The 227694-nt window shown below is 65.7% G+C and carries 214 protein-coding genes, 1 tRNA gene, 4 pseudogenes and 3 riboswitches (2 of these 222 running past the window's edge); of the genes and pseudogenes, 79 read left to right on the top strand and 140 right to left on the bottom strand.

The annotated features are described in order from the left end of the window. On the bottom strand, positions 1 to 1044 hold the 5' portion of the coding sequence (locus BBJ41_RS11035; protein ID WP_069746464.1) for an NAD(P)H-dependent flavin oxidoreductase. It extends 36 nt beyond the left edge of the window; 1044 of the gene's 1080 nt are visible here — the first part of the coding sequence; it begins with the start codon at positions 1042 to 1044; the stop codon falls past the left edge of the window. A 246-nt stretch (positions 1045 to 1290) separates the two neighbouring features. On the opposite strand from BBJ41_RS11035, the gene BBJ41_RS11030 reads away from it, so the two are divergent. Together BBJ41_RS11030 and BBJ41_RS11025 are read left to right on the top strand one after the other, a co-directional pair. Continuing rightward, entirely contained in the window at positions 1291 to 1983 is a 693-nt protein-coding gene (locus BBJ41_RS11030) for a dienelactone hydrolase family protein (protein ID WP_069746463.1), read from the top strand. Between the two features lie 80 nt (positions 1984 to 2063). Beyond that, entirely contained in the window at positions 2064 to 3542 is a 1479-nt protein-coding gene (locus BBJ41_RS11025) for an amidase (protein ID WP_069746462.1), read from the top strand. 93 nt (positions 3543 to 3635) lie between these two features. Here the strand turns inward: BBJ41_RS11025 and metF are convergent, their stop codons facing one another. The 9 genes from metF to BBJ41_RS10980 form a co-directional block, all read right to left on the bottom strand. Then, a complete protein-coding gene (metF, locus tag BBJ41_RS11020; protein WP_048248132.1) occupies positions 3636 to 4466 on the bottom strand; it encodes a methylenetetrahydrofolate reductase [NAD(P)H] in 831 nt (276 codons plus the stop codon). Positions 4467 to 4490: 24 nt separating this feature from the next. After that, entirely contained in the window at positions 4491 to 4844 is a 354-nt protein-coding gene (locus BBJ41_RS11015; RefSeq protein WP_011882923.1) for a phage holin family protein, read from the bottom strand. A gap of 170 nt (positions 4845 to 5014) precedes the next feature. Next, positions 5015 to 6433 carry an adenosylhomocysteinase gene (gene ahcY, locus BBJ41_RS11010; protein ID WP_059232686.1) on the bottom strand — a complete coding sequence of 473 codons (1419 nt, stop codon included), beginning with the start codon at positions 6431 to 6433 and terminating at the stop codon, positions 5015 to 5017. A gap of 32 nt (positions 6434 to 6465) precedes the next feature. Beyond that, positions 6466 to 6581: riboswitch (S-adenosyl-L-homocysteine riboswitch) on the bottom strand. A 76-nt stretch (positions 6582 to 6657) separates the two neighbouring features. Then, positions 6658 to 7392 carry an RNA polymerase sigma factor FliA gene (locus BBJ41_RS11005; RefSeq protein WP_006484033.1) on the bottom strand — a complete coding sequence of 245 codons (735 nt, stop codon included), beginning with the start codon at positions 7390 to 7392 and terminating at the stop codon, positions 6658 to 6660. 15 nt (positions 7393 to 7407) lie between these two features. Continuing rightward, entirely contained in the window at positions 7408 to 8226 is an 819-nt protein-coding gene (locus BBJ41_RS11000; protein WP_069746461.1) for a MinD/ParA family ATP-binding protein, read from the bottom strand. After that, a complete protein-coding gene (gene flhF / locus BBJ41_RS10995) occupies positions 8219 to 9967 on the bottom strand; it encodes a flagellar biosynthesis protein FlhF (RefSeq protein ID WP_069746460.1) in 1749 nt (582 codons plus the stop codon). Before flhF ends, BBJ41_RS11000 begins: the two co-directional genes overlap by 8 nt. Beyond that, entirely contained in the window at positions 9964 to 12066 is a 2103-nt protein-coding gene (gene flhA, locus BBJ41_RS10990; protein ID WP_069746459.1) for a flagellar biosynthesis protein FlhA, read from the bottom strand. Before flhA ends, flhF begins: the two co-directional genes overlap by 4 nt. Continuing rightward, positions 12063 to 13280, bottom strand: a complete 1218-nt coding sequence (gene flhB, locus BBJ41_RS10985; RefSeq protein WP_069746458.1) for a flagellar biosynthesis protein FlhB — start codon at positions 13278 to 13280, stop codon at positions 12063 to 12065. Before flhB ends, flhA begins: the two co-directional genes overlap by 4 nt. A gap of 377 nt (positions 13281 to 13657) precedes the next feature. Continuing rightward, a complete protein-coding gene (locus BBJ41_RS10980; protein ID WP_069746457.1) occupies positions 13658 to 14038 on the bottom strand; it encodes a DUF805 domain-containing protein in 381 nt (126 codons plus the stop codon). A 379-nt stretch (positions 14039 to 14417) separates the two neighbouring features. Here BBJ41_RS10980 and BBJ41_RS10975 point away from each other — a divergent pair, with 379 nt between their 5' ends. Then, on the top strand, positions 14418 to 14825 hold the full coding sequence (locus BBJ41_RS10975; RefSeq protein ID WP_069746456.1) for a hypothetical protein: 408 nt from the start codon (positions 14418 to 14420) through the stop codon (positions 14823 to 14825). A 35-nt stretch (positions 14826 to 14860) separates the two neighbouring features. Here the strand turns inward: BBJ41_RS10975 and BBJ41_RS10970 are convergent, their stop codons facing one another. The 16 genes from BBJ41_RS10970 to flhD all read right to left on the bottom strand — a co-directional run bounded on the left by BBJ41_RS10970 (position 14861) and on the right by flhD (position 29855). Next, positions 14861 to 15358 carry a VOC family protein gene (locus BBJ41_RS10970; protein ID WP_069746455.1) on the bottom strand — a complete coding sequence of 166 codons (498 nt, stop codon included), beginning with the start codon at positions 15356 to 15358 and terminating at the stop codon, positions 14861 to 14863. A gap of 160 nt (positions 15359 to 15518) precedes the next feature. Further along, positions 15519 to 16754: a DUF3443 family protein gene (locus BBJ41_RS10965; protein WP_069746454.1), complete on the bottom strand. Its 1236-nt coding sequence runs from the start codon at positions 16752 to 16754 to the stop codon at positions 15519 to 15521. Between the two features lie 16 nt (positions 16755 to 16770). Then, positions 16771 to 17274, bottom strand: a complete 504-nt coding sequence (locus BBJ41_RS10960) for a DUF2844 domain-containing protein (protein ID WP_069746453.1) — start codon at positions 17272 to 17274, stop codon at positions 16771 to 16773. A gap of 267 nt (positions 17275 to 17541) precedes the next feature. Next, on the bottom strand, positions 17542 to 18273 hold the full coding sequence (cheZ, locus tag BBJ41_RS10955) for a protein phosphatase CheZ (RefSeq protein WP_069746452.1): 732 nt from the start codon (positions 18271 to 18273) through the stop codon (positions 17542 to 17544). Between the two features lies 1 nt (position 18274). Beyond that, positions 18275 to 18670: a chemotaxis response regulator CheY gene (gene cheY / locus BBJ41_RS10950; RefSeq protein WP_006485893.1), complete on the bottom strand. Its 396-nt coding sequence runs from the start codon at positions 18668 to 18670 to the stop codon at positions 18275 to 18277. Between the two features lie 67 nt (positions 18671 to 18737). After that, on the bottom strand, positions 18738 to 19829 hold the full coding sequence (locus BBJ41_RS10945) for a protein-glutamate methylesterase/protein-glutamine glutaminase (RefSeq protein ID WP_069746451.1): 1092 nt from the start codon (positions 19827 to 19829) through the stop codon (positions 18738 to 18740). After that, positions 19826 to 20587: a chemoreceptor glutamine deamidase CheD gene (cheD, locus tag BBJ41_RS10940; protein WP_069746450.1), complete on the bottom strand. Its 762-nt coding sequence runs from the start codon at positions 20585 to 20587 to the stop codon at positions 19826 to 19828. Before cheD ends, BBJ41_RS10945 begins: the two co-directional genes overlap by 4 nt. Then, positions 20584 to 21576, bottom strand: a complete 993-nt coding sequence (locus BBJ41_RS10935) for a CheR family methyltransferase (protein WP_069746449.1) — start codon at positions 21574 to 21576, stop codon at positions 20584 to 20586. Before BBJ41_RS10935 ends, cheD begins: the two co-directional genes overlap by 4 nt. Positions 21577 to 21579: 3 nt before the next feature. Beyond that, positions 21580 to 23541, bottom strand: coding sequence for a methyl-accepting chemotaxis protein (locus BBJ41_RS10930; RefSeq protein ID WP_069746448.1), 1962 nt, complete (start codon positions 23539 to 23541; stop codon positions 21580 to 21582). 35 nt (positions 23542 to 23576) lie between these two features. Next, on the bottom strand, positions 23577 to 24101 hold the full coding sequence (gene cheW, locus BBJ41_RS10925; RefSeq protein ID WP_069746447.1) for a chemotaxis protein CheW: 525 nt from the start codon (positions 24099 to 24101) through the stop codon (positions 23577 to 23579). 48 nt (positions 24102 to 24149) lie between these two features. Beyond that, complete coding sequence (cheA, locus tag BBJ41_RS10920) at positions 24150 to 26375, bottom strand: chemotaxis protein CheA (protein WP_069746446.1); 2226 nt, start codon at positions 26373 to 26375, stop codon at positions 24150 to 24152. A gap of 33 nt (positions 26376 to 26408) precedes the next feature. Further along, the gene (locus tag BBJ41_RS10915) at positions 26409 to 26786 is read right to left on the bottom strand and encodes a response regulator (RefSeq protein WP_069746445.1); all 378 of its coding nucleotides are present in this window, start codon (positions 26784 to 26786) and stop codon (positions 26409 to 26411) included. 24 nt (positions 26787 to 26810) lie between these two features. Continuing rightward, complete coding sequence (gene motB / locus BBJ41_RS10910; protein ID WP_069746444.1) at positions 26811 to 27833, bottom strand: flagellar motor protein MotB; 1023 nt, start codon at positions 27831 to 27833, stop codon at positions 26811 to 26813. A gap of 13 nt (positions 27834 to 27846) precedes the next feature. Continuing rightward, positions 27847 to 28707, bottom strand: coding sequence for a flagellar motor stator protein MotA (gene motA / locus BBJ41_RS10905; RefSeq protein WP_069746443.1), 861 nt, complete (start codon positions 28705 to 28707; stop codon positions 27847 to 27849). A 180-nt stretch (positions 28708 to 28887) separates the two neighbouring features. Beyond that, a complete protein-coding gene (gene flhC / locus BBJ41_RS10900) occupies positions 28888 to 29442 on the bottom strand; it encodes a flagellar transcriptional regulator FlhC (protein WP_043185235.1) in 555 nt (184 codons plus the stop codon). A 92-nt stretch (positions 29443 to 29534) separates the two neighbouring features. Further along, positions 29535 to 29855, bottom strand: a complete 321-nt coding sequence (gene flhD, locus BBJ41_RS10895; RefSeq protein WP_069746442.1) for a flagellar transcriptional regulator FlhD — start codon at positions 29853 to 29855, stop codon at positions 29535 to 29537. Here flhD and BBJ41_RS41540 point away from each other — a divergent pair. Then, positions 29854 to 30291 carry a hypothetical protein gene (locus BBJ41_RS41540; protein WP_236872069.1) on the top strand — a complete coding sequence of 146 codons (438 nt, stop codon included), beginning with the start codon at positions 29854 to 29856 and terminating at the stop codon, positions 30289 to 30291. The two genes, flhD and BBJ41_RS41540, sit on opposite strands and share 2 nt — an antisense overlap. A gap of 230 nt (positions 30292 to 30521) precedes the next feature. Then, complete coding sequence (locus BBJ41_RS10890; RefSeq protein WP_069746441.1) at positions 30522 to 31586, top strand: glycosyltransferase family 4 protein; 1065 nt, start codon at positions 30522 to 30524, stop codon at positions 31584 to 31586. Positions 31587 to 31698: 112 nt separating this feature from the next. Here the strand turns inward: BBJ41_RS10890 and BBJ41_RS10885 are convergent, their stop codons facing one another. After that, positions 31699 to 31995, bottom strand: a complete 297-nt coding sequence (locus tag BBJ41_RS10885) for an H-NS histone family protein (RefSeq protein ID WP_069746440.1) — start codon at positions 31993 to 31995, stop codon at positions 31699 to 31701. A gap of 302 nt (positions 31996 to 32297) precedes the next feature. Here BBJ41_RS10885 and aqpZ point away from each other — a divergent pair, with 302 nt between their 5' ends. After that, on the top strand, positions 32298 to 33041 hold the full coding sequence (gene aqpZ / locus BBJ41_RS10880; RefSeq protein ID WP_006477345.1) for an aquaporin Z: 744 nt from the start codon (positions 32298 to 32300) through the stop codon (positions 33039 to 33041). A gap of 159 nt (positions 33042 to 33200) precedes the next feature. Here the strand turns inward: aqpZ and BBJ41_RS10875 are convergent, their stop codons facing one another. Next, on the bottom strand, positions 33201 to 34025 hold the full coding sequence (locus BBJ41_RS10875; protein WP_069746439.1) for a Cof-type HAD-IIB family hydrolase: 825 nt from the start codon (positions 34023 to 34025) through the stop codon (positions 33201 to 33203). A 199-nt stretch (positions 34026 to 34224) separates the two neighbouring features. Next, positions 34225 to 35106 (bottom strand): glucosamine kinase nucleotide-binding domain-containing protein, encoded by an 882-nt coding sequence (locus BBJ41_RS10870; RefSeq protein ID WP_069746438.1) that lies wholly within the window; start codon positions 35104 to 35106, stop codon positions 34225 to 34227. 143 nt (positions 35107 to 35249) lie between these two features. Here BBJ41_RS10870 and BBJ41_RS10865 point away from each other — a divergent pair, with 143 nt between their 5' ends. After that, entirely contained in the window at positions 35250 to 35855 is a 606-nt protein-coding gene (locus tag BBJ41_RS10865; protein WP_069746437.1) for a DNA-3-methyladenine glycosylase I, read from the top strand. Between the two features lie 82 nt (positions 35856 to 35937). On the opposite strand, the gene BBJ41_RS10860 is transcribed toward BBJ41_RS10865, so the two are convergent. Beyond that, positions 35938 to 37170, bottom strand: a complete 1233-nt coding sequence (locus BBJ41_RS10860; RefSeq protein WP_069746436.1) for a PepSY-associated TM helix domain-containing protein — start codon at positions 37168 to 37170, stop codon at positions 35938 to 35940. A gap of 229 nt (positions 37171 to 37399) precedes the next feature. Here BBJ41_RS10860 and BBJ41_RS10855 point away from each other — a divergent pair, with 229 nt between their 5' ends. Then, complete coding sequence (locus tag BBJ41_RS10855; RefSeq protein ID WP_069746435.1) at positions 37400 to 39523, top strand: TonB-dependent siderophore receptor; 2124 nt, start codon at positions 37400 to 37402, stop codon at positions 39521 to 39523. A gap of 167 nt (positions 39524 to 39690) precedes the next feature. Here BBJ41_RS10855 and rpsU read toward each other — a convergent pair whose 3' ends face one another. Then, the gene (gene rpsU / locus BBJ41_RS10850; RefSeq protein ID WP_006401410.1) at positions 39691 to 39903 is read right to left on the bottom strand and encodes a 30S ribosomal protein S21; all 213 of its coding nucleotides are present in this window, start codon (positions 39901 to 39903) and stop codon (positions 39691 to 39693) included. A 518-nt stretch (positions 39904 to 40421) separates the two neighbouring features. Between rpsU and BBJ41_RS10845 the strand changes: the two genes are divergently transcribed. From BBJ41_RS10845 to BBJ41_RS10785, 13 genes are all read left to right on the top strand, one after another. Further along, positions 40422 to 41585, top strand: coding sequence for a flagellin (locus tag BBJ41_RS10845; protein WP_069746434.1), 1164 nt, complete (start codon positions 40422 to 40424; stop codon positions 41583 to 41585). Positions 41586 to 41717: 132 nt separating this feature from the next. Then, complete coding sequence (gene fliD, locus BBJ41_RS10840) at positions 41718 to 43226, top strand: flagellar filament capping protein FliD (protein WP_069746433.1); 1509 nt, start codon at positions 41718 to 41720, stop codon at positions 43224 to 43226. A gap of 25 nt (positions 43227 to 43251) precedes the next feature. Then, positions 43252 to 43551, top strand: a complete 300-nt coding sequence (gene fliT / locus BBJ41_RS10835; protein ID WP_069746432.1) for a flagellar protein FliT — start codon at positions 43252 to 43254, stop codon at positions 43549 to 43551. Positions 43552 to 43843: 292 nt separating this feature from the next. After that, complete coding sequence (locus tag BBJ41_RS10830; RefSeq protein ID WP_023114164.1) at positions 43844 to 45043, top strand: tyrosine-type recombinase/integrase; 1200 nt, start codon at positions 43844 to 43846, stop codon at positions 45041 to 45043. Continuing rightward, a complete protein-coding gene (locus BBJ41_RS10825) occupies positions 45040 to 46104 on the top strand; it encodes a PDDEXK nuclease domain-containing protein (protein ID WP_023114165.1) in 1065 nt (354 codons plus the stop codon). Before BBJ41_RS10830 ends, BBJ41_RS10825 begins: the two co-directional genes overlap by 4 nt. A gap of 352 nt (positions 46105 to 46456) precedes the next feature. Continuing rightward, on the top strand, positions 46457 to 46849 hold the full coding sequence (locus BBJ41_RS10820) for a hypothetical protein (protein WP_023114166.1): 393 nt from the start codon (positions 46457 to 46459) through the stop codon (positions 46847 to 46849). Between the two features lie 83 nt (positions 46850 to 46932). Further along, on the top strand, positions 46933 to 47190 hold the full coding sequence (locus BBJ41_RS10815) for a metal-sensing transcriptional repressor (RefSeq protein WP_003111693.1): 258 nt from the start codon (positions 46933 to 46935) through the stop codon (positions 47188 to 47190). Positions 47191 to 47199: 9 nt separating this feature from the next. Then, positions 47200 to 48504: an MFS transporter gene (locus tag BBJ41_RS10810; protein WP_038206985.1), complete on the top strand. Its 1305-nt coding sequence runs from the start codon at positions 47200 to 47202 to the stop codon at positions 48502 to 48504. Positions 48505 to 48772: 268 nt separating this feature from the next. Further along, positions 48773 to 49123 (top strand): DUF2958 domain-containing protein, encoded by a 351-nt coding sequence (locus BBJ41_RS10805; protein ID WP_023114168.1) that lies wholly within the window; start codon positions 48773 to 48775, stop codon positions 49121 to 49123. 8 nt (positions 49124 to 49131) lie between these two features. Beyond that, positions 49132 to 49467, top strand: a complete 336-nt coding sequence (locus BBJ41_RS10800; protein WP_456151302.1) for a hypothetical protein — start codon at positions 49132 to 49134, stop codon at positions 49465 to 49467. Between the two features lie 711 nt (positions 49468 to 50178). Then, positions 50179 to 51003 (top strand): DUF932 domain-containing protein, encoded by an 825-nt coding sequence (locus BBJ41_RS10795; RefSeq protein ID WP_017677013.1) that lies wholly within the window; start codon positions 50179 to 50181, stop codon positions 51001 to 51003. A 78-nt stretch (positions 51004 to 51081) separates the two neighbouring features. Further along, positions 51082 to 53133, top strand: a complete 2052-nt coding sequence (locus tag BBJ41_RS10790) for a ParB/RepB/Spo0J family partition protein (RefSeq protein WP_023114170.1) — start codon at positions 51082 to 51084, stop codon at positions 53131 to 53133. Between the two features lie 62 nt (positions 53134 to 53195). After that, a complete protein-coding gene (locus tag BBJ41_RS10785; RefSeq protein WP_023114171.1) occupies positions 53196 to 53405 on the top strand; it encodes a hypothetical protein in 210 nt (69 codons plus the stop codon). A 129-nt stretch (positions 53406 to 53534) separates the two neighbouring features. Here BBJ41_RS10785 and BBJ41_RS40330 read toward each other — a convergent pair whose 3' ends face one another. Further along, a complete protein-coding gene (locus BBJ41_RS40330) occupies positions 53535 to 53696 on the bottom strand; it encodes a hypothetical protein (protein WP_023114172.1) in 162 nt (53 codons plus the stop codon). Positions 53697 to 54020: 324 nt separating this feature from the next. Between BBJ41_RS40330 and BBJ41_RS10780 the strand changes: the two genes are divergently transcribed. Then, complete coding sequence (locus BBJ41_RS10780; RefSeq protein WP_027457584.1) at positions 54021 to 54977, top strand: IS110 family transposase; 957 nt, start codon at positions 54021 to 54023, stop codon at positions 54975 to 54977. Positions 54978 to 55031: 54 nt separating this feature from the next. Here the strand turns inward: BBJ41_RS10780 and chrA are convergent, their stop codons facing one another. From chrA to BBJ41_RS10745, 7 genes are all read right to left on the bottom strand, one after another. Beyond that, entirely contained in the window at positions 55032 to 56261 is a 1230-nt protein-coding gene (gene chrA, locus BBJ41_RS10775; protein WP_049405859.1) for a chromate efflux transporter, read from the bottom strand. Further along, positions 56258 to 56587: a PadR family transcriptional regulator gene (locus BBJ41_RS10770; protein ID WP_223277441.1), complete on the bottom strand. Its 330-nt coding sequence runs from the start codon at positions 56585 to 56587 to the stop codon at positions 56258 to 56260. Before BBJ41_RS10770 ends, chrA begins: the two co-directional genes overlap by 4 nt. Positions 56588 to 56654: 67 nt before the next feature. Then, the gene (arsC, locus tag BBJ41_RS10765; protein ID WP_027457581.1) at positions 56655 to 57077 is read right to left on the bottom strand and encodes an arsenate reductase (glutaredoxin); all 423 of its coding nucleotides are present in this window, start codon (positions 57075 to 57077) and stop codon (positions 56655 to 56657) included. Between the two features lie 15 nt (positions 57078 to 57092). Further along, a complete protein-coding gene (gene arsB, locus BBJ41_RS10760) occupies positions 57093 to 58178 on the bottom strand; it encodes an ACR3 family arsenite efflux transporter (RefSeq protein ID WP_069744862.1) in 1086 nt (361 codons plus the stop codon). 10 nt (positions 58179 to 58188) lie between these two features. Further along, entirely contained in the window at positions 58189 to 58686 is a 498-nt protein-coding gene (locus tag BBJ41_RS10755; RefSeq protein ID WP_027457579.1) for an arsenate reductase ArsC, read from the bottom strand. 12 nt (positions 58687 to 58698) lie between these two features. Further along, positions 58699 to 59169 (bottom strand): ArsI/CadI family heavy metal resistance metalloenzyme, encoded by a 471-nt coding sequence (locus BBJ41_RS10750; RefSeq protein ID WP_069744861.1) that lies wholly within the window; start codon positions 59167 to 59169, stop codon positions 58699 to 58701. Positions 59170 to 59181: 12 nt separating this feature from the next. After that, complete coding sequence (locus BBJ41_RS10745) at positions 59182 to 59511, bottom strand: ArsR/SmtB family transcription factor (RefSeq protein ID WP_027457577.1); 330 nt, start codon at positions 59509 to 59511, stop codon at positions 59182 to 59184. 776 nt (positions 59512 to 60287) lie between these two features. Between BBJ41_RS10745 and BBJ41_RS10740 the strand changes: the two genes are divergently transcribed. Further along, positions 60288 to 60602 carry a DUF736 domain-containing protein gene (locus BBJ41_RS10740; RefSeq protein WP_023103964.1) on the top strand — a complete coding sequence of 105 codons (315 nt, stop codon included), beginning with the start codon at positions 60288 to 60290 and terminating at the stop codon, positions 60600 to 60602. Positions 60603 to 60665: 63 nt separating this feature from the next. Here BBJ41_RS10740 and BBJ41_RS10735 read toward each other — a convergent pair whose 3' ends face one another. Beyond that, positions 60666 to 60971: a helix-turn-helix domain-containing protein gene (locus BBJ41_RS10735; RefSeq protein ID WP_023103963.1), complete on the bottom strand. Its 306-nt coding sequence runs from the start codon at positions 60969 to 60971 to the stop codon at positions 60666 to 60668. A 240-nt stretch (positions 60972 to 61211) separates the two neighbouring features. Here BBJ41_RS10735 and BBJ41_RS10730 point away from each other — a divergent pair, with 240 nt between their 5' ends. The 9 genes from BBJ41_RS10730 to BBJ41_RS10690 all read left to right on the top strand — a co-directional run bounded on the left by BBJ41_RS10730 (position 61212) and on the right by BBJ41_RS10690 (position 68588). Continuing rightward, a complete protein-coding gene (locus BBJ41_RS10730; RefSeq protein WP_023103962.1) occupies positions 61212 to 61562 on the top strand; it encodes a DUF2958 domain-containing protein in 351 nt (116 codons plus the stop codon). A 309-nt stretch (positions 61563 to 61871) separates the two neighbouring features. Beyond that, positions 61872 to 62642, top strand: a complete 771-nt coding sequence (locus tag BBJ41_RS10725; RefSeq protein WP_023114173.1) for a DUF2285 domain-containing protein — start codon at positions 61872 to 61874, stop codon at positions 62640 to 62642. An 83-nt stretch (positions 62643 to 62725) separates the two neighbouring features. Beyond that, a complete protein-coding gene (locus BBJ41_RS10720; protein ID WP_003107109.1) occupies positions 62726 to 63007 on the top strand; it encodes a helix-turn-helix transcriptional regulator in 282 nt (93 codons plus the stop codon). 26 nt (positions 63008 to 63033) lie between these two features. Next, a complete protein-coding gene (locus BBJ41_RS10715) occupies positions 63034 to 63891 on the top strand; it encodes a replication initiator protein A (protein WP_023103960.1) in 858 nt (285 codons plus the stop codon). 253 nt (positions 63892 to 64144) lie between these two features. Beyond that, the gene (gene parA, locus BBJ41_RS10710; protein ID WP_011516027.1) at positions 64145 to 64783 is read left to right on the top strand and encodes a ParA family partition ATPase; all 639 of its coding nucleotides are present in this window, start codon (positions 64145 to 64147) and stop codon (positions 64781 to 64783) included. Next, entirely contained in the window at positions 64780 to 65052 is a 273-nt protein-coding gene (locus tag BBJ41_RS10705) for a hypothetical protein (protein ID WP_011516028.1), read from the top strand. The genes parA and BBJ41_RS10705 overlap by 4 nt, the downstream gene beginning before the upstream one ends. Next, positions 65049 to 65582 carry a DUF2840 domain-containing protein gene (locus tag BBJ41_RS10700; protein WP_011516029.1) on the top strand — a complete coding sequence of 178 codons (534 nt, stop codon included), beginning with the start codon at positions 65049 to 65051 and terminating at the stop codon, positions 65580 to 65582. The genes BBJ41_RS10705 and BBJ41_RS10700 overlap by 4 nt, the downstream gene beginning before the upstream one ends. Then, positions 65579 to 66166, top strand: coding sequence for a S26 family signal peptidase (locus BBJ41_RS10695; protein WP_011516030.1), 588 nt, complete (start codon positions 65579 to 65581; stop codon positions 66164 to 66166). Before BBJ41_RS10700 ends, BBJ41_RS10695 begins: the two co-directional genes overlap by 4 nt. Before the next feature lie 436 nt (positions 66167 to 66602). Further along, complete coding sequence (locus BBJ41_RS10690; protein WP_069746431.1) at positions 66603 to 68588, top strand: relaxase/mobilization nuclease domain-containing protein; 1986 nt, start codon at positions 66603 to 66605, stop codon at positions 68586 to 68588. A 37-nt stretch (positions 68589 to 68625) separates the two neighbouring features. On the opposite strand, the pseudogene BBJ41_RS10685 reads toward BBJ41_RS10690, so the two are convergent. From BBJ41_RS10685 to BBJ41_RS10610, 18 genes and pseudogenes are all read right to left on the bottom strand, one after another. Further along, a pseudogene (locus tag BBJ41_RS10685) lies at positions 68626 to 68991 on the bottom strand (cytochrome c); the annotation flags it as partial. 45 nt (positions 68992 to 69036) lie between these two features. Then, positions 69037 to 70154, bottom strand: a protein-coding gene (locus BBJ41_RS10680; RefSeq protein WP_370512851.1) for an IS3 family transposase whose coding sequence is annotated in 2 segments (ribosomal slippage) — positions 69037 to 69896 and positions 69896 to 70154 — 1119 coding nt in all. Because the reading frame shifts where the segments join, the coding sequence is not laid out codon by codon here. A gap of 231 nt (positions 70155 to 70385) precedes the next feature. Beyond that, a complete protein-coding gene (locus BBJ41_RS10670; protein ID WP_231886079.1) occupies positions 70386 to 71495 on the bottom strand; it encodes a lipid A deacylase LpxR family protein in 1110 nt (369 codons plus the stop codon). 199 nt (positions 71496 to 71694) lie between these two features. Continuing rightward, positions 71695 to 72501, bottom strand: coding sequence for an IS21-like element ISRme20 family helper ATPase IstB (gene istB, locus BBJ41_RS10665; RefSeq protein ID WP_011516034.1), 807 nt, complete (start codon positions 72499 to 72501; stop codon positions 71695 to 71697). Further along, positions 72501 to 73532 (bottom strand): IS21-like element ISRme20 family transposase, encoded by a 1032-nt coding sequence (gene istA / locus BBJ41_RS10660; protein ID WP_042976508.1) that lies wholly within the window; start codon positions 73530 to 73532, stop codon positions 72501 to 72503. The genes istB (BBJ41_RS10665) and istA (BBJ41_RS10660) overlap by 1 nt, the downstream gene beginning before the upstream one ends. Before the next feature lie 146 nt (positions 73533 to 73678). Next, on the bottom strand, positions 73679 to 74545 hold the full coding sequence (locus tag BBJ41_RS10655; RefSeq protein ID WP_011516036.1) for an LOG family protein: 867 nt from the start codon (positions 74543 to 74545) through the stop codon (positions 73679 to 73681). Continuing rightward, the gene (locus BBJ41_RS10650; protein WP_011516037.1) at positions 74545 to 75954 is read right to left on the bottom strand and encodes an MBL fold metallo-hydrolase RNA specificity domain-containing protein; all 1410 of its coding nucleotides are present in this window, start codon (positions 75952 to 75954) and stop codon (positions 74545 to 74547) included. Before BBJ41_RS10650 ends, BBJ41_RS10655 begins: the two co-directional genes overlap by 1 nt. Before the next feature lie 7 nt (positions 75955 to 75961). Next, positions 75962 to 76165 carry a YgaP family membrane protein gene (locus tag BBJ41_RS38860; RefSeq protein WP_010792188.1) on the bottom strand — a complete coding sequence of 68 codons (204 nt, stop codon included), beginning with the start codon at positions 76163 to 76165 and terminating at the stop codon, positions 75962 to 75964. 19 nt (positions 76166 to 76184) lie between these two features. Next, a pseudogene (locus BBJ41_RS38855) lies at positions 76185 to 76418 on the bottom strand (efflux transporter outer membrane subunit); the annotation flags it as partial. A gap of 85 nt (positions 76419 to 76503) precedes the next feature. Next, positions 76504 to 77292, bottom strand: coding sequence for an IS21-like element ISBmu1 family helper ATPase IstB (gene istB / locus BBJ41_RS10645; RefSeq protein WP_012213993.1), 789 nt, complete (start codon positions 77290 to 77292; stop codon positions 76504 to 76506). A gap of 4 nt (positions 77293 to 77296) precedes the next feature. Beyond that, a complete protein-coding gene (gene istA / locus BBJ41_RS10640; RefSeq protein WP_027809980.1) occupies positions 77297 to 78808 on the bottom strand; it encodes an IS21 family transposase in 1512 nt (503 codons plus the stop codon). Between the two features lie 202 nt (positions 78809 to 79010). After that, positions 79011 to 80339 (bottom strand): annotated as a pseudogene (locus BBJ41_RS10635) (efflux transporter outer membrane subunit); the annotation flags it as partial. Beyond that, positions 80336 to 80695: pseudogene (locus BBJ41_RS10630) on the bottom strand (ABC transporter permease); the annotation flags it as partial. The pseudogenes BBJ41_RS10635 and BBJ41_RS10630, both read right to left, overlap by 4 nt. Before the next feature lie 99 nt (positions 80696 to 80794). Beyond that, positions 80795 to 80962, bottom strand: a complete 168-nt coding sequence (locus tag BBJ41_RS40320; protein WP_021161685.1) for a hypothetical protein — start codon at positions 80960 to 80962, stop codon at positions 80795 to 80797. Between the two features lie 275 nt (positions 80963 to 81237). Beyond that, complete coding sequence (gene tnpC, locus BBJ41_RS10625; RefSeq protein ID WP_027813733.1) at positions 81238 to 82830, bottom strand: IS66 family transposase; 1593 nt, start codon at positions 82828 to 82830, stop codon at positions 81238 to 81240. 39 nt (positions 82831 to 82869) lie between these two features. Further along, the gene (tnpB, locus tag BBJ41_RS10620) at positions 82870 to 83214 is read right to left on the bottom strand and encodes an IS66 family insertion sequence element accessory protein TnpB (protein WP_027813734.1); all 345 of its coding nucleotides are present in this window, start codon (positions 83212 to 83214) and stop codon (positions 82870 to 82872) included. Beyond that, positions 83211 to 83633 (bottom strand): transposase, encoded by a 423-nt coding sequence (locus BBJ41_RS41910; RefSeq protein WP_027813735.1) that lies wholly within the window; start codon positions 83631 to 83633, stop codon positions 83211 to 83213. The genes tnpB and BBJ41_RS41910 overlap by 4 nt, the downstream gene beginning before the upstream one ends. A gap of 33 nt (positions 83634 to 83666) precedes the next feature. Then, on the bottom strand, positions 83667 to 83894 hold the full coding sequence (locus BBJ41_RS10610; RefSeq protein ID WP_069746429.1) for an ATP-binding cassette domain-containing protein: 228 nt from the start codon (positions 83892 to 83894) through the stop codon (positions 83667 to 83669). On the opposite strand from BBJ41_RS10610, the gene BBJ41_RS41535 reads away from it, so the two are divergent. Next, positions 83886 to 84680 (top strand): IS5 family transposase, encoded by a 795-nt coding sequence (locus tag BBJ41_RS41535; protein ID WP_235996207.1) that lies wholly within the window; start codon positions 83886 to 83888, stop codon positions 84678 to 84680. The genes BBJ41_RS10610 and BBJ41_RS41535 overlap by 9 nt on opposite strands. A 93-nt stretch (positions 84681 to 84773) precedes the next feature. Here the strand turns inward: BBJ41_RS41535 and BBJ41_RS41530 are convergent, their stop codons facing one another. From BBJ41_RS41530 to BBJ41_RS10585, 5 genes are all read right to left on the bottom strand, one after another. Further along, complete coding sequence (locus BBJ41_RS41530) at positions 84774 to 85802, bottom strand: sigma-54 interaction domain-containing protein (RefSeq protein ID WP_236872062.1); 1029 nt, start codon at positions 85800 to 85802, stop codon at positions 84774 to 84776. A 26-nt stretch (positions 85803 to 85828) separates the two neighbouring features. Then, positions 85829 to 86617 (bottom strand): XylR N-terminal domain-containing protein, encoded by a 789-nt coding sequence (locus BBJ41_RS41525; RefSeq protein WP_236872015.1) that lies wholly within the window; start codon positions 86615 to 86617, stop codon positions 85829 to 85831. A gap of 173 nt (positions 86618 to 86790) precedes the next feature. Further along, positions 86791 to 87621, bottom strand: a complete 831-nt coding sequence (locus BBJ41_RS10595) for an alpha/beta fold hydrolase (protein WP_011516071.1) — start codon at positions 87619 to 87621, stop codon at positions 86791 to 86793. 735 nt (positions 87622 to 88356) lie between these two features. Beyond that, complete coding sequence (locus BBJ41_RS10590) at positions 88357 to 89751, bottom strand: OmpP1/FadL family transporter (RefSeq protein WP_011516073.1); 1395 nt, start codon at positions 89749 to 89751, stop codon at positions 88357 to 88359. 78 nt (positions 89752 to 89829) lie between these two features. Further along, the gene (locus BBJ41_RS10585; protein ID WP_011516074.1) at positions 89830 to 90891 is read right to left on the bottom strand and encodes an alcohol dehydrogenase; all 1062 of its coding nucleotides are present in this window, start codon (positions 90889 to 90891) and stop codon (positions 89830 to 89832) included. 169 nt (positions 90892 to 91060) lie between these two features. On the opposite strand from BBJ41_RS10585, the gene BBJ41_RS38845 reads away from it, so the two are divergent. Then, positions 91061 to 91878 (top strand): IS5-like element ISRme6 family transposase gene (locus BBJ41_RS38845; RefSeq protein ID WP_156814768.1). Its coding sequence is split into 2 segments (ribosomal slippage): positions 91061 to 91409 and positions 91409 to 91878, totalling 819 coding nucleotides; the frame shifts between segments, so codons are not numbered across the junction. A gap of 70 nt (positions 91879 to 91948) precedes the next feature. Here the strand turns inward: BBJ41_RS38845 and gstA are convergent. Next, a complete protein-coding gene (gstA, locus tag BBJ41_RS10580; protein WP_069746428.1) occupies positions 91949 to 92554 on the bottom strand; it encodes a glutathione transferase GstA in 606 nt (201 codons plus the stop codon). 65 nt (positions 92555 to 92619) lie between these two features. After that, positions 92620 to 92985, bottom strand: a complete 366-nt coding sequence (locus tag BBJ41_RS10575) for a ferredoxin reductase domain-containing protein (RefSeq protein ID WP_236872014.1) — start codon at positions 92983 to 92985, stop codon at positions 92620 to 92622. Positions 92986 to 93152: 167 nt separating this feature from the next. Here BBJ41_RS10575 and BBJ41_RS10565 point away from each other — a divergent pair. Then, a protein-coding gene (locus BBJ41_RS10565) for an IS3 family transposase (protein ID WP_370512851.1) occupies positions 93153 to 94270 on the top strand; the annotation gives its coding sequence in 2 pieces (ribosomal slippage) (positions 93153 to 93411 and positions 93411 to 94270; 1119 coding nt in all). A 28-nt stretch (positions 94271 to 94298) separates the two neighbouring features. Here the strand turns inward: BBJ41_RS10565 and BBJ41_RS10560 are convergent. From BBJ41_RS10560 to istA (BBJ41_RS10450), 23 genes are all read right to left on the bottom strand, one after another. Continuing rightward, positions 94299 to 94880, bottom strand: a complete 582-nt coding sequence (locus BBJ41_RS10560; protein ID WP_083281847.1) for a 2Fe-2S iron-sulfur cluster-binding protein — start codon at positions 94878 to 94880, stop codon at positions 94299 to 94301. Positions 94881 to 94979: 99 nt separating this feature from the next. Next, positions 94980 to 95966, bottom strand: coding sequence for an aromatic/alkene monooxygenase hydroxylase subunit beta (locus BBJ41_RS10555; protein ID WP_011516078.1), 987 nt, complete (start codon positions 95964 to 95966; stop codon positions 94980 to 94982). Between the two features lie 54 nt (positions 95967 to 96020). Next, the gene (locus tag BBJ41_RS10550) at positions 96021 to 96335 is read right to left on the bottom strand and encodes an MmoB/DmpM family protein (RefSeq protein ID WP_035480072.1); all 315 of its coding nucleotides are present in this window, start codon (positions 96333 to 96335) and stop codon (positions 96021 to 96023) included. A 40-nt stretch (positions 96336 to 96375) separates the two neighbouring features. Further along, entirely contained in the window at positions 96376 to 96711 is a 336-nt protein-coding gene (locus BBJ41_RS10545) for a Rieske 2Fe-2S domain-containing protein (protein WP_011516080.1), read from the bottom strand. Between the two features lie 55 nt (positions 96712 to 96766). Further along, positions 96767 to 97033, bottom strand: a complete 267-nt coding sequence (locus tag BBJ41_RS10540) for a toluene-4-monooxygenase system B family protein (protein WP_021159329.1) — start codon at positions 97031 to 97033, stop codon at positions 96767 to 96769. A gap of 68 nt (positions 97034 to 97101) precedes the next feature. Next, positions 97102 to 98604 carry an aromatic/alkene/methane monooxygenase hydroxylase/oxygenase subunit alpha gene (locus tag BBJ41_RS10535; RefSeq protein ID WP_069746427.1) on the bottom strand — a complete coding sequence of 501 codons (1503 nt, stop codon included), beginning with the start codon at positions 98602 to 98604 and terminating at the stop codon, positions 97102 to 97104. A 59-nt stretch (positions 98605 to 98663) separates the two neighbouring features. Then, the gene (locus BBJ41_RS10530; RefSeq protein WP_011516083.1) at positions 98664 to 98855 is read right to left on the bottom strand and encodes a 2-hydroxymuconate tautomerase; all 192 of its coding nucleotides are present in this window, start codon (positions 98853 to 98855) and stop codon (positions 98664 to 98666) included. 11 nt (positions 98856 to 98866) lie between these two features. Beyond that, positions 98867 to 99655, bottom strand: a complete 789-nt coding sequence (gene dmpH / locus BBJ41_RS10525; RefSeq protein WP_021159331.1) for a 2-oxo-3-hexenedioate decarboxylase — start codon at positions 99653 to 99655, stop codon at positions 98867 to 98869. Next, positions 99652 to 100698, bottom strand: a complete 1047-nt coding sequence (gene dmpG, locus BBJ41_RS10520; RefSeq protein WP_021159332.1) for a 4-hydroxy-2-oxovalerate aldolase — start codon at positions 100696 to 100698, stop codon at positions 99652 to 99654. The genes dmpH and dmpG overlap by 4 nt, the downstream gene beginning before the upstream one ends. A 19-nt stretch (positions 100699 to 100717) precedes the next feature. Next, positions 100718 to 101629 (bottom strand): acetaldehyde dehydrogenase (acetylating), encoded by a 912-nt coding sequence (locus BBJ41_RS10515; RefSeq protein ID WP_035486339.1) that lies wholly within the window; start codon positions 101627 to 101629, stop codon positions 100718 to 100720. A gap of 78 nt (positions 101630 to 101707) precedes the next feature. Then, entirely contained in the window at positions 101708 to 102490 is a 783-nt protein-coding gene (gene dmpE, locus BBJ41_RS10510) for a 2-oxopent-4-enoate hydratase (RefSeq protein WP_042974940.1), read from the bottom strand. Between the two features lie 2 nt (positions 102491 to 102492). Continuing rightward, positions 102493 to 104004 carry a 2-hydroxymuconic semialdehyde dehydrogenase gene (locus tag BBJ41_RS10505; RefSeq protein ID WP_021159335.1) on the bottom strand — a complete coding sequence of 504 codons (1512 nt, stop codon included), beginning with the start codon at positions 104002 to 104004 and terminating at the stop codon, positions 102493 to 102495. Between the two features lie 66 nt (positions 104005 to 104070). After that, the gene (locus tag BBJ41_RS10500; protein WP_011516089.1) at positions 104071 to 104520 is read right to left on the bottom strand and encodes a GlcG/HbpS family heme-binding protein; all 450 of its coding nucleotides are present in this window, start codon (positions 104518 to 104520) and stop codon (positions 104071 to 104073) included. 21 nt (positions 104521 to 104541) lie between these two features. After that, on the bottom strand, positions 104542 to 105486 hold the full coding sequence (locus BBJ41_RS10495) for a catechol 2,3-dioxygenase (RefSeq protein WP_021159336.1): 945 nt from the start codon (positions 105484 to 105486) through the stop codon (positions 104542 to 104544). Positions 105487 to 105503: 17 nt separating this feature from the next. Then, on the bottom strand, positions 105504 to 105860 hold the full coding sequence (locus BBJ41_RS10490) for a 2Fe-2S iron-sulfur cluster-binding protein (RefSeq protein WP_035486348.1): 357 nt from the start codon (positions 105858 to 105860) through the stop codon (positions 105504 to 105506). A 2-nt stretch (positions 105861 to 105862) separates the two neighbouring features. Continuing rightward, the gene (locus BBJ41_RS10485) at positions 105863 to 106927 is read right to left on the bottom strand and encodes an NADH:ubiquinone reductase (Na(+)-transporting) subunit F (RefSeq protein ID WP_069746426.1); all 1065 of its coding nucleotides are present in this window, start codon (positions 106925 to 106927) and stop codon (positions 105863 to 105865) included. Positions 106928 to 107005: 78 nt separating this feature from the next. Continuing rightward, on the bottom strand, positions 107006 to 107362 hold the full coding sequence (locus BBJ41_RS10480; protein ID WP_011516093.1) for a phenol hydroxylase subunit P4: 357 nt from the start codon (positions 107360 to 107362) through the stop codon (positions 107006 to 107008). Beyond that, on the bottom strand, positions 107359 to 108918 hold the full coding sequence (locus tag BBJ41_RS10475) for an aromatic/alkene/methane monooxygenase hydroxylase/oxygenase subunit alpha (RefSeq protein WP_011516094.1): 1560 nt from the start codon (positions 108916 to 108918) through the stop codon (positions 107359 to 107361). The genes BBJ41_RS10480 and BBJ41_RS10475 overlap by 4 nt, the downstream gene beginning before the upstream one ends. A 22-nt stretch (positions 108919 to 108940) precedes the next feature. Continuing rightward, positions 108941 to 109210 carry an MmoB/DmpM family protein gene (locus BBJ41_RS10470; RefSeq protein WP_011516095.1) on the bottom strand — a complete coding sequence of 90 codons (270 nt, stop codon included), beginning with the start codon at positions 109208 to 109210 and terminating at the stop codon, positions 108941 to 108943. A gap of 39 nt (positions 109211 to 109249) precedes the next feature. Then, positions 109250 to 110245 carry an aromatic/alkene monooxygenase hydroxylase subunit beta gene (locus BBJ41_RS10465; protein WP_011516096.1) on the bottom strand — a complete coding sequence of 332 codons (996 nt, stop codon included), beginning with the start codon at positions 110243 to 110245 and terminating at the stop codon, positions 109250 to 109252. 87 nt (positions 110246 to 110332) lie between these two features. Beyond that, positions 110333 to 110557: a phenol hydroxylase subunit gene (locus tag BBJ41_RS10460; protein ID WP_011516097.1), complete on the bottom strand. Its 225-nt coding sequence runs from the start codon at positions 110555 to 110557 to the stop codon at positions 110333 to 110335. A gap of 383 nt (positions 110558 to 110940) precedes the next feature. Further along, the gene (gene istB / locus BBJ41_RS10455; RefSeq protein WP_006397350.1) at positions 110941 to 111690 is read right to left on the bottom strand and encodes an IS21-like element IS408 family helper ATPase IstB; all 750 of its coding nucleotides are present in this window, start codon (positions 111688 to 111690) and stop codon (positions 110941 to 110943) included. A 16-nt stretch (positions 111691 to 111706) separates the two neighbouring features. Continuing rightward, positions 111707 to 113263 carry an IS21-like element IS408 family transposase gene (istA, locus tag BBJ41_RS10450; protein WP_011875599.1) on the bottom strand — a complete coding sequence of 519 codons (1557 nt, stop codon included), beginning with the start codon at positions 113261 to 113263 and terminating at the stop codon, positions 111707 to 111709. A gap of 521 nt (positions 113264 to 113784) precedes the next feature. Between istA (BBJ41_RS10450) and BBJ41_RS10445 the strand changes: the two genes are divergently transcribed. The 21 genes from BBJ41_RS10445 (at position 113785) to BBJ41_RS10350 (ending at position 134107) form a co-directional block, all read left to right on the top strand. Then, a complete protein-coding gene (locus BBJ41_RS10445; protein ID WP_035822233.1) occupies positions 113785 to 114126 on the top strand; it encodes a hypothetical protein in 342 nt (113 codons plus the stop codon). Positions 114127 to 114136: 10 nt separating this feature from the next. Next, positions 114137 to 114883 carry an acetoacetyl-CoA reductase gene (gene phbB / locus BBJ41_RS10440; protein ID WP_011516098.1) on the top strand — a complete coding sequence of 249 codons (747 nt, stop codon included), beginning with the start codon at positions 114137 to 114139 and terminating at the stop codon, positions 114881 to 114883. A gap of 59 nt (positions 114884 to 114942) precedes the next feature. Then, complete coding sequence (locus BBJ41_RS10435) at positions 114943 to 115407, top strand: universal stress protein (RefSeq protein ID WP_011516099.1); 465 nt, start codon at positions 114943 to 114945, stop codon at positions 115405 to 115407. Between the two features lie 212 nt (positions 115408 to 115619). Then, positions 115620 to 116372, top strand: a complete 753-nt coding sequence (locus BBJ41_RS10430; protein ID WP_021159342.1) for an SDR family NAD(P)-dependent oxidoreductase — start codon at positions 115620 to 115622, stop codon at positions 116370 to 116372. Between the two features lie 14 nt (positions 116373 to 116386). Next, entirely contained in the window at positions 116387 to 117331 is a 945-nt protein-coding gene (locus BBJ41_RS10425; protein ID WP_021159343.1) for a LysR family transcriptional regulator, read from the top strand. Then, entirely contained in the window at positions 117328 to 117606 is a 279-nt protein-coding gene (locus BBJ41_RS38835; protein ID WP_011516102.1) for an EexN family lipoprotein, read from the top strand. The genes BBJ41_RS10425 and BBJ41_RS38835 overlap by 4 nt, the downstream gene beginning before the upstream one ends. Before the next feature lie 236 nt (positions 117607 to 117842). Then, complete coding sequence (locus BBJ41_RS10420; RefSeq protein WP_021159345.1) at positions 117843 to 119846, top strand: conjugal transfer protein TraG; 2004 nt, start codon at positions 117843 to 117845, stop codon at positions 119844 to 119846. Next, positions 119843 to 120307: a ribbon-helix-helix protein, CopG family gene (locus BBJ41_RS10415; RefSeq protein WP_021159346.1), complete on the top strand. Its 465-nt coding sequence runs from the start codon at positions 119843 to 119845 to the stop codon at positions 120305 to 120307. The genes BBJ41_RS10420 and BBJ41_RS10415 overlap by 4 nt, the downstream gene beginning before the upstream one ends. Next, positions 120304 to 121356 (top strand): P-type conjugative transfer ATPase TrbB, encoded by a 1053-nt coding sequence (gene trbB / locus BBJ41_RS10410; RefSeq protein ID WP_066132405.1) that lies wholly within the window; start codon positions 120304 to 120306, stop codon positions 121354 to 121356. The genes BBJ41_RS10415 and trbB overlap by 4 nt, the downstream gene beginning before the upstream one ends. Then, positions 121353 to 121736: a TrbC/VirB2 family type IV secretion system protein gene (locus tag BBJ41_RS10405; RefSeq protein ID WP_011516107.1), complete on the top strand. Its 384-nt coding sequence runs from the start codon at positions 121353 to 121355 to the stop codon at positions 121734 to 121736. Before trbB ends, BBJ41_RS10405 begins: the two co-directional genes overlap by 4 nt. Then, on the top strand, positions 121733 to 122005 hold the full coding sequence (locus BBJ41_RS10400; RefSeq protein WP_069746425.1) for a VirB3 family type IV secretion system protein: 273 nt from the start codon (positions 121733 to 121735) through the stop codon (positions 122003 to 122005). The genes BBJ41_RS10405 and BBJ41_RS10400 overlap by 4 nt, the downstream gene beginning before the upstream one ends. 12 nt (positions 122006 to 122017) lie before the next feature. Then, positions 122018 to 124477, top strand: a complete 2460-nt coding sequence (gene trbE, locus BBJ41_RS10395; protein ID WP_011516108.1) for a conjugal transfer protein TrbE — start codon at positions 122018 to 122020, stop codon at positions 124475 to 124477. Continuing rightward, a complete protein-coding gene (trbJ, locus tag BBJ41_RS10390; protein WP_011516109.1) occupies positions 124474 to 125211 on the top strand; it encodes a P-type conjugative transfer protein TrbJ in 738 nt (245 codons plus the stop codon). Before trbE ends, trbJ begins: the two co-directional genes overlap by 4 nt. A 12-nt stretch (positions 125212 to 125223) precedes the next feature. Beyond that, positions 125224 to 125544 (top strand): hypothetical protein, encoded by a 321-nt coding sequence (locus BBJ41_RS10385; protein WP_011516110.1) that lies wholly within the window; start codon positions 125224 to 125226, stop codon positions 125542 to 125544. Next, positions 125541 to 126920: a P-type conjugative transfer protein TrbL gene (gene trbL, locus BBJ41_RS10380; protein WP_069746424.1), complete on the top strand. Its 1380-nt coding sequence runs from the start codon at positions 125541 to 125543 to the stop codon at positions 126918 to 126920. Before BBJ41_RS10385 ends, trbL begins: the two co-directional genes overlap by 4 nt. Positions 126921 to 126944: 24 nt before the next feature. Next, positions 126945 to 127649 carry a conjugal transfer protein TrbF gene (gene trbF / locus BBJ41_RS10375; protein WP_011516112.1) on the top strand — a complete coding sequence of 235 codons (705 nt, stop codon included), beginning with the start codon at positions 126945 to 126947 and terminating at the stop codon, positions 127647 to 127649. After that, entirely contained in the window at positions 127646 to 128638 is a 993-nt protein-coding gene (trbG, locus tag BBJ41_RS10370; protein WP_011516113.1) for a P-type conjugative transfer protein TrbG, read from the top strand. Before trbF ends, trbG begins: the two co-directional genes overlap by 4 nt. A gap of 2 nt (positions 128639 to 128640) precedes the next feature. Then, positions 128641 to 129912 (top strand): TraB/TrbI/VirB10 family type IV secretion system protein, encoded by a 1272-nt coding sequence (locus tag BBJ41_RS10365; protein ID WP_011516114.1) that lies wholly within the window; start codon positions 128641 to 128643, stop codon positions 129910 to 129912. Further along, the gene (locus tag BBJ41_RS10360) at positions 129909 to 130154 is read left to right on the top strand and encodes a DUF2274 domain-containing protein (protein WP_011516115.1); all 246 of its coding nucleotides are present in this window, start codon (positions 129909 to 129911) and stop codon (positions 130152 to 130154) included. Before BBJ41_RS10365 ends, BBJ41_RS10360 begins: the two co-directional genes overlap by 4 nt. Before the next feature lie 433 nt (positions 130155 to 130587). After that, positions 130588 to 132936: a tetratricopeptide repeat protein gene (locus BBJ41_RS10355; RefSeq protein ID WP_069746423.1), complete on the top strand. Its 2349-nt coding sequence runs from the start codon at positions 130588 to 130590 to the stop codon at positions 132934 to 132936. Positions 132937 to 132964: 28 nt separating this feature from the next. Continuing rightward, positions 132965 to 134107 carry a DegT/DnrJ/EryC1/StrS family aminotransferase gene (locus BBJ41_RS10350; protein WP_069746422.1) on the top strand — a complete coding sequence of 381 codons (1143 nt, stop codon included), beginning with the start codon at positions 132965 to 132967 and terminating at the stop codon, positions 134105 to 134107. Between the two features lie 10 nt (positions 134108 to 134117). Here BBJ41_RS10350 and BBJ41_RS10345 read toward each other — a convergent pair whose 3' ends face one another. The 5 genes from BBJ41_RS10345 to BBJ41_RS10325 form a co-directional block, all read right to left on the bottom strand. Continuing rightward, positions 134118 to 134780 carry an acetyltransferase gene (locus BBJ41_RS10345; RefSeq protein ID WP_069746421.1) on the bottom strand — a complete coding sequence of 221 codons (663 nt, stop codon included), beginning with the start codon at positions 134778 to 134780 and terminating at the stop codon, positions 134118 to 134120. Between the two features lie 93 nt (positions 134781 to 134873). Further along, a complete protein-coding gene (locus BBJ41_RS10340) occupies positions 134874 to 136817 on the bottom strand; it encodes a tetratricopeptide repeat protein (RefSeq protein ID WP_069747664.1) in 1944 nt (647 codons plus the stop codon). A gap of 295 nt (positions 136818 to 137112) precedes the next feature. Next, a complete protein-coding gene (locus BBJ41_RS10335) occupies positions 137113 to 137856 on the bottom strand; it encodes an LbetaH domain-containing protein (RefSeq protein WP_069746420.1) in 744 nt (247 codons plus the stop codon). A gap of 397 nt (positions 137857 to 138253) precedes the next feature. Further along, the gene (locus tag BBJ41_RS10330) at positions 138254 to 139876 is read right to left on the bottom strand and encodes a TIGR04222 domain-containing membrane protein (protein ID WP_069746419.1); all 1623 of its coding nucleotides are present in this window, start codon (positions 139874 to 139876) and stop codon (positions 138254 to 138256) included. Positions 139877 to 140063: 187 nt separating this feature from the next. Next, a tRNA-Arg gene (locus tag BBJ41_RS10325) sits at positions 140064 to 140139 on the bottom strand. Between the two features lie 252 nt (positions 140140 to 140391). On the opposite strand from BBJ41_RS10325, the gene BBJ41_RS10320 reads away from it, so the two are divergent. Beyond that, entirely contained in the window at positions 140392 to 141279 is an 888-nt protein-coding gene (locus tag BBJ41_RS10320; RefSeq protein WP_069746418.1) for a c-type cytochrome, read from the top strand. A gap of 123 nt (positions 141280 to 141402) precedes the next feature. Here BBJ41_RS10320 and BBJ41_RS10315 read toward each other — a convergent pair whose 3' ends face one another. Further along, positions 141403 to 143490 carry a UvrD-helicase domain-containing protein gene (locus BBJ41_RS10315; protein WP_069746417.1) on the bottom strand — a complete coding sequence of 696 codons (2088 nt, stop codon included), beginning with the start codon at positions 143488 to 143490 and terminating at the stop codon, positions 141403 to 141405. 309 nt (positions 143491 to 143799) lie between these two features. Here BBJ41_RS10315 and BBJ41_RS10310 point away from each other — a divergent pair, with 309 nt between their 5' ends. The 8 genes from BBJ41_RS10310 to BBJ41_RS10275 all read left to right on the top strand — a co-directional run bounded on the left by BBJ41_RS10310 (position 143800) and on the right by BBJ41_RS10275 (position 154091). Then, positions 143800 to 144486, top strand: coding sequence for an SGNH/GDSL hydrolase family protein (locus BBJ41_RS10310; RefSeq protein ID WP_069746416.1), 687 nt, complete (start codon positions 143800 to 143802; stop codon positions 144484 to 144486). 243 nt (positions 144487 to 144729) lie between these two features. After that, positions 144730 to 145782: an oxidoreductase gene (locus BBJ41_RS10305; RefSeq protein WP_069746415.1), complete on the top strand. Its 1053-nt coding sequence runs from the start codon at positions 144730 to 144732 to the stop codon at positions 145780 to 145782. 167 nt (positions 145783 to 145949) lie between these two features. Beyond that, positions 145950 to 146312, top strand: coding sequence for a hypothetical protein (locus tag BBJ41_RS10300; protein WP_069747663.1), 363 nt, complete (start codon positions 145950 to 145952; stop codon positions 146310 to 146312). A 113-nt stretch (positions 146313 to 146425) separates the two neighbouring features. Further along, a riboswitch (glycine riboswitch) is annotated at positions 146426 to 146530 on the top strand. Between the two features lie 32 nt (positions 146531 to 146562). Further along, a riboswitch (glycine riboswitch) is annotated at positions 146563 to 146696 on the top strand. Positions 146697 to 146779: 83 nt separating this feature from the next. After that, complete coding sequence (gene gcvT, locus BBJ41_RS10295) at positions 146780 to 147898, top strand: glycine cleavage system aminomethyltransferase GcvT (RefSeq protein ID WP_069746414.1); 1119 nt, start codon at positions 146780 to 146782, stop codon at positions 147896 to 147898. 118 nt (positions 147899 to 148016) lie between these two features. Further along, the gene (gcvH, locus tag BBJ41_RS10290) at positions 148017 to 148397 is read left to right on the top strand and encodes a glycine cleavage system protein GcvH (RefSeq protein ID WP_069746413.1); all 381 of its coding nucleotides are present in this window, start codon (positions 148017 to 148019) and stop codon (positions 148395 to 148397) included. A gap of 62 nt (positions 148398 to 148459) precedes the next feature. Then, positions 148460 to 151387: an aminomethyl-transferring glycine dehydrogenase gene (gcvP, locus tag BBJ41_RS10285; protein WP_069746412.1), complete on the top strand. Its 2928-nt coding sequence runs from the start codon at positions 148460 to 148462 to the stop codon at positions 151385 to 151387. A 151-nt stretch (positions 151388 to 151538) separates the two neighbouring features. Beyond that, a complete protein-coding gene (locus BBJ41_RS10280; protein ID WP_069747662.1) occupies positions 151539 to 152672 on the top strand; it encodes an alginate lyase family protein in 1134 nt (377 codons plus the stop codon). Between the two features lie 30 nt (positions 152673 to 152702). Continuing rightward, positions 152703 to 154091 (top strand): L-serine ammonia-lyase, encoded by a 1389-nt coding sequence (locus tag BBJ41_RS10275; protein WP_069746411.1) that lies wholly within the window; start codon positions 152703 to 152705, stop codon positions 154089 to 154091. A gap of 67 nt (positions 154092 to 154158) precedes the next feature. Here BBJ41_RS10275 and BBJ41_RS10270 read toward each other — a convergent pair whose 3' ends face one another. Then, entirely contained in the window at positions 154159 to 154560 is a 402-nt protein-coding gene (locus BBJ41_RS10270) for a type II toxin-antitoxin system VapC family toxin (protein WP_069746410.1), read from the bottom strand. Continuing rightward, positions 154560 to 154796: a type II toxin-antitoxin system VapB family antitoxin gene (gene vapB, locus BBJ41_RS10265; protein ID WP_069746409.1), complete on the bottom strand. Its 237-nt coding sequence runs from the start codon at positions 154794 to 154796 to the stop codon at positions 154560 to 154562. The genes BBJ41_RS10270 and vapB overlap by 1 nt, the downstream gene beginning before the upstream one ends. A gap of 396 nt (positions 154797 to 155192) precedes the next feature. Between vapB and BBJ41_RS10260 the strand changes: the two genes are divergently transcribed. After that, positions 155193 to 156896 carry a thiamine pyrophosphate-binding protein gene (locus BBJ41_RS10260; RefSeq protein WP_069746408.1) on the top strand — a complete coding sequence of 568 codons (1704 nt, stop codon included), beginning with the start codon at positions 155193 to 155195 and terminating at the stop codon, positions 156894 to 156896. Continuing rightward, positions 156893 to 157993, top strand: coding sequence for a glycosyltransferase family protein (locus BBJ41_RS10255; protein WP_069746407.1), 1101 nt, complete (start codon positions 156893 to 156895; stop codon positions 157991 to 157993). The genes BBJ41_RS10260 and BBJ41_RS10255 overlap by 4 nt, the downstream gene beginning before the upstream one ends. 64 nt (positions 157994 to 158057) lie before the next feature. Here the strand turns inward: BBJ41_RS10255 and BBJ41_RS10250 are convergent, their stop codons facing one another. The 3 genes from BBJ41_RS10250 to exaC form a co-directional block, all read right to left on the bottom strand. Further along, entirely contained in the window at positions 158058 to 159092 is a 1035-nt protein-coding gene (locus BBJ41_RS10250) for a helix-turn-helix domain-containing protein (protein WP_069746406.1), read from the bottom strand. Positions 159093 to 159291: 199 nt separating this feature from the next. After that, positions 159292 to 159834: a hypothetical protein gene (locus BBJ41_RS10245; protein ID WP_069746405.1), complete on the bottom strand. Its 543-nt coding sequence runs from the start codon at positions 159832 to 159834 to the stop codon at positions 159292 to 159294. A gap of 334 nt (positions 159835 to 160168) precedes the next feature. Then, positions 160169 to 161695: an acetaldehyde dehydrogenase ExaC gene (exaC, locus tag BBJ41_RS10240; protein WP_069746404.1), complete on the bottom strand. Its 1527-nt coding sequence runs from the start codon at positions 161693 to 161695 to the stop codon at positions 160169 to 160171. 332 nt (positions 161696 to 162027) lie between these two features. Between exaC and BBJ41_RS10235 the strand changes: the two genes are divergently transcribed. Continuing rightward, a complete protein-coding gene (locus BBJ41_RS10235; protein WP_069747661.1) occupies positions 162028 to 162456 on the top strand; it encodes a pyridoxamine 5'-phosphate oxidase family protein in 429 nt (142 codons plus the stop codon). 272 nt (positions 162457 to 162728) lie between these two features. Here BBJ41_RS10235 and BBJ41_RS10230 read toward each other — a convergent pair whose 3' ends face one another. Further along, positions 162729 to 164318: an MFS transporter gene (locus BBJ41_RS10230; protein WP_069747660.1), complete on the bottom strand. Its 1590-nt coding sequence runs from the start codon at positions 164316 to 164318 to the stop codon at positions 162729 to 162731. Between the two features lie 146 nt (positions 164319 to 164464). Between BBJ41_RS10230 and BBJ41_RS10225 the strand changes: the two genes are divergently transcribed. Continuing rightward, a complete protein-coding gene (locus tag BBJ41_RS10225) occupies positions 164465 to 165349 on the top strand; it encodes a LysR family transcriptional regulator (RefSeq protein WP_069746403.1) in 885 nt (294 codons plus the stop codon). Between the two features lie 57 nt (positions 165350 to 165406). Next, positions 165407 to 166057, top strand: a complete 651-nt coding sequence (locus tag BBJ41_RS40315) for a hypothetical protein (protein WP_156814766.1) — start codon at positions 165407 to 165409, stop codon at positions 166055 to 166057. A gap of 91 nt (positions 166058 to 166148) precedes the next feature. On the opposite strand, the gene eutC is transcribed toward BBJ41_RS40315, so the two are convergent. The 4 genes from eutC to BBJ41_RS10200 all read right to left on the bottom strand — a co-directional run bounded on the left by eutC (position 166149) and on the right by BBJ41_RS10200 (position 171656). Further along, positions 166149 to 166949 carry an ethanolamine ammonia-lyase subunit EutC gene (gene eutC / locus BBJ41_RS10215; RefSeq protein ID WP_069746401.1) on the bottom strand — a complete coding sequence of 267 codons (801 nt, stop codon included), beginning with the start codon at positions 166947 to 166949 and terminating at the stop codon, positions 166149 to 166151. Continuing rightward, positions 166946 to 168343, bottom strand: a complete 1398-nt coding sequence (locus BBJ41_RS10210) for an ethanolamine ammonia-lyase subunit EutB (RefSeq protein ID WP_069747659.1) — start codon at positions 168341 to 168343, stop codon at positions 166946 to 166948. Before BBJ41_RS10210 ends, eutC begins: the two co-directional genes overlap by 4 nt. Before the next feature lie 101 nt (positions 168344 to 168444). Next, the gene (gene eat, locus BBJ41_RS10205; RefSeq protein WP_069746400.1) at positions 168445 to 169857 is read right to left on the bottom strand and encodes an ethanolamine permease; all 1413 of its coding nucleotides are present in this window, start codon (positions 169855 to 169857) and stop codon (positions 168445 to 168447) included. Between the two features lie 335 nt (positions 169858 to 170192). Further along, positions 170193 to 171656 (bottom strand): mechanosensitive ion channel, encoded by a 1464-nt coding sequence (locus BBJ41_RS10200; RefSeq protein ID WP_069746399.1) that lies wholly within the window; start codon positions 171654 to 171656, stop codon positions 170193 to 170195. A 287-nt stretch (positions 171657 to 171943) separates the two neighbouring features. Here BBJ41_RS10200 and BBJ41_RS10195 point away from each other — a divergent pair, with 287 nt between their 5' ends. Continuing rightward, positions 171944 to 172822, top strand: a complete 879-nt coding sequence (locus BBJ41_RS10195) for an AraC family transcriptional regulator (protein WP_069746398.1) — start codon at positions 171944 to 171946, stop codon at positions 172820 to 172822. 325 nt (positions 172823 to 173147) lie between these two features. Here BBJ41_RS10195 and BBJ41_RS10190 read toward each other — a convergent pair whose 3' ends face one another. Continuing rightward, positions 173148 to 173519 (bottom strand): zinc ribbon domain-containing protein, encoded by a 372-nt coding sequence (locus BBJ41_RS10190; RefSeq protein WP_069746397.1) that lies wholly within the window; start codon positions 173517 to 173519, stop codon positions 173148 to 173150. A gap of 10 nt (positions 173520 to 173529) precedes the next feature. Then, entirely contained in the window at positions 173530 to 176115 is a 2586-nt protein-coding gene (locus tag BBJ41_RS10185; protein WP_069746396.1) for a heavy metal translocating P-type ATPase, read from the bottom strand. 91 nt (positions 176116 to 176206) lie between these two features. On the opposite strand from BBJ41_RS10185, the gene cadR reads away from it, so the two are divergent. Beyond that, entirely contained in the window at positions 176207 to 176638 is a 432-nt protein-coding gene (cadR, locus tag BBJ41_RS10180) for a Cd(II)/Pb(II)-responsive transcriptional regulator (RefSeq protein ID WP_069746395.1), read from the top strand. A gap of 68 nt (positions 176639 to 176706) precedes the next feature. After that, positions 176707 to 177279 carry a PadR family transcriptional regulator gene (locus tag BBJ41_RS10175; protein WP_069746394.1) on the top strand — a complete coding sequence of 191 codons (573 nt, stop codon included), beginning with the start codon at positions 176707 to 176709 and terminating at the stop codon, positions 177277 to 177279. A 45-nt stretch (positions 177280 to 177324) separates the two neighbouring features. Here BBJ41_RS10175 and BBJ41_RS10170 read toward each other — a convergent pair whose 3' ends face one another. From BBJ41_RS10170 to BBJ41_RS10155, 4 genes are all read right to left on the bottom strand, one after another. Then, complete coding sequence (locus BBJ41_RS10170) at positions 177325 to 178755, bottom strand: FAD-binding oxidoreductase (RefSeq protein ID WP_069746393.1); 1431 nt, start codon at positions 178753 to 178755, stop codon at positions 177325 to 177327. 12 nt (positions 178756 to 178767) lie between these two features. Continuing rightward, on the bottom strand, positions 178768 to 179556 hold the full coding sequence (locus BBJ41_RS10165; protein WP_069746392.1) for an ABC transporter substrate-binding protein: 789 nt from the start codon (positions 179554 to 179556) through the stop codon (positions 178768 to 178770). A gap of 50 nt (positions 179557 to 179606) precedes the next feature. Continuing rightward, entirely contained in the window at positions 179607 to 180761 is a 1155-nt protein-coding gene (locus BBJ41_RS10160) for a pyridoxal phosphate-dependent aminotransferase (RefSeq protein WP_069746391.1), read from the bottom strand. A gap of 211 nt (positions 180762 to 180972) precedes the next feature. After that, positions 180973 to 181641, bottom strand: coding sequence for a TetR/AcrR family transcriptional regulator (locus tag BBJ41_RS10155; RefSeq protein ID WP_069746390.1), 669 nt, complete (start codon positions 181639 to 181641; stop codon positions 180973 to 180975). Between the two features lie 119 nt (positions 181642 to 181760). Between BBJ41_RS10155 and BBJ41_RS10150 the strand changes: the two genes are divergently transcribed. Continuing rightward, positions 181761 to 183413, top strand: coding sequence for an acyl-CoA dehydrogenase family protein (locus BBJ41_RS10150; protein ID WP_069746389.1), 1653 nt, complete (start codon positions 181761 to 181763; stop codon positions 183411 to 183413). Between the two features lie 39 nt (positions 183414 to 183452). After that, the gene (locus tag BBJ41_RS10145) at positions 183453 to 184961 is read left to right on the top strand and encodes a class I adenylate-forming enzyme family protein (RefSeq protein ID WP_069746388.1); all 1509 of its coding nucleotides are present in this window, start codon (positions 183453 to 183455) and stop codon (positions 184959 to 184961) included. Positions 184962 to 185069: 108 nt separating this feature from the next. On the opposite strand, the gene BBJ41_RS10140 is transcribed toward BBJ41_RS10145, so the two are convergent. The 4 genes from BBJ41_RS10140 to hemE all read right to left on the bottom strand — a co-directional run bounded on the left by BBJ41_RS10140 (position 185070) and on the right by hemE (position 194477). Further along, positions 185070 to 186209 carry a branched-chain amino acid ABC transporter substrate-binding protein gene (locus BBJ41_RS10140; RefSeq protein WP_069746387.1) on the bottom strand — a complete coding sequence of 380 codons (1140 nt, stop codon included), beginning with the start codon at positions 186207 to 186209 and terminating at the stop codon, positions 185070 to 185072. Positions 186210 to 186293: 84 nt separating this feature from the next. Continuing rightward, complete coding sequence (gene putA, locus BBJ41_RS10135) at positions 186294 to 190226, bottom strand: trifunctional transcriptional regulator/proline dehydrogenase/L-glutamate gamma-semialdehyde dehydrogenase (protein WP_069746386.1); 3933 nt, start codon at positions 190224 to 190226, stop codon at positions 186294 to 186296. Between the two features lie 446 nt (positions 190227 to 190672). Then, the gene (locus BBJ41_RS10130; protein ID WP_069746385.1) at positions 190673 to 192934 is read right to left on the bottom strand and encodes a primosomal protein N'; all 2262 of its coding nucleotides are present in this window, start codon (positions 192932 to 192934) and stop codon (positions 190673 to 190675) included. 448 nt (positions 192935 to 193382) lie between these two features. After that, positions 193383 to 194477, bottom strand: coding sequence for a uroporphyrinogen decarboxylase (gene hemE / locus BBJ41_RS10125; protein ID WP_279610578.1), 1095 nt, complete (start codon positions 194475 to 194477; stop codon positions 193383 to 193385). A 149-nt stretch (positions 194478 to 194626) separates the two neighbouring features. On the opposite strand from hemE, the gene BBJ41_RS10120 reads away from it, so the two are divergent. Further along, positions 194627 to 195427, top strand: coding sequence for a transporter substrate-binding domain-containing protein (locus tag BBJ41_RS10120; protein ID WP_069746383.1), 801 nt, complete (start codon positions 194627 to 194629; stop codon positions 195425 to 195427). A 213-nt stretch (positions 195428 to 195640) separates the two neighbouring features. Beyond that, positions 195641 to 195862: a hypothetical protein gene (locus BBJ41_RS40310; protein WP_156814765.1), complete on the top strand. Its 222-nt coding sequence runs from the start codon at positions 195641 to 195643 to the stop codon at positions 195860 to 195862. Between the two features lie 285 nt (positions 195863 to 196147). On the opposite strand, the gene BBJ41_RS10115 is transcribed toward BBJ41_RS40310, so the two are convergent. The 25 genes from BBJ41_RS10115 to BBJ41_RS09995 form a co-directional block, all read right to left on the bottom strand. Further along, entirely contained in the window at positions 196148 to 197875 is a 1728-nt protein-coding gene (locus BBJ41_RS10115; protein ID WP_069746382.1) for an AMP-binding protein, read from the bottom strand. 242 nt (positions 197876 to 198117) lie between these two features. After that, on the bottom strand, positions 198118 to 198543 hold the full coding sequence (locus tag BBJ41_RS10110) for a F0F1 ATP synthase subunit epsilon (RefSeq protein WP_006477288.1): 426 nt from the start codon (positions 198541 to 198543) through the stop codon (positions 198118 to 198120). Between the two features lie 120 nt (positions 198544 to 198663). After that, positions 198664 to 200058 carry a F0F1 ATP synthase subunit beta gene (gene atpD, locus BBJ41_RS10105; protein WP_069746381.1) on the bottom strand — a complete coding sequence of 465 codons (1395 nt, stop codon included), beginning with the start codon at positions 200056 to 200058 and terminating at the stop codon, positions 198664 to 198666. Positions 200059 to 200124: 66 nt separating this feature from the next. Continuing rightward, entirely contained in the window at positions 200125 to 201000 is an 876-nt protein-coding gene (atpG, locus tag BBJ41_RS10100; RefSeq protein WP_059602072.1) for a F0F1 ATP synthase subunit gamma, read from the bottom strand. A 69-nt stretch (positions 201001 to 201069) separates the two neighbouring features. Further along, complete coding sequence (atpA, locus tag BBJ41_RS10095) at positions 201070 to 202611, bottom strand: F0F1 ATP synthase subunit alpha (RefSeq protein WP_060240264.1); 1542 nt, start codon at positions 202609 to 202611, stop codon at positions 201070 to 201072. 44 nt (positions 202612 to 202655) lie between these two features. Then, the gene (locus tag BBJ41_RS10090; RefSeq protein ID WP_034188172.1) at positions 202656 to 203195 is read right to left on the bottom strand and encodes a F0F1 ATP synthase subunit delta; all 540 of its coding nucleotides are present in this window, start codon (positions 203193 to 203195) and stop codon (positions 202656 to 202658) included. 2 nt (positions 203196 to 203197) lie between these two features. Beyond that, complete coding sequence (locus BBJ41_RS10085) at positions 203198 to 203668, bottom strand: F0F1 ATP synthase subunit B (RefSeq protein ID WP_006751767.1); 471 nt, start codon at positions 203666 to 203668, stop codon at positions 203198 to 203200. Between the two features lie 129 nt (positions 203669 to 203797). Beyond that, positions 203798 to 204067, bottom strand: a complete 270-nt coding sequence (gene atpE, locus BBJ41_RS10080; protein ID WP_006482730.1) for a F0F1 ATP synthase subunit C — start codon at positions 204065 to 204067, stop codon at positions 203798 to 203800. Between the two features lie 75 nt (positions 204068 to 204142). Then, the gene (gene atpB / locus BBJ41_RS10075; protein WP_069746380.1) at positions 204143 to 204994 is read right to left on the bottom strand and encodes a F0F1 ATP synthase subunit A; all 852 of its coding nucleotides are present in this window, start codon (positions 204992 to 204994) and stop codon (positions 204143 to 204145) included. A gap of 109 nt (positions 204995 to 205103) precedes the next feature. Then, on the bottom strand, positions 205104 to 205628 hold the full coding sequence (locus tag BBJ41_RS10070; protein ID WP_069746379.1) for an ATP synthase subunit I: 525 nt from the start codon (positions 205626 to 205628) through the stop codon (positions 205104 to 205106). A gap of 571 nt (positions 205629 to 206199) precedes the next feature. After that, entirely contained in the window at positions 206200 to 207330 is a 1131-nt protein-coding gene (locus tag BBJ41_RS10065) for an SLC13 family permease (RefSeq protein ID WP_069746378.1), read from the bottom strand. A 10-nt stretch (positions 207331 to 207340) separates the two neighbouring features. Next, positions 207341 to 208234 (bottom strand): ParB/RepB/Spo0J family partition protein, encoded by an 894-nt coding sequence (locus tag BBJ41_RS10060; protein ID WP_069747658.1) that lies wholly within the window; start codon positions 208232 to 208234, stop codon positions 207341 to 207343. Between the two features lie 31 nt (positions 208235 to 208265). After that, positions 208266 to 209045, bottom strand: a complete 780-nt coding sequence (locus BBJ41_RS10055; protein WP_034183831.1) for a ParA family protein — start codon at positions 209043 to 209045, stop codon at positions 208266 to 208268. Positions 209046 to 209096: 51 nt separating this feature from the next. Continuing rightward, a complete protein-coding gene (rsmG, locus tag BBJ41_RS10050; protein WP_069746377.1) occupies positions 209097 to 209783 on the bottom strand; it encodes a 16S rRNA (guanine(527)-N(7))-methyltransferase RsmG in 687 nt (228 codons plus the stop codon). Beyond that, positions 209780 to 211750: a tRNA uridine-5-carboxymethylaminomethyl(34) synthesis enzyme MnmG gene (gene mnmG, locus BBJ41_RS10045; protein WP_069746376.1), complete on the bottom strand. Its 1971-nt coding sequence runs from the start codon at positions 211748 to 211750 to the stop codon at positions 209780 to 209782. Before mnmG ends, rsmG begins: the two co-directional genes overlap by 4 nt. Positions 211751 to 212301: 551 nt before the next feature. Next, positions 212302 to 213057: an ABC transporter ATP-binding protein gene (locus BBJ41_RS10040; protein WP_069746375.1), complete on the bottom strand. Its 756-nt coding sequence runs from the start codon at positions 213055 to 213057 to the stop codon at positions 212302 to 212304. Continuing rightward, entirely contained in the window at positions 213057 to 214841 is a 1785-nt protein-coding gene (locus tag BBJ41_RS10035; protein WP_069746374.1) for a branched-chain amino acid ABC transporter ATP-binding protein/permease, read from the bottom strand. Before BBJ41_RS10035 ends, BBJ41_RS10040 begins: the two co-directional genes overlap by 1 nt. A gap of 4 nt (positions 214842 to 214845) precedes the next feature. Further along, complete coding sequence (locus BBJ41_RS10030; protein WP_069746373.1) at positions 214846 to 215901, bottom strand: branched-chain amino acid ABC transporter permease; 1056 nt, start codon at positions 215899 to 215901, stop codon at positions 214846 to 214848. Positions 215902 to 216097: 196 nt separating this feature from the next. Then, a complete protein-coding gene (locus tag BBJ41_RS10025) occupies positions 216098 to 217255 on the bottom strand; it encodes an ABC transporter substrate-binding protein (protein WP_069746372.1) in 1158 nt (385 codons plus the stop codon). Positions 217256 to 218378: 1123 nt separating this feature from the next. Beyond that, on the bottom strand, positions 218379 to 219353 hold the full coding sequence (locus BBJ41_RS10020; protein ID WP_069747657.1) for a branched-chain amino acid ABC transporter permease: 975 nt from the start codon (positions 219351 to 219353) through the stop codon (positions 218379 to 218381). After that, entirely contained in the window at positions 219353 to 220237 is an 885-nt protein-coding gene (locus BBJ41_RS10015) for a branched-chain amino acid ABC transporter permease (protein WP_069746371.1), read from the bottom strand. The genes BBJ41_RS10020 and BBJ41_RS10015 overlap by 1 nt, the downstream gene beginning before the upstream one ends. Before the next feature lie 130 nt (positions 220238 to 220367). Further along, the gene (locus BBJ41_RS10010; protein WP_069746370.1) at positions 220368 to 221567 is read right to left on the bottom strand and encodes an ABC transporter substrate-binding protein; all 1200 of its coding nucleotides are present in this window, start codon (positions 221565 to 221567) and stop codon (positions 220368 to 220370) included. A gap of 77 nt (positions 221568 to 221644) precedes the next feature. Beyond that, entirely contained in the window at positions 221645 to 222400 is a 756-nt protein-coding gene (locus BBJ41_RS10005; RefSeq protein WP_069746369.1) for an ABC transporter ATP-binding protein, read from the bottom strand. Further along, positions 222397 to 223176, bottom strand: a complete 780-nt coding sequence (locus tag BBJ41_RS10000) for an ABC transporter ATP-binding protein (protein ID WP_069746368.1) — start codon at positions 223174 to 223176, stop codon at positions 222397 to 222399. The genes BBJ41_RS10005 and BBJ41_RS10000 overlap by 4 nt, the downstream gene beginning before the upstream one ends. A 439-nt stretch (positions 223177 to 223615) precedes the next feature. After that, positions 223616 to 225301, bottom strand: a complete 1686-nt coding sequence (locus BBJ41_RS09995; protein ID WP_069746367.1) for a GMC family oxidoreductase — start codon at positions 225299 to 225301, stop codon at positions 223616 to 223618. Positions 225302 to 225584: 283 nt separating this feature from the next. On the opposite strand from BBJ41_RS09995, the gene BBJ41_RS09990 reads away from it, so the two are divergent. Both BBJ41_RS09990 and BBJ41_RS09985 read left to right on the top strand, forming a co-directional pair. Further along, on the top strand, positions 225585 to 226484 hold the full coding sequence (locus BBJ41_RS09990; protein ID WP_069746366.1) for a LysR family transcriptional regulator: 900 nt from the start codon (positions 225585 to 225587) through the stop codon (positions 226482 to 226484). 149 nt (positions 226485 to 226633) lie between these two features. Then, the gene (locus tag BBJ41_RS09985) at positions 226634 to 227167 is read left to right on the top strand and encodes a class IV adenylate cyclase (protein WP_069746365.1); all 534 of its coding nucleotides are present in this window, start codon (positions 226634 to 226636) and stop codon (positions 227165 to 227167) included. A gap of 85 nt (positions 227168 to 227252) precedes the next feature. On the opposite strand, the gene BBJ41_RS09980 is transcribed toward BBJ41_RS09985, so the two are convergent. Beyond that, on the bottom strand, positions 227253 to 227694 hold the 3' portion of the coding sequence (locus BBJ41_RS09980; protein ID WP_006408082.1) for an Lrp/AsnC family transcriptional regulator. It continues 44 nt past the right edge of the window; 442 of the gene's 486 nt are visible here — the last part of the coding sequence; its start codon lies beyond the right edge, outside the window; the stop codon is at positions 227253 to 227255.

Here is a 227694-nt window from a genome sequence, read left to right as displayed (position 1 = left end):
GGCGACGAGCTGCGACGTCGTCAGCGCATCGCCGCGGCGCCGCGCGAGCGGTGCGCCCTGCCCGGCCCACAGCGACAGGTAATCGCCGTTGTTCGCGCGCGCGGCGGCCTGGCGCAGCGGCTGCGTCAGCGCATTCTGCACCGGGTACGGCGCGACGTCGGACACGTGTTCGCCGAGCCGCGCCATCAGCGTGTTGCGCAGCCCGCGCGCATGGCGGCCGGTGATCGCGCGCGTGACCTGCGTCGACGTATCGGCGCTCGCGATGAGCCGCGCCTTCCAGTCCGCCGCGATCGCACTTTCCGCGCAGGTGAGGAACGCGGTGCCGAGCTGCGCGCCCTGCGCGCCGAGCGCGAGCGCGGCCGCGATCCCGCGGCCGTCCATGATGCCGCCCGCGGCGAGCACGGGCAGGCCCGTCGCGTCGACGAGCTGCGGCACGAGCGCGAACGTGCCGATCAGCGCATCCTCGGCGGGACCGATGAAGGTGCCGCGATGGCCGCCGGCCTCGGCGCCCTGCGCGGACAGCGCGTCGGCGCCGGCCGCCTGCCACGCGAGCCCTTCGGCCACATGCGTCGCGGTACCGATCACATAGGTGCCGGCCGCCTTCAGGCGCGCGACGTCGGCCGCATCGAGCACGCCGAACGTGAAGCTCGCGACCGGCACGCGCAGCGACACGAGCGCATCGAGTTGCGCGCGGAAGTCGGGCGCGTAACGTTCGGGCGCGGTGCCCGGCGGCAGCCCGAGCGCCGCGTTCAGCGGATCGATCGCCGCGAGTGCGCGCGCGACGGTCGCCGCGTCGGGCGCGACATCCGGCAAGACGAACAGGTTGACCGCGAACGGGCGATCGGTCGCCGCGCGGATGGCTTCGACTTCGACCGCGAGGCGCTCGGGCGCGAACGCGCCGGCGCCGAGGCTGCCGAGCGCGCCGGCGTTCGATGCGGCGGCGACCATCGCAGCCGTGGTCGCGCCGACCATCGGCGCCTGCACGAGCGGCAGGCGCAGGCCGAAGCGTTCGGAAAAGGGCGTGGAAAACGGACGGGCAGACATGGCGAATCCTTCGATGACGATGCGCGAAAGCGCTTTGTAAAGGCCGACACATCGACTCTATCGAAGCCGCGCGCCGCCGAAAAATGAATAATCGAGATTGAAACGATCGCTGCGCGAGAAGCAGGCCGCGCGGCAAGCACGCACGTCGCGCGCGCCCTGCACCGCCGCACGATTGGTGGCACACTAGGCCGCCCTCTTCCACCCCGGGGCGCGCGCGTCGCACCCCGTTCGCCGGGAGTTCAGAACGTGACTGCCCAATGGATCGACATCCCGACCGGTAACGACAGCTTCGGCGGCTATCTCGCGCTGCCCAAGCGCGGCACGGGCCCTGCCGTCATCATCATCCAGGAAATCTTCGGCGTGAACTCGCACATCCGCGCGGTCGCCGACCAGTACGCGTCCGACGGTTTCGTCGCGCTCGCGCCGGACGTGTTCTGGCGCACGCAGCCGCGCGTCGAGCTGACCTACGAAGGCGCGGACCGCGACAAAGGCATCGAGCTGATGAAAAAGACCGACGTGGGCCTCGCGGTCGCGGACATCGGCGCGGCGGCCGACGCATTGCGCGCGCGCGTCGAAGTGGCCGGCAAGGTCGCCGCGATCGGCTACTGCTTCGGCGGCCAGCTCGCGTACCGCGCGGCCGCGACCGGCAAGCTCGACGCGGCGGTTTCCTATTACGGCGGCGGCATCCAGAACGCGCTCGACCTCGCCGGCAAGGTCACGCAGCCGATCCTGTTCCATTACGCGGAAAACGACCACGGCATCCCGCTCGAGGCTGTCGACCAGGTGAAGGCCGCGTTCGCCGGCCACGCCCACGCGTCGTTCCACGTGTATCCGGGCGCCGAGCACGGCTTCAACTGTACCGACCGCGCGTCGTACAACCAGCGCGCCTCGGCGCTCGCGCACGGCCGCACGCTGACGTTCCTCGCCGAGCATCTGTAAAACGGCCAGTCGCGGGCCCATCGCGCCGGGCCCGCGTTATGCTCCCTTCATCGCCACAGGTCACAACGGGGGTGACAGCGATGCACTCGGACTATCTCGCGCATGACGCGATCGGCCTCGCCGCACTCGTGCGCGAACGCAAGGCGAGCCCGCGCGAACTGCTCGACGCCGCGATCGGCCAGGCCGAAGCGGTCAACGGCGCGATCAACGCGATCGTGCTGCAGGACTACGAAGCCGCGCGCCAGCGTGCGGCGTCGGCGCCCGATGCCGGCGCCGGCGCGCCGTTCGCGGGCGTTCCCTATCTCGTCAAGGATCTCGGCGCGGCGGTCGCCGGGCTGCCGCTGTCGATGGGCAGCCGGCATTACCGCTACTTCGTGCCCGCCGACGATTCGCCGGTGATCGCGCGAAGCCGCGCGGCGGGCCTCAACGTGTTCGGCAAGACCAATACGTCGGAAATCGGCCAGATGCCGTACACGGAGCCCGAGCTGTTCGGCGCGTGCCGCAACCCGTGGAATCTCGATCACACGCCCGGCGGTTCGAGCGGCGGCGCGGCGGCGGCCGTCGCGGCCGGTATCGTGCCGCTCGCGCATGCGTCCGACGGCGGCGGCTCGATCCGCATTCCGGCGTCGTGCTGCGGGCTGTTCGGCCTGAAGCCGAGCCGCAACCCGGTGCTCGTCGACCAGCCGTCGAACGGCGAGCTCGTCGTCCAGCATGCGGTCGCGCGCAGCGTGCGCGACAGCGCGCTGCTGCTCGACATCACGACCGGCCAGACGTTGCCGCAGGGCGCGCCCGGCACGTTCCTCGGCGCGCTCGACACGCCGCCCGGCCCGCTGCGGATCGGTCTCGTCGTCGACCCGATGCTCGCGCCGGCGCTTGCCGACGACACGCGCGCGGCGCTCGACGACGCGGCCGCGCTGCTCGAATCGCTGGGCCACCGCGTCGAGCCGGCGACGCTGCAGGTCGATTACGCGCGCGCGGCCGAAACCTTCCTCACGCTGTGGGCGACGATCGCCGAGGAGATGGTGCTCGGCGCGCGTGAGCTGACCGGCCGCGCGCCGCGGCGCGGCGAATTCGAGGCCGCGACGTGGGCGATGGCCGTGGTCGGCCGGCGCCTCGCGCGCACGCGCCTGCCGGACGTGCTCGAGTGGCAACGCCAGCTCACCGTGCAGGTTTCGGGCCTCGTGTCGCGCTACGACGCGATCCTGTGCGCCTCGCTCGCGGGGCCGCCGGTGAAGATCGGCGAATTGCAGCCGACACCGTTCGAATCGGCGCAGATGAAGCTGCTCGCCGCGCTGCCGGTGAAGCCGCTGCTGAAGGAAATGCTCGCGAGGTCGTCGGAGAAAGCGTTCGCGTGGGCCGGCTGCACCGAGCTGTTCAACCTGACCGGCCAGCCGGCGATGTCGGTGCCGCTCTACTGGAACGCGCGCGGGTTGCCGATCGGCGTGCAGTTCGTCGCGCGCCACAACGACGACGAGCTGCTGCTCAGGCTCGCGCGGCAGCTCGAACAGGCGCGGCCGTGGTTCGACCGCCGCCCGCCGCTGATGCAGGCGCAGCGCTGACGCGCGCCGCCGCTTCCTCAAGCCGCAAGCCGAAAAAAAGCCCCGCCGGCAAAACCGGCGGGGCTTTTGCGCATGCGGCACGCGCGGCGGCGCTTATACGTCGAGCCGTTCGCAGATCGTCCGCGTCGCGGCCGCTGCATTCAGCGTATAGAAGTGCAGCCCCGGCACGCCCGCGTCGATCAGGCGCCGGCACAGATCGGTGACGACGTCCGCGCCGAATGCACGGATCGCGTCGCGATCGTCGCCGAAGCTCTCGAGCCGGCGTGCGACCCAGCGCGGCACTTCGGCGCCGCACATCTCGGAGAAGCGCATCAGCTGCGAGAAGTTCGTGATCGGCATGATGCCCGGCACGATCGGCACGTCCACACCCAGCTTGCGCGCATCGTCGACGAAGCGGAAATACGCGTCGGCGTTGAAGAAGTACTGCGTGATCGCGGAATTCGCGCCGGCTTTCACCTTGCGCGCGAAATTCTCGAGATCGGCCTTCGGCGAGCGCGATTGCGGGTGGTACTCCGGGTAGCCGGCGACTTCGATGTGGAACCAGTCGCCATGCTCGGCGCGGATGAAGCTGACGAGCTCGGACGCATAGCGCAGCTCGCCGACCTCGCCCATCCCCGACGGCAGGTCGCCGCGCAGCGCGACGATATGCCGGATGCCGTGCGAGCGGTACTGGTCGAGGATCGCGCGCAGGCTGTCGCGCGACGAGCCGATGCACGACAGGTGCGGGGCGGCCTCGAGGCCGTCCTTCTGCATGTCGAGCACGGTATCGAGCGTGCCCTGCTGCGTCGAGCCGCCGGCGCCGAACGTCACGGAGACGAATTTCGGCTTCAGCGGCAGCAACTGCGCGCGCGTCGCGCGCAGCTTTTCGACGCCGTCCGCCGTCTTCGGCGGGAAGAATTCAAACGAGAGTTCGATCGGTTTCATGATTCGGTGCGTTGAGCCCTGCGATCAGCCGATGTCGCGCTGGCCGAAGATCAGGGCGGACAGCAGCCACGACACGATGCTGTACAGGATCGAACCGAAGAACGCGGACCAGAATCCCGACACCTCGAAGCCCTTCAGCAGCGACGACGCGAACCAGAAGCACAGCGCGTTCACGACGAGGATGAACACCCCGAGCGTGACGATCGTGACGGGCAGCGTCAGCAGGATCAGCACCGGGCGGATCACCGTGTTGATCAGCCCGAGCACGACCGCGACGATCAGCGCGGTGCCGAAGCTCTTGATGTGGATCGACGGCACGAGGTACGTGATGATCAGCAGCGCGAGCGCGTTGATGACCCAGGTGAGGATGACGCTCATGGAGTGCTCCGGTTCGATTGTCGATCTGTGCGATCAGTGGCCGCCGCCGGCCGCCGCGTGCGCCCGGAGGCGCGGCGCGACGGACCGGCGATCCGGCGCCGTGCCGCCGCCGCCGCGCTGCGTGCCCCGCAGCGGGGCGCACAACGCACGGCGACGGCGGCGGCGGCGCATCAGTAGCGGTAGTGGTTCGGCTTGAACGGGCCGTCCTTCTGCACGCCGATGTACGAAGCCTGCTCGTCCGACAGCACGGACAGGTTCGCGCCGATGCGCGCGAGGTGCAGGCGCGCAACCTTTTCATCGAGATGCTTCGGCAGCACGTACACCTTGTTTTCGTACTCGTTGCCGCGCACGAACAGCTCGATCTGCGCGAGCGTCTGGTTCGCGAACGAGTTCGACATCACGAACGACGGGTGGCCGGTCGCGCAGCCGAGGTTCACGAGGCGGCCTTCCGCCAGCAGGATCACGCGCTTGCCGTCCGGGAAAATGATGTGGTCGACTTGCGGCTTGATGTTTTCCCACTGGTACTGGCGCGTCGACGCAACGTCGATTTCCGAGTCGAAGTGACCGATGTTGCAGACGATCGCGTTGTGGCGCATCGCCTTCATGTGATCGTGGCCGATCACGTGGAAGTTGCCGGTCGCCGTCACGAAGATGTCGGCCTTGTCGGCCGCGTATTCCATCGTCACGACGCGGTAGCCTTCCATCGCCGCCTGCAGTGCGCAGATCGGATCGATTTCGGTGACCCACACCGTCGCGCCGAGGCCGCGCAGCGACTGCGCGCAGCCCTTGCCCACGTCGCCGTAACCCGCGACGACCGCGACCTTGCCCGCGATCATCACGTCGGTCGCGCGCTTGATGCCGTCGACGAGCGACTCGCGGCAGCCGTACAGGTTGTCGAACTTCGACTTCGTGACCGAATCGTTCACGTTGAACGCCGGGAACGGCAGGCGGCCGTCCTTTTCCATCTGGTACAGGCGGTGCACGCCGGTCGTGGTTTCTTCGGTCACGCCCTTGATGTGCGCGAGGCGCTTCGAGTACCAGGTCGCGTCGATGTCGAGGTGCTTCGCGATCGACTTGTACAGCGCGACTTCTTCCTCGTTGGTCGGCTTCGCGATCACCGAACGGTCCTTCTCGGCCTTCGAGCCGAGGATCAGCAGCAGCGTTGCGTCGCCGCCGTCGTCCAGGATCATGTTCGCGAATTCGCCGTTCGGCCATTCGAAGATGCGGTGCGAGAACTCCCAGTATTCGTCGAGCGATTCGCCCTTGAACGCGAACACCGGCGTGCCGGCTTCGACGATCGCGGCGGCTGCGTGATCCTGGGTCGAGAAGATGTTGCACGATGCCCAGCGCACGTCCGCGCCGAGCGCCTTCAGCGTCTCGATCAGCACGCCCGTCTGGATCGTCATGTGCAGCGAACCGGCGATGCGCGCGCCCTTCAGCGGCTGCTCGGCCTTGTATTCGTCGCGGATCTGCACGAGGCCCGGCATTTCGGTCTCGGCGATGTTCAGTTCCTTGCGGCCCCAGCCGGCCAGCGCCATGTCGGCGACGACGTAATCGTGGGAAGCCTTGGAATCGATAATGGCGTTCATCACGCCCTCCTTTCTAAAAAAGTTCTAGATTGGTGACGTGAGCGCCGTTCAGGAAGCGGAGCCGGCGCAAATTGGCCGCGCGGCTGCTTGGTGAAGCCTTCCGAGCCTGGCGGACGCAGGATGGTCCGTCGCAACGCTCCTCGGAAAACGGGAGGGATTGTAGCAAATCGGCGCGCAAAATGCGCGAGCGCGCGGCGTCGGCGCGCGTGGCCGCGAAGAAAGGGTCAGGACTCCGCGCCGACCCAGGCCTGTTCGCGCAGCCGGGCACGCAGGCGGGCGACGGCCTGGCTGTGCAGCTGGCACACGCGCGACTCGCTCACCTCGAGCACCGCGCCGATCTCGCGCAGATTCAGACCCCGTTCGTAGTACAGCGACATCAGCAGCTTCTCGCGCTCCGGCAGCCGCTCGATCGCCTCGACGAGCGCTTCGCGCAGGTGCTCGTCGAGCAGCGCCGACAGCGGATCGGCGTGATCGACGCGGTAGCGGTCGAGGAACGGCTCGTCGTCGGCCGCACGGTCGAAATCCTCGTAGTAGATGAGCTGGCTGCCGTGCAGGTCCTGCAGCATCCCCTGGTATTCGTCGAGCGGCATGTTCAGGTGCTGCGCGATCTCGGTCTCGCTCGCCGAGCGGCCGAGATGCTGCTCGACCTGATGCACCGCGTGCTCGACCTCGCGCGACGTCTTGCGCAGGCTGCGCGGCAGCCAGTCGTTGCTGCGCAGCTCGTCGAGCATCGCGCCGCGGATGCGCTGCGTCGCGTAGGTCTCGAACTGCGCGCCCTGGTCTTCCTTGTAGCGGCCGGCCGCGTCCATCAGGCCGATCATGCCGGCCTGGATCAGGTCGTCGAGGTCGACGCTCGCCGGCATCTTCGCGACGAGCTGCAGCCCGAGGCGACGCACGAGCGGCGCATATTGCGCGAGCACGTCGGCCTGGGACATCTTTCCTTGAGCGTTGTACATCATGGCTCTCTCCTTGCCCTAAGCGGCGTGTGCCGCGCCCGCCTCGTACGACGGTTTGCCGCCCGCGTGGACGGCGCGGCCCGCGCCCGAACGCGGGCGCATCGGCCAGTACAGCAGGTCGGCGGCAATCTGCCGGTAGTCGCGTGCGGCGGCCGACGACGGGAACGCATCGACCACGGCGCGCGTCAGCTCGCGCGCATGCTCGACGAGCGGATCGGCGCTCACGCAGCCCGCGTCGGCGATCGACACGGTCAGGTAGCGGCTCGCGACGCCCGCGAGGTTGTCGAACGCGGTCTTCGCGTCCGCATGGCTGCCGACGTGATTGGTCAGCACGCGGAATTGCGCGAACGCGTGCGCGAAATGCAGCCGCTTCATGCACGCATACGCCTCGGTGATCGCCTGCGCGGCGACCCGCGTGACGACCAGCACGTCGTGCGCTTCGCGCGCGAGCGCCGAGAACGAGCCGTCGGCGCCGAGCTGCGCGTCGACGAGCACGATGTCGGCCGGGCCGTCGACGAAGTCGCTCAGTTGCGCGTCGCTGTAGCCGGCGCGCGCGAGCCGCGCGGCCGAACACAGGCCGAAGCCCGCGGCCACCCGCGTGCGCTCGCCGTCGCGCAGCCACGCACCGGCGAGCGTCGCGGTGGCCGAGTGCACGTCGGCGCGCTCGTCGACGACGAGCACGTCCTTGCCGAGCGACGCGAGCGCCGCCGCCAGGTTCACGATCGTGGACGTGCAGCCGACACCCGCCGGCCCGCCCGTCACCGCGACGATGCGCGAGGCGCGCCCGGCCAGCAGGCGCCGCAGCCCTTCGGCCTGGTCGATGATTCGTTTATCCAAATCGCACCTCGTGCAGCTCGGCGGTGGAACGTGCGGTCAGTGCGGAAAGCAGCGTCGGCATGTCCTCGTCTTGCGGCACGAAGGGCGAGCCGTCGCGCGGCACACAGAACGCGCTCTTCAGCAGGAATTTGGTCGACGCGACGTACAGGTTCTCCGGCACCTTCTGGCCGGTCGACACGTAGTGGACCGGCAGCTTGTAGCGGATCACCGTGTCGAGCACGCCGCCGAGGTGGGTCGCCTCGTCGAGCTTCGTGAGGATGCAGCCGGCGAGGTCCGGATGCTCGCCCGCGCTGCGGTACGCCTGCACGACTTCGTTGAGGGTGTCGCCGTGGCTCGTCGCGTTGAGCAGCAGCAGGCGCTGCACCGGTGCGTTCGCGCCGTGCAGCATCGCGATCTGGTCGGACACCGCGCGGTCGCGCTGGCTCATGCCGATCGTGTCGATCAGCACGATGTGCTTGTTGCGCAGCTCGGACAGCGCGAGCGCGAGATCGCCGGCATCCTTCACCGCGTGCACGGGCACGCCGAGGATCTTGCCGAAGATGCGCAGCTGCTCGTGGCCGCCGATCCGGTAGCTGTCGGTGGTCAGCAGCGCGACCTTGCTCGCGCCGAAGCGCATCACGCAGCGCGCGGCCAGCTTCGCGGTGGTGGTCGTCTTGCCGACGCCCGTCGGCCCCATCAGCGCGAACACGCCGCCGCGCTCCATCAGCGCGTCTTCGCTGTCGAGCACCGGCAGGTTCGCGGCGAGCACCGACTGCGCCCATTCGGCGGCCTGTTCGAAGGTCTGCGTGCCTTCGCCGGACGGCAGGTTGTCGACCAGCATCCGCACGAGCTGCGCGGAGAGGCCGGCCGCGAACAGGTGCTTCGTCAGCGCGCCGTGCACCGCGCTGCGGCGCTGGCGGTCGTGCCACATCAGGTTGTCGAACTGCTCTTCCATCATCCCGCGCAGCTCGCCGAGCTCCTGCATCACCGTGTCGTTGACGATCCGCTCGATGCGCGACTTCACCGCATCGGCCACCACGGCGGCCGCGTCGGCGGACAGGCGCGTGCGCTCGGCTGCCTTCGCGGCCTGCGCGGCGCTCGTGTCCGGCGCGCGGGGGGCGGCGGCCGGCATCCGGCGCTCGGCATCGCGCACGATGTCGCGCGCCCAGTCGGGCGGCGTCGCGCTCGCGGCACGCTGCGGAGGCGGTTCGCTCGCTTGCGGCGCGGCGGGTGCCTGCGCGCGGGCGATCAGCGCATCGCGCTGCTGCGTCAGGCGCTTCGCGTGCTCGACGAGCCACGGCGCGGGTTCGGACGCGCCGGCGGCAGGCGTGCCGCCCGCGGGCGCGGCGATCGACGGGGAAGCCGCAGCCGGCACGTCCGCATCGGTCGCCGAAAGTTGCGCCGCCGGTTCTTCCATATCGGCGCTCGCACCGAACACCGACGAGAACACGTCCGGCAGGCCGCCTTCACCGGCTGCGTACGGGTTCACGCTCGGGCGTGCAAGCGTGGCGCCCGGGCGCGACACGATGCCCGGCACCGCGGCGGCCGGCACGGAGTCCTGCATTCGCGGCGCGGCGATGCGCGGCCGCGCGGCGGCCGGCGGCGTCACCGCGGCCAGGTCCGAATCGGCGAGTGCGACGATTTCGACGCTGCCGTCATCGAGCGTGCGGTTCGACAGCACGACCGCGTCGGCGCCGAGCGCCTCGCGCACCAGACGAAGCGCGTCGCGGCTGGTCGCGCCGGTGAATTTGCGAATGTTCAAGCGGAACCCCCGATGACGTTAACGACTTTGATCGTGCGTGTGTCCGGCACTTCGGCATACGACAGCACTTTCAGTTGCGGCAGGCTGCGGCGCAGGAAACGCGCGAGCATCGCGCGCAGCGCGTGCTGCACCAGCAGCACGGGCGGCAGCCCGAGATTCTGTTGACGCAGCATCGCTTGCTGCGTGCCGGTCAGAAGGTTGTGCGCGAGGCCGGGTTCGAGGCCCGGGTTCGCGCCGGTGGCGAGCGCCTGCGACAGCACGCGCTCGAGATTCGAATCGAGGCCCATCACCTGCATCTCGCCCGCGCCCGGATACCACTGCTGCGTGATCGCGCGGCCGAGCGAGAGCCGCACCGCGGCCGTGATCTCGAACGCGTCGCCGCGGCCCGCATGTTCGGACACGGCTTCGAGGATCGTGCGCATGTCGCGGATCGGCACGCCTTCCTCGAGCAGGTTCTGAAGCACTTTCTGCAGCGTCGTCAGCGAGATCGTCTTCGGCACGAGATCCTCGACGAGCGACGGCGCGTCCTTGCCGGTGCGCTCGACGAGCGCCTGCACTTCCTGGCGGCCGAGCAGCTCGGCCGCGTGCTGGACGACGAGATGGTTCAGGTGCGTCGCGACGACCGTGCTCGCGTCGACCACCGTGTAGCCGTACACCTGCGCCTGCTCGCGCAGCGCGACGTCGATCCACACGGCCGGCAGCCCGAACGCCGGGTCCTGCGTGACGGCGCCCGGCAGCGCGGCCGTCACCTGGCCGGGGTTGATCGCGAGCCACTGGCCCGGGAACACTTCGCCGACGCCGATCTCGACGCCCTTCAGCGCGATCCGGTACGCGTTCGGCCGCAGTTCGAGGTTGTCGCGGATATGGATCACCGGCGGCAGGAAGCCGATTTCCTGCGCGAATTTCTTGCGGATGCTCTTGATGCGCTTGAGCAGCTCGCCGTCGCTGTTCTTGTCGACGAGCGGGATCAGCCGGTAGCCGACTTCGAGGCCGAGCGGGTCGATCAGCTGCACGTCGTCCCAGGTCGCCTCGTGACTGTCGGCCGGCAGCACGGCGGGCGGCGCGATGTCGGTCACGTCGCCGGCCGCCTTGCGGGCCGCCGCGCGCTTCGTCTGCGTGCGGGACAGCCAGATCGCGCCGGCGCCGAGCCCGAGGAACGCGAAGTGCGGCATCCCGGGGATCAGCCCCATCAGCACGATGATCGCGCCCGTGATCATCAGCACGCGCGGATTCGTGAACAGCTGGCCGGTGATCTGCGTGCCGATGTCCTCGTCGGTCGCGACGCGCGACACGATCACGCCGGCCGCGGTCGAGATCACGAGCGACGGAATCTGCGCGACGAGGCCGTCGCCGATCGTCAGCAGCGTGTAGTTGGTGCCGGCCGCGGCGAACGACATGTCGTGCTGGACCATCCCGACGATCAGCCCGCCGATCACGTTGATCGCCATGATGATCAGGCCGGCGATCGCATCGCCGCGCACGAACTTCGACGCGCCGTCCATCGACCCGTAGAACTCGGCTTCCTGCGACACGGCCAGGCGGCGCTTGCGCGCCTGTTCCTCGTTGATGAGGCCGGCGTTCAGGTCGGCGTCGATCGCCATCTGCTTGCCGGGCATCGCATCGAGCGTGAAGCGCGCGGACACTTCCGCGATCCGCCCCGCGCCCTTCGTGATGACCATGAAGTTGATGATCATCAGGATCACGAACACGACGATGCCGACCGCGAAGTTGCCGCCGACGAGGAAGTGGCCGAACGCCTCGATCACCTGGCCGGCAGCGTCCGGCCCGGTGTGGCCTTCGAGCAGCACGACACGCGTCGACGCGACGTTCAGCGACAGGCGCAGCAGCGTCGAGAACAGCAGCACGCTCGGGAACGCCGCGAAATCGAGCGGCTTCATCGTGTACATGCTGACGAGCAGCACCATCACCGACAGCGCGATGTTGAACGTGAACAGCAGATCCAGCAGCAGCGGGGGCAGCGGCAGGATCATCATCCCCAGGATCATGCAGATGAGGATCGGGCCCGCGAGCGCGCGCAGGTTGGTGCCTGCGAACGGGTTCTGGCGCTTCGCGAACAGGCCGGTCGTCGGGGTGCTCATGCGGAGGCTCCTTGCGCGCCCTGCTTACCTTGCTTGCCGAGCGTGTCCTCGGCTTCCTCGCGCTCGTCGTCGGCGGACACCGACGCGCCCTTGTCGAGGTCGGCCGGCACGTCGAGATCGACCGGCACTGCGGGGAACGCGCCGCCTTCCGAGCGGAAGCGCTTGAGCTGGTAGACCCACGCGAGCACCTCGGCGACGGCCGAGTACAGCGAGCCGGGAATCTCGCGCTCGATGTCGACGTTGTGATACAGCGCACGCGCGAGCGGCGGCGCTTCGAGCAGCGGCACGTTGTGTTCGGCCGCGAGTTCGCGGATGCGCGCGGCGACGAGGTTCACGCCCTTCGCGACGACCTTCGGCGCGCGCATCTCGCCGTCCGTGTATTGCAGCGCGACGGCGAAGTGCGTCGGGTTCGTGACGACCACGTCGGCCTTCGGCACGGCCGCCATCATCCGGCGGCGCGCGATCGCGCGCTGCTGTTGGCGGATCCGCCCCTTCACGTGCGGATCGCCTTCGTTCTCGCGATGCTCGCGCTTCACTTCTTCCTTCGTCATGCGCAACTTCTTGCTGTATTCCCAGAGTTGGTAAGGCACGTCGAGCGCGGCGACCACCAGCATCCCGGCGACGGTCGTGCCGCAGCACACGGCGATGAGATGCAGCGCATCGGGCAGCGCCGTGCCGAGCGGCTGCGTTGCCAGGCTGAGCAGCTCGTCCTTGCTGCGCCAGATCGCAACGCCACCGATCCCGCCGACGACGATCGTCTTCACGAGCGACATGACGAGCTGCGTCAACGCCTGCATCGAGAAGATCCGGCCGAGGCCCGAGATCGGGTTCAGGCGGTCGAACTTCAGCTCGAACGTCTTCTGCGAGATCAGCCAGCCGCCGAGCGCCATCGGCGCGAGCAGCGCGGCGACGCCGGTGAGCGCGAGCAGCGGCAGCAGCGCGGCGAAGCCTTCGAGGCTCGCGCTGCCGGCCGCCGACAGCATCCGGTTGGTATCGAACGCGGTTGCGCGGTCGAACGCGAACGCGCCGTGCAGCATCGCCTGCAGATGCGCGCCCGACGGACCCGCGAGCAGCCATGCACCGTAGAACCCGGCCGCGAGCAGCGCGAACGAAGCCAGTTCGCGCGAACGCGCGACCTGCCCCTCCTCGCGCGCCTTCTCGCGGCGCCTGGGAGTGGCGGCTTCGGTCTTGTCGAGATCGCTCTCGTCTGCCACGGGGCCTCCAGTCGGGTACGGCGGAATGCCGCTTTCCAGTGACACCGATTATTCATGGAGGCGTCAAACGCCGATCGGTCGAGCAAAGCCGGGAAAGGGGGGTATTTCGGGGAATCGGGCGAGCCGGCGCAAACGCAGCCGGATCGCGGCCGAAGCGGCGCGTCACGCGGCGGAAAAACGTGCCGGTCGGCGCAATGGCGGCGTGTCTGCCCCGGATGGGGTGGTGACGGCGTGAAGCGGGGGAACGGTGAGGCGCTGAGGCGGGAGAAACGGGACGCGGAACGGGAGGCGAAACGGGGGAGGCGAAACGGGGAAAGCAGGGAAATCAAGCCCCGACGCGACGGTGTCGCGCGTCGGGGCCTGCGGCGCCCGGACGGTCAGGCCGCCGGGATCGGGTCCGCGCCGAAGCGGTTCGGACCTTCGGTGCCGCGCGAGCACATCCATACGAGCAGCAGGATGCCGCCGACGATCGGAATGAACCCGAGCAACAGGAACCAGCCCGAGCGGCCCGTATCGTGCAGGCGGCGCACGCTGACCGCGATGCCCGGGATGATCAGCGCGAGCGAAACCAGGAAGATCACGCCGAGCAGCAGCAGCGTGATCAGGCCCGCGTCGCGGCCCGCCGCGCCGATGATCTGGGCGAGAACCGAAAGCACGCAGCTCAGCAGCGCGAAATACCAGTATTCGGCACGACGCGCACGTCCTTCGAATGTCGCGTATTTATTGAGTACGGCACGAACGGCTTCTGAAAAATTCATCTTATTACCCTCCTGTTTTATATTGGCACCCCGGAAACAACGCCGGCATTATATGTTTGAATTTCGACAGGCTCCATCTCTTTTCACATATTGGCCGGCGCACGGGCCGGTCTTGCCGCACGCCAAAGTGGCGCGGGAACGGCCGCAATAACGTAATGCGGCGCCACGGACTTGCATGGCGCGTCATTTTAATAATCTTTAAAACCTGACAGAATCACCAGCCCCGAATAATCCAGCGTCTGATTACAACCAAATGAAACCGTGCACGATCGATAATCGGCTCGAGTACACGAAATTCGATTAACCGGCCGGCCGGCAATACGCTGGCGCGACGCTCGCGTTACCCTTTTGGCCTTCCCCGATCCCGTTCGAATCGCGCATGTTCCGTCGTCCGCTCGTTCCGTTGCTGTCGCTCGCCTGCACGCTCGCCGCCGGCTGCGCGGGCACGCCGGGCCTGCCGCCCGGCGCGCAGGCGCCTGGCGCGCCGCACCCCGGCACGATCGTCGTGCGATATGCGTGGAACGGGGCGACGCAAACCCGGCGCGCGCTGGATTTCTCGGAGGGCTTCGCGTTTCGCTGCGCCGACGCGCACGGTGAACCGGCCGAACGCGCGCATGCGGCGTGGTGCGTGCCGGTCGTCGAGATCGAATCGCTGTCGGTCGATGCCAACGGGCGCGCCGTCGCGCCGGCCGACGCGGCGCGCATCGAAAGCACCGCTTACGGGCCCGGCCACCGCTTCCTCGACCATACGACGACGATGCACGCCGGCCGGCCACCAGCCGACTAGCGCCGGTTCACGCTGATCGCGGGCTCGAGCCGGCCCTAGCCGGCCGCCGCGCGCTGCAGCGCGGCGAGATCGAGCTTCTTCATCGTCATCACCTGGGCCATCACGCGCTCGGCGCGCGCCGAATCGCCTGTCATCAGCTCGGACATCTGCGCGGGCACGACCTGCCACGACACGCCGAAGCGGTCGCTCAGCCAGCCGCACTGCTGCGCGCGCGCGTCGCCGCCTTCGGACAGGCGCGCCCAGTAGCGGTCGATTTCGTCCTGGTCGCGACAGTTGACGACGAACGACACGGCCGGCGTGATCTGGAACACGGGGCCGCCGTTCAGCGCGACGAACGCCTGCCCGTCGAGCTCGAACGCGACCGTCATCACCGCGCCTTCCGCCTGCCCGGACGCATTCGCGCCGGCCTTGCCATAACGCGCGACGTGCACGATGCGCGCGTCGTCGAACACCGACACGTAGAAATTGGCGGCCGCCTCGGCGTCGTGGTCGAACCACAGGAAAGGCGTGATGCGTTGTATGCGCGTGCTCATGGCGCGGCCTCCTCGATGTCGTGCCGGCACCGGTGCCGATCTTACATCTTAGGCGCTGCGCCCGCGCGCGGCGGCGATCCGGTCCGTCGTGCGCACGCGGCGGCGGAATAAAAAAGGGGGCGATCGATCGCCCCCTTTTGCTGCGTGCGGCCGTCCCGCGTCAGAACGCGACGAAAGGCTGCGCGCCGCCGCTCGCGGTCTTGTCCATCCCGAAGTAGATCGTCTTGCCGTAGAAGTGCGGCATGCCGATATCGAGCCAGGCGGACGAGCCGAACGGCCCCGCGATGTTGTTGAACGCGAACGTCGACGGGTTCGCGAACAGCGAATCCGCGTTCGCGACGGACATCGACACGGTGCCGGCCGTGCCGTTCTGGCCGGTCAGCGTCGCCGAGTAGGCGGTCGTGGCCGACGGGCAGTAGAACTGCGTATTCCTCGAGCAGACCGTCTGCGCCGAATCGTTGAAGAAATACGCGTTCGAGCCGGTATCGAAGAACGCGGTCACGTTGCGCCCGAGGAACGTCGCGCTGACGTCACCCGTCGTGGTCGACGTCATCACGGTCTTCCCGGTCAGGTCGGGCAGCCCGAACGTCAGCGTTCCGGTCGCGCTCGCCTGCCCGCTGCTCGAGACGTTCGGCATCTGCACGCTCACGCCGCTGCTGTCGGCGAAGCGATGCACCGGGTTGGCCACCTGCTGCGTCACCGGCACGAGCGTGACCGAGCAGTTCGCGTTGTTGCCGTTCGGGCACGCGTAGTAGTTGTTGCTCGACGTCGTCTGCGTCGCGCAAAGCGTGCCGCAGTCGTTCGGCGCCGGCCCGATGCCGAGGATCCCGTTCGCGCCCAGCGCGCTCGCCGAGTTGGCCGATGCGCCGCCGTTCGTGCACGAGCTCGGCACGTTCGTCGTGCCGAGGTCGCCGATGATCTGCACGGGCAACGCGCTCGCCTGCTCGCTGCCGATCGACAGGTCGACCGTGCGCACCGAACCCCACGTATAGCTCGACACGAACTTGCCGCACTCGGCGACCGGCGCGCCGCCGCTCGTCACCTGCGGCAGGTTGTTCAGCACGCCCGACACGGCGCTGCCGACGAGCCGCAGCCCGTAGGACGCGGTATCGACGAGCACGTTGCTGACCACCTGGCAGTTCGACGTGCCCGGCGCGCAGACCTTCACGCTGACGGTCGGGATGTTGATCACGTTCGCGACGCCGGTGCCGACCGTGATGACGGCCGTGTTCCCGCTGTTGCCGTCCGATCCGCCCGAACCGTTGCCGTTGCCGTTTCCGTTGCCGGCGCTACTGCCGCCGCCGTCGCCGCCGCCGCATGCCGTCACGAGCACGGCCGTCGCGGCCGCGAGGCCCAGCACGCCGAGCCAGCGCTTGAATGTACGAGGAATTCTCAAGATCGCTCTCCCGCTGTCACTGGATGTCGTTGCCGGTCAGGCCGGCAGGCAGCGCCGTCGGCAGCCACGCCTGGCCCGAGAAGGCGCCCATGTGGCCGCCCGTCCGGATCACGAGGCCGCTCGTCTCGACGGACACGGGCGCGCGCCAGCCGCGCGCCGTGTGCGCCGCCTGGACGCCAGCGGTGTACTGCGGGAAATAGCTGCCGAGCAGCGAGGCGATGTCCGGCATCGTCGGCCCGTGCCACGCGAGGCCGAATACGCTGCCGGCGGCAGAGGTGTATTCGTGGATGACGGTACCCGACCCGAGCGTGATCTCGCGGACGGTATAAGCGGCCGTGCTCGCCTGCACGCCGTCGGCCGAACGCATCGCGCGCTGCAACGCGCGCACGCTGGCGGCCTGATCGTCGGCGGGCGGCGACATCGGCGCGCCGCCCAGTTCGGCGTGCGCGTGGACGGCCCACAGCACACCCGTTGCAGCCGCCGCGCGCGCGACGGCCCAGCCCAAGCGTTTCAGCTTCAAGTTCCCTCCCAAGGGACTGGCTTCGTTGCAGGGCGCGCAGCCATCGTGCCTGCATCGCCTGCCAACATATGAAAGTCGTATGAATGACGCTCCGTTGCTGCTGACGCGTAGTATGCCTGCAGCATGTGTCGGCGTGTCAATTCGACGCATGCTGCACCGGGCCGCGCGGATGCGGCAAGCGGGGGTAAACGTTGTGGGAACGCCGTGACGCGCGCGAGCGGGCAGGCGGCCCCGCGAAACGGGGCGCGCCGATGCGGTGCGCCAGGGTCAGAAGCCCAGGCTCGCGAGCAGGTCGTCGACCTGCCCCTGGTCCTGGACGACGTCCGATTTGCCTTCCGGCGCGATCTGCGGGCCGTTCAGCAGCGACTCCGGGCTGCCGGTCGGGCTCATCTGCTCGGCCGCGAGCGCGGCTGCGGTCGCCGCGAACTGCTCGCGCCGCTCGGGCGCGATGTTCTCGACGAGCACGGTGAGAAGCTGCTGCTCGATCAGGTAGACCATGTCCATGATCTTCTTGATCACCTGCCCGGTCAGGTCCTGGAAATCCTGCGCAAGCATGATCTCGAGCAGTTGCGCGCTGGTCGCCGACGTCGACTCCGGCAGCGCACGCAGGAACGCGCGCGTATCGTCCATCAGCTCGCGCACTTCCGCGTGCTCGATCGGCGCCGCGTACCACTGCGACCAGCGCGCATCGAGCGCCTCGGCCTCGTTCTGGATGCGCTCCTGCATCGGCTTCGCGACCTCGATCGCGTTCAGCACGCGCACGGCGGCCTGCTCGGTCATCGTCGCGACGTAGCGCAGCCGGTCGCGCGCGTCGGGCACGGCTTCCGCCGCGCGCTCGACATGCTTGTCGAGCCCGAGCTCGCGCATCGAATCGCGCAGCGTGCGCGTGACGTGGCCGATGCGCGCGAGAATGCGGTCGCTCGCGAAATCGGCGCCTTCTGGATGGCTGTCGGCGCTGAACCCCGCGCCGGCGAGCGCCGCATGGATCGGCTCGTTCACGTCAGCTCCCGGCTTTCGCCATCTTGTCGATGATCTTGTTCAGCTTTTCGTCGAGCGTCGCCGCCGTAAACGGTTTCACGACGTAGCCGCTCGCGCCCGCCTGCGCGGCCGCGATGATGTTCTCCTTCTTCGACTCGGCCGTGACCATCAGCACCGGCAGGTGCGTGAGCGTCGCGTCCGCGCGGATTTCCTTCAGCATCGCGAGGCCGTCGAGGTTCGGCATGTTCCAGTCCGAGATCACGAAGTCGTAGCCGCCGCCGCGCAGCCGCGCGAGGCCGGCCAGGCCGTCCTCGGCCTCGTCGACGTTCGAGTAGCCCAGTTCCTTGAGCAGGTTGCGGACGATCCGGCGCATCGTCGGGAAATCGTCCACCACCAGGATTTTCATGCTCTTGTCCATCGTCGTTCCTTTCCAGATTCGTTTCCGTCGGGACGCGTATCGTGGCACGCGCCCCGTGACATTCCATTCAAACGCGCTGCACGCGGTCGCCCATCGTCGCCAGTCGCGCCATCACGCGGCGGCTCATGTCGGCGAGCGGCGCGATCTCGTCCGCGCCGCCGAGCGCGATCGCCTCGCGCGGCATCCCGAACACGATGCAGCTTGCCTCATCCTGCGCGAACGTGTGAGCGCCTGCGCGTTTCATTTCCAGCAGGCCGGCCGCGCCGTCGCGGCCCATCCCGGTGAGGATCACCCCGATCGCGTTCTTGCCCGCGTGCGTCGCCGCCGAGCGGAACAGCACGTCGACCGACGGGCGATGACGGTTCACCGGCGGCTCGTCCGACAGCTGCGCAATATAGTTCGCACCGCTTCTCGCGAGCAACAGGTGCGCATGGCCCGGCGCGATGTACGCGTGGCCCGGCAGCACGCGCTCGCCGTGCTCGGCTTCCTTCACCGCGATCCGGCACAGGCCGTTCAGCCGTTGCGCGAACGACTTCGTGAAACCGGGCGGCATGTGCTGCGCGATCAGCACGGCCGGCGCATCCGGCGGCAACGGCGTCAGCACCTCGCGGATCGCCTCGGTGCCGCCCGTCGATGCGCCGATGATGATCAGCTTCTCGGTACTGACGAGCGGGTTGTTGATCATCGGCGCGGCCGGCGGGCTGTCCGCCGCGCGCGCGGCGGCCTGCGGCTGCGGCGCCTGGCGCACGCGGGCGCGCGACGCCGCGCGGATCTTGTCGGCGAGCTTTTCCGCGTAGTCGAGCATCCCGTCGCGAATCCCGACGCGCGGCTTCGTGACGAAATCCACCGCGCCGAGTTCGAGCGCGCGCAGCGTGATCTCCGAGCCGCGCTCGGTCAGCGACGACACCATCACGACCGGCATCGGCCGCAGGCGCATCAGCTTCTCGAGGAAGTCGAGCCCGTCCATGCGCGGCATTTCGACGTCGAGCGTGAGCACGTCCGGGTTGTGCTGCTTGATGAGCTCCCGCGCGACGAGCGGATCGGGCGCGGTCGCGCACACCGTCATGTCGGGCTGGCTGTTGATGATCTCCGTCATCAGGCTGCGGATCAGCGCCGAATCGTCGACGCACAACACTTTGATCTTCTGCACTGCGGTCATGCCTCCTGCTTTTTCGATAGATTCGCTGCCTGCGGGCCGCCCACAGCCGGGCTCGCCGGGCGCACACCGCCGGCGCCGCCCGGCGCCGCGCCGCGCGCGCCGAACAGCTCGATGCGCGGGCGCGCCGGCTGCGGCGCGGCCGGCCGCTTCGCCTGGAACAGCTCGACATGCGCGCGCGGCCGCGCGGTGCGCAGGCGGTCGGCCTCGCGCGCGAGCGCGGCTTCGCGCTCGGTCACGCCCGGCACCTGCAGCCGCAGCTTCTTCACCATCGCGCGCCCCGTGCGCGGCATGAACGCGACCTTGCGCGGATGGACGTCCTGCAAGTCCTCCGCGGTGATGCGGATGCGTTCGAGCGCGAGGTAACGGCGCACGAAATCCGCATTGCGATCGCCGATGTTGATCGTCGTCATCCCGGCCAGCACGGCCGCGCCGCCGAACACCTTCGCCTCGAAGCGCTCGCGGCGCCCGCCGGCCTTGATCAGCTCGTTGATCAGCACTTCCATCGCATACGCGCCGTAACGCATCGATTCGGACGCGGCCGCGCCCGCATCGGCGCCGTCGTCGGGCAGCATGAAGTGGTTCATCCCGCCGATGCCCGCGTACGGATCGTGAATGCACGCGGCGACGCACGAGCCGAGCACGGTCATCAGCACCATGTCCTCGGACGTCGTGTAGAACTCGTTCGGCAACAGCTTCACGCCGGGACGGCCGAAATGGCTGTCGAAGTAGCGATTGGTCGCGATCGGCAGTGCGCTCATCCGCGCTCTCCATAGGCGGGCGCGGCGCCCGCGGCCCGCGCCGGCGCACGCGTCGGCATGGCGGCCGCCGCAGGCGCCTGCGCGCCGCGCGGCCGCGCACCCTGCGCGGCATCGCGTGTCAGTTCGTACACCGTCTGCCCGCGCAGCCGGAACGCCTGCGTGACGTACGTGAAGTTTTCCGAATGGCCGGCGAACAGCAGCCCGCCCGGCTTCACGAGCGGATCGAAACGCGACAGCACCTGCCCCTGCGTCGGCTTGTCGAAATAGATCATCACGTTGCGGCAGAAGATCGCGTCGAACGGCTTCGCGATTCCGTAGTCGGCATCGGTCAGGTTCAATTGCTCGAAACGGATCATCGCGCGCAGCTCGGGGCGCACCTTCACGCGGCCGGCCTGCGGGCCCGTGCCCTTCAGGAAGAAGCGCTTCAACCGCTCCGGCGCCAGGTGCTTGACCTGGTCGTACGTATAGATGCCGGCTTCCGCCTTCGCGAGCACCTGCGTGTCGAGATCGGTCGCGAGGATCGACGCGCTGCGCGCCGCCGATTCGCCGAGCGCCTCGATCAGCGTGATCGCGATCGAGTAAGGCTCCTCGCCGGTCGACGCCGCCGAGCACCAGACCGACACGGGCGCCGGCCGCCCCTTCACGAAATCCGCGAGGATCGGGAAGTGATGCGACTCGCGGAAGAACGCGGTCAGGTTGGTCGTCAGCGCATTGGTGAACGCTTCCCACTCGAGCGGATCGTCTTCCTGCTCGAGCAGGTCGAGGTAGTCGCGGAACGTGTCGAGGCCGCGCGCGCGCAGCCGCCGCGCGAGACGGCTGTACGCCATGTCGCGCTTGTGCTCGGACAGCGAGATCCCCGCGCGTTGGTGGATCAGCGCGCGGATGCGTGCGAAATCCGCGCCCGTGAACGCGAAGTCGCGCCCCGGCTCGCCCGCGCGGGGCGAGGCATCCGGTGCATCGGGTCGAAACGGCGCGCGCGCATGCGGCATGGTTTAGAAGGTCTCCCAGTCGTCGTCGGACGTGCCGGCCGCCAGCGCCGGCTTCTCGCCATTCAGCGCGGGACGCACGAGCGCGGGCTTCGCGGCGGGCTTGTCGGCCGGGGCGGCCGCCTTCGCGAGACGCGGCCCGTAGCCGGCGGCGGCGCCGCGGGACGCTGGCGCGTCCTTCGGCGTGCGCGCGGGCTCCGCCGCACGCTTCGACTGGCTCGCGCCCGCTGCCGCCGGCGCGGCGGCATGCGATGCCGGCGCGGTGCGGCGGGCCGGTTGCGCGGCGGCCTGCGGCGCCGGCAGCGCGGCGACCGGCGCGGCTTCGTAACGCGGCTCCGACGGCAGCGCCGGCACGGCAGCCGGTTCGTGCGCGATTGGCCGTGCAACGCTGCGCGCCGGCGCGAGCACGATGCCGCCCGCCACGCGCCAGCCCGACACGATCGCCTTCATCTGGCGTGTCTGCTCTTCGAGCGACGCGGCCGCGGCCGCCGCCTGCTCGACGAGCGCCGCGTTCTGCTGCGTGACCGAATCCATCTGGCCGACCGCGCGGTTGACCTGCTCGATGCCGGTCGACTGCTCGTCCGACGCGGCGCTGATCTCGCCCATGATGTCGGTCACGCGGCGCACGGCCTGCACGATCTCGTCCATCGTCGAGCCCGCGCGCGCGACGAGCGCCGACCCGCTGTCGACCTTGTCGACCGAATCGCCGATCAACTGCTTGATTTCCTTCGCCGCACTCGCGCTGCGCTGCGCGAGCGAGCGCACTTCGCCCGCGACGACCGCGAAGCCGCGGCCCTGTTCGCCCGCGCGCGCGGCTTCGACCGCCGCGTTCAGCGCGAGGATGTTGGTCTGGAACGCGATGCCCTCGATCGTGCCGATGATGTCGACGACCTTGCCGGAGCTCGTCGCGATGTCCTGCATCGTCGACACGACCTGGCCGACCACGTCGCCGCCCTGCGTCGCGATGTCCGATGCGTTCACCGCGAGCTGGCTCGCCTGCCGCGCGTTCTCCGCGTTCTGCCGCACGGTGCCGGTCAGCTGCTCCATGCTCGACGCGGTTTCCTGCAGCGACGCGGCCTGCTCCTCGGTGCGCTGCGACAGGTCGATGTTGCCGGTCGCGATCTCGCGCGCGCCGACGTCGATCGATTCGGTGCCGCGATGCACGGCCTGCACCATCGTCGTGACGGCGTCCTGCATACGCTTGATGCCGCCGAACAGGCGGCCGATCTCGTTCGTGCTGAACACGTTCACCGGCTGCGTGAGGTCGCCGCCGGCGATGCGCTCGAAGTGCGCGATGGCGTCCTCGAGCGGCTGCACGATCAGCCCGCGCAGCGCGAAGCGGATCGCGATCACGACGACGAACGCGATCGCGATGCCGGCCGCGATCAGCGCGACCATCAGCGAGATCTGCGACTGCGTCGCGGCCTGGCGTTCTTCGGCACGCTTCTGCAGCGATGCGACCACGGCCGACGCGGCCTGGTCGTACGCGACGAACATCGGGCTGATCTTGGTGTCCGCCACCGCGTGGTACGCGGCCATGTCGCCCGCGCGCGCGGCCGCGAACTCGGGCTCGACGCCTTCCTTCACGATCGTCGTGTAGCGCGCGGTGAGCTCGTCGACGAGCGCCTGCTCGACACCGAGCTTCGGCGTCGACTGGAACGCCTGCCAGTTCTGGCTCGACTTCCCGAACAGCTCTTGCGCGCGGTCGAGCACCTTGCCGGCCTCGGCCGTGTTGCCGGCCTCGGTCAGCGAACGGAAGCGGTCGAGCGACACGCGCGCGCGCAGCAGGTACGACGACGTATCGTCGAGCGTATGGATCGCCGGCAGGTCGACGTGCGCGATCTCGTCGAGCGAGCGGCTCGCGTGATTGAGCGCGTAGAGGCCGAGCCCGCCGACCGCAGCAGCCAGGCACACGAGGATGAGTCCGACGGCCGTGAGCGTCGTGCGGATCGACCAGTTATGCAACATTGCAGATTCTCCCGAAATTCCTGCGCGCGGCGCGCTTACCCGCCGAGCGACTCGATCAGCGCCATTTCACGGCTCGACATCAGCTTCTCGATGTCCATCAGGATCAGCATCCGGCCGTCGACGGTGCCGAGGCCCGTCAGGTACTCGGTCGTCAGCGTCGCGCCGAATTCCGGCGCCGGCATGATCTGGTCGGTCTGCAGCGTCAGCACGTCCGACACGCCGTCGACCACCATCCCGACCACGCGGTTCGACACGTTCAGGATGATCACGACGGTCTGGTGGTCGTACTCGACGCGGCCGAGATGGAACTTGATCCGCATGTCGACGATCGGCACGATGATCCCGCGCAGGTTGATCACGCCCTTGATGAAGTCCGGCGCGTTCGCGATGCGCGTCACGCTGTCGTAGCCGCGGATTTCCTGCACTTTCAGGATGTCGATCCCGTATTCCTCGTCGCCGAGCGTGAACACGAGGAATTCCTGGCCCGTCGCATCGCCTTGCGCCGCGTCGCGGCGGCCGGTTGTCGCATTGGCCGCGTGCGCCGCGGCCGGATTGATCATTTGGACTTCAGCAGACACGTTTGCCCCCAATCGGTTGAATGGCGAGAATCAGAACATCGCGAGCTCGGCGCCGGCTCGGGCGCCGTGCGTCGCACGGGTTTCACGGTTCAGCGCCGCGACGTCGACGATCAGCGCAACGCTGCCGTCGCCGAGAATGGTCGCCGCCGAGATGCCATGCACCTTGCGGTAGTTGGTTTCGAGGTTCTTCACGACCACCTGCTGCTGGCCGACCAGCTCGTCGATCAGCATCGCGAAGCGGCGCCCCTCGGTTTCCATGATCGTGACGATCCCCTGCGTCGGGTCGGTACGCGCGTCCTCGACCGAGAACACCTCGTGCAGCGCGACGAGCGGCAGGTATTCGCCGCGTACGCGCACCACGCGCTCGCCGTTGCCGACCGTGTAGATGTCGTCGGTCGACGGCTGCAGCGACTCCATCACGAAGTTCAGCGGCAGGATGAAAATCTCGCTGCCGACCTTCACCGACATCCCGTCGAGGATCGCGAGCGTCAGCGGCAGCACGATCCGCGTGGTCGTGCCGCGCCCGGCGAGCGACGTGATTTCCACATGGCCGCCCATCGACTGGATGTTGCGCTTCACGACGTCCATCCCGACGCCGCGGCCCGACACGTCGGTCACCGTCTCGGCGGTCGAGAAGCCCGGCGCGAAGATCAGGTTCCACACCTCTTCGTCGCTGATGTTGTCGGACACCTGCATGCCCTGCTTCGCGGCCTTCGCGAGAATCCGCTCGCGGTTCAGGCCCGCGCCGTCGTCGCTCACCTCGATCACGATGTTGCCGCCGTGATGCGCGGCCGACAGCACGAGTTGGCCGACCGCGTCCTTGCCGGCGGCGACGCGCTTGTCCACCGTCTCGATCCCGTGATCGAGGCTGTTGCGCACGAGGTGCGTGAGCGGATCGATGATCCGCTCGATCAGGCTCTTGTCGAGCTCGGTCGCCTGGCCGAACGTGACGAGTTCGACCTGCTTGCCGAGCTTGCCGGCGAGATCGCGCACGAGCCGCGGGAAGCGGCTGAACACGTAGTCCATCGGCATCATGCGGATCGACATCACCGCTTCCTGCAGGTCGCGCGCGTTGCGCTCGAGCTGCGCCATCCCGTTGAACAGGCGGTCGTGCAGCGCCGGATCGAACGCGCTCGCCGTCTCCGCGAGCATTGCCTGCGTGATCACGAGCTCACCGACGAGGTTGATCAGCTGGTCGACCTTCTCGACGCCGACGCGGATCGAGCTGCCTTCGGCGCCCGTTGCGGCCGCGGCGGCCGGGCGCGCACGCTTGTCGTCGTGATGCGCGGCGGCCTGCGCCGCGTGGTCGGCCTGCTGCTGGGCGTGCTGTTGCGGTTGCGCGGCGGCGGCAGCCGGCTCGGCGGAAGCCGGTGCCGGTGCGGCCGGTTGCGGCGCGGCGGCCGGCGGCGCGAATACCTCGACCCGCGCGGCCGGTTGCGCGGCGGCAGCCGGTTCGGCAGCCGGCGCAGCAGCAACCGGGGCAGCCGGCGCCGTGCCGTGCGCGACGCGGATCTGGCTTTCGTCGATCACGAAGCAGCACACGGCGACGATGTCGTCGGACGGCACGTCCGACTCGAGCCACAGCGTCAGGTCGGCGCCCTTTTCCTCGCGGCCGACGATCCGGCCGAGATTGCCGAGTTCTTCGGCGAGCAGTTCGCGATCCTTCGCGTCGACGCCCGCCAGCGTGATCTGCAGGTGCGGGCCGCCAACGCCGGCGTCGCTCGCATCGCCCGCCGGGTGCGCGGCTGCGACCGCCTGCTCGATCACATGGTCGGGCGCGCGATCGTCGCTCGCGGCGGACGCCGCCGCCACGGCCGGTGCCGGTGCGACGGCAGCGCTCGCCGCCGGTGCGACCGCGACCGCGCCGCTCTCGGCCTTCAGCCGTTCGAGCTTCGCGCAGATCGTCGCGGCGGCGGCCGCGTCCGGTTCGGCGCTCGCGCGGTAGTCGACGAGCTGGTCGGACAGCACGTCCTTGGTCTCGAGGAACGCGTCGACCATGTCCTTGGTCAGCGTCAGCTCATGGTTGCGTGCGCGGTCGAGCAGCGATTCGAGGATGTGCGTCGTATCGGTCAGCGCGGAAAAGCCGAATGTCGCCGCGCCGCCCTTGATCGAATGCGCGGCGCGGAAGATCGCGGCCAGGTCTTCGGGGTCGGGCGAGTCGACGTCGAGGTTCAGCAGCAGCTGCTCCATCTGCGCGAGCAACTCGTCCGCTTCGTCGAAAAAGGTCTGGTAGAACTGCGTGATGTCGAGAGTCATGCCCGGTCACCGGTTGGATTCGTCGCGTTCATATCAGTAGGCAGCCGGCTCGGACAGCGTCGCGACCAGGTCGACCAGCACGGCCGGGTCGATCGGCTTCTCGATCCAGCCGGTCGCGCCCGCGTCGCGCGCGGCCGTCTTGAAGGCATCGCTGCCCTCGGTGGTCAGTACGAGGATCGGCGTGTCCGCGTACGCGGTGAGCTTGCGCAGCGCGGCGATCACCTCGAGCCCGCTCTTGTGCGGCATGTTCTGGTCGGTCAGCACCAGGTCGTACGGCGCGGTCGCGGCCATGTCGAAGCCGGCTTCGCCGTCCGGCGCCACCGTCACGTCGTAGCCGGCCTGCGCAAGCGTTGCCTGCAGCAGCGCACGCATGGTCGCGGAGTCGTCGATGGCGAGAATGGTTCGGATCATGTCTGTCTCGGAATCTTGTGAACGTCAGGGTTTCGGCGCCACGGCGACGGCACTCGCCACGACCGGACGCGCGACCGGCGCCGGGGCGGCGAGCTGCTGCGCAAGCAGCTTCGAGCCCGCCGCGTCGGCCGACAGCGTCGTGGTCGTCGCATCGTCGCGCATCAGCGCTTCTTCGGATTTGCGGTTCAGCACGATCACGCTGATCCGGCGGTTTTCCGGATCGAGCGGGTCGGCCTTGTTCAGGTTCTGCGTCGACGCGAGACCGAGCACGCGCAGCACTTTCGCCTCGTCCATCCCGCCGGAGATCAACTCGCGACGCGACGCGTTCGCGCGGTCGGCCGACAGCTCCCAGTTGCTGTAGCCGCCCTCGCCGCCCGCGTACGGCACGGCGTCGGTGTGGCCCTGGACGATGATCCGGTTCGGCACGTCGTTCAGCGTCTTGCCGATCTCGCGCAGGATGTCGCGCATGTACGGCTCGACGTTGTCGCTCGACATCGCGAACATCGGCCGCTTCTGCGTATCGACGATCTCGATGCGCAGCCCCATCAGCGTCGAATCGATGCGGATCTGCTGCTTGAACTGGCGCAGCGTCGGGTTGGCCTCGATCGCGGCCATCAGCTTGATCTGCAGGTCGTGCAGGCGCGCCTGCTCGAGCCGGTCCTGCGCGCCCTGCGCCTGCTGCGACCGGGAATTCTCGTCGCCCGCCTTCGCGAGGCGCTCGGCGAGCTGCATGGTGCCGTCGGTGCGGCGCAGCGTGCCGGCGTCGACGCTCGACAGGTCGCGCCCGCCGCCGTTGATGATGCTGGAGTCCTGCGAGCTGCGGTCGCCGCTGCCGAACAGCGCGGCCTTCAGCGGCGTGTTGAAGTATTCGGCGATCCCCTTCAGTTGCACCGGCGTGACCGAACTCAGCAGCCACATCAACAGGAAGAACGCCATCATCGCGGTCATGAAATCCGCGTACGCGAGCTTCCATGCGCCGCCGTGGTGGCCCTTCTTCGCCGGGGCCACCCGCTTGACGACGATCGCGCGATCCTTGCTCTTGCTCATCGTGCGCTCCGCGTCACTTCGCCTTCACGCGGCGCACATGCTCTTCGAGCTCGGAAAACGACGGCCGCTCGGTCGAGAACAGCACCTTGCGGCCGAACTCGACGGCAATCGCCGGCGCATAGCCGTTCAGCGTCGCGAGGATCGTCACCTTGATGCACTGGAACATCTTCGTCGACTCGGCGACGCGCTGCTCCGCGAGGCTCGCGAGCGGCCCGATCAGCCCGTACGAGAGCAGGATGCCGAGGAACGTGCCGACCAGCGCCTGCGCGATCATCGCGCCGAGCACTGCGGGCGGCTTGTCGGCCGACGCCATCGTGTGCACGACGCCCATCACGGCCGCGACGATGCCGAACGCCGGCATCGCGTCGCCGACGCGCATCAGCGCATGCGCGGGGCCTTCGCCTTCCGCGTGGTGCGTCTCGATCTCCTCGTCCATCAGGCTCTCGATCTCGAACGCGTTCATGTTGCCGCCCACCATCAGGCGCAGGTAGTCGGTCAGGAATTCGACGATGTGGTGATCGGCGAGGATCTTCGGGTATTGCGTGAAGATCGGGCTCTTTTCCGGATCGTCGATGTCGGCCTCGAGCGTCAGCGTGCCTTCCTTGCGCGCCTTCGCCAGCAGCACGTACAGGAGCGCCATCAGCTCCATGTAGACGTCCTTCGTGTATTTCGAGCCCTTGAAGAGCGTCGGCAGCACACGCATCGTCGCCTTGATGGTCTTGCCGCCGTTGCCGAGGATGAACGCGCCGACGCCGGCGCCCACGATCATCAGGATCTCGACGGGCTGGATCAAGGCGGCCAGATGCCCGCCTGCCAGCGCATAACCGCCGAAGACGGACAACAGCGTCACGAGTGTTCCCACGATAATCAGCACTGCCTGTCCCTCACGAAAGACCGGCGGGGAGACCGCCGTTAAACAGGTTTACGGCAGTCGGCAGGAAAACTTTGGCGGCCAGGCAGCGTCGGTCCGGCGGTGTTTACCAGCAATCCGCAGACGGTTCGCGCAGCCCGCAAGACCGCGCGGCGCCCCGCCCGGCCCTGCCCGGCCCGGCGCTCAGGCCGCGGCGGCGGCCAGTTCCGCGCGTGCGGCGGCGGCCTTGCGCGTCTTGCCCGCGCGCGACGGCGGCTGGCAGAGGCCGCAGACGAAACCTTGATGCGGATCATGCGCATGCGCGACGAAGTGGCCGCCGCAGCGCGTGCACGGGGTCATCTGCAGCATCCCCGAATCGAAGAAGCGCACGAGCGTCCAGGCGCGCGTGAGGCTCAGCGCGGCCTCGTCGCCGGACAGGTTCACGTGCTCCAGGTAGAGCCGGTACGCCTTCACGATCGACTGGATCGGATCGCAGCGGCCGTGGTCCTGCATGAACCGGTAGATGTTGTAGAACAGCGACGAGTGGATGTTCGGCTGCCACGTCATGAACCAGTCGGTCGAGAACGGCAGCATCCCCTTCGGCGGCGACACGCCCTTCAGTTCCTTGTACAGCTTGATCAGACGGTCCCGCGACAGGCTCGTCTCCGCCTCCAGCAGTTGCAGCCGGGCGCCCAGTTCGATCAGTTCGATGGCGAGGGTGATTTCCTTCACCTCGATCACGACGCTTTTGCTTGCCATGGTGATAACCGTCCGCTTGACGTTGTTCGGATGGATGGCCAATACGCTGCCCACCGGCGCGGCACGCCGGGACATACGCAAGGCGGATGGGATCAGCGGACGCTTTCGACTTGCTGCCCGGCCATCAGGATGGCCGAGTGCGCGTGCGCGACGACATCGCTGCGGCCTTTGTCGGCGAGCGAGGACAGCAACGCGTGATCGTCGAAGCGGAAGCGGCACAGCATCTGGTTCGATGCGGCAAGCTTCACGGTCTGTGCGAGCGTGAGGTTTGCGAGTACGTCGGCCAGTTCCTGGGAAATTCCCATGCGGAACATGCCCATCGCCTTGTCTTCCCGCAGCAGGCGTTGCGCGAGGAGGAGGTACGACAGGTTGACCTCTTTGATCTCACTGAGCATTTCGCTGGTAGCGCTCATGATTCCCCCGTTAAAGAGCTTTGCTTTGGCCATTCGTGTTATGAAAACGTTTGCTCGGTCAGGGCGCTCTTGGCGCTCGGTCGGCTCGTTTATAGTCTTACAGGGCGAATTTTGGCCAAACGGCATTTATGCCGGTATCAGCGAAGTGGCGTATGCCATGCAGGATTTGTCTGTAAACCGTGTAGGAATTTTTCCGACAAGGCGAATTGAAAGGTGCAATCGGGAAAGCGAGCAGCAGCAAGGATTCGGCTGCGACGGAACCGATGGCCTCCACGCAATGGCGGAAGGCGTGCCGACAAGGCTGCCGACAATCGGATCGGTAAAAATTATAGTGCTTTTTCACGCGGGCGCAACAATAGAAGTTTCTATCTCGATTCGTGTTTCCTCGCCCTTTTTTTCGGGGTTTTCTCGTATTTCATCGTGTAACAAGCCTTAAGTGTTTGAAAAAACACTCGAACCCCACGGGGCGATATCGATAATGGACTCCAATGGGCGGCGGCGCGAGCCGTGCCGGCCCGCCCCGCAGCTTGCCGTCCGGCGCCCCGCGCACCCCGCCCAGGGCCCGGCCACGTAGCGCCAACAGCGTGCGTCGGCAAGTTCCGCAACCTTGTACGGGGTCCGTATCGGCGCTGAAGCGCGTACGCGGATCGACACAGGAGAACACCCATGCGAATTGCCCAGATCGCGCCGCTTTACGAAGCCGTTCCGCCGAAACTCTACGGCGGCACCGAGCGTGTCGTGTCCTACCTCACCGAGGCGCTCGTCGAACTCGGCCACGACGTGACGCTGTTCGCCAGCGGCGACTCCGTCACGTCGGCCCGTCTCGAGGCGGCGTGGCCGCGCGCCCTGCGGCTCGACCCGTCGATCCGCGATTCGATGGCGCCCCATATGCGGCTCCTCGAGCAGGTCGCCCGTGTCGCGCATGAATTCGACGTGCTGCACTTCCACCTCGACTATCTGCCGTTCCCGCTGATGTCGCGCCTCGACACGCCGTACGTGACGACGCTGCACGGCCGCCTCGACCTGCCGGAGCTGCAGCCGGTGTTCGACGCATTCCCCGACGCGCCGGTCGTGTCGATCTCGAACAACCAGCGCAAGCCGCTGCCGCAGGCCGCGTGGGCCGGCACCGTGTATCACGGGCTGCCCGACACGCTGCTCACGCCGCAGCCGGGCGTGAAGCCCGAATACCTGGCGTTCCTCGGCCGGATCTGCCCCGAAAAGCGCGTCGACACGGCGATCCGGATCGCCGCGCAAAGCGGGCTGCCGCTGAAGATCGCCGCAAAGGTCGACAAGGCCGACGCCGACTATTTCAAGGAAGTGATCGAGCCGCTGCTCGGCCAGGCGCACGTCGAGTTCATCGGCGAGATCAACGAAGCGCAGAAGCCTGCGTTCCTGTCCGGCGCGAAAGCGCTGCTGTTCCCGATCGACTGGCCGGAGCCGTTCGGCCTCGTGATGATCGAGGCGATGGCCTGCGGCACGCCGGTCGTCGCGTTCAACCGCGGTTCGGTGCCGGAAGTGATCGAAGACGGCGTGACCGGTTTCATCGTCGAGGACGTGCAGGGCGCGGTCGGCGCGCTGCACCGGATCGACAGCCTGTCGCGCGACGCGATCCGCGCACGTTTCGATACGCGTTTCAGCTCGAAGGCAATGGCGCAGCGTTATGTCGAAACTTACGAATCGCTTTGCACGACGACCAAGCAACCGACATTGCGCCGGGTCGCAGGCGCCTGACGCGGAAAATTCGCACGGAAATATTCGGTAAAATCCGCGCCGAAATCGGCGCGCAAAACCGCAAAACAAAAGAGCCGCATCGACGATGCGGCTCTTTCTTTTTGGCTGGCCATCATTCGATCAGGAAACGATCGCGGTTTTTCCCGACGATCCAATTCGGCGGCTTGCCGCGCCCGCTCCAGGTCGCGCCCGACTTCGGATCGCGGTATTTCGGCGGCAGCGGCGCCTTCTTCGGCGGGCGGCCGCGCCGCGCTCGCTCCACGAAGCCCAGGTCCTGGGCCGTCAGGCCATATTCGGCAATCATCCGCTGGACATCGGCGATCACCGCCGCCACTTCCTGGCGACGCACATCGTCCGCCTGGGCCTGCAGATCGGCGATCTGCGCCTTGAGTTTCGCGTATTGAGACATTTTTCGACTCCCCTTTTCGATGATGCGGCCCCGGCGAATCCGGCCGGGACACAAACATCCGTTACGCCATCCGCACTGCCGCCCTACCCTTCGAAGAAATAAATGCTGTCATCTTTAACCGATTCGGCTATATCGAGAATGCGGACTTATTCTAATAAAAGGTATTCGTCAGCCATTCAAATTTAACAATCGTTGACCCTCCCGGACGCGATTCATTTCCTATAATCCAGACCAATTCCGGGTGACGAAATAAATCCGTTGCGTCGTCCGGTCGTCTTCAACCACTTGGACGAGGTCCTTACATGAATCTTTCTCAGCGTCTCGCTGCAGAGGTATTCGGCACGTTCTGGCTGGTGCTCGGCGGGTGCGGAAGCGCCGTGCTGGCCGCCGCCTTTCCGGGCCTCGGCATCGGCTTTGCCGGCGTCGCACTCGCCTTTGGCCTGACTGTGCTGACGATGGCATTCGCGATAGGCCACATTTCGGGTTGTCACCTGAATCCGGCGGTGAGCGTCGGCCTGACGGTCGCTGGCCGCTTCCCGGCGCGCGATCTCGCGCCGTACATCGTCGCGCAGGTCGTCGGCGCGACGCTCGGCGCGTTCGTGCTGTACCTGATCGCAACCGGCAAGCCGGGCTTCGACGTCGTCGGCAGCGGCTTCGCGACGAACGGCTTCGGCGATCGCTCGCCCGGCCACTACTCGCTCACCGCGTCGTTCATCTGCGAAGTCGTGATGACGGGCTTCTTCCTGTTCGTGATCCTCGGCGCGACCGACAAGCGCGGTGTGCCGGCCGGCTTTGCGCCGATCGCGATCGGCCTGTGCCTGACGCTGATTCACCTGATCTCGATTCCGGTCACCAACACGTCGGTGAACCCGGCCCGCTCGACCGGCCCCGCGCTGTTCGTCGGCGGCGACGCGATCGGCCAGCTCTGGCTGTTCTGGGTGGCACCGCTGATCGGCGCGGTGCTTGCAGGGATTATTTACCCGCTGGTCGCGGGGCGTGACGACGCCGTCGACCTGCTGCCGGCATCGGCTCGCACAAGCGAATAAAACACTACGGGGTCAAGCGAGCAGAGCAGCGAGCCTCACGCTGTCGAAGAACATCGAGGCAGGCAATTTCGACGGGCGCCCTTGGGCGCCCGTTTTTCATTGCGGCTCGGGGAAGCTTGTTCGGGAAGCGCGCTCGGGAAGCGCGCGCGGAAAGCCCGCTCAGGAAGCGGCGGCGTTGCCCTCGAGCGAGAACAGCGTGCGCAGGTGGCGGGCGACGCCCGCGTCGAAGTTGTTGCCGATCCGCGGGATGTGCGGCAGGCGCGCGACGAGATCGGGGTTCGCGTTGTTCATCATGAACGCGTGACCGGCGGTTTCGAGCAGGTCGATATCGTTCATGTTGTCGCCGAACGCGATGCAGTGGCCGGTGTCGACGCCGAGCCGCGCGAGCACCGAGCGCAGCGCGCGGCCCTTCGACACGTTCGCGGTCATCACTTCGAGGCAGTCGGGCAGCGAGTACGTGACGTACAGCGCATCGCCGAACCGCACGCGCATCTGCTCGGCAACCACCGCCAGATCGGCCGGCTCGCCGATATACAGCACCTTCGCGATATTCGCGCCGTCGTGCGCCGGCATGTCGATCACGTCGTAATGGAAGCCCGAATCCTGGTGGAACTCGAGCAGGTGCGGCGCATCGCGGTCGATCAGCCAGCCGTGGTTGGTGAACAGGTTGACGATCACGCGGCCGTGCGCGCCGGTGACGTCCGGCTGCACGAGGCCGCGGACGATCGCGGGATCGATGTCCTGCGCGTGGATCATCGTGTCGTCCGGCGCATGCACGCGCGCACCGTTCGACGTGATCAGGTACGGCCGGATGCCGAGCACGTCGCGAATGCCGGCGACGTCCGCGTAGTGGCGCCCCGTCGCGATCACGAACTGCAGGCCGTCGCGGTCGAGCCGGCGGACGGTCTCGATCGTGTACGGATCGAGCTGGTGGTCGCTGTTCAGCAGGGTGCCGTCGAGATCGGTAGCAATGACTTTGTACATGGGACGGTAAAAAGGGCGCGCAGGGTTTTGCGGAACGGCCATTTTAACGTCGTGCCCGATTGCGCGCCGGGCGGTTTCCGGTCAGGTGCGGCCTTCGGCGCTGGTTCGGCACTTCGTCGGTGCTCTCTCGGCACGCCCTCCGCGCTCCCTTCGCGCTCCTTCAGCGCTCCTTGGCGCTGCTCCGGCGTGCCAACCACCCTCAACCGCCTTCCGCCGCCCGCAACGCCTGCAGCGCGAGACGCAACGCGCCATGCGCGGAATCGTCGAGCGGCGCGCGCAGCCGCGCGGCATGGCGCGCGGGCACGGCCGGCGCCAGCGCGTCGGCGAGCCCGCCGCACAGTGCAACCGGCAGCGCCTGCTGCGGATCCAGCGCATCGATCATCTTGCCGATCTCTTCACCCGCCTGCTCGATCAGCGTGCCCGCGACCGGATGCGCGCGGTGCGCGAACACGATCGGCGCGAGACGCGCATAGATCGTCTGGTTCGCATCGCACGACCACTGGACGAGCGCATCGCGATCCTGCGCGCCCGTTTCCGCGAGCAGCGCGTCGGCGAACGCATCGCGCGGCACGCGGCCGTCGAGCGCCTGTTGCGCGTACGCGAGCGCGCGCACGCCGAGCCACGCGCCGCTCGCCTCGTCGCCGGACGGAAAACCGAAGCCGCCCGCGATGCGGCAGGCGCCCGCGGCATCGAGCGCCGCCGCGATGCTGCCGGTGCCGAGCGCGACGATGAGCCCCGGCGCGCCGTCGTGCGCGCCGACGACCGTCGTATAGGCATCGCTCTCGATCGCGAGCGCGCCGAGCGGCGCCTGCGCGCGGAATGCGGCGAGCCACGCCGCGTTGTTGACGCCCGCGAGCCCACAGCCGAGCGCGCACTGCGACCAGTCGAACCCGAATCCGGCGCGCGTGAATGCATCCGCGCAGGCCGCGCCGATCGACGCCCACGCGCGCTCGATGCCGAGACCGAGCCCCGACGGGCCGCCGCGCCCCTGCGCGAGCTCGCGCCCGTGCCGGTCGGCCAGCACCGCGCGCGTGCCGGTGCCGCCGCCGTCGATGCCGATCGCAAAAAGTAATGCCGCCATACCTTCATCCCGCTGATTCGAACAGGCGCCAAGCTTAACCGGATCGGCGCCGCGCGCCCATCCGCCGTTCGGCCTGCTATCCCGCGAAAAGGGCTTCCGCTATGCTGGCGCGATCGAATCGACACTGAACAACGAGGCGGACGATGTCGCAGCGATGCAACTGGGTGAAGACGGAAGCGGACGCGCACTATCACGATACCGAATGGGGGCGGCCGTCGCACGACGATCGCCACCTGTTCGAAATGCTGATCCTGGAAGGTGCGCAGGCCGGGCTGTCGTGGTCGACGATCCTGAACAAGCGCGCCGGCTATCGCGAAGCGTTCGCCGATTTCGATGTCGACGCCGTCGCGCGCTTCACGCCGAAGCGCATCGAGAAGCTGCTGGAGAACCCCGGCATCGTGCGCAACCGCGCGAAGGTCGAGTCCGCGGTCAACAATGCGCGCGCCGTGCAGCGCATCCGCGACGAGCACGGGTCGCTCGCCGCGTTCCTGTGGTCGTTCGTCGGCAACACGCCGGTTCAGAATGCGTGGCAGTCATACCGCGACGCGCCCGCGTCGACCGAACAGTCCGACGCGCTCAGCAAGGCGCTGAAGGCATACGGTTGCAAGTTCGTCGGCTCGACGATCTGCTATGCGCTGATGCAGGCGACCGGGATGGTCAACGATCATGAGCTCGGCTGCCCGTGCCACGCGCAATGCGCGGCGCTCGGCGGCAAGCAGCCGGCACGCCGGCGCAAGGCCGAAGGCTGACAGCGACGGCGCGGCGCCGGCCGCCCCGTCACCCGGGGTGGCCCCGAGGTCATCCCGAAACCGCGACGGCCTCGCCGTCCGCTCATCGCACAGCGCGTGACGCTCCCGGCACGACCCGCGCGCTGCGCGCGGCCCGCACGCGCGCACTGCGCTTCTTCACCCAGATGCAGATGCCCGTCACGCTCAACATCGCGATGACGACGCCGAGCACACTCACCGCGACGCGGCCCGCCACGCCGGCGATCCGCCCCGAGTGCAGCGGAAACTGCGCCTGCATGAACAGGTCCCCGGCCGAGCCGCGGCCCGGCACCTGTGCGGCCACGGGCTTGCCGGTCACGGCATCCCAATAAAGCCACGCGTTGCCGAGCCCGACGTCGCCGTGGTCGTTGCCGGGCGTGAAGAACCCGACCGCGTAGACATTCATCGCCGGCGCGAACAGCAACGCGCCGGGCGGCGACGCGATCCCGGCATCACGCCCGGCCGAGCGCGCGATCTCGACGATCCGCTCGCGCGGCAGCACCTTGCTGCCCGGCGGCGCGGGCGGGAAGTGTTCGGGATTCGTATACGGCGTCTCGGCCAGCGGCGAAACCAGCGACACCAGCGGACGCACGACGGGCACGGCGAGATTCATCGAGATCGATGTGACCGCAACGACGAGCAGCAGCCCCCACACCCACACGCCGCCCGAACGGTGCAGGTCGAACACGAGCGGATAGCCGCCGCGCCGCACGCGAAACGCGAACGACTTGCGCCAGCTTTTCAGGTTCGGAAACGCGAGCACGAGCGCGATCAGGCTGTCGATCGCCCACACGATGCCGACGACGCCCATCACCCAGAACCCGAAGTTGATCCCGCCGTACACGGGCAGGAACAGCGAGTAGTGCAGCCGGTAGATGAACGGCATCAGGTCGAGCCGAGCGACCGACAGCGTGCCCCATTCGCGGCGGCCCTGCACCGCGCCGGTCGCGGGATCGACGGCGATCTGGTCGAAATCGAGCGCGGGCGTGCGGCCAGTCGCCGGATCGGTGCGCGGCATCACGCCCGCCTGCAACGTGTGCCCCGGTTCGACCGCGAGCGGCAGATAGGTCACCTGCACGCGCGGGTCGGCCGCCTCGATGTGCGCCGCGAGCTCGAGCGGCGCAAGCTGCACCGCGCCGCCGCGCGCGACATAGAAATCCGGATTCAACGCCGCGTCGAGTTCGTGGTCCCACGCAATCAACGCGCCGGTGAGCCCCGCGACGAACAGGAACAGCGCGATGGCGAGTCCGAACCAGCGGTGCAGGCGGACGAGAAACGGTCGCAGGAACGCATTCATCGTGTGCGCAGCGAAAGAAAGGCGGGCCGGCACGAGCGGCGGCCCCGGTTCGACGGGATGCAGGTCATTTGATGTCGGGCGCCGCACAGGAGCTGGCCGGCCAAGCCAGGCGGGGCTGGATGTCCTTGTGCGCGGCATGGAATTGTTGCGCGTTCGGCGGGTTTTGATACGATGCGCGACATTTTAACGCAATGCGAATGATTCTTACTTGCATTTTTACTCAATCGCCATGATTGCCAGCCTTGCTCGCCCTCCTGTCCCGCCGCGCCGCCTGGCCGCCGTCTTCGCCTGCTTCGCGGCGTCGCTCGCGCACGCGGACGATTCGCCCGGTGACGCCGCGGTGCTGCCCGCCCTGAACATCACGGCCGCGCACGACTCGCCGCAGCACCTGACCGACGCGATCTCGGCTGGCGCGCTCGGCACGCGACGCCAGCTCGACACGCCGTTTTCGACGACGATCGTCACATCGGAAGAACTCGAGGCGCGCCAGCCGTACAAGCTCGGCGACGTGTTCGCGAACGACGCATCGGTGTCCGACAACAGCGGCGCATACAGCGCGTGGGCCAGCTACATGACCGTGCGCGGCATGCCGCTCGACTGGCAGAACGGCTACAAGATCGACGGGCTGCCGTTCGTCACGTACGGGATCACGATGCCGTACGAGCAGCTCGAGCGCGTCGAGCTGCTGAAGGGGCTCGGCGGTTTCCTGTATGGCTTCGTGACGCCCGGCGGCGTCGTGAACTACGTGACGAAGCAGCCGGGCGCCGAATCCGTGCGCAGCATCGACGTGGGCTACCGGAGCACCAATGTGTGGACCGAACACGTCGATCTCGGCCAGCGCTTCGGGCCGAACAGCATGTTCGGCGCGCGGCTGAACGCGACGCACGAGGAAGGCAAGACGTACAACGACGGCAACATCCGCCGCGACAGCGTGTCGCTCGCGCTGCAGGCCAACCTGACGCGCGACCTGTCGGTGAATTTCGGGGCGCTTTACCAGGAGCGCCGCACGACGGGTCAGACGCCGTCGATCTTCACCGGCAGCTACCCGGGCGGCGCGCTGCCCGCGACGATCAGCGGTGGCACGACGAACCTCGGCGGCAAGGACCAGTACCTGAACACGAACCTGCAGCTCTACACGGCCGGGCTGCAATACCAGCTCGCGCCCGACTGGCAGCTCGACGTCGTGTACAGCTACAGCAAGGCGACGCGCCGCCGCAACGAAAGCACGCTGTACCTGCAGGATGCGGCCGGCAACTACACCGACAGCCGCTACGTCGGGATGGAGGATCACCGCTTCAGCCAGTGGCGCGCGATGGTCGAGGGCAAGTTGCGCACGGGCCCGTTCAGCCATCAGGTCGTGCTCGGCGCGTCGTGGCAGAAGCAGGCGAACGACTATTCGGCGGACAGCGTGTTCGTGCCGCTCGGCACGGGCAACCTTTATGCGCCGAATCCGTACCGCTACGAGAGCCCGCACGGCTTCGTCCAGTACCGCACGAGCGAGATCGTGCAGAAATCGCTGTTCGCGAGCGACACCGTGCAGCTCACCGATCGCTGGTCGGTGCTCGCGGGCGTGCGCTACATGAACTACGAGCAGCGCTCGTTTCAGCCGGGCGGCACTGAGGACCCCGGCTATCGGCAAAACGGCGTCGTGACGCCGACGTTCGCGGTGATGTTCAAGCTCGCGCCGACGACCACCGCGTACGCGAGCTACGCCGAATCGCTCGAACCCGGCAGCCGCGTGAACGATGTCTACGCAAACGCGGGGCAGGTGCTCAAGCCGCTGCGCAGCAAGCAGTACGAGCTCGGGATCAAGAGCGAGCACGCGCGCTGGAGCGCGATGGCGGCGCTGTTCCGCATCGAGCGCAGTGCCGAATATGCAAATACAGCGAACGTCTACGTGCAAGACGGCGAATCGGTGATCCAGGGGATCGAGTTCGGCACGCGCGCGAAATTCGGCGCGCGCTGGAGCGCGGGCGTCGACGCGATGCTGCTCGACGCGTGGTACGCGAACGGAATCGGCAACAACGGCAACCGCGTCGCGGGCGCGCCGCGCTTCGTGCTCGCCGGCGACGTCGGTTATGCGGTGCCGGGCATACCGGGGCTGACGCTCGGCGTCGACGCGAAACTCACCGGCGCAACGCCGCTGCGCGCGGCCGGCGGCCTCGACGCGCCGGGCTTTCTGGTCGTCAATGCGGGCGCGCGCTACCTGGCGCGGGCCGGCCGCCACGACGTGACGTTGCGCGCATCGATCGACAACGTGCTGAACCGCCGTTACTGGGAATACCAGTACGCGGACTATGTGAAGCCGGGCGACCCGCGCACGGTGAGCCTGAGCGCGAAAATCGATTTCTGACGAACGACGCGCCGGCGGCCCCGGGCCGTCGCACTCCGCCGACCGGAACCGCCGCGAGAGCGCCCGGCGCCGCGGCTTTTACACGATTCCGGGCCGCAAAAGCAAAACGGCGGAGCGGCTTCTTTCGAAGCACACTCCGCCGTTTCGCGGCGAACCGTAAGACGCTCTTAGTGGAGCTTCTTCGGCAGCATCTGGCTGCGCAGGCGCTTGTGCAGGCGCTTGACGGCTGCTGCCTTCTTGCGCTTGCGGACTGCGGTCGGCTTTTCGTAAGACTGGCGTTCACGCAGTTCAGCGATCAGGCCGTTTTTTTCGATAGCGCGACGAAAGCGGCGAATCGCCACTTCGAACGGCTCGTTTTCTTTCAGAAGAATCGTCGTCATGTCGTTCCTAAATTGCTTAAACGGTCAAAAACGTAGCGGCCAAGCGCCACGCACCGGCCATCCGAGCGTCCCCACAACAGGCGAAACGAGCGGAAATACGGCCTCGGAGGCCGGAAAAGAGAGGCGGAAAGCACCGCGAGTACGCTTCACAACCGCGTGCAGCGCCGCGTTTGACTGCCAGCAGACATGCCGAAACCGGCAAAGGCGTGACAGAAATCTCAATTCAGCCCGCCATCATATCAGGGAATCACAGACAAAACCATCCTTTTGTCGAATTCATGTGCACAGCGTTGCCACTCCTCCGGCGGGCCGGTCTCCGCCCCCATTAGTCGGACCGCCTGGCCGGGTCGGTTCGAAATGACAAAGAAGGATAAAAAATCGGGCCGAATCTCAACGTGCCCCTCAAGTTTTGTTTTGGTACGCCGAAATCCTGCTCTGAGGCGGCCAGCAATGAACGAGTGCTTCCGCCGACGCCAAAACGGCTTTTCAGGGCTTTCGGCTTAAACAGGAGATTTTCCATGCTCGGAATTAACAGCAACATCAACTCGCTGGTTGCACAGCAGAACCTCAACGGCTCGCAAAACGCCCTGTCGCAGGCAATCACCCGCCTGTCGTCGGGCAAGCGCATCAACAGCGCAGCGGACGACGCTGCCGGCCTCGCGATCTCGACGCGGATGCAAACGCAGATCAACGGCCTGAACCAGGGCGTGTCGAACGCGAACGACGGCGTGTCGATGATTCAAACGGCATCGAGCGCACTGTCGTCGCTGACGAACAGCCTGCAGCGTATCCGCCAGCTGGCCGTCCAGGCGTCGACGGGCACGATGTCCACGACCGACCAGGCCGCACTGCAGCAAGAAGTTGCGCAACAGATCCAGGAAGTGAACCGTATCGCGTCGCAAACGACGTACAACGGCACGAACATCCTGAACGGCAACGCAGGCATCGTGTCGTTCCAGGTTGGCGCAAACGTCGGCCAGACGATCTCGCTGGACCTGAGCCAAAGCATGTCGGCCGCGCAAATCGGCGGCGGCCTGGTGCAGAAGGGCCAGACGGTCGGCACGGTGACGGGCCTGAGCCTCGACAACACCGGCGTGTACACGTCGGCGGCGGGCAGCGTTGCGATTACCGCGATCAACGTGCTGTCGGACGGTAAGGGTGGTTACACGTTCACCGACCAAAACGGCGGCGCCATCTCGCAAACCGTTGCCCAGACCGTGTTCGGCACCGGCGCAACGGGCGGCACGGGCGCCGCAGTCGGTGCACTGGCGCTCTCGGCGAGCGCAGCCAGCGCGGGCAACACGTCGGCGGCGGCGCTCACCGCGATCAACAACGCCATTGCGCAGATCAACGCCGTCAACAAGCCGGCAACCGTGTCGGGCCTCGACATCAGCACGGTCAGCGGTGCGAACGTCGCGATGGTGTCGATCGACAACGCGCTGCAAACGGTGAACAACGTGCAGGCGCAGCTCGGTGCGGCACAAAACCGCTTCACGGCAATCGCCACGTCGCAGCAGGCAGAATCGACCGACCTGTCGTCGGCACAGTCGCAGATCACCGACGCGAACTTCGCGCAGGAAACCGCGAACATGTCGAAAAACCAGGTGCTGCAGCAAGCAGGCATCTCGGTGCTCGCACAGGCGAACTCGCTGCCGCAGCAGGTCCTGAAGCTCCTGCAGTAATCGCGTAGCAACCCACGGCCGGGCCCCGCGTAACGCGCGGCCCGGCCGTAGTCACTTGGCACGCGGGGCCTTGCCCCGCCGCCAGGTCTTCATCCAGAATTTCACGGACTACCCGCCGCACGGAGCACTACGATGTCGACGATCAATCCCGCCGTCACCGCCGCCAATAGCTCGGCCAACAGCGCGCTGCAACAGGCTGCCCAATCGATCATCAGCGGATCGACCGGCAACTCGTCGATGGACGTCAACTCGCTCGTGACGGCGCTCGTCAATGCGAAGACCGCCGGTCAGACCGCCGCGCTCAGCGCGCAGCAGGCCAGCGACAACACCCAGATTTCCGCGTTCGGCGCCCTTTCGGCCGCGCTGAGCGCACTGCAGGCCAGCCTCACGACGCTGTCGAACGGCGCGCTGCAGAACACCTTCACCGCCACCGCGAGCGGCACCGGCGTCACCGCGACCGCAGGCGCGGGCGCTGTCGCAGGCAGCTATTCGCTCGGCGTCACGCAGATCGCGACGTCGCAATCGTTGTCGTCGGCCGCCTTCGGCGCGTCGACCGCGCTCGGCACCGGCACGATGAAGCTGTCGCTCGGCAGCCAGTCGTTCACGGTCGACGTGAACGGCGCGAACAACACGCTGTCCGGCATCGCCGCCGCGATCAACAACACGGCCGGCAATCCCGGCATCGTCGCGTCGGTCGTCAACGGCACCGACGGCGCGCACCTCGTGCTCAGCTCGACGCCGACCGGCGCGGCGAACGCGATCAGCGTCTCGCTCAGCAACGTGGCCGGCGACAACGGCCTGTCCAGCCTCGGCGTCACGTCGACGCCCAGCACGACGGGCGGCCAGTCGACGGTCACGTCCGCGAACGGCAGCGCCGCGTGGAAGCAGAGCACGGCCGCGCAGGACGCCGCGTTCACGATCAACGGCATCGCCGGCACGAGCGCGAGCAACGCCGTCTCGAGCGCGATCACCGGCGTCACGCTGAACCTCACTTCGGCCGCCGTCACCGCAGGCCAGCCGCAGACGCTGACGGTCGCGGCCGACACCAAATCCCAGGCGGCCGCGATCAACAACTTCGCGACGCTGTACAACACGCTCGTCACGACGATGGGCTCGCTGTCGAGCTTCACGTCCGGCGCATCGTCGCAAGGCCCGCTGCTCGGCGACTCGACGCTGAACACGATCAAGAACGCACTCGCGTCGATCGTCGCCAGCGGCGTGAGCGGCACCGGCTCGACGGTCAACCTCGCGTCGATCGGCGTCACGCTGCAGGCCGACGGCACGCTGCAGGTCGACAACACGGCGCTCAATGGCGCGCTGCAGAGCAACCCGTCCGGCGTGGCGACGCTGTTCAACTCCAAGACCGGGATCGGTCAGCAGCTGACGACCAACATCACGAATTACACGCAGACGAACGGCCTGATCGCCGCGCGCACGACGGCGCTCAACAACGACCTGAAGAGCGTGACGCAGCAACAGTCGAACCTGTCGAACTACGTCGCGCAGCTCACCACGCAGTACCAGGCCCAGTTCACCGCGCTCAACACGCTGATGGCGACCATGAACAGCAATTCCCAGTACCTGACGCAGCTGTTCGGCGGCGCGAACAGCGCCGGCGCGATGTCGAACAACAAGAGCTGATCGTTAGCCGGACAGGAGCGTCCAGATGGAACAGACCGAACTGATTGCGCAAATCGACGCACTCACCAATGCGATCGAACATGCGGCCGCGATGGCCGACTGGGACGAGGCGGTGCGCCTCGTCGACGCGCGCTGGACGCTCGTCGCGTCGCTCGCGGCCGACCAGCCGCCCGCCGGCATCGCCGCGATCCGCCGCATGCAGGCCAGCAACGACCGCATCTTCACCGACGCGCAACGCGCGCAGCAGGAACTGACCGACGAATATCAGGCGGCGATGAGCCGCGTACAGGCCGTCGGCCAGTACCAGAACATCGCGAACCGCTGACACATGCCCGGCGCGGCGTCCGATCGCGCGCGCCAGCCAACCCGACAACAAGAACTACACGCTGATGTGAGGGCGTGCTCGTTCGCCTCCGCCCGCCTCGCGCGGGCGTTTTTTTGTTTCACGATGACTCCAGCCCGGTAGTTCGCTGGACTGCGCCGTAGCTAGATACAGCAGGTTTATCAATAACTTACGCGCGTCCATCATATGCCGGTGCTTTCTGAAACTTGACCCGGTTTTCCCTCGCGCCGCTCCTATCTGGCTCCTGGAATCCGGGTTGTTCCGAGGAGTCATCATGGCAAAGATCAAGCTCACCAAGACCGCCGTGGAGTCGGCCCAACCCCAGGCCAAGGATGTTGAACTGCGAGATACCGTGGTGCCCGGCTTCCTGTGCAAGATTACCCCGACCGGCCGCCGGGTGTTCATGCTCCAGTACCGCACGAACTCCGGCCAGCCCCGCAAGCCCTCGCTGGGGCTGTACGGGGAGCTGACCGTCGAACAGGCACGAGTCAAGGCACAGGACTGGCTGGCCGAGGTTCGCCGGGGCGGCGACCCCGGCGGCGCCAAGGCCGAGGCGCGCAAGGCGCCCACGATGGCCGAGTTGTGCAAGAAGTTCATGGAGGACTACTCCAAGAAGCGCAACAAGCCCAGCACGCAGGACGGCTATCAGGGCGTCATAGACCGCAACATCATCCCGCTGCTGGGCCGCAAGAAGGTGCATGACGTGAAGCGGCCCGACATTGCCGGGCTGATGGAGAAACTGGCCTACAAGCCGACCGAGGCGAACAAGACCTTCGGCGTGCTGCGCAAGATGTTCAACCTGGCCGAAGTGTGGGGCTACCGCCCGGACGGCACGAACCCGTGCCGCCACGTCCCCATGTACCCGCCGGGCAAGGAAACCCGGCTCATCGTGGACGAGGAAATGGTGCGGATCTTCCGCCAGTTGGAGAAGCTGGAGGCGGAGGGGCTGGAGAACTACGTCATCCCGCTGGCGATCCGCCTGCAATTCGAGTTCGCCGCCCGGCGCTCCGAAATCTGCCCGCTCGAATGGAGCTGGCTGGACTTCGAGAACCGGCGCGTGGTGTGGCCCGACAGCAAGGTCGGCGGCATTTCCAAGCCCATGAGCGAGGAAGCCTATCGGCTGCTTTCGACGGCGCCGCGCCGGGAGGGCTGCCCCTACGTCCTGCCATCGCCGAACGACCCGGCCAAGCACCTGACCTTTGGCGAGCACTATGGCGGCTGGTGCCGGGTGCTCAAGGCCGCCGGCGTCCCGCACGTCGGCACGCACGGCATCCGCCATCGCTCGACCACCGACATTGCCAATTCGGGCGTGCCGACCAAAGTGGGCATGAAGCTGACGGGCCACAAGACCGTGGCGATGTTCATGCACTACGTCCACACCGAGGACAAGCCGGTGCGCGATGCGGCCGAGCTGGTGGCCAGCCGCCGCCAAGCCATCACGGGTGCGCGCCAGCTTGCGGAGGCGGCGGCATGAACACGCGCCGGTCATCCGCAGCATCGTCCGCAGCGCCTTCGGCGCTGCTGGGCGACATTCGGGCACTGATCGAGGCGGCGCGCAAGCGCGCCGCCTCGACGGTGAATAGCGAGCTGACGATGCTCTACTGGCGCATCGGCCAGCGCATCCGCACGCACGTCTTGGACGGACGCCGGGGCGCCTACGGCAAGGAAGTCCTGCCCACCCTGGCGGCGCAGTTGGTGAAGGAGTACGGCGGCAGTTTTGCCGAGCAGAACCTGCGCCGCATGGTGCAGTTCGCGGCCACCTTCCCCGACGAGCAGATTCTCGTATCACTGATACGAGAATTGAGCTGGACGCACTTCATCGCCCTGATCCCGCTGAAAGACCCGCTCCAGCGGGACTATTACGCGCAGATGGCGAGCGCCGAACGCTGGAGCGTCCGGACGCTGCGCGAGCGCATCGACTCGATGCTGTACGAGCGCACGGCGCTGTCTCAAAAGCCGGGCGAGACGATCGCGCACGAGCTGGCGACGATGCGCGATGCGCAGCGCATGTCGCCCGCCCTGGTCATGCGCGACCCGTACATCCTCGACTTCCTGGGGCTGCGGGACACTTGGCAGGAAGGCGACTTGGAGGCGGCGATCATCCGCGAAATGGAGTCGTTCTTGTTGGAGCTGGGCGCGGGTTTCAGCTTCGTGGCCCGGCAGAAGCGCATCCAGATCGACGGCGAGGATTTCCACCTCGACCTGCTGTTTTACAACCGCAAGCTGCGGCGGCTGGTGGCAGTGGAGTTGAAGGTCGGCGAGTTCAAGGCAGCTTTCAAGGGACAGATGGAGCTTTATCTTCGCTGGCTGGACAAGCACGAACGGGAGCCGGAGGAAGCCTCGCCGCTGGGGATCATCCTTTGCACCGGCAAGAAGCGCGAGCAGATCGAATTGCTGGAGTTGGACAAGTCGGGCATCCACGTCGCCGAGTACCTGACCGCCTTGCCGCCGAGGGGCGTGCTGGTGGAGCGGCTGCAACAAGCAACGCAACGGGCGCAGTTGCAGCTCGAGCAGCGCAAGACCGACAACGAATAGTCCTGTCCCAAGCAGTCGGGCGTCCCGGCGTACCGCCGTCGCGCTGTCGTGCTGCGCATCGAGCCTCGCTGCGCGAGTCTCGCCCCTGTCGGGCTTCCATCACTGACGCCTCCGGCCCGGCTCGCTGATCCGCGCCTGCGCGCTTCGCTTGCCAAAAACCCGCGTGCGTGGGGTGGTGTGAGGGGGCGGTCTTGCTGTGTCCCTTCACCGTATCACGGCGTTCTCGCCGTGCAAGGGCTGCGCGCGCCTTGCGCGCTTGCGTCCTGGCGGCCGTCTGCGACCCCTGACTGCTGCGCTGCGCCGTGAGGGCGACGGTTCCGGGCAATTCCGCCCTTGCAACCGGAGAACCGTCATGAACGACAAATCACACGTTTCCCTCGAACAGCACGTTTGCCTGGTCTGCGGCACGGCGTTCGACACCGGCGCGATCCTGCTGGACAAGCGCCTGCGCGCGAGCATGGAGCGCCACACGGCGACCGGCTGGGGCCTGTGCCCCGAGCATCAGAAGCTGGCCGACGATGGCTTTGTCGCGCTGGTCGAATGCGATCCGCAGCGCAGCGGGTCGCAGGCTGGCGGGCGCATGAAGCCCGAGCAGGCATACCGGACGGGCCGGCTGGCCCATCTGCGGCGCACGGTGTTCGCGCAGGTGTTCAACGTGCCGATCGCGGACGAGCAGGCTTGCGTGTTCGTTGAGCCTGGCGTGATCGAGCAGTTGCAGTCGATGACAGCGCCGGCGGCGGGCTGATTGCGTCGTGCGGCCTTCGGTGCGTCGCTCCTTCGCGGGCGGCGCACTTTTTCATATCCCCCCAGGGGGGATACAATTGCCACATGAACGCGACACACAAGCACTCAACCCATCCCGATCTCGTGAAGCGGCTGAAACGCGCCGATGGTCATCTTCGGCACGTCATAGGGATGATCGAAAGTGGCGAATCCTGTCTCGACATCGCCCGCCAGCTCGCGGCGGTGGAAAGCGCGGTGACGGCCGCAAAGCGCGTCCTGATCCACGACCACATCGACCATTGCCTGGCCCATGACGAAGACTCCGTTTTGACCGAAATGAAGGCACTGACCAAACTGCTCTGAGGCCCGCCGATGCTCTCCGTCCTGAAGAACCGTACCTATCGTCACCTGTTCGCCGCTCAGGTGATTGCGCTTGTCGGCACCGGCCTGATGACGGTGGCCCTTGGCCTGCTTGCCTACGATCTGGCCGGGGCGAATGCCGGCGCGGTACTCGGGACGGCACTCGCAATCAAGATGCTGGCCTATGTCGGAGTCGCCCCGGTCGCGCAGGCGTTCGCCGACCGGCTGCCGCGACGGTCGTTGCTCGTTGCCCTTGACCTAGTACGAGCATCCGTTGCGCTCTGCCTGCCCTTTGTCAGCGAAATCTGGCAAATCTATCTGCTGATCTTCGTCTTGCAGGCGGCGTCCGCAGGCTTCACGCCGACCTTTCAAGCCACTATCCCGGACATCCTTCCCGACGAAGACGAGTACACGAAAGCACTGTCGCTTTCCCGGCTGGCCTACGATTTGGAAAGCCTGATTTCCCCGATGCTGGCCGCCGCGCTACTGACGGTCATCAGCTTCCACAACCTGTTTGCCGGAACGGTTCTCGGCTTCCTCGTGTCAGCCGCGCTTGTGGTCAGCGTGAGGCTTCCCACAACCGTTCCCGGCCCGTGTCGTGGCATATGGGATCGTACTACGCGGGGCACGCGCATTTACCTCGCCACGCCGCGCCTTCGGGGTCTGCTGGCGATCAGCCTCGCTGTGGCAGCAGCGGGGTCAATGGTGATCGTGAACACGGTGGTCATCGTGAAGGCACGCTTTGGCCTGGGCGAATCCGAGGTAGCGTGGGCGCTGGCGGCCTTCGGAGGCGGGTCGATGGTTGCGGCCTTCGCGCTGCCTCGCCTGCTCGACAAGATTGCTGATCGACCTGTCATGATTGCGGGAGCGACGATGCTGGTTGTGGGAACGGCAGCCGGGGCAATGATTCCGACCTATGCCGTTCTGGTGGTGATCTGGTTGGTGGTCGGCTTCGGCTACAGCGTGGCGCAAACACCTTCCGGCCGGCTGTTGCGCCGCTCCGCTCATCCCGAGGATCGCCCCGCGGTCTTTGCCGCGCAATTCGCCCTGTCCCATGCGTGTTGGCTCATTTGCTATCCCTTGGCCGGTCGCTTCGGCGCTGCCTTTGGGCTGCAATCGACCTTCATCATCATGTCGCTGATTGGTCTTGTCGGAGTGGGACTGGCGCTGTGGCTCTGGCCCGCTAGTGATTCTTCCGACATCGCCCACGATCATCTACCGCCAGATCATCCTCACTTGCGCGAACAAGCAGACCGAGGCGGGCACCGTCATCCCATGATCGTTGACGATCTGCACCGGGACTGGGCGCGCATTTAAGAACTGCCCGCCTTTCACATCGCTGATGCCTCCGGCCCGGATTGCTATTCGGGCCTGCGCGCTTCGCTTGCCAAAAACCGCGTGCGTGGAGGTGCGAGGGAGGCGGTCTTGCTGTCCCCTTCATCGTGCCACGGCGTTCTCGCCGTCAAGGGCTGCGCGCCGATGGCGCTTGCGTCCTGGCGGCCGTCGTTGACCCCTGACTGCTTGCGCTGCGCCGTGCCCCGGAAGGGTCGGGCAATTCCGCCCGGCAACCTTTCAGGAGTTCACCATGAACAACGCACTCATCACTGACGAGCAGCGCATCGTGCTGCTGGCCAACGGCCGCGAATCCTTGGAGAACCCGGACTTCGATCCGGCACCCGTCGTCAAGCTGTTCACGCCGGATGCCGGCGCGACCTGGCTGCTGACCGAGATTGATCCCGATGACCACGACCACGCCTTTGGTCTTTGCGACCTGGGCCTGGGGATGCCGGAAATCGGCTGGGTCAGCCTGGGCGAGCTGGCGACCGTGCGCGGCAGGCTGGGCCTGCCGATCGAGCGCGACCTGTCTTTCCGCGCCGAGAAGCGGTTGAGCGCCTACGCGCGCGATGCCCGGTTGGTCGGGCGTGTCGTCGTCTGAACCAGCCCTTGGAGCGCCGCAAGGCGCTCCTTGCGCTTTCCCAACCTTCGCAGGAGATCAATGCCATGAGCAGCCATCACGACTACATCATCGAAATCACGGCGCAACACGATGCGCTCAAGCCGTTCGCGCCGGAGAACGGTCAGCCCTTGCGCTTCAAGATCGGCGACGCGGTGATCTACACCAACGAGTTTGGCGCGCAGTTCCGGCGCCGCGTCACCGGGTTCTACCAGCCTACCGAGCCTTCGGGGCTGTATGCGCGTGGCAGGCGCTACTACCTGAACTCGACTTCGCCTTGGATGCCGGTTGCGGAATCCAGCCTGCGTCCTGACGACTCGGCGTGATGCCTAAGTGCCCCTGACGGGGCGCTGCGCGCTGCGCTTGCCTCCAGGGGAAAGCCCTGCGGGCTATCCCCGCCGCGCGGAGCTTGGCGCCCCTCAAAGGCCGCCGAACCGGCTGCGCCGGATCGGCCAGACCGCAGCAGCCGCTGTCGAACCTGTTTCCCGATGACTGGCGCATGAGCTTGTACATCGAGCCTTGGAGTCCGTGCGTCCCCGGCCAAGAAACATGGCCGGTCGCGCTGTCGTGCGCGTAGCGCATCGAGCCGCCTGCGGCGTCTCGCCCCTGACGGGCTTCCATCGTTCCCTCGCTCCGCTCGGCTGACGCCTCCGGCCCGGATTCCTAGATCCGGGCCTGCGCGCTTCGCTTGCCGTGCTGTCGGCGTGCTGAGGGGCCGTTGCCATGTCCAACCGTCTCCCCTGACTTCATCACCTTCACCGCGACTGTAGCCCGCGGCCGTGTGCCGTCAAGGCGCGCAGGGCCGTGTCCTCGGCTGCGCCTGCGGGCCGCACCAACCCTGCGCTTGCCTCCTTGACGGCCCCCGTCCGCGCGCTCCTGACCGTCGCGGGCGATGAACTCAGGAAAGACGGTGGCAACAGGGCCAACCGGGTTCCTCGTGCCGACCGCACCGAACCGCCGAAAGGCTGGGCTTCCGAATCTAGGAATCCGGTGTGCGGTGAACAGCAACCCCTTTTTTCTTTGTCAGGAGAAATGCCATGCAACTCGCATCCCGCTTCGCTTCCCGTTCCCCGGTGCTGCGTTCGGAACGTCCCTTGTCCGACGACCAAATCCGGGCCGTGGCCCCGTCCATCTTCGCGGACGCCCCGCACGAAAGCCGCTCTGAGCGGTACAGCTACATCCCCACCGCGACCGTGCTGCAAGAACTGCGCGGGGAAGGCTTCGAGCCTTTCATGGTGACGCAAACCCGCGTGCGCCACGACGACCGCCGCGACTACACCAAGCACATGATCCGGCTGCGCCACGCCAGCCAGATCAACGGCCGCGAGGCCAACGAAATCATCCTGCTGAACTCCCATGACGGCACCAGCAGCTATCAGATGCTGGCCGGGATGTTCCGCTTCGTTTGCAGCAATGGCCTTGTCTGCGGCGACACCGTGGCCGACGTGCGCGTGCCGCACAAGGGCGACGTAGCCGGGCACGTCATCGAAGGCGCTTACGAAGTCCTGCACGGCTTCGACCGGGCGCAGGAATCGCGCGATGCCATGCGCGCCATCACGCTCGACGCCGGGGAATCCGAAGTGTTCGCCCGCGCTGCGCTGGCGTTGAAGTACGACGAGGACAAGCCCGCGCCCATCACGGAATCGCAAATCCTGATGCCACGCCGCCACGACGACGACCGCCGCGACCTGTGGAGCGTGTTCAACCGCACGCAGGAGAACTTGACCAAAGGCGGCCTGTCCGCCCGCGCCGCGAATGGCCGCCGCCAGACCACCCGGCCCGTGCAGGGCATCGACCAAAGCGTGCGCCTCAATCGCGCCCTGTGGCTGCTGGCCGATGGCCTGCGCCAGTTGAAAGCCTGAATCCCCACGCGGCAGGGGCAGGCAGCAGCCCTTGCCGCTTCTCTCGCTGCTGCATCCCAACCGCAAGGAGTTATCACCATGAACGCTGTACTCAAAACCGAAACCGTCGCCATCGAAGCCGCCGCACCGCTGGAAGTGGCCGATCCGACCAAGAACCTGATCTTGGTTCCGCTGTCGCAACTGTTGCCGCGCCGCTCCAAGCGCAACGTCCGCACGACCCCGCGCCAGTCCATCCCCGAGCTGGCCGCGAGCATTGCCCGCATCGGCCTGCTGCAAAACCTGATCGTGATTGCATCCGCCGATGGCGAGGCTTACGAGGTGGTGGCAGGCGACCGCCGCCTGACCGCCTTGAAGCTGCTGGCGAAGAAGAAGCGCATCCCCACTGACTACGAAGTGCCGTGCCTGCTGGTGGCCGATGCGTCCGCCCGCACCGTCAGCCTCGCGGAGAACGTGCAGCGCGAGAACATGCACCCCGCCGACCAGTTCGCGGCCTTCGCCGCGCTGGTCAAGGAAGGCCGGCCCGTCGAGGACATTGCCGCCGACTTCGGCGTGTCCCCGCTGGTGGTGCAGCGCCGCTTGAAGCTGGCGAACGTCTCGCCGCGTCTCATGGCCGACTACCGGGCCGGTGGCGTGACGCTGGAACAGTTGATGGCCCTGACCATCACCGATGACCACGCCGCGCAGGAAGCCGCGTTCTATGGTGCGCCGGAATGGCAGCGCAGCCCGTCCAAGCTGCGCGAGCGCCTGACCGAGCGCGAAATCGACGCCACGCACGCGCTGGTGCGCTTCGTCGGGCTGGACACCTACCGGCAGGCAGGCGGCGGCATCCGCCGCGACCTGTTCGCGGAAGGCGATGCCGGAACCTACCTCACCGATACCGCAGTGCTGGAAACGCTGGTGCGCGACAAGCTGGCAACGCTGGCCGAGGACGTGCGCGGCGAGGGTTGGGCATGGGTGGAGGCCGTGCCGCATCTGGCCTACGAGGAACGGCAAGCGTTCCAGAACGCCCCGCGCCATCGCCGCGAGCCGACCACCCGCGAGGCCCGCCGCATCGCCTCGCTGGAAACCCGCCTCGAAAAGATCGACGCCGAACTGGAAGAAGCCTGCGACGCCGAGGACGAGGCCAAGGCCGAGAAGCTGGAACAGCGGCGCGATCAGGTGGTCGGGGAACTGCAAGACGCGGAGGACGCCTTACAAGGCTATGCGCCCGAGGTGCGCGAGGTGGCTGGTGCCATCGTCACCATCGACCGCAACGGCGAGGCCGTCATTCATCGCGGCCTGCTGCGCGAAGCCGAGGCCAAGGCGCTGCGCACGCTGGAAAAGCTGCGGCGCGGTTTCGGCAGCACCGAAGGCGAAGCCGCCAACGACGAGCACGAGGACGCCGACGACGCGCCCAAGGCCGCGAGCCTGTCCGACCGGCTGGCGCAGCGATTGAGCGCCCACCGCACGGCGGCGCTGCAAATCGAAGTCGCACGGCATCCGCACGTCGCGCTGGCCGCGCTGGTGCATGACATGGTGCAGACCGTCTTGCAGCCCGACGCCTATGGCGATGGCCTGCCGCTCGGCGTGCGCCTCACGGCGCAAGACCGGCTGGAAGGCATGGCCCCGGACTGGCCGGAATCGCCTGCTGCCGTGGCGCTGCGCGAACTGCAACAGGTGGCAGGTGAAGCCTTGCCGGAGGACAGCGCCGAACTGCTCGCCGTGCTGCTGGCGAAGTCGCAAGACGAACTGGTGCGGCTGCTGGCCGTGTGCGTGGCCTCCACGGTGGACGTGGTGACGCCTCGCGCCACGCCGCACCAGCCCGGCGCAGAACTGGCGCAGGCCGTGGGCCTCGACATGGCCGCATGGTGGAAGCCGACCGCAGAAGGCTACTTCAAGCACGTTCCGAAGGCCGTGATTCTGGATGCCGTGGGCGCGTTCGCACCGGAATCCGTCACCCGGCTGGCGAAGCTCAAGAAGGCCGACATTGCCAGCGAGGCCGAGCGGCTGGCCGATGGTACGGGCTGGATGCCCGCCATCTTCAAGGCCGCAGGCCCGCAGGATGCCGCGCAGGAGGCAGGCCCGGAGCAGGACGCCCCGGAAGATGCCGAAGCAATGGCGGATGAACCCGCCGAGGCGCTGGCCGCTTGACCCGCGCCGAAGGCAAGCGCCCCGGCCTCGACCGGGGCGCTTCGCTGGAAGGAGAAGCCCCCATGACCCGCACCACCACCCGCCGCCCGCGCATGGCGGCGATCTACGCCCCCGGCACTGTGCGCGCCCGCCGCTGGCACGGCGCAGGCGACGTGCGCGGCTACCGTCCGCCCTCGGGCTGGACAGCCCGCGCCGACCTCACCGACATTCATCCCATCACAGGCCGCGCCTTGCCGCGTGCCGTGTGGTGGCTCATCGAGACGAAGGGATAACCGCGATCAGCACCGCGCCCAGGCCGTACCGTCCTGGGCGCGGTGGACGCAAAATCCGGGCGCGGCAGTGGCCGCGCCCGGTGTTCCAAGCCCACAGCCGAATCGGAACGCCGCCGCCATCACGGCAGTTCAGGCGGCGGCGTTGACGTGACCGGGCTTCCCGCCCGGCGATGGCAGGCCCGCATGGGCCTGCAAGCCGAAGCGCCCGCAGTGCGCAGGAATCACCCGCAGTTTTCGGCTTGCCGCGTGCATACCCCGCAGCGTAAGCCGCGCCCATTTCATCAGAGGCATGTCCGCGTTTCCTGCTTGGAAATCTGGAACGGCCTGGGCGTGTCGGCGCGCAGCGCCGCCGGGCTTTCGGGCTACGCCCCGTGCCGTCTTTGCCGTCACGGCCCATTCGGCTTCAATCCCTTGTATCTTTGAAGTGCGTGTCCGGCAGTGCCGTCACGCCCGGACCTGTCAGGGTTCGGGGTTGGCCGCAGCATGTAGCCCGTCATCCCTCGGTGCCCATGGAGCCCGTGCGTGAGTCTTGGGCGCATGCATGCGCCCGATCTCTGAAAGCCCGAACAGTTGCGTGAACGCCGTTCGCATTTGCAAGGAAGGGACGCAGGGATCATGGCCAATCAAATTGCAGTCGGTATCGACATCTCCAAGAAGACCATGGATGTAGCCATGGGGCACGAGCAGCCTACGGCCATATTCAGCAACGATGGTGCCGGGCATCAAGCGTTGATCGAAGAGCTGAAAAACCATCAGGTCTCGCTGATCGTGATGGAGGCGACCGGACAGTACCAACTGGCCTGCGCCTGCGCACTTCAAGCTGCGGGATTCGCTGTCGTCGTCATCAACCCTCGGCAGGCACGGGACTTCGCCAAGGCCATGGGGCGCCTAGTCAAGACCGACAGCGTGGATGCCCGCATGCTGGCTGAGCTGGCCCAGGTGCTGAATCTGCGGCCGGATCGAGACCGCTTCATCAAGCCGATGCCAGACCAGGCGCAGCAATACCTTCATGCACTGGTGCTTCGACGCCGGCAACTGGTGCGCCTTCTGGTCAGTGAGCGCCAGCGCAAGCACATGGCGCATGCCGAGGTGGTGCAGGACATTGTGGAACTGATGGATGTGCTGTCGAGACAGCTTGAAGCGCTGGATCGGAGGATTGCGGAACACTTGGCGTACCATCAGCCCGATCTGGCCGCCTTGCTCAAGAGCGTCAAAGGGGTTGGTCCGGCAACGGCTGCGACGCTGATGTCCGAGCTGCCAGAGCTTGGCCGGCTCAAGGCCAGGCAGATCTCTGCGCTGGTAGGCGTCGCTCCGATGAACCGGGACTCGGGCCAGGCCCGCGGCAAACGCTTCATCTGCGGCGGACGTGCCGCGGTCAGGAGCGCTTTGTACATGGCCGCCATCGTCGCCATGCGTCACAACGCCGTGATACGGCGTTGCTATGAGCGTCTGCTGGCGGCAGGCAAGCCGAAGAAGGTGGCCATCGTGGCCTGCATGCGCAAGCTGCTGATTATCCTGAATGCCATGGTCAAAAGCGGGCGGCCATGGAATGACCAGCTTGCACAGGCCTGAAATTGCTGGAGAGTGTCCCCATGTCCGGCCGGCCGCTGCGCCGGCGAATGGGCTTCAGATACCCATCGCCATGACCCAGCCCGCCAGCCCGGCCAGCAGCACCACGAGCGCTGGCGGCACGCGTCCCACCGTCAGCAGCCCGAACGAGAGCAGCGCCAGCCCAAAATCCGCCTTGCCGTGGATGGCACTCGTCCATACCGGGTCATAGAGGGCGGACACCAGAATGCCGACCACGCCGGCGTTGATGCCGGCCATGGCCGTCTGGATGCCCGCGCGGTGGCGCAATCCTTCCCAAAATGGCAGTGCGCCGACCAGCACGAAGAAGGCCGGGAGGAAGATGGTGCCCAGGAGTGCCAGCCCGCCGATCCAGCCATGCAGCGGGCCGTGAGCAACCGCGCCGAGGTAGGCCGAGAACGTGAACAGCGGCCCCGGCACGGCCTGCGCCGCGCCGTAGCCGGCCAGGAAGTCGGCGTTGCTCACGACGCCGCTCGGCACCACGGCGGCCTGCAGCAGCGGCAGCACGACGTGCCCACCACCGAAGACCAATGCACCGGAGCGATACACCCCTTCCAGCAGCGCTATCGTGAACGAGTCCGTGGCTGCGGCCCACAGGGGCAGCCCAACGAGTGGGGCGGCAAACAGCAGCAGTGCCACGACGCCCAGCTTGCGCGAAACCGGGTAGCTATGGGCATGGCCGCCGCCAGGCTGTGCGATCTTCAAGCCCCACCAGCCCAGCAATCCCGCCACCGTGATGGCGGCGATCTGCCCCATCGCCGAGGGAAGAATGATGGTCAGCAGCGCCGCCAGAATGGCCAGGGCGGCGCGCGACCGGTCCGGGCACAACGACCGGGCCATGCCCCAGACTGCCTGGGCCACGATGGCCACGGCCACCACCTTGAGCCCATGGACCCAGCCGGACTGGGCCAGCCCCTGGTACTCGGCGATGCCAAAGGCGAACAGGATCAGCGCAATCGCCGATGGCAAGGTGAATCCGGCCCAGGCCGCCAGCAGCCCCAGCCAGCCCGCGCGGCCCAGCCCCAGCGCCATGCCCACCTGGCTGCTGGCCGGGCCGGGCAGGAGCTGGCACAGGGCGACCAGGTCGGAGTAGCTGCGGTCATCCAGCCAGCGGCGGCGCTCGACAAACTCCGAGCGGAAATAGCCCAGGTGCGCGATCGGCCCGCCGAAGGAGGTCAGCCCCAGCTTGAGAAAGGCGCCGAAGACTTCGACGGGTGAGCCGCGCGCGGCTGCGGACTCATGCTGCAAGGTGTTGGTTGAATCTGTCATTTGTGCATCGCCTCCCCGGTGAACTCCCGGATGCGTTCCTTGGCCAGTGCCAAGCCTTCCTTGCCCTTGGGCGTGATCGTGTAGAGCTTGCGCACGGTGCGCCCTTCACGCTCCTGGCGGGAGACGAGGTAGCCGTCGCGCTCCATCTTGTGCAACATCGGGTACAGCGTTCCGGGAGAGAGGCGGTAGCCGTGGTGGGCCAGCTCGTCGATCATCCATTGCCCGTAGATCTCCTGCTCGGCCGCGTGGTGCAGCACATGCAGGCGGATCAGTCCCGACAGCAAGTCGTGGTGCTCCATAGCGCGCGGTGTCGATTGTTCTTTCATATCGAATATCGATAACGAAATTCGATAATATCAGCTTCAGATCACCCGACTGCGCACGCAGAGGTATTTAGACCTTGCGACCCTCAGCATCCACCACGGCCTCACCATCCTCTTTGTTGAACGCGCCGCGCTGCGGCTGCGGCAAGATGTCCAGCACGGCCTCCGATGGCCGGCACAGGCGCGTGCCCAGCGGCGTGACCACGATGGGCCGGTTGATGAGGACGGGGTGCTGGAGCATGAAGTCGATCAACTGCACGTCGCTCCACTGCGGGTCATCCAGGCCCAGCTCGGCATAGGGCGTGCCTTTCTCGCGCAGCACGGCGCGCGCCGATACGCCCATCGCGGCGATCAGTGCCGTCAGCGTCGCCCGGTCGGGCGGCGTCTTCAGGTACTCGATGACCGTGGGCTCCTCGCCGCTGTTGCGGATCAGGGCCAGCACGTTGCGCGACGTGCCGCAGGCGGGGTTGTGGTAGATGGTGATGTTGCTCATGGTGGCTTGCCTGGGTTAGCGGGAGGGAGGGTTCGGGCCGCATTCGTACCAGCCGCGCGAGCGGTTGACCACGCGCACGACCAGCAGCATCACGGGTACCTCGATCAGCACGCCGACCACGGTGGCCAGCGCCGCGCCGGACTGGAAGCCGAACAGGCTGATGGCGGCGGCCACCGCCAATTCGAAGAAATTGGAAGCGCCGATCAGTGCCGACGGGCAGGCGATGCGGTGCTGCTCGCCCACCTGGCGGTTGAGCCAGTAGGCCAGCCCCGAGTTGAACAGCACCTGGATCAGGATGGGCACGGCCAGCATGGCGATCACCAGCGGTTGGCGCAGGATGGCCTCGCCCTGGAAGGCGAACAGCAGCACCAGCGTGAGCAGCAGCGCGGCCATGGACAGCGGGCCGATGCGGGCCAGCGCGGCATCGAAGGCGGCCTGGCCCTGGCGCAGCAGCGCGCGGCGCCAGAGTTGCGCGAGGATGACCGGGATCACGATGTAGAGCAGCACCGACACCATCAGCGTGCTCCAGGGCACGCTGATGGACGACAGGCCCAGCAGCAGGCCGACGATGGGCGCAAAGGCGAAGACCATGATGGTGTCGTTCAGCGCCACCTGCGACAGCGTGAACGCCGGGTCGCCGCCGGTCAGCCGGCTCCAGACGAAGACCATGGCCGTGCAGGGCGCGGCGGCCAGCAGGATCAGGCCGGCAACATAGCTGTCGAGCTGGTCGGCCGGCAGCCACTGGGCGAAGATCTGGCGCACGAAGATCCAGGCCAGCAGCGCCATCGAAAACGGCTTGACGGCCCAGTTGATGAACAGCGTCACGCCAATGCCGCGCCAATGCTGCCTGACCTGGCCCAGCGCACCGAAGTCCACCTTGAGCAGCATGGGAATGACCATGACCCAGATCAACAGGCCCACCGGCAGGTTGACCTGCGCGACCTCGAGGCGGCCGATGGCCTGGAACACGCCGGGTGCGAACTGGCCCAGGGCCACGCCCAGCACGATGCACAGGAACACCCACAGCGTCAGGTAGCGCTCGAAGAGGCTCATGGGCTGCGGCGCTTGTTCAGGCCGCAGCGCTTCAGGGATTGCATTCATTGCCCCGGCCTCACTTCGTACCGATATTGCGCAGCTCATGCTGCAACGACATGGCGTCCAGCCGCTGCAGCGGCAGCGACAGGAACAGCTCGATGCGTCGGCGCAGCGTCAGCGCCGCATCCGTGAATGCCTTGCGCTTCTGCTCATCGGTGCCTTTGACGGCTGCGGGGTCAGGAACGCCCCAATGCGCCGACATTGGCCGTCCCGGCCACACCGGGCAGACCTCGCCGGCGGCGTTGTCGCAGACCGTGAATATGAAATCCAGCTCCGGTGCACCGGGCGCCGCGAACTCATCCCAGTTCTTGCTGCGGTAGCCAGCGGTCGGCATGTGCAGCCGCTCCAGCGTGGCGAGCGCCAGTGGGTGGACTTCGCCCTTGGGGTGGCTGCCCGCCGAGTAGGCGCGAAAGCGCCCCTGGCCCAATTCATTGAGGATGCCTTCGGCCAGGATGGAGCGAGCCGAGTTACCCGTGCAGATGAACAGGGCGCTGTAGATCTTGTCGGTGGTCATGGGTATCTCACATCAGCAGCAGGAGGAGGCCGGCTTCACCGCAACGCCCATCGGCTTGCCGCGCACCGGGGTACAGCACGCTGCGGCGGAAGTCGCTGCAGGCGCCGCTTCGTTAAAGACCGGAATATTGCCCAGCGTGTGAAAGTGCTCCCAGGCCACGCCCTGCGGGTCGGTGATCCAGTGCTTCTCGCTGCGCGCGTAGCAGCAGGTCGTGGTGCCCTCGTCCAGCAGCGTCATGTCGGCCGCCTCGGCGCGGGCCTTCAGCACCGCCAATTCCTCGGCATCGTCGGTCTGGATACCCAGGTGGTCAATGCCCGGCTTGTTGCCACGTGTGGAGATGGCGAAGTTGACCGGCGGGTCTTCGAGCATCCATTTGGCGTAGTCGCTTTTGACGCGCGCGGGCTGCGCGGCGAACAGTTGGGAATAGAAGCCGATGCTGCGGTTCAGGTCATCGACGTGCAGGTGGACGTGGAAGCGCTTCATGGGGAGATCCTTTCAGCAGGAGGTACAGGCAGAGGAGGAATCACTGACCTCGCACGTGCTGCCTTGGCAGCAGTGCTCGGTCAGGTAGCCGAGCAGCCCATTCATCTGGCTGAAGTCGGCGCGGTAGATCAGGTTGCGGCCTTGCTGTTCGATGGTGACGAGGCCAGCATGAGCCAGTTCCTTCAGGTGGAAGGACAGCGCGTTGCGGGCCACGTCGAGCTGATCGGCCAGAACGCTGGGCGTGAGCCCTTCGGGGCCGGCGACGACTAGGGATCGGAACACGCGCAGGCGCTGGGCATGGGCCAGGGCACCGAGGGCGGAAACGGCTTGGGCTTCATTCATTATTCAATAATACATCAATTATTGAATCAATGGCAATGCCGCTTATGCTGGATCAAGCCTGCGTGGCTTGACTTTCAAGACAGTTGCTCACGCCTTCGCGCCTGCGGCGCTGCGCGCTTCGCTTGCCTCCAGGGGAAAGCCCTGCGGGCTATCCCCGCCGCGCGATGCTTGGCGCCCCTCGATGCCGCCGAACCGGCTGCGCCGGATCGGCCCGGCCCGCGCCCCGCCGCGACGGACGGGGCGCTGGCGAACACGCTGGCGCTTGCTGCGGCAGGTTGTGCAGGTGCATGCCGTCCTCAACGCTGGCGGTGCCTGCCCATCACGTCACGAAGGAGGTTCACGGACAACCCGCCCGGCATCGCTATGGAGCTTCCACGCCACGCCTCAAGAGCGGCGCCGCAAGGTGCGGCAGGGGCGTTCTCGCCTGTCGTCGGGTGGTTGACCTGGCCCGCGTCAGCGGGCGAGCCGGCGAAGCCTTCGGGCGGGGATGCCGAGTCGGCCCCATCTCCTTTCGGAGCGGTTCGGCCCAAGGCGTCCTTGTCTCGTTGTGAATCCTGGCGGGGCGCGGCTGCGCCTCGGGCTTCATGGCTGCAACCGTCCGGCGAAAACAATTTCCCCGCCGCTGCGCGGCTTCCTCGCGCAGCAAATTCTTTTCGCCTCCAGGCTCTCCACTGCGTTTCGACCGCAAGCGGTGCAGCCAGCCCGTCCCCCGCCGGCCGGATCACAACAAGGACGCGATGGGCGCGAACCTTGTTCAACCGAAAGGAGAAATCATCATGGCCAACATCGGCACCTTCACCGCAGACAAAGACGGCTTCACCGGCACGCTGCGCACCCTGACGCTCAACGTCAAGGTCAAGCTGGTTCCCAACGACAAGGGCAGCAGCGAGAACGCCCCCGACTTCCGCCTCCAAGCCGCCGGCCACGACATCGGCGCGGCGTGGAACAAGACCAGCGAGGCCGGGCGGGAATACAAGTCCGTGACCCTCGACGATCCTTCGTTCCCGGCTCCGGTCTATGCCCGCCTGATCGAAGGCGAGGACGGTACGCACGACCTGATCTGGTCGCGCAGCAAGCCCCAGGCGGCGTGACCGCCGCAGCGCCCCGCCCATCGCGGCGGGGCGCTGTGCTGCTGTTCGCAGCACATCACCACGTCACGCGCGCGGCTTCGCCGCGCCGCGCTCCTTCAGCACCGCCTCCAGCTCCCGGCGCACCTGCGCCAGCAGCTCGTCGGCCTTGTGCGGGCTGTCGCCCGCGTAGGCCAGCGTCAGCAGCGTGAGCGGGTGGATCTCCATCACCTCGCACAGCTCGGCCAGCTTATGCAGGGTCGGGCTTTTCAGGTCGCGTTCGAGGGTGCTCATATAGGTGCGGCTGGACACGTCAGAGAAGGCTTCCTGGCTCAAGCCACGCGCCTTCCTGACTGTCTTCAACGCCTTCGCCAATGAGTTCCCAGCCGCCACCTATGGTTTCCCTCGAAAAACCAAGATGACAGCCCATTGCGCCCTATAGGGCTACAATCTATAGTGTTCATTTGGTGTTCTACGTTTTCGTGCCTTTACGGAAATCCGCATTTGCTGGTTCCAGCAAAGCCACGCAAGCGCATCCGTGCTTGCACACGAAGGCGTAAATCCGGTTTGGCGGTTCTGCGCTTGGGCGTGAAACCGCATCCGTGCATCATTGGATTTGTGGGATTGCCAACCATGCCCCAGCCACTCGCCACCGTCCCGGAGCGCGCGCAACTGCTCGCCAACGGCGAGGCTCGTGCCGCCGGCCAGGCCATCGACCCGGTGCCCGTGGTGCGGCTGTTCACGCCGGACGCGCATGTGACCTGGCTGCTGGCCGCACTCGATCCCGCCGATGGCGACACCGCCTGGGGCCTCATCGACCTGGGAATCGGAATGCCGGCGCAAGGAACCGTCAAGCTGTCCGAGCTGGCTGGCATCGTCGGGCCGCATCAGCAGCCCGTGATGCGCGACCGCTACTTCCGGCCCACGCGCACGCTGTCGGAATACACCCGGCTGGCCGAGCGCGACGGGGCTATCCCGGACTGAACACAGCCTACTGTGACTTTTTCAGTCTGGTGTCATACCGGGCAGGTCTCAATCGAGATTCTTGCGGCGTAGCCGCGCCAGTCTGATCCAAACGGACATGATGCCTGACGCGGACTGCGGCAGGCTGGCCTGTACGGCGTCCCACGGGAGGGACGCTGCCGCCGCAGCATTGAGACGAATACCGCAACGCATCGGAGCCAGTCGGACTTGACAGCCCAACTATTCCCTTAACCCATTTCGTTCTGATGACACCGATGTAGCACGTAGTTCTTCCGTCGCGGCCAGTCCTGTTCGCAGGGAGGTTGCGTCATGGTCGATCGCAGCGCCGAGCACTGGTATCCGACTGCCGCGTATCTGTACGTGCTGCACTTGGACGACCTTGGGACGGCCTGGGAATATCTGCGCAGAAACCCCGATTACCGGCTCGACTGGCTGCGCCATCATCGCCGGCCGAAAGCCGCGCAGCAGGCGGCGCATCGCTGGGGCTTGCGCCTGCTGGAAGATCCGGCGTTGGATGCGCGCGACGCGCATCCAGCCTGGTTGCCCGGCCATGTGGCCGTGGTGCAGCTCTATCCCGACGCCGATCCGCCGCAGTATGCTCCCGCGTTCACGTTTTGGCGCATTGCCGGGCACAAGCAACTGCTCCATGACGGCAAAGGGCTGGCGCTGATGGCGCACAGCCCAGGTCATTGCCTGCGCTTCGCGCTGGCGCCCGGCCTGGAAGACGGGATGGCTGTCGCCTATGCCCGCCGCGGCGGCGCCGCCGCACCTGCGCGCAACCATGCGCTCGGCGCGGCCCTGGCTTCTGCGAAGCCCAGGCCGGCACCCGCCGCGCTGCTTGAGCTACACACCTTGCAGGCGCTCGACGCAACCCTAGCGGGTGCGTCCTTGCGCGAGGTGGCCGAAGGCTTGTTCGGCGGCGATGCCGCAGCCGATTGGTACAGCGACGGCGGCCTGCGCTCCAAGGTACGCCGCTTGGTACGGCGCGGCGATGCGCTGATGCGCGGCGGCTATCGCCGCCTAGCACAGCTTCCGCCGCTTGAGAAGGGTCGTTTTGAGGACGACGCAAAACGGCCCTGAGCAGGACAGCTTGGTTTTCTGAGACTGCCTCCATCCGGTTGCGCTGTGTGGCCGGAGCTTTGAAAGCTATGGAGGTTCACACCATGCGTCCCGCTCCTTTGCGGCCTGCCGCCACTGTCTCGACCGCTGCCGCGCAGCCCCAACGCTATCTCACCAACGACGAAGCCGCCGAGTACCTGCGGCTGTCGCCGCGCACGCTGGAAAAGCAGCGCGTGATCGGTGGTGGTCCGCGCTTTCGCAAGTTCGGCCGGCGCGTCATGTACGCCGTGGCCGACCTCGATGCCTGGGCCGCCGATCGCAGCTTCGAGACGACTTCCGATCCCGAGTACGCCGAGCACCACTCGGCCGACAGCCGTGCGCGCTGATCGGCGGCGCGCGGCAGGCCATCACCATGTCCAGCTCCGCGCTGCCGTTCCGGCAGCGGTCGTTGCAGGAGCGCGAACAGCTCGACCTGTTCCGCGCCTTGCCCGGCGACATGGCGCCGCGCGACAGCCAGGACTTGATGGCCTATCCGTTCTTCTCGCTCGGCAAGTCCAAGCGGGTCAAACCCATCGACTTCCGCGCGGGCAACGTGACGATCCGCGTAGAGGGCACGCAGGAGCACGGCATCGCCACGATTTGGGATGCGGACGTGCTGATATGGGCGGCCTCGCAGATCGTGGAAGCGAAGGACGCGGGCCTGCGCCCGTCGCGGCTGATGCGCGCGACGCCCTACGAGATCCTGCGCTTCATCGGGCGCGGCAAGTCGCTGCGAGACTACCAGCGCCTCAAGGCCGCGCTGGATCGCCTGCAATCGACCACGGTGGCCACGTCCATCCGCGAGACAACAGGCCGGCGCCTGCACCGCTTTTCGTGGATCAACGAATGGAAGGAACTGGCCGATGCCAGCGGCACGCCGCTGGGCATCGAGCTGATCCTGCCGGACTGGTTCTTTGCCGGCGTGCTCGACGCCGCGCTGGTGCTGACCATCGACCCGGCGTATTTCCGGCTCACCGGCGGCATCGAGCGGTGGCTGTACCGCCTGGTGCGCAAGCACGGCGGCAAGCAGGCATACGGCTGGCAGTTCGACTTTCGCTATCTGCACCAGAAGTCCGGCAGCACCGCGAAGCCCTACGACTTCGCCTGCGATCTGCGCGCGCTCGTCGCGCGGCAGTCGCTGCCCGGTTACGTCCTGGGCATCGAGCGGATGCCCGACAACGGCATGGAACTGCTGACGTTCCGGCCCGTGCCGCAGACGGCACGGGGATAACTCCGGGAAAGCCTGTGGATGGTGTCGTGCTATCAGGCGTGCGGGGTATCGTGCTATCAGGCGTGGGACTATCGTGCTATCAGGCGTGCCGATCGGCCGCAAACCCGCGCCAGCATTGGGTTTGTTCGCCCTCTAACTTCCCTAACTTAATTTCTCTAACTTTTAGTAGAGAAACGCCGTTGCGGTGGACAACCACCACGCGGCCACAAGCGCAGCAGCCAAAGCCCGGCTTTCCAACACGGAGGGCCGCGCCATGATCGTCGCTCTGCTCAACCAGAAAGGCGGCGTGGGCAAGACCACGCTCGCCACGCACATCGCCGGCGAGCTGGCGATGCGCGGCCAGCACGTCGTCCTGCTGGACGCCGACCCGCAGGGTTCATCGCTGGACTGGACACAGCGCAGAAGCCAACAAGGCTTGCCGCGGCTGTTCAGCGCCGTGGGCCTCGCACGCGAAACGCTGCACCAAGAGGCGCCAGAACTCGCCAAGCGGGCCGATCACGTCGTCATCGACGGCCCGCCGCGCATCGCGGCGCTGGCGCGCTCCGCGCTTCTGGCGGCCGAGCGCGTGCTGATCCCGGTGCAGCCCAGTCCCTACGACCTGTGGGCCAGCGCCGAGATGGTGGCGCTGATCCGCGAAGCGCAGGTGTTTCGGCCCGCGCTGCGCGCGGCCTTCGTCATCAACCGGCGCGTCAGTACCACCGTGATCGGGCGCGAAGCGCGCCAGGCGCTGGCCGACCAGCCGCTTCCTGCGCTGCGCGCGGAAGTGCATCAGCGCATCGTGTTCGCCGACAGCGTGGCCGCTGGCCGGCTTGCACGCGAGACGGCGCCGGACAGCGCCGCCGCGCGCGAAATCACTGCGCTGGTGGACGAACTGCTGCGGTGGCCGACATGACAGCGAAGCCGCCACCTCGCGCAAAGCGCGTCGGCATCGGCGCGCGTCCACCGGCTAATCCGCACGCCGAGGCGTGGATTCGCCAGGGCGATGCCGATGCGCTTAACAAGGGCGACCTCTACACCGCCCGTCTGACCCTCGACATCACGCCCGCGATGCGGGCGCGCATCAAGGTATCGGCCTTCACGCAGGGCGTGACCGTGGCCGACCTGCTGCGCGGCCTGCTGGAACGGGAGTTTCCAGAGCACCGCAGGGAGAACACCCCATGACCGCATCCGCTTCGCCTGCCTCTGGCGCGGCCACGGCTGCGCTCGCAGCACCTTCCGGCCAGCTTGCCAGCGCGCCGCTGACGCGCGTGGCGCTGGCCTACATCGAACCGCGCTTCAAGCTCTACCTGCGCTTCGGCGAACCTGCGCGCACGCACCAGCTCGACCGCTGGCGGCGCTGCGCCGTGTTCCTGCCGGGCGCCATGTTGTGCCGCATCCGGTGGCAGGCCAACGACTACGGCACTGTTCGCTGGCAGCTCATGGTGATGCAGGCTTGCACGCCACTAGATGCGGCACAGCGCATCCCCGGCGTGCAGCCGGGCGCGCGCCTGCTGCTGCACGCCGAGGGCGAGAACCAAGTGCGCGCCGTGCTGGAGCGCATCGACGCCATCGAAGCGCTGGGTATCGCACCCGCCGCTGTCTCGCCCGCGTACTGGCGCACGCTCGCCAACCGTCTCGCTGCGCGCTTACCGCTGCCCGAATACACCGCCGAGCGGCACGCCGCCTGGCTCATCGGGAGGGAACTACCATGACCGCCGTTTCGACTGCCAGCACCGCGCCGCGTCCTCGCTCGCGCTTGCGCGCTCGCCTCGTGCTGGCGGGCCTGTCCGCCTGCGGCCTCGCTGCGCTGGCCTGGGCGTCCTTCGTGCATCCGCTGCCGCGCCTGATCTACAACCCATCCGACAGCGTGGCGGTCGGCTGGTATCGCGTCGATCCGCTGCACCACGGCACCGCCTCGCTGCCACGTCCTTTGTCCGTGGGCAGCATCGTCCTGACCACGCTGCCGCCAGACGCCGCCGTGCTGGCCGCGCAGCGCGGCTACCTGCCGACGCGCGTGCCGCTGCTCAAGCGCGTGGGCGCCGTCGCGCCGCAGGAGGTGTGCATCACTGGCCGCGTTGTCCGCATTGACGGCGTGCTTTCGGCCGCCGTGCTGCCTGCTGACCGCTGGGGCCGGCCGCTGCCATCCTGGCAGCAATGCCGTCGCCTCGAACCCGGCGAACTGTTCCTCTTGAGTGTGACCAACCAGGCGTCGTTCGACAGCCGGTATTTCGGGCCGGTCAGCACATCCGCCGTGATCGGCGTCGCGCATCCGGTCTGGCTGGAGTCACGCCCATGATGGCGGCTGATTCGCTGCACGTTGCCGTGCATCTCATCGTGCCATCGGGCGTGCCGCTCCAGTGGCTCTCCGCGTGTCGTCGCGCGTGCAGTGCCAGCGCATCCGCGCTGCACTTCGCGCAGCCTTCCCATGTGCAGGCGTCTTGCCTCGAACGCGCCCGGCCTGTGGCCGTCGCCGCGTTCGCCGGCGCGCTGGCTGCTCACGCAGCAGCGCCGCCGGGCCGCCGCTGCCCGGAGCGCCAGCGAGGGGCAAAGGCGGAAGGCAAGACAAAAGGACGCGGCACCGGGCCGCGTCGAAAGCCAGTCTGCACGTGGGGGTGGCGCAGCACGCAGCGGCTTCGCCGCCGTGCCGCTTGTGGCGCGAGGCCCGCGCCAATGCAGGCATGTCCGCGTGCTTTGCACGACCGGACACGCCAGAGGTTGCAGAGGGCATAACCATGACCGACCGCCGCGATGATGATTTCCGCATCCGCCCCAGCGCCCCGAAGAACCGAGGCCAGGGCTTCGTCTCCAAGGTGCTCAAGCAGGCGGGCAAGGCCAGCGGCGGCAAGTCCTCGGTGCGCCGTCCTGGGACGACTGGCGGCACCGGGAGGGGCACCGTCCAGCGGCCCGGCTCGCGCCTGGGTCGCGGCCACACGGCGGCGCGCTTCGCGGGGGCGAAGCTCACGCCCATGTCGCGGCGCGTGACCATCAAGACGCTGCTGGTCAACCAGCGCCAGGCCAGTCCGCAGTCGCTCGCCAAGCACCTGCGCTACATCGAGCGCGATGGCGTGGGCCGCGATGGCGAGCCGGGCCAAGCCTACGGGCCGCAGACCGATGCTGCCGACCTCGACGGCTTCAAGGAACGCTGCGCGGATGACCGGCACCACTTCCGCTTCATCCTCTCGCCCGAGGATGGCGCGGAACTCGAAGACCTGCGCACCTACACGCGGCATCTCATGGGCCGCATGGAGGCCGACTTGGGCACGGGCCTCGATTGGGTGGCCGTGAACCACTGGAACACCGACAACCCGCACACGCACATCGTCGTGCGCGGGCGCGACGACACCGGCAAAGACCTCATCATCGCGGGCGACTACATCACCGATGGTTTCCGCCATCGCGCCGCCGAACTGGCAACCGAATGGCTGGGGCCGCGCACCGAGCTGGAGATCAAGCAGACCTTGCAGCGCGAGGTGGAACAGGAGCGGTGGACGAGCCTCGACCGCACCCTCCAACGCGAGGCCGGCGAGGACGGCCGGGTGCAGACCGAACGCTTCAACGAACCGATGCTGCAACGCCAGCGCCTGCCGCTGATCGGCCGCCTGCAACGCTTGCAGCGCCTGGGCCTGGCCGACGAGCTGCGGCCGGGCACCTGGGTCGTCCATGCCGACGCGGAGAAGACCCTGCGCGCCCTGGGCGAGCGTGGCGACATCATCCGCACCATGCAGCGAGCCATGCGCGGCCAGCCGCGCGAGCTGGCGGTGTTCGAGCCGGGCGACGACGACCGCACCATTCTCGGCCGCGTGGCCGCGAAGGGGCTGGCCGACGAGCTGCGCGACCGGGGCTACCTGGTCATCGACGGCGTGGACGGCAAGGCCCACTACGTCGCGCTCAACGCCCGCGACGAGCTGGCGAACTATCCGACCGGCGCCGTGGTGGAGGTCAAGGGTTCGGCCGACGTGCGCGCGGCCGACAAGAACATCGCTGCACCGGCGAGCGATGGCCTGTATCGCACCGATCATCACCTGGCGATTGAGCAAGGCCGGGCCACGCATGGGCGCGATCCGCAGGAAATCGTCGCGGCTCACGTTCGCCGCCTTGAAGCCCTGCGCCGGGCCGGCATCGTGGAGCGCGTGGCCGAAGGTTTGTGGAAGGTGCCGGGCGACCTGCCCGAGCAGGGCCGCCGCTACGACGCGCAGCGCCTGGGCGGCGTGGCGGTGGAACTGAAATCGCACCTGCCTATCGAGCGGCAGGCCCGCGTGATGGGGGCCACCTGGCTCGACCACCAACTGATCGGCGGCGGCTCGGGCCTTGGCAACCTGGGCTTTGGCAGCGAGGCCAAACAGGCGATGCAGCAGCGCGCCGACTTCCTGGCCGAACAGGGGCTGGCCGAGCGCCGTGGGCAGCGCGTAATCCTGGCCCGGAACCTGTTGGGCACGCTGCGCAATCGGGAATTGGCGCAGGCCGCCAAGGACATTGCGGCCGAAACCGGCTTGGAGCACCGGCCCGTGTCCGACGGCCAACGCGTGGCTGGCATCTACAGGCGTTCCGTCATGCTCGCTAGCGGGCGCTACGCGATGCTCGATGACGGCATGGGGTTCAGCCTGGTGCCGTGGAAGCCGGTGATCGAGCAGCGGTTGGGACAGCAACTCGCTGCGACCATTCACAAAGGATCGGCTTCCTGGGAACTCGGAATTCGTCGAGGTATATCGATTGGATAGAAGTTAGTCTTCCGTCAACAGGTGTAGCCATCCCTTGCTAGCGGCTTCCATAGAACTTTTCCACGAACGAGCGACGGTAACTCTGGTGGCAGGCTAGGCAGCTTTGCTGGGTTTTGGAGAAAGCCGCGATGACTGCTTGGCCGTCATTCCGCTGTGCAGCCTCGCCCATGGCGGTCGCGGCGTCATGGACCTGTCCATCAAGACCCCGAAACTTTCCAGCGTCTGCCCCAAGCCAGGCAAGGATGCGCATCTTTTCCGACATGGGCGGCTCGGCATGCTTGGCGATTCGTGGTGCTAGCTCGGCGACCAGTGGCCAGTCTTCTTTGGAGATCGCGCCCGTGACGGCTTGCATGTCGCGACCGAGTCTTTCCATTATGGTACGAAGCGCCATTGGCTTTGCTGACCTGCCCCCTTCGATAGGGCCACGGAGCTTCTAGTAAAGTCCTGTTCAAACATGCTCCTGCAAGACAGGAGCGCCTACTGGTGCCGGATGCTTCGCCGCGAATTCGGCCGGCGACTGGTAGTTCAATGCGCTGTGCGGCCGTGCCTCGTTGTAGTCCCGGCGCCATGCCGACACCACGGCCCGGGCGTGGGCGAGCGTCGTGAACCAGTGCTCGTTCAGACACTCGTCACGAAACTTGCCATTGAACGACTCGATGTACGCATTCTGCGTCGGCTTGCCCGCCTGAATCAATTTCAACGTCACGCCGTTGGCGTAGGCCCACTGGTCCAGCGCGCGGCTCGTGAATTCGGGTCCCTGGTCCGTGCGCAACGCTTTCGGGTAGCCCCTGAAGCGCGCCACCCGGTCCAGCACGCGCGTCACATACCGACCCGAGATGCCGTGGTCCACCACGATCTCGACCGCTTCCTTGGTGAAGTCGTCGACAATGGTCAGGCACTTCAGGCGACGCCCGTTGGACAATGCGTCCATCACGAAATCGAGGGACCACACCTCGTTCGGCGTACTCGGCAAAGCCAGCTGCTCGCGCTCGACCATCACGCCGTGGCGCCGTCGCCGGCGCCGCACGGCCAGTCCGGCCTCGCGATACAGCCGGTGCACGCGCTTGTGGTTTACGTGCCTTCCTTCGCGCGCCAGCAGCGCGTGTAGCCGCCGATAGCCGAAACGCCGCCTCTGGTGCCCCAGCTCGATGAGGCGCGCCTTGAGCGCCTCATTCTCGTGGTCCGGCTGCGCTTCATAATGCAGCACGCTGCGCGAAAGCCCGACAAGCCGGCAGGCACGGCGCTCGGAGACATTGACCTTCTGCCGAATCGCCGCGACCGCCTCGCGCCTGGCCTGCGGGCTCAGGGCTTTCCCTTCACGACCACCTTCAGGGCTTCCATATCGAGCATCGCCTCGGCCAGCAGCTTCTTCAGCCTCGCGTTCTCGGCTTCCAGCTCCTTGAGCCGACGGGCTTCCGACACCTCCATGCCGCCGAACTTCGCGCGCCACGTGTAGAACGAGGCGTCACTGAACCCATGCTTCCTGCACAGCTCCTTCACCGGCAGGCCCGCCTCCGCTTCCTTCAGGAAGCCGATGATCTGTTCTTCCGAAAAGCGCTTCTTCATGTCCGTCTTCCTCTCCGAAAACGGACTTTACTAGATTCCGACTGGCCCGGTTTACGGGGAGCAGGTCATTGCCGCCTCTACGGACTGCGCACCGAGTGCCGTGGCGAAGTTTGCCAAGAGCACGGACAGCGAGACGGTGAAGAACGATCTGGGTTTCAGGGGCTGGTTCACGAATTTCTCCATTGATGTTGTGACGAATGCTTTGGGTCTAACGAATGGTTGCAGGTGTCCTCAAAATTCCAGACTCAGCGCGATCGATCCGAATGCGTGATGGCCCGCCTGCTGGTCGAACTCGCGGGTTCTCCAAACGCGCATCACGGCGAGCCGCACGCCACGTCCAGCAACGATCCATTGGCTACTGATGCCGAGAGCTGCTTGCGCGACCCAAGGCCGCCGGCTGACATGATGGCTATGCCGGAACATGTTTCCGTCGAGTGAGAAGTCCCAGGCGACGGCTTTACCCTCCAGGCTCAGGAAGACATGTGCCCCAGGTTTGGGCGCCAGGACCGATTGCGGCGTTGTCGTGCGCAGATCGGCAACACCAGAGGGCGGGCGGTTCTCCGCGCCAGGGCGGATCGGATAGCTGCCGAAGTCGTTCGGTATGTTCCAGCCCGCGCGAAACTCCACGCCGGTACTGGCGGCGGTTTCGATGTTTCCGACCCGCAAGGCATAGCTGCCGATCACGTCGCTGCCCCATCCAGGACGGACGGCACCCTCCGTGTACGGCTTGAACTTGCGCTCCATGGCCATCTGAAATGCCGGCTCGTTGCGCAACTGGTTGTTCCAGCCGCGAAAGCGCTCAATGCCGCGTGCGCGATGCACCAGATCCTGAGATTGCTCGGCCAGCGACCAGGGGCCGATCACGCCCAGGGTCAACTCACGCACGTCAAGCATTTCGTAGCTGGCAGCTTGTGGGTGGATGCGGCGATTCCACGCCAAACCCAGGTAGAGCAAACCAGCGTACGGTCGGTCATCTGGAATCACATCGGTGCGCGTCTTGTTCTCGGGCGTGTACATGGCTTGGCCAAAGCGCACAACGAGGTTTTGCGACGACGAGTGGGCGCCGGCTTCGTGCCAGAAGCCTGGATCAGCCCAGCCGATGAAGCGGGCGTACAAACCAATCGGCTGGGGCAGGCACTCCGGACGGAGCCCGCCTTGCAGATCGCGTGAGACTGCTGTTAGCGCGACACCGTTGGTGTAGTTGCGATCGGAGCCGGTGAACAAATCGTTCTCCAGACGCAGGGTGCCGCCCCGCCAGCGCAGGGATTGCTCTGGCGAGCAGGAGGAAGGATTTGTAGAGAGCGAGACTTCGGAACCGAAAGTAGAGATCGGGCTGAACAATGCACCCGCAATCAACAAGGTGACGCACTGTCAACAGCAACTTAGAAGTGACCCACTTGGGCCGTTGTGCAGCACATTAGATTTGACCCACCTGGGTCACCAAGTTGATGCCCAGCATGTTGCGTGACCCTGGGTCAGCGTCAGTTGCTGGCCATCGGTTTCGCCTGACCCAGGGTCAAACGATGTTGCTGATCATCACTTACGCGTGCATCTCCAGTTGCTGTTCAGCACTTTCGGATGCACGGGATCGGATCACGCCGGCTTTTCGCTTGTCCTTCAGTCGGTAGCTTTCGCCTTTGATCTGTAGAACATGGCTGTGATGCAGGAGGCGGTCGAGCAACGCGGCCGTGAGCGTCTGATCTCCGGCGAACGTCTGGTCCCATTGCCCGAACGGCAAGTTGCTCGTTACGATCACGGAACCCTTTTCATACCGCTTGGCGATCACCTGGAAGAACAGATTGGCATCGTCCCGGCCGAGCGGCAGATAGCCGACCTCATCAATGATCAACAGCCGTGGGTTCATGATGTTGCGCTTCAGGAAGTCGGCCAATCGATCCTGCCGGGAAGCGGCGGCCAAGGCAATGACGAGATCCGCCGCAGAGATGAAGCGCGTCTTGATCCCCATCTGCGTTGCGATGTAACCGAGTGCGATCGCCAGATGCGTTTTGCCAAGGCCGCTCGGCCCGAGCAACACGATGTTCTCGGCGCGCTCGACGAAGGCCATCGACGACAGCTCCAGCACCGATTTCTTGGCAACGCCGTGAGCAAACGTAAAGTCGAACTCCTCCAGCGTCTTCAGCACAGGGAAGCCGGCCGTGCGCAGCAACATGGATTTGGTCCGCGTGTGCTTCGCGTCCATCGCAGATTTCAACAGCGCCTCGAAGAAGTCGGCAAACGTGAGTTGGTTCGCTGCCGCGCGAGCTGCCAACATGCTGTACTGCTCGCCCATCGTGTCGATCCGCAGTTGTCGACAGGCTTCGAGGATACGTTCGTGCTGGATGTCCATCAACGTGCCTCCGTCAGCAGGGCTTGATACACTGACAGCTGATGCTGCAGCGGCGTATCATCGAACCGCGACGGCGGTGGCATCGTCGGCACGGAAGCTGACGGCAGGTTCGCGCGCCACGGCTCCGGCAACTGCTGCAGCTTCGGTTGCTCAAGCAGGAGACGCTCGAGCGGCGACTGTCCAGTCGTGCCGTGGATGCGCACATTGGCGACATCTCTCAGCCAGCGCACGACCTCGGCGTTCGCCGTGGTCGCGTCAAGCGAGAGGCGATCCTGAGCGAGCCGGCTTGCCAGCGGATTGTAGAAGCTGCGGCGCAGGTATCCGTTGAAGCGCTCAACCTTCCCCTTGGTCTTCGCTCGGTAGGGCTTGCACAGGCGCGGCACGAAGCCGTGGTGCTTCGCAAAGTCGAGGAAGGCCGGTTGATAGCGATGCAGTCCGGGACCATAGGCGTCTCGGCCAATCACCACCGTCTTGACGTTGTCGTACAGGACCTCGCGAGGAACCCCACCGAAGAAGTCGAACGCGCGCTCATGGCATCCCAGCAGCGTCGGCAATCGTTCGTCGGTCACGAACTCGACGTAACTCGCCCGACTGTAACCGAGCGTCGCAACGAATGCCGACAGCGGCAGCTTGCCACGTCGCAACACGATCCAGTCGACCTGCATCTGCTGCCCCGGATCGGTTTCGAAACGTACCAGTGGCTCCGGCGCCTTGATCGACTTCAGCGACCGCAGATAGACCCGCAGCCGCGTCAGGCCTCCGTCATAACCCATCGCGCGAATCTCGATCAGCAGCGCGGTCGCCGGCAGCCAGGCCGGATGCGCTGCGCGAACCCGGTCATGCAGATAGGTTTTGAACGGATCGAGCTTCTGCGTGCGCCCCGATCGCGGCGCACGATCCTGCTCAGCACAACTGCGTAAGTATTTGCGCACGGTGTTCCTCGACAACCCCAGTTCCCGCGAGATCTCCCGGATTCCTAATCCTTGGCGGGCCAACACACGTATTTCCACGATTACCTCCCTTGTAAGCACTGGCCCTCCAAAAAGGGCCCATCCTACCCGGGTGGGTCAAATCCAATGTGCTGCCGCTGGGTCATTTTCAACGTGCTGCTGACAGCACTGCATCGGCTGCTGCACTTTGGTGCCGCGCAGGCTCCAGCGATACCCGTCGATGCCAATCATGTTGCCCCATCGCCTGCTGCCCTGGTGACGTAAAAGCGTTCGAGGGCACTGACGATTTCCTCTGCTTTGTCTACGCAGGTGAACAAGTCGAGATCGGATGGAGAGACATAGCCTTCGTCGAGCAGAAGATCGAAATCAACTACGCGATGCCAGAATGCACGGCCGACCAGCACTACCGGAATACGCTGCATCTTTCCGGTCTGGATCAAGGTGAGCACCTCGAACAGCTCATCGAGCGTTCGATAGCCACCCGGGAATGCCACCAAGCCCTTGGCGTGCAACAAGAAGTGCATCTTGCGCAGCGCGAAATAGTGGAATCGGAACGCCAAATCCGGGCACATGTAGGGGTTGGGTGCCTGTTCGTGGGGCAGCGTGATGTTGAGGCCAATCGAACGTGCGCCAACCTCGAAAGCACCGCGGTTGGCGGCCTCCATGATGCCGGGCCCACCCCCGGTGACGACGACGAAATCACGGCGGTTTTGCTGCTGGAAACGCGCCGAAATAAGGCCCGAGAAACGCCTCGCTTGCTCGTAGTGACGTGCCTGTTCGACCCGGCGATTGGCTCGCGCAAGCTCTTGCCTCAGCCCGACATTCTCCGGAGTGACGAGCGCCTGACGCTCCAGCGCGCCAAGGCGGGCTTCTGCCGTCTCGGCATCGCTCACGCGTGCGCTGCCGAAGACCACTACCGTCGAGTGAATGCCTTGCTCGTGCAGGATGCGCTCAGGTTTGAGCAGTTCGAGTTGTAGTCGCAGCGGCCGCAGTTCGTCCTGGCCAAGCAGCTCGATGTCTTCGTACGCAAGACGGTATGTTGGTGACTCGCGGATGGCGCGCAGGCGTTCAGCGAGATCTTCTGCAGGTTTCATCACTCGTGCGCCAGAAAGTCCGGCCAGCGCAGCGCATGGCCATACTCGGGCACCGTGACCTGCCAGCCGAGTTGCTGCTGCAAGAGTTCAGCGAAGGCTTGCGCGGCCGACGATTCCCCATGCACCACGAAGGTTTGCGCCGGTGCTTGAATGAAAGCACGGGCCCAATCCAGCAGCGCCTTTTGGTCGGCATGCGCCGAGAGGCCGTCCACGCTGTGGATCGCCGCACGTACCGGGATGTCCTCACCGAAGATGCGTACACGTTCGGCCCCCTCGATCAGGCGCCGGCCAAGCGTCCCCTGCGCCTGGAAACCGGGAAACAAGATGCTGCATTCGCGGCGTGGCAAGTTGTGGCGCAGGTGGTGCCGGATACGCCCCGCATCGCACATGCCGCTGGCAGAAATAATGATGGCCCCGGAGCGAATCCGGTTCAGCGCCATGGACTCCTCAGCGCTCGCGGTGAAATCCAGATACGGGAGGTTCTCGCCGCGCGCATGCCATCCGGCCAACCGCTTCGCCTGTTCGTCGAACAATTCGAGATGCTCACGCGTGATGCGTGTGGCCTCGGTGGCCATCGGCGAATCGACAAACACCATTGGACGCTGCAGACGCCCTTCGCAGGTGAGACGATGTAGGTGGTAGAGCACCTCCTGGGTTCGGCCGACCGCAAAGGCCGGAACGATGACATTGCCGCCGCGCTCGAACAGGGTTTTCTCGACGATGCCGATCATGTCCGCTTCGGTCGCCGAAAAATCCTTGTGCCGGCGGTCGCCGTAGGTGGACTCGATGACGAGGATGTCCGCGTCCTCGATGGGTGTCGGGTCGCGCAGGATGGGGCGTCCCGGCTGGCCCAAATCGCCGCTGAACACGATCTTCGTGGGGTAACCGTACTCGGTAATCCACACTTCCACGATGGCCGAGCCGAGGATGTGGCCGGCATCACGAAAGCGGGCGCGCACCCCGACGCGGGGTGCGAACTCCCGGTCGTATTCGATGCCGCGTACCTGCTGCAGGCATTCGTGTGTATCCTGCAGGGTATACAGGGGTGGCGGCACGGTCTTCTCTTTGAACCGCTTGGCAACCCGCTTGGCATCGCTTTCCTGGATGTGAGCGCTATCGGGCAGCATCACCCCGAGCAGATCAACCGTCGCTGGCGTGGCGTAGATGGGCCCCTTGAACCCGGCGCGCGTCAGTTTGGGCAATAGCCCGCTATGGTCGATGTGGGCGTGGGTCAGCAGGACGAAGTCAATGGACGCCGGGTCGAACGCAAACGGCTCGTAGTTGCGTGCTGCTGCTACACGCCCACCTTGAACCATGCCGCAATCGACCAGGAAGCGGACATTAGCCGCTTCGACCAGGAAGCACGATCCGGTGACTTCTCGGGCTGCGCCCAAAAAACTGAGTTTCATAGGGCGTTCACTCGGGTTTTCGCATCGGGCAAGTGCTGAGGCCGAGCAGGCGATAGCCAGGACAGCGGCCTGCCAGGCCGGTGAGGAGCGGCATGATTCCAATGAGTCCCAGCCAACGCCAAGATGAGTCCAGCCACAATGGGAGACTGAGCAAAATCAGTCCGATGACGATGCGCACAATGCGGTCGAGATTTCCAACGTTGATTTGCATGACGGTCTCCTGTGTTGAATCAGCGGCTTGAAAACGCGACGGGGGCGGCAGTGCCCCGCAGCAGATGGGTTGCGCTGGATGCCGCCGTGGATACGTCCCAGCCGCCACCAAGGGCCTTGTACAGCGCCACCAATTGCACGGCGGCGTTGGTATGCGCGCGTGCCGCTGCGGTTTCGGCCTCGTGCAGGCTTCGCTGGGCGGCCAGCAGTTCGACCAGTGCAATGTCGCCCGCCGCGTAGCGCGCCTTGGCGTGTGTCGCGGGGCGGCGTAAAGGAGCCGGGGATGGGCGGCGTAATGGCGCCAGCAGAACCGGGGGTAAAACGCGGATTCGAACGGTTTCAAGGTTGCGGTTTTTTGCCGTTTTTGGCAACTGCATTTTGAGGGGGATCTGGCATCGGTTTCGGGGTGCGGTAACTGTCGCCCTCGAGGACGAGCCGGTAGGCGCCGTGGCGTAGTCGGTCGAGTGTGGCGGTGCCGAGGATGCGGTTGTCGGGGAACGCGGCGCCCCATTCACCGAAGTCGAGATTCGACGTCAGGATGGTCGCCGCGTGCTCGTAGCGGGCCGCGACGAGATCGTGGAAGTCCTCGTCCTGCGGGGTACGTAGCGGTTTGAGCGCGAAGTCATCGACGATCAGCAGCGGCACCCGGGCGTACTGCTGGAACTTGCGGTCATAGGCGCCGGTGGCGCGCGCGGCGTTCAATCGCTTGAGCAGCTCGGTCTGCGAGATGAACAGCACATCGCGGCCTTGGCGGGCGGCGCAGTGGCCCAGCGCCTGGGCCAAGTGGCTTTTGCCGGTGCCGGTTGGACCGGCGATCAGGATCGCGACCTTCTCGTCGAGATACCGGCCTGTCGCGAGATCATGAACGTGTGAGCGGTTCAACGTAGGCAGCCGGTCGAAGTCGAACGTCTCGAGCGTCTTGCCCATCGCGAAGCCGGCGCGCAGCAGACGGGTGCCGAGCTTCTTGTGTTCGCGACGGGCAACCTCGTCGTGCAGCAGCATGGCAAGGAACTCGGTATAGGCGAGCTGCCCGTCGATCGCCTGACGGTTGCGCTGCTCAAGCGAGTCGAGGATGCCGGACAGGCGCAGCTGTTTGAGGATGGAATTCAATTCGGGACTCGGGTTCATGGTGTCAGTGGATCAGCAGGGATTGGAGATCACGGCCGAAGCGGCCGCCGTTCTGGTAAGCGCCAGTCGGGGCCGACGCGGGACGCGGCACCGGTTCGCTGTCCAGGCCTTTGTCGAGGATGCCCTTGATGGTGCTGTACTTCGCGCTGCTGAACGCGAGCGCACGCTCGCAGGCTGCTTCCAGCCTCTGATCGCCGACTTTCTGTCGCAGCCGGATGATCCCCTGCGCGCCGCGCAGGTTGACGAGCACCTTGTCGTTGAACAGCGCGAGGATCACGCCGTGGCACGACGGCCCGATCTCCTTCGCGCGCGCCAGACACCACTGCGGATCGTGCTCGAGCCAGGCCTGCGCTTCGGGCGGCTGGTGATCTCGCACCGTGTGGCGACCGCCGGCCCGCTGCCGCGGATGGGTTGCGACGAGTTCATGCCGATGGAACAGCTGGATGACCGTATCGGTCGCCTTCAGCCAGAGCGACTTGCCGACGAGCGTGAACGGTGCAGAGTACAGCGCGTGCTTGTAGACGACGTGGCCGTCGCGATGGACCGCCACCTCCTTCCAGACCGACAGTACCGGCGGCACGTCCGGCAATGCAGCGAGCAACGGGCGCTCGACGCCGAAGCGCGTCAGCGGCCGTTCGTGGACGGTGCCGTGGATACGAGTGCCGGCCTGCTGCATCACCCATTCGCGCAGTTGCCGGTTGGCGTCGGCCAGATCCCGGAACTCGCGCAGCGGCACGAAGGACTTCTTGACGTATTTGACGCCCGATTCGACGACGCCCTTCTTCTGGGGATCGTGCGGCGGACAGGCGTCGATCCGGAATCCATATCCCTCGGCAAGCGCGGCGTACGAGCGTTGCACCGCCGGCTCGTATCGACACGCCCGGATGATCGCGCACTTCGCGTTATCGATGATGACCCGGTCGGGACAGCCGCCGAACCATTCGAAGGCGCGCCGGTGGCTGGCGAGCCACGTCTCGACGGTCTGGTCCAGCACGATCTCGGCATACTGGTGGCGCGACCAGCACAACGTCATCACGAAGATCCACGTCCGGACCGCAATGCCCTCGACCGTCAGCACGGGTCCCGCGCCGAAGTCGACCTGCGCGGCGTCGGCCGGTGCGAAGTCGAGGATCGTTGTGGTGGCCACGCTGCGCTCGGCAGCCAGATGGCGCAGCATGCGCTTCACGGCACAATAGCTGCCGGCGTAGCCATGATTGCGTTGAAGGGCGGCATGGATCGTGGTGCCCTGAACGCCGGCGGCAAGCCATTCGCGGACCTGTTCGCGATATGGCTCAACCGTCGACACACAGGTGTGCGGCAGGTGCGGCGTGCGCCCGAAGACACCCGCGATCGTAGCGTCGTCCGGCAGCGGCTGCACCGGATCCAGCCAACTACGCGCTTCAGCCTCGCGGCGCACGGTCGTCAGCTTCTTGCGCCCCATCAAACCGCCGCGCGCGATGTCGCGGTCAGAATCGCCTTGCCGCATGCGGACAAGGACTTGGCGGTATTCAAACAATTCGAACCTCCTGTTGGCCATGGACGCTCCGTTCAAAAAGAACGGAGCGTACCGACTCGGAAAGTTCGAACCGCGTTCTCGCCCTGATGCTGCTGGCGCCTATGCGCCGCCCCTAACGTGGCGCCATTACGCCGCCCTTGGACTGGCGCCTATGTGCCGCCCCTCAAGTGGCGCCCTTATGCCGACCCCGCATTGGCTCCATAGCGCCGCCCCGTGACATGGCGTGGCCGTAGCTTGTGCGCGCGGCATCCAGTGCCATGCCACGGCGTTCCAGTGTGTCCAGCCCGCCGTGGTAGTCGCCCAGCGCGCGTTCGGCGTCGCCCAGCGCCGCCAGCACGGCCTGCTCGTAGGCCAGCGCGGCCTGCCGCTGCCCCGCCTCGCGCGCCCGAATCTCGGCGCGCACGCGGCCGCCGTCGAACAGGCGCCAGGAAATCAGCGGCAGGATGGAAAAACGCGAACTGGATGCATCGAACCAATCGCCCGTACTGAGCGCTTGGAACCCGCCGCCGACACCAATGGAGAGTTTGGGGAACAACTCGGCCGTGGCCACGCCGATGTCGGCAGAACTCGCCGCCAGGCGACGTTCCGCAGCCAGTACGTCAGGGCGCCGGCGCAGCATGTCGGCACGCTCGCCCACCGGCAGCGCCCGCAGCGTGCTCGGCGTCAAGGGGCCATCCAGCAGTGCCAGCTCCCGCTCCGGCGGTGCGCCCAGCAGCACGCCCAGGCTGAGTACCGCGGCGCGCTGGCGCGCCTGGATATCCGGGATGAGCGCGTTGACTGCTGTCCATTGGGCGTACGCCGCCTCCACGTCGGCGGTCGACGCGTCGCCCAGCGCATGCCGAAGGCGCACCAATTCCCAAGTCTGCTGCAGCGTATCCAGCGTGGCCTGTTGTGCGTGCAACTCGTAGCGGGCGCCGACGGCGGTGAACCAGGTGCGCGCGACCTCGGCCACGATGCGCATGCGTATGCCCTGTGCCTCGGCTTCGGTCGCCTGCAGGCGGGCGTTGGCGCCTTCCAGGGCGCGCCGCTTGGCCCCGAACAAGTCGGCCTCCCAGGCCGCGTCGAAGCCCGCGTCGTAGATGGTCTGCGTGGCGTCAAGGCCGGGGATCGAGCCTACGGGCAAGGGGCCGTTCTCGCTTTGACGGCGCCGGTTGACGCTCGCGCCAGCGGCGGCGGTGGGCAATGCCTCGCCGGCCACACGATCGCGCAGGGCGCGTGCCTCATCGATGCGTGCCGCAGCCTGGCGCAGATCCAGGTTCTGTGCCAGCGCCGTGGCCATCAGGCGATCGAGGATGGGATCGTCCAGTGCAGACCACCATTGGCTCAAGTCTGCGGACTGGGATTCGCTTGCCAACGGCAAGCTCCAGCCGCTGCCGACGTCGACCGGCGGCGGCTCGCGGTAGTCGGGGCCCACGCTTGCGCAGGCAGTCAGCAGCACGCAGGACAGGGCCAGCGCGAGCGGACGCGCGCGCCCAGGGGTCAGGCCGGTGACGGTTGCGCGAAGAAAGGGAGTGCGGGGCTTGGATTTCATTGCAGGCGTCCTCGGACGAATACGGTGGCCATCGTCAGCGTGGCCAGGGCGATGACCGCCAGCGGCCACAGGCTGGCGAGAATGTCACCGGGCGGCATGGCCTTGAGAAAGCTGCCTTCGACGATGATGAGGAAGTGGGTCAGCGGAATGGCCTGGGCCAGCCATTGCAGGACGACGGGCATGTTTTCCACAGGCGTCGCAAAGCCGGACATCAGCACCGCCGGCACGCCGATGGCGAACGCCCCCAGGATGGCCTGCTGCTGCGTCATGCTGACCGCGGAAATCATCAGACCGATGCCGACCACCGACAGGATGAACAGCACCAGACTGGCGAGCAGGAGCGCAAACGAGCCCGTAGCTTTCCTTGGTCACCAGTGCCATCAAGCGCCGCAGATCAAAACGGCGCAAGTCGGTCTGCAGGGGGCCACTCCCGTCTTTGTGCATTGTGGCGCCGTTCATATGGTGGCCTCCATCTCGCGGTCCGCCGACTCCACCAGGTGAATGAAGGCGTCCTCCATCGTCGGGTCGGGCCGTTCTGGGCTGATCGCCGAACGCTTGAGCGCGGTACCCTCGGCCTCGATCGCCTCCAAGTGGCCCGCCCACTGCGCTACCGCTTCCGACATCCTCGACTCCGTTTTCAATCATCACCCAGTCAACTGTGCACGACTTCCCTCTAGGCAAATAGGATGCGGTTAATGGAGCTCATACTGAGCGCGTCGGGCGTATCCAGCGCAATCAGTTGCGCACGCGACAGCAGTAAGCGGCTCGGCGCGACCAGTTCCATATTCGCGCGCGCATGGGGCATGATGTGAGAGCTTGGGGAGTTCCGTGAGGATCACGTGAGATCGTGCCCACGATCGTGGATCATGGGCACGATCTATCTGGATCTATGAAGCAGTCAGGCAGTGCCATGCGAGCTGACCGACGTCAGCTTGTCGACCACATTCCAAGGCAGCAGTTCGTCGACGCGGGTGATGACGTGATCAGCGATGTGGGTCAAGACGTATTCCAGATAGGCGCGCGGGTTGATGCCATTGAGTTTGCACGCACCAATCAAGCTGTACATCGCGGCGGCCCGCTCACCCCCGCTGTCGGAACCAGCGAACAGGAAGTTCTTTCTCCCGAGGCTCACGCAACGCAGGGCGTTTTCTGCCAACGCGTTGCTGATCTCGGCTTGCCCATCCTCGCAGAACAGCGTCAGCGCAGTCCAGTGATTCAGCGAGTACTGGATCGCGCCGGCCAGCTCCGACTTGCGCGACAGCGTCGCGAGCTTGGCCCGGATTCTCGTTTCGAAGGCGTCCAGCAGCGGCTTGCTTTTCTCACGCCGCACGCGCTGCCGTTCATCGGGCGGCTTGCCGCGGATGTCGGTTTCAATGCCGTAGAACTCGCCGATCATCTCGAGCAGTTTCTGGGTCTCGTCCGTCGGTGTGCTCGCGTGGATCTCGTAGTACTTTCTCCGCGCGTGGTCCCAACAAGCAGCCTCGCGGATCTTGCCACTTACGTACAACTCGTCGAAGCCGCCGTAGGCATCGGCTTGCAGGATGCCTTCGAATCCGGCGAGATGCGTCTGAGGATGGATGCCTTTGCGATCGCACGAGTACGCGAACCACACCGCAGCCGGCTCCGTCGAGCCCGAACGGCTGTCGTCGCGCACGTACACCCAGAGTCGCCCGGTCTTCGTCTTCTTGTTGCCTGGCGCGAGCACGGGGATCGGCGTGTCGTCCGCGTGCAACTTCGTGCCCGCCATCGTATACCGGCGCAGCGCGTCGGTCAGCGGGCGGCAGAGCGCCTCACACTGTCCGACCCAGCGACCCATGCTGGCGCGGTCAAGCGTCACCCCGTCGCGCGCCGCAATTTCCGATTGTCGGTACAGCGGCGCATGATCTGCGTACTTCGACACCAGAATGTCGGCAAGCAAGCTCGGATGCGCGATACTGCGCTCGATCGGCAGTCCCGGCATCGGTGGCTGCGCGATGTGGCCGCAGGCCGGACAGACCGTCTTGTGCCGGATCGTGCGGATCACCTTGAACATCGCCGCAACACGGGCGAGCTGTTCCGAGACGTCCTCGCCGAGGCACTGCATAGCACCTTCACACTTGGGGCAGATCGAATCCGGTTTGAGCACGCGATCTTCTCGCGTAAGGTGCGGTGGCAGCGGCTCACGTACGGCCGGATCGCTGCTAGTCGTGGACCTTTCTCGTCGGACCTTTGTGTGCTGAACGTCGGCGACACCGCTGCCTGCGGCCAAATCCTCAAGCCGGAGCTCAAGCTTCTCGATCTCTCGGGCAAGTTGTTCCGACTTGCGGCCGAAGTGCATTCGCTTGAGCTTGTCGATCAGGAGCTTCAACCGTGTGATCTCGAGATCGCTTGCGGCGATGTCGCGGCGCAGCTGTTCGATCTCGAGTTCCCGTTCGATGGCCGACGCGCGAGCCTCAGCCAGCATGGCCTTCAGTGCAGCGACATCGTCGGGCAGATCGTCGAGATTCGGCATGCGCCGGAGTTTACGAGCCTCCCGAGCGGTTTACAACACCTACAGCATCGACAGAGGTGCCGTACGGCGGGGCTGCCGCCAATCGATGCCTTCGAGAAGCATCGACAACTGCGCGACCGTGAGCGAGATCTTGCCGCCATCGGCTTGCGGCCAGATGAAGCGGCCGCGTTCCAATCGCTTCGACAGCAGCCAGAGCCCGTCGTCGGTGGCCCAAAGCAGCTTCACGAGATCGCCTCGACGTCCGCGGAAGATGAACACATGGCCGCACAACGGATTCTCCTCGAGCGTCGCCTGTACCTTCGTGGCAAGCCCCTGGAAGCCGCAGCGCATGTCCGTGACGCCCGCAGCAAGCCAGATGCGGGTGCCGGCCGGCAATGTGATCACTTCAGGCATTCCTGCAGGAACGCTTCGGCCCGCTCAGCAGACAGGCCGCGAATCTTCACGCGCCGCTTGCCGATCTCCACCTCGATCTCGCACACGGGCGTCGGCATCGGTACGCCGCTTGTCACCTTCGACGTCGCGTTTCCCGTAGGCTGCGGCGCTGGCAGCATCAACACCGAATCGATCACGTCAACGCTCAGCAACTCCGTGCCTGTCATGGCCGACGGCGCAGCTTCGAGTCCCGGCAGTTCCAGCTTGCCTTCCCGATATTGCTTGCGCCACCCGAACACGACGTTGGCGTTGATGTCGTGCCGCCGCGCGACGATCGACACCGACATGCCTGGTTCCAACGTTTCCCTGATCACTTGCTGTTTGAATGCCCGCGCATACGTGCGATGGGCCGGGCGCGCTGCATTCGGCATAGCTGACCGTCTCCGTCAATCTAAACGCGACTATCATGCGCCAGCAAAATCAGCATCGGGAAACGGTCGGGCCGAGTCGCTTACCGACAGCATGGCCACGCGATCGCAGTATTCGGCCTCGTCCATGAAGTGGGTGGTGACCATGATGGTCACGCCCTTGCGGGCCAGTCCGTTGATGTGGGTCCAGAATTCGCGCCGGGTGATGGGATCTACCCCTGAAGTGGGTTCATCCAGAAACAGAGACCGTGTCCGGTGAATCAAGGGGCTATCTCAAACTTGCTGTTTATGCTGTATCGCATGTACCGGATGGGTTTGCGGGAATTCGCGGGCTTCATGCACGACTATTGGCGCGGGCGTGGCGTCGAGCTGCCCGTACCCAGCTTTGGCCATCTGTCGGACCTGTTTGCTTCGCTGGACATCACGGTGCGCAGGAAGTGCGTGCGCGCGGCTGAGCGCCTCAATGAAGGCGAGCCGGTGACGGTGATAGTGGACAGCACGGGCTTGCGCTTTTCTCATGCCGGCGCATGGTACGAAAAGAAATACGGCAAGAAAGCTGAGCGTACGCCATGGCGCATGATGCATCTGGCCATGGATGCTGAAGGCGACGTACTGGCAGTGGAAATCACCGATACCGGCACTGGAGACAGTAGCGGCCTCGATTTGCTGTTGCCGCAAGTCGGTAAGATCGATCGACTCATTGCCGATACGGCGTATTACCAGATCGAGCGCAATGAACAACTGCTCGCCAGCGGCGTCGTGCCGGTGATTCCTCCCAAGGCCGATGCGGTCGATGACGCGAAGCAAAATCGTTGGCACGATCAACTTGTGCGTTATCTGAAAGAGAAGGGACAGTATGCATTCCAGAACAAATATGGCTATGGCCTGCGCGCTCGCGTTGAGGCGCAATTTTCGCGCATTAAGCGCTGCATCGGCGACACGCTGCTGACGCGTCGCATCGCGTCACAAACTCAGGAAGGCCGCGCTATCGCCAACCTGATCAATCAATGGAATGCATTTGGTCAGGCGAGGTGCGTTAAAAAAGCCTAATTGCGTCTGCACCACCAGCGCCCCTAACCTCCCGAACAAAGCCGAAGCAGATCTTCGATTCGGTTGATCCCAAACGCTGGTGCTTTGCGCTCTCTACTTCTCCGTCGAGATTGGCATTGAATTGTTCAACTTCTTGACACGGTAGTCGAGTTGCGCGCGTGTCAATCCGAGAAGACGTGCGGCTTCTGATATGTTCCCGTTCGCGGCTTTGAGTGCCGCGCGTACGAGCGCATCTTCGACCTCGCAAAGTGTCGCTTTGTTCATCTGTACAGCAAGCGCTGCCCAATCCTCGAGCCCCTCCGGGGCTTCTCCGCTCTTGCGGATCGTCTCGGGGGGAGCGCTCGTCGATATGGAATCGAGGGCAAGCGACCCAAGGTCGCTTAAACCAAAAGCACCCTTACATTCCACGGTGTCACCGCTACTAAACAAGTGGCATACATCGAGCGTACCGCCTTCCTCGGCGAGGATAACGCCACGTTCGAGCACATTTTCCATCTCGCGGATATTCCCGGGCCACGAGTAATCCAGCAATAGATGAAGCGCACGATTGGATAAGCCCTTGAGGGACCGACCATGCCTTTTTGAAAATTTCTTTATGAAAAATTCCAGCAAAACCGGGATATCATCCTTTCTTTCACGCAAAGGTGGAATAACAATTGGAAATACATTCAGCCGGTAGAAAAGATCCTCACGAAAACGCCCGCTTTTTATCGCCTGTTTGAGGTTGTCATTAGTCGCAGTAATTACCCGAACATTTACCTTAACCGTCTTTGAACTCCCGAGGTGCTCCATCTCCCCCGTTTGCAAAACTCTCAATAGCTTCGCTTGAGCGGTTAGACTGAGATTACCAATCTCATCCAAAAAAATGGTCCCTTCGTTTGCGCTTTCGAAACGCCCAACGCGGGCATCGGATGCGCCGGTGAATGCCCCTCGCTCCACACCAAAAAGCTCCGATTCAATCAGCGAATCGGGAAGAGCTGCACAATTTAATTCAACGAATGGTTTCCCTACACGCGAACTTCTGTTGTGCAGTTCCCGAGCAAACAGGCTTTTGCCCACGCCGCTCTCGCCCATCAGTAAAACGGTCGCACTAGTGGGAGCCACTCTGAATATTTTGTGCATCACTGCGTTGAATCCAGCAGACGCCCCTATTGGTCCTTCTTTGACAGGCACTTCGTCAGGCTTGCAAGGCACACACTCATGATCTGTAGAGTCAGTCGGGCTGGCCCTGAACTTTTCAACGCGACAAAGCGACGTTTCTCCAGAGATTGTGGCAGCATATACCGAAGATCCGCATCGGGGGCGTCCCACTCGTCCACGGGCTTTCCAATGATTCGACATAATGTATTGCCCATCGCGCGGCATTCGACTTCCCGGTATAGAATACGCCGGCCCATGAAAGCGCTCGTGTAGCCGCACGCGTAGCCAATCTGCATCCAGCAGGCTGGTTCGGAGCCGATGCCGTACACGGATATGTGAGCCTCATCCTCGGACGAGTCTTTCCACAGAAATTCCCCGTAATACTGACCGGTGGTGCTGTCGATATCCACTCTGACAGGTTCTACCAGGACGATGCCTTCCAGGGCGTGAAGTTGAGGACCTACCGCGAAGGCATCAAATGCGCTGTCTTGCCCGCGAACCTTTCGTGCGAGCGCGGCATCCCGAGAACCCGATAGATATCCCATGCGGGTCAGCAATCCGCGCGCAGCATCGCTACCTAAAGCTTCGATGAGTTCCTGTCGCAGTGAAGCAAACGCGTCCGTATGGATCAAGACCATTCGACGATCGTCGAGCCAGATGCGACCGTCCGCAGGATTGAAACGAAGCCGTTCCGCCAGATCCCGAATGTCCGGAAAATGCAGATCAGCCACTACATCTGGCACGAAAAGCGGTATTCCTCTGTCTATTTCTCCCGCTTTCCCTTTCTCCTCCTTCATGTTCCCTCCTCAGGAAATCGCCAGTCAGGGCTCTTTCTTAAAAGTTCATCGTCTCGCACGCTCTCACCGGGTGCGTAAACCTGCCTGGAACGAAAACCTAATTGGGGGACCGTTCGTTGCCACATGCCGTTGGCGTCACTTGAACGCCCCCCCAAAGGCCTCCGCGCGGAGGCTTAAAGCGCCTCTTCCGAGAAGAAGTCACCGACCAACCGGTTAAATCGCTCTCCATGTTCAATCTGCGTCCAATGGCCACAGCGGCCGAACACGTGCAGCTGCGCCCGTGGAATCAGTCTGAGCAGTGTATAGGAATTGGACAGCGGGATGACCTGGTCTTCGCGCCCATGGATGATGAGTGTCTCGTGCGGAAGCGAGCCGACGTCCTCCTCCCGGCTCGCCATAGCGTCCACCCAACGCTGGCGCGGTGCCGGAAACATACTTGAAAACGCTTCCTGAAAGTTCGGCCGGATGCTTGCCTCATAACGCAGGCGAGCGAGGTCGTCATTTACGAGATTGCGGTCGAACGCAAAAACATCGAGCAACTCTCGCATGTTGTCGATTGACGGAACGTAGCCCCAAACCTTGTCCAACCCCTCCGTTATCGGGAAGGAGATACCCACGCTGCCCATGAGGACCAATCGGCGCACTCTTTCGGGCGCCCGGATGGCCAGCGCCAAGGCCAGAGCCCCTCCGAAAGAGTTGCCCACCACGTGAGCCTTGTCAATGCCAAGCGCATCCAGCAACCCGAGCGCATGCCCGACCCAGGTATCCATGTCATACCGGATACCCACCGGCCGCTCGGTATATCCAAAGCCCACCATGTCCGGTGCGATGACGCGAAACTGCTTCGCGAGTTCAGGGATTGTGAGGCGCCAGTTCGCCCATGCGGTTACTCCAGGGCCCGATCCATGAATCAAAAGAACAGGCACTCCCTGACCACGATCGTGATAATTGGTTTTTATACCATTTGCGGTGACTGTATTCGCAATTTCTAAAGAATCCGACATTTGCAACTCCATATATCCAGTATCCGGCAACGAGCAATAACTTGATTTCCCTTAACAACCTCGTATGATTTTTCTTGGTTGAATCATCATCGATCTTTCTCAATGCTTCGCCGCAAAGCATGCTTGGGCGGCTTCCATTGGCATCAACCCTGCATTGAAGTAGCCATGCAAACGCTTGACGACTTCTTTGTCGGGTACATAGGGCCACCGGATAAAACCTAGTTCGACGGCCGCCTCAAACCAGGCGTTCGTCCACGCCTGCAGGTGCTTTGCATCCCCGATGCGTCAGTATATTTGACTCGTCAAACATAGTTTGTCGACCTCTGATGACTCGGAGCAATCATCTGCGCAATGCGACTTACGCTAGACCGCGCCCTCTGGGGGAAGTACCACTTCCTGAACGGCTAGCGGATTTTCGCGTAGATCTCATTGCACGAGCGTCCGCTTCCGTTTCCCTTCTACGAGCGTCAAATTCAGGACACTAGCCTCAAGCTTAACCCGCGTCGCTTGAGGTACGGCAGGTCCAATACATTATGTCTAAAAACGTCTTTGGTCATTCATGACTTCAATGTCCGGCTTCGTGAACACAAAAATTGCTGTTCCCGACTCACGCGACCTCTTGTGGGCTTAAATTTCGCCGATGAACGTGGTACGTCAATAATCACAATGTTTGCCTTTAACGGTGTCTGACAGTCCTGACCTACAGGGTCAACCCCACCCGCGCCCGCCTCTGCATCAAAACCGTTTTTGCCAGGCCACCGCTGCGTTGATCTGCGAGTGGGTCACCTTTATCGGCACGGAGGTGTTGGGCTGACTCGTGTTCGTCAAGGTCTTCTGCAGTGCGAATGATATGCCGAGGTCGATCTTGCTGTTTTGGCTGAACGCATAAGAGACGCCGCCGGTCAGGGTCGTGGTCGGGATGGCGGGAATGACGGCCAACAGCATATTGTTGGGTATGGCTTCCTGCGCATAATGGAAGCCCGCACGGAACGCGAGGCTCGCGTTGTAGCGGTATTCCGCCCCCACGCCAAACACGTTGATGTCACGGTAGTTCTGCGGCAGCGACAGGTTCAGGTTCGCCCCCGTGCCCGACTGCACGAAGCTCACGTTGATGTCCTTGAACACGCTCGCGAGAAACACGCGCTGATAGTCGGCCGAAACGCTCCAGTGATCGTTTAACCGGTGACTAATACCTGCCGTGAACTGCGCGGGCATTTCGAAGCTGTGGACCGTGATCTGACCGTCGAGCGGGATGTTTCCGGCAACGGAACTTACTGCCGACAACGTTGCATGGCCGCCCAGATCGCCCACGCGCGTCTTGAAGTTGTAGGCCAGGCCAAACACGGTGTCCGGCGTGAGGCGATACGTGAGGCCCAGCTTGCCGCCGATCCCCCAGGCATCGGCACCGCCGCCCACGATTCCGTTATGCGCGGAGTTGATATACCCGCCCGACAGGCCTGGCACGCTGGCGAGCGCGGGCAGCAGCGTGCCGGACGCGCGGTGCTGGGCCGCGAGCGTACCGATCTGCGAGGCATCCAGCAGCATGCCGAGATTCAGCGAGGTCCAGACCGCGTCGAGCGAGCCGCCGACCGTCAGCTTGTCCGTGACGTCGTAAGACATGGCAAACGGAATGCGCAACACCAGGAGACGCGAAAAATTGTCGAAGCCGGTGTTGATGCCGTTGGTGGTCGTGCGCGACAGAAAGCTGCTGCCGCCGTACTGCGTGCCGAGTCCCCCTCCCGCGAAGGCCCCCACGCCGAATGCATACTTCCCGGCCCGATACACGAATGCGGCTTCGGGCGCGAAGTAGGGGCCGTTGTTGTTGCCGTGATTGCCAGAAGAAACTGATTCACCGGTGGCGGCGTTTCGTATGTTGATATCGGTGTTGATGACATCCAGCCCGAAATCTAGATAGGCCCCCTGCTCCATCAAGCCCAGCGTCGCCGGGTTCGTCATCATGGCGGCCGCGCCAATGTCGTACGCCACGCCTGTGCCCCCCATGGCGCGGGACACGGGGCCATAGCCCTCCAGATTGAACACGTCAGTAGCCTTCGCAGTGCCCATCGCAAATAACGCGACCGAAAAAACCACGATCACCCGCACAGCGACACAACTCTGATTGATCTTCAATTTCGTCTCCTTACCAGATTTTTTCTAATAATGGTATGAGCGTTCTCGCGCTCACCCTCGCTTTACGTCGAAGCAGCTTTATGGCCGGATCAGTACCTTCATTGCGCTGTCCGATTTCTGATGAAAGACCGAGAATGCCTTGTCGACATCAGCAAGTTCGAACGCGTGTGAAAAGTACTCTTGCGGATTGATCACACCACGCTCCATCAGCCGCAATGCCTCCCACATGTAAGGCTGGGCGTTAGCGAAGCCATTCATGTGCAAGCTGATATTGCGCAGAAACACATCGGCCAAATTCAGATTGAAAGTTGAGTCGCAGAAAACGCCGATCGCGGCAACCGTTCCGCCGGGGCGAACCAGATCGAGGCACATCTGTAGGGTTTCGGGATAACCGACCACCTCGATCACTTTGTCAAAGCCACGTCCGCCGGTTTCTGCCAGTGCTTTTTCTTTCCAGTCTTCCTGGTTCGCATCAATCGCCACGCCCCCTTTTTTGCGCACGACGTCAAGACGATGGGCAACCTTATCGAGTACAACCACGCGCCCTGGCCCTCTGTGCAGCGCGATATCGAGAGTCATCATACCCGTCGGCCCGCAGCCCACCAGTGCAACATTCTCCCCGACCTGGATATCGGCCAGGCGGTTGGCGATGATTGCCGACGGCAGGTTGCAGGAAAGCGTAACCGCCGCTTCATCGGGAATTCCCTTCGGCACATTCATCGCGTGACCATCCGCGTGAGGGACGATCAGGGCCTCCGCATGAGTTCCATTGATGCTGCCGAAAGGTATGCCGAATCCATAGACTGCGTTTTTGGTAGTCTCACAATGTGCGGTCTGCCCAACCTCGCACATGTAGCAGTGGCCGCATGAGACTGAGTACCCCATACTGACGCGATCCCCCTGCTTGAAGCGCCCGACGCTCTTACCGACCTCCACGACTTCGCCGATCAACTCATGACCTGTTTGGGACTTGCCTTTTTCCATGATTCCATCAAGCGCGCCCCGGTAAAGGTGCAAATCGGAGCCACATATCGATGTGGCCGTTACTTTGACTAGCATTTCGTGGTCGGAGCGAATGACAGGGTCTGGAATATCCGTACAGCGAATATCCTGCGGACCGTAATAGACTGCGGCTTTCATTTTGGATTCCTTATAGATTAGTTAGCATAAGTGGTGCTTTCACCTTCCCGTATCCTGATGTCTCAACCCCTCTTCATACTTAAGAGGCCAGTTCAAAAACCCCTGAGGCGGCTGTTTACTTTCTCGGTAAGCTGTTAACCTTGGATGTCTGAACAACGGAACCCAAGGGATGGAAGCGCCGATTATTGATGACGAATTGTGGACACTGATCGAACCGTTACTGCCGCCGCCCAAGCCCCGGCGCAAAGGGCATCCTGGTCGCCCACGCGTATCGGATCGGGCGGCGTTGAATGGCATCCTGTTCGTGTTGAAAACCGGACTGCGATGGAACCACCTGCCGACCGTATTGGGCTTTGGCTCCGGCGCGACCTGCTGGCGACGACTGAACGACTGGCGCAAAGCAGGCGTATGGGATCGACTGCACGAACTGCTGCTCGACAAGTTGCGCGAGGCCGGGCAGATCGATCTTTCATACGCTGCCGTCGATTCCTCGTCGGTACGAGCTGTTGGGGCGGGCGAAAAACTGGCCCGAACCCCACGGATCGCTCGCGACCCGGTTCCAAACACCACATCCTCGTAGACGCCAATGGCGTTCCCATCAGCGCCATCCTGACAGGCGCGAACCGCAACGACGTCACCCAGTTGCTGCCGCTCGTCGACGCGATTCCCCCGATCCGTGGCGCGCGCGGCCGACCACTTCAGAGACCCAAGGTCATCTATGCCGATCGTGGTTACGATTCCGATCCGCATCGTCAACGATTGCGCGAACGCGGCATCAAACCGGTGATCGCACGGCGCCGCACTGAACATGGCAGTGGTCTGGGCAAATTCCGTTGGGTCGTTGAACGGACTCACTCGTGGCTCCAAAACTTCCGTCGTCTTCGCATACGCTTCGATCGTCGAGCTGACATTCACGAAGCATTCTTGAAATTCGGCTGCGCCCTCGTCTGCTGGAACATCTTCAGGCGTACGGAGCAGCCTTTTTGAACTGGCCTCTAAAGGAAAATCTTGAACCCCAAAACTCCGAAAAAGTTGGGGCAACAAGAACCGGTCTTCGTTAGATCAGACCCTCGGCTTTGAGCGCGGCCTGCACGGTCGGGCGAGAAGAAATTCGATTCGTATAGCTCTGCAAAGTCGGCCAGCGTCCGATATCTACGCCGACCCACTTGCCCCAAGACAGCACGGTGAACAGATAAGCATCAGCAACCGTGAAGTTATCTCCCATCAGATAGACCTGACCACCGAGCTTTTTTTCAACATAAGCCAGACGCGCCGCGATCAAATCATTTACGATGGCTTTCCATTCTTCCGGCGTTTTAGGATTGAAAAGCGGTGCAAAAGCCTTGTGAAGCTCGGTCGAAATAAAGTTTAGCCATTCCACCAAACGATAGCGCTCCATCGTCCCGGCTTCAGGCGCAAGCCGCGCTTCGGGAGCCCGATCGGCCAAGTACTGTACGATCGCCGGACCTTCCGTGAGCACCTGCCCATCGTCGAGAACCAGCAGCGGCACATAACCATTGGGGTTGACGCTGCGAAAGTCAGAACCGCTCTCGGTCTTTTTGCTTTGCAGATCCACTTTTTCGAGCTCGAATGTCAAGCCCATTTCACGCAATACGATGTGCGGTGAAAGCGAACAAGCGCCAGGACTGTAGTACAGTTTCATCGATTACTCTCCTCTGATTAATAGACTTGCATTGACATTAATTCGCAAGTCGTGTGGACGCTTCATTAAAAGAAACGATCGAAATGAAGCTGTTCGAAAGGAACACAGTAGCCGATCATCAACATCTCCTGAAGAGCCTGAGTCATAGGTGGAGGACCGGCGAAATAAAACTCAAAATTTGACAGCGTATCCCCGAACACACGCCGAACCACGTCATGAACAAATCCCGTTTCACCGCTCCACTGAAATCCGGAGGCCTCACCCGGCAAAGACACGACGGGGTAAAAATGAATGCGTTCGTCGTAGCCACGTAACATGCGCAGGAACGATTCTCCGCAAATGTCTGACGGCGTTCTCCCACCATAGAAAAAATGGAGATGGCGTGTTTCCAGCATGCCGGACTGCGACGCGCCACGTGCAATTGACACCATCGGTGCAAGACCCGACCCGCCCGCTACGCAAACAATGTCGCGTGGGGCCTCCGTTCTCAAGAAAGCAAGGCCGTAAGGTCCATCGATCTCCAGTTGATCTGACCTGCTCCCCGTAAACCGGGCCAGTCGGAATCTAGTAAAGTCCGTTTTCGGAGAGGAAGACGGACATGAAGAAGCGCTTTTCGGAAGAACAGATCATCGGCTTCCTGAAGGAAGCGGAGGCGGGCCTGCCGGTGAAGGAGCTGTGCAGGAAGCATGGGTTCAGTGACGCCTCGTTCTACACGTGGCGCGCGAAGTTCGGCGGCATGGAGGTGTCGGAAGCCCGTCGGCTCAAGGAGCTGGAAGCCGAGAACGCGAGGCTGAAGAAGCTGCTGGCCGAGGCGATGCTCGATATGGAAGCCCTGAAGGTGGTCGTGAAGGGAAAGCCCTGAGCCCGCAGGCCAGGCGCGAGGCGGTCGCGGCGATTCGGCAGAAGGTCAATGTCTCCGAGCGCCGTGCCTGCCGGCTTGTCGGGCTTTCGCGCAGCGTGCTGCATTATGAAGCGCAGCCGGACCACGAGAATGAGGCGCTCAAGGCGCGCCTCATCGAGCTGGGGCACCAGAGGCGGCGTTTCGGCTATCGGCGGCTACACGCGCTGCTGGCGCGCGAAGGAAGGCACGTAAACCACAAGCGCGTGCACCGGCTGTATCGCGAGGCCGGACTGGCCGTGCGGCGCCGGCGACGGCGCCACGGCGTGATGGTCGAGCGCGAGCAGCTGGCTTTGCCGAGTACGCCGAACGAGGTGTGGTCCCTCGATTTCGTGATGGACGCATTGTCCAACGGGCGTCGCCTGAAGTGCCTGACCATTGTCGACGACTTCACCAAGGAAGCGGTCGAGATCGTGGTGGACCACGGCATCTCGGGTCGGTATGTGACGCGCGTGCTGGACCGGGTGGCGCGCTTCAGGGGCTACCCGAAAGCGTTGCGCACGGACCAGGGACCCGAATTCACGAGCCGCGCGCTGGACCAGTGGGCCTACGCCAACGGCGTGACGTTGAAATTGATTCAGGCGGGCAAGCCGACGCAGAATGCGTACATCGAGTCGTTCAATGGCAAGTTTCGTGACGAGTGTCTGAACGAGCACTGGTTCACGACGCTCGCCCACGCCCGGGCCGTGGTGTCGGCATGGCGCCGGGACTACAACGAGGCACGGCCGCACAGCGCATTGAACTACCAGTCGCCGGCCGAATTCGCGGCGAAGCATCCGGCACCAGTAGGCGCTCCTGTCTTGCAGGAGCATGTTTGAACAGGACTTTACTAGAAGCTCCGTGGCCCTATCGAAGGGGGCAGGTCAGATCGCCCGCACGAAGGTGATGGAACAACTGCTCTGTCGCTTTACCTTGCGGCACGCGCCGGATCTGGAAATGCCACTCGCCTCGATCATTGCCGGTGTTAGACATGGAGTAGGCTCGCGGCGCGGTCACACCAGGGACCGAAAGCATCGCATACTGTCCCGCCAAGAAGGTGGCCGGGCCATCCGTCACAAAGCGAAATTCGCGAATGTCGTGGGTGACTTCATGCGATTCCACAAACTTGGCCAGCAGTCGCTTCGGCCTCACTTGAGCTTGATGGTCCGCCTCGACGCGCACCTTTATCTGTATGTTCCCCTTGGCTCTGCATTGGCACGCTAACAGACGACCTTTACGGCGATCGCGTTCGGTCAGCCCTGGCGCGTCTGGCCAAAGATTCTCGGCCTCTCCGTCCAGAAGATCAAACTTGCAGCTGCCACACCCGCCCGAGTTGCACTCATAGGGAAATCCTATTCCGGCGCGCAAAGCTGCCCGCAGGACAGTGTCTTCCCCCGCCTGGACAAAGGCATTTTTCTCTCCCTCTATGAGTATTTGATGTTCAGACATACATGAAATCCCTGTGATTACGCTGTCAAGATCACCAAGAGCGCGTGATCCAGGCGCTCTTGATGGTCCCCTGAGACAGCATCGGCTGGAAGTCTTTCCTTACAGACCCAGGGATCGACGAAACTCTCGAGTCGCCGACTTGGCCGACTCCGAGGCGTCTGGTACATCGGCAAGCGTGCTGCAATAGGCATCGATAGCCGCATCGCCGAGCGATTCCCAATTGGCAATCCAATTCTTGATAACTTCGGCGTTACCTGGCTTTTCGAGCGCCATCTTGACCAACGCCGTGGCCCAACGCCTGTGACGTGCCGCGTCGATGAGTTGGGCGTCCGTCAACAGGCCTAGCAAAGTATCTCCGTTATGGCGTCCGGACTCGCCCAGCTTGCGCAGCACCGATTCCTCCACCGCAGGCTTGGCGACCAGGTTGAGCGCCACAAACGCTTCGGCCCAGTCCCATGTTACGAGAACCTTTTCCATAAGCTCACGGAAGCCTTGCCAGGCGACGTCATCTTCCCAATATTTACGTTCGTCGCTACCAAAGCCCTTGTCCTGGAATGCTAGCGACAACTCTTTCGTACGATAGGCCGTATGGCTCAACCAGCGGAAAGAATCGGCCATCTGAAAATAGTTGCAGTTGGTGATAGTGCTCGCTGGAGCCATCTGGCCGACGTAAGCGGAGGCCATTTGCAGCGTGTGGAACAGGTAGCGGGCCGGGGTATATAGCCGGGCCAGCTTACCAGCCCAGCGGGGATCCAGCGACTTATCATGTTCACGGGAATTGAACTGGTCGAACAACCCGAAGACATACGTCTCCTGGCCGTCCTGCATCAGGTTGTACGTGCGATAGATGACTTCGTCCGGATCGCGGAACGCGTTCCAATCGTCGTGCTTGAGCGGACTATTGAGGGTGTGCTGCTTGAACCAGCGGCTCATCCACATATCCGGATCGAGCTCGTAGGGAGCATTCGGATCCCTCTTGTTGTAGTGCAAATTGGTGGAAACGATCTCGTATTCGCTCGGTTTGCGGCGCCGCGTCGCGAGATGACTCCAGGTCTTGAGCGGCTTGAGAACTTGAACTTCAGACATGCTTGTCTCCTCGAATCTTTACTTGGTGGGGCGGATGTTGTCCGGTACCGCTACTCAGACTTGCTTCTCAAAGTAGAAGCGGACCTGATCGGGCATAGTTTCAATACGCCCGGCAAACGAACTCAATTCAACCTCGAGGTCAGGCATTTTGAACGGTCGGCCCAGCGCCCGCTCGATCGTTTCGCGGCGCAGGATTAACTCCCCGTCGGTGTCGATGCGCAAATAGGCGCGCTTGTCGTCCACGCGAATTTCCTTGCCAGGGTTGTCCTCTCGCGCTGCCTCAACTACTGCCTCAGCGAGCTCCCCAGCACGCATGACCGGACCCACCCTGTTGTTAAGGTGGGCCGATGCAATATCGTTTTTAGTCACAGCTTTCTCCTTGCTTTCGAATTGGCGGACCGAATGCTGCTCACGTATGTGCGAACAGCGGCTTCACACCCTCGGTTTCCACAAATACCGCATCGCCTTCGATCTTGATTGGGTACTCGGCCAGCGCACAGTCCGACGGGTTGATACCTTTTCCAGAGCAGGCATCGAACTGCCAAAGATGCGCCCTGCAGATCACCGTCTTGCCGTCGAATTTGCCTTCAATGAGCGGAATGTCCTGGTGTGGGCAAATACCTTGGAACGCCTTCAGGTCGCCGCCCTGCGGCCAAACCATCAGAATTTCCTGCCCATCGACCTCGAACGACTCCATTTCGCCCTCCCAAAGATCGTCCAGAGAGCACACTTTCTTAAATGTCATGAACTTCCTTTCTATTGATGAAGGGGCCCCAGCACATCAACTGCCGAATGCCTGGTTATTGCTGGGCGGGTTCCCAGATGACCTCAACACACTCGGTCGGCTTGAGGCCCGAATCAGCCACTTTCATCGTTCGGGGCAAACATTCCTTGCTACCTTGCCGGCGCACCCGCAGGATATGCCCGGGACGCGCTTTCACACGCCGTCCAACGGAGTGATGCGCAGCAGCGGTCGCCACTTCGTCCATGGTGTTCTCGGTATCGACCGCCACCAGTTGAAGCACGAAGTCGCCTTCGAAATTGGAGCTCAAGGGAAACAAAGCCATTTTGGAGTCCTCTGTTTGGTTGGTGGTTGAGCCGGTGGTCATACCACCGGCTCTTCAGGCAGCAGTGCTCAACTTGCCTTCTTCATGCGCATCTTCTTGTAAATGTCCACCCATGAGTAGCCGTGGGCGTCATCACCGATTTCGCCGGGTGCCAGACCCATGTAAGCCAATGCGCCCCCCAGATCCATCGGCTGCACCAAGCCAGCCAGGAAACGGTCCACCAAAGTCATATGGCCCGCATAACGCTCCGGCTCCTGCTCAAAGCACCACCGATCCGGCTCCGAGCCGAAGTGATACAGCCTGCCGTTGTATTCGAGCGGATAATCCTGCACGGCCCACCCGTTGCCCGGCGTGTAATTGATCGGCAGGTTGCACATGTTGCACACGATCGGCAACGTCTCCGGGTACGTTTGCGCGATGTTCCCGTCGACCAGATTGTCGATGATCACATCCCAGCACTGGCCCCAGGTGTCGTTCCAGCCAGGGTATTTTTCTTCCAGCCAATCCCGTTCTGCGGGCGTGACGCCGGCTGCCGGGTTCCACCAGACGGTAGGACGCCAATACCAGACGCCCAAATGCATGCCATGATGCTGCTGATCGAGCTGCTGCAGGAACGTGTCCCAATACCAAGGCTTGTCGAGCCCCAGATCGCTCAGTGCGCGTTCAAACTGCGCAACAATCCATTCCTGCATAAACTCCTTGAACGACTGCTTGCGATGCTCGAGCGGGGTGTAGTAGTCCATCACCGGCCCAGTCAGCACCGAAAACAGCCTCCACGCGCGCCAAAAAGCGATGTCAACCTTTTTCTGGGCCTCGGCTTTCTTGCCGTTCTCGATCAGAATCTGGAGCGTTGGACCGCCGATCTGTGCATGGCGCGACTCGTCGGTCTGCACACTCGAGATCAGACTGGCGAATGTGTGATCCCCGGCCTCCGCAGCGTCTGCCGCCAGCCCAAGAAACTGCATGTTGGTGAAGCCGGTTTCAAAGCTGAAGGTCAGCATGATGGCGACGCTGATCGCGTCGCGCGTCATCATGATGTCATCGAAGAAATGACGTGCGGCAATCGCTGCCCATTCGTTGGTATGGAAGGCCTTGGCAGCCCAGTCGAACTGACGGTCTTTCGAGACGTGCTCATGAGGAAAGTAGAGCTGGATCTGACCGTGACGAATTTCGTCCATACTTCCCAGGGTCGCCATATTGCGCATGCCCGGTGCCTTGGAGAAACGCATCATCCTTGCCTCTGCGCTCGCGGCTGCGTACTCGCCGAGAGCGATCGCGCCATAGTGCTGCTTCATCACCGTGAGCCAACCCGGATCTGCTTTTTCATAGATTTGACTGCGCTCGAGCGCGGCCTTCACGGAGTACGCGCCAGCGTCCTTCTCGCGTTGGACTTTGACATACTCCGGGTAAGTCTGCTTGTATGGTTCGTCGTAGGTCTCCCACTTTTCCATGGGAATGCCGTGATCTCCACTGAGCTCGGGCGGAAAAAGCTCGCTCTCCGTGACGTACTTCGGCGACCAGTTAGTCGTCCTGGCAAGGTCGTACCAGTCCATCCGATTTAACAAAGCCATTTTCAGTCTCCATAATTTCTAAGGCCAACTGGCCCTCAACACACCAAACACACAACGTCCTAACGCCCTCGTTTCCTGGCGCTTTGACCCGCGATTCCAAAGTGTTCTTTCGGCATTTCGGTAATGAGCACGCGGATGGACTCCACCGGCGCATCAATCGCGCGATGGATCGCCTCGGTGACCTCGGCGATCAGCCGCTCCTTCTTTTCCGCATCGCGGCCTTCGATGATGTACAGCTGCGCAATCGGCATGGCTATCTCCTTTAAACGAAGCGCAAACCGGTGCTGCCCATCCCCTGCACCCGCAGGGCGATGGCATCCCCCGCTCGCACGGCAATGGCCTCCGTGATCCCCCCTGACAGAATCAAACTGCCCGCCGGAATCTCCTCGCCACGCGCGCCCAGATGATTGGCCAGCATCGCAATCGCCGCGGCCGGGTGGCCCAGCACCGCGGCGCCCGCCCCGAACGCAACCGGCTCACCGTTTTTCTCCAGCACGATGCCGACGGTGCGCAGATCCACCTCAGACACTGGCAGTGCGCGCCCACCCACCACAAAGCGTGCGGCCGACGTGTTGTCCGCTACCACACTTTTGAGATCGAACTTGAAATCGCGGTAGCGCGAGTCAATGACTTCGATGCCCGGCATCACGAAGTCAGTCGCCGCCAGCACCGCTCCAATATGACAGCCCGGGCCTTTCAACGGCGCTTTGGTAACAAAGGCGATTTCCGGCTCGACCTTGGGATGGATCAGCGCCTCGGTCTTGCACGTGCCGCCATCGGGGATCGCGTAATAGTCGGCCATGAAGCCGAAGACAGGGCTCTCAACCCCCATCTGCTTCATTTTGGCGTGCGAGGTCAGCCCCGCTTTGAGCCCAACGATCTTCCCGCCGCGGGCCAGCTTGCGGCGGCGAATCTCGTCCTGGATCGCGTAAGCGTCATCCCAATCCATCTCGGGATGCTCATCGGTGATCTTGAGCGTGTCTTGCGCGTGGAGCTCGCAGTTCTCGAGGTGCTCTGCAAGGCGCGCAATGGTGGTGCGATCCAGTTTCATGCCGCCACCTTCTGCGCCTTTGACGCACGCGCTTTGGCCAGCGTGATGGCCGTGTCTTCAATCATGTCTTCCTGGCCACCGACCATGCCCCGGCGCCCAAGCTCGACCAGGATCTCGCGCGCCGGTACGCCATACTTTTGCTCGGCGCGCTTGGCAAACAGCAGGAACGACCCGTAGACCCCGGCGTAACCCAGGGTGAGCGAGTCGCGGTCGATCCGGATGGGGAAGTCCATGATCGGCACGACCAGGTCTTCGGCCACGTCCTGAATGGCCCACACATCCACTCCGGTCTGAATCCCCATTCGGTCGCATACGGCGACCAGCACCTCCATCGGCGTGTTGCCCGCACCCGCACCGAGACCAGCCGAGGCGGCGTCGATGCGGGTGGCGCCACACTCAACGGCCGCAATGGAGTTGGCGATCCCCATCGCCAGATTGTGGTGGCCGTGAAAGCCCAGTTCCGTCTCCGGCTTGAGCGCCTCACGCACCGCGCCAAGGCGGGCCCTGACATCATCGGGCAGCATGTAGCCAGCCGAATCGGTAATGTAGACACAGTTGGCGCCGTACGACTCCATCAGCTTTGCCTGCCCGACCAGCCCTTCAGGACTGTTCATATGCGCCATCATCAGGAAGCCCACCGTGTCCATCTCAAGCTTGCGCGCCAGGGCAATGTGCTGCTCTGACACGTCAGCCTCGGTGCAGTGCGTAGCCACCCGGATGGTGTGCACGCCAAGCTCCTTGGCCATCTTCAGATGATCGACGGTGCCGATGCCCGGCAACAGTAAAGCCGAGACCTTGGCCTGCTTCATGAGCGGGATCACGGCCCCCAGATATTCTTCATCGCTGTGGGCCGGAAAGCCATAGTTGACCGACGAGCCGCCCAGGCCATCGCCGTGCGTGACTTCAATCAGGGGGATCCCGGCTGCGTCCAGGCCGCAGGCGATGCTTTTCATTTGCTCCAGCGTCATCAAATGGCGCTTCGGATGCATGCCGTCACGCAACGTCATGTCGTGGACGGTGATTTTTTTTCCTTGCAGGTTCATCTCTGTTCTCCTTGACGGCTCAAGCGACAACCGGTTCGAGCGTGAGATTGCCGGCAATCATCTCTTCGGCAAACATCTCGGCGGTCCGGGCCGCGGCAGCGGTCATGATGTCCAGGTTGCCGGCGTACGTGGGCAGATAGTCCCCCAGGCCCGCCACCTCCATGAAGACCGTCACACGCTTGCCGTCAAACACCGGGCCGTTGACCAGCCGGTAACCGGGCACGTACTTCTGGACTTCCCTGATCATCGCGTGAATCGACTCGGTAATCTTCTCGTGATCCGGCTCACTTTCGGTCAGGCAATGAATCGTGTCGCGCATCATCAGCGGAGGCTCCGCCGGGTTGATGATGATGATGGCTTTGCCCTTCCTCGCGCCCCCCACCTTTTCCACCGCGCCGGCCGTGGTCCGCGTGAATTCGTCAATGTTTTTGCGCGTGCCGGGCCCCACCGATCGGCTCGATACGGTCGCGACGATTTCTGCGTATGCCACCGGCTGCACGCGCGAGACCGCAGCGACCATCGGAATGGTGGCCTGCCCGCCACAGGTGACCATGTTTACATTCATCTCGCGTTTGCCCAGGTGCCCTTTCAAATTGACCGGCGGTACGCAGTACGGGCCAATTGCCGCCGGCGTCAGATCGATCATCATCACGCCCAGCGCGTTAAGCTTGCGCGCGTTTTCCGCGTGAACATATGCACTGGTGGCATCAAACGCGATCTGCACACCATCGGCCAGCACATGCGGCAGCAGCCCGTCGACACCTTCCGCCGTGGTTTTGATGCCGAGCTCACGGGCTCGATTCAGCCCTTCCGATTCCGGGTCGATGCCCACCATCCACACCGGCTCCAGCACCGAGCTGCGCTTGAGCTTGGCCAGCAGATCGGTGCCGATATTGCCTGGTCCGATCAGCGCACATTTGATCTTTTTCATGACCTTGTCCTTCCTATAAAAATGACTTTTACGCACGGCATCCGACAACGGCCGGGCGTGGTGCCTGGCCGGGCGCGTTCAGTGAAACCGGACCGAACAACCGCCCAGACCGCCAATACTGACGCGGAAACTGTCGCCCGCCTTGGCCGGGAACATCGCCGCCAGCGCGCCGGACAAGATCACCTCGCCCGCCTTGAGTGCAATGCCCAGACGCCCCAGCGTGTTGGCCAGCCAGGCCACGGCGTTGACCGGTGAGCCCAGTGCCGCCGCGCCGCAGCCCGTGGCGATAATCTCGCCATTACGCTCCATCACCATGCCGCACAGCGTCAGGTCGAGCTTGCGTGGATCGACCGCGTGATCACCCAGCACGAATACGCCACAGGAGGCGTTGTCCGCCACGGTGTCCTGAATCTTGATCTTCCAGTCGCGGATGCGCGAATCGACAATTTCAAAGCACGGCATCACGCATTCGGTCGCCGCCAGCACGTCCACGTTGGTCACCCCCGGCCCCATCAGGTCTTTCTTGAGGATGAACGCGATCTCGCCTTCGGCCTTCGGCTGAATCAGCGTGCCGATCTCGATCGACTGCCCTTCGTTGTAGATCATGCCGTCGAGCATGTAGCCGAAATCCGGCTGATACACGCCAAGCATGTTCATCACGGCCGCTGACGTCACGCCGATCTTCTTGCCGATGATGGTTTCACCAGCCTGCACACGACGCTCGATCATGCGCTGCTGGATGTGATAGGCGTCCTCGATCGTCATATCGGGGTGGCGCTCGGTCAGCGGATCGAGCACGGTTCGCGTGGTCAGTGCCTGATACAGGGCGTCGCCAAGCTCGGTGATTTGAGTTTTGTCCATGATCACAATTTGATGCAAACGTTTTTGAGTTCCGTGTAGAACTCCAGCGAGTGGACTCCGCCCTCGCGCCCGATACCCGACTGCTTGGCCCCGCCGAACGGCGTGCGCAAATCGCGCAGGAACCAGGAGTTCACCCACGCAATGCCGACCTCGATGGCCCCCGCCACGCGGTGCGCACGCGACAGATTGGTGGTCCAGATCGCCGTGGCCAGGCCGTAGTCGTTATCGTTGGCACGGCGGATCACCTCTTCTTCGCTGTCGAATGGCATGACCAGCGCGCAAGGGCCGAAGATCTCCTCGCGGGCAATCACCGAGTCGTCGCCCAAGCCCGTCCAGATGGTGGGCTGTACCCACGCGCCGCCTTTGAGCGCGTCCGGCATATCGGGTACACCGCCGCCCGCCACCACCGTCGCGCCCGCTTCAACCGCCTTCTTGTAATACGACAGCACCTTGTCACGATGCTCTTGCGAAATCAGCGGGCCCATGCCGGTGGCCGGATCTTCCGGGCGGCCGAGCTGCATGCCTTCAGCGCCTTTTTTGAGCGCGGAGACAAAACGATCAAAGATAGGGCGCTCGACATATACCCGCTCCGTACCCAGGCAGACCTGGCCACAGTTGGCGAAGCACGAGCGCAGCGTGCCTTCAATGGCGGCGTCGAAGTCGCAATCGGCAAACACGATGGCAGCGTTCTTGCCGCCCATCTCCAGACTCACGGGGCGCGCACCGTCAGCCGCGGCCTTCATGATGGCCGCACCCGTGCGGGTTTCACCGGTGAAGGTGATGGCGTTGATGCCGCGGTGGGTGGTGAGGAATTCGCCGGTGGAGCTGGGGCCGAAGCCGTGCACGACGTTGTAGACCCCTGGCGGCACGCCCGCCGCGTTCATCACTTCGCCCAGCAATGCAGCGGTCTGCGGCGTCTCTTCGGAGGGCTTGACCACAACGGTGTTGCCACAGGCCAGCGCTGGGCCGACTTTCCAGGTCATCAGCAGCAGCGGCAGGTTCCATGGACAGATCACCCCGACCACCCCGACCGGTCGACGCATGGCGTAGTTGATCGCCCCGACACCATCCGGTGTAGGCATTTCAAAAAACTCAGTGGGCACGTTCTTCACCACATCGGCGAAGATCTTGAAATTGGCCGCCCCACGCGGAATGTCCACATGCCGCGCCAGGCTCATAGGCTTGCCCGTGTCCTCTACCTCAGCGGCAAGGAAGTCGTCAAAACGACGGTTGATGCCGTCGGCCACCGCGTACAGCACTTCCACGCGCTGGGCCAAGCTCATGCGCCCCCATGCTCCCTTGAGCGCGGCCTGCGCCGCAGCCACCGCCGCGTCGACTTCGGCACGGCCGGCTTCGGCCACCTTGGCAATGACCGCGTTGTTCAACGGCGAGCGCTTCTCGAACCAACGCTGACCCGGCACATATTCGCCGTTGATGAAGTTGTGGATTTCTTTAGCACGAGCGACGGACTGGTTTCCAGTGCTCGCGGTCGCTTGGGGATCGGTAATCAGCATGATGTTTCAGTAAACTTCCTTGTTAGGCAAATGTGGTCGCGGCGGCAGTCGACTTTCCGGAAAGATTCAGGTTTGAGTTAGACCTAGCAGGCTCAATCCGGCTTGCGCACAGTGCTCGTCCTGCTCTTCGGTACCGCCAGACACGCCAATACCCCCGATGCGATGGCCACTTTCAACAATCGGCAAACCACCGCCGAAGGCGATGAAGCGGGGCCTTCGCACGATGCCTTGGCGGACCGCTTCGGAATGACTCAGCAAGGCCTCACTCCACCGACTGGTCGGTAAGCCGAAACTGGCTGCCGTGTATGCCTTGTCGATGGCGATCTCGATGGAGTGCAACGGCGCTCCAGGCATGCGCAGAAACGCGGCAAGATTCCCCGCCACATCGACCACCGCGATGTTCACGCATACGCCGAGGCGCTGCGCGTGCAGCGCAGCTGCCTCGACGACGCGGTTAGCCGCAGGCCAGTTGATCAGCCGCGCCTCGACGCTATGAAGTGAGTCAGCCTGAGTCATGTGCTATCTCCTGCGTGGCAGTCAGGTGTAAACCTCGGTGAATGACTGGACCAACTCACCGGTGTGATAGAAGATGCCGCTGCCGAGATGCTCTTCCGTCCAGGTCGTCACAGGCCGATCAGGTTGAGCGAGGTAGCCCAGGCCGGCAAAGGTCTCGTTGCGATTCCCACTTGGATCGAAGAAATAGATCGTCTCCCCGCGGGTAATCCCATGGCGCGTCGGCGCCACGTCGATCTTGACCTTGTTCTTGGCCATGACGTCAGCCGATTTCAGTACGTCATGCCACGAGTCGAGGAAGAAGGCAATGTGGTGCAAACCATTGCGAGGCCCACCTACGAAAGCGATGTCGTGCGGCGTGGACGTGCGGAACATCCACGTTGCAGCCTGAATGCTACTATCCGGACCTACCATAACTTGCTCAGCCAGATAAAAGCCCAGGCATTCCTTCATGAACCGGGTATTTTCCGCCACCCGATTCACGCCCGTCTCCGGATTGAGTTCACACATCAATAGGCAGTGATCCAGCCAATGGGCGCCTGCCCCCTTGACGTCATCGGGCCACGGGTCAGGATTGGTCGTTCCGACTCCGGTGCCCACATATTCCTTCGTCGCAAACAGACGCATCTCATGTCCGCTCGGCAGGTTGAACTGCAGCATACGACCGGTCGAAGGAAGGGTACCTTCGGGGAGCATTTGTGTCTTGAAGCCATAGGCTTCGATACGCTTTTGCAGCGCGTCCAGGTCGGCATCGTGCTCAACCTTGTAGGCGACATGGTTGAGCCCTGCTTGATCGGACGGCGTCAGAATAACGGAGTACTTGTCCCATTCGTCCCAGCACTTGAGGTACACGTTTCCATGTTCGTCCTCCATCGTCCTTTTCATTCCCAGGACGTTTTCGTAGTGCTTGATTGCCAACGCCATGTCCATCACTTTCAGACTGGCATGGCCGATTCGCATCACACCCATGGTCTATCTCCTTCGGCTTATTTCGTTGAATCTTGGGCTACCTGAAAGCTCAACCCTTTGAAAAAGGGCTTTTGCATCTTGCCGACCACCTCCAGTTCCACATCATCAGTGGGAGCCGCCCGGCACGCCAGCACCACACCTTGCGCTTCTTCCGCCTCGGAAATGTGCGCACGGCTCATTGCTCCAGTTTTGCGCACGCTGCCTCTGCACACCGCGACCTTACACACCCCGCACCCGCCGCTAAGGCAACCAACTGGTATGCCGCGACGCCCAAGGCGTGCCATGCCGGAAAGCAGAGACTCACCGAGAGCGCAGCTGAAACGCTCGCCGGTCTGCTTGACGGTCACGTTGACCTTCCCGTCCTGAGTAGTCACGATCACACCCTCTTGAAAAGCGGACTGCGTACTTGTTGGGCATCGGCTGCGGAAATGAACTTCTCAAAATAGATGTCGCGTTCGAACAACCGGCCCTGGATCAGGGTCGTGACGCAGGCGTCGATCATCGCCGGCGGCCCGCACAAATAGGCTTTGTGGCCGGAAAAGTTGTTCCCGAAATGAGCCTTGGCGACCTCGTGAACGAAACCCTGCGCCAAGGGATGCGTCGCACCTTCTGCTTTTTCCGATAGTGCCGGCACGTAGCTGAAGTTCGAATACCGCTGGCTGAGCTCGCGGAACTCCTCGTCGTAATACAGTTCTGCCTCATTGCGCTGGCCATAGACCAGAGTGATAGGCCTGCTCCATCCGCTTTGCAACAAGTCGATAATCATCGACCGAGGGCTCGACAGGCCTGAACCACCTGCCATGAAAACCATGGGTTGGTCGGCTGACCTGCGCACGAAAAACCGGCCATAGGGACCCGTCACGTGCAGTATGTTCCCCACCGCCAGTTGTTCATGGATGTAACCCGTGCCCTGTCCTCCCGGAACCCGGCGAATATTGAGCTCGATCTCCCCCGTTGCTGCGACGTCCGCAGGTGAATTGGCAATGGAAAACGCCCGTGTCTGGCGCAACTCGGGAATTTCAAGTTGCACGTACTGACCCGCCTGAAAATGAATCGGTTGATCGAGTCTCAGGAAGACGGCTTTGATCGTCGGTGTGAGTTGCTCGATGCGTGTCACCTCGGCATTGAAATCCTCGACCGGGATGACTTCGGCGTCCGGGTCTTCCTCGATGTCGGCCTCGATGGTCGTGTCATCGAGCAAGGTGGCACAGCAGGCCAACGCCTTGCGCTCCTCGCGCTCGAAGTCCATCAGCGCGAAGGGATTCGCATCGCCGAGATCGACTTCTCCGTCACACACCTGCACCTTGCAGGTTCCACATAGCCCGTGACCACACGCGTGCGGAATGTAAATGCCTTGGCGCAAGGCCGCGTCGAGTATAGTTTGCCCTTCCTCCACCTCAATGGTGGCACCCAGGGGCTGAATGTTGAGTTGATAGGTCATTGTTCAAATCGCCAGAGGCCAATCACACCGCGGCCTGTAACTTCGGCTGCGGTGTGATTGCGCTGCCATGACGCAATCTCAATTGCAGGAACCGCTCAGACCGTTCAAGCCAGGCGTGCGAAAGCGGATCACGTCTTTGTGCGTCAGACCGTTTTCAGCCAGCGACTTCGCCGGGTCGGGATGCCACGGCTGGCCGGACTTAAACCACTGCACCTGGCTCCAGTCGATTTTTGAGAAATCGGGGTGATAGCCATAAGTGCCGGGCAACACCTGGGTGCACAGCGCACCGAACAACGTGTCCGACGGCAGGGGCAAGGCAACAGGTGCCGCAAACAACAGATGGTCTTCCCAGCCGATAAACAGCAACGGCGCCGGAAAGTTTTCGCGCGCGTCTCGTGCCGGGAACTTGTAGGGTTTGAGGGCAACAACGCTCATTTGGCTTCTCCTTGCAAGACCTCTCCACGCCAGGCAGCAAAGTTCTTTTGGTCTTCCGACCCCTCGAAATCGAAGTTGTCCCGGCCTACATTCAGGTTGTAGTAGTCGAGCAAGGCCATCAAGGGATCGAAACCTTCCTTGGTCGGATCGGCATCCGGCTTGAAACAGTTTCCTTGATACACTTGCTGCGGCGGAAGCCATGACTGCACGAACTTCTCGGGTTCGTTGTCAAAAATCTCCTTGCAGTGGTCGCTGCAGAAGTGATACTTGTCGCCGAGGTAGTCCGACTCGCGATAGCAGATCTTGGTTGCGTCGCCAGGCTCGGTGAATATCATCGGAATCTGGCAGGTAGTGCAGAGCATCGGCAGCGTCTTGTTGTAGAAACGGTTGCCCTTGGCGGCCTGCTCGCGCCAGTAGTCCCAACGCGGACGGTAATACTTGTCGAACGTCTCGGGGTACTTCTCCGACAGCCACCCCATTTCTTCTTCTGTGGGAACCCAGGTGTGGATGGGGGCCGCGGCGTTATAGTTATAGAACACGGCGAAGGTCTGATGGCTGATGTGGTCCTTGCCTTCGCAAGCCTGGTCCCAGCCCTTGGGCTTGCGGATGCCGTAACGCGCCAGATCCTTGAACAGCGCGCCGCCGTTCTGCTCGACGTACATCTCCCAGCTCTCGCGCCAGCTCATCACCCGGTTGGGCAGCATGTAGTCCTGCATCATGGCCACGATGCTCAACAGCCGATAGCCGCGCCAGAACCACTTGTCGATCCAGCGCTGCACGATGGGCACGTTGTCCGGATCCTGTTCCAGCATGAACTTGATGCATTCGATGCCGAGTGTCATGTGGCGCGATTCGTCACTTTGCGCCGAAAAACCGAAGGTGACCGTCGACATGTCCCCGTTGTAAGCAGCACCCGACATGAAGGGGACAAACAGCAGGTTGGTCAACACATATTCGAACGAAAAGCTCACCGCGGTAAGAAACTCGAACGGTCCACCGGTGGCCGCGTCTTCAAAAAATGACTTGGGCACCGACAAATACCAGACCCGGTCGTACCAATGGATGGAGTTGTGCAGGCCGTTAAAATACTTGTTGTAGTGCGAGAGAGCATGCATTTCGGTCTGGAAGTGACGCAGCTCGTCGATGGACTGCATCTGGCAAGCAACACGCGCCCCTTCACCCGTAAAATGCCGACCAACGTGGGCAAAACCTCGGTGTGCCATATACTCCAGCGGTGTCACACCCTGGATAAACACCTTGAGTGCGTTGACATAGCGCGCGTCGGAAATGCTCAACTGCCCGTTGTTCTGCGCGAAAGCGTCGATGACGGCGTAAAGCTTTTTTTCCTTCTCGCCCTGATATTTCCAGTAGGCGTCCATGGTCAGGCGGAAGGGGTCTTCCCATTTATCCCAATCGTGGATCTTTATGCTTTCGTACTTGTCGTACGGAAACACTTTTTCCATCGGCTGGTAGCTGGTCTGCCAGCCAAGACCGCGGGTCATCGCTGCGTAGCGATCCTTTAAACCGAGTTTCTTCTTCTGCACAGAAGTGTCCATTTCAATTTCCTCTTTGCCGTGTTCAGTGTTTCCAGCTCAGCGTGAACTGTTCGTCATCCTCGTCGATATATCCGGACAAGGTGATTAGGTTGATGTGGATTTGCTGGAGATCGAACTTCATGCCGATCCTGTCTTCGATGCTTCGACGGTTTATTGTGAGATGCCCGGGCGCATCGATCTTCACCATGCCAGGCGACTCTGTGGCGACCGCATTAGGGTTATCAGCGAGAATCGCCTCCACCACCGATCGAGACTCCTCGTTAGCCTGAAACGCGATAAATACGTTAGACATGAACATTCCTCTATGACGGTCAGGAATATAAATTAGCGGTTACAGAACAATCCCGGCCTTCGCAACGCGGGCACGAAGTCGCTGCCTTACTTCTTCCAAGGCGTCGTGGCCGTTTTCCGCCAAAGCCATTTCAGCGACAGGCAACAACGCTGACGCCGCCTGATCTTCCCAGGTACGCAACCAGTGAATGAGCAGCGCTTTGTTATCCTCCGATTCCGTCGCCATGGTCTTCACTACCGCATCGACCCAGCGACTGGATTCGTCATGCCACGCGGGCATGAAAGTGGTTAGCATTGCCACTGCGCTACCACCGTTGAGTGCGATGTAATCGTCGACGAAAGCGCCGTAGATCATGGGATAAAGAAGACCGTCGAGCGCCAGATTTTGGGCGACGAACAGTTCCACCGGGTCTTGCAGCACCAGAGTGTTTTCCACATAACGACGCAACGGTTGCCAATCGGGACTCGTCATCCAGGCTTGCTTGGCTTCGTCAAGAAGATCGGGCCCGGACATTACCAGCGCCAGTCGTGTGAGATACTGCGCTACACCCAGATTGTCCATTGCGTGGAACATAGCCGGCGCAGTGAAGGTCGTGCCATAACCCAAGGCACAGATCTGGGAGTTGTTCATGTTCGCGCCCCAGGCCGCGTGGCGCAAAGGCACGAGAACGGAAAGCGCCTGTTGTCGAACCTCATCGGAAACGAGATCGATCATGCCGCGCGACTCGACAAACTCGAAGTTGGATTCCATCGCGTCTTGCTGCCGCGCTCGGGTCATCGTCCACGACGCGTAGTAGAACTGACGCGGGTCTTTCAGCGCATACCAGTCCTTCATTTGGATCGCGGTGCGCGACGTGTCGAACAGTTCATGCTCGGGATCCCACGTGGGCCGGTAATGAAAATTCGCTGCCGGTTGAGCACCTACAGTGCCTTCCTGATAGCGCGAAGCGGCTTTATCGGCTCCGATGTATTGAGCCACGTGCGTGTAGGTGTGACGCAGTGGTTTGATTTCCCGCGTCTTCAAATCGATGGTCATTAACTGCTCCTGTGGTTGTGAACCGGGATGGGATGCGATCAGACTAGGCGCGCTTCATCAGGCTGCTCGGCGCTGCTCACAAGAAAATCAATGCCGCACAATCTCGCCGAAGGCATCCAATCGCGTCACCTTCTGCGCGAGGCAAAATTCTTCGAACGCAGCAATAGGCAGCATGAGCTCGACACAGAGCTCGGGGGTGCCGACTGAAAATTCGAACTGGACGAATCCCTGTGTGTTGATGGCGGTAACGCTGACAAACCTGAGGTTCGGATCGAACCTGGGTTCCGCCTCAAGGGCTGCTTGCTTGTGCATCGCCTGTGTCTCCGATTCTGTGTTTTGATATCTCAAAGCAAGTCGCGTGCCATCGGCAGAAATGAGCCTTTATTGCTGCCTTGCAGCAATGCATTTACAGGTGAGCTGCTGCGGGATCGTCATCTGTCGCAATTCGGCCCAAGCATCCTGCGTTAAACGGCCAGATGCTTCCTGCGTTTGGGCGCCGCCTTCTGCCAGGCACAAACCGAAGGACGCAGGTCAGCACAACCGTCACACAGAATCGATACAACACAGGGTATCTACGGAGGTGCCAGCGAACGAGGTTGCGGATTTCGGCGATGGTGATCAATCGTTTCGGCGAACGTGATCAGTCTGGAAGGTGGTGTTGCGCGGTCAATGGATTATAGCGACGGTGATCACGATCAGGCGTCAGCGGACTCGGATTTCGTTTTCTTTCTCATCGAATCGCCCTTGACCGGAAGCTTGTGGGCCTGATGCACGAGCCGATCGAGAATCGCATCGGCGAGCGTGGGGTCCTGCAGCCACGCGTGCCAGTGTTCGAGCGGCAACTGGCTGGTGATCACAGTCGAGCGCGTACCGACACGATCATCAAGTACCTCAAGCAGATCATTGCGCGCCGCCTGGTCGAGATCCTGCAAGCCCCAATCGTCGAGGATCAGCACATCAATCTTCGCGAGTTGCGCAAGCCGACGTGTGAAGCTGCCGTCGCCGTGCGCGATTTTCAGCTCTTCGAACAGCCGCGCGACGCGCACATAGAACACGGAGAAGCCCTGCCGGCACGCCTGCTGGCCGAACGCGCAAGCGAGCCACGTCTTGCCCGCGCCGGTGGGGCCGGTCAGGATCAGGTTCTGAGCATTGCGCACCCAGTCGCAGCCGGCGAGCGTGGCGACGATGCGCTGGTCCAGCCCACGGGTTTGCCGGTATTCAATGTCTTCGACGCAGGCCTGTGGGTTCTTGAGCTTCGCGGCGCGCAGCAAACGTTCGAGTCGTCGCGTATCACGCCAGGCCAGCTCGCGATCTACGAGCATGCCCACGCGTTCCTCGAATGACAGGCTGGTGCTTGCCGTGAGCGTTGACTGCTCCTCGAACGCGCGAGCCATGCCGTCCAGTTTGAGCGCCTTTAGCTGGGTAAGGGTGTGCTGCATCAACATCGTGACCTCCTTCGGGTCAGTGGTAGTAGTCGGGGCCGCGCACGTTCTCGTGCTCGGGCGAGCGCCATTCGGCGGGCGTGGTCGGGAGCGAGGGCTGCAGGTCAAGTCCCGCTTCCAGGATTGACAGCACGGAGCGACGCGTGGGCGAGCCGATCTTCAATGCACGCTGGCATGCGGCCTCGAGGCGGTGTTTGCCGTACTTGCGCGCGAGCGAGAGAAGACCGAGACAGGCGCGATAGCCCATCTCGGGGTGAGGTTTGTTGGTCAGCAGATGCCGCACGACAGCCTCGGCGCCGGGGCCGACGGATGCGCCCCAGTTGAGCAGGCGCCCAGGCGTCCATTCCATGTGCGCGCGATGCGCAGCCGGCATGTGTTCGGCGATGGTCGTGTGTTTGCCTTTGAGGCGCGAGCGAGCGTGCGCAGCGACACGCTTGCCGCCATGCAGGATCTCTACGCCGTGGCGTGTGATACGCGCCCAGACCTCCTGCCGTGCGAGGCTATGCGGGACGCTGTAATAGTGGCCGCCGACATCGACGTGGTAATCGATGTTCACACGGCACTTCTGGAAGGTGGCGATCTCGTAGCGACGCACGGGCAACGGGCGCAGGACGGGTTGGTCCAGCCGTTCGAACCATTCACGCCGGTTGCCTTCGAGCCGCTTGAACGGGCGCTGGTTTAGGTCGGCGATCAGTTCTGCAATCGCCTTGTTGAGTTCAGCCAGACTGTAGAAGCGATAGTGGCGCAGTCGGGCCAGCACCCAGCGCTCGACGATCTGCACGCCGACTTCGACCTTGGCCTTGTCCTGCGGTTTGCGCGGACGCGCCGGCAGCATCGCGGTGCCGTAGTGGTTCACGAAGTCCTGCGTGGTCGTGCCGAGTCCGGGTTCGTAACGGTCGGGTCGCGCGATCAGCGCCTTCGGGTTGTCGGGCACGAGCAGCTCGGGCACGCCGCCAATGAACTCTAGCGCATCGCACAGGCTGCCGATCCAGTCCGCCATCGTCTCGGTGCGCGTCGCGCACGCGAACGTGTAGTTGGATGCGCCGAGCACGGCAACGAACACGTGCGCCTCGAACTCGACGCCGCCATCGCTCGCCAGGACCGGCACGGTGGGACCCGCGAAGTCCGCGAACAGCTTCTCGCCGGCGCGGTGCTGCTGACGCATCGAGCGCTTGATCGACTTCGCCCAGTCCTTGTACTTCTGGCAGAACTGCGTGTAGCGGTACGTCCGCTGGCCGGGGTTCGCTTCAGCGTATTCTTCCCACAGCAGTTGCAGCGTCACGCCCTTGCGGCGCAGCTCGCGATGCAATGCCGTGTAGTCGGGCTCGATGCGTCGCGTCGTCGTCGCCGCGGCATTGGTTGCCGCAGGCCTCAGGCGCGCGTCCAGTTCGTCGTCGGACATTGCTTCGGCTGCCGCCCAATCGAGTCCCGCCTGGCTGGCTTGGGCCGCGAACTTCGAGACGGCACCGACGCTGATGCCGATAGCCCGGCTGATCTGCCGATGCGTCAGGCCACACGCCCACTTTAGTCGCAGGACTTCCTTCAATTTGCGCATGCTCATCCGAGGTGTCGGCATCGGCACTTCTCCCGCAAAAAAGGGAGCAGGCTAACGCCGTCGGTGAATACATGCGCAACGCCACCGCCAGACTCAAACCCGGATTACGTTCCGGTTACGTGATCACCCGTTTCGGTCCCGTGATCGCTCATTCCGGCATCGTGATCACGCGTTTCGGAAACCTGTGATCAGCGATCACGATCAACCGAAACGGGTGATCACGATCATTCGGAATCCATGATCACGATCCGCCGAAATGCGTGATCACGTTCGCCGGAATACGCAAACGAGGTCAAGCTCATTGTGCAATCGCACATCGAAAAATCTCTGGGGTGCTGTCATAAAATTCGCGAACTAGGAAAGGGGCGCAGGTCGCTTAGATCAGAAATTTCTGAAATGCACACCCCAGCAAGGCTCTGTCAATTTGATGGCGAGGCAGCGGTAGAATGAAGTGGTGAAGAAAACGAAATCGCTTTATCACGGTCACCGTTTCCCTGCCGTCGTCATCAAATTGACAGAGCCCCTGTCGGTTCTGTTAAGCCATGCAACAGCTCAGCGCTGGCGGCGTGCTGGAGACCACCTCGCGCATCCAGGGCCTCCAACAGGCAGCCGACTGGCAGGCGCTCGCGACCTTGCCGTCCGAGGTGTTCTGGCGCCTGTGCCAAGGCCGCATGGGCGATGCCCAAGCGGTCGGGCAAGTAGCAGCCCAAAGCCAGGCGGCCTTTGCCAATGGTCTGCGCCAAGCGCTCACGACTTGGCAGGAATCTGTCTCCGAGGCATTCGGCGCCAGTGGCGACGCAGCCTCTTTCACGCAGCTTTGCCAGCGCTTGGCGCAGCCCTGGACCGCCCCAAGCGCCGTACCCCAGGGCAAGACCAAGAAATGAGGGGACGGCAATGAATACGACGCAACGGACGGCGCTCGTGACGGGAGGCAACCGGGGGTTGGGCGCTGCGATCGCCCGTGCCCTGCACGATGCCGGCCACCGCGTGATCGTCACGCATACCCCCGGCAACACCACGATTGGCCAGTGGCAGCAAGCGCAAGCGACACAGGGCTACTCATTTGCCGCCTACGGGGTGGATGTATCGGACTACGAATCAACGCAGGAACTGGCGCGGCGCATCCACGCCGACGGTCATCGGATCGACATCCTGGTGAACAACGCCGGCATCACCCGCGATGCAACGCTGCGCAAGCTCGACAAGGCCGGTTGGGATGCCGTACTGCGCACCAACCTGGACTCCATGTTCAACGTCACCAAGCCGTTCATCGACCCGATGGCCGAGCGCGGCTGGGGCCGCATCGTCAACATCTCTTCGATCAACGGCAGCAAGGGCCAGTTCGGGCAGACCAATTATTCGGCGGCCAAGGCCGGGGTACATGGATTCACCAAGGCGCTCGCACAGGAGGTGGCGCGCAAGGGCGTGACGGTCAACACCGTCTCGCCGGGCTATCTGGCCACCGAGATGGTGATGGCGGTGCGAGAGGACATGCGCCAGAAGATCATCGATGCGATTCCGGTTGGCCGTCTCGGCCAGCCGGCCGAGATTGCAGCTCTTGTCGCCTTCATCGCCAGCGAAGCCGCCGCCTTCATGACCGGCAGCAACGTGGCGATGAACGGCGGTCAGCACATGTCTTGAGCCCACTGCGCGAGCGGCTGACTTCCGACGCGGCAATCCGCAGCTCTTGGAGGAGTTCCATGTATTCACGATTTCTGGTGCCGCTTGATGGCAGTCCCACATCCCTTCTGGCCCTCGATCATGCGGCGGACATGGCACGCCTGAACGGCGCCACCGTGGTCCTGCTGCATGTCATCGAGCCGACCCGGCACAGCACGGGTTTCGAGCGCCCCAAGGTCTACATCGAGGACGTCCGCCCTCACTTCCTGGCAGCCGGGCATGCCTTGTTGGACGAGGCCGCAAACCGGCTGCGTCAGGACGGAATTGCAACAGAGACAGTACTGCTTGAAAGCACTGCAGAGCGGGTATCAGAGCAAATTGCCCGGCAGGCCAAGGAGAACGATTGCGACCTGGTCATCCTGGGCACCCATGGACGCCGTGGGGTGGACCGGCTGCTGCTGGGAAGCGATGCGGAACAGGTGGCGCGTATCGCACCTGTTCCCGTGATGCTGGTGCGCCAGTCGCGCAGAAAAGAGATCACATGAATCAACAGCCCGTGGAGGCGCTCGCGCAGGTGCTCAAAGCGGTGTCGAGCGCCTCGTCGCCCATTTCAAAACCATGGCGCCGGTACGCACTGCGGCGGCGCATCTTTGCGACGCGCTCTGGCGTGCTGTGCCATCGCACTCGTGCTAGTTGAGCGCGGAGAGTCACCGTCCGAACTATGAATCAATCAAATCCCGAAGGAGGACGATTCACTATGAAATACATCTTCAAAGGTGACAGCGCGCTGGTCAGTGGCGCCGGCTCGGGTATCGGCGAGGCAACGGCACACCTGCTCGCCATAAATGGTGTGCAGGTGGTTGCCTCCGACATCGACTTCGAGGCCGCCCGACGTGTGACACAGGCCATCATCGCCGCCGGCGGCCGCGCCGTGGCACACGAGGGCAATGCGGCCAAACCCGAGGACGCCGGTGCGGCGGTGCAGTGCGCACTCAAGCATTTCGGTTCTCTGCACCTGGCTTTCAACAACGCTGGCATTGCCGGAGAACTCAAGCCTGCAGGCGAACTGGCGGCCGAGGAATGGCAACGTGTCATCGATACCAACCTCTCGGGTGTGCAGCATGCCATGCGCGCGCAGATCCCGGCCATCCTGGCCGCCGGCGGCGGCGCCATCGTCAACATGTCGTCGGTCCTGGGATTAGTCGGCAGCGCGGACGCACCGGCCTACGTCGCGGCCAAGCACGGGGTGACAGGTCTCACGCGCTCGGCGGCGTTGGCCTATTCGGCACAGGGCGTCCGCATCAACTCGCTCCATCCGGGCTATATCGAAACTCCGCTGCTCAAGGCGCTCGACGAGGCCACACTGGCAGCGCTGAAGGGGCTGCACGCCATCGGGCGCCTGGGCCGGCCCGAGGAGATCGCCCACGCAGCCTGCTTCCTGCTGTCCGAAGGTGCCAGCTTCATGTGCGGCAGCGCCATGGTGGTAGATGGCGGTTATACGGCGGCTTGAATAGGAAGGGCACAGTGGAGTTGCGCCACCTTCGATGCTTCATCGCTGTCGCGGAAGAACTCCACTTCGCGCGCGCCGCCGAGCGGCTACATATCGAGCAGTCGCCATTGTCGCGGGCCATCAAGGAATTGGAGGAGGACTTGGGTGTGCAATTATTCGAACGCACCACCCGCAGTACCCGCCTCACCCGCGCGGGCCAGCTCTTCCTGGAACACGTGCCACGCATCTTTACTGCCTTGCAGCAGGCGCGTGACAGCGTGAAAGCGGTCGCCAATGGTTTCCACGGGCAATTGCGTGTGGCCTTGTCGGATGGCATCACGCCTTCGCGCTTACCGGCCTTGCTGGCGCTATGCCGACAAGAGGAGCCCGAGGTCGAAATTCGCTTCTTCGAGGTGCCGCTGTCGCAGCAGATCAAAGGGCTGCATGATGACCTGTACGACGTGGGATTTGCCCAATCCGATGAAGTGGGCGACGGCATCGTCGCTTTGCCCGCCTGGAGCGATGCGTTGATGGTGGCGGTGCCCGCCCGGCATCCGCTGCTGATCCACAAGCGCATCCCCTTGGATGAGTTACTGCGCTACCCATTGGTACTGTGCGATCCGCAAGTCTGTGAAGGCCTCGCGAAGCATGTTGAGCGGGTGCTTCGCCGAGTGGACATGGAGCCGCTGGTCGCGGAGCGAGTTGCCACAAGCGATTTGATGATGGCGTTGGTGTCAGCGGGCTTCGCACTTGGGTTGGCGGGTGCAGCTCACATTGCCGCCAGTCGTGAATCAGGTGTGGTGGCACGACCTTTGGCGTCACGCGTGCCACCGCTGACGACCTATTTGCTTCGTCTTGACAGTGATCCGTCCGATGAACTGGCGCGGTTCATTGAGCGCGTAAAGGCCATCGATCTGCCAGAAACTCCCAGACCCGCACGAGGCCGCAATCCCGATCACCCGGAGGAACTGATGCCATGAAGAAGATCATTCCGTTCTTGCTGGTGGCTGCCTTGACCGCCTGCGGTCAGTCCGAGACACCTCTGAACGCCACCAATTCAAAGGCAAGGATTCCGACAGTAGAAGAACTGGCGGCTAACCCAGAGCACCTCAAAGAACTGCGTCTGCAATGCAAGACCGACCGCCCCAAGTTGGGCGATACGATATGCGATCGGGTCGCCGAAGCCACGCGCAAACGGTTCTATGGCGACCGTGATACTCCGTACACGCCACCGAAACAATCGCCCAAGTTCTGATCGTCGGTGACGCGCCGCATCGGCTTCATATTCTTGTCCGACACGCCGCGATGCGCCTTCGCTTGCGGCGCTTTTCTTCGGCTCGCCGTCACACTAATTCTTTCTTTTTGCTCGACCATTCTGCTGAAAACGGTCTTTGACCGGCACTGACCCGGCACCGATCCTGACGCATGCGGCACGTTCCTGTGCCGCGATTTCCATGAGGAATCAGCGCAGGAGAAATCGGAGGCCAGGTCATGCAAGGGACGAACGTGCTGTTCGGTCAGATCGCCGTGGTGTTCGGCATCGTGATCGCCGGCGTGTGGGGCGCCACACAATGGACAGCAGCGGCCCTTGGCTATCAAGTACGCCTTGGCTCTCCCTGGTTCGATCTTCTTGGCACGCCGATCTACCACCCGTGGAAGCTGTTTGAGTGGTGGTTCTTCTTCGGCGCCTATGCGCCGGAAGTATTCGACACCGGCGGCGCCATCGCCGGCGCCAGTGGCATGGTCGCCGTGGGCGTTGCCATCGCCATGTCGGTCTGGCGCTCGCGCCAAGCTCGCCTCGTCACCACCTACGGCTCGGCGCGTTGGGCTAACGCGCAGGACATTCGCATGGCGGGCCTCACGCATCCAGCCGGCGTCTTCCTCGGCCAGCACGACCGCCAGTACCTGCGGCATGAAGGCCCGGAACACGTCCTGACCTTCGCGCCTACGCGCTCGGGCAAGGGCGTCGGCCTCGTGGTGCCGACGCTGCTGTCCTGGCCTGCATCCGCCGTCATCCACGACATCAAAGGCGAGAACTGGCAGATCACTGCGGGCTGGCGCTCGCGCTTCTCGCATTGCCTGCTGTTCAACCCGACCGATGCGAAGTCGGCGGCCTACAACCCGCTGCTGGAGGTGCGGCGCGGCGCGCATGAGGTGCGCGATGTGCAGAACATCGCGGACATTCTGGTTGATCCCGAAGGTGCGCTGGAGAAGCGCAACCATTGGGAGAAGACCAGCCACGCGCTGCTGGTCGGGGCCATCTTGCATGTCCTCTACGCGGGCGAAGACAAGACGCTGCGCGGCGTCGCCAACTTCCTCTCCGATCCGGCCAGCCCGTTCGAGCTGACCTTGCATCGGATGATGACCACGCCGCACCTCGGCGATGGGCCGCATCCGGTCGTCGCATCGGCGGCGCGCGAAGTGCTCAACAAGTCGGACAACGAGCGTTCCGGCGTGTTGAGCACTGCCATGTCGTTCCTCGGCCTGTACCGCGATCCCACGGTGGCCGAAGTCACCTCGCGTTGCGACTGGCGCATCGCCGATCTGATCGCGGCCGAGCATCCGGTATCGCTATATCTGGTGGTGCCGCCTTCGGACATTTCGCGGACAAAGCCGCTCATCCGCCTGATCCTCAACCAGATCGGCCGGCGCCTCACCGAGTCGCTCGATGGCTCCGACGGCATCGCACGCCGCCACAAGCTGCTGCTGATGCTCGATGAGTTCCCAGCGCTGGGGCGTCTGGACTTCTTCGAGACGGCCCTAGCCTTCATGGCGGGCTATGGCATCCGCAGCTTCCTCATCGCGCAGTCGCTCAACCAGATCGACAAAGCCTACGGCCAGAACCATTCGATTCTGGACAACTGCCATGTGCGCGTGACGTTTGCGACGAATGACGAGCGCACCGCCAAGCGCATTTCCGAGACGTTGGGCACTGCGACCGAACTGCGCGCCCAGCGCAATTACGCAGGCCACCGGCTGGCTCCGTGGCTGGGCCACCTCATGGTGTCGCGTCAGGAAACCGCGCGCCCGCTGCTGACGCCCGGCGAAGTCATGCAGCTTCCGCCTGACGTGGCGGTGGTGATGGTGTCGAGCGTGGCGCCGATCAAGGCGAAGAAGCTGCGCTACTACGCGGACGCCAATTTCAAGCGGCGCGTGCTGCCGCCTCCTGTGCTGGCGGACGGCCGATACGCCGACGCGCCGCCGGTGCGCCCGGACGACTGGAGCGGCCTGGCGATTCCTGCTGTACCCGCCGCGCCTGCGGCCGATGCCGCCGAAGGCTTCGGCGCTTCGACCGACGACGGTGGCCCACGCCGTCAACCCGAACTCTCCGAAACCGTCGCCTACGCCCCCGAGCTGGCCGCGAGCACCGCCGACCTCGACCTGCTCGATGACGACGACGACCTGCCGCTTCCCCTTCCTCGCCAGCTTAATCCGGCCATGCAGCGCACGGCCCGGCTGGCTTCCCTCGACCCCAACGACGGAATCGAGCTATGAGCCACTACCGCCTGAATCTCTTTATCCAGCCGGAGCACGCCAAGCGCCTGGACGAGCTGGCCGCCAAGAAAGGCGTGTCCAAGTCGTCCATCGTCGCGGCGGCGCTCGCATCGTGGCTGTCGCCCGATGCCGCCGACCAGCGCGAGGCGGCCATCGCCAAGCGGCTTGATCGCCTGTCGCGTCAGGCCGAGCGCATGGAGCGCGACCAGAACATCGCCATCGAGACGCTGGCACTGTTCATCCGCTACTACCTGACCGTCAGCACGCCGGTGCCGGAGGCCCATCAGGAGGCGGCGCGCGCCCAGGGCAAGGCGCGCTTCGAGCAGTTCACCGAGCAGCTTGGCCGCAACCTGCTGCGGGGCCGCAGCCTGGTGCGCGACGTGGTGGAGGAACTGCATGCCGACCCGATGCAGATGGAGGACGCGGCGGCAGCCGCGCAAGCGCAGGAGCGTGCGTCATGAGCGCCGTTCCGCAGTCCATGAGTGCCACGTCGCTCGACCGCCGCATCCAGATGCTGCGCACGGCAATGGGGCCGCTGATCGCCGCTGCGCTCGAAGACCCCGACGTGGTGGAAATCATGCTCAACCCGGATCGCACCCTTTGGGTGGATCGCCTGTCGTCGGGCCGCGCGCCGATGGGCGTTGAGATGCCCGAGGCTGATGGCGAGCGAATCATCCGCCTGGTCGCGGCCCATGTCGGCGCGGAAGTCCATCGCGGCCAGCCGCTCTTGTCGGCGGAGCTGCCCGAGACGGGCGAACGCTTCGAGGGCATCTTGCCGCCTGCTGCACCGGGGCCGGCCTTCGCGCTGCGCAAGCGCGCCATCGGCGTGATTCCGCTGGAGCGGTACGTCATCGACGGGATGATGACCAGCGCCCAAGCGGGCTTTCTCGTTCGCGCCGTGCGCGAGCGTCAGAACGTGCTGATCGCCGGCGCTACCAGCAGCGGCAAGACGACCTTGGCCAATGCACTGCTGGCCGAGATCGCCGCCACCGGCGACCGCGTACTGGTGCTCGAAGACACGGTGGAACTGCAATGCGCGGCGCGCGACCACGTTCCACTGCGCACGCGCGCAGGCGTGGTGTCCATGACGGAACTGGTGCGCTCGTCCATGCGCCTGCGGCCGGATCGCGTCGTCGTCGGCGAGGTGCGCGGCGCCGAGGCGCTGGATCTCATCAAGGTGTGGGGCACGGGCCACCCCGGCGGCATCGCCACGATCCATGCCGGCTCCGCGCTGGGCGCGCTGCTGCGCCTGGAACAACTGATTCTCGAAGTGGCCGTGAATCCGCCCCGTGCGCTGATCGCCGAGGCGGTCAACGTGGTGATCCACATCGTCGGGCGCGGGCGCAAGCGCCGCATCGAGAGCATCGCCCGCGTCGTCGGCTTCGACGGCGTGGGCTACCAACTGGCGGACGCGCTGGAAACGTCGTTTCCCGAGCTACTGCCGATCCCCGATGCCGCATCCGCTGCGGCGACTTCCCCGTCCCCTGACCAACCTGGAGAACTGCCATGACGCAGATGACCATTTCTGCTTTCCGTGTTTCCGTAAATCCGGCTTTGCGCCTTGCACGGCTGCGTAGCCTGGCCCGCCCTGCTGGGCAAGGGCTGCTGCTGGCCGCGCTGCTGCTGTTCCTGGCCGGCACCGCGCAGGCCGCCGGTTCCTCGATGCCGTGGGAAGGCCCGCTGCAATCCATCCTCGAATCCATCCAGGGGCCGGTGGCGCGCATCGTCGCGGTCATCATCATCATCGCAACCGGCCTCGCGCTGGCCTTCGGCGACACGTCGGGTGGTTTCCGCAAGCTGATCCAGATCGTGTTCGGCCTGTCCATCGCGTTCGCGGCTTCGAGCTTCTTCCTGTCGTTCTTCAGCTTCTCCGGCGGGGCCGTCGTATGAGCGGCCCGGATACCTTCGCGGCTGGGTTCGAGGTGCCGCTGCATCGCTCGCTGACCGAGCCGATCCTGCTGGGCGGTGCGCCGCGCACCGTGGCAATCGCCAACGGCACGCTGGCCGCCGCCGTCGGGCTAGGCCTGCAACTGTGGATTCCTGGCGTCGTGCTCTGGATCGTCGGCCATTCGCTGGCGGTATGGGGCGCGCGCGTCGATCCGCAGTTCATGGCCGTGTTCGTCCGGCACATCAAGCACCGCCCGCTGCTGGACGTGTGAGGGGACGCCGCCATGCTGAACCTTGCCGAATACCGCCAGCGACCCGCATTGCTCGCCGACTGGCTGCCGTGGGCTGGATTGGTTGCGCCGGGCGTCGTCTTGAACAAGGACGGCAGTTTCCAGCGCACGGCCCGGTTTCGCGGGCCTGACCTCGACAGCGCGACGCAAGGCGAGTTGATCGCCACGTCGGCACGCCTGAACAACGCCCTGCGCCGCATGGGTTCGGGCTGGGCGCTGTTCATTGAAGCAGAGCGCCGACCCGCCGCCGACTATCCGCACTCGGAGTTTCCCGAGCCACTGTCGTGGCTGGTGGACGAGGAACGCCGCGCCACCTTCGAGGACTCGGGCAACCACTTCGAGAGCGGCTATCACCTGACGCTGGTGTACCTGCCGCCCGAGGAATCGCGCGCCCGTGCCGCCAAGATGCTCTACGAGAACACGCCGACGAATGGCGTGGACTGGCGCGAGCGCCTGCAAGCCTTCGTCGCGGAGACGGATCGCGTCTTTGACCTGCTCGATGGCGTGATGCCGGAAATCACCTGGCTCGATGACAGCCAGACGCTGACCTACCTACACGCCACCATCTCGACGCGGCGCTATCGCGTCGGCGTGCCCGAAGTGCCGTTCCACATCGACGCGCTGCTGACCGATTCCGCGCTGGTCGGTGGCCTGGCACCGATGCTGGGCGACCAGCACCTGCGCGTGGTGTCGGTGCGGGGCTTCCCGACCTCGACCTGGCCGGGGATTCTGGACGACCTCAACCGCCTCGGCTTTGCCTACCGCTGGAGCACGCGCTTCCTGTGCCTCGACAAAGCCGAGGCGGAACGGGAGTTGGGGCGCCTGCGCCGCCAGTGGTTCGCCAAGCGCAAGAACGTCATCGCGCTGCTGCGCGAAACGATCTTCCAGCAAGAAAGCCCGCTGGTGGATACCGACGCCAGCAACAAGGCGGCGGATGCAGACGCGGCCTTGCAGGAGCTGGGCAGCGATCAAGTCGCCTTCGGCTACCTCACCGCGACGGTGACGGTGCTCGATGCCGACCCGGCCGTGGCCGACGAGAAGCTGCGCATGGTTGAGCGCGTCATTCAGGGACGCGGCTTCATCACCATCCCGGAAACGCTCAACGCCGTGGATGCGTGGCTGTCGTCCATTCCGGGCAACGCCTACGCCAACGTGCGGCAGCCCATCGTCTCGACGCTGAACCTGGCTCACATGATGCCGGTGTCGGCGGTATGGGCCGGGCCGGAAAAGGACGAGCACCTGGACGGCCCGCCGCTGATCGTCACGCGCACCGATGGCGCCACGCCTTTTCGCTTGGTCACTCACATCGGCGACGTGGGCCACACGCTGGTCGCGGGGCCGACCGGCATGGGCAAGTCGGTTTTGCTCGCCACGCTGGCAATGCAGTTCCGCCGCTATCGCGGCTCGCGCATCTTCGCGTTCGACATGGGCCGCTCGATGCGCGCCACGGTTCTCGGGCTGGGCGGCGAGCACTACGACCTCGGGACGGACGGCGAAATCGCCTTCCAGCCCTTGGCACACATCGACCGCGAGGGCTACCGCACCTGGGCGGCCGAATGGATCGAAGGCCGCTTGCTGCATGAAGGCGTGGCGGTCGGTCCCGACGAGAAAGCGGCTATCTGGTCGGCGCTGGGAAGCCTCGCCGGTGCGCCGTTGGAGCAGCGCACGATGACGGGGCTTTCCGTGCTGCTGCAATCGAACACGCTGCGTCAGGCGCTGTCGCCCTATGTGCTCGGCGGTGCCCACGGCAAGCTGCTGGACGCCGACCATGACCGGCTAGGCATGGCCGACGTGCAGTGCTTCGAGATGGAGGAACTGATGCACAACAAGGCCGCCGTCATGGCCGTGCTGCATTACCTCTTTGCGCGCTTCGATGAACGCTTCGACGGTGCGCCCACGCTGCTGATCCTCGATGAAGCGTGGCTGTTCCTCGATGACCCGGTGTTTGCCGCGCGTATCCGGCAATGGCTCAAGACGCTCAGGAAAAAGAACGTCAGTGTCATCTTCGCCACGCAATCGCTGGCGGACATCAAGGATTCGAGCATCGCACCCGCGATCATCGAGAGCTGCGCAAGCCGCATCTTCCTGCCGAACCCGCAGGCGACCGAGCCGCAGATTCGTACGATCTACGAGGGCTTCGGCCTGAACTCACGGCAGATCGAAATCGTCGCCACCGCGCAGCCCAAGCGCGACTACTACTACCAATCCCGCTTCGGCAACCGCCTATTCGACCTCGACCTGGGGCCGGCGACGCTGGCCTTTGCGGGCGCTTCCACGCCGCAAGACCAGCGCGACATGGACCGCGTGCTGCTGGACGCCGGCACGCCCGGCTTCGCAGGCGGCTGGCTGCGCCATTGCGGCCTCGATTGGGCGGCCGATCTGCTGCCCTCGTTCCCCGGCCTCGCGCCGGGTTCCCTCCGTACCGCTGACCACCTATTGGAGAACCAGCTATGAAGATCCGTGCGCTTTCCATTTCTCTCGCCGCCGCGCTGTCGGTATCGCTGCTGGCCGTACAACCGGCATCTGCCATCACGGTGTTCGATCCGTCCAACTTCGTGCAGAACACGCTGACCGCGATTCGCACGCTGGAGCAGATCAACAACCAGATCCAGCAGCTTCAGAACGAAGCGCAGATGCTGATGAACCAGGCGCGCAACCTCGCCAGCCTGCCGTCCAGCGTGGTGAACCAGTTGCGCGCCAATCTGGCGACGACCGAGCGGCTGATCGCTCAGGCTCGCGGCTTGGCCTACGACGTGACGAACCTCGATCGGGAGTTCGCGCGCCTGTATCCCGAGCAGTACGCCGCCACCGTCAGCGGCGACCAGATGTACCGCGACGCGCAGGAGCGTTGGCGGAACACGCTCAACGGCTTGCAGACCACCATGCAGATGCAGGCGCAGGTGTCGCAGAACCTGGGCGAAGACGAAAGCGTGCTGGCCGACCTTGTGAGCAAGAGCCAGTCGGCCCACGGTGCATTGCAGGCCATGCAGGCCATGAATCAGTTGCTCGCCTTGCAGGCCAAGCAATCGATACAGGCGCAACGGCTCCAGATCACACAAGACCGGGCCGCCTCGCTGGAGCTGGCGCGACAGGCGGCGGCCACGGAACGTGCCCGCGAAGTGCGGCGGCGCTTCCTGGGCGAAGGCACGCCGTACACGCCGCAGACCGTGAACTTCTACCGCGACTGACGGGAGGCCGCCATGCGATGTGTCCTCGTCCTGTGTGCTGTGCTGCTGGCCGCTTGCAGCGAGCAGCCGGCCGACAATCTTGCCGATGCCTTGGCCGCCGATCCCGTGCGGCTCAAGGCATTGCGCGCGCAATGCGCGGCCGACCGACAGGCTACGGGCGAGGACGCCTGCCGCGCCGCTACCGAAGCCTTCCGGCGGCGCTTCTTTTCTGGCCAGGCCGGGCCTGATGAATACCTGACGCTGCCCGACCTGCCGCCGATCCCGCCGAGCTTCGAGGAATCGGCCGATGGCATGGCGCCGGCCGTTCCCGTCGAACCGGAGGACACGCCATGAATGACGTGACCATCATCGACCAGTTCCTCAACACCTTCGCCACCTACATCGACTCGGGTTTCGGACTGCTGCGGGGCGAAGTGGCGTTCCTCACGGCCACGCTGATCGTCATCGACATGACGATCGCCGGCCTGTATTGGGCCATGAGCCATGCCACCGGCCAGGGCGAGGACGTGATCGCCAAGCTGCTGCGCAAGGTGCTCTACGTCGGTGCCTTCGCCTATATCCTCAACAACTTCAACTGGCTGGCCAGCATCGTGTTCCGCTCGTTCGCCGGGTTGGGCATCACCGCCACCGGCTCGGCCATCACGATGGAGAACTTCCTCCAGCCGGGCCGGCTGGCCAAGACCGGCATCGACGCCGGGGCGCCAATTCTGGAACAGATCGGCGAGATGGCCGGGTTTCCCGAGGTGTTCGTGAACCTCGATCCCATCGTGGTGATGTTCCTCGCTTGGTTGGTCGTGGTCCTGTGCTTCTTCGTGCTGGCGATCCAGCTTTTCATCACGCTGATCGAGTTCAAGCTGACCACACTCGCGGGCTTCGTGTTGGTGCCGTTCGCGCTGTGGAACAAGACCAGCTTCCTCGCCGAGAAGGTGCTGGGCAACGTGGTGTCGTCCGGCGTCAAGGTACTGGTGCTGGCCGTGATCGTGGGCATCGGCTCGGGCCTGTTCGCGCAGTTTCAAGTCCATCCCGCCGAACCGTCCATCGACCACGCGCTGGTCATCATGCTGGCCTCGCTCACCTTGCTGGCGCTGGGGATCTTCGGCCCCGGCGTCGCCACGGGCCTCGTGTCCGGTGCGCCGCAGCTCGGCGCTGGCGCAATGGCCGGTGCTGCTGTCGGCGCTGCCGGCACGGCTGTCGCCATCGGCGCCGCCGCGACGGGCGTGGGTGGCGCCGTGGCTGCTGGCGCGCGCATGGCCCCGGCTGCCGCCAAGCTGGCCGGAAGCGGTGCGCGCGCCGCCACGACGGCGGCCGGCAGTGCGAAGTCGGCGTTCCAGGCCGGTTCCGCCGCCGCTGGCGGCGGCGCAAAGGGCGCGATGGCGGGCCTGGGCAACGTCGCCAAGACCGGCGCGCAGGCCGCCGGATACGCGGCTGCATCCCGTGTTTCCGCTGCCGGGCAGCGGATGGCCGCTCCGTTCCGTGCTGGCTGGAATGGCTCGATGGCCGACGCTGGCGCGTCAGCCGGCCAAGCCTCCGCAGGAGAAGCCCCCGCAGGCGACGCCGCTGCACAGAAGCCGGAACAACCCGCCTGGGCCAAGCGGCTGCATCGCCGCCAGCAACTCACCCACGCCGCGACCACCGCCGCGCACACGCTGCGCGGCGGTGACGGTGGCGGCTCGGGGCAAGGCCCGAGCCTGCGCGGCTCCGACGAGTAAAGCGATTCACAAGGAGAACTGACCATGCGATTCAGAAAACCGCAGGTGCGCTATGCCGACACGCCGCAGCCTGCCACGCCGTACCAAGCTGCCGGCCAGGTGTGGGACGACCGTATCGGCTCGCCGCGCGTGCAGGCGAAGAACTGGCGCCTGATGGCCTTCGGCTGTCTGACGCTCGCGCTGTTGATGGCCGGCGGCCTGGTGTGGCGCTCGGCGCAGTCCTTCGTGACGCCCTACGTCGTGGAGGTGGACAACGCGGGCCAGGTGCGCGCCGTGGGCGAAGCCGCCACGCCGTACCGGCCCAACGATGCACAGACGGCGCACCACATCGCGCGCTTCGTGACGCTGGTGCGCTCGCTGTCCATCGACCCCATCGTCGTCCGCCAGAACTGGCTGGACGCCTACGATTACACGACCGACAAGGGCGCGGCCGTGCTCAACGACTACGCGCGAGTCAACGACCCGTTCGCGCGCATCGGCAAGGAGTCGGTGACGGTGCAGATCACCAGCGTCGTGCGCGCCAGCGACACGTCTTTCAACGTGCGCTGGACGGAACGCCGCTACGTCAACGGCGCCGCGGCGGGCCTGGAGCGGTGGACGGCCGTGGTGTCCATCGTGCTCCAGCCGCCGCGCACCGAAGAACGCCTGCGCAAGAACCCCCTGGGCATCTACGTCAACGGCCTGTCGTGGAGCCGCGAACTGGATTCTTCCGAAGGAGCCAAGCCATGAATGATCTTTTCCGTAAATCCGCTTTGCCGGTGATCCTGCTTGCCCTCGTGGGCTGCGCCTCGCAGGGCAAGCCACCGCCGACCATCTCGCTCGATGAGCCGGTGCAGGCCCAGCCGCTGCCGGAGCCGCCCGCGCCGGTGGAGGTGGTGGCCGTGCCCGAGGTTCTACCGATGCCGGCGCAGTTGAAGCCGTTGCCCGAAGCTGAGGACGCCAAACCTGCGCCGGAGCCGGCTGACGAGAAGGTGCGCGTCTCGCGCGCCAATGCCGAGGCCCGCGTAGCCCCCACGCGCGAGGGCTACGTCAATGCGATTCAGGTTTGGCCCTTCACGGACGGGGCGCTCTATCAGGTCTATGCGGCCGTGGGCCGCGTGACCGTGGTTTCGCTCCAGCCGGGCGAGGAACTGGTGACGGTGGCCGCTGGCGATACCGTGCGCTGGATCGTGGGCGACACGTCCAGCGGCAGCGGTGCCGATCTGCGCGTGAACGTGCTGGTCAAGCCGATTCGCTCAGGCCTCAAGACCAATCTCGTCATCACCACCAGCCGCAGGACGTACCTGCTGGAGCTGGCTTCGACGGAAAAGACGTGGATGGCGTCGGTGTCCTGGGAGTACCCGCGCGACCGGATGCTGGCGCTACAGCGCCAAGCGCAGGCGGCCAATGCCGCCGCGCCGGTCGATGCCGGGCTGGCGCTAGAGAACCTGCGCTTCCGCTACGCAATCAGCGGCAGCAATCCGCCGTGGAAGCCGTTGCGCGCCTTCGACGACGGGCAGAAGGTCTATATCCAGTTCCCCGCTGGCATCGCGCAAGGCGAGCTGCCGCCGCTGTTCGTGATAGGGCCGGAAGGCGACGGGCAACTGGTGAACTACCGCTTCCGCTCGCCGTACTACATCGTGGATCGCCTCTTTGGCGCGGCAGAGCTGCGCCTGGGCGGCGACAAGGGCGCCATGGTGCGGATCGAGCGCACGGATGGCGTGGCACGGAGGAACTGACCATGATCCAGGACGACACCCCCGACCTCGCCAGGCCGCAAGCGGGCAAGGTCGCGCCCGAGGCGTTGGCGCTGCGCGCCCAGCCGCGCCCGGTCACGCGCCTGAACCGGCGCACGCTGGCCATCCTCGTCGGCGGCCTGTCGGTCGCCGTGCTCGGAGCCACGATCTGGTCGTTGCAACCGCAGCGGCGCAGCGCGGGCGAGCAGCCCGAGCTTTACAACGTCGATCGCGTCTCGAAGTCCGAAGGGCTGGACGGCCTGCCGGCCGACTACTCGAAGCTGCAGCCGAAGGTGCCCGAGTTGGGGCCGCCGCTGCCGGGCGATCTTGGCCCGGCCATCGTGAACTCGCAGCAGCCGGCCGTGGCCGCTTACGCGGCCCCCGGCCACCATCCCAACGATGCCTTGCGCAAGGAGGAAGAAGCCGCTGCGGCTTCGTCGGTGTTCTTCCGTTCGGGCGGCCAAGGCCCCACCGCCGCGGTGGCGCAGGCGACGCCGGGTGCGCCTGGTGGTGCAAGCGCGCTCGCGGCCTTCGACCCGCTCGCAGCCGGGTCGGCCTCGACGGCGGCGCAGCCTGGCGACCCGACCGCCGTGCAGAACCGGCAAGACCAGAAGGAGGCGTTCCTGAAAGCCGGTTCTACGGAAACCCGCAATTCCGGCAATCTGGCGCTGCCGGCGTCGCCCTATCAGGTGATGGCTGGAACCGTGATCGCGGGCGCGCTGGTGACGGGCATCAAGTCGGACTTGCCGGGCGACGTGATCGCCACGGTGACGGAGCCGGTCTATGACACGGCTACAGGCAAGTACCTGCTGATCCCGCAGGGGTCGCGCATCCTCGGGCGCTACAACAGCCAGGTCAGCTACGGGCAGAGCCGCGTGCAGGTGGTGTGGAACCGGATCATCCTGCCCGACACGTCCTCGCTGACGCTCGACAACCTTGTCGGCACCGATCCAGCCGGCTATTCCGGTCTAGAGGATGACGTGGATTGGCATTGGAATCGCATCGTCGCGGGCGCGGTGCTGACGACGCTGCTGGGCGTCGGAGCCGAGCTGGCCGCGCCGGAGAACCGCCAGGACGGCAACCGCATCGTCATCGCCGGGCGCGACAGCGCCCAGGACGGCATCAATCAGGTCGGCCAGGAGATCACCCGGCGCAACATGAACATCCAGCCGACGCTGACCGAGCGGCCGGGCCTGCCGGTGCGGATCATCGTCAACCGGGATCTAGTGCTGCGGCCCTACCAGCCGCTGTTCTTCAATCGGGGAGCTTCGCAATGAGCGCGACCAAGAAGCTGCGGCTCGGGCCGCTGCCCAAGACCGAGAACGTCAAGCTGACCTTTGCCTGCCCGGCCAGCCTGAAAGCCGACCTCGACCGCTACGCCGCGCTGCACGCGCAGGCATATGGCGAAGCAGTCGATGCAGAGAAGTTGATCCCGCACATGCTGGAGGCGTTCATGGCGGGGGATCGGGGATTCAGGAAGGGCACGACGACCCGGAGCGCGCCATCAAAGCCTACATGATGGCATCGCATTCCAACGGCATCCATCGAACGCGCAGCCCTCAGCTGCGCGTTCTTCATTCTGGAGGCCGCCAAGCCTCTTGGGCTATGATGACGCGACAGGCCCGCCGTTCCTCGGCAATCCAGCACGACACAGTGCGATGCGGCTTTCTCTCCCGACGCTCTTATGTGGCTCCTAGCCGACGAAGCCGCGGTTCTGCAAAGCGGCCCCGAAAAGAGCTAACCTACTGCCCCATATACGGTTTCAAGCCCTGCGTGATTTGCGCGAAAGACTTGACACCGGCACTTTTTTGCCTGCCGCCGGCCGCGTCGCCCGGTGCCGCGGCCGCCCGTTCAATCGGCCAAACTGACCGGGCTTTTACCGTCATCTCGCGGCATCGGCGCGGCGGCACGCTACCGATAATGGTATCGACCGACTTTCCGCAGAATTCATCATGTTCTCGACCGAACTGCCCGCCTCCGCCGCGCTCACGCCTGAACAGCAGCTTGCGCAGGACATTGCGCTCGTCATGGAAAACGCGCTCGAGCGCCAGCGCGCCGGCGCGTTCGACGACGCCCGGGCGCTGTACGAGGCCATCCTCGACGCGATGCCCGCGCATGGCGATGCACATTACAACCTCGCGGTGTTGATGGTCGATACGGGCCAGGCGGCTGATGCGGTGCCACATTTCGAAGCCGCCATCGGCGCGAATCCGGCCAACGGCTACTACTGGGTCAGCTACATCCACGCGCTGCATCGCAGCGGACAAACGGCCGCTGCATGGATCGCCGTCGAGATCGCGCAACAGCGCGGCGTGCACGGCCCGGCACTGGACGGCCTGATCGCGCAGTTGGCGTCGCCCCACATCGTGCTCGCGACTGCAGCGGTCGCTACGGCCCCGAGCGGCATCGACACGGCAATCGTCCTGGAAACCGCGGCCGGCACAGGCGGGAAGAGCGACTCCGGCAAGCCTGTCCGCCGCCCCAGCCAGACGCTGCTGCAAAAGCACGCGGCGCTGTTCGACAAGAACAAGCACGCGGAAGCCACCGCACTTGCGCAGCAACTGGTCGCCGACTACCCGGAAGACGGCGCATGCTGGCGCGCACTGTCCGCATCGCTTCACCGGGAAGGCAGCTTCGCGGAGATGATAAAGGCCGGCTTTCGTACGATCGAATTGCTGCCGGATGAAATCCTCGTGCGCATGCTGCTCGCCGATACGCTGCGGATGATGAACCGTCTCGCGGAGGCCGACGAGCAGTGCAAGCGCCTGCTCCAGCTTCAGCCCGATCACCCGGAGACAATGCGGATTCGCGGTCTCGTGCTGTTCGCGCTGCGCCGTACGGATGAAGCGATCGCGGCCTGCCGGCGCGCGGTCGAGCTCGCGCCCGGCGCCGCCGCGCCATGCGGCACGCTGGGCTTCGTGCTGCTCGAACTGGGCGCAACGCAGGAAGCGATCGGCTGGCTGAAGCGCTCGATCGAAATCAATCCGACCGACAGCATCACCCACAGCAGCATGCTGTTCTGTATCGCGCACAGCAGCGACTTCGGTCCGCAGGCGCTCGTTGCGGCACACCGCAAGTTCGGCGAGCGCTACGACAATCTCAAGCGCAAGCGCGCAGCCGTGTTCTCGAACTCGCGCGACCCGGCGCGCAAGCTGCAGGTCGGCTTCGTGTCGGGCGACCTGTTCAGCCACGCGGTCGCCTCCTACGCGGTGCCCGTGATCGAGCATCTCGCGGCCGATCCCGGCATTGCGATGCACTTCTATCACAATCACTTCGAGGAAGATTACACGTCGGAACGCTTCAAGGCCCACGCGACGACCTGGCGCAACGTCGCCGGCATGAGCGACACGGCCTTCCTTGAACGCGTGCGCAACGACCACATCGACATCGTGATCGACCTGTCGGGCCATACCGGCCGCAACCGGCTCGTTGCGCTGGCGCAGCGCGCGGCGCCGGTTCAGGCATCGTGGATCGGCTATCCGGCCACGACCGGGCTCGCCGCAATGGACTACTACCTGACGGACCGCTTCGTCGCGCCGCACGGCGCATTCGACGACCAGTTCGTCGAGCAGCTCGTGCGGCTGCCCGCGATCGCGCCGTTCATGCCGGCGCCGAACTGCCCGCCCGTCAACGTGCTGCCGGCGCTGCGCAACGGCTATACGACGTACGCCAGCTTCAACCGCCTGAACAAGCTGAGCCCGCACGTGATCGAGGTCTGGGCGCGCGTGCTGCACGCGGATCCGACCGCGCGCATGGCGCTCGGCGCGATCGGCAACGACGGCGACCAGCAGACGCTGACCGAATGGTTCGCAGCCTCCGGCATCAATGCCGGCCGCCTGACGTTCCACCGGCGCTCGAGCACCCCCGTTTACATGCAGCAGCATCACAGCGTCGACCTCTGTCTCGACGCGTTCCCGTACACCGGTTCGACGACGACGCTGAATGCGCTGTGGATGGGCGTGCCGACCGTGACGATCCCCGGCGCGACGATGGCCGGGCGCGGCAGCGCGGGCTGGCTGCAGCACGTCGGGCTCGACGAATACATCGCGACGGACGAAGACGATTTCGTCGCGAAGGCACTGGCGCTCGGCCGCGACACGGCCGCGCTGCAGACACTGCGCACGGCACTGCGCGCGCGTTGCCTGCAATCCGCCGCGTTCCAGCCGGCCATCGTCGCAGCCGGGCTGTCGTCGGCGCTGCGCACGATGTGGACCCGCTGGTGCGCGGGCGAGCCCGTCACCGCATTCGACACGCCGCTGTTCGACGACACGGCTACCGCACAGGCCGCGGCAGAGGCCTGAACCTCACGTCAGATCGAGAGAGACCATCATGACCGCCAGCCTGCCCGCGTCGTCCGTCGCGCAATTGCCGCACGAACGCATCTACGTCACGCAGCCGCACCTGCCGCCGCTCGAAGAATTCCTGCCGTACCTCGAGAAGATCTGGGAAACCCGCACGCTGACCAACGGCGGCCCGTTCCATCAGCAGTTCGAGCGCGCGCTGTGCGAGTACCTCGGCGTGCCGTACCTGTCGCTGTTCGCGAACGGCACGCTCGCGCTCGTCACCGCGCTGCAGGCGCTGCGCATCACTGGCGAGGTCATCACGACGCCGTACTCGTTCGTCGCGACCGCGCACTCGCTGCTGTGGAACGGCATCAAGCCGGTATTCGTCGACGTCACGCCCGGCACGCTCAATCTCGACCCCGCACGCATCGAGGCGGCGATCACGCCGCAAACCACCGCGATCATGCCCGTGCACTGCTACGGCAACCCGTGCGACGTCGAGGCCATCCAGAAGATCGCCGACAACTACAACCTGCGTGTGATCTACGACGCGGCGCATGCGTTCGGCGTGCGCAACGCCGCCGGCAGCGTGCTCACTCACGGCGACCTGTCGGTGTTGAGCTTCCACGCGACGAAGGTGTTCAACACGTTCGAAGGCGGCGCGATCATCTGCCCCGACGCGAAGACGAAGCAACGCATCGATCACCTGAAGAACTTCGGTTTCGTCGACGAAGTCACGGTCGTCGCGCCCGGCATCAACGGCAAGATGAGCGAGATCAACGCCGCGTTCGGGATGCTGCAACTGCAGCATATCGACGGCGCGCTCGCGCGCCGCCGCGAGATCGACGCGCTGTACCGTGCGCTGCTGAGCGACGTGCGCGGCATCCGCTGCGTGCCGCTCGGCGGCCAGACCGTCGCAAACCATGCGTACTTCGCGATCCTCGTCGACGAGGACTACCCGCTCGACCGCGATGCGCTCTACCAGAAGCTGCGCGAATACGACGTGTACGCGCGCCGCTACTTCCATCCGCTGATTTCGGAATTCCCGATGTATCGCGGGCTGCCGTCCGCGAACCGCGACAACCTGCCCGTCGCGTCGGAAGCCGCACGCAAGGTGCTGTGCCTGCCGATCTACCCGGCGCTCACCGACGCGATGGTCCGCCGTATCGTCGAGCTGATCGCTTACTGACGCGCGACGCTCACAGATAGCGCTCGCCGGCCGCACGGTCGCGAACCCGGCGCGCCGGGTTGCCGTACGCGACCGTATACGGCGCGACGTCGCGCAGCACGACCGCGCCCGCGCCGACGACGCTGTGCTCGCCGACCGCGATCCGGTGCCGCAGCATCGCGCCGAGGCCGACCGCCGCGCCCTGGCCGATCCGGCAATTGCCGCCCGTGACGACGCCCGGCGCGAGGCTCGAAAAATCCTCCATCACGCCATCGTGATCGAGCGACGCATTCGTGTTGACGATGCACCCTTCGCCGATCGTGCAACACGGATTGATCACCGCGCCGGCCATCACGACCGTGCCCGCGCCGATCGTCGACGCCTTGCCGATGCACGCAGACGGATGCACCGCCGACACGCATGGCAGGCCGGGCGCGAGGGCCGCGAGAGTGGCCGTCACGGTCTCGCGCGCGTGGTTGTCACCGATTGCGACCAGCACCCCGGCAAGCCCGTGCGTGTCGATCAGCTGCGGCAGGTCCCGCTCGGTGCCCAGCACCGCATAGCCGAGCGTTTCCTCGCCGCGGGGCCTGAACGCGTCGATCAGCCCGGCGATCCGGTACCGGCCGGCCTGTTCGACGATGTCGATCACGACCTTGGCGTGACCGGACGAGCCGACGATGACGATGTTTTCCACGAGGGCCTCGATTGATCTGAAAAGCGGAGGCGGCAGCGCCGCGTTCCCCGCAGTATGCCGCGACGCGGCGGCACAGCACACGCTGCCGTGCCGTCAGACGGTACGCGCCGTTTCGTCCGTCGTCGCGCAACAGGCCGTGAAATGTGCGGCAAACGCCTCGCGCACGCGCTCGGCCATCCGGATCCAGCTTTCGTCGCGGCCGCGCCGGAACAGCCGCACCGTGCCCGGATACCACGGCGAATCGTCGCGGTCGTGCATCCAGCGCCAGTCCACGTCCTGATTCGGCAGCAGCACCCAGCAGGGCTTGCCGAGCGATGCGGCCAGATGCGCGGTCGAAGTGTCGACGCACACCACCAGATCGAGCTGCGCGACGATCGCGGCCGTATCCGCGAAATCATCGAGCTCCGAGCCAAGATGCAGCAACGGCAGGCCGCCCGGCGGATGCCGCGCCTCGTCTTCACCCTGCCCTTTCTGCAGGCTCACGAAACTCACGCCCGGCACGCTCCAGAGCGGCGTCAGCAACGCGAGCGACGGCAGCGAACGGTGCGCGTCGTTGTGATGCTTCGGGTTGCCCTTCCAGACGAGCCCGACGCGCGGGCCGACCGGCAGCACGTCGAGGCGCGCACGCCAGCGCGCGACACGGGCGAGATCGGGCACGAGCCGCGCCGGCGGCGGGATCGTGTCGAGCGTCGTGCCGGCGTGCAGCGGCGCGCTCAGCAGGCTCGTCCAGAAGTCGAACCGATCCGCGCGCGCTGCGGCCGCGTCGTGATCGAGCACTTCATCGATGCCGTCGATCGTTTCCATCAGCCGATGCAGCGCGGGCTGACACGCGAAGACCACTCGCGCCGCCTGCCGCGCGCGAAACTCCGCGAAATAGCGGCTGAACTGCAGCATGTCGCCTAGGCCGTCCTCCTGCCAGACGAGCAGCGTCTTGCCGTCGAGCGGCTCGCCTTGCCATTGCGCGCAGCGCAGCACCTCGCGCGTGCGGCGATGCACGAACGCCGACTGCTCGTAGCGCGATTCGTAGCGCCGCCAGCCTTCCTCGAACCGGCCGAGGCCGAGCAGCAGCGTCGCGAGCCCGAACTGCGCATCGTCGTAGTCGGCGCGCAGTTCGAGCGCGCGGCGGTACGCGCGTTCGGCGTCGCCGTGGCGGCCGGCATGCGCGAACGTCGTGCCGAGGTTGTAGTGCACTTCGGCCATGTCCGGCGCGAGCGCGAGCGCATCGGCGAACGCGGCCATCGCTTCGTCGTGGCGGCCCTGCGCGCGCACGACGCAGCCGGGATTGTTGTGCGGCTGCGGCAGGCCGGGGCGGCAGCGGATCGCGTCGCGATACGCCGCTTCCGCTTCGGGCAGGCGATCGAGATTCTGCAGCGCGACGCCGAGGTTGTAGTGCGCCTCCGGGTGATCCGGGCACAGCGCGAGCGCCTGCCGGCTGGCCGCTTCCGCTTCAGGCAACCGTCGCATGTCGACGAGCACCGCACCGAGGTTCGCGTGCGCGAGCACGTGGTCGGCACGCACGGCAATCGCAAGCCGGTACGCGAGTTCCGCCTCGGCCGGCCGGCCGAGGACGCGCAGCAGGTGGCCGAAATCGGCCAGCACGTCGGCGGACTGCGGCTCGATCAGCAGCGCCTGCCCGAACGCCTGCTCGGCCTCGTCGAGCCGGCCGAGCGCTTCGAGCACCTTGCCGAACCGGTGATGGTGCGACGCCCGCAACGGCGTGACCGACGCGAGCTGCCGGCGCACGATCGCCTCGGCCTCGGGCAGCCGCCCCTGCGACACGAGCAGCGCGCCAAGGCTCTCGTAAGCCGGATCGAACGCAGGCATCGCGTCGATCGCGCGCCGCCACCATGCTTCCGCATCGGCGAGCCGGTTCAGGCCGAGCGCGCAGATCGCCGCGACGTGCAACGCCGCAATGGCCGGCGCCGGCACGTCGAGCAGCGGCGCGATGCACGACAATGCGTCGGCGAACCGTCCGTTCTGGCACAGGGTTGCGGCTTGCTGAACAAGCGCGGAATCGTCGGGAGCAGGCGTCGTCATGAAAGGCAGGGCAAGGCGGCGGTTCGTCATGTCCGGCCGACGCGGCGGCGCTCCGGCATGCGCGGTGCGCTCAGGTGACCGTTTCGGCGCGGACAGCTTCGAATGACAGGCTACCGAAGCGGACATCGCCGCGATGCGGCGATCTGAGTCCATTCCGCGCGGCTGTTCGGCAGATGGGGCGTGCGGTGCGGGATCGGCCGGCGCGTGGCGGCGCCTTGGTCGGCCGGCAATGCGTGGCCGGCAGCGCGTCGGCGAATGCGCGCTGCGCGGCCGGCCGCGCAGCACGAACGAACCATCAGACCGGCGTCGGTGCGGCGGCCGGGCTGCCGGACTCGCTCATTGCGCGGTCCTTCGCCTCTTTGAGCGCCGCGAGCGTGTCGAGCGCGAGCCCTTCATCGGCCGCGAGATCGACGAGAAACGCGTCGTTGTTCTGCTTGATCCAGTCGAGCGGCATGTCCCACCACGCGAGCTGCAACAGTTGTTCGCGCACTTTCTCCGTGAAACGGAAGCGAATCAGACGTGCCGGCGAACCCGCATAGATCCCGTAAGCCTCGGTGCGGAAATTGGGCGGAACGACGGCCCGCGCGCCGATCACGCATCCGCTCTCGATCTGGCTGCCGCCCAGGAACAGCGCTTCGTCGCCGATCCAGACGTCGTTGTGGATCACGGTATCCGGATATTGCGGCATCGACGCGTTGTCGAGGCCATTTCCGTAAAGGCTGAACAGCGTGGTGGAAATGGTTCGAATCTCGTGCTGGCCGTTCAGCACGAAACGCAGGCGCATTCCGCCGGCCACGTTCTTGCCGATCACGAGTTTCTGGCTCCCCTGGTCGTACTTCGCGATCGAGCCCACGCCGATCGTCGAGCAACGGCCGATATGGAAGGTGCCAACCTGAGCCTCTTCGTCGAGCCAGTTGCGGAAAAAATTGTTCGGAATGGCCGAGAAAGCGCCATCCCGGTAGCCCAGCACGATGAAATGCTTCGCCCACGGATGGTCGGGCAGCACGCCAATGCAATCGTCGGAGGTCGTAACGTTCATTTGCGGTCGCAAGTAGGCCGGCGCAGCGGCTCGATGCGAGGCCGCACGGGACGGGAACGGGAAACGGCGCGGCACACGGGCCGCGATCGTGGACGATGCAGTATAGAAAGCACACGGCGACGCTCGACAACGAAAAAGAGCGGCGTTCTGACTTCTGTTCCGGGGATGGGGGCGATCCCGTTTGGGCGGGCTGGATAGAACGGACGTCGAAATCGATTCGCCGTCGGCGCCTGCTTTTTCATCCCGGCGCATTGACGTGGGCTTCGGCGGAAACGGCGCTTCGATCCGGTCAACCCGTCTTGTCCGCAGGGGTCGGCCTGCCCGGCGGTGGGTTGTTGCTTTTACCACCTGCGGCACGCTGTCTGCCGTTAGTTGCCATCACCCGCCGGCGCCGCGCTCAGTTGCTCGACGAGCATCCGCCGCAGCTGCTCGAGCTGCACGAGCTGGAGCTGCACGAACTCGACGAACTGCAGCTCGACGACGAGCAACTGCTGTCGGACAGGTCGGACGAACCGCCGCTGCCCGTTTTTGCCGCTGCGGCCCACGACGCCCGCGACGCGGCCTGCACCGTGCTCGAATACGCGGACCATGCGGTGCCGGCCAGCGCGCCGGTGCCGAACAGTGCGGCCGTCCACAGCAACGGGTCCGGCTCGTCGCGTTCGCGGCCTGCTGCCGCGCGCGTTTCCGGCATGTCGCCGGCGGACTGCGGCGCTCGCGCGGCCCGCGGATCGTGCGCGATCCGGCGCGCGAGCAACGCAGCACGCCCGGCAGCCGTCGCGCCACCTCGCCCGAAGCCGGTCAGGCGTTTGGCGACGATCCGGTACGCGATCGCGAACACCGCCATGCACAGGACCAGCAGCAGCACGGGCCGTCCGCGGCTCAGGCCAATCGCGAGTTTCGCGGCGCCGACGCCCAGCACGAGCAGGACGATCGCGCGCGCGGCCATGCGCGACGCGCGCATCTCGCCGGGCGCCCAGAGCCAGCCCTGCGCACGCATGCCGTCGACGACCTCCTGCACGTACCGCGCAAGCCGCTGGCGAAACGCTTCGAAGCGCACTTCGCCGTCCGGCTGCTCGCTCAGCCACGCGCAATGGTCGTCGTGCGCCCCCGCGCGCGCCAGGTCGCCGATCCGCACATAACCGCCGTGCTTCGGGACGCTACGCAATTCGATCGCGCCCGTGTGCGCGAGCGACATCGTCACGACCTGCGCGACCCGCGTTTCGCCACCGGTCAGATAGGCAACCTCGTCGGCCGTCATGTCTGCCGACGCGTTGCGGGTGTGCCCGCCCCGGCGGCGACACCGGAACTCGATCGCCTGAAGCGCCACGATCAGCAACAACGCGACGACGCAGGCCGGCACATAGAACACGAGAAACTGCGGCCCCGTGTAGTTCAGCACGTTGAAGTCCTGCGCCGATGCGCAGGTCGCCGCGACGCTCGCGACGGCCGCCGGCCACACGAGTTTCGGCAGCCGGTTGCGCCAGGTTCTGCGAGCCGGTGAACCCGATTCGCCCGGCAGGGCCGTCTCAGGCTCCGACGATTCCGGCGCTGTGCGCGAGCCGGCAGGCGACGGCCAGATCGACTCCGGCGGCTCGCTGCCGAACAGCCGGCGATAGCTGTCGAGCGTGTCGCGATAGCGCTGCGCATACACGGCGGCCTCGTCCGGCGCACCCGTGCCGGGCATGTGATGCAGCCGCGCGCGCAGCACGCCGGCGCAGAAGACGTCCCAGTATTCGAGCGTGTACTGCAGGTGGAAATGCCATGCCGCATCGACCGCAACCGACGGCGTGACCGGGTGCCCGGCCGCTTGAGCGAGAAACGCGAAGCGTTTGTATTCGTCGATCACGGCCAGCGCGTGGGCGTGCGACCAGCCTTCGGCTTCGGCGAGGCGCCGGCTGTACGGCAGGGGCGCGTCGGGGTCGTCGGGGGAATAGGCTTGCAGGCGCGCGAGCAGCGCCTGCTGCGCATCGGTCGGCGCACGGGCATCGACTGCGGTCGGGGTAGACGGGGTGGCAGTCATGGGAGTCGGCGCGATGCACGGACGGCCGCCGCGATCGACGCTTGGAGTTGTCGTTGCGGGCGATTCTCGCATAACCGCGTGACGGTGCAATGCCGAGAGCAGCCAACCGGCCGGGATGTTACTGCTAGCGGGAAAAGGATGCGCCGATGATGTGGCGAAACTGCGGAGAGCCTGAACAGACTAGACTTGGCGCGCCCGGCTGGGATCGAACCAGCAACCCCTGCCTTCGGAGGGCAGTACTCTATCCATTGAGCTACGGGCGCTTGTGACAGTGAAGCGACCCCAATATACAGGCCGCCCACAATTGGCAAGACGGCAAGGATACCCGGTTTCCCATGACGCGTCCACCTTGCCCGCCGAATCCCCGCCGGGCCACGTTTCGTGCGGGTAAACACGCGCCATCGCACCGCTCGCCGTGATGTAAACGTTCCGTCTATAATCGTCCGTGCTTCATTGGACTGCCATTCTGCCGTTGCACCGCGCTCAAAATTCCTATTCATGGAGACGAGGCAAGCATGAGCGAAGCACCCCACGAATCCCCCGTCAAAACCCCCGGGCAGCTGATTGCCGTCATCATCGCGTCGTTCGCGATTCCGATCATCCTGATCGTCCTGTTCGCCAACTATGCGAACCATGCGTTCCGTTCCGGCGCCGGCACGGACGCGCTATCCGACGAGCAGGTCGCCGCGCGTATCGCCCCGCTCGCGCAGGTCGACGTGAAGGACGCCAACGCGCCACGCACGTACAAGACTGGCGAGGAAGTCTACAAGGCCGTCTGCGTGACCTGTCACGGCACGGGCGCTGCCGGCGCGCCGAAGTTCGGCAACAAGGACGACTGGGCGCCACGCATCTCGCAAGGTTTCGACACGCTGCTGAAGACGGCCCTCGCGGGCAAGGGCGCGATGCCGGCGCGCGGCGGCACGAGCCCCGACGACGTCAGCGACTATGAAATCGCCCGCGCGATCGTCTACATGGCGAACAACGACGGCGCGAACTTCCCCGAACCGGCCGCGCCTGCCGCGAACGCGGCGACCGCCGCCAGCGGGGCCGCAGCATCGGGCGGCGACGCGTCGAACGCGCAGGCCGCCGCCGCGATGGCTGCGATCGCCGCGATCCCGAAGGCCGGCGAAAAGCCCGCCGCCGCACCAGCCAGCGCCGATGCCGCAACGGCCGGCAAGGCGCTGTACACGTCGACCTGCCAGGCCTGCCACGCGGCTGGCGTGCTCGGCGCGCCGAAGTTCGGCAGCAAGGAAGACTGGGCGCCGCGCCTGAAGGACTCGATGGACACGGTCTACAACTACGCGCTGCACGGCAAGGGCGCGATGCCGCCGAAGGGCGGGTCGAGCGCATCCGACGCCGACGTGAAGGCAGCCGTCGACTACATGGTCAACTCGGCGAAGTAACGCCAGCCGGCCAACAAAAAACCCCCGCGACGCACGCGCATCGCGGGGGTTTTGTCTTTGCGGATCGCCGGCCGCCGGATCGCATCGCGCACCACGGCGCCGCGCCGCGTCACTTCTGCCGCATCACTTCTGCAGCAGCGCCTTCAGGCTCGCGAGCCGGTCCTTCGGCGACATCGGCGCCTCTTCCGGCGTGGGCGGCGGCGCTTCGTCGAGGCCCATCTCGGGGATGAAGCGAGACGGCTCGCACACGACCGTCTCGCGCGCCCGCTTGCGCTTCTTGCACCAGTTCAGGTGCAGGCTGCGTTGCGCGCGCGTGATCGCGACGTACATCAGCCGGCGCTCTTCCTCGATCCGCTCGTTGTCGATCGGGCCGTCGTCCTCGCTGCCGCCGCGGTGCGGCATGATGCCCTCCTCGACGCCGACCAGGAACACGTGCGGATACTCGAGCCCCTTCGACGCATGGACGGTCGACAGCCGCACGGCGTCCGGGTCCTCCTCCTTGCCTTCGAGCATCGACATCAGCGCGACGGTCTGGATCAGGCCGAGCAGGTTCTTGCCCGTATCGGCGAGCCCGTCCGCGTTGTGGAAACCTTCCGCCTCGCCGTCGACGGCCTCCGCCTCGGGCTTCGTGCCCTTGCGCTTCAGCCATTCGAGGAATTCGAGCACGTTCTGCCACTTCGACTGCGCCTGACGCTCGTCGAACGCGTCGTACAGGTACGCTTCGTAGTGGATCGCCTCCATCATGTCGTCGAGCACGACGGTCGCGGGCTCCTTGTCCGCGCGGTCGGTCAGGCGCTGGATGAAGTCGCAGAACATGCGCAGCGGCTCGACCTGGCGCGCGGACAGCCGCGCCTCGATCCCGCCCATGTACACGGCTTCGAACAGCGACACCTTCGCCTGGCCCGCGAACGAGCCGAGCGCTTCGAGCGTCGTGTTGCCGATCCCGCGGCGCGGCGTCGTGACCGCGCGGATGAACGCGGGATCGTCGTCGGCGTTCGCGATCAGGCGCAGGTACGCGCACAGGTCCTTGATCTCGGCCTTGTCGAAGAACGACTGGCCGCCCGACAGCACGTACGGGATGCGCTCGCGCCGCAGCACCTGCTCGAAGATCCGCGCCTGGAAGTTGCCGCGATACAGGATCGCGTAGTCGCGAAACTGCGCGCGCCGCTCGAACTTGTGCGCCGACAGCCGGAACACGACCGATTCGGCCTCGTGCTCCTCGTCGTTGCACGGCGTGACGGTGATCGAATCGCCCATCCCGTGCTCGGACCACAGCTTCTTCTCGAACAGCTTCGGGTTGTTCGCGATCACATTGTTCGCGGCGGTGAGGATGCGCACCGTCGACCGGTAGTTCTGCTCGAGCTTGACCAGGTGCAGCTTCGGGAAATCCTTGCCGAGCTGCGCGAGGTTCTCGAGCGTAGCGCCTCGCCAGCCGTAGATCGCCTGGTCGTCGTCGCCGACCGCCGTGAACGCGGCGCGCGGGCCCGCGAGCAGCTTCAGCAGTTCGTACTGGCACGCGTTGGTGTCCTGGTACTCGTCGATCAGCAGGTAGCGCAGCTTGTTCTGCCAGCGGTCGCGCACCTGTTCGTTCTTCGCGAACAGCTCGGCGGGCAGGCGGATCAGGTCGTCGAAGTCGACCGCCTGGTAGGCGTGGAGCGTCGCGACGTAGTTGCGGTAGACCAGCGCGGCCTGGTGCTCATCCTCGTTGGCCGCGATCGCCATCGCCTCGTCGGGCATGATCAGGCCGTTCTTCCACAGCGAGATGATGCTCTGGATCTTGCGGATCAGGCCCTTGTCGGTCGTGCCGAGCTGCTCCTGCACCATCCCGAAGCAGTCGTCCGAATCCATGATCGAGAACTGCGGCTTCAGGCCGACGTGCTCGGCCTCCTGGCGCAGGATCTGCACGCCGAGCGAGTGGAACGTGCAGACGGTGAGCTGGTTGACGGGCACCTTGCGGCCTTCCTTGCCGGGCGTGGTGAGCGTCTTGCCCTCGAGCAGCTTCCCCACGCGCTCGCGCATTTCGGCGGCCGCCTTGTTCGTGAACGTGACGGCGGCGATGTGGCGCGGCTCGAAGCCTTTCGCTTCGATCAGGTGCGCGATCTTCTGCGTGATCACGCGGGTCTTGCCGCTGCCCGCGCCGGCGAGCACGAGACAGGGACCGTCGAGGTAGCGCACCGCTTCGTTCTGGGCGGGATTGAGGCCTGCGGACATGATGGCGGATGGTATTGCGGTTGACGGCGGAACGCCGGGAGGATGCCGTGCGCGGCAGGCTGGCGAAGCAAGCGGACACGCAGGCAGGACGCGCATGTTAACACGTCGGCGGCGCGCATTTCGGGCGCGCCGCCGGACGGGGCTGCGCGGGCCGGCTGCGCGGCCATCCCCTGTCCGCTCGGGCAGTCGCCCCCTGTCCGGACGGCCAATCCGGCCCCATTCGCGCAGCGATCGGACACAATAGGCGCACATCGATGCACACCCTGGCGCCGCGCTGCGCCAGCCCACAACCGCCACCGGATCGACATCATGGGATACCCGTTCGCCACCGCCGCCCTCGGCCCGCTGCTGTTCGCACAGGGGCGCTACGTGCGGCGCGTCACGCCGCGGCTGCCCGAAGCAGCCGGCCCGCGCGACGGCGTCGCCGGCGACGGCCCGCCGCTGCGCGTGCTGGTCGTCGGCGTCGCGACGCAGCGCGACGCGCTGTCCGGGCAACTGGCGAGCGCGCTGGCGGCCACGCATCGTGTCAGCTGGAAGCTGCTCGCGCGCACGGGCCTGACCACGCAGGAGCTCGTCGACTGGCTCGCCGTCGAACCCGCCGCGCCGTTCGACGTGGCCGTGACGTCGCTCGGCGTCAACGACGTGACGGGCGGCGTGCCGCCGGCGCGCTGGCAGGCGGCGCAGGCCGAGCTCGTCCGGCTGCTCGCCGCGCGCTTCCAGGTCCGGCACGTGATCCTGTCGGCAGTGCCGCCGATGGAGCGCTTTCCGGCGCTGCCGCAACCGCTCGCGTGGTATCTCGGGCTGCGCGCGAAGCGGCTCAACACGGCGCTCGCCGGCTGGGCCGGGATGCAGCCGCACTGCACGTTCCTGCGCGTCGCGCTGCCGCTCGAGCGCCACCTGATGGCCGAGGACGGTTTCCATCCCGGCGAAGCCGCATGCGCCGTGTGGGCGCGGCAAGTCGCGGCTGCCGTATTGCGGCGGCGGGCGGCCGCATGACGTGGTGCGGCGGTGGTCGCGGCCGCGCGCCGGCCGCTCACGGAAACGTCAGGCACGCAGCCAGGCACGTGCGGAGTGCGAGCCCGCGCAAAATGCCGGCTTCGCTTGCGCACGCGCCCCCTCTCGTCGTGCGTTTCGCCCAACGGGCCGGTAAGCGCGTCGGCGTCATGCCAAAATAGCCGGTCGTCTTCGCGCCGCCCCGGCGCGCCATCCTATAAATTTCCTTCGCAGCCAGGGATTGCCATGTCGTCATTGCTCAGGGTTGGTTTGATGGGTTTCGGTTTCGCCGGCGCGACGTTCCACGCGCCGGTGATCGCCACGAGCGGCCGTACTGAAGTCGCCGCGATCGCGACGGGCCAGCCCGATCGCGCGCAAGCCGCGTATCCGGGCGCACGCGTCGTCCCCGACCTCGACACGCTGCTCGGCCTCGACGACATCGAATGCGTGGTGATCGCCACGCCGAACGACACGCACTTCACGCTCGCGCGCCAGGTGCTCGAAGCCGGTCGTCACGTGGTCGTCGACAAGCCCGTCACGCTCACCGCCGACGAGGCGCTCGCGCTCGCGCGGCTCGCGAATGCGCGCAGCCGCCTGTTCGCGCCGTTCCACAACCGCCGCTGGGACGGCGACTTCCTCACCGTGCGCCGTGTCGTCGAATCGGGCGAACTCGGCCGGCTCACCTATTTCGCATCGCACTTCGACCGCTTCCGGCCGACGCCGCGCACGCGCTGGCGCGAAGAACCGGCGCGCGGCGGCGGCCTGCTGCTCGACCTCGGCCCGCACCTGATCGACCAGGCGATCGCACTGTTCGGCCTGCCGGAAACGGTGAGCGCGACCGTCAAGACACGCCGCGACCACGGCACGGCGCCCGACTTCGTGCACCTGCTGCTCGGCTATCCGGACAAGGACGTCGCGCTGCATGCGAGTGCACTGTCGGCGATCGAGCCCGCGCGCTTCACGCTGCACGGCACGCGCGGCAGCTATCAGAAGTTCGGGCTCGACACGCAGGAAGACCAGCTCAAGGCCGGCCTCACCGCGGACGACGTCGAGTTCGGCGGCGGCAACCCGCCCGGCCTGCTGCGCGTGCTCGACGGCGAAGTCGAGGTCGAGCGCCCGGTGCCGACGCTCGACGGCCAGTACGCGGAGTTCTACCGCGCACTCACCGCATCGATCCGCGACGGCGCGCCGTTCCCGGTCACCGCGCAGGACGCCGTCGACGTGATGACGATCATCGAGCTCGCCGCGCAGAGCGAGCACGACGGCCGCCGGCTGCCGTTCGTGCGCCGCACGGTCTGACGCCGTTTGCCGCCGATTGCCGCCGGCCTCGGCCGGCCGCAGCGCGTACGCCGAAGCTGACGAGAACATTCGGTTACAACTGTCGGGGGAACGAAAGTCAGCGTCAGGCTAGTCTGATGCGTTTCTCAAAAAAGTCGATCCGACACCAATCCGTCTGGAGAATGTTGATGCAACGGTTGATTCGCGCGGCAGCATGCTGCGTCCTGGTTTCCTCGCTCGCGGCCTGTATCGTGCAGCCGCCGCAGCCGGTCCGTCCGGCCCCCCCGCCGCGGCCGAATCCGCAGGTCGTCGCGAACGAGCGCATGCAGCAGATCCAGGGCCGGATCGACAACCTGCACCGCCGTATCGATGCGCGCGTGAACGGCGGCTACTACCCGCCGCCGTACGGCGCGCAGCTGCACCACCGCCTCGACGTGATCCGTCAGGAAGCGAACGACATGTCGGCGCAGCACAGCGGCGGCCTGTCCGGCGACGAGCAGCGCGTGCTGAACCAGGAACTCGACACGGCCGCGCGCGCGATCGGCGAGTAACGCGCCGGCGCCCGCCGGAGCGGAAAAAGCGGCGGCACCGGCTGCCGCCGCTTGTCGCGAAGCGACATTCTTTTACTCAAATTGACAATGCCCACCTGCTCGCGTACAGTCGCCCGCACGCGTCGGGAGAGCGTGTGACCGGCGTAGCTAGCAACGCCGGTCGCGCCGCCGAAGGGGCACACCCGCAAACTCTCAGGCAAAAGGACCGACCGCGTCGGGGAATCCCGTCCGCGCATTGCGCGGGCCGCACTCCCCGCACTCTGGAGAGCGGCAGTAGCCCGCTGCGCACATGCTGCGCGGGCAAGCTGCCCACCGAAGGGGCGCGCGTTCGCCGGGCTTTGCCCGCGGCGCAATCTCTCAGGTATCGAGGACAGAGGGGCATGTACCGGATCGCTCGCAGGCATCGGCCGCGGCGGTCGGCACATGGCCGTTCTGATCCGCGCGCAAGCGCCTTGCCTGAGGCCTCGATGACTGCACTGAATCACACCCCGCTCAACGCCGCGCACCGCGCGCTCAATGCCCGCATGGTCGACTTCGGCGGCTGGGACATGCCCGTCAACTACGGCTCGCAGATCGAAGAACACGAAGCCGTGCGCACCGACGCCGGCATGTTCGACGTGTCGCACATGTGCGTCGTCGATTTCACCGGCAGCCGCGTGCGCGCATTCTTCGAGCACGCGATCGCGAACAACGTCGGCAAGCTCAAGACGCCCGGCAAGGCGCTCTACTCGTGCCTGCTCAACCCGCAGGGCGGCGTCATCGACGACCTGATCGTCTACTACTTCACCGAAGACTTCTTCCGCGTCGTCGTCAACGCCGGCACCGCCGAGAAAGACATCGCGTGGTTCAACCAGCTCAACGAACAAGGCGGCTACGGCCTCACGATCGCGCCGCGCCGCGATTTCGCGATCGTCGCCGTGCAGGGCCCGAACGCCCGCGAAAAAGCCTGGACGACCGTGCCCGCCGCACGCGCCGCGACGAGCGAGCTGAAGCCGTTCAACGCCGCACAGGTCGCCGGCACGCCGTTCGGCGATCTCACCATCGCGCGCACCGGCTACACCGGTGAAGACGGCTTCGAAGTGATCGTCCCGGCCGCGCACGTCGAAGCGCTGTGGGCTGCACTGCAGCAAAACGGCGTGCGCCCGTGCGGGCTCGGCGCGCGCGACACGCTGCGCCTCGAGGCCGGCATGAACCTGTACGGCCAGGACATGGACGACACCGTCTCCCCGCTCGACGCGGGCCTCGCGTGGACGGTCGACCTCGCCGCGCCGCGCGACTTCGTCGGCCGCGCCGCGCTGGAGCGCGACGGCACGCGCGCCGCATTCGTCGGCCTGATCCTGCAGAAGGAAAACGGCAAGGCGGGCGGCGTGCTGCGCGCGCACCAGAAGGTCGTCACGCCGCACGGCGAAGGCGAGATCACGAGCGGCACGTTCTCGCCGTCGATGCAGGAATCGATCGCGTTCGCGCGCGTGCCGGCGGCCGTCCAGATCGGCGACACGATCCATGTGCAAATTCGAGACAAGAATCTTCCCGCGCGCGTGGTAAAACTGCCGTTCGTGCGCAACGGCAAGGTCCTCGCTGCGTAACGGCCGGGGGGCCCGCCTCCCGGGAAGCCGGGAGATGGCGCCCGGCGCAACCCACCCCGGCGCGCCCCGGCGGCGCGCCAGCAAAAACGAATTACACCTTTTTATCCAGGAGCATCCGATGAGCAACGTCCCGGCCGATCTGAAATACACCGACGAACACGAGTGGATCCGCACCGAGGCAGACGGCACGCTGACGGTCGGCATCACCGATCACGCGCAGAGCACGCTCGGCGACATCGTCTTCCTCGAGCTGCCGGCAGTCGGCAAGTCGGTGAAGGAAGGCGACGCCGTCGGTGTCGTCGAATCGGTGAAGGCAGCATCCGACATCTACTCGCCGGTGTCCGGCGAGATCGTCGCGATCAATGAAGAAGCCGTCGACACGCCGGAAGAAGTGAACAGCGACGCGTACGGCGTGTGGTTGTTCAAGATCAAGCTCGCGGCCGGCGCATCGACCGACAAGCTGATCGACGCAGCCGCCTACACCAAGCTGATCGACTAATTTCCTTACCCGAACCGCGCGGGGCCGGCCGCCAGCCGCCCGCGCGGGACCAGAGTCACGCCATGAAGCTCGAACACCCGGACCGCCTGATGAACCGCACGCCCCTCTCGCTCGCCGCGCTCGAAACGCACGACGCGTTCGCCGAACGCCACATCGGCCCCGACGCCGCCAGCCAGCAGGCCATGCTCGACACGCTCGGCTTTGCGTCGCGCGCCGCCCTGATGGACGCCGTGATCCCGGCCTCGATCCGCCGCGCCGAAACGCTGCCGCTCGGCCCGTTCGCGCAGCCGAAGAGCGAGGCCGAAGCCCTCGCCGCGCTGCGTGTTCTCGCGGACAAGAACCAGGTGTTCCGCTCGTATATCGGTCAGGGTTACCACGACACGCACACGCCGGCCGTGATCCTGCGCAACGTGCTCGAAAACCCGGCGTGGTACACGGCCTACACGCCATACCAGCCTGAAATTTCCCAGGGCCGCCTCGAGGCGCTCCTGAATTTCCAGCAGATGGTCGCCGACCTCACGGGCCTCGCGATCTCGAACGCGTCGCTGCTCGACGAGGCCACCGCCGCGGCCGAAGCGATGACGCTGCTGCAACGTACCGGCAAGCCGACGTCGAACGTGTTCTACGTCGCCGACGACGTGCTGCCGCAAACGCTCGAAGTGATCCGCACGCGCGCGCTGCCGGTCGGCATCGAGGTCAAGACGGGCCCGGCCGCCGACGCCGCGCAGGCGAACGCATTCGGCGTGCTGCTGCAATACCCGGGCGTGAACGGCGACGTGCGCGACTACCGCGCGCTCACCGAAGCGATCCACGCGGCCGGCGGCCATGTGGTCGTCGCGGCCGACCTGCTCGCGCTGACCGTGCTGACGCCGCCCGGCGAATGGGGCGCGGACGTCGCGATCGGCAACACGCAGCGCTTCGGCGTGCCGATGGGCTTCGGCGGCCCGCACGCCGCGTACCTCGCGGTGCGCGACGAATTCAAGCGCCAGATGCCGGGCCGCCTCGTCGGCGTGACCGTCGACGCGCAGGGCAAGCCCGCGCTGCGCCTCGCGCTGCAGACGCGTGAGCAGCACATCCGCCGCGAGAAAGCCACGTCGAACGTGTGTACCGCGCAGGCGCTGCTCGCGATCATGGCCAGCATGTACGCGGTCTACCACGGCCCGCACGGCCTGAAGACGATCGCGCTGCGCGTGAACCGCATCGCGGCGCTGCTCGCCGCCGGCGTGAAGCAGCTCGGCTTCACGACCGTCAACGACACGTTCTTCGACACGCTGACGATCGACACCGGCTCGCGCACCGCACAGGTTCACGAATTCGCGAAGGCGAAGCGCGTCAACCTGCGCCGCGTGAGCGGCACGCAAGTCGGCGTGTCGGTCGACGAAACGACGACGCGCGACGACCTCGCCGATCTCCTCGCCGTGTTCGCGCAAGCCGCGGGCGGCACCGCGCCGGGCGTCGACGCGCTGGACGCAGGCCTCGGCGGCGTCGCCGCGCTGCCGGCCGGCCTCGAGCGCACGAGCGCGTACCTGACGCACCACGTGTTCAACCGCCATCATTCCGAAACCGAAATGTTGCGCTACCTGCGCAGCCTGTCGGACAAGGATCTCGCGCTCGACCGCTCGATGATCCCGCTCGGCTCGTGCACGATGAAGCTGAACGCGACGTCGGAAATGCTGCCCGTCACGTGGCCCGAATTCGGCGGCATCCACCCGTTCGCGCCGGCCGACCAGACCGTCGGCTATCGCGAGATGATCGACCAGCTCGAGCAGATGCTCGTCGCGGCCACCGGCTACGCAGCCGTGTCGCTGCAGCCGAACGCGGGCTCGCAAGGCGAGTACGCGGGCCTGCTGATCATCCACGCGTACCACGCATCGCGCGGCGAAGCCCACCGCGACGTGTGCCTGATCCCGGCGTCCGCGCACGGCACGAACCCGGCATCCGCGCACATGGCCGGCATGAAGGTCGTGGTCGTCGCCTGCGACGCGCAGGGCAACGTCGACATCGCCGACCTGAAGGCGAAGGCGGAAGAGCATTCGAAGGACCTCGCGGCGATCATGATCACGTATCCGTCGACGCACGGCGTGTTCGAGCAGAACGTCCGCGAGATCTGCGAGATCGTCCATGCGCACGGCGGCCAGGTGTACGTCGACGGCGCGAACATGAACGCGATGGTCGGCCTCACCGCGCCGGGCCAGTTCGGCGGCGACGTGTCGCACCTGAACCTGCACAAGACCTTCTGCATCCCGCACGGCGGCGGCGGCCCGGGCGTCGGCCCGGTCGCGGTCGGCGCGCACCTCGCGAAGTTCCTGCCGAACCAGCGTTCGACCGGCTACTCGCGCGACGAAAACGGCATCGGCGCGGTGTCGGCCGCCCCGTACGGCTCGGCGTCGATCCTGCCGATCTCGTGGATGTACATCGCGATGATGGGCGCGAAGAACCTGACCGCCGCAACGGAAACCGCGATCCTCAACGCGAACTACATCGCGAAGCGCCTCGCGCCGCACTACCCGGTGCTGTATTCGGGCCCGGGCGGACTGGTCGCGCACGAGTGCATTCTCGACCTGCGTCCGATCAAGGAATCGAGCGGCATCAGCGTCGACGACGTCGCGAAGCGCCTGATGGACTACGGCTTTCACGCGCCGACGATGAGCTTCCCGGTGCCGGGCACGCTGATGGTCGAGCCGACCGAATCGGAATCGCAGGAAGAACTCGACCGCTTCATCGCCGCGATGATCGCGATCCGCGAGGAAATCCGCGCGGTCGAGGAGGGCCGCGCCGATCGCGAGGACAACCCGCTGCGTCACGCGCCGCACACGGCGGCCGTCGTCACCGCGAACGAATGGCCGCACGCTTACTCGCGCGAGCAGGCTGCGTACCCGGTCGCGTCGCTCGGCACGAACAAGTACTGGCCGCCGGTCGGCCGTGCGGACAACGCCTACGGCGACCGCAACCTGTTCTGCTCGTGCGTGCCGATGTCGGAATACGCATAACGCGCGCCAGGCCCGGAGCCGTCCGATGGTGACCACACCGCACGCAACCCCGTGTTGCGTGCGGTTTTTTCGTTCGCCGCTCGAACCGGTTCACGTTCGTTCGCCAATCCGGCTAACATCACACGCGATCCAGCCAATGAAGGAGTTCCGCATGGTGCGTCCGATGTTTCCGGGCCATGGTGCAGCGCAGAGGCAGCCGCGCGCGCGCCGGTTCGTGCCGATGCTCGTCGCGTCGCTGTCGTTCGCCGCCGGTCTCGGCGCGGCAGGCAGCGCGCGCGCCGCGATGAATTTCTGCGCGGCGCCGGCCTTGCAGGCGAGCGAGACGACGCAGGCCGAACCGGGCGTGCAGGCGCTGATCCGCAGCGTCGACGCGCGCATCGGCGAGCAACCGAAGGCGATGCCGCGCGTGCACACCGAAGGCACGCTGCCGCACGAGGGCATCTACGACCAGAGCGCGGCCGCGCTGAAGGACATGGACCTGATGCGCGACGCGGCGCTCGCCTGGCGCGTGACGAACGCGCCGCGCTACCTGCAGCTCGTCGACCGTTTCCTGTCCGCGTGGGTCGCGACCTATCAGCCGAGTTTCAACCCGATCGACGAGACGCGCTTCGAGAGCCTGATCGTCGCGTACGACATGACGGCAAGCGCGCTGCCGGTGAAGACCCGCAACGCGACGGCCGCCTTCATCGCGAAGCTCGGCGCCGGGTATGTCGCGCAGATCGACGCGCAGAAGCGCCCGCTCACCGGCACGTGGCGCAACAACTGGCAGAGCCACCGGATCAAGCTGATCGCGCTGTCCGCGTTCACGCTCGGCGACCGCAAGATGATGAACGCCGCGCAGCGGCTGTTCGTCGAGCATCTGGCCGACAACATCGGCCCGGACGGCAAGACGTGGGACTTCGAGGAGCGCGATGCGCTGCATTACGCGGTCTACGACCTGCAGCCGCTGGTGACGGCCGCGCTCGCCGCGCGCCGCTTCAACCGCAACTGGCTGCGCGAGCGCGGCGCGAACGGCGCGACGCTCGCGGCCGCGCTCGACTGGCTCGTGCCGTATGCGCTCGGCGAGAAAACGCACGAGGAATTCGTGAATTCGCCGGTGCCGTTCGACGCGAAGCGCCGCGAGGCCGGCTTGCCGGGTTACACGGGGCAGTGGGACCCGAAAAACGCCACCGAACTCTTTCATCTGGCCGCGCGGCTCGACGGGCGCTATGCCCGCGTCGCGCAGCAGCTTTCCCCAACGCCGCCCGCATGGCTCGCCGCGTGCCTGCCATTACAGGCGCGCTAGCACTACTCTTAAAGCAAGGCAGGTATCGAAATGGCAGTCAGCGTGTTTGACCTCTTCAAGATCGGCATTGGTCCGTCCAGTTCGCATACGGTCGGACCGATGCGCGCCGCGCTGATGTTCGTCCAGGGCCTCGAGCGCGACGGGCAGCTCGACGCGACGGCCAACGTGAAGGTCGAGCTGTACGGCTCGCTCGGCGCAACCGGCAAGGGCCACGGCACCGACCGCGGCGTGATGCTCGGCCTGCTCGGCGACGCGCCCGACACCGTCGATCCCGAAACCGTCGACGTGCGGCTCGAGGACGTCCGCAAGTCGAAGAAGCTCGCGCTGCTCGGCACGCACCCGGTGCCGTTCGTGCTGAAGGAGAACATCGCGTTCTACCGCCAGGCGCTGCCCGAGCACCCGAACGGCATGAAGCTGCGCGCGACCGACGCGAACGGCGCGGTGCTGGTCGAGCGCACGTACCTGTCGGTCGGCGGCGGCTTCGTCGTGACGGCCGGCGCGCCGAACACGAAGGTGCTGAGCGCGGCCGAGCAGATGACGCACCCGTTCCGCACCGGCGCGGAGCTGCTCGCGCTGACCGAATCGACCGGCAAGTCGATCGCGCAGCTGATGTGGGAAAACGAGCGCGCGTGGCACACCGAGGAGCAAACGCGCGACGGGCTGCTGAAGATCTGGGCCGTGATGCAGTCGTGCGTGTCGCGCGGCTGCGGGATCGGCAACCCGGATGCCGACGGCAACCTGCCCGGCCCGTTCCAGGTCAAGCGCCGCGCGCCGCAGTTGTACCGCACGCTGACGGGAAGCCCGGAGCGCGCGCTGCAGGACCCGCTGTCGATGATCGACTGGATCAACCTCTACGCGATCGCGGTCAACGAGGAGAACGCAGCCGGCGGCCGTGTCGTCACCGCGCCGACCAACGGCGCGGCCGGCATCATCCCGGCCGTGCTGCACTACTACACGCGCTTCACGCCCGGCGCGAACGAGCAGGGTGTGATCGACTTCCTGCTGACGGCCGCCGCGATCGGCATTCTTTACAAGCTCAACGCGTCGATTTCGGGCGCGGAAGTCGGCTGCCAGGGTGAAGTGGGCGTCGCCTGCTCGATGGCGGCCGGCGCGCTCGCGGCCGTGCTCGGCGGCACGCCGCGCCAGGTCGAGAATGCAGCCGAGATCGGTATGGAGCACAACCTCGGCCTCACCTGCGATCCGGTCGGCGGGATGGTGCAGATCCCGTGCATCGAGCGCAACGCGATGGCGTCGGTGAAGGCCGTCAATGCGGCGCGCATGGCGCTGCGCGGCGACGGCTCGCACTACGTGTCGCTCGACTCGGTGATCAAGACGATGCGCGAGACCGGTGCCGACATGAAGACGAAGTACAAGGAAACGTCGCGCGGCGGGCTGGCGGTCAATATCGTCGAGTGCTGATGCGGCTTTCGACGGCAATGCGGGGCGAATCGATACCCTGCATTGCCGTCGCACATGGCCGGGCGCGCTAGTCGTTCAGCCAGTTCTCCAGCCGCACCCCCGGGTAGCTCGCAAAATCCCGCTCGTTGTTGGTCACGAGAACGACGTCGAGCGACACCGCATGAGCCGCGATCAGTTTGTCGAGATGATCCTTCTTCCGCTCGCGGGTCGCTGCGCGGACAGGGCCGTACGCTTGCGCGGCCGGCGCGTCGAACGGCGCAACCGGAATATCCTCGATCAGCGCGGCAAGATTGCCGCGCTCCCTGGCGGGATTCGCGCACACGGTCACGCCGTATTCGAGCTCGGCATAGGTAATCGCCGACATCACGACGTCCCCCGTGTAGCACTGCGCAAATCGTCTTGCGACCTGTTCCGGCTGATGCTTCATCAGGTAGATGCACATGTTGGTGTCGAGCATGTAGCGCGGCATCACAACCCCTCGCGGTCAGCCTGCTCGTGGTCGCCACGCCCTTCGGCCATGAAATCCGGCCCGAATTTCGCGAACTTCTCGAGCACGCCGGTCAACGGCCGTCGCGCCGGCCGAATCCGGATTTCGTCGCCGATCCGTTCAATTTCGAGCTCGATATCGCTGCGCTCGTAGGCAAGGTCTGCCGGAATCCGTACGGCCTGAGAGTTGCCGTTCCGAAATACCCTCGTGGTATGCATGTCGATCTCCCATGCGGATGTACGAAGGATGTACTTTAGGGGGTTTCCGATGCAATGTAAATCCATGTGTGTACACGACTCCGATGCGGGCATGGGGGGCGGCACGCGATATGCCGAAGATATCCGCTGCGCCAGCGGTCGTATGCGACACGCGCACACGTAGCTCCGCAAGGCTCACCACCGGCTTGAACGCGGTAGCGGTGCGTCCTGGCCGCACGATATCTGCAGCCTCCACTTTCCCCCGTCAGGCGCTCACGCACCAGTCGTCCATTCGGCCAGCCGAACCCGACGCGCATCGAAGGCTCGCCACCCGAACCACTCCGTGTTCCGACACTTTTCACCGCCCTGCCAACGGGCGTAAGCTGTACGTCCCGCTACCCAGGGAGACGGCAGCCCATGTCGCATTCCAAGGATCTCGAGCCGCGCACCGCCACCGGTGCGCGACTGCTCGTCGATGCGTTGCTCGCCAATCACGTCGAACGCGTGTTCTGCGTGCCGGGCGAGAGCTTCCTCGCCGTACTCGATGCGCTGGCGGACGATACCGCGCGCATCCAGACGGTCGTGTGCCGCCACGAGGCGGCCGCCGCGAACATGGCCGAGGCCGTCGGCAAGCTGACCGGCCGTCCCGGCATCGCGTTCGTCACGCGCGGGCCCGGCGCGACGCATGCGTCGATCGGCGTGCACACCGCGTTCCAGGATTCGACGCCGATGATCCTGTTCGTCGGCCAGTGCGCGCGCGAGCACCTCGACCGCGAAGCCTTCCAGGAAATCGATTACCGCCGGATGTTCGGCCAGATGGCCAAATGGGTCGCGCAGATCGACGATCCGCGCCGCATCCCCGAATACCTGAGCCATGCGTTCCACGTCGCGACGTCCGGCCGGCCCGGCCCCGTCGTGCTCGCGTTGCCGGAAGACGTGCTGTCCGAAGCGTGCGCGCCGCAGCCGGTCGTGCCGGCCGCAAAACGCGTCGCGGCCGCGCCGTCGGCCGCGCAGATCGACGAGCTGCGCGAGCGGCTCGCGCGCGCGGAACGGCCGGTCGCGATCGTCGGCGGCAGCGGCTGGACGCCCGAGGCCTGCGCGAACCTGCGCACCTTCGTCGAGCGCTGGCAACTGCCGGTCGCGTGCGCGTTCCGCTACCAGGACACGATCGACAACGCGCACCCGAACTACGCGGGCGACGTCGGACTCGGGATCAACCCCGCGCTCGCGAAGCGCATCCGCGACGCCGACCTGCTGCTCGTGATCGGGCCGCGCCTCGGCGAAGCAACCACCGGCGGCTACACGCTGCTCGACATCCCGAAAACACGCCAGACGCTGATCCACGTGCACCAGGGCGCGGACGAACTCGGCCGCGTATATGCGGCCGACCTGCCGATCGTGTCGGGGATGCCCGAGATCGCCGCGCCGCTCGCCGCGCTCGAACCGCCGGCAAAGCCCGCGTGGGCCGGTACGGCCGACGACGCGCATCGCGCGTACCGCGAATGGCACGCACCGCTGCCGATGCCCGGCGACGTGCAGCTCGGCGACGTGATGGTGCAGTTGCGCGAACGCCTGCCGCATGACGCGATCCTGACCAACGGCGCCGGCAACTACGCGATCTGGCTGCATCGCCACTTTGCATACCGGCACTTTCGCTCGCAGCTCGCGCCGACGAGCGGCGCGATGGGCTACGGGATTCCGGCCGCGCTCGCCGCGAAGTCGCTGTATCCGTCGCGGACCGTCGTCGCGCTCGCCGGCGACGGCTGCTTCATGATGGCCGGCAACGAGCTGGCCACCGCGATGCAGTACGGGCTGAACATCGTCGCGATCGTCGTCAACAACGGGCATTTCGGCACGATCCGCATGCATCAGGAGCGCAACTATCCGGGGCGCGTACACGGCACGGGGCTCACGAACCCCGATTTCGCCGCGTATGCGCGCGCGTTCGGCGCGCACGGCGAGACGGTCGAGCGCACCGCCGATTTCGCGCCCGCGCTCGAACGCGCGCTGACCTGCGGGCTGCCCGCGCTGATCGAGATCCGCATTCCGCAGGACGCCAGCACGCCGGCCGCGACGCTCGAACAGATCCGCGAGCAGGGCCGCCGCGCACGCGGCGGATGACGGTGGACACGCACGCCGCGCCGGCCGTCGTCGCGCTGTCGCCCGACGACGCGCTCGTGCTGCCCGGCACGCTGCTCGCGCCAGACGGCACGCTCGTCGCGCCTTACGACATCGAGCACGGCGATACCCGCGCGGTCGGCCACGTGCCGGCCGCCGCCGCGCTCGGCCTGCTGCACGCCGCGAACCAGCCGTTCCGGCTCGACTACGACCGCGCGCGGCACGTGCACGTGGTCAACGGCATGGGCGTCACGCTCGGCGATTCGGTGATCGGGTTGACCGCGCTCGCCGCGCTGCGCGCCGCGCACGCGGGCCTGCGCTTCACGCTGTACCGGCCGGCCCGCGCGCCACGCTATGTCGACGCGCTGTATGCGCTCGCGGCCGACGTCGTCGCGCCGTCGCGCGCGCTGCCGTGCGCCGCCGGCACGCTGCCTGCGGATGCGCCGTGCATCGACGTCGGCAATCACCTGTACTGGCCCGCGTTCGCGCGGCTGCCGATGATCGATTTCTTCCTCGACGCGCTCGGCGCCGACCCGGCCGCCGTGCCGGCCGCCGCGAAGCGCAACCGCTGGCTCGCGCGGCTGCCGCTGCCCGCGCTGCCGGCCGAATGGCAGCGGCCGTACGTGCTGTTCTGCCCGAATGCCAGCACCGCGGTGCGCAGCGTGCCGCCCGCGCTGCGCGCGACGCTCGTGGATCGACTCGTGCAACGCTACGGGCTGCCGGTGGCCGGGTTCGGCCCCATCGCGCATCCGGCCTATGTCGACGTGAGCGCCGACGCGACCGATACCGCGCGGTTCATCGCATGGATCAAGGGCGCCAGCGTGCTGTTCGCGCCCGACACGGCCGCGCTGCATCTCGCCGACGGTTTTGACGTGCCGACGCTCGCGTGCTTCACGACGATCGGGCCGGCGCTGCGCGTGCGCGACTATCCGCATTGCGTGCCGGTCGCACTCGACGTGCCGCCCGAATTGCACGGGCTGCACCGCAGCGAGCGGCCGGACGATCTCGCGGCGATCGAAGCCGCTTACCGGAAAATCGACTGGGACGCGCTCGCGTGGCCCGCGCCGCGCGAAGTGGCGACGACTGCGACGGCCGGATAGCGAAACCGAACACAGCCGCCGAGTGAGCCGCCGAAAGCGCGGCGGCGGCCCCCCGCCGCCCTGCTCACCCCGCCGCGACCATCACCGCGCGTTCGCGCAGCGTTTCCGACGGCCGCTTGCCGAACAGCCGCCGGTAATCGGTCGCGAACTGGCTGAGATGCCAGAAACCCCACGCCTCGGCGACATCCTGCACCGAACCGGCCGCACGGCCGCACAGGTCGCGCCGCGCGCCGTTCAACCGCAACGTGCGCAGGTAGGTCGCGGGCGCCATCCCGAGCACGTCCTGGAAGCAGTACTGCAATGTGCGCCGGCTCACGTGAAGCTGCTCGCACAGCTCCGGCACGCCGACCGGGCGCGTGCGATGCGCGAGCACATAGTCGCGCGCCTGTTCGACGATCCAGCGGCGCGTCGACGGCGCACGGCCCGCGCCGTCGTCGGTCGGTTGTGCGCATGCGTCGAACAGCGCAGCCAGCACCTCGGCCTGCAGCTCGTCGCGCTGCGCATCGGGCAGCGGCCCGGCCACGGCCACCGCGCCGTCGAGCCGGCTGCCGAGCAGCGCGCACAGGCGCGCGAGCCGCGCATCGCCGACCTGCATCACGCGTTGCGTGAACAATTGCTCGTCGAGCGCGCGGCGCTCGACTTCCTCCGCATAACGGCGCAGCACGTCGCCGCGCACGACGACGCCGTAAATCGAGAACTGCGCGGGCGTCAGCAGTTCGAATTCCACGTTGCCGGGCCGGAACGCGAGCGCGCCGGGCCCGATGTGGCACGCGTCGACGCGCGCCGTGCCGTCGCACACGAGCGGGATGCCGAACCAGTACGCATCGCCGCGCACCTCGCACGCCTGGCGCAGCAAGTGGCTCGTCGATTCGCGAAACAGTTTCATGGTGTCGAGCGGCAGCTCGGTCAGCGTGCCGACGAAACGGCCGGCCGCGAGCTGGTCGTAGGTTTGCCGCCAGCCGACCAGGTTGCGCGCCTGCTCGTCCGCATCGTGCGCGACGCTGACGACGGCCTGCCCGGCCGGCGCGTCGTCGCCCTGCGCATTGCGCCGCGTGTCTTCGGCGGTCGGTTCTTCGCTGCACGCCACGTGTTGATCCATCGTGTTCTCCCTCACCTGCCCGGAACCGCGCTCATCACGCAAATCCCGTGCCGAACCGCGCGGCCCGGCGACAAGCCCGTCATTCCACGCTGACCGGCCGCCGCGCGCCATACGGGCGCACCCGGACGCGGCGCGCCGCGCACGCCGCCGGTGCGCGCCGGTGCGATACGCGCGACGACCGCGCATGCGCCGCCACCAGCTACCCGGCCGGCCGCAGCCGCACGACCCGCGTGCCGCAATTGCCGTACGCCTGCGCGACCGCCAGCTCGACGATCGCTGTACCGACCGCCCAGGGCGCCGCGTCAGCTTCCGGCAGATCGGCGCGCAGCGTCGCACGCCCGTTGATCCGGTAGCGCATGCCGCGCACGAAATCGACGAACAGCAGGCCGACCCCGCCACCGTCGCACGCCGCCGCATCGATCCGGCCGCCATCGCCGTATGCGGGCAACGCGAAACGCAGCGTCTTCGTGTCGATCACGCGCACGACGGGCAACAGGTCGCCGTCCGCGTCCCGCAGGCTCTGCACGATGTCGCAGGTCACGGGTGCGCGTGAGCCGCACGCCGTGCCGATGAACATGAACGGCTGCGATTCGACGAATTGCCGAACGCCGATGCTCAGGCGCGTCGTCACCACGTCGCTCATCCGCTCGGCTTCGTCGGCGACGCCGAAACGGTGATGCGCGTCGAGCTCGCCCGCGTGAAAAACGGGGTGGCGCGGAAAGGATCGGGGCAGTTCTGCCATGCTGGTTCTTGTTACGCGCATTGGCGCACCGTGCGGCCGCGAACGTACGGCTGCCGGTATCGTTTCCGGCGCCGGGCGTGACGATACGCGGCCCGCGCCGGATGTCGAAATCAAAACGGGCGAAGCGCCGGCTGACCGGATGGCCGACCGTCGGCACGTCGCACCCGCGTGTGCGCCGTCTGACAGATCGGCCAGGCTTCGACCGGCCGTCAGACGTTCAACGCAACCCGCACGCCACGCGCGCCGCCGCCGAATATCGGCAACCGCACCGGCCGGCACTGCTCCGCCGACCGGCCAGCGCCGGCACTCCGCCCCCACTGCATCGACGACCGGATCAGAAGAACCCGAGCGCCTCGGCCTGGTAGCTGACCAGCAGGCACTTCGTCTGCTGATAGTTCGACAGCGCCATCTTGTGCGTCTCGCGACCGATCCCCGACTGCTTGTAGCCGCCGAACGCCGCGTGCGCCGGGTACAGGTGGTAGCAGTTGGTCCACACGCGGCCAGCCTCGACCTCGCGGCCCATCCGGTACGCGCGCGTGCCGTTGCGCGTCCACACGCCCGCGCCGAGCCCGTAGAACGTGTCGTTCGCGAGTTCGATCGCGTCCGCCTCGTCCTTGAACGTCATCACCGACGCGACCGGCCCGAAGATCTCTTCCTGGAACACGCGCATCTTGTTGTTGCCGAGCAGCATCGTCGGCTTCACGTAGTAGCCCGTGCCGAGTTCGGCGACCGGCGCCGTGCGCTCGCCGCCCGTCAGGCATTGCGCGCCTTCGCCGCGGCCGATGTCGATGTACGACAGGATCTTGTCGAGCTGCTGCTGCGACGCCTGCGCGCCGATCATCGTCTGCAGGTCGAGCGGGTGGCCCGACTTGATGCGCTCTACGCGCGCGACGGCCTTCTCGATGAAGCGCTCGTAGATCGATTCCTGGATCAGGATGCGCGACGGGCACGTGCACACTTCGCCCTGGTTCAGCGCGAACATCGCGAGCCCTTCGAGCGCCTTGTCGAGGAATGCGTCGTCCTGGTCGAGCACGTCCGCGAAGAAGATGTTCGGGCTCTTGCCGCCCAGTTCGACCGTCGACGGGATCAGGCTGTCGGCCGCCGCGCGCAGGATGTGCTTGCCGACCGGCGTCGAGCCGGTGAATGCGATCTTCGCGATCCGCTTGCTGGTCGCGAGCGCTTCGCCCGCTTCCTTGCCGAAGCCGTTCACGATGTTGATCGTGCCGGGCGGGAACAGGTCGCCGATCAGCTCCATCAGCACGAGCACCGACGCGGGCGTCTGCTCGGCCGGTTTCATCACGACGCAGCAGCCGGCCGCGAGCGCCGGCGCGAGCTTCCACGCGGCCATCAGCAGCGGGAAGTTCCACGGGATGATCTGGCCGACGACGCCGAGCGGCTCGTGGAAGTGGTACGCGACGGTGTTGTCGTCGATTTCGGAGATGCCGCCCTCCTGCGCGCGGATGCAGCCGGCGAAGTAGCGGAAGTGGTCGACTGCGAGCGGCAGGTCGGCCGCCATCGTTTCACGCAGCGGCTTGCCGTTGTCGATCGTCTCGGCCACGGCGAGCAGCTTCAGGTTCTTTTCCATCCGCTCGGCGGCGGCGAGCAGCAGGTTCGCGCGCTCGGCCACGGACGTCTTGCCCCACTTGCGGCGCGCGGCATGCGCGGCGTCGAGCGCAAGCTCGATATCGTCTGCGCCCGAGCGCGGCACGCGGCAGAACGGCTGGCCGTTGATCGGCGACACGTTCTCGAAATACTCGCCCTTCACCGGTGCGACCCACTTGCCGCCGATGTAGTTGTCGTATTGCTGACGGTACGGGTATTCGACGTCGAGGCCCAGTTGCTTCAGGTCAAACGGGTTCATACATGTCTCCTGTTCATCGTGCTTGTGTGAGTACAGCGCCGGTTGGACTGCGCCGGATGCATTAACGCAACATGCGTGCCAAACAGGAATCGGAACGTAACGGAAGCACGACGGCAACGGCCGGCCGGGCGTGTGCCGTGCGGTGTTCATTCGCGACGCACGGCGGGTGTGCCGTTTCTGAACACCGCAATTGCGCAGCGGCGCGGCCGGTGTTCGGATTTTCCACAGTCCGCGTGCGCGGCGGCACCGCGCAGGCGGGCCGCCGCGCGTGGCATGTCGCTTGCGTGCGAACCGCGCATCCACACGCAGCGGCGTTCGCGCCGACCGACACCATGAGCGACCCGGGCCCCCTGACCGACGACGCTGTTGCGTTCATCCGCGAGCAGGCGTTCCTGATCGTCGCGACCGCCGACGCGGCCGGCAACAGCGATTGTTCGTACCGTGGCCGCCAGCCACGTGACGACGGCTCGTTCGAGCAGCTCGTCGACATGCCCGACCGACATACGCTCGTGCTGCCCGACTTCGCGGGCAACAACCTGTTCAACACGATCGGCAACCTGCTGGTGAACCCGGGCATCGCGCTGCTGTTCGTCGATTTCGTGCGGCAGACGACGTGGCTCGTGCAGGGCCGCGCGACGATCGACGAGGATGCAGGAAGCCGCGCGCACCTGTGGCCCGAGGCGCGGCGCTATGTGGTGGTGACGGTGGAGCACGCGCAGGCGCGCGCGGATGCGGCGCTTCCGCCGCTTGTGCTGGCGTGACGCGTTTGGCGGATCGTCGGCGTACGGGTGGGGTGAGGCGGTGATCGTGATGCCGTGATGCCGTGATGCCGTGATGCCGTGATGCGTGATGCCGTGATGCCGTGATGCCGTGATGCCGTGATGCCGTGATGCCGTGATGCCGTGATGCCGTGATGCCGTGATGCCGTGATGCCGTGATGCCGTGATGCCGTGATGCCGTGATGCCGTGATGCCGTGATGCCCGGGCACTTCGGCTGCCATCGCCGAAGCGCCCGGGCATCACAAAGCAACGCTCAACGCCCATGCGTCTCCGCACAGGCCGGTTCGATCCGGCTGCGCGCGGGCGCGTCACCGCTCTCCTCGGCAGCAGCCGGCCGCCCGCCGAGAAACGCGAACACCACGCCCGCGCACAGCACCGTGACGACGGCCAGCCCGGTCAGCAGCCGGTCGAACGCATGCGTATAGCTCGCGAGCAACGCTGCATGCCCGACACCCGGCAACGCCGCCGCAGCGCCGGCGAGATCGCCGGTCGCGAGCCGCGCGGCCGCGCGCAGCGTCGCGTCGGGCGCGCCAGCGGCGCCGGCTGCCTGCCGCAGCCCCGTCTGCGCGAGCGCGGCGAGCACCGCGCCGACGATCGCGAGCGCGATCCCCTCGCCGGCCACGCGCGTCGTGCTGAAGATCCCCGTCGCCATTCCCGCGCGCTCCTTCGGCACGACGCTCACCGACAACCCGTCCATCAGCCCCCACGGCATGCCGGCCCCGACGCCGATCGCGAGCATCGGCGCGATCGCCGCCGGCCCCGCGCCGCCGCGCAGCGCGACGCCCAGCCACGCGAGCCCGGCCGCCGCGACCAGCAGCCCGAGCCCCGAGATCACGCCGGCCGACAGCCAGCGCGTAAGCGTCGCCGCGACGAGCGGCACGACCAGCATCGGCGCGGAAATCGCGAGCATCAGCCAGCCGGCGTCGATCTCGCTGAAGCCGTCGATGCCGATGAAGCGCAGCGGCAGCACGACGAGCAGCACGATGTAGCAGCAACAGGTCGACACCGGCAGCACCTGCACGCCGACGAAACGCGCGATGCGGAACAGCGACAGGTCGAGCATCGGCCGCGCGACGCGCGCCTCGATCATCACGAACGCGAGCGCGCCGAGCGCCGCGCCGGCCAGCAGCGCGATCACGAGCGGGTTCGACCAGCCGCGCGCGGGCGCCTCGATCACGCCGAACGTGAACAGCGTCAGCGCGGCGGTGAACGCGACCGTGCCCGGCCAGTCGAGCCCGCTCGCGTGCGGGTCGCGCGACTCGTGCATGCGCGGCAGACCGAACGCGAGCGACAGCACGCCGGCCACCGCGCTCGTGACGAAGATCGCGCGCCAGCCGTAATGGCCGATCAGGCCGCCGGCGAGCACGGGCCCGAACGCAAGCCCGATGCCGAAGGTCGTGCCGAGCAGGCTGAAGGCGCGCGTGCGCGCCGCGCCGTCGAATTCCTGCGCGAGCGCCGCCGTGCCGCCCGCGAGCGCCGCGGCCGCCGCGAGCCCTTGCGCGGCGCGCAGCAGGTCGACCGCGAGCATCGACGGCGCGAACGCGAGCGCGACCGACATCAGCGTGAAACCGCCGACGCCGATCGCGAACACGCGTTTGCGGCCAAACTGGTCGGCCAGTGCGCCCGCCGCCATCAGGAAGCTGCCGAACGCGAGCATGAACGCGTTGGTGATCCAGTTCATCGCGACCGGGCCGCCGTGCAGGTCGCGGCCGATCGCCGGCGTCGCGACCGCGCCGCCCGAGAACGACAGCGGCAGCGCGACGGCGGCCAGGCAGACGGCGGCCAGCACCCACGCGCGCCGGCGCGCCGCAACGGCTGATACGGCTGAAAACGGGTGATCCATCATCGCTCCTCGAAAAGCCGGCGCGGATGCGCCACATGAGCGACAGAAGATAAATCCGATTCAATCCCCGAAAAACCACGCGAAGTTCCGCATATAACGGACTAGAATTCCGTAATTCACCGCACCCTGGATCTCGGCCGACCTCGATGGAGAACCTGACCGGCATCGTCGCCTTCGTCCGCACCGCCGAAGCGCTGAGCTTCGTCTCGGCCGGCCGCGCGCTCGGCATTTCGGCGTCGGCGGTAGGCAAGACGATCGCGAAGCTCGAACAGTCGCTCGGCGTGCGCCTGTTCAACCGCACGACGCGGCGCGTCACGCTCACCGACGAAGGGCGGCATTTCTACGAGCGCTGCCAGCGGATCCTCGAGGATTTTCGCGATGCGGAAGCGACCGTGACCGCGTCGGCTCAGCGCCCGCGCGGCAAGCTGCGCGTAAGCCTGCCGGTGATCGGCTACCGCTTCCTGCTGCCCGTGCTGCCCGAGTTCCAGCAGCGCTACCCGGACGTCGAGCTCGATCTCGATTTCAACGACCGGATGGTCGATGTCGTCGAAGGCGGTTTCGATGCGGTGATCCGCAGCGGCCCGCTGTCGGATTCGCGTTTGATGTCGCGGCGGCTCGGCCCGTTCGCGTTCGTGCTGTGCGCGACGCCCGCGTATCTCGCGCAGGCCGGCATGCCGCGCGAGCCGCACGATCTCGAAGCGCACGCGTGCGTGCGCTACTGCTTCCCGACCACCGGCAAGCTGCAGGACTGGGCACTCGCGGCCGACGACGGCACGCCGCTGAAGCTGCGCACCGCGATGACCTGCAACAACATGGAAGCGCTGCGCGGCGCGGTGCTCGCGGGGCTGGGGATCGGCTACATGCCCGACTTCCTCGCGCGCGACGCGCTCGAACACGGCACGCTCGTCACCGTGCTCGACGACTACCGGATCGCGCCGGGGCAATTCTCGATCGTGTGGCCGTCGAGCCGGCAGCTGTCGCCGAAGCTGCGCGTGTTCGTCGATTTTCTGTGCGAGCGGCTGTTCAGGTAGCCGCATGACCAGTGACTCGAAGCCCAAGGTGTTCGCGAAGCCCGGAGAATTATTGTTGTGAATATGATTGATCTATATGCCATGCACGAGGAAAAAGCTCGGGAAGGTCTTCTAACGATTCATCCTTCGCGATGGCTGTACGCTGGCCGACAAGTTGGCCGAGGCGGCGTCTTCGATCTTCTCTCTCACGGGACACAGGAAATTCGAGTTGGCGATCAGCTCGTCAAGCATTTCAAGCAACTTCAGGATGTTGGTTTAAACAGCAAAACACGCCATAAGCATGGCTACTACTTCGCCACAGCCGAAATTGCCGAGCGATACCTCAAATACGTCCCGCAAGACCGTGGCCTTGAATGCGCGGTGCGAGACGTATTGTCTGTACGAAACCCTGCCGGACAAGCCGAAGTTCACACTCCGGTCGGCTACGTCGATTTGCTTCTCCCAACGGCCGTCATAGAAGTAAAGAGCTTCGTAAAATGGAAGCATGCTCTTGGGCAAGTACTCGCATATTCCAGTTACTACCGAGATCGACGCAAGATTATTCATCTCTATGTTCCTGGTCCTCAGCGCCCGAAACTAATAGAACAGCTGAAGATCTGCGCCGAGTTTAACGTGAGTATCACGTATCAAAATCTTCTATCTAGCCGACTTGGCCCTATGTCAAGACTCGGTCAAGAATTTGACGCTCGAATCGCAGCAAACATATGAAGCACCGGTTCATGGGCAGTATTCATGCACCCCGCCCATCAGACCGATGTCCGATCTCCGTATGACCTGTCTGATGCCTATTCCTGGTCATCTACAACTGAGTCCCCGCCCCGATCCGCTCCGCTTCCGCCTGCGGCAGCAGCGCATCGCTGTCGTCCTTCAACCCGACGCCCGTCAGCTGCAGCCGGCGCGCATGCGTCATCAGGTAATGCAGCTTGTGCGCGGCCGCCGCATGCGGCAGCCCTTCGGGCCGCACGTTCGAGATGCAGTTGCGCAGCGCGTCGTGGCAGCCGACTTTCGGCGCCCACGTCAGGTACACGCCGAGGCTGTCCGGCGAACTGAGCCCCGGCCGTTCGCCGATCAGCATCGCGACGACCTTCGCGCGCAGCAGCTCGCCGATCTCGTCGCCGAGCGCGACGCGCGCCTGCGTCGCGACCACCACCGGGCCGATCCGCCAGCCGTCCGCGTCGAGCCTCGGGCGCACCGCCTGCAAGAGCGGCAGCGCCTGCTTCGCGGCCGCGAACGCCGACAGCCCGTCGCCGACCACGAACACGACGTCGGGCACATCATCGAGCGCCGCGCCGTGGCCGGCCAGCAGCGCGCGCCCGTCGTCGGACAGCTTGCGGCCGAGATCGGGCCGGCGCAGGTAGTGCTGGCGATCGGGCGCCGCGCTCTGCACGCCGAGCGTCGCAAAGCCGGCCGCATCCAGCTCGCGCCGCAGCGCGTCCGAGTCGAGCGGCTGGTGCACGGCGTCGCGCGCCTGCGCGTGCGACAGGTTGAACGCGAGCAGCGGCGCGGTCGGCAGGCTGTTGCCCGCGCGGCCGAGCGCGATCCGCGCGTTCGTGAACGACTTCAGCTGCGCCCACGGATTCTTTTCGACGGCGTCGCTCATGCGGAAATCCCCATCCAGTCGTTCGCGCCCGCGAGCAGCGGCACGCGCGACGTCGCGGCGCGCAGCGCGCCGTGCGCGTCGGCGATCTCCATCGTCTCCAGCCACTCCTCGAACTCCGGCGCGCGGCGCAGGCCGAGCACCTCGCGCACGTAGAGCTGGTCGTGAAACGACGTGCTCTGGTAGTTCAGCATCACGTCGTCCGCGCCCGGAATCCCCATGATGAAGTTGATGCCGGCCGCGCCCAGCAGCGTCAGCAGCGTGTCCATGTCGTCCTGGTCGGCTTCCGCGTGGTTCGTGTAGCAGATGTCGCAGCCCATCGGCACGCCGAGCAGCTTCCCGCAGAAGTGATCCTCGAGCCCCGCGCGGATGATCTGCTTGCCGTCGTACAGGTATTCGGGCCCGATGAAGCCGACCACCGTGTTCACGAGGAACGGCTCGAACTTGCGCGCGACCGCGTAGGCGCGCACTTCGCAGGTCTGCTGGTCGACGCCGTGATGCGCGTTCGCGGAAAGCGCGCTGCCCTGGCCTGTCTCGAAGTACATCAGGTTGTTGCCGACGGTACCCCGCTTCAGCGACAACGCGGCCTCGCGCGCCTCGCCGAGCAGCGCGAGCGAGATGCCGAAACTCGCGTTCGCCTTCTCGGTGCCCGCGATCGACTGGAACACCAGATCGACCGGCGCGCCCTTCTCGACCGCCGCGATCGTGTTGGTCACGTGCGTGAGCACGCACGACTGCGTCGGCACGCCGTAGCGCTCGCGGAAGCCGTCGATCATCGCGAGCAGCTTCACGATCGCAGCCAGGCTGTCGGTCGCCGGGTTGATGCCGATCATCGCGTCGCCGCAGCCGTACATCAGCCCGTCGAGCATCGATGCGGCGATGCCCTTCACGTCGTCGGTCGGATGGTTCGGCTGCAGCCGCACCGACATCCGGCCGGCCAGCCCGACCGTGTTGCGAAAGCGCGTGACCACGCGGCGCTTGCGCGCGGCCGCGATCAGGTCCTGGTTGCGCATCAGCTTCGACACGGCCGCGACCATCTCGGGCGTGAGGCCCGGCGCGATCCGTTCGAGCGCCGCGCCGTCGGCCGCGGGCGACAGCAGCCAGTTGCGGAAATCGCCGACGGTGAGATGCGAGATTTCCGCGAACGCCTGCGCGTCGTGATCGTCGACGATCAGGCGCGTGACCTCGTCGTCTTCGTACGGAATCACCGCTTCGTTCAGGAACGCCTTCAGCGGCACGCCCGCAAGCGCGATCTTCGCGGCGACGCGCTCCTCCTCGCTCGCCGCCGCGACGCCGGCGAGCTGGTCGCCGGAACGCAGCGGGCTCGCCTTCGCGAGCAGCGTCTTCAGGTCCGCGAAGCGGTACGTGCGCGGACCGATCGTCTCCGTGTAGGACATCGTGCGAATCTCCTTGCCCATCCTTGCCAAAAGCCGACGGCGCGCCCGTTCGACGGGGCGCGCCGGATGCCGTCACGAACGGCCGTTCACCTTCGTCATGCTCACTCCTCCAGCAGCGCGTCGCCGGGCGCGCTCTCGCGCTGCGAACGGGTCGCGAGGAAGTACGCGTAGCCCACCGCGAGAAAGCCCAGGAACACCAGCGCGACCAGCCCGTTGAAGTACACCATCGTACCGAGACAGACGAGCGCCGCAAGAATCGCGAATGCCGGGAAGATCGGGTACAGCGGCGCGCGGAACGGTCGCGCCATGTTCGGCTGCGTGCGGCGCAGCTTGAACAGCGACGCCATGCTCACGATATACATCACGATCGCACCGAACACCGACATCGTCACGATATTCGCGGTCAGCGTCTGCCCGCCGAACTGGATCAGCTTGTCGCTGTAGATCGCCGCGATGCCGACCACGCCGCCCGCGAGGATCGCGCGATGCGGAGTCTTGAAACGCGGGTGCACCTTGCCGAGCCACTCCGGCAGGTAGCCTTCGCGGGCCAGCGCGAAGATCTGGCGCGAATAGCCGAGGATGATCCCGTGGAACGACGCGACGAGCCCGAACAGGCCGAGCCACACGAGCATGTGCATCCAGCCGCTGTTCGCGCCGACGATGTACTTCATCGCCTGCGGCAGCGGATCGTTGATGTTCGCGAGCTTGGTCCAGTCGCCCGCGCCGCCGGCGAACACCATCACGCCGATCGCGAGCGCGACGAGGGTCAGGATCCCGGCCACGTAGGCGATCGGAATCGAGCGCTTCGGGTTCTTCGCTTCCTCGGCGGCCATCGCGACGCCTTCAATCGCGAGGAAGAACCAGATCGCGAACGGAATCGCCGCGAACATCCCGTGGAAGGCGCCGACGCTGAAATGATCGGCGCCCGACCAGCCGCCCTTCATGAAGTTGCTCCACGCGAAGCCCGGCGACACGACGCCCATGAACACCAGCAGCTCGAAGATCGCGAGCAGCGTGACGACCAGCTCGAACGTCGCGGCGATCTGCACGCCGACGATGTTCAGCGCCATGAACACGAGATACGCGCCCATCGCCGCGTGCTTCGGTTCGAGCCCGGGGAACTGCACGTGCAGGTACGCGCCGATCGCGAGCGCGATCGCGGGCGGCGCGAACACGAACTCGACGAGCGTCGCGGCGCCGGCGAGATAACCGCCGGTCGGGCCGAATGCGCGGCGCGCATACGCGAACGGGCCGCCCGCGTGCGGGATCGACGTCGTCAGCTCGGTGAAACTGAAAATGAAGGTGGTGTACATCGCCGCGACGAACAGCGCGGTGACGACGAAGCCCAGCGTGCCCGCGCTCGCCCAGCCGTAGCTCCAGCCGAAGTATTCGCCGGAAATCACGAGGCCGACCGCGATGCCCCACAGTTGCCAGGTTCCGAGCGTCTGCTGCAGCGCGGGCTGGCCGGACGACTTGGCGCCGGCGGCGGGCCGGCCATTCGACTCTGCTTTCATCGGACTTTCTCCTCAAAGGCGCCGTGCCTGCCGGCCTGCGCGACTGAGAATCGATGCTAGAGAGTCATTAAACGACGTGTTATCGAAATTCGGCAAAGATCATGGCTGACATTTCGCTGACGGAAACGCCGGTGCGGAGCGGGTGACGAGGCCGGCCGGCGATGAACCGGATACGCGAGCGCGGCCTTTGCCGACTCCGGCGCAGCGGTCGCACGCATGCGGCGACGCCCGAGCGGGCGCTGCCGCGGGTCGTCCGTGCGCCACGAGATGCAGTAATGGAGGGTGCAGTACCGTCCGGCCACGCGACGCGACCGGACGGACGTACGCGCTTGGCGTTACTGGCCGCCGCTACGCTGGTTGAACCAGCGGTCGAGCAGCTTGCCGGCCGCCTCGCGGCCGCCGAGGCCGAACGACAGCGCGACCGCCACCGCGATCGCGCCGAGCACGAGGCCGAACGCGAGCTGGACGATCTCGTTCGCGATGCCCATCGCGCGCAGCCCCATCGCGAACACGAGGCCGAGGATCGCGAATTGCGCGATGCGCGCGAACAGCACGCTGTGCTCGCGGTCGGCCTGCTCGATCACGCGGCGCGCGAGGCCCGCGAGCCACACGCCGATCACGAGGATCACGCCGCCCATCAGCACGTGGCCGCCGAATTCGATGAACAGCGTGACGACGTCGCGCACTTGCGAGAAGCCGAGCCGGTTCGCGGCTTCGACCGACGCGAACAGCATCGCGAAGAACACGATCAGCCGGCCCACCAGCACCGACGGCTGCAGGATCCCCGAGAACACGCGCTCGACGCCGAGCACGGCCGGCAGCCCGTCCGCGCCGGCGGCTTCCAGCAGCTTCTGCGCGAGCGATGCGACGAAGCGCGCGAAGTAGAACGTGACGAGCACGATCACGATCGCCGCGACGATGTCCGGCACCGCGCCGAGGAACTGGTTCAGCATGTTGGTCGCCGGGCCCGAGATCGCGTCGATCTTCAGCGCGTCGAGCGCGGAGATCAGCGTCGGCACGAACACGAACACGTAGACGATCGTGCCGACCAGGCTCGACACGCGCACGGGCGTCGGGCTGTCGAGCCCCTGCGTGAGGCGGTCGGCGCCGGCGGCGACGAGCAGGTTCGTCACGAGGCCGCGCAGCACGCGCGCGACGACCCAGCCGACGAAGCCGATCACCGCGGCCGCGAACAGGTTCGGCACGATCGCGAGCAGTTTGTCGACCATCCCCTGCACCGGCGACAACAGGCCCGACAGCGCAAACGACGCGAGGATCGCCGGCAGGAACATCAGGATCACGAGCCAGAACAGCACGTCGCCGAGATAGCCGCTCATCGGCTGCATGCCCGCGCCTTCGGACAGCTTGTCGTCGATCTTGCTGGCCTTCAGCGCGCGGTTCGCGAGGCTGCGCAGCAGCGATGCGATCAGCCACGCGATCAGCGTCAGCGCCGCGCCGCCGATCAGGTTCGGCAGGTAGTTGACGATGTGCGTGACGAGCAGCGAGAACGGATTGGAGACCGCGTACAGGTTGAGCACGTTGAAGATGCCCACCGCGGTGACGAGCAGCACGAGCCAGAACAGGCCGCCGGCGACGATGCGCTCGACGCATGCGCCCTGGCCGGTGCTTTCGTTGATCCGCTGATCGACCTTCAGCGCGTTGAGCAGGCGCAGCGCGCCGGCCCGCACCACCACCGCGATCAGCCAGCCGATCACCAGGATGCCGATCGCGCCGGCGATCTTTGGCAGATACCCGCCTAGCGTGGTCTGCAGCGACGTGATGAAGCTGGAAGCATCCATGTGTTGTTCTCCCGAAAAACGTGGCGTTGCGATTGAACATCGACGAACTACCTGCGTACTCCGAAAAACATGCGTTGCCGCCCGAGCAACTTACCCGAGAAAAATGACGCGTTCACCCGATTTCACCGTCTTTAACTTTAGTCGTAGATCGGCCGGGGCAAGACCCTATTTCGACGAAATAAAAAGGGGCCGATTGATCGGCCACGACACCGGCCGCTACGGTTTTCCGCAAGATTTGTCCATTCGGGCCGTGCTACCGTGGCGTCGGTTCCTGACCGGACACGCCGATGACAGTCGACACGAAAACCGACAAGCCCGCGTGGCTGCGCTACGCGGCGCGCATTTCGCGCGTCCACGACCATATCCGCACGCACCTCGACGACACGCTCGACCTGAACCGGCTCGCCGAAATCGCCTGCCTGTCGCCGTATCACTGGCAGCGCGTCTATCGCGCGCTGTACGGCGAGTCGATCGTGCTGACGGTGCGGCGGATGCGGATCGTGCGCGCATCCGAGGATCTCGTGTGCACGGCACGGCCGCTCGACGAGATCGCGCGGCGCGCCGGCTACGGTTCGACGCACGCGTTCGCACGGGCGTTTCGCGACGCATACGGCGTGTCGCCCGCGCAGCACCGGCGCACGGGCGCCCACCGGCCGATTTATCCGCTACAGCGAGGAGGGGAAGACATGTTCAAGCATGAAGTCGAGATCCGGAGCCTGCCGGAACTGCACGGCTATGCGGTGGCGCATACCGGCGCGTACCTGAAGGTCGGCGACGCGTTCGCGCGCATCGGCATGTGGGCCGGGCAACGCGGGCTGATCGGCCCGGGCGCGAAGATGATCGGGATTTTCTACGACGATCCGGATTCGACGCCGGAAGTGCAACTGCGCGCGAAGGCATGCCTGATGCCGGCCGACGGCGCACCGGACGCCGAGCCCGCGCCGCCCGTCGAACGCACGACGGTAGCGGGCGGCGAATACGCGGTGCTGCTGCATACGGGGCCGTATGCGGACCTGAAGGCGGCCTACCAGTGGCTTTACGGCGACTGGCTGCGTCACTCGGGCCGCGAAGCCGCCGACGCGCCCCCGTTCGAGCTGTACCTCAATACGCCGATGGACGCGGCGCCGGCCGACCTGCGCACCGAGATTCATCTGCCGCTGCGCTGAGTCACGTGCCGGGGCGTCGGTGCATCGGTACGTCGGTACATCGGTACATCGGTGCGTCGGTGCGTCGGTGCGTCGGTACGTCGGTACGTCGGTACGTCGGTACGTGGGTACGTGGGTACGTCGGTACATCGGTACATCGGTACATCGGTACATCGGTACATCGGTGCGTCGGTGCGTCGGTACATCGGTGCGTCGGTGCATCGGTGCATCGGTGCATCGGTGCGTCGTGCGTCGTGCGCCGGGGCGTCCCCTTGCCGGCCCTTGTGGGCGCGGGGATGCATGCATCCCCAGCGGGACCCCGCGCAGGCTGGCCCGGCAGTCGCGCCTAGCCGGCCTGCGTCCCGCACCCCGGGCAAAAGCGCGCGTCGGCGGCCAGCGCCGCGTGACAGCGGCTGCAGGCCTTGCCGCGCTGCGCCGCGCCGCACTGCGTGCAGAACCGCGCATCCGCCGCGTTGAGCGCGCCGCAGCCCGCGCACGCAAGCTGACTCAGCGGCACGTTGCCGCCTTGCGCACCGTTGCTGTCCGCCGGCGCCTGCCAGCCCCAGCCGTCACGATCGCGACCGCGCGCATCGTGGCCGCCATGCCCTTGCCGGCCCTGCCCGCCGTGATGGCCGCCGCCGTGGCCGCCGTTACCATTGCCGTGCCCGCTCCCATGGCCACCGCCGTGGCCGCCCAGGATTCGTTTCAGAAAGCTCATCGCCCGCTCCTCAACGCTTGGCCTGTGCGCCGCCGAACGCCCCGGAGGACGACAGCAGCCGCAAGCCGTTACCGACGACGATCAGGCTCGCGCCCGCATCGGCGAAAACCGCCATCCACATCGTGCCGAGCCCCGCGACCGTGAGGCCGAGGAACACGATCTTCACGCCGAGCGCGAAGCTGATGTTCTGCACCAGCACACGGTGCGTCGCGCGCGACAGCCGCACGAACGCGGGGATCTTGCGCAGGTCGTCGTCCATCAGCGCGACGTCGGCCGTCTCGATCGCCGTGTCGGTACCCATCGCGCCCATCGCGAAGCCGATGTCGGCACGCGCGAGCGCCGGGGCGTCGTTGATCCCGTCGCCGACCATCCCGACCGCGCCCGCGCCGCCGGCCGACAGCTCCTCGACCGCCGCGAGCTTGTCTTCGGGCAACTGGTTGCCGCGCGCATCGTCGATGCCGGCCTGCTGCGCGATCGCCTGCGCGGTGTGCGGGTTGTCGCCCGTCAGCATCGCGGTGCGGATGCCGAGCGCATGCAGATCGGCGATCGCTTCGCGGCTCGTGTCCTTGATCGTGTCGGCCACCGCAAAGATGCCGAGCACGCGTGCGTCGTCGACCAGTACCACGACGCTCTTGCCCTGCCGCTCGAGCGCGTCGAGCTTCGCTTCGAGCGCCGCCGAGCAGCGCTCGAGCTCCTCGACGAGCCGGTGGTTGCCGAGCCAGTAGCGCGCGCCGTCGATCGTGCCGCGCACGCCGCGCCCGACGATTGCTTCGAAATCCTGCACATCGGCGAACGCCGCCGTGCCGGCCTCGCGCGCCGCGGCCGCGATCGCCTGCGACACCGGGTGATCCGAGCGCGCGGCCAGGCTCGCGCCGAGATGGCGGACCCGTTCGGCGTCAGCGCCGGACGCATGCACGTCGAAGTCCGTCTGCACCGGCTTGCCGTGCGTGATCGTGCCGGTCTTGTCGAGCGCGAGCCACGCGAGCTTGCGCCCTTCTTCAAGATATACGCCGCCCTTCACGAGAATCCCGCGCCGCGCCGCGGCTGCGAGCCCCGACACGATCGTCACCGGCGTCGAGATCACCAGCGCGCACGGGCAGGCGATCACGAGCAGCACCAGCGCGCGGTAGATCCAGTCCTGCCACGCGCCGCCCATGACGAGCGGCGGCACCACCGCGACCAGCAGCGCGACCGCGAACACGATCGGCGTATAGACGCGTGCGAACTGGTCGACGAAACGCTGCGTCGGCGCCTTCGCGCCCTGCGCTTCCTCGACCGCATGGATGATCCGTGCGAGCGTCGAGTTGGCGGCAACGGCCGTCACGCGGTATTCGAACGAACCTGATTCGTTGATCGTGCCCGCATACACGGCGTCGCCGGTGGTCTTCTCGACCGGCAGGCTTTCGCCGGTGATCGGCGCCTGGTTGACCGTCGAGCGGCCCGCGACGACTTCGCCGTCCAGCCCGATCCGCTCGCCCGGCTTCACGCGCACCACCGCGCCGAGCGCGACCTGCGCGGCCTCGATCGTGCGCCACGAACCGTCCGCGTCCTGCACGGTCGCGGTGTCCGGCGCGAGCTGCATCAGCCCCTGGATCGCATTGCGCGCGCGGTCGAGCGACTTCGCCTCGATCAGTTCGGCGATCGTGAACAGCACCATCACCATCGCGGCTTCGGGCCACTGGCCGATCGCCATCGCGCCCGTGACCGCGATGCTCATCAGCGCGTTGATGTTCAGGTTGCCGTTGCGAATCGCGATCCAGCCCTTCTTGTACGTGGTGAGCCCGCACGCGAGCACCGCGACGAGCGCGAGCGCCGCCGCGAGCCACACGGGCAGGCCGGCCCAGGTCGCGCCCTCGGATGCGATCGCGGCGACGCCGGCCAGCGCCAGCGGCCACCACGGCTTCGCGGGCGGCGGCGCGACGCGCGACGCCGGCGCGCCGGCCGATGCGGCCTCCGGCGTCATCCCGAGCGTGCGGATCGCGCCTTCGATCGCCGGCTGTGCGCCCGGCACGTGGTCGACCGTCAGCATCCGCTGCATCAGGTTGAATTCGAGCGCCGACACTTCGCTCATCCCGCCGAGCTTCTTGCGGATCAGCGTTTCCTCGGTCGGGCAATCCATCTGCATGATCCGGAACGCGGAGCGAACGTGGCCCGACGCGGTCGCCTGCGCGGCCGGCAGCGGCGCGAGCGTCAGCGCGGCAGGCGCGCAGCAGTCGCCGGCCGCGTGGTCGTGGTCGTGGTCGTGGTCGTGGTCGTGACCGGCATGGTCGTGCGCCGCGTGATCGGACGAGCACGCGGCGCCGTGTACATGTGCGGCGCCGTGCGCATGATCGTGACCCGCATCGCCGTGTGCGGCGTGGCCATGCGAACACGCGGCGCCGTGCCGATGCGCATCACCGTGCGCATGGTCGTGATCGTGGCCGCCGTGGTCATGGACGTGATCGTGTGCTGCGGCCTCGCCGTGCGCGCGCTCGCCGGCCGCCGGCGCCGCGTCGGCAACGGTCGCCGCCTGCGTGTCGCGCGCGTCGGCGCAGCACGTATCGGCGCCGCCGGCATGACGGTGTCGTGGGTCGTGGGTACGCTGGGCGTCGGTCATGACAACCTCCTCAATGGCTTTCAATGGCTTGACGGAGTACAGTTAACACCCTGAAGCCACTACAAGGTCAACCCTTACACGGGAGAAAGACATGAAGATCGGCGAACTGGCCAAAGCGGCCCGCTGCACGCCCGAAACGATCCGCTTCTACGAGAAGGAGGGTCTGATGCCGGATGCGGAACGCACCGACGCCAACTACCGCAACTACACCGACGTGCACGTCGAACGGCTGCGTTTCATCCGCAACTGTCGCGCGCTCGACATGGCGCACGACGAGATCCGCGCGCTGCTGCAGCTCACCGACACGCCGGCCGACCGCTGCGATTCGATCAATTCGCTGCTCGACGAACACATCGGGCACGTCGACGCGCGCCTCGCCGAACTCACGCATCTGCGCGACCAGCTCATCGAATTGCGCCGCCAGTGCGTCGGCGAGCATTCGGTCGAGGATTGCGGAATCGTGCATGGTCTCGCGACGATGGAAACCGTCGCGCCGGCCGCGAAGCGCTCGCACCTCGGCTGACACCCTTGTGAAATAAGATAGTCTGGTTGAGAATAGTCATATTCTTACTAGATACATCATAACTATTCATGTCTACGAGTCGCCCGTCCCCGCTTGCGCTCGCGGTCCTCGCGACGCTCACCGAAGCGCCGATGCATCCGTACGGGATGCTGCAACAACTGAAGGCGCGCGGGTATGACGAAGTCGTCAACGTGCGGCAGCGCACGAGCCTCTACCAGACGATCGACCGGCTGCTGCGCGACGGGCTGATCGCCGTGCACGACACCGAGCGCGACGGCGCGTTTCCGGAGCGCACGCTCTATGCGCTGACCGAGGCCGGGCACACGGCCGGCCAGACGTGGCTGCATGCGCTGCTCGCGGAGCCCGCGCGCGAATTCCCGGCATTCGGCGCCGGCCTCGCTTTCCTGCCGCTGCTGGATGCGGAAGATGCGCGGCACCAGCTCGAACTTCGCATCGCGCGGCTCGACGCCGAGCGCGAGCGTCTGGAAGCGCTGCGCAACACCGCGCAGGCCGAACAGGTGCCGCGCCTGTTCCTGCTGCAGAACGAGCATGCGCTCGTGCTGCTCAATGCGGAGCTCGACTGGGCGCGCAGCGTCGTCGAACACCTGAAGATCGGCGCGCTGCGCTGGGTGGACGGCTGACGCGCAACGAACGCCGACGCCCGCCAGCAGCGGGCATCGCCGCGATCAAAGCACCTTGCCGGGATTCAGGATGCCGCGCGGGTCGAGCGCGGCCTTCAGGCGTCGCATCAGCCCGATTTCCGCGTCGCTGCGCGTGTGCGCGAGATAAGGCCGCTTGAGCGCGCCGATCCCGTGCTCGGCCGAGACCGAGCCGCCCATGTCCCGCACCACGGCGTACACGCAGTGATCGAGCGCGTCGGCATCCGCGTCGGTCATCCCGGCAAGCGATACGCCGATATGCACGTTGCCGTCGCCGACATGGCCGAAGAACAGGCACACGACATCCGGCCAGCGCGCGCGCAGCGCCGCCTCGCAGCGTTCGGCGAACGCTCCGAGTTCGCCGGTCGGCAGGCTCACGTCGAAGTTGACGAGATGCGGCAGCGCATCGATCGCGAGGCCTTCGCGCAGCGTCCACAAATCGCGCGCCTGCCGCTCCGACGTCGCGAGCACGGCGTCGTCCACGAGCCCCGCGTCGATGCCCGCCGCGAGGCCGGTTTCCAGCGCCTCGTGCGCGTCGCCGCCAGGCGCGCTCGTCGCGCACTCGATCAGCACCGCGAAACCGCCGTCGCCTGCGAACGGCGCAATGACGCCCGGCGTATGACGCGCGACGTAGTCGTAGAACGCCGGCCACATCGCCTCGAAGCTGACGACCTCCGGCAGCGTGCGCACGCGGTTCCACAATCCGAGCACCGCGTCGTAATCGCGCACGCGGCAGAGCGCCGTGGCCGGCACGGCGAGCAACGGATGCAGCCGCAGCACGGCGCGCGTGACGACGCCGAGCGTGCCCTCGCTGCCGATGAACAGCTGCTTCAGGTCGTAACCCGCGTTGTTCTTCAGCATCCGGTTCATCGACGACACGACCGTGCCGTCCGCGAGCACGGCCTCGAGCCCGAGCACCTGTTCACGCATCATCCCGTAGCGGATCGCGCGCGTGCCGCCCGCATTCGTCGCGAGCATCCCGCCGATCTGGCACGAGCCGCGCGCGCCGAGATCGACGCCGAACGTGAAGCCCGCCGCCTCCGCGGCTTCCTGCACCGTCTGCAACGGCGTGCCCGCGCGCACGGTCATCGTGCCGGCCGCCGCGTCGAGCGCTTCGATGCCCGCGAAGCGTTCCATCGACAGCACCACTTCGCCGCCGAGCGCGACCGCGCCGCGCGCGAGCCCCGTCAGCCCGCCTTGCGGCACGACCGGCTGGCCGAGCCGCGCACACAGCGCGAGCGTGCGCGACACGTCGTCAACGCTGCGCGGGCGCACCAGCGCACGGGGCCGTACGCCGGCCGGTTCGTTGTACGCAGTGAAGTAACGCGGATCGATGTCGGCCGAACGCGTGACGAGTGCCTCGCCCAGTTCGGCGAGGAGCACGGTTTCGAGCGCGTCGCCCGCGAGCGGCGCGTCGCCCTGTTCGCCGCTCGGCGCGGCGGTATCCCGGGTCTGCATCGCGCGACCCGCTTACTTCGTCGAGATGTCGATATCGCCGAAATACTTGCGGCCGAGCGTCTTCACCGTGCCGTCGGCCTTCAGCTTGTCGATCGCGGCGTCGAGCTTCGTCTTCAGCGCGTCGTCGCCCTTGCGCAGGCCGAATGCGATGCCGCTGCCGAGGATCTTGTCGTCGTGCACCGGCTGGCCGACGAACGAGAAGCCCTTGCTGTCCGGACGCGACAGGAAGCCGCGCTGGCCGGACGGCGCGAGCACGAGCGTCGCGTCGAGGCGGCCCGACACGAGATCGGCATACGCCTGGTTCTGGTCCTGGTACGCGACGATCGCGACGCCGGCCGGCTCCCAGTGCGCCTTCGCGAAGGTTTCCTGGATCGACGCCTGCAGCACGCCGACGCGCTTGCCCTTCAGCGATTCGGGCGTCGGCAGCAGGCCGCTGCCGGTGCGCGCGATCAGCTGGGTCGGCACGCGATAGATGATCGTCGTGAAGTCGATCGCTTGGCGACGCTGCTCGGTCGCGTTCATCGCCGAGTTGATCGCGTCGAACTTGCGGCCCTTCAGCGCGGGAATCAGGCCGTCGAACGACGTCTCGACCCATTTGCACGACAGCTTTGCCGTCTGGCAGACGGCATTGCCGACGTCGATGTCGAAGCCCTGCAAGTCGCCGTTCGGCGCTTTCGATTCGAACGGCGGGTATTGCGCCTCGAGGCCGAAGCGCAGCGTCTGCGCATCGGCGAGCGCCGCGCCGGAGCCAATGGCGCACGCGAGTGCGAATGCGAGTTTCAGGGTTGCCGGGTGCTTCATCGTGATCTCCTGTGTCTGGTCGATGCGACGTCCCCGTCGCCGGTTACCGCTTACAGCGAACGCAGCCGCCGCGCGCCTTCGACCAGCGTCGCGTCGTCCTTCGAGAAACTGAGCCGGATCACGCCGGCATCGGTGCCGTCGGTATAGAACGCCGACAGCGGAATCGTCGCGACGCGCGCGTCGCGGATCAGGCGCAGCACGAAATCGCTGTCGCTTTCGTCCGAGAAGTGCCGGAAGCGCGCGAGCATGAAGAACGAGCCTTCGCTCGGCAGCAGCTCGAAGCGCGAATCGGCCAGCTCGCGCGCGAGCAGGTCGCGCTTGGCCTGGTAGAACGCCGACAGGCCGAGATAGCTGTCCGGCCGCGCGAGAATCTCCGCGAACGCGACCTGCATCGGCGTGTCGGCCGCGAACACCATGAACTGGTGCACCTTGCGGATCTCGTCCATCAATTCGGCCGGCGCGAGGCAATGGCCGACCCGCCAGCCCGTCACGTGGAACGACTTGCCGAACGACGACACGATCACGCTGCGCTCGGCCAGCTCGCGGTGGCGCGCCATGCTCTGGTGCTGCGCGCCGTCGAACACGACGTGCTCGTACACCTCGTCGGACAGCACCACGATGTCGGTGCCGCGCGTGAGCTGCGCGAGCCGTTCGAGATCGTCGGCCGAGAACACGGTCGCGGTCGGGTTGTGCGGCGTGTTCACGATGATCATCCGCGTGCGCGGCGTGATCGCCGCGGCCACCTCGTCCCAGTTCACGCGGAAATGTTCGGGCGACAACTTGACCGCGACGGGCGTCGCGCCCTGCATCCGCACGATCGGCGCATAGCTGTCGAATGACGGCTCGAAATAGATCACCTCGTCGCCCGGATGCACGAGCGCGCTGATCGCCGCGTAGAGCCCTTCGCTCGCGCTCGCGATCACCGTGATCTCGGTAGCCGGGTCGTAGCGCGTGCCGTACAGCGCCTCGGTCTTCTCGGCGAGCCGCTCGCGCAGCGACGCGAGCCCGGCCATCGGCGCGTACTGGTTGTGCCCGTCGCGCATCGCCCGCGCGACGCCTTCGACGAGCGCCGGATCGGGCGCGAAATTCGGCGCGCCCTGCGACAGGTTCAGCGCATCGTGCTGCGCGGCCAGCTGGCCGATGACGGTGAAGATCGTCGTCCCGACGTCGGGCAGTTTCGAACGGGGCGCGGTGGCGCTTCGCATGACTCCTCCTTCTGATGTCCGTGGCGCCGGCCCGCGCGATACACGCAGCCCTGCACCTGCCGCATGATTTAGCCCCAGCCAATATCGACGGACAAACGAAAGTTCGTCATGGCGGCCATGCATTTTTCTCATGGCTGCCGGTGAGAAGCGCGCAGCGGCAAGGCGAGCCTGCGGGCCCGATATGCGTATCAGGCATTTCCCCTACGGAATGCTAGACGCCCGCCGCCGCCAGGTACGCGAGCAGCACGGCGCGCAGCTCACCGCGCAACGCGGCGAAATCGAGCGCGGGCCCGAGCGTCAGCAACGCCTGCGAGAGGCCGCCGTAGCAGACCGTGTGCGCCATCCGCGCGAGCCCGTCGAGCCGCGCGGCCGGCGGCGGGTCGGCCGCCTGCGCGAGCGCGTCGCGCCACAGCGCGACATACGCGTCGTAATGCCGGCGGTACGCGGCGAGCGGCGACACCTGCCGCTCCAGCGTGAAGAATGCGCTCCACAGCGCGGCGTCGGCGGCGATCGCGTCGACCTGTACGTCGACGAGCGCCGCCGCGAGTTCGGCCCGCGGCGCGCCGCGCAGGCGCCCGGCCACATCGCGCAGCCGGTCGGCCATCGCCAGCACGCGGCGGTGGATGCAGAGCGCCGCGAGGCTCTGCTTATCGCCGAAATACTCGTAGAAGGTGCCGATGCTCACGCCCGCGACGGCCGCGATCTCGCGGATCGTCGCTTTCGCGTAGCCGCGCTCGAGCAAAAGCTGAACGAACGCCTGCTGGAGCGCGTCGGAGCTCGCCTGCGCGCGCTGCTGGCGCGGCCGGCGGCGCAATGCGGGCGCGGGTTGCGCCGCCGGCTGGCCGGGCGGCGCCGGAACCTGAACATGTCGCGGCGGCATATTTGCTACTCTGAATTCAGCAGGGAACGCGTTTACCGGGGGCCGGAATCAGCGCCGCAGCGCCACCCGTGTTGCACGACGCCGGCCGCCCGCGAAGCATGAGACCGGAGACACGCTTGATGACCGAATCGACTCACGACGTCACGAACCAGTTCGACGAACTGGTCGACTATAACCTCTTCGCGACCGACGTCGCGCTGCGCGAGGCGCTTGCCCGCGCGGGCGCCGATTGGGCGATGCCGCAGCTCGACGCGTACGGCGCGCGGCTCGGCAGCGCCGACACCGCGCAACTCGCCGACGAAGCGAACCGACACACGCCGGAGCTGAACACGTTCGACCGGCGCGGCCGGCGCATCGACCGCGTCGATTTCCACCCGGCGTGGCACGCGTTGCTCGGCCAGTACCGCCACGAAGGTTTCGTGTCGCTCGCGTTCCGCGATTCGCGCCGCGGCCGCTGGGCCGCGACCGCGGCCGGCTTCTACCTGCACGGCCAGATCGAGGCCGGCACGCTGTGCCCGGCGACGATGACGCAGGCCGCGATCCCCGTGCTGCAGAAAGAGCCCGCGCTGTGGGACCTGCTGCGCGACAAGCTCTACAGCGACGACTACGATCCGCGCGACGTGCCGATCGCCGACAAGCGCGCGATCTGGTTCGGCATGGGGATGACCGAGAAACAGGGCGGCTCCGACGTGCGCGCGAACACGACGCTCGCGACGGCCGTCGGCGCGGGCGGACGCGGCGGCGAATACCGGCTGCGCGGCCACAAGTGGTTCTTCTCCGCGCCGATGTGCGACGCGCACCTCGTCGTCGCGCACACCGAAGGCGGCAGCCCGTCGTGTTTCTACGTGCCGCGCTGGCGGCCGGACGGCACGAAGAACGCGGTCGAGCTCCAGCGGCTGAAGAACAAGGTCGGCAACCGCAGCAATTCCAGCAGCGAAATCGAGCTGAACGACGCATGGGGGATCATGCTCGGCGACGAAGGCCGCGGCATTCCGACCATCATCGAGATGGCCACCTATACGCGGCTGAACTGCGTGCTCGGCAGCGCGGCGATGCTGCGCCAGGGTGTCGTGCAGGCGATCGCGTACGCGCGCCAGCGCCATGCGTTCGGCCGCGCGCTCGCCGAGCAGCCGCTGATGCGCACCGTGCTCGCCGATCTCGCGCTCGAAAGCGAGGCCGCGCTCGTGCTCGCGATGCGCCTCGCCGATGCGTTCGAGCGCGACGACTCGCCGCGCGAACGCGCGTGGAAGCGCATCGTCACGCCCGCCGCGAAATTCTGGGTCTGCAAGCGCGCGGTCGAGCTGACCGGCGAAGTGATGGAAGTGTTCGGCGGCAACGGCTACGTCGACGACGGCCCGATCGCGCGGCTGTTCCGCGAGGCGCCCGTCAATTCGATCTGGGAAGGCTCTGGCAACGTGATGTGCCTCGACGTGCTGCGCGCGGTGTCGCGCGAGCCCGACGCGGCCGCCGCGCTGTTCGCCGAACTGGCCGACCTCGGCGCGGGCGAACCGCGCATCCTTGCGGCGCTCGATACGCTGCGCGCGATGCTCGCCGCGCCGGCCGACACGCTCGAGGCGTCGGCCCGCGTGTTCGCGCAGCGGCTCGCGCTCGTCGCGCAGGCGTGCCTGCTGCGCCGCGATGCGCCAACGGCCGTCGCCGACGCATTCGTCGCGACGCGGCTCGCGGCGCCCGACTGGGGCCGTATCGCGGGCGGTTTCGATCCGCACGCGATCGACGTCGCCGCGCTGCTGCAGCGCGCGTACCCGGCCTGACTTTCTCGCCCGCCTTCGTTCGCCCCGCCCGGAGCCCTGATGAACCTCGTCGCCGCCCTCGACCGCGCCGCCCGCGCGACGCCCGACAAGCCGTTCCTCGTCAACGAATACGCGACGATCACCTATGCCGACGCGCGCGAGCGCTCGCACCGCGCGGCGGCCGTGCTGAGCGCGCTCGGCGTCGGCGCCGGCGATCGTGTCGCGGCGATGTGCTTCAACACGCCCGCGTTCGTCGACCTGATGTTCGGCGCGTGGCGGCTCGGCGCGGTGTTCGTGCCGATCAACCACAAGCTGCAGGCACCGGAAGTCGACTACGTGCTCGAACACAGCCGCAGCAAGGCGATCCTGTTCGACGTGACGCTCGCGCCGGTGCTCGAACGGATCGTGCATCCCGCGCGGCGGCTCGTGACCGAAGGCGAGCTCGACGGCGTGCCGCGCTTCGACACGATGTGCGCGGCAATGGACGGCGTCGCGGGCATCGAGCCGGCCGACGGCGATATCGCGCAGATCCTCTACACGTCCGGCACGACCGGCCGCCCGAAAGGCTGCGTGCACAGCCACCGCACCGTGACGTTCGCGGCGATGGCGGCGGCGCTCGCGACCGGCATCGGCCGCAACGAGCGCACGCTGATGGCGATGCCGATCTGGCATTCGTCGCCGCTGAACAACTGGTTCGGCGGCACGCTGTACGCGGGCGGCACCGTCGTGCTGCTGCGCGAATACCATCCGCTGCGGTTCCTGCAGACCATCGAGCGCGAGCGCGTGACGCTGTATTTCGGTGCGCCGGTGTCGTACACGCTGCCGCTCGACACGATCGACGGCTTCGCGGCGTTCGACCTGTCGAGCGTGCGCGCGTGGCTGTACGGCGGCGGCCCGATCGGCGCCGCGCAGGCCGAGCGGCTCGCGCGCGCGTATCGCACCGACGCGTTCTTCCAGGTGTACGGGATGACGGAAACGGGCCCGGCCGGCACGACGCTGTATCCGGACGAGCAGGTCGCGAAGGCCGGTTCGATCGGCCGCCAGGGTGGCCCGGGCGTCGACCTGCGCGTCGTGCGGATGGACAGTATCGATGCGCGGCCGGGCGAGGCCGGCGAGATCTGGCTGAAGGCCGACAGCATGATGCTCGGCTATCTCGACGACGCGGCCGCGACGCGCGCCGCGTTCGCGCCGGACGGCTGGTATCGCACCGGCGACATCGCGCGAATCGATCAGGATGGCTACCTGTTCATCGTCGACCGGCTGAAGGACATGATCGTGACCGGCGGCGAGAACGTCTATTCGAAGGAAGTCGAGGACGTGCTCGGCGCGCACCCGGACATCGCCGAGGCGGCCGTGGTCGGCATCCCGCATCCCGACTGGGGCGAGACGGTCGTCGCGCACGTCGTGATGCGCGCGGGTGCGGCGACCGATGCGGACGCGTTGCGCGCGTTCTGCGGCGAGCGGCTCGCCGCGTACAAGATTCCGCGCGAGTTCACGTTCGCGCAGGCGCTGCCGCGCACGCCGACGGGCAAGCTGCAGAAATTCCTGCTGCGCGTGCGCGGCGAGTAGCGCCTGCCCGCGCCGATAAAAAAAGCCACCGGGCCCGACGGCCCGGTGGCTTTTTCGCATGATCGAGCGGGCGGCGACGTGCGCCGACGCCCGCGATCCGCATGCTGCTTACTTGCCGCCGATGCTCTTCAGCGGCTTCCACTCGCCCTTCTCGACCTTGTACATCGTGATGCCGCCGTTCTTCAGGTCGCCCTTCGCGTCATACGCGACGTGCGTCGACGTGACACCCGCCATGTCGCTCTTCGCGAGCAGCGGCAGGTACTTCGCCGGGTCGGTCGAATCGGCCTTCTTCATCGCGTTGAGCATCGCCATCGCGCCGTCGTACGCATACGGCGAGTACGTCTGCACTTCTTCGCCGAAGCGCTTCTTGTACTTGTCGGCGTAGGTCTTGCCGCCGGGCATCTCTTCGAGCGGGAGACCTGCCAGCGAAGCGATCGTGCCTTCCGACGCGTTGCCCGCGATCTTCAGGAACGTCGGCGTCTTCACCATTTCGCCGCTCATCAGCGGTGCCGGGATGCCGAGCGTCTTCATCTGCTTGACCATCGGCGCTGCCTGCGAATCCGCGCCGCCGTAGTAGACGAGATCCGGCTTCGCCGCCTTCAGCTTCGTCAGGATCGCCTTGAAGTCGACCGCCTTGTCGTTCGTGAATTCGCGGTCGACGATCGTCGCGCCGCCGGCCTTCGCGGCCTTCTCGAACTGGTCGGCGAGACCCTGGCCGTAAGCCGTGCGGTCGTCGACGATCGCGATCTTCTTCATGCCGAGATCCTTCGACGCGAACGTGCCCGCCACCGAGCCCTGCTGCGTGTCGGACGTCATCATGCGGAAGGTCGTCTTGTAACCCTGCTGCGTGTATTCCGGCGCCGTCGCCATCGCGATCTGCGGAATGCCCGCGTTCGCGTAGATGCGCGAGGCGGGAATCGTCGTGCCCGAGTTGAAGTGGCCGAGCATGCCCTTGATGCCGTCGTCGACGAGCTTCTGCGCCACCGTCGTGCCCGTGCGCGGGTCAGCCTGGTCGTCCTGCGTGTCGAGCACGAACTTCACCGGCTTGCCGCCGATCTTCGGGCCCGTCGCGTTGAAATCTTCCAGCGCGAGCACGATCCCGTTCTGCATATCCTTGCCGTAGTGCGCCTGCGCGCCCGTCATCGGCCCTGCGTAACCGATCTTCACGTCATCCGCATGGGCCGTCCCCGCCAGCGACATGACCGCGACGAACGTCGCGCCTGCCAGCTTTTTCATCGTGTGTTGCATAGCATCTCCTTGGTACCAGGGTAAATGGAGCGGCTTCGGGATCGCCTTGCCGCTTCCTTTGTTTGATCCGAACGGCAAGGATGATCAGCCGATCGTCATCAAATTCGCATTGCCGCCCGCCGCAGCCGTGTTCACGCTCACCGAGCGCTCCGTCAACAGCCGTTCGAGCGCGTAATCCTCCGCGTCGCCGTTCTCGAACGCGCCCACCGACACGCCCTGCACCGACACGATCGGGCCCGGGCGCTGCGCGACGTCCTTCACGAGCGTCTGCAGTTCGTCGCTGTCGCCTTCGAACAGCACCGCGTCGAACGCCGCGTCGGCCTGCTTGCGCACGGCCGCGTGCGCCTTCAGCGACGCCGGCAGCGCGACGACGAGCGCCTCGCCGGCCGCGCCGGCGAACAACGCGCGGTTACCGGTCGCCAGCACCGCCGCGAACTGCGCGCGCGCGCCGGACGGCGTCGCCGCGACACACAGCACCGTGCCGCGCGGGCCGAGTGTATACGTGTTTCGCTCGCCCGTCGGGCCGGTCAGCACCGCGGTCGCGCCGGCCGGCACCTGCGCGAGATAACCGTCGCAACGCGCGGCCAGCGCCGGTTCGCGCTGCTCGATCAGCCAGTCGCGCAGCGTCGTGAGCGCCGCCGCCGGGTTGCCGCGCGCATCGCCTTCGACCGCGCCGTCCGCCATCAGCGCCTGCGCGAGCGAGCGCGGCAGGCCCGACGGACGCGTCGCGAGCAGGCGCTGCAGGTACAGCGCGCCGCCGGCCTTCGGGCCCGTGCCCGACAGCCCTTCGCCGCCGAACGGCTGCACGCCGACCACCGCGCCGATCACGTTGCGGTTCACGTAGATGTTGCCCACGTGCGCGTTCGAGATCACGTGTGCGATCGTCTCGTCGATCCGCGTGTGGATGCCGAGCGTCAGGCCGTAGCCGGTCGCGCGGATCTGCTCGAGCAGCTTGTCGAGCTGGTTGCGGCGATAGCGCACGACGTGCAGCACGGGGCCGAACACTTCACGCTTCAGCTCGTCGATGCTGCCGATCTCGATCAGCGTCGGCGGCACGAACGTGCCGTTCGTGCACGCATCGGGCGCCGGCAGTTGCGTGACCGCGTGGCCTTTCTCCTTCATTGCCGCGACGTGCGTGTCGATCGTGCTCTTCGCTTCGCCGTCGATCACCGGGCCGACGTCCGTCGACAGCCGGTCGGGGTTGCCGAGCGCCAGCTCGTGCATCGCGCCCTTGAGCATCGTCAGCGTGCGATCCGCGACGTCGTCCTGCAGACACAGAACGCGCAGCGCCGAACACCGTTGACCGGCCGAGTCGAACGACGACTGCATCACGTCCGCGACGACCTGCTCCGCGAGCGCCGACGAGTCGACGATCATCGCGTTCTGGCCGCCCGTTTCCGCGATCAGCGGGATCGGCTTGCCGTCCGGGTCGAGGCGCGCGGCGAGCGTCTTGTTGATCAGGCGCGCGACTTCGGTCGAGCCGGTGAACATCACCGCGCGCGTGCGCGGATCGGCGACCAGCGCCGCGCCGACGGTCTCGCCGTCGCCCGGCAGCAGTTGCACCGCGCCGGCCGGCACGCCGGCCTCACGCAGCAGGCGCACGGCCTGCGCGGCGATCAGCGGCGTCTGTTCGGCCGGCTTCGCGAGCACCGTGTTGCCGGCTGCGAGCGCCGCCGCCACCTGGCCCATGAAGATCGCGAGCGGGAAGTTCCACGGGCTGATGCAGACCACGGGGCCGAGCGGACGGTGCGTGTCGTTCGAGAATTCGTCGCGGATCTGCGCGGCGTAGTAACGCAGAAAGTCGACCGCTTCGCGGATCTCGGCGATCGCGTTCGGCAGCGACTTGCCGGCTTCGCGCACGATCAGGCCCATCAGCGTGTGCATCTGCGCTTCGAGCAGGTCGGCTGCGCGCACCAGGCAATCGGCGCGCGCGTCGACCGGCGTCGCCTGCCAGATCGGCGCGGCGGCCACCGCGTGCGCAAGCGCCGCGCTCACGTGTTCGGCCGTCGCTTCGCTGACCGTGCCGACCGTATCGCGCTGGTCGGCCGGGTTGCGTACGTCGCGGGCCGGCGCGTCGGCGAGCGCGTCGTCGGCAAGCATCGGCGCCGCGCGCCACGGGAAATGCGCGCTCGCGAGCAGCGCGGACGACAGCGACGCGAGACGGTGTTCGTTCGACAGGTCGAGGCCCATCGAGTTGGGGCGCTCGTCACCGTACAGGTTGCGCGGCAGCGGGATCTTCGCGTGCGGCGCGCCGAGCGGCACGACCTTCGACGCTTCGTCGACCGGATCGGCGACCAGCTCCTTCACCGGCACGGCCTTGTCGGCGATGCGGTTCACGAACGACGTGTTCGCGCCGTTTTCCAGCAGGCGGCGCACCAGGTACGCGAGCAGCGTCTCGTGCGTGCCGACCGGCGCGTACACGCGGCACGGACGGTTCAGCTTGTCGCGGCCGGTGACTTCCTCGTACAGCGGCTCGCCCATCCCGTGCAGGCACTGGAATTCGTACTGGCCCGGGTAGTAGTTCTGGCCCGCGAGCTGGTAGATCGCGGCCAGCGTGTGCGCGTTGTGCGTCGCGAACTGCGGGTAGACGGCGTCCGGCGCCGCGAGCAGCTTCTTCGCGCACGCGAGGTACGAGACGTCCGTGTAGATCTTGCGCGTATAGACCGGATAGCCTTCGAGGCCGTCCACCTGCGCACGCTTGATCTCGGTATCCCAGTACGCGCCCTTCACGAGGCGGATCATCAGGCGGTGACGGCTGCGGCGCGCGAGATCGATCAGGTAGTCGATCACGAACGGACAGCGCTTCTGGTAGCCCTGCACGACGAAGCCGATGCCGTTCCAGCCCGCGAGATCCGGGTCGAAGCAGAGCGCTTCGAGCAGGTCGAGCGACAGCTCGAGGCGGTCGGCTTCTTCCGCGTCGATGTTCAGGCCGATGTCGTAGCGGCGCGCGAGCAGCGCGAGTGCGCGCACGCGCGGCAGCAGTTCGCTCATCGTGCGATCCTGCTGCGAGCGCGAGTAGCGCGCGTGCAGCGCCGACAGCTTGATCGAGATGCCCGGGCCTTCGTAGATGCCGCGGCCGCCGGCCGCCTTGCCGATCGCGTGGATCGCCTGTTCGTACGACGCGTAATAGCGCTGCGCGTCCTCTTCGGTCGTCGCCGCTTCGCCGAGCATGTCGTACGAGTAGCGGAAGCCGCGCGCTTCGTACTTGCGGCTGTTGGCCAGCGCTTCGGAGATCGTCTCGCCGGTGACGAACTGCTCGCCCATCAGGCGCATCGCCATGTCGACGCCCTTGCGGATCAGCGGCTCGCCGCCGCGGCCGATCAGGCGCGTGAGCGCCGACGACAGGCCCGCTTCGCTGTTGGTCGTCACGAGCTTGCCGGTGATCATCAGCCCCCAGGTCGCCGCGTTCACGAACAGCGACGGCGCGTGGCCGACGTGCGAGCGCCAGTCGCCCTTGCTAATCTTGTCGCGGATCAGCGCATCGCGCGTCGCGCGATCGGGAATGCGCAGCAGCGCTTCGGCCAGACACATCAGCGCGACGCCTTCCTGGCTCGACAGCGAGAACTCGTGGATCAGCCCTTCGACGCCACCGCCCGAGCTCTTCTCGCGCAGCGCCTCGACGAGCTTCGTCGCGAGCGCCTGCACGTCCGCCTGCAGGTTCGCGGGCAGGCGCGCCTGCCCGAGCAGGAACGGCACGCATTCCGGCTCGGGGCGGCGGTACGCGGCCGTGATCGCCGCGCGCAGCACCGATTGCGGCTGCACGTTCTGCGCGAACTCGAGGAACGGATGCGGCGAGTTGTCGTCGTCGCCGTCCGCGGCCTGGCCGTCGGCGAGCTCCGTGACGCCGCTGTGGCCCGACAGCTCGGGCGGCAGCTGGCCGTGCTCGATCCGCTCGAGATACGCGAAGATCGCCTGCTTGATCAGCCAATGGGGAGTGCGCTCGAGACGCGCGGCGGCGTCCTTGAGGCGCGAGCGGAGAAGGTCGTCGACTTTGACGCCGAGAGTCGTGCTTGCCATGGTGGGTTCGTGCGCCGGTGCGAGCCCGGCAATGTGGTGTAAGAGGATGCGCGAAATCCTACGGCACGCAATAAAAAGGTGCAACCAAATTGAGAGATGGGTTGCACCATCAGGTTACTCAATATAATCAACCACTTATAAGGTTGCAACCTAGGGGTTGCCCGTGGTCGATGGATCGGTGTTTTCCCTGATCGGGCCGGTTCGACATGCGCGTGCAACCTTTGGCGCAGGCGCAGGCGGACGAAAACGGGTTGCACTGGGTGTGGCGACAGATGCGGGTGCGGGTGCGGGTGCGGGTGCGGGTGCGGGTGCCGATGCCGATGCGGAGCAGGTGCAGCCGAGTGCGGGCGCAGGCGCGCGGCGAGAGACAGCTCGGCGGCATCCGGCACCCGGCGGTCCGAGCGTCAACACGGCAGCGCACCGCGCAACGGCCGTGCGGGCGCCGCTCAGATATCCAGCGGATCGACCTCGACGCTCCAGCGCAGCACGCCCTTCAGCGCACGCAGCTCCGGCTGCCATGCGCGCAGCGCATGCTGCAGCGCCGCCCGCGACGCGCTTTCGAGCAGCAGCTGCGCGCGGTGCACGTTCGCGACCTTGACGATCGTCATCGGCACCGCGTCGTACACGGTCACGCGATCGGCGCCCGGCAGCCCCGGCAACGCGGCCGCCGCCTGCAGCAGGAACGCGAGCGCCGCGTCGAGCGTGCGCCCTTCGGCGCGCAGCAGCGCCTGGTAGACGAACGGCGGCAGGTGCGCGTCGCGGCGCTCGCCGAGCGTCGAATTCGCGAAGCCGACGTAATCCTGCCGCCCGAGCGCGTGATACAGCGCGTGACGCGGATAACGCGTCTGCACGAGCACCTCGCCCGGCAGCCCGGCGCGCCCCGCGCGGCCGCTCACCTGCATCAGCTGCGCGAACAGCCGCTCGCTCGCGCGGAAGTCGTGCGAGAACAGCGCGGTATCGGCATTGAGCACGCCGACCAGCGACACGCGCTGGAAATCGTGCCCCTTCGCGATCATCTGCGTGCCGACGAGGATATCGACCTCGCCCGCGTGCACGTCGGAAAAGAGCGCCTGCGCGCTGCCCTTGCGGCGTGTGCTGTCCGCGTCGATCCGCAGCACGCGCGCACCCGGCACGGCCTCGGCGAGTGCTTCCTCGATACGTTGCGTGCCGCGCCCGAGCGGCGCGATGTCGACGTTCCCGCATTCGGGGCACGACCGCGGAATGCGCGCTTCCCAGCCGCAGTGATGGCAGCGCAGCGCATGCTCGGGCTTGTGCAGCACGACGTACGCGCTGCAACGCGGGCAGCCGGCGACCCAGCCGCATGCGTCGCACGCGAGCTGCGGCGCGTAACCGCGCCGGTTCAGGAATACGAGGCTCTGTTCGCCGCGCTCGAGCCGCGCCTTCAGCGCCGCGACGAGCGGCCCCGACAGCCCTTCCATCGACGCACGCCCGCGCCGCCGCTCTTCTTCCAGATCGATCAGCCGCACGGTCGGCAGCGTCGCGTCGGCCACCGCACGGCGCGACAGCGTCAGCCGTGTGTAGCGGCCCTGCTCGGCCTGCCACCAGCTTTCGAGCGACGGTGTCGCCGAGCCGAGCACGACCGTGATGCCGAGCTGTTTCGCACGCCACACGGCAAGGTCGCGTGCCGAATAGCGCAACCCTTCCTGCTGCTTGTACGCGGGCTCGTGCTCCTCGTCGACGACGACCAGCGCGAGCGTCGGCATCGACGCGAGCACCGCGAGGCGCGTGCCGAGCACGATCCGCGCGCGGCCCGTGTGCGCGGCGAGCCAGTTGCGCGCACGCTCGCCCTCGGCGAGCCCGCTGTGCAGCGTGACGATCGCGTCGTCGGCGAGCGCACCCGCGAAGCGCGCGCGGAACGCGGCCTCGAACTGCGGCGTCAGGTTGATTTCGGGAACGAGCACGAGCGCCTGCGCGTCCGGCCGCGCGTCGAGCAGCGACGCGAGCGCATGCAGATAGACCTCGGTCTTGCCGCTGCCCGTCACGCCATGCAGCAGGAACGGCGCGAAGCCCTGCGCGGCGCGGATCGCGTCGAGCGCCTCGGCCTGCTGGTCGGTGAGCGCCGGCGGCACAGCTCGTCCACCGGTTGTCGACAGGTTATCCACAGCTTTGGGCACAGGCGTATCGGCCCAGCCGATCTCCTCGACGTCGACCCAGCCGCGCGCCGCCCAGTCGTCGAGCGTCGCGGCCGCCTTCGGATGCAGCGCACGCGCGTCGGGTAGCGCGAGCGATTCGGCATCGACGAGCGCCTGCGCGAGCCGGCGCAGCGCGGCGCCGCGCGCCGGCAACGCGTCCGGCAGCGCCGCGCGGCCGGCTTCCGTCGGCCGGTAACGCACCTCGGGCGCCAGCAGCCGCCCCCAGCGTCCGGCATCGCGCAGCGCCTGCGGCAGCGCCGGCAGCGCGACCTCGCCGCGCCCGCGCTGGTAGTAATCGGCAGCGAACGACACGAGCGCAAGCCAGTCCGCCGACAGCGGCGGCAGGTCGGTGCAGATCGCATCGACCGCGCGCAGCCGGGACGGCGGCACGTCGGTGTGAGTCGTCACTTCGCAAACCAGCCCGACGGCCTGCCGCTTGCCGAACGGCACCTGCACGAGCGTGCCGGGCACGGGCGCCGGCTGCGCGTCGCAGCGGTAGTCGAACAGGGTCGCGAGCGGATGGTCGAGTGCGACGCGCAGGTAGGTGCCGTCCATCACGACGCTCCAGCGGCAGTACGCACCGCGTGGACGGCTTGCATCCGCGCCCGCATCGCGGCGGCGGACTTAATATAAAACTTCAGATTCGGCGCTAAGTTTTGGATTCGCATTAGGAATCGCCGTATACCCTGCCCAGCCTGTGGATAACTTTGTTGAGAACTCGTCGCTCAACGGCCGCAACGCGTGCAGGGCCGTGCTTCCCGCCATTTTTCGCCACTTGCTGCAGTGCCCCGCGAAGCCTTATTCCATAAGGCTGCTATTCAAATTACCGAACCATAGCGAGACAAATTGACCGATACGGGGCTCTACCGCGCTGCAACGTGGAAAATGTGTATAAGTCAAGTCTTGACAAGCAACGAATCGGCAACCGGGGCGGGGTTGCGCCCTGTTTAGCGCCGACAGCGAAACACTGTCACCCCGCAGTGCAGCATGACAGCGCTTGCGTTCAGCCCGCCGCTCCGCTACGGATCGCGCGGCTGTGGGTATGCACTTCGTCGACGAGTTCGGCGACGTGATCGGGCGACGTGAATTGCGAAATGCCGTGCCCGAGGTTGAAAACATGGCCCGGATGGTTGCCGTAGCTGTCGAGCACCGCGCGCGCCTGCTCGCGCACCGCGGCCGGCGGCGCAAACAGGATCGTCGGGTCGAGGTTGCCCTGCAGCGCGACGCGCCCCGCGACGCGCTCGCGCGCGGCGCCGAGGTTGACCATCCAGTCGAGCCCGACCGCGTCGACGCCGATGGCCGCGATCTCCTCGAGCCACAGCCCGCCGCCCTTCGTGAACGTGATCACCGGCACGCGTTCGCCGTCGTGCTCGCGCTTGAGCTGCGCGACCACGCGACGGATGTAGTCCAGCGAGAAGCGCTGGTATGCGCCGTCCGCCAGCGCGCCGCCCCACGTATCGAAGATCATCACGGCCTGCGCGCCCGCTTCGATCTGCGCGTTCAGGTATGCGGCCACCGCCTGCGCGTTCACGTCGAGGATCCGGTGCATCAGGTCGGGGCGCGAATACGCCATCGACTTCACCGTGCGGAAATCGTCCGACCCGCCGCCTTCGACCATGTAGCACGCGAGCGTCCAAGGGCTGCCCGAGAAGCCGATCAGCGGCACGCGCTGGCGGCCCTGGCCGTCGGTGAGCGCGCGGCGTATCTCGCGCACGGCGCCCGTCACGTATCCGAGCGTTTCCTCGATGTCCGGCACCGCGAGCTTCGCGACGTCGGCCTCGGTACGCACCGGATGCGCGAACTTCGGCCCTTCGCCGACCTGGAAATCGAGGCCGAGGCCCATCGCGTCGGGAATCGTCAGGATGTCCGAGAACAGGATCGCGGCGTCGAGCGGAAAGCGCTCGAGCGGCTGCAGCGTCACTTCGGTCGCGTAGTCGGGATTCTTCGCGAGGCCGAGGAAGCTGCCGGCACGCGCGCGCGTCGCGTTGTATTCGGGCAGGTAGCGGCCGGCCTGGCGCATCAGCCAGATCGGCGTGTAGTCGGTCGGCTCGCGCAGAAGCGCACGCAGGAAGGTGTCGTTGAGCAGGTTATGGGCCACGGTAGGAGCGACGATGCGAAGGCAAAGCGGCATTTTACCGGACTGCCGCCTTCAGGCTGCGCATGCCGACGCGATGGCGGCCATATGACGCGCGCAATGGCTCCGTTATGATCGGACGCTCATATCGAACCAGACGAAGGAGGAGACCGATGAAAACATTCGCCACGCTCGCCGCAACCGCGCTGCTCTGCTGCGCCGCCGCGCACGCGCAAACCGGCGCGGGCCCCGCTGCAGCCGCACCGGGCGCCGGCTCGCGGCTCGACGACGTGCTCGCGCGCGGCACGCTGCGCGTCTGCACGACGGGCGACTACAAACCGTATTCGTACTACCGCGCCGACGGCCGTTTCGAGGGCATCGACATCGACATGGCCGAATCGCTCGCGAAGTCGCTCGGCGTGAAAACCGACTACGTGAAGACGAGCTGGTCGAACCTGACCGCCGATTTCGTCGCGAAATGCGACATCGCGGTGGGCGGCGTCTCGACGACGCTCGAGCGCCAGAAGCGCGTGTTCTTCACGCAGCCGTACGTCGTCGACGGCAAGACGCCGATCGCGCGCTGCGCGGACGCCGACAAATACCAGACCGTCGCGCAGATCGACCAGCCCGACACGCGCGTGATCGTGAACCCGGGCGGCACCAACGAGCGTTTCGCGAAGCAGTATTTCACGCACGCGAACCTGACCGTCTACCCGGACAACGTGACGATCTTCAAGCAGATCCTCGCGGGCAAGGCGGACGTGATGGTGACGGATGCATCCGAGACGCTGCTGCAGCAAAAGCTGAATCCGGGCCTGTGCTCGGTGCATCCGGACAAGCCGTTCCAGTTCGGCGAGAAGGCGTACATGGTGCCGCGCGGCGATGCCGTGTTCCAGCAGTACGTCGACCAGTGGCTGCATCTCGCGCTGTCGACCGGCGAATACCAGGCGATTTCGGACAAGTGGCTGAAGTAAGCGGGTACGCGCGCGGCGGCCGATAACGGGCACCGACCCCGTGGCCGCCGCCCGCGAAAGTCGCGGCGCGTCGGCGGCCGACAGACCACCGTTACACATCGGCGCCGCGTGCCGGCACGTCCGAACCGGCCGAAATCATCCGGATTGGCCGAATGGCCGACTTCCACACATTCCGATCACGTTTCAAAATCTTTCTGACGAATGAATCGTCATATGTGGTATCTGCCGCGCGGCGCACTTTATCGCGTGCAAATCGGCAGTTCATCGAGCCGGATACGCATGAAAAACGCATCGCACGCATACGATGAAAACGCTGCGGAAAATATGAGTAAAAATGACCTTTTTCAGGATCCCGAAAACAGCAAAAAATCCCGGGAAGCCTTATCTGGCGGGCGTTACAACCTGAAACACTTTGTTACCGCGACGGGTCATTAATTCGCCCACAATGGCCTCAACGGTTTCAACACGGATGCGGTCTCGTGTGCCAAGTGTGAGCGGACGCGAAGCGCTGCGAGCCAGTCGGTCACGTACCGAAGCCCTTCCGAGGGGCATCCCTGTTGGAGTCGTTCCCGGCCCCCGCCGGGCACGGTTTCATCTTTGGTCTCCTCGCGCTAACCCCGTAGCGTGTGGTTTTTAGCGGGCTAATAAGCCCGCTTTTTTTCGTCCATCGAAAACGCAACGGCCCGCAGGCCGCCACGTTTGTCCCGCCGCCCGGCCGCGTCATGCGGTCTTCTGCACGTCGAGCTTCAGTTCCTCGATCATCCGGTCGCGCATCACGAACTTCTGCACCTTGCCCGTCACCGTCATCGGCAACTCGTCGACGAAGCGGATATAGCGCGGAATCTTGTAGTGCGCGATCTGCCCGTTGCAGAACGCGCGCACGTCGTCCTCGGTCATCTGCTCGTCGGCTCGCAGCACGATCCACGCGCACAGCTCCTCGCCGTATTTCGCATCGGGCACGCCGAATACCTGCGCGCTCTGGATCTTCGGATGCCGAAACAGGAATTCCTCGATCTCGCGTGGATAGACGTTCTCGCCGCCGCGAATCACCATGTCCTTCAGGCGCCCGACGATGTTGCAGTAGCCATCCGCGTCGAGCGTCGCGAGGTCGCCCGTATGCATCCAGCCGTCGACCAGCACCTCGCGTGTCTTCGCGTCGTCGTCCCAGTAGCCGAGCATCACCGAATAGCCCTTCGTGCACAGCTCGCCCGTCGCGCCGACCGGCACGATGCCGCCGCTCGGATCGACGATCTTCACTTCAAGATGCGGCTGGATGCGGCCGACCGTCGTCGTGCGCTTCTCGAGCGGATCGTCGGTCGAGCTCTGGAACGACACGGGGCTCGTCTCCGTCATCCCGTACGCGATCGTGATCTCAGACAGGTGCATCTGCGACACGACGCGCTTCATCGTCTCGATCGGGCACGGCGAGCCCGCCATGATCCCGGTGCGCAGCGTCGACAGGTCGAAGCTCGCGAACTGCGGGTGATCGAGCTCCGCGATGAACATCGTCGGCACGCCATGCAGCGCGGTGCAACGCTCTTCCGCCACGGCCGCGAGCGTCGCGACGGGGTCGAACGCTTCACCGGGGAACACCATCGCCGCGCCCTTCGACACGCACGCGAGCACCGCCAGCACCATCCCGAAGCAGTGATAAAGCGGCACCGGAATGCACAGCGAATCCTGCTCGGTGAAGCGCATCGCCATCGCGATCGAACGCGCGTTGTTGACGACGTTGCGGTGCGTGAGCGTCGCGCCCTTCGGGCTGCCGGTCGTGCCGCTGGTGAACTGGATGTTGATCGCGTCGGTCGACGCGAGCGTCGCGCCGATCGCATCGAGCAGCGCGGGATCGACGGCCCGGCGGCCGCGCGCCATCACGTCCGCGAAGCGGAACATGCCGGCCGGCGCGACGTCGCCCATCGACACGACCGTGCGCAGGCTCGGCACGCGTGCCGCATGCAGGTCGCCCGGCGTCGCGGTCGCGAGCTCCGGCGCGATGGTCTGCAGCATCTCGACGTACGCGGACGTCTTGAAGCGCTCGGCCGCGATCACGGCCTTGCAGCCGACCTTGTTCAGCGCGTATTCGAGCTCCGACAGCCGGTAGGCCGGATTGATGTTGACGAGCACCGCGCCGATACGCGCGGTCGCGAACTGCGTGAGCAGCCATTCGCTGCGGTTCGGCGACCAGATGCCGACGCAGTCGCCCTTCACGATCCCGAGCGCGGCCAGGCCGGCCGCCAGCACGTCGACCTCGTTCGCGAACTCGCGCCAGGTCCAGCGCACCTGCTGCTCGCGGAACACGACGGCCGGGCGATCGGGAAAGCGGCCGGCCGTGTCGAGCAGGAAGCGGCCGATCGTCGCTTCGGATAGCGGTACGTCGGTCGCGCCGCGCACGTAAGACAATCCGTTTTCGGGCGCGATCAGCGCCCCCACGCCAAGGTCTGCTGCCATGTGTGTCTCCGTCCTTTTTGTCTGATCGGTTCGCGCGCGATCGCGGCGCCCGCCTCCGTCGCCGCACGCGCGACGGACAGCCTCACCGCGGATGATGACGCGCTCCGCTGACGACACTCTGACATCAATTCGCGGCGCACGGATGAAATAGCACGACCGGACGAGAAGCCCCAGAGCGCAGCGCGCAGGCGAAAAAAAAGCAGCCCGAAGGCTGCTTTCTTTCGCGGGATACGCGGCGCGACTTAATGCCGGCTGCGGATCTTCGCCAGACGCTGGATCGCCTCGAGCTGCGCCATCGCGGTCGCGAGCTCGGATTGCGCTTTCGCGAGGTCGAGATCCGACTTCGCGTTCTGCAGCGTTTCCTCGGCGCGCTTGCGCGCTTCCTCGGCTTTCGCCGCGTCGAGGTCCTTGCCGCGGATCGCGGTATCGGCGAGCACCGTCACGGCGCCCGGCTGCACTTCGAGAATGCCGCCTGCGACGAACACGAATTCGTCGTTGCCGCCCTCGACTTCGATGCGTACCGCACCCGGACGAATCCGCGTGATCAGCGGCGTGTGGCCCGGCAGAATACCCAGCTCACCCGTTTCGCCCGGCAGCGCGACGAATTTCGCCTCGCCCGAGAAGATCTGCTCTTCCGCGCTGACGACGTCTACTTTGATGGTTGCCATATCGACTCCAATCTCATGCACGGCGGGTTGAGCGTGTTGCGATCGGCATGGCCGGCCGGGATGGACAGTCGAACTGCCGATCCCGGCCGGGCCACGCCGGCGTGCTACTCACTCAAGCCCTTACTGGATCTTCTTGGCCTTTTCGAAGGCTTCGTCGATCGTGCCGACCATGTAGAACGCCTGTTCCGGCAGGTGGTCGCACTCGCCGTCGACGATCATCTTGAAGCCGCGGATCGTTTCCTTCAGCGGCACGTACTTGCCCGGCGAGCCCGTGAACACTTCAGCAACGTGGAACGGCTGCGACAGGAAACGCTGGATCTTACGTGCGCGCGCGACCGACAGCTTGTCTTCCGGCGACAGTTCGTCCATGCCCAGAATCGCGATGATGTCGCGCAGTTCCTTGTAGCGCTGCAGCGTCTGCTGAACGCGACGGGTGATCGAGTAGTGCTCTTCACCGATCACGTTCGGGTCGATCTGGCGCGACGTCGAGTCGAGCGGGTCGACCGCCGGGTAGATACCCAGCGAAGCGATGTCACGCGACAGAACGACGGTTGCGTCCAGGTGGCCGAAGGTCGTAGCCGGCGACGGGTCGGTCAAGTCATCCGCAGGGACGTACACGGCCTGGACCGACGTAATCGAGCCCTTCTTGGTCGACGTGATGCGCTCTTGCAGCTTGCCCATTTCTTCAGCCAGCGTCGGCTGATAGCCCACTGCCGACGGCATACGGCCGAGCAGTGCCGACACTTCGGTACCGGCCAGCGTGAAACGGTAGATGTTGTCGACGAAGAACAGCACGTCGAGGCCTTCGTCACGGAAGTGCTCGGCCATCGTCAGGCCGGTCAGCGCAACGCGCAGACGGTTGCCCGGCGGCTCGTTCATCTGGCCGTACACCAGCGCGACCTTGTCGAGAACGTTCGAGTCCTTCATTTCGTGGTAGAAGTCGTTCCCTTCACGGGTACGCTCGCCCACGCCCGCGAACACGGAGTAACCGCCGTGTTCCTTCGCGATGTTGTTGATGAGCTCCATCATGTTGACGGTCTTGCCCACGCCAGCACCGCCGAACAGGCCAACCTTGCCGCCCTTTGCGAACGGGCAGATCAGGTCGATGACCTTGATACCCGTTTCGAGCAGTTCGGTCGACGGCGACAGTTCGTCGAACGCCGGTGCCTTCTGGTGGATCGAACGCGTCGTTGCGCTTTCGATCGGGCCGGCTTCGTCGATCGGACGGCCGAGCACGTCCATGATACGGCCGAGGGTCGGCTTGCCGACCGGCACCGAGATCGGCTTTGCCGTGTTCTTCACGGTCAGGCCGCGGCGCAGGCCGTCGGATGCACCCAGACAAATGGTACGGACCACGCCGTCGCCCAGCTGTTGCTGGACTTCGAGCGTCAGTTCCGAGCCATCGAGAATAAGCGCGTCGTAGATCTTCGGCATGCTGTCGCGCGGGAATTCCACGTCGATAACGGCGCCGATGCACTGTACGATCTTGCCTTCTACCAAAGCAGCAGTACTCATCGCTTTTCCTTTAAATACCTGATTCTTTACTCGCGCAAAGGCGCAGTTGTCGTCCCGGGCGCGCGCTTAAACAGCGGCTGCGCCGCCGACGATCTCCGACAGTTCTTTCGTAATCGCGGCCTGACGGCTCTTGTTGTACACGAGCTGCAGTTCGCTGATCACCGTCTTCGCGTTGTCGGACGCGGCCTTCATCGCGACCATCCGCGCCGATTGCTCGGACGCCATGTTCTCCGCGACGGCCTGGTACACCAGCGCCTCGACGTAACGCACGAGCAGTTCGTCGACGACTGCCTGCGCGTCCGGCTCGTAGATGTAATCCCACGACGTGGCCGGCGTACCGTCATCGGCTTCGAAGTGCTCCGACGACAGCGGCAGCAACTGCTCGATCACGGCTTCCTGCTTCATCGTGTTGACGAAGCGCGTGTAAGCGATATAAACCGCCGACAGCTTGCCTTCCGAGTACAGGTCGAGCTGCGTCTTCACAGCGCCGATCAGCTTGTCCAGATGCGGGGTATCGCCGAGGTGCACGACCTGCGACATCACCTTCGCGCCGAAGCGGTTCAGGAACCCGAGGCCCTTGCTACCGATCGCGGTGGCTTCGACCTTCTGGCCCTTCTCTTCCAGCTCCTTGAACTTCTGCACCGTCGCACGCAGCACGTTGGTGTTCAAACCGCCGCACAGACCCTTGTCCGTCGTGACGAGGATGATGCCGGCCGTGTTCGCGCCGTCGTTTGCCACCATGAACGGGTGGCGGTACTCCGGGTTCGCGCGGCTCATGTGCGCGGCGATGGCACGGACCTTGTCCGCATAAGGACGAGCGGCGCGCATGCGTTCCTGCGCGCGGCGCATCTTCGATGCGGCCACCATCTCCATCGCCTTCGTGATCTTGCGCGTGTTCTGCACGCTCTTGATCTTGCCGCGAATTTCCTTCATTCCAGCCATAGCTTGCTCCTTGACCGAAGCGGCGCGGGCGCATCAGCACCCGCGCGGCCTCAGTGTGTCACTCGCGGATCAATAGGCACCGGACTTCTTGAAGGATTCGATCGCCGCGCGCAGCGCGCCTTCGTCGTCCTTCGAGAGATCCTTGGTGTCTTCGATGCGCTTGATGAGGTCAGCGTGGCTGGTCTTCAGGTTTTCGCGCAGGCCCTTCTCGAACGACAGCACTTGCTTGACGTCGAGGTCGTCGAGGTAGCCGTTGTTCGCGGCGTACAGCGACACGGCCAGTTCCCACACCTGCAGCGGCTGGTACTGCGGCTGCTTCAGCAGTTCCGTCACGCGGCGGCCGCGCTCGAGCTGCTTGCGGGTCGCTTCGTCGAGGTCGGATGCGAACTGCGCGAATGCGGCGAGTTCACGGTACTGCGCGAGGTCGGTACGGATACCGCCCGACAGCTTCTTCACGACCTTCGTCTGAGCGGCGCCACCGACTCGCGACACCGACACGCCGGCGTTGATTGCCGGGCGGATGCCTGCGTTGAACAGGTCGGTTTCCAGGAAGATCTGGCCGTCGGTAATCGAGATCACGTTCGTCGGAACGAACGCGGTCACGTCGCCAGCCTGCGTTTCGATGACCGGCAGTGCCGTCAGCGAACCGCTCTTGCCCTTCACTTCGCCGTTCGTGAACTTCTCGACGTACTCTTCCGACACGCGAGCCGCACGCTCCAGCAGACGCGAGTGCAGATAGAACACGTCGCCCGGGTACGCTTCACGGCCCGGCGGGCGGCGCAGCAGCAGCGAGATCTGACGGTATGCCCATGCTTGCTTGGTCAAGTCGTCATAGATGATCAGCGCGTCTTGGCCGCGGTCACGGAAGTATTCGCCCATCGTGCAGCCGGCGTACGGTGCGAGGTACTGCATCGCAGCCGAATCCGAAGCCGAAGCGGCGACGACGATCGTGTATTCCATCGCGCCCGTTTCTTCGAGCTTGCGAACCACGTTCATGATCGACGAAGCCTTCTGGCCGATCGCGACGTAGATACAGATCAGGTCCTTGCCCTTCTGGTTGATGATCGCGTCGAGCGCCACTGCGGTCTTGCCGCACTGACGGTCGCCGATGATCAGCTCACGCTGGCCACGGCCGATCGGCACCATTGCGTCGATCGACTTGATGCCCGTCTGCACCGGCTGCGACACCGACTTACGCCAGATCACGCCCGGAGCGATCTTTTCGATCGCGTCGGTCAGCTTTGCGTTGACCGGGCCCTTGCCGTCGATCGGGTTGCCGAGCGCATCGACCACGCGGCCGACGAGTTCCGGACCAACCGGGACTTCCAGAATGCGGCCCGTCGTCTTGACGATGTCGCCTTCCGAGATGTGTTCGTATTCGCCGAGAATCACCGCGCCGACCGAGTCGCGCTCGAGGTTCAGCGCGAGGCCGAACGTGTTGCCCGGAAACTCGAGCATTTCGCCCTGCATCACGTCCGACAGGCCGTGGATACGCACGATACCGTCGGTCACGGAGATCACGGTGCCCTGGTTGCGAACGTCTGCGCTCGCTTCAAGGCCCTGGATCCGGCTCTTGATCAGCTCGCTGATCTCAGAGGGATTGAGTTGCATTATTCGCTCCTGATAGTCAATTCTGTTGCGTGCCGGCGTGGCGCTCAGGCGGTCAAGGCAGCCTGCATCGATGCGAGACGCGCGCGAACCGAGGTGTCGAGCACTTCGTCGCCGACCGTCACGCGCACGCCGCCGATCAACGACGAATCGACTTCGACCGTCGGTTTCAGCTTGCGCTTGAACTTGCGTTCGAGGCCCGAGACGAGACTGTCGAGATCCGCGCCGTTCAGCGGGAACGCGCTTACGATCTCGGCGTCGGCGGCACCTTCACGTTCGTTCTTGAGCGCCTCGAACTGCTCGGCAATTTCCGGCAGCAGCGCGATGCGATGATTGTCGACCAGCATCTGCACGAAGTTCTTCGCTTCGGCGCCGGCCGCGAGCGGCGACTTCACCGCAGCAAGCAGCAACTCGGCTACTTGCGTGCGCGTCACCTTCGGGCTCGACGCGACCGACAGTACTTCCGGCAGACGCGCAACCTGGGCCAGCTCTTGCACGAGCGTGGACCAGGCGGCGATGTCACCGCCCTCGGCCACGCGGAACAGCGCTTCTGCGTAAGGGCGGGCGATGGTTGCAAGTTCGGCCATGATCAGAGCTCGGCTTTCAGTTGATTCAGCAGTTGGGCGTGGGCCGTTTGATCGACTTCGCGCTTCAGGATCTGCTCGGCGCCCTTCACGGCCAGCGAGGCGACTTCGCCACGCAGCGCTTCGCGCGCCTTCACGATTTGCTGTTCTGCTTCCGCCTTCGCCTGAGCGACGATGCGGGCGGCTTCAGCCTGGGCGTTGGCCTTGATTTCCTCGGCGACCGCCTGGGCACGCTTTTCAGCGTCGGCGATGCGCTGCTGGCCGTCGTTGCGGGCCTGCGCGAGTTCCTGGTCCACGCGCTTGTGCGCTGCGTCGAGTTCCGCCTTGCCCTTTTCCGCGGCGGCGAGGCCGTCGGCGATCTTCTTCGAACGTTCGTCGAGGGCGTTGATCAACGGCGGCCACACGAATTTCATCGTGAACCACGCGAGGACCAGGAACACGACCATTTGCGCAAACAGAGTTGCGTTGAGATTCACGGTGTTTCCTTATCTGCTATTCCGGAAAAATGAAACGGTAAGGCGCTCATCGAGTTGCATTCGATCAGCGCCCCAAGTCTCCGTTCCGCCCTGCGCCGGCTTGCGCCGGACGCATATTTCCGAGGAACCTTAGCCTGCGAGCTTCGACAGGAGCGGGTTCGCGAATGCGAACAGCATTGCGACACCAACACCGATCAGGAATGCAGCGTCGATCAGGCCGGCCAGCAGGAACATCTTCGTTTGCAGCGGGTTGATGAGTTCCGGCTGACGTGCGCAGGCTTCAATGTACTTGCCACCCATCAGCGCGATACCGATACAGGCGCCGATTGCACCCAGGCCGATGATGATGCCGATACCGATGGCGGTCAGACCCTGGATGTTGGCGATGTAAGCTTGCATGATCACTCCTTTGTGAAAAGACTTGGAACTGAGATTTAAAAAACTAAAACGGAAACTCTTTCTTGCACGCCGCGCTTAGTGCTTGTCGTGCGCCTGGCCGAGATACACCAGCGTCAGCATCATGAAAATGAATGCCTGCAACAGAACAATCAGGATGTGGAAGATTGCCCAGACGCTACCCGCGATCACGTGACCAACGAAGCCGAGGAACGTTGCGTCGCCACCGAAGCTCCACATGCTGCCGAGCAGGGCGATCAACAGGAACAACAGCTCACCCGCGTACATGTTGCCGAACAGCCGCATACCGAGAGAGACGGTCTTCGCGAGATATTCGACAATGTTGAGCGCGAGGTTCGGGATCCACAGCAGCGGGTGTGCGCCGAACGGGGCCGACAGCAGCTCATGCACAAAGCCGCCCGCGCCCTTGATCTTGATGCTGTAGTAGATCATCAGGACGAACACGCCGAGCGCGATGCCGAGCGTACCGTTCAGGTCGGCCGTCGGGACGATGCGATGGTGGGAAATCACGTCCGACAGACCGAGCAGGCCGATCACGCGGCCCGGCAGGTCGACCGGGAGGAAGTCGAGGGCGTTCATCAGCGCGACCCACACGAACACCGTGAGCGCGAGCGGAGCGATGAAGGTACGATTGCCGTGGACGATGGCCTTCGACTGGTCTTCGACCATTTCGACGAGCATCTCGATTGCGCACTGGAAACGGCCCGGCACGCCCGACGTCGCCTTGCGCGCAGCCAGACGCAGCAGGACGAACGTCACGATGCCGCAAACGATCGACCAGAACAGCGTGTCGAGATTCCAGACGTGGATGTCGAAAATCGACGTCTGATGCGAGGTGGAGAAATTCTGCAAGTGGTGCGCAATGTACTCGGACGGATCCGGACCGCGCGTGCCTTCGCTAGCTGCCATATCGTTAATGCCACCCAAATTGTCGAAAATCGTTTTGCCAGTTCCGCAACACGCTATTGCGGGAACGGGCCGGTGCGGTTCGTTGTCGAAACCGCACGCTGCTTGTTCTTTACCGCCAGGCCAGCGCGATCCAGTACGTCTTCAGCACGACGAGGTACGTGACGAGGAACGGCACCCAGTGCACGCCGGCCCAGCCGAACGCCACTGCTGCGAACATCCCGATCGTCAGGCCGAGCTTCAGGGCTTCGCCCATCACCCAGCTCATCACGGTGGCCGAACCACCTGCCTTCAGTCGTGCCACGAACAACGCACTTGGCACCCAGCCAATCGCTCCGCCCAGAAACGCGGATTGCGCAGCGGCGCCCGGCGACTTCGAAAACAGCCACCACGCCAGCGTTGCAACCAGGGACAGGACCACTTGCGCGAACACCACCTTGTAGGGGGTCACGCGCGAGGGCTTGCTCACGTTCGGACCGAACAGCCTCTCGGCTTCTGCCCGTGTAAGCGGAACGATGTTGTTATCTTGTTGCTCGGCATCCCAGTCATCGTCGGATTCGCGCCGCTCGCCGGCCGCCGAAGCGGTGCGTTGCGTGCGCTGATCATCGTGCCTGTCGTCCGGCGCCTGACCCGCCATCGCAATCTTCCGCAAAATCCTTGAACCCGACCCCAAGCTTTCTGAAAGCTTTCAGGGGTGCCTAGCTAACAAATCCGGGCGATTGTAAGCGATAGTTGCAAGTGATTCAAGGCTTTAGACGCGACAAAAACCTGCGTAAAACGACGCCTCATCATGTGAAAAAACACGCGATTCGACGACGTACGATGACAGTTGTAAGGTCGGTTTTTTGCACCGGTATTTCTTGCCCGAAAAAAGCCGGTGACGCGGGAATGGCGCGGAAACGATGCCCGGCCCGGGCACTGCCGGTGCGGCATGATCGCCGCCGGGAATCCGCTGTGGAGCCGCGGCCGGGAACACCCTCGCGCGAGGGCCGGGACAAGCAAGAGACTGTGGCCGCTCGAGCGCACTCGGCCCGCGAAATTCGATCGGACGCCGGTGCAGCGATTTATCCAATCAGTTGTCATGCCACCACAGACGATCGACTGTGGGTTGCGGGATTTATCAACAGCCCAACAACCACCGCACATGCTGTGCGCCCTCCTCGCCACCCGAACGGCACGCCTGTGCCGCACGCACCCGCCCGCATCGCTCAACCGTGAACGAGCAGCCACGCGCCGAGCGCCGCACTCGCGAGCGCGAACGGAATCGAGACCAGATGGAACGGCAGCCACATGCGCGGCTCCTTCGCGAGGCGCACCGCGATCAGGTTCGCGAGCGAACCGATCGCAAAACCGAAGCCGCCGACCGATACGCCGAATGCGAGCGCGCGCCAGTCGTGCGTGAACTCCGACAGCAGGATCGCAGCCGGCACGTTGCTGATCCCTTGCGACAGCACCGCACCGGCCGCGAATACGCGCAGCGGCGAATCGAGATGCGCATGCGCGATCGCATCGTGCACGACGGGCAGCGCCGCCGCGCTGCGCAGCACGACGAACATCAACACGAAGATCAGCAGCAGCAGCCAGTCAATCTTCAGGACTGCGTTACGTTTGACGACGAGCAGCACGATCGCGACCGCAACCAAGCCCGGCAGCGGATGGTGCGCATCGGCGAGCAACACGAATGCCGCGAACAGCACCGCGGCGATCAGCGCGTGCATGCGCTGCACGGGCAATGCGACGGCGTCGCCGGACAGGTCGAGCGGCTTCGCGCGAAACGCGCATGCGGTCACCGCGAGCAGCAGCACCATCAGCGCGATCGCGAGCGGCCCGAGCGTGACCACGAAACGGCCGAACGATACGCCGCTCAATTGCCACAGGAAAAGATTCTGGGGATTGCCGAGCGGCGTCGCGACGGACCCCGCGTTCACGGCCAGTGCGACGACGATCACGAGCCGCCGGAATGGCAGCGGCGTCAGCGCTCGCAGCGACACCATCAACGGTACGACGACGAACAGCGCAACGTCGTTGGTCAGCCACATCGACAGCACTGCAGCGAACACGACGAGCAGCATCGCGAGCCCGCGCTCGGAACGCACGTGATGCACGATGCGGTGCGCGAGCCACATCAGGCAGCCCGACAACTCGAGCGCCTTGGTCAGCATCAGCAGGCCCGCGAGCGTCGCGACCGTCTGCCAGTCGATGAGGCCAGCCAATACGGAAAATGGTTGCGGACGCACCCATTGCAGCACGATCAGGCCAAGCGCGAGCACCGATAACACAGGTTCCTGCGCAAGCCATCCGAGCCACCGGCGCGGCGCCGGTGCGCCCGTCTCCTCCATCGGCCGCTCGTTACTCTTCGGTCGCAACGTTGCCGCGCAGTCGCACGAGGATGCCCTCGAGCGCGTCGAGGTTGCCGAAGTCGATCATCACCTGCCCTCGCCCGCGGCGGCCGAGCTTGATCTTCACCGTCGACGCGAGCAGGTCGGACAACTCTTCTTCGAGACGGCGCGTATCGCGGCCGCCGTCGTCCTTCGCGCGTGCCTTCACCGCCGGCACTTCCTTCGTCGTGTGTGCGACGAGCTTCTCGGTCTCGCGCACCGACATGCGCTTGTTGACGACCTGATGGGCGAGCGTGATCTGCGTGGCCGCATCGACCGCGAGCAGCGCGCGTGCGTGCCCCATGTCGAGATCGCCGGCCAGCAGCATCGTTTGCACCGGCGACGCGAGGTTCAGCAGGCGCAGCAGGTTCGACACCGCGCTGCGCGAACGGCCGACCGATTCGGCCGCCTGTTCGTGCGTGAAACCGAACTCGTCGAGCAGGCGCTGGATACCGTGCGCCTCTTCAAGCGGGTTCAGATCCTCGCGCTGGATGTTCTCGATCAGCGCCATCGCGGCGGCGGCCTGATCGGACACGTCCTTCACCAGCACCGGCACTTCATCGAGACCCGCCAGGCGGGCCGCGCGGAAACGGCGCTCGCCCGCGATGATCTCGTATTTGTCTGATGAAATGGGCCGTACCAGGATCGGCTGCATCACGCCCTGCGCGCGAATGCTCGCCGCGAGCTCCTGCAGGCTGCCTTCGTCCATCCGCGTCCGCGGCTGGTACTTGCCGGCCTGCAGCTTGCCGAGCGCGAGCGTGTTCGGTGCGCCTTCGATCTTCACCGCTTCGGTGATATCGGCGCTGCCGCCGAGCAGCGCTTCGAGGCCACGTCCCAAGCCCTTCTTCTTTGGTACCGCGTTCATGTCTTTCTTCCTCGCTTCGCTCATGTCCGGATCACGACACTTCGAACGCGCGAACGCGTTCGATCATCTCGGCGCCGAACTGGAGATACGCTTGCGCACCGCGCGAGCTGCGATCGAACACGACGCCCGGCAGCCCGTAACTCGGCGCTTCCGCCAGGCGCACGTTACGCGGAATCACCGCGTCGAACACCTTGTCGCCGAAGTGCGCTTTCAGTTGATCGGAAACTTGCTGCTGCAGCGTGATGCGCGGATCGAACATCACGCGCAGCAAGCCGATGATCTTCAGGTCGCGATTCATGTTCGCGTGAACCTGCTTGATCGTGTTGACGAGGTCCGACAACCCCTCCAGCGCGAAGTACTCGCACTGCATCGGAATCACGACGCCATGCGCCGCGCACAGCCCGTTCAGCGTCAGCAGCGACAGCGTCGGCGGGCAATCGATCAGCACGAAATCGTAGTCGTCGGCGACGTGCTCGAGCGCGGCCTTCAGCCGACGCTCGCGGTTGTCGATGCTGATCAGTTCGATCTCGGCACCGGACAGCTCGCGGTTCGCGGGCAGCACGTCGTAGGTGACGCCTTCCGGACGCACGCGTGCATCGGTCACCGACACGCCATCGACCAGCACCTCGTACACGGTCGATTCGCACGCGGCCTTGTCGATCCCGCTGCCCATCGTCGCGTTACCCTGCGGGTCGAGATCGATCAACAGGACTCGTTGCTCCTGCGCGGCAAGGCTTGCGGCGAGATTGACCGATGTCGTCGTCTTGCCGACGCCCCCCTTCTGGTTCGCAACGCAGAAGATCTTTGCCATCGTTGGTGTGTTCCCTTTACCTTCAAACAAACGGCGCGCTGGCGCGCGCCTTCAATTCGCTTCGTCGACGGCCACTTCGATCAGATGCCGTTCGGCATCGAGCATCGGCACCGCCAGCCGCATCGTCCGCTTCACGCGGCTGCCTTCCGGCAACCGTGCAATCTCGTCCTCCGGGTGTACGCCCTTCATTGCCCAGATCGATCCACCCTGCGCAACCAGATGTCGAGCAAGTTTAACGAAGTCGGATAGATCAGCGAAGGCGCGGGATACGATCATGTCGAATTTTTCCGGCACTTCGACGCCCGGCTGCAGCGATTCGACCCGCCCGGTGACAACCGACAGGTTCGCGAGCTTCAGTTCCGCGCGCATCTGGGTCTGGAATGCAGACTTCTTGTGCACGATATCGTTCAGCGTGACCTGCCAATCGGGCTCGACGATCGCCAGCACGATACCGGGCAACCCGCCGCCCGAGCCGACGTCGAGTACGCGGGCCGACGCACGGCCACGCAGATGCGGAACGATGGAAAGCGAATCGAGGATGTGCTGGATCAGCATCTGCTTCGGGTCACGGATCGCAGTCAGGTTGTAGACCGCGTTCCACTTGCCGAGCAGCGCGACATAGTCGAGCAGCTGGTTGCGTTGTGTATCCGTCAGCGTAAGGTCGAGCGCCGTCGTGCCGTCGACGAGCATCTGTTCCAGTACGTCCCGATTAACCGCCGGCGCGCGACGCGCCGTCATTGTTGCGTCGGGACGGCGCCGTCCCCCTGCTCCGTTGCCTCAGCGGCAGTGCCGTTACGGCGACCCAGGCCGCGGCGCTTCAGGTGCACCATCAACAGCGAGATGGCTGCGGGTGTAACGCCCGAAATGCGCGACGCCTGGCCGATCGTTTCCGGCCGGAACTCGTTGAGCTTCTGGCTCACTTCGAACGACAGGCCGCGAACTTCGCGGTAGTCGATACCGTCCGGCAGACGCGTGTTCTCGTTCGCATCGTTGCGTTCGATCTCGGATGCCTGACGCTCGATATAGCCCTGATACTTGATGCCGATCTCGACCTGCTCCTTGATCTGCTCGAGCAGCACCGGATCGTCGGCCAGCGGCTCGCCCGGACCGAATTCACCACCCTTCAGGCCGCACACGCCGTCGTAGGTGACACCCGGGCGACGCAGCAGGTCAGCGAGGCTGTATTCGTGATCGATCCCCTTGCCAAGCAACGGAGTCGCTTCTTCCGGCGGCAGCGTCTTCGGCGTTACCCACGTCGACTTCAGGCGTTCGGTTTCACGTGAAACAGCGTCGCGCTTCCGGCTGAATGCGTCCCAGCGCACGTCGTCGACGAGGCCCAGTTCGCGACCCATCTCGGTCAGGCGCATGTCGGCGTTGTCTTCGCGCAGGCTCAGGCGGTACTCGGCTCGGCTCGTAAACATCCGGTACGGCTCAGCCACGCCGCGCGTCACGAGATCGTCAACCAGCACGCCAAGGTACGCTTGGTCACGGCGCGGGCACCACGCATCCTTCTCCTGCACGTAACGGCCCGCATTGAGGCCGGCCAGCAGACCTTGGGCAGCAGCCTCTTCGTAGCCGGTTGTCCCGTTGATCTGGCCCGCAAAAAACAACCCGTTGATCGCCTTCGTCTCGAGCGACGCTTTCAGCGCGCGCGGGTCAAAGTAGTCGTACTCGATCGCGTAGCCGGGGCGCAGGATATGCGCGTTTTCGAGGCCGCGCATCGAATGCACGAGCTCGAGCTGGACGTCGAACGGCAGGCTCGTCGAGATCCCGTTCGGATAAAACTCGTTGGTCGTCAGCCCTTCCGGCTCGAGGAAGATCTGGTGCGATTCCTTCGATGCGAACCGATGGATCTTGTCCTCGATCGACGGGCAATAACGCGGCCCGACGCCTTCGATTACGCCTGTATACATAGGCGAACGGTCGAGGCCGCCACGAATGATGTCGTGCGTGCGCTCGTTCGTATGCGTAACCCAGCACGGCAGCTGCCGCGGATGCTGCTCCGCGCGGCCCAGGAACGAGAACACCGGGATCGGATCGAGATCGCCCGGCTGCTCGTCCAGCTGCGAGAAGTCGATCGTACGGCCGTCGATACGCGGCGGCGTACCAGTCTTCAGGCGCCCCTGCGGCAGCTTCAGCTCCTTCAGGCGCGACGACAGCGACACGGCTGCCGGATCGCCCGCGCGACCGCCCGTGTAGTTGTTCAGGCCGACGTGGATCTTGCCGTCGAGGAACGTACCCGCCGTCAGCACGACGGCGCGGGCACGGAAGCGGATGCCGATCTGCGTAACGGCGCCCACCACGCGGTCGCCTTCGACCATCAGGTCGTCGACGGCTTGCTGGAACAGCCACAGGTTCGGCTGGTTCTCGAGCCGATGGCGGATCGCGGCCTTGTACAGGATGCGATCGGCCTGCGCACGCGTCGCGCGCACCGCCGGACCTTTCGACGAATTGAGGATCCGGAACTGAATACCGCTTTCGTCCGTCGCGGCGGCCATCGCGCCGCCCAGCGCATCGACTTCCTTGACCAGATGGCCCTTGCCAATGCCGCCGATCGACGGATTGCAGCTCATCTGCCCGAGCGTTTCGATGTTGTGGGTCAGCAGCAGTGTCTTCGCGCCCATTCGGGCGGACGCCAGCGCGGCTTCCGTGCCGGCGTGACCGCCACCGACGACGATGACGTCAAATTCTGTGGGAAAAAGCATGGTGGATTCCGTACGCAGGACTGCGCACGAACCTATCAGAGAAATGTATGGGCCGAATTATAGCGGGTTCGCTTTTCACCCGAAGGCCGTCCGAATGGTAGGGTCTGTGTATTTCGCTGCTTTTTCGACGACGGGAAGTCCAACCTGTGACGCCGAGCCTACTCCGACAACGCTCCTGGCAGTTCGCAGCACATCGTTGCGTCTGTGCAAAAACCGGCTGGGCAAGAGACTCGCACGCGCGACACATAACCGAATCGACGCCTGTGATCGACACACTAGTTCGGACGCAACGCCCTGTGCCCACCCTCTTTTTCACAGGATTTCCGCCTGTTGGACCGCCCCTTATCCACCGAGATGCGACGCATCGTCGACCTGTGCAGAGAACCTGATCTGTAGACACCCTATCCCGCCGCGTCACACAGATCTTCCGACTATTCCTTCGGCACTTATCCCCGGGCCTCGGCCCATCGCAACACCACCCAACCCCACAAACAAAAACGGCGTGTTTCACGTGAAACACGCCGCCCGTTTCCCGCCAACCGCTTCAACCATCAAGCTGTTTTCTTCGCCAACCCGAGGTACGTTTCGATCACGCGCGGATTCTGCGCAAGCTCCGCCGCCGGCCCTTCCAGCGCAAACTCACCCGTCTCCAGCACATAACCGTAATCGGAGATTTGCAATGCAGCCCGTGCGTTCTGCTCGATCAGCAGCGTCGCCACACCCGTACTGCGCAACGCGCTGATGATATGAAAGATCTCCTTCACGATCAGCGGCGCCAGCCCGAGGCTCGGCTCGTCGAGCATCAGCAGATCAGGCTTGCCCATCAGCGCGCGACCGACCGCGAGCATCTGCCGCTCGCCGCCGGATAACGTGCCGGCCGCCTGCTTGCGCCGTTCCTTCAGCCGCGGAAACAACGCGAACACGTGATCGAGCTGGTCGAGGAAGTTCGATTCGCCGGCCTGCTTGCGTCGATACGCGCCCAGCACGAGGTTGTCTTCGACCGCCATCGTGCTGAACAGCTCGCGCTTTTCCGGCACGAGGCACATCCCGCGCGCGACGCGCTGCTCGACCGGCAACCCGCCGACGTCGTTGCCGCGATACACGACCGCGCCCGACGCATGCCCGGTCACCGGCAGCGCACCCATGATCGCGTTCAGAAGCGTCGATTTGCCGGCTCCGTTCGGGCCGATCACACTGACGATCTGTCCCGCGCCGACCTTGATCGCCGCGCCGTGCAACGCCTCCACCTTCCCGTACCGGACCGCCAGCCCGCGCACTTCGAGAATCGGCATCGTCGTGTCCGTCATCACTCCACCCCGCCCAGATACGCTTCGAGCACCGCCGGGTCCTGCTGCACGTCCTGCGGCAGTCCTTCCGCGATCCGCGTGCCGAATTCCATCACCACCAGCCGGTCGGTGAGGTTCATCACGAAATCCATGTCATGTTCCACGAGCAACACGCTCATCCCTTCCGCTTTCAAGCGCCGCAGCAGATCGGCGAGCTGCTGCTTCTCCTGATAACGCAGCCCGGCGGCCGGCTCGTCGAGCAGCAGCAGCGTCGGATCGCAGCACAGCGCACGCGCGATCTCGAGAATCCGCTGCTGGCCGAGTGCGAGGCTGCCCGCTTCGTCGTACATGTGTTTTTCAAGCCCGACGCGACGAATCTGGCGTGCGGCTTCGGCCAGCAACTGCGCCTCCTCGTGCGCATTGAGCCGCGCGACGCTGCGCCAGACACCCGTGTGGCCGCGCAGGTGCGCACCGATCGCGACGTTCTCGAGCACCGTCATCGCCGGCAGCAGCTTCACATGCTGGAACGTGCGGCCAATGCCCCGCCGCACGATCTGGCGCGACGTGAGCCCGTCGATGCGCTCGCCGCGGAACGTGATCGTGCCGCCCGTCGGCTTCAGCACGCCGGTCACGAGGTTGAACGTGGTCGACTTGCCGGCGCCGTTCGGGCCGATCAGACCGATGATCTGCCCGGCTTTCACGTCGAAGCTGACATCGTTGACGGCCACGAGCCCGCCGAACTGCTTGCGTGCGTTGTCGACGACGAGCAACGGCTCGCCGGCCGCGGGCTTCGCGCGCTGCGGCAACGGGTCGGCATGCTCGGGCACATGCGCGTGCGGCCCGCGCGGGAACAGCTTCGCGAAGAACGGCCACACGCCCTGACGCGCGTACTGCAACAACAGCACCATCAGCACGCCGAACACGATGATCTCGAAGTTGCCTTCCGAGCCGAGCAGCTTCGGCAGCAGCGTCTGCAGGTAGTCCTGCAGCACGGTCAGGATCGCCGCGCCGAGCACCGCGCCCCATACGTGCGACACGCCGCCGACCACGGCCATGAACAGGAATTCGATCCCGTGGTTCAGGCCGAACGGGGTCGGGTTCACCGCGCGCTGCAGGTGTGCATACAGGAAGCCCGACACGGCTGCGAGCACGGCCGCGTAGACGAAGATCACCACGCGCATCCACGCGGTGTTCACGCCCATCGCCTCGGCCATCACGCCGCCGCCGCGCAGCGCACGGATCGCACGGCCCGGGCGGCTGTTCAGCAGGTTCTGCACGGACACGATCGCGGCCAGCACCACCGCCCAGATCAGGAAATACAGGCTGCGGCCGCTTTCGAGCTCGATGCCGAACAGGTTCAGCGCCGGAATCCCGTTGATCCCGTCGTACTTGCCGAGCAGTTCGAGGTTGCCGAACAGGTAGAACAGCGCGAGGCCCCACGCGATCGTGCCGAGCGGCAGGAAGTGCCCGGACAGCCGCATCGTGACCGCGCCGAGCACGAGCGCGACGAGCGCCGTCAGCACGACGCCGACGATCAGCGCGAGCCAGGGCGATACGCCGTACTTCGTCGTCAGGAATGCGGTCGCATACGCGCCGATGCCGACGAACGCGGCCTGCCCGAAACTCGTCATCCCGCCGACGCCCGTCAGCAGCACGAGCCCGATCGCGACGATCGCATAGAGGCCGATGTAGTTCAGCAGCGTGATCCAGTACTCGGGCACCTGCAGCGCACCGGGCAGTACCGGCAACGCGAACAGCACCACGAGGAACACCCAGAAAGTCTTGTTGCGTACCATCGTCTTCATCGCGTCACTCCTCTTCCTCTTCCGCATGCGGCGTCGCGAAGCTCCGCCACAGCAGCACCGGAATGATCAGCGTGAACACGATCACCTCCTTGTATGCGCTCGCCCAGAACGACGAATACGATTCGAGCACGCCGACGAGCAGCGAGCCGGCGGCCGCGAGCGGATAGCTGACGAGCCCGCCGATGATCGCGCCGACGAAGCCCTTCAGGCCGATCAGGAAACCCGAGTCGTAGTAGACCGTCGTCAGCGGGCCGACGAGGATGCCGGACAGCACGCCGAGCCCCGCCGCGAACGTGAACGCGAGCCGCCCTGCCTCGGTCGTGCCGATCCCGACGAGCCGCGCGCCGAGCCGGTTCACCGACGTCGCGCGCAGCGCCTTGCCGGCGATCGTGCGGCCGAAGTACACGTAGAGCGCACCGATCAGCACCAGCGCCGTGACGACGACCAGGATGCTCTGCACCGACACCGTCATGCTGCCGATCGACAGCGACGCATCCGAGAATCCGTTGGTGCGCGAGCCTTCCGCGCCGAACATCACGAGCCCGAGGCCGACCATCGCGAAATGGACCGCGACCGACACGATCAGCAGCAGCAGCGTCGTGCCTTCGGCAATCGGCTGATATACGAGCCGGTAGACGAACGGCCCCATCGGCACGACGATCGCGAGCGTCAGCGCGATCTGCGCGAGCATCGGCATCGGCTGCGCGGCAAAGCTGCGCGTGATCGCGAATACCGCGAGCGGCAGCAGGATGTAGCGGCTGCCGAGCGTCGCGAGCGTGCGGCCGAGCAGATGGCGGCGTTCGCGATGCCGGATCAGGCCGCCGACTTCGAGCAGGAAGCACGCGATGCCCATCACGAACAACAGCCAGCAGGTGGCGGGGAATTTCTGCGTCTGCAACGCGGCAAGCGTCAGCGCACCGTAGGCGACGAATTCGCCCTGGGGAATGAAGATCACCCGCGTGACGGAAAACACCAGTACGAGCGCCAGCGACAGCAATGCATAAATGGCGCCGGTCGTAATGCCGTCTTGCGCGAGGATCGCCGCAATCGAGAGATCCATACGTTTCGTGTATCGAGAATGCTGCGGAGAAACGAAAGACGGGAACGGCCGGGGCGCACGGACGGCAAGATCGGGGCGCCACGCGGCGGCCCCGGTGGTTCCATGCGGCACGGGCGCGGCCCGTCAGGCCCGGCGCCCTGCCGACGGCGAGCACGGCGCGATTCGTCGCGTCGTGCTCGCCGGTTTCACGTGAGGCTTACTCGCCCTGCAGCTTCCACTTGCCGTCGACGATCTGCACCATCACGCGCGCACGCGTGTCGAAGCCGTTGTGATCGGTCGCCGTCATGTTGATCACGCCGTGCGACACGGGCAGATCCTTCACGCTCTCGATCGACGCACGCAGCGCTTCGCGGAACGCCTCGGTGCCCGGCTGCCCCTTCTTCAGCGCTTCGGGAATCGCACGCTGCAGCAGCAGCCCCGCATCCCACGCATGGCCGCCGAACGTCGAGAGCGAGCCCGCGCCGTAGGCCTTCTCGTACGCGACCTTGTACCCAAGCGCCGACTTCTTCACCGGATTCGAATCGGGCAGCTGGTCGATCACGAGCACCGGGCCGGCCGGCAGGATCTCGCCTTCGCAATCCTTGCCGCACACGCGCAGGAAGTCGTTGTTCGCGACGCCGTGCGTCTGGTACACCTTGCCCTTGTAACCGCGCTCCTTCAGCGTCTTGGCCGGCAGCGCCGCCGGCGTGCCGGAGCCGGCGATCAGCACCGCATCGGGATTCGAGCCCATCAACTTCAGCACCTGCCCCATCACCGACGCGTCGGTGCGGTTGAAGCGCTCGTTCGACACGAGCTTCAGGCCGTTCTTCTCGGCCGCCGCGCTGAACGTCTTGTACCAGCTGTCGCCGTACGCATCCGCGAAGCCGATGAAGCCGACCGTCTTCACGCCGTGCTTGGCCATGTAGCCGGCGATCGCGTCGGCCATCAGCTGGTCGTTCTGCGGCACCTTGAACATCCACGCGCGCTTCGCGTCCATCGGCGCGATGATCTGCGCACTCGCCGCGAGCGAGATCGTCGGCGTCTTGCCCTGCGATACGGGGTCGAGCATCGCAAGCGAGTTCGGCGTGACGGACGAGCCGATGATCGCGTCGACGTGATCTTCGTCGATCAGCTTGCGCACGTTCTGCACCGCGCGGCTCGTGTCCGATGCATCGTCGAGCACGATGTACTGCACGCTCTTGCCCGCGATTTCCTTCGGCAGCAGCGCGATCGTGTTCTTTTCCGGAATCCCGAGCGAGGCAGCCGGCCCGGTGGCCGACAGCGTCACGCCGATCTTCACCTGCGCCGACGCCGTCGCCGCCGCGCACACGAGGCCTGCGGCAAGCACGGCCTCCATCCATCGATTCATCTTCATTTACGTCGTCTCCAAACGCTGCTCGAAAAATTCGCGGGATGCTCGGGCGGCTCCCGGCCCCAAACAAGTTAATAATTTAACTATCTCGTCATCCCGCGCCTACGCTCGTTTTCCCGTGAAACGCCGCGACTGCGGCAGGACGCCAATGACACGACGACGCACGCGCGCAGGCGGGACGAAACGCGTGAAGCGTTCGTTCGCCCGCCACGATGCGCAGCGGCGGTGTCGTCGGAATGAAAAAAGCGAAGAAATGCGGGATCGTGCGGAAGATAGATGTGTGCGCAACGATCACCGGAAGGCGCACCGGCGTGGCCCGGCTCTGCCAGGCATGCGGACGAGAAAAGATCGGAAAAGCGGCGGCTCATGCCGACACGGATGCGAACGCAACGACCGGTGTAGGCGCCATGCCGGTGACTCGCGTCGAAACGCGCGTACCGGCCGCAGGACGGCCCGCAAAGGGCGGGAAGTACCCATGCGCGCCTAATGACGAACGAGCGGCGCCAGCCGCCCTTCCTGCCCCGATCCATCGCCCCGTGCTTCTCATCCAACCGTACTCCCTCTTCTGCATTCTGCTTGTAGGAGAACTGCCGACCGATTTTCCCGACCGCGCGGTCGGCGAAAGCCGAGTGTAACGGACGCCTTTCGCGCACGCCAACCGGGTAAGCCCGGACAGCCTGCGCATGGCTGCGCGCCGTCTGCGAAACGATAGCGGGAAATGGAAAAACAGGGGGCGCGGCGAAGCGCGGAAGATGCGCGGTGCGAATGCAAGCGCGGAATACGGCACTTGCGCAGGACGATGCACCACCGGTGGAAATCCGTGCACGCAAATGAAAAAGCGCTGTTGGATTCCGTCCAACAGCGCTTTGGGGTCCGGGCACTTTGTGCCTCGATTGTCTCCTCGTTCTCCACCTGCAAATTCGTTTCGCGGTGCATCAGAACTAGGGTGAATCTTAAAGAGGCTTAAGCACCGCGACAACTTAGCATTTACCCCTATGGTGCATCGCCGCACGAAAATGGGGCACCAGCCTGCCGCGCGGCGCCGGCCCGAGCCCGCTGCGACGCCCTTCCGGAGCATGCCGGATGGTGCTTCGCATCAACGCGCCGCGACGCGCGCAGCACGCGCTCAGGAGGCCCTGAGCGGCTTGATCCGCGCGACCATCTCGCCGACGATGCCGCGCCGGAACGCCAGCACGCACGCGATGAAGATCAGCCCCGTGACGATCGTCGCCGATTCGCCGAGCGAATGGAACCACGCGACGCCGGTCGTCGACGCGAGCCATTCACCGATGTCGCCGAGCCGGTCTTCCAGCGCGACGATCAGCGCCGCCCCGAGCAGCGGCCCGAACAGCGTGCCCATCCCGCCGACGAGCGTCATCAGCACGACGAGGCCCGACATCGTCCAGTACGCATCGGAGAGCGTCTCGAAGCCGAGCACGAGCACCTTCAGCGAACCGGCCAGCCCCGCGAGCCCGGCCGACAGGATGAACGCGAGCAGCTTGAAGCGGTCGGTGTCGTAGCCGAGCGAGATCGCGCGCGCCTCGTTCTCCTTGATCGCGACGAGCACCTGGCCGAACGGCGAATGGACGACCCGCACGATGAACGCACACGCAGCGACCACCACCGCCAGCACGACGTAGTACAGCGCGACGTCGTTCGACAGGTCGAGCAGCCCGAACAGATGGCCGCGCGGCACGCCCTGCAGGCCGTCCTCGCCGTGCGTGAACGGCGCCTGCAGGTAGATGAAGTAGACCATCTGCGCAAACGCGAGCGTGATCATCGCGAAGTAGATGCCCTGCCGGCGGATCGCGAACAACCCGACGACGAGCCCGAGCAGCGTCGCGGCGACGGTGCCCGCGAGCACGCCGAGCTCCGGCGTGACACCGAGCGTCTGTATCGAATAGCCGGTCGCGTAGCCGGCGGTCGCGAGGAACATCGCATGACCGAACGACAGCAGCCCCGTATAGCCGATCAGCAGGTTGAACGCGGCCGCGAACAGCGCGAACGTGAGCACCTTCATCACGAACACCGGATACGCGCCGATGAACGGCGCGGCGAGCAGTGCGGCGAGCAGCACGCCGTAGAGCGCTTTTCTCTGCATCATTTTTCCTTGCCGAAGAGGCCCGCCGGGCGGAACAGCAGCACGATCGCCATGATGACGAACACGACGGTCGCCGACGCTTCGGGGTAGAACACGCGCGTGAAGCCCTCGATCACGCCGAGCAGCAGGCCCGTGACGATCGAGCCGAGGATCGAGCCCATCCCGCCGATCACGACCACCGCGAACACGGTGATGATCATCGGCTGCCCCATCAGCGGCGACACCTGGATCACCGGTGCGGCCAGCACACCCGCGAACGCGGCGAGCGCGACGCCGAAGCCGTAGGTGAGCGTGATCATCATCGGCACGTTCACGCCGAACGCCTCGACGAGCTTCGGGTTCTCGGTGCCCGCGCGCAGGTAGGCGCCCAGGCGCGTCTTCTCGATCACGAACCACGTCACGAGGCACACTGCGAGCGATGCGACGACGACCCATGCACGGTAGTTCGGCAGGAACATGAAACCGAGGTTGGTCGCGCCGGAAAGCTGCGACGGCACGTCGTACGGCTGGCCCGACGAGCCGTAGATCGACCGGAACACGCCTTCGACGACCAGCGTGAGGCCGAACGTGAGCAACAGCCCGTACAGATGATCGAGCTTGTACAGCCAGCGCAGCATCGAGCGCTCGATCACGATCCCGAACGCGCCGACGATCAGCGGCGCCAGCACGAGCATCGCCCAATACGGCAGCCCGAAGTACGACAGGCCCATCCACGCGAGCATCGCGCCCAACATGAACAGCGCGCCGTGCGCGAAGTTGATCACGTTGAGCAGCCCGAAGATCACCGCGAGCCCGAGGCTCAGGATCGCGTAGAACGAGCCGTTGACGAGCCCGAGCAGCAACTGGCTGAGCATCGCCGGCAACGGAATGCCAAAGATTTCCATCGACTTAGCCGTCAGAATGAGTTTCGTTGCGTGCGCAACCTTCATGCGTTGCGCACGCGGGCGGCGCAGCGGGGCACCTCGCTACAGCCGCCACCGTGCGGCGCGCCTGGGCGCGCCGCTACGCCGCGCTTCACTTCCAGAGTGCGCAGCGCGTCTCCTGCTTGGTTCCGAACGCCTGTTCGCCCGGAATCGTCGCGAGTACCTTGTAGTAGTCCCACGGCTCCTTCGATTCCGACGGCTTCTTCACTTCCATCAGGTACATGTCGTGGATCATGCTGCCGTCCGTGCGGATGTAGCCCTTCGCGTAGAAGTCGTTGATCTTGATCTTCTTCAGCTCGGCCATCACCTTGTCGGAATCCGTCGTGCCGGCCGCCTGGACGGCCTTCAGGTAGGTCGTCACCGACGAGTAGTCGGCCGCCTGCAGGCTCGACGGCATCTTCTTCATCTTGCCGAAGTAGCGCTGCGCCCACTGGCGCGACGCCGCGTCGCGGTTCCAGTACCAGCTGTCGGTCAGCACGAGGCCCTGCGTCGTCTCGAGGCCCAGGCTGTGCACGTCGTCGATGAACATCAGCAGCGCGGCGAGCTTCATCGTCTTCGTGATGCCGAATTCCTTCGCGGCCTTGATCGAGTTGATCGTGTCGCCGCCCGCGTTCGCGAGGCCGAGGATCTGCGCCTTCGACGACTGCGCCTGCAGCAGGAACGACGAGAAATCCGACGCGGACAGCGGGTGGCGCACCGTGCCGAGCACCTGGCCGCCGTTCGCCTTCACGACGTCCGACGTGTTCTTCTCGAGCGCCTTGCCGAACGCGTAGTCGGCGGTCAGGAAGAACCACGACTTGCCACCCTGCTTCACCACCGCCGACCCGGTGCCCTTCGCGAGCGCCATCGTGTCGTAGGCGTAGTGGACCGTGTACGGCGTACACTGCTCGTTGGTCAGCGTGTCGGCGCCCGCGCCGATGTTGATGTAGACCTTCTTCTTCTCGGCCGCGACCTGGTTCATCGACAGCGCGGTGGCCGAGTTCGTGCCGCCGACCAGCAGGTCGAGCCCGCCGCGGTCCATCCACTCGCGCGCCTTCGACGCCGCGATGTCCGCCTTGTTCTGGTGATCGGCATAGACAACCTCGATCGGCTTGCCGAGCACCTTGCCGCCGAAGTCGGCGACCGCCATGCGGATCGCCTCGAGGCCACCCTGCCCGTCGATGTCCGCGTAAAGCCCCGACATATCAGTGATGAAGCCGATCTTCACGGTATCCGCGGCTTGCGCGGCGCCGGCGGTGAATGCGGCGGTCGCGAGCGCGAGACAGGCGTGTGCGAGGGTCTTCATTTTCATTGACGTCTCCTGTTGTTCTGATGCGTTGTGGTTGTTCGAGGGCCGCCACGGCTAGCGGCAAAGGAAACGGGGCGGCGTCACACCCCGAGAAGATCGTGCAGGGTCGGCATCTTGCTTTCGAGTTCGGCCGCGCGGAAGTGCTCGACGATGGTGCCGTGCTCCATCACGTAGAAGCGGTCGGCGAGCGGCGCGGCGAAGCGGAAATTCTGTTCGACCATCACGACCGTGTAGCCGCGCGCCTTCAGCGCGACGATCATCCGCGCGAGCGCCTGCACGATCACCGGCGCGAGGCCTTCGGAAATCTCGTCGAGCAGCAGCAGGTTCGCGCCGGTGCGCAGGATCCGCGCAACCGCGAGCATCTGCTGCTCGCCGCCGGACAACCGCGTGCCCTGGCTTTGCCGGCGCGACGCGAGGTTCGGGAACATCGCGTAGATCTCGTCGAGCGACATCGCGTGCTCGCTCGGCCCGATCTGCGGCGGCAGCATCAGGTTCTCCTCGCACGACAGGCTCGAGAAGATCCCGCGCTCCTCCGGGCAGTAGCCGACGCCGAAATGCGCGATGCGGTGCGTCGCGAGGCCGATCGTTTCGTTGCCCGCGACCTTGATCGACCCGTTGCGGCGGCCCGTGAGGCCCATGATCGCGCGCAGCGTCGTCGTGCGGCCCGCGCCGTTGCGGCCGAGCAGCGTGACGACCTCGCCGCGATGCACCGTCAGGTCGACACCGTGCAATATGTGGGATTCCCCGTACCAGGCCTCCAGGCCCGTGATCTCCAGCGCGGGCGTACCGCTTTCGACGCCGCTCAATTCGCGTTCCTCCCGTTCGCTGTGCTTCATGCGTGCGCCCCCGCGAGCGCCGCGTCGGCGCTGCCCATGTAAGCCTCGATGACGAGCGGATTCTTCGACACTTCCGCATACGAGCCTTCGGCCAGCACCTCGCCGCGTTGCAGGACGGTAATCGTGTCGGAGATGCCCGCGATCACGTTCATGTTGTGCTCGACCATCAGGATCGTGCGGCCGCTCGCGACCTTCTTGATCAGCGCGGTCACGCGATCGACGTCCTCGTGGCCCATCCCCTGCGTGGGCTCGTCGAGCAGCATCAGTTCGGGCTCCATCGCAAGCGTCGTCGCGATCTCGAGCGCGCGCTTGCGGCCGTAGGCCAACTCGACGGTCGGCACCTGCGCGAAATCGGTCAGGCCGACCTGCGTGAGCAGGTCCATCGCGCGATCGTCGAGACGCTTCAGCGTGCGTTCGCTGCGCCAGAAATGGAATTCGGTGCCGAGCGCGCGCTGCAGGCCGATGCGCACGTTCTGCAGTGCGGTCAGGTGCGGGAACACGGCCGAGATCTGAAACGAGCGGATGATGCCGCGCCGCGCGACCTGCGCGGGCCGCTCGTTGGTGATGTCGATCCCGTTGAAGACGATCTGTCCGGCCGTCGGCGTCAGGAACTTGGTGAGGAGGTTGAAGCAGGTGGTCTTGCCCGCGCCGTTCGGCCCGATCAGCGCATGGATCGCGCCGCGCCGCACACGCAGGTTGACGCCGTTCACGGCGGTGAAACCCCTGAATTCTTTCGTCAGTCCGCGTGTTTCCAGAATCGTGTCGCCGAGAATCATGTTCCCTTCCGTACGAAGTCAGGCGAAGCACCGGGATGCCTGGCAAGCGCCCGCGAACAGGTCAGCGGATCAGCGGTCTGCCCCCGGGCGCCGTGGTACGCCTCGAGGGTGGTCTCCCGCGCCGACGCGTATGCACATTGCGCAACATTGTCGCGCCGTTGGTGCAGTGCAATCATCGGGATTTGCACTTATAGGGCTGGCCGCCATGCCGCATGCGGCTGTGCATGGTTTTTCGCCACGCTTTTTTGACACGCGCATCATCGCCGGTTAACCGCGCGCATCGCCTGTCGCACGCACAACGAAAAAAGCCGCGCGGGTGCGCGGCTTGCATCGATCCTGCCGTTCCGGTTTCTGTAACCGGAGCGACGACAGCTTGTTTCGCATATCGAATCAGCGGGCGTCAGCATGACGGCCCGCTGTCGCGCGTGTCAGCGTTCCGTCACATGGCGGTCGCCGCCGCCTCGGTCCGCACCGGCGTCGCTTCGCGCGCCGCGCGGCGATCGGCGCGGATCATGTCGCTCGCACGCTCGGCGATCATCAGCGTCGGCGAATTGGTGTTACCCGACGTGATGAACGGCATCACCGACGCATCGACGATCCGCAGCCCGGCGATGCCGCGCACGCGCAACCGGCTGTCGACCACCGCGCGCTCATCGTCGGCGCGCCCCATCCGGCAGGTACCGACCGGATGAAAGATCGTCGTGCCGACGGCGCCGGCCGCCTCGATCAGCTCGGCCTCGGTCCGATACTGCGCGCCCGGCAGGATTTCCTCCGGACGATAGCGCGCGAGCGCCGGCGCGGACGCGATCCGGCGCGTGAGGCGCAGCGCGTTCGCGGCGACATGGCGATCGTGATCGGTCGATAGATAGTTCGGTGCGATCGCGGGCGCGAGGCCCGGATCGGCGCTCGCGATATGCACGCTGCCGCGCGATGTCGGCCGCAGATGGCAGACGGAAGCCGTAAACGCGTTGAAGCTGTGCAACGGTTCGCCGAAGCGCTCGAGCGACAGCGGCTGCACGTGGTATTCGAGATCGGGGCGCGTGAGCGCGGGATCGTCCGGATCGGATTTCGCGAACGCGCCGAGCTGCGACGGCGCCATCGACATCGGGCCGCGCTGCAGCAACGCATATTCTGCGCCGATCATCAGCTTGCCCCACCAGTGCGCGGACATCGTGTTGAGCGTGCGCACGCCTTCGACGCGAAACGCCATCCGCAATTGCAGGTGATCCTGCAGGTTTTCGCCGACGCCCGGCAGATCCTGCACGACGTCGATGCCGAGCGCCTGCAGCCGCCGGCCGCAGCCGATGCCCGACAGTTCGAGCAGTTGCGGCGAATTCACGGCGCCGGACGTCAGCAACACTTCCGCGCGCGCCCGCGCGACGTAATCGGTGCCGCCGCCATGATATTCGACGCCGACCGCGCGCCGCCCGTCGAAGATCACGCGCTGCGCCTGCGCGCCGGTGATCACGGTGAGGTTCGGGCGCGCCATCGCGGGCCGCAGGAATGCCTTCGACGTGTTCCAGCGCACGCCGCGCTTCTGGTTCACCTCGAAATAGCCGACCCCGGAATTGTCGCCGCGGTTGAAATCGTCGGTCGCCGGGATGCCCGTCTGCTGCGCGGCCTGCGCGAACGATTCGAGGATCTCCCAGCGCAGCCGCTGCTTCTCGACGCGCCAGTAGCCGCCCGCGCCGTGCACGTCGCTTTCGCCCGCATGGTGATCCTCGCTGCGCTTGAAGATCGGCAGCACGCTGTCCCACGACCAGCCAGCGTCGCCGGTTTCCTGCGCCCAGCTGTCGTAATCCTCGCGCTGGCCGCGCATGTAGATCATCCCGTTGATCGACGAACAGCCGCCGAGCACGCGGCCGCGCGGATACGACAGCGCACGGCCGTTGAGCGCCGCTTCGGGTTGCGTCTTGTACAGCCAGTCGGTGCGCGGATTGCCGATGCAATACAGATAGCCGACCGGGATGTGGATCCAGTGATAGTCGTCCTTGCCGCCCGCTTCCAGCAGCAGCACGCTGATGTCGGGGTCTTCGGTCAGGCGGTTCGCGAGCACACAGCCCGCGGTGCCCGCGCCGACGATCACATAGTCAAATTCGCCTTCGAGCGTGCGTTGAGTCGTCACTGCTTGTCTCCGGTCGACCCGCGTTAGCGCTTCAGCGCTTACGCGGGTCCCATGGCGTGATTGGATGGAGTTGACGCTTTCGCGCTAACGCCGCCCCCATACAAAGCTCGTTGTTATGCCCCTCGCGACGCAATACCGCGCATCATTTCCAGCATAGTGCGTCGCACCCTTCGCGCCCTGGAATACACCAGGCAACGCGACCGATGAAGCGTACTCCGCCTGCCGGGCGCCGATCCAATGAGTTATGCTGAAATGCGTTATAAGCAGCGCTCATATCACGACGATGGATCTCACCTTGCTCCGCGCATTCGCGACGGTCGCACGCGAAGGCAACCTGACGCGCGCCGCCGCGCATCTGCACCTGACGCAGCCGGCCGTCAGCCTGCAGATCAAGCATCTGCAGGAAACGCTCGGCGTCACGCTGTTCACGCGCACGTCGCGCGGGCTGGCACTCACGCGCGACGGCCAGACGCTGCTGCCGCATGCGGAACGCGCGCTCGCCGCGGCCGCCGACGTGCAGCGCGCCGCTGCTGCGTTGCGGCACGAGGTGCGCGGCCGGCTGCGGATCGGCACGATCCTCGACCCCGGTTTCCTGCGGCTCGGCGGCTTCCTGCGCGCGCTCGTCGAGACCCATCCGCAGATCGAGACCGCACTGCGGCACGGGATGTCGGGCTGGGTGCTCGAACAGGTGCGCGCGCAGGCGCTCGACGTCGGCTACTACATCGGGCGGCCGGGCGAGGACGATCCGCTCGACGGCGCCCTGTTCCACACCGTCACGCTCACGCATTTCCAATACCGCGTGCTCGCGCCGGCCGGCTGGAAGGAACGCGTGCAGCGCGCGCACGACTGGCGCGCGCTCGCCGCGCTGCCGTGGATCTGGACGCCGCCGGCGTCCGCGCACCACCGGCTGCTGTCGCGCCGCTTCGCGAACGCCGGCGCGCAGCCCGTGAAAGTCGCCGAAGTCGACCAGGAGCAGTCGATGCTCGACCTCGTCAAATCGGGCATCGGGTTGACGCTCGCGCGCGACTCGACCGCGCTGGCCGAAGCACACGCGCATGCGCTGACGATCGTCGAGCGCGTGACGGTACCGACCGAGCTCACGTTCGTGACGCTCGCCGAGCGGCGCGACGAACCGGCGATCGCGGCCGCGCTGCAGCTGATCGAAGCCCAGTGGGCGATATGAGCGGTGCTGATGAAGGCGTGCGTGCCGGGCGCCGGGCGCAATACGCGTCATGTCGCCGCGCCCCCGGCCCGTCGTCACGCCACCGTCCCCGCCTTTTTGCTAGATTGTGCGTTCGCACACCGCGAGACCCCTGATTGAAGGAGATCCGCATGGCCCGCAACATCGAGATCAAAGCCCGCGCCCGCGAATTCGACCGGCTGCGCGAACAGGCCGCTACGCTCGCGACCGAAGCACCGCTGTTCTATCGCCAGCAGGATTTCTTCTATGACGTGCCGCGCGGCAGGCTGAAGCTGCGCCGCTTCGAAGACGGCACGCCCGCCGAACTGATCTTCTACCAGCGCGACGACCGCGACGGCCCGAAGGCGTCGTACTACACGCGCAGCCCCGTGACGAATCCCGACGCGATGCATGCGCTGCTCGCGACCGCACTGACCACGCGCGGGATCGTGACGAAGGAACGGCACGTGTATCTCGCGGGCCGCACGCGCATCCACCTCGACCGCGTCGACGGTCTCGGCGATTTCATCGAACTGGAAGTCGTGCTCGGCCCGGACGACGACGAAGCCGGCGGCGAAGCCGAAGCGCACGACGTGTTCACGAAGCTCGGCGTATCGCAGGACGATCTCGTCGCGGTCGCATACGTCGACCTGCTGAACGCCGACTCGCAGCCCGAAGCGGCCTGATCCGGCCCCGCCGGCGGCGTTGCGGTGCGCGCCGCCGAGAGCCTGTGCCCGCCGATAACGGGCTTGCACCGGCCCGGCCGCCGCGTCACGCGGCGCCGGGCGCCAGGTGCGCGAGCGGCAGCGCGCCGTTGCGCTTGAAGGTCGTCAGCACGATGTTCGAGCGCACGCTGTCGACGCCCGGCACGCGCATCAGCTTCTTCATCACGAACTGCGACAGCGCGTTCAGGTCCGGCGCGACGATCCGCAGCAGGTAGTCGGCGTCGCCCACCACCGCGTGGCATTCGAGCACTTCGGGCAGCACGTCGATCTGCTGCTGGAACTGCTCGATGATCGAATCGCCGTGGTGCTTGAGCTTCAGGCTCGTGAACGCGGTGACGCCGAGCCCGAGCTTTTCGGGGCGCAGCATCACGCGGTAGCCTTCGATCACGCCCGCCGCCTCGAGCCGCTGCAGCCGCCGGCCGATCTGCGACGGCGACAGCGGCACCTCCTCGCCAAGCTGCTGATGCGTCGCGCGACCGAAGCGCTGC

It is taken from the genome of Burkholderia stabilis, assembly GCF_001742165.1.
Lineage (GTDB): Bacteria > Pseudomonadota > Gammaproteobacteria > Burkholderiales > Burkholderiaceae > Burkholderia > Burkholderia stabilis.
Note: the sequence above shows the minus strand (reverse complement) of the source record. Positions and strands in the feature narration are given on the sequence as shown.

Excerpts from the sequence above, each read along its gene's own strand:
- BBJ41_RS10705 (WP_011516028.1), top strand. The coding sequence starts at position 64,780 with ATGACAGCGAAGCCGCCACCTCGCGCAAAGCGCGTCGGCATCGGCGCG.
- BBJ41_RS09985 (WP_069746365.1), top strand. The coding sequence starts at position 226,634 with ATGGCCCGCAACATCGAGATCAAAGCCCGCGCCCGCGAATTCGACCGG.
- BBJ41_RS10160 (WP_069746391.1), bottom strand. The coding sequence starts at position 180,761 with ATGCGAAGCGCCACCGCGCCCCGTTCGAAACTGCCCGACGTCGGGACG.
- BBJ41_RS10270 (WP_069746410.1), bottom strand. The coding sequence starts at position 154,560 with ATGCCGCGCTACATGCTCGACACCAACATGTGCATCTACCTGATGAAG.
- BBJ41_RS10195 (WP_069746398.1), top strand. The coding sequence starts at position 171,944 with ATGACAGTCGACACGAAAACCGACAAGCCCGCGTGGCTGCGCTACGCG.
- BBJ41_RS10855 (WP_069746435.1), top strand. The coding sequence starts at position 37,400 with ATGATTGCCAGCCTTGCTCGCCCTCCTGTCCCGCCGCGCCGCCTGGCC.
- BBJ41_RS40310 (WP_156814765.1), top strand. The coding sequence starts at position 195,641 with ATGTGGTATCTGCCGCGCGGCGCACTTTATCGCGTGCAAATCGGCAGT.
- BBJ41_RS10150 (WP_069746389.1), top strand. The coding sequence starts at position 181,761 with ATGACCGAATCGACTCACGACGTCACGAACCAGTTCGACGAACTGGTC.
- BBJ41_RS10545 (WP_011516080.1), bottom strand. The coding sequence starts at position 96,711 with ATGACATTTAAGAAAGTGTGCTCTCTGGACGATCTTTGGGAGGGCGAA.
- BBJ41_RS10930 (WP_069746448.1), bottom strand. The coding sequence starts at position 23,541 with ATGTTGCATAACTGGTCGATCCGCACGACGCTCACGGCCGTCGGACTC.
- BBJ41_RS10540 (WP_021159329.1), bottom strand. The coding sequence starts at position 97,033 with ATGGCTTTGTTTCCCTTGAGCTCCAATTTCGAAGGCGACTTCGTGCTT.
- BBJ41_RS10405 (WP_011516107.1), top strand. The coding sequence starts at position 121,353 with ATGACGCAGATGACCATTTCTGCTTTCCGTGTTTCCGTAAATCCGGCT.
- flhA (WP_069746459.1), bottom strand. The coding sequence starts at position 12,066 with ATGAGCACCCCGACGACCGGCCTGTTCGCGAAGCGCCAGAACCCGTTC.
- BBJ41_RS10755 (WP_027457579.1), bottom strand. The coding sequence starts at position 58,686 with ATGACCACCGACAAGATCTACAGCGCCCTGTTCATCTGCACGGGTAAC.
- BBJ41_RS10015 (WP_069746371.1), bottom strand. The coding sequence starts at position 220,237 with ATGGAAATCTTTGGCATTCCGTTGCCGGCGATGCTCAGCCAGTTGCTG.
- BBJ41_RS40330 (WP_023114172.1), bottom strand. The coding sequence starts at position 53,696 with ATGCCTCTGATGAAATGGGCGCGGCTTACGCTGCGGGGTATGCACGCG.
- BBJ41_RS10070 (WP_069746379.1), bottom strand. The coding sequence starts at position 205,628 with ATGGCGGGTCAGGCGCCGGACGACAGGCACGATGATCAGCGCACGCAA.
- BBJ41_RS10535 (WP_069746427.1), bottom strand. The coding sequence starts at position 98,604 with ATGGCTTTGTTAAATCGGATGGACTGGTACGACCTTGCCAGGACGACT.
- dmpG (WP_021159332.1), bottom strand. The coding sequence starts at position 100,698 with ATGAACCTGCAAGGAAAAAAAATCACCGTCCACGACATGACGTTGCGT.
- BBJ41_RS10115 (WP_069746382.1), bottom strand. The coding sequence starts at position 197,875 with ATGGCAGCAGACCTTGGCGTGGGGGCGCTGATCGCGCCCGAAAACGGA.
- BBJ41_RS10130 (WP_069746385.1), bottom strand. The coding sequence starts at position 192,934 with ATGGACGGCACCTACCTGCGCGTCGCACTCGACCATCCGCTCGCGACC.
- BBJ41_RS10025 (WP_069746372.1), bottom strand. The coding sequence starts at position 217,255 with ATGAAGATGAATCGATGGATGGAGGCCGTGCTTGCCGCAGGCCTCGTG.
- trbB (WP_066132405.1), top strand. The coding sequence starts at position 120,304 with ATGAGCGCCGTTCCGCAGTCCATGAGTGCCACGTCGCTCGACCGCCGC.
- BBJ41_RS41530 (WP_236872062.1), bottom strand. The coding sequence starts at position 85,802 with ATGCACAAAATATTCAGAGTGGCTCCCACTAGTGCGACCGTTTTACTG.
- BBJ41_RS10210 (WP_069747659.1), bottom strand. The coding sequence starts at position 168,343 with ATGTCCTACACGGAGACGATCGGTCCGCGCACGTACCGCTTCGCGGAC.
- BBJ41_RS10585 (WP_011516074.1), bottom strand. The coding sequence starts at position 90,891 with ATGAAAGCCGCAGTCTATTACGGTCCGCAGGATATTCGCTGTACGGAT.
- cadR (WP_069746395.1), top strand. The coding sequence starts at position 176,207 with ATGAAGATCGGCGAACTGGCCAAAGCGGCCCGCTGCACGCCCGAAACG.
- BBJ41_RS10770 (WP_223277441.1), bottom strand. The coding sequence starts at position 56,587 with ATGAAAGAACAATCGACACCGCGCGCTATGGAGCACCACGACTTGCTG.
- BBJ41_RS10005 (WP_069746369.1), bottom strand. The coding sequence starts at position 222,400 with ATGAAGCACAGCGAACGGGAGGAACGCGAATTGAGCGGCGTCGAAAGC.
- BBJ41_RS10575 (WP_236872014.1), bottom strand. The coding sequence starts at position 92,985 with ATGGTGTCAATTGCACGTGGCGCGTCGCAGTCCGGCATGCTGGAAACA.
- BBJ41_RS10365 (WP_011516114.1), top strand. The coding sequence starts at position 128,641 with ATGATCCAGGACGACACCCCCGACCTCGCCAGGCCGCAAGCGGGCAAG.
- BBJ41_RS10175 (WP_069746394.1), top strand. The coding sequence starts at position 176,707 with ATGTCTACGAGTCGCCCGTCCCCGCTTGCGCTCGCGGTCCTCGCGACG.
- mnmG (WP_069746376.1), bottom strand. The coding sequence starts at position 211,750 with ATGCTTTTTCCCACAGAATTTGACGTCATCGTCGTCGGTGGCGGTCAC.
- BBJ41_RS38835 (WP_011516102.1), top strand. The coding sequence starts at position 117,328 with ATGAAGAAGATCATTCCGTTCTTGCTGGTGGCTGCCTTGACCGCCTGC.
- fliT (WP_069746432.1), top strand. The coding sequence starts at position 43,252 with ATGGAACAGACCGAACTGATTGCGCAAATCGACGCACTCACCAATGCG.
- arsB (WP_069744862.1), bottom strand. The coding sequence starts at position 58,178 with ATGAATGCAATCCCTGAAGCGCTGCGGCCTGAACAAGCGCCGCAGCCC.
- cheY (WP_006485893.1), bottom strand. The coding sequence starts at position 18,670 with ATGGACAAGAGCATGAAAATCCTGGTGGTGGACGATTTCCCGACGATG.
- dmpE (WP_042974940.1), bottom strand. The coding sequence starts at position 102,490 with ATGGACAAAACTCAAATCACCGAGCTTGGCGACGCCCTGTATCAGGCA.
- BBJ41_RS10300 (WP_069747663.1), top strand. The coding sequence starts at position 145,950 with ATGCAACGGTTGATTCGCGCGGCAGCATGCTGCGTCCTGGTTTCCTCG.
- trbF (WP_011516112.1), top strand. The coding sequence starts at position 126,945 with ATGCGATTCAGAAAACCGCAGGTGCGCTATGCCGACACGCCGCAGCCT.
- BBJ41_RS10035 (WP_069746374.1), bottom strand. The coding sequence starts at position 214,841 with ATGAAGACGATGGTACGCAACAAGACTTTCTGGGTGTTCCTCGTGGTG.
- BBJ41_RS10555 (WP_011516078.1), bottom strand. The coding sequence starts at position 95,966 with ATGTCTGAAGTTCAAGTTCTCAAGCCGCTCAAGACCTGGAGTCATCTC.
- BBJ41_RS10530 (WP_011516083.1), bottom strand. The coding sequence starts at position 98,855 with ATGCCGATTGCGCAGCTGTACATCATCGAAGGCCGCGATGCGGAAAAG.
- dmpH (WP_021159331.1), bottom strand. The coding sequence starts at position 99,655 with ATGAAACTGGATCGCACCACCATTGCGCGCCTTGCAGAGCACCTCGAG.
- BBJ41_RS10695 (WP_011516030.1), top strand. The coding sequence starts at position 65,579 with ATGACCGCCGTTTCGACTGCCAGCACCGCGCCGCGTCCTCGCTCGCGC.
- BBJ41_RS10120 (WP_069746383.1), top strand. The coding sequence starts at position 194,627 with ATGAAAACATTCGCCACGCTCGCCGCAACCGCGCTGCTCTGCTGCGCC.
- arsC (WP_027457581.1), bottom strand. The coding sequence starts at position 57,077 with ATGAGCAACATCACCATCTACCACAACCCCGCCTGCGGCACGTCGCGC.
- BBJ41_RS10430 (WP_021159342.1), top strand. The coding sequence starts at position 115,620 with ATGAAATACATCTTCAAAGGTGACAGCGCGCTGGTCAGTGGCGCCGGC.
- gcvP (WP_069746412.1), top strand. The coding sequence starts at position 148,460 with ATGAAGCTCGAACACCCGGACCGCCTGATGAACCGCACGCCCCTCTCG.
- BBJ41_RS10350 (WP_069746422.1), top strand. The coding sequence starts at position 132,965 with ATGACCGCCAGCCTGCCCGCGTCGTCCGTCGCGCAATTGCCGCACGAA.
- BBJ41_RS10340 (WP_069747664.1), bottom strand. The coding sequence starts at position 136,817 with ATGACGACGCCTGCTCCCGACGATTCCGCGCTTGTTCAGCAAGCCGCA.
- BBJ41_RS10595 (WP_011516071.1), bottom strand. The coding sequence starts at position 87,621 with ATGTCGGATTCTTTAGAAATTGCGAATACAGTCACCGCAAATGGTATA.
- cheW (WP_069746447.1), bottom strand. The coding sequence starts at position 24,101 with ATGATCAATCCGGCCGCGGCGCACGCGGCCAATGCGACAACCGGCCGC.
- BBJ41_RS10805 (WP_023114168.1), top strand. The coding sequence starts at position 48,773 with ATGAACAACGCACTCATCACTGACGAGCAGCGCATCGTGCTGCTGGCC.
- BBJ41_RS10165 (WP_069746392.1), bottom strand. The coding sequence starts at position 179,556 with ATGAAGCACCCGGCAACCCTGAAACTCGCATTCGCACTCGCGTGCGCC.
- BBJ41_RS10560 (WP_083281847.1), bottom strand. The coding sequence starts at position 94,880 with ATGTCTGAACATCAAATACTCATAGAGGGAGAGAAAAATGCCTTTGTC.
- trbL (WP_069746424.1), top strand. The coding sequence starts at position 125,541 with ATGAATGACGTGACCATCATCGACCAGTTCCTCAACACCTTCGCCACC.
- BBJ41_RS11025 (WP_069746462.1), top strand. The coding sequence starts at position 2,064 with ATGCACTCGGACTATCTCGCGCATGACGCGATCGGCCTCGCCGCACTC.
- atpE (WP_006482730.1), bottom strand. The coding sequence starts at position 204,067 with ATGCAAGCTTACATCGCCAACATCCAGGGTCTGACCGCCATCGGTATC.
- BBJ41_RS10030 (WP_069746373.1), bottom strand. The coding sequence starts at position 215,901 with ATGGATCTCTCGATTGCGGCGATCCTCGCGCAAGACGGCATTACGACC.
- atpD (WP_069746381.1), bottom strand. The coding sequence starts at position 200,058 with ATGAGTACTGCTGCTTTGGTAGAAGGCAAGATCGTACAGTGCATCGGC.
- BBJ41_RS38860 (WP_010792188.1), bottom strand. The coding sequence starts at position 76,165 with ATGCAAATCAACGTTGGAAATCTCGACCGCATTGTGCGCATCGTCATC.
- BBJ41_RS10700 (WP_011516029.1), top strand. The coding sequence starts at position 65,049 with ATGACCGCATCCGCTTCGCCTGCCTCTGGCGCGGCCACGGCTGCGCTC.
- BBJ41_RS40320 (WP_021161685.1), bottom strand. The coding sequence starts at position 80,962 with ATGTCGGAAGCGGTAGCGCAGTGGGCGGGCCACTTGGAGGCGATCGAG.
- BBJ41_RS09990 (WP_069746366.1), top strand. The coding sequence starts at position 225,585 with ATGGATCTCACCTTGCTCCGCGCATTCGCGACGGTCGCACGCGAAGGC.
- BBJ41_RS10235 (WP_069747661.1), top strand. The coding sequence starts at position 162,028 with ATGAGCGACCCGGGCCCCCTGACCGACGACGCTGTTGCGTTCATCCGC.
- BBJ41_RS10730 (WP_023103962.1), top strand. The coding sequence starts at position 61,212 with ATGCCCCAGCCACTCGCCACCGTCCCGGAGCGCGCGCAACTGCTCGCC.
- BBJ41_RS10355 (WP_069746423.1), top strand. The coding sequence starts at position 130,588 with ATGTTCTCGACCGAACTGCCCGCCTCCGCCGCGCTCACGCCTGAACAG.
- BBJ41_RS10845 (WP_069746434.1), top strand. The coding sequence starts at position 40,422 with ATGCTCGGAATTAACAGCAACATCAACTCGCTGGTTGCACAGCAGAAC.
- BBJ41_RS10320 (WP_069746418.1), top strand. The coding sequence starts at position 140,392 with ATGAGCGAAGCACCCCACGAATCCCCCGTCAAAACCCCCGGGCAGCTG.
- BBJ41_RS10690 (WP_069746431.1), top strand. The coding sequence starts at position 66,603 with ATGACCGACCGCCGCGATGATGATTTCCGCATCCGCCCCAGCGCCCCG.
- BBJ41_RS10415 (WP_021159346.1), top strand. The coding sequence starts at position 119,843 with ATGAGCCACTACCGCCTGAATCTCTTTATCCAGCCGGAGCACGCCAAG.
- BBJ41_RS10875 (WP_069746439.1), bottom strand. The coding sequence starts at position 34,025 with ATGTACAAAGTCATTGCTACCGATCTCGACGGCACCCTGCTGAACAGC.
- BBJ41_RS10225 (WP_069746403.1), top strand. The coding sequence starts at position 164,465 with ATGGAGAACCTGACCGGCATCGTCGCCTTCGTCCGCACCGCCGAAGCG.
- BBJ41_RS10980 (WP_069746457.1), bottom strand. The coding sequence starts at position 14,038 with ATGAATTTTTCAGAAGCCGTTCGTGCCGTACTCAATAAATACGCGACA.
- BBJ41_RS10020 (WP_069747657.1), bottom strand. The coding sequence starts at position 219,353 with ATGCAGAGAAAAGCGCTCTACGGCGTGCTGCTCGCCGCACTGCTCGCC.
- trbG (WP_011516113.1), top strand. The coding sequence starts at position 127,646 with ATGAATGATCTTTTCCGTAAATCCGCTTTGCCGGTGATCCTGCTTGCC.
- BBJ41_RS10515 (WP_035486339.1), bottom strand. The coding sequence starts at position 101,629 with ATGAAAAAGATCAAATGTGCGCTGATCGGACCAGGCAATATCGGCACC.
- BBJ41_RS10480 (WP_011516093.1), bottom strand. The coding sequence starts at position 107,362 with ATGAGCGTTGTTGCCCTCAAACCCTACAAGTTCCCGGCACGAGACGCG.
- BBJ41_RS10250 (WP_069746406.1), bottom strand. The coding sequence starts at position 159,092 with ATGGATCAACACGTGGCGTGCAGCGAAGAACCGACCGCCGAAGACACG.
- BBJ41_RS10885 (WP_069746440.1), bottom strand. The coding sequence starts at position 31,995 with ATGTCTCAATACGCGAAACTCAAGGCGCAGATCGCCGATCTGCAGGCC.
- BBJ41_RS10945 (WP_069746451.1), bottom strand. The coding sequence starts at position 19,829 with ATGACCGCAGTGCAGAAGATCAAAGTGTTGTGCGTCGACGATTCGGCG.
- BBJ41_RS10780 (WP_027457584.1), top strand. The coding sequence starts at position 54,021 with ATGGCCAATCAAATTGCAGTCGGTATCGACATCTCCAAGAAGACCATG.
- BBJ41_RS10335 (WP_069746420.1), bottom strand. The coding sequence starts at position 137,856 with ATGAACGTTACGACCTCCGACGATTGCATTGGCGTGCTGCCCGACCAT.
- BBJ41_RS10040 (WP_069746375.1), bottom strand. The coding sequence starts at position 213,057 with ATGACGGACACGACGATGCCGATTCTCGAAGTGCGCGGGCTGGCGGTC.
- BBJ41_RS10810 (WP_038206985.1), top strand. The coding sequence starts at position 47,200 with ATGCTCTCCGTCCTGAAGAACCGTACCTATCGTCACCTGTTCGCCGCT.
- chrA (WP_049405859.1), bottom strand. The coding sequence starts at position 56,261 with ATGACAGATTCAACCAACACCTTGCAGCATGAGTCCGCAGCCGCGCGC.
- BBJ41_RS10935 (WP_069746449.1), bottom strand. The coding sequence starts at position 21,576 with ATGCCGCATGCGCGCGCGCCGTTTCGACCCGATGCACCGGATGCCTCG.
- BBJ41_RS10720 (WP_003107109.1), top strand. The coding sequence starts at position 62,726 with ATGCGTCCCGCTCCTTTGCGGCCTGCCGCCACTGTCTCGACCGCTGCC.
- BBJ41_RS10185 (WP_069746396.1), bottom strand. The coding sequence starts at position 176,115 with ATGACCGACGCCCAGCGTACCCACGACCCACGACACCGTCATGCCGGC.
- trbE (WP_011516108.1), top strand. The coding sequence starts at position 122,018 with ATGCTGAACCTTGCCGAATACCGCCAGCGACCCGCATTGCTCGCCGAC.
- istB (WP_012213993.1), bottom strand. The coding sequence starts at position 77,292 with ATGAACCCGAGTCCCGAATTGAATTCCATCCTCAAACAGCTGCGCCTG.
- motB (WP_069746444.1), bottom strand. The coding sequence starts at position 27,833 with ATGAGCAAGAGCAAGGATCGCGCGATCGTCGTCAAGCGGGTGGCCCCG.
- BBJ41_RS10785 (WP_023114171.1), top strand. The coding sequence starts at position 53,196 with ATGACCCGCACCACCACCCGCCGCCCGCGCATGGCGGCGATCTACGCC.
- rsmG (WP_069746377.1), bottom strand. The coding sequence starts at position 209,783 with ATGACGGCGCGTCGCGCGCCGGCGGTTAATCGGGACGTACTGGAACAG.
- eat (WP_069746400.1), bottom strand. The coding sequence starts at position 169,857 with ATGAAAGCAGAGTCGAATGGCCGGCCCGCCGCCGGCGCCAAGTCGTCC.
- BBJ41_RS10825 (WP_023114165.1), top strand. The coding sequence starts at position 45,040 with ATGAACACGCGCCGGTCATCCGCAGCATCGTCCGCAGCGCCTTCGGCG.
- BBJ41_RS10475 (WP_011516094.1), bottom strand. The coding sequence starts at position 108,918 with ATGGACACTTCTGTGCAGAAGAAGAAACTCGGTTTAAAGGATCGCTAC.
- BBJ41_RS10655 (WP_011516036.1), bottom strand. The coding sequence starts at position 74,545 with ATGAAACCTGCAGAAGATCTCGCTGAACGCCTGCGCGCCATCCGCGAG.
- gstA (WP_069746428.1), bottom strand. The coding sequence starts at position 92,554 with ATGAAACTGTACTACAGTCCTGGCGCTTGTTCGCTTTCACCGCACATC.
- BBJ41_RS10310 (WP_069746416.1), top strand. The coding sequence starts at position 143,800 with ATGGGATACCCGTTCGCCACCGCCGCCCTCGGCCCGCTGCTGTTCGCA.
- BBJ41_RS10500 (WP_011516089.1), bottom strand. The coding sequence starts at position 104,520 with ATGACTCAGGCTGACTCACTTCATAGCGTCGAGGCGCGGCTGATCAAC.
- BBJ41_RS10110 (WP_006477288.1), bottom strand. The coding sequence starts at position 198,543 with ATGGCAACCATCAAAGTAGACGTCGTCAGCGCGGAAGAGCAGATCTTC.
- metF (WP_048248132.1), bottom strand. The coding sequence starts at position 4,466 with ATGAAACCGATCGAACTCTCGTTTGAATTCTTCCCGCCGAAGACGGCG.
- BBJ41_RS10010 (WP_069746370.1), bottom strand. The coding sequence starts at position 221,567 with ATGAAAATGAAGACCCTCGCACACGCCTGTCTCGCGCTCGCGACCGCC.
- BBJ41_RS10820 (WP_023114166.1), top strand. The coding sequence starts at position 46,457 with ATGAACGACAAATCACACGTTTCCCTCGAACAGCACGTTTGCCTGGTC.
- BBJ41_RS10385 (WP_011516110.1), top strand. The coding sequence starts at position 125,224 with ATGCGATGTGTCCTCGTCCTGTGTGCTGTGCTGCTGGCCGCTTGCAGC.
- exaC (WP_069746404.1), bottom strand. The coding sequence starts at position 161,695 with ATGAACCCGTTTGACCTGAAGCAACTGGGCCTCGACGTCGAATACCCG.
- putA (WP_069746386.1), bottom strand. The coding sequence starts at position 190,226 with ATGGCAAGCACGACTCTCGGCGTCAAAGTCGACGACCTTCTCCGCTCG.
- BBJ41_RS10255 (WP_069746407.1), top strand. The coding sequence starts at position 156,893 with ATGACGGTGGACACGCACGCCGCGCCGGCCGTCGTCGCGCTGTCGCCC.
- vapB (WP_069746409.1), bottom strand. The coding sequence starts at position 154,796 with ATGCATACCACGAGGGTATTTCGGAACGGCAACTCTCAGGCCGTACGG.
- BBJ41_RS10815 (WP_003111693.1), top strand. The coding sequence starts at position 46,933 with ATGAACGCGACACACAAGCACTCAACCCATCCCGATCTCGTGAAGCGG.
- istB (WP_006397350.1), bottom strand. The coding sequence starts at position 111,690 with ATGTTGATGCAGCACACCCTTACCCAGCTAAAGGCGCTCAAACTGGAC.
- BBJ41_RS10170 (WP_069746393.1), bottom strand. The coding sequence starts at position 178,755 with ATGCAGACCCGGGATACCGCCGCGCCGAGCGGCGAACAGGGCGACGCG.
- rpsU (WP_006401410.1), bottom strand. The coding sequence starts at position 39,903 with ATGACGACGATTCTTCTGAAAGAAAACGAGCCGTTCGAAGTGGCGATT.
- BBJ41_RS10245 (WP_069746405.1), bottom strand. The coding sequence starts at position 159,834 with ATGGCAGAACTGCCCCGATCCTTTCCGCGCCACCCCGTTTTTCACGCG.
- phbB (WP_011516098.1), top strand. The coding sequence starts at position 114,137 with ATGAATACGACGCAACGGACGGCGCTCGTGACGGGAGGCAACCGGGGG.
- BBJ41_RS10865 (WP_069746437.1), top strand. The coding sequence starts at position 35,250 with ATGTCGCAGCGATGCAACTGGGTGAAGACGGAAGCGGACGCGCACTAT.
- BBJ41_RS10200 (WP_069746399.1), bottom strand. The coding sequence starts at position 171,656 with ATGGATGCTTCCAGCTTCATCACGTCGCTGCAGACCACGCTAGGCGGG.
- BBJ41_RS10230 (WP_069747660.1), bottom strand. The coding sequence starts at position 164,318 with ATGGATCACCCGTTTTCAGCCGTATCAGCCGTTGCGGCGCGCCGGCGC.
- istB (WP_011516034.1), bottom strand. The coding sequence starts at position 72,501 with ATGGACATCCAGCACGAACGTATCCTCGAAGCCTGTCGACAACTGCGG.
- istA (WP_011875599.1), bottom strand. The coding sequence starts at position 113,263 with ATGCCGACACCTCGGATGAGCATGCGCAAATTGAAGGAAGTCCTGCGA.
- BBJ41_RS10715 (WP_023103960.1), top strand. The coding sequence starts at position 63,034 with ATGTCCAGCTCCGCGCTGCCGTTCCGGCAGCGGTCGTTGCAGGAGCGC.
- BBJ41_RS10000 (WP_069746368.1), bottom strand. The coding sequence starts at position 223,176 with ATGATTCTCGGCGACACGATTCTGGAAACACGCGGACTGACGAAAGAA.
- atpG (WP_059602072.1), bottom strand. The coding sequence starts at position 201,000 with ATGGCTGGAATGAAGGAAATTCGCGGCAAGATCAAGAGCGTGCAGAAC.
- BBJ41_RS10060 (WP_069747658.1), bottom strand. The coding sequence starts at position 208,234 with ATGAACGCGGTACCAAAGAAGAAGGGCTTGGGACGTGGCCTCGAAGCG.
- BBJ41_RS10465 (WP_011516096.1), bottom strand. The coding sequence starts at position 110,245 with ATGACCATCGATTTGAAGACGCGGGAAATCAAACCACTGCGTCACACC.
- BBJ41_RS10790 (WP_023114170.1), top strand. The coding sequence starts at position 51,082 with ATGAACGCTGTACTCAAAACCGAAACCGTCGCCATCGAAGCCGCCGCA.
- tnpC (WP_027813733.1), bottom strand. The coding sequence starts at position 82,830 with ATGCCGAATCTCGACGATCTGCCCGACGATGTCGCTGCACTGAAGGCC.
- BBJ41_RS10140 (WP_069746387.1), bottom strand. The coding sequence starts at position 186,209 with ATGCAACACACGATGAAAAAGCTGGCAGGCGCGACGTTCGTCGCGGTC.
- BBJ41_RS10360 (WP_011516115.1), top strand. The coding sequence starts at position 129,909 with ATGAGCGCGACCAAGAAGCTGCGGCTCGGGCCGCTGCCCAAGACCGAG.
- flhD (WP_069746442.1), bottom strand. The coding sequence starts at position 29,855 with ATGAGCGCTACCAGCGAAATGCTCAGTGAGATCAAAGAGGTCAACCTG.
- atpA (WP_060240264.1), bottom strand. The coding sequence starts at position 202,611 with ATGCAACTCAATCCCTCTGAGATCAGCGAGCTGATCAAGAGCCGGATC.
- BBJ41_RS10260 (WP_069746408.1), top strand. The coding sequence starts at position 155,193 with ATGTCGCATTCCAAGGATCTCGAGCCGCGCACCGCCACCGGTGCGCGA.
- BBJ41_RS41540 (WP_236872069.1), top strand. The coding sequence starts at position 29,854 with ATGATTCCCCCGTTAAAGAGCTTTGCTTTGGCCATTCGTGTTATGAAA.
- BBJ41_RS10915 (WP_069746445.1), bottom strand. The coding sequence starts at position 26,786 with ATGATCCGAACCATTCTCGCCATCGACGACTCCGCGACCATGCGTGCG.
- BBJ41_RS10485 (WP_069746426.1), bottom strand. The coding sequence starts at position 106,927 with ATGACCTATCAACTCAACATTCAGCCCCTGGGTGCCACCATTGAGGTG.
- BBJ41_RS10280 (WP_069747662.1), top strand. The coding sequence starts at position 151,539 with ATGGTGCGTCCGATGTTTCCGGGCCATGGTGCAGCGCAGAGGCAGCCG.
- BBJ41_RS41525 (WP_236872015.1), bottom strand. The coding sequence starts at position 86,617 with ATGAAGGAGGAGAAAGGGAAAGCGGGAGAAATAGACAGAGGAATACCG.
- BBJ41_RS10055 (WP_034183831.1), bottom strand. The coding sequence starts at position 209,045 with ATGGCAAAGATCTTCTGCGTTGCGAACCAGAAGGGGGGCGTCGGCAAG.
- BBJ41_RS10330 (WP_069746419.1), bottom strand. The coding sequence starts at position 139,876 with ATGACTGCCACCCCGTCTACCCCGACCGCAGTCGATGCCCGTGCGCCG.
- BBJ41_RS10830 (WP_023114164.1), top strand. The coding sequence starts at position 43,844 with ATGGCAAAGATCAAGCTCACCAAGACCGCCGTGGAGTCGGCCCAACCC.
- eutC (WP_069746401.1), bottom strand. The coding sequence starts at position 166,949 with ATGAGCGACGCCGTCGAAAAGAATCCGTGGGCGCAGCTGAAGTCGTTC.
- BBJ41_RS10275 (WP_069746411.1), top strand. The coding sequence starts at position 152,703 with ATGGCAGTCAGCGTGTTTGACCTCTTCAAGATCGGCATTGGTCCGTCC.
- BBJ41_RS10155 (WP_069746390.1), bottom strand. The coding sequence starts at position 181,641 with ATGCCGCCGCGACATGTTCAGGTTCCGGCGCCGCCCGGCCAGCCGGCG.
- BBJ41_RS10975 (WP_069746456.1), top strand. The coding sequence starts at position 14,418 with ATGTTCCGTCGTCCGCTCGTTCCGTTGCTGTCGCTCGCCTGCACGCTC.
- gcvH (WP_069746413.1), top strand. The coding sequence starts at position 148,017 with ATGAGCAACGTCCCGGCCGATCTGAAATACACCGACGAACACGAGTGG.
- BBJ41_RS10435 (WP_011516099.1), top strand. The coding sequence starts at position 114,943 with ATGTATTCACGATTTCTGGTGCCGCTTGATGGCAGTCCCACATCCCTT.
- BBJ41_RS10650 (WP_011516037.1), bottom strand. The coding sequence starts at position 75,954 with ATGAAACTCAGTTTTTTGGGCGCAGCCCGAGAAGTCACCGGATCGTGC.
- BBJ41_RS10145 (WP_069746388.1), top strand. The coding sequence starts at position 183,453 with ATGAACCTCGTCGCCGCCCTCGACCGCGCCGCCCGCGCGACGCCCGAC.
- trbJ (WP_011516109.1), top strand. The coding sequence starts at position 124,474 with ATGAAGATCCGTGCGCTTTCCATTTCTCTCGCCGCCGCGCTGTCGGTA.
- BBJ41_RS10495 (WP_021159336.1), bottom strand. The coding sequence starts at position 105,486 with ATGGGTGTGATGCGAATCGGCCATGCCAGTCTGAAAGTGATGGACATG.
- BBJ41_RS10065 (WP_069746378.1), bottom strand. The coding sequence starts at position 207,330 with ATGGAGGAGACGGGCGCACCGGCGCCGCGCCGGTGGCTCGGATGGCTT.
- BBJ41_RS10315 (WP_069746417.1), bottom strand. The coding sequence starts at position 143,490 with ATGTCCGCAGGCCTCAATCCCGCCCAGAACGAAGCGGTGCGCTACCTC.
- cheA (WP_069746446.1), bottom strand. The coding sequence starts at position 26,375 with ATGACTCTCGACATCACGCAGTTCTACCAGACCTTTTTCGACGAAGCG.
- BBJ41_RS10190 (WP_069746397.1), bottom strand. The coding sequence starts at position 173,519 with ATGAGCTTTCTGAAACGAATCCTGGGCGGCCACGGCGGTGGCCATGGG.
- BBJ41_RS10400 (WP_069746425.1), top strand. The coding sequence starts at position 121,733 with ATGAGCGGCCCGGATACCTTCGCGGCTGGGTTCGAGGTGCCGCTGCAT.
- BBJ41_RS10420 (WP_021159345.1), top strand. The coding sequence starts at position 117,843 with ATGCAAGGGACGAACGTGCTGTTCGGTCAGATCGCCGTGGTGTTCGGC.
- BBJ41_RS10795 (WP_017677013.1), top strand. The coding sequence starts at position 50,179 with ATGCAACTCGCATCCCGCTTCGCTTCCCGTTCCCCGGTGCTGCGTTCG.
- BBJ41_RS10445 (WP_035822233.1), top strand. The coding sequence starts at position 113,785 with ATGCAACAGCTCAGCGCTGGCGGCGTGCTGGAGACCACCTCGCGCATC.
- BBJ41_RS10745 (WP_027457577.1), bottom strand. The coding sequence starts at position 59,511 with ATGAATGAAGCCCAAGCCGTTTCCGCCCTCGGTGCCCTGGCCCATGCC.
- parA (WP_011516027.1), top strand. The coding sequence starts at position 64,145 with ATGATCGTCGCTCTGCTCAACCAGAAAGGCGGCGTGGGCAAGACCACG.
- BBJ41_RS41910 (WP_027813735.1), bottom strand. The coding sequence starts at position 83,633 with ATGCCGAATGCAGCGCGCCCGGCCCATCGCACGTATGCGCGGGCATTC.
- BBJ41_RS10090 (WP_034188172.1), bottom strand. The coding sequence starts at position 203,195 with ATGGCCGAACTTGCAACCATCGCCCGCCCTTACGCAGAAGCGCTGTTC.
- BBJ41_RS11015 (WP_011882923.1), bottom strand. The coding sequence starts at position 4,844 with ATGAGCGTCATCCTCACCTGGGTCATCAACGCGCTCGCGCTGCTGATC.
- BBJ41_RS10970 (WP_069746455.1), bottom strand. The coding sequence starts at position 15,358 with ATGAGCACGCGCATACAACGCATCACGCCTTTCCTGTGGTTCGACCAC.
- BBJ41_RS10860 (WP_069746436.1), bottom strand. The coding sequence starts at position 37,170 with ATGAATGCGTTCCTGCGACCGTTTCTCGTCCGCCTGCACCGCTGGTTC.
- BBJ41_RS10890 (WP_069746441.1), top strand. The coding sequence starts at position 30,522 with ATGCGAATTGCCCAGATCGCGCCGCTTTACGAAGCCGTTCCGCCGAAA.
- gcvT (WP_069746414.1), top strand. The coding sequence starts at position 146,780 with ATGACTGCACTGAATCACACCCCGCTCAACGCCGCGCACCGCGCGCTC.
- BBJ41_RS10750 (WP_069744861.1), bottom strand. The coding sequence starts at position 59,169 with ATGAAGCGCTTCCACGTCCACCTGCACGTCGATGACCTGAACCGCAGC.
- BBJ41_RS10870 (WP_069746438.1), bottom strand. The coding sequence starts at position 35,106 with ATGGCGGCATTACTTTTTGCGATCGGCATCGACGGCGGCGGCACCGGC.
- BBJ41_RS10470 (WP_011516095.1), bottom strand. The coding sequence starts at position 109,210 with ATGTCTAACGTATTTATCGCGTTTCAGGCTAACGAGGAGTCTCGATCG.
- fliD (WP_069746433.1), top strand. The coding sequence starts at position 41,718 with ATGTCGACGATCAATCCCGCCGTCACCGCCGCCAATAGCTCGGCCAAC.
- BBJ41_RS10505 (WP_021159335.1), bottom strand. The coding sequence starts at position 104,004 with ATGCTGATTACCGATCCCCAAGCGACCGCGAGCACTGGAAACCAGTCC.
- BBJ41_RS10460 (WP_011516097.1), bottom strand. The coding sequence starts at position 110,557 with ATGCACAAGCAAGCAGCCCTTGAGGCGGAACCCAGGTTCGATCCGAAC.
- aqpZ (WP_006477345.1), top strand. The coding sequence starts at position 32,298 with ATGAATCTTTCTCAGCGTCTCGCTGCAGAGGTATTCGGCACGTTCTGG.
- atpB (WP_069746380.1), bottom strand. The coding sequence starts at position 204,994 with ATGGCAGCTAGCGAAGGCACGCGCGGTCCGGATCCGTCCGAGTACATT.
- BBJ41_RS10725 (WP_023114173.1), top strand. The coding sequence starts at position 61,872 with ATGGTCGATCGCAGCGCCGAGCACTGGTATCCGACTGCCGCGTATCTG.
- BBJ41_RS10305 (WP_069746415.1), top strand. The coding sequence starts at position 144,730 with ATGTCGTCATTGCTCAGGGTTGGTTTGATGGGTTTCGGTTTCGCCGGC.
- ahcY (WP_059232686.1), bottom strand. The coding sequence starts at position 6,433 with ATGAACGCCATTATCGATTCCAAGGCTTCCCACGATTACGTCGTCGCC.
- cheD (WP_069746450.1), bottom strand. The coding sequence starts at position 20,587 with ATGAGCGCACTGCCGATCGCGACCAATCGCTACTTCGACAGCCATTTC.
- BBJ41_RS10740 (WP_023103964.1), top strand. The coding sequence starts at position 60,288 with ATGGCCAACATCGGCACCTTCACCGCAGACAAAGACGGCTTCACCGGC.
- flhC (WP_043185235.1), bottom strand. The coding sequence starts at position 29,442 with ATGGCAAGCAAAAGCGTCGTGATCGAGGTGAAGGAAATCACCCTCGCC.
- BBJ41_RS11005 (WP_006484033.1), bottom strand. The coding sequence starts at position 7,392 with ATGATGTACAACGCTCAAGGAAAGATGTCCCAGGCCGACGTGCTCGCG.